Raw genomic sequence first — 219072 nt, 5'->3', positions numbered from 1 at the left:
AATCCCCTCGCTCAGATTGAATTGTCCAGGGCGTCATCATAGTTTCTCCAAAAATGGAGCCAATTCCGCCTACTGCATGTTTCCTTCAATCGCAGCCGATGAAAGGCTAAAAACATGCAGCAATTCAAAGCGCTACAGCGACCTTTGCACGTCCGATAAGACGCGCGGCGCTGCAGGGACGGAGAAGTCGACATGAGAGCAACAGGACCGGCAATGAGCGAAGATCGGATGGAAACGGAAGCGCCCGAGGAGAAGAAGGACGTGACCGACCTGTTGCTGCAGGACATCCTGACCGGAACGCTTCCCGCCGGCACCTGGCTGAAGCAGATCGACCTGGAGCGCCGTTACGACTGCACGCGGCCGGAGGTGCGGCGCGCGCTCGACCGCCTGTCGCAAAAGCGCCTGGTGCAGCACAATCCGAACCGCGGCTACCAGGTCTATGAACTGGACGATCAGCGCACGCGCGAGATCAGCGACATCCGCGTGATTCTCGAGACCGGCATCGCTGACCGGATGATCGCCAACGCAACGCCGGAAGCCGTCAGGGACTTGCGCGAGCTCGCCAACGTCTTCGACGAAATGTCGTTTCGCGGCTCCATCATGGAGCACTACGACGCCAACCTCGCCTTCCACCGCGCCCTGCTCATGCTGGCAGGCAACATCGAGCTCGTGAACATCATCGCCGAAATCCGCCAACGGACCGCTTCAGCCCCGGTCTCGCAATGGCGCACCCGCGCCCGCATCGAGCAGTCGGCGCGCGAGCATCATCTGATGGTCGATGCGCTGGAGGCACGAGACCTCCCCGAGCTGAGGCGGCTGATCGAAATCCACATCCGCCAGGCGCCGATCAAGGCGTGAACTTTGCCATCTCGGTGCTTCGCCGGTCAGGCGACGGCAACTTTGCGGGCATGCCAATTGCCGTTGTTTGACGGTTGGTGGCAAGCGACATAGCAAGGGAAATACCGGCTGCGCTGATTGCCGAGAAATCGCTGAGTTTTTGAGATGATGAAGACACTGGCCGGCAGGACGATAGAGGAGTTTCGCAGATGCGCGTTCTACATGGATGGAGAGCTTCTGGCTGAACACGTCCTACTGTTTTTCAAAATCGAGAGCTCTTGGTACTCCATCTCGTTTTCCGATGGTGAAATGACGTTTCGACGACAACAGGAAGAACCGCAACTGAGCGAACGCGATGGCTTTGACACGGACTTTTCCTACCCGGTTTTCACCGTCGATTCGCTCAGCAAATATGCAGGCAGAGAAGTACGCTCCACCTCGCTCTATATCGCTAAAATCCCGACCAGAGATCTTTTTGGGATTTATGTATCATACGGCGACAACGGGTTCAGCTTTCTCGATGAAGCGAACGGCGATTATAGCTATCTTCAGGATGGTACTCTCGATACCACCGATGACAGCTTTGAACTGCTGAACCGGGATCTCTACCTGGAAATCTGAGGCGACTATTAGTGTCTGCTTCGGGCCGACATGGTCCTTGGGAACGCACGACTGTGCGGGGTAGTTCAAGCCCTTCAATCTGACGCATGGACCGGCGCCGACGACTCCATGAATTGGAGCGCCGGCTGCGATTGGCCTGGCGAAGGGCCTTAGGCGAAAACCGCGCCGATCGCGGCCATGGCGAAAGCCGCCTTCAGGTCGCGGCCGGTGACGGTCTTGTGCCTGGAATCGTCGCCGAGCGCCCTCACCCTCAAAGGCAGCGCCTCGGTTTCCTTGGGCAAGGTACGCGGCGCCTCGTCCGGTAGGTTATCGAGAATCCTCTCGTGGGCGCGGGGCAGCGAGGGTCATCAGGTCAGCCGTCACACCGGGCTCCGTATGACGTCATGCGAAGATTTCACTCAGCCGCGAATTTCACCGTCACGCCGCGCTGACGGAAGTATGCCTGCATCAGCTTCCGGCCAGAACGGTTGTTCTGCACAAGCTTGGTCGGGTCGAATACGGCTTCCTTCAAACCTGCCCGCGCCAACGCTGCCTTGAGGGTCGCGATATGCAGGTCGATGTCGGCATTATCAGCCTGGAGCGATTCATAAATGCGGTTGGTTGCATCTGCTACGGTCGGTTCGCTCACGATTACACTCCTGTTGCTGTGTGGTTGGCGCTCGCCACATTCGTCGGCCTGACCCTATTGTGAAGAAAAATGCCCGCGTCAATGGGTGACGATGGATTGGAGCATCGCGTCCACTTTCGAAAATGCGGCACCGGAAGCCGACCAGCAACCAGCCCCTCGGTCGAGACCGCACAGCCGCCTCTCGGATGGCTCCAGTCGCTCCATCTGCCTCCAGCTATCCCCCGAGCGCGATCGTGACGGCCACCAGCACCGCACCGATCGCGGCCATCGCAAAGGCCATCGGCCAGGGGCTGCGGCCCATATACTGCCCGAGCCGCGCGCCGATGATGAAGAGCATGACGAGTGCGATGCCGTTCGACAGGCGCATGGCGAGGCCGACATTGTCGGTCAACAGAAACGGAATGCTCGGCGGCAGCGTCGAGATGGCGACCAGCAGGAAGATGGCAAAGGCGGCCTTCAGGTCGCGGCCGGTGACGGCCCTGTGCCGGGGATCATGACCGAGCGCCCTCACCCTTAATAGCAGCGCCTCGGTCTCCTTCGGCGAGGATACGCGGCGCACGTCTTCAGGCAGATTGTCCAGAAACATCTCGCGGGCGCGCTCCAGCGGCTCGTGCCGGAGCGCCTCGATGAAGCCATGGCGCCGCGTCCGCTCGACCGCCGTCGCCAGCACATACATGACGCCGTCGACGATGCCCCAGGCGAGGTTGCAGCCGAAGGCGGCGACGAGCACCGCCCTGACCCCGCCCTCTTCCCCGGTGACCGTGCTCATCGTCCCGGTAAAGGTGAGCGCCATCAGCAAGCCGAAGATGATCTCCGACAGCCGGTCGATCGGGTCAAGGATGGCGCGCTCATCGCTCAAGGCCGTTCACCTCGCACCCTTCGGCCAGGAGAAATGGTGACGGGCACGGGCATTAAGAAGCCGGACCGCAAACGATGCCCCTCTTACTGCGCCTGCAGATCGGCGAAGGCGTCGCGCACATGGTCGGCAACCGCCAATACCGGGGCCGGAGCATCGCTGATCACCTGCAGGCCGATATTGTAGTGACCGAGATCCGGCAGGCCGTCGCGCTCGCCGAGCTGCACCATCTCGCCCTGGACGAGGTAGCGCGGCAGCGGTGCGATCGCGAGACCGGCAAGCACGGCGGCGCGCTGCCCGGTGGTATAGGCGCTGAGGAACGCGATGCGGAACTTGCGCCCCGCCCGTGCCAGCTTTTCCACCGCGTCCGCCCGCCAGACGCAGCCGTCTTCCCACATCGACACCGGCAGCGGGTCCTTGAGGTGCGCGCTGCCGCATTTGGCGCCGGCCCAGACGAGCTTCTCCTGCATCAGGATTTCGCCGTTGCGCGGCGTCCCTTCGGTGAGGCTGTTGAAGATGGCGATGTCGAGCCGATGCTCGTCGACCTTCTTGCGCATGGCGTTGCTCATGCCGATCGAGACGTCGATGGTGACGTTCGGATAGGATTCGGCAAAGCGCTTCAAAACCTCCGGCAGGATGCGCTCGCCGACATCTTCCGGCGCCCCGACACGCACGACGCCGTTCATATCCGGCAGCAGGAAGCGCGACACCGTCTCGTTGTTGAGCGACAGCAGCCGCCGGGCAAAGCCGAGCAACGTTTCGCCCTTCGGCGTCAGCGTCACCGAGCGAGCGTCACGCAAAAAGAGCGTGCAGCCGAGCATTTCCTCAAGCTTCTTGATCTGCATCGAGACGGCAGACGGCGTACGATAGACGGTTTCGGCGGCGGTGGTGAAATTGCCGGTCTCGGCAATCGCGACAAAGGTCTTCAGCACATCCATTTCAAGAAGCGGAAGCGCGTGTCGCAGCATCATGTTCATGGCGGCATCCTCGATCAGAAAAACTGAATGATTAGTTCACTTCATTTCGTTTGATTGAACATCAGCAATGACCGATAGTCAAGCTCAAGGACGAGGAAGGAAGGAGAAGCCCATGTCCACCGCAGCCCTCGTTATCGCCGCTTCGAAGAGTTCCCTCCGTAACAGCCAGCTGCCGAAGGCAGTGGTAAAAAAGGAGCATAGCAGGAGCAACGACATGGTCCTCAACGCCCTTACCCAAGTGATCGCCGTCCTCGACGGCGTAGTCCGGCAGCGACGCGAAAAACAGGTCGCGCGAAATCGGGTGGAAGCCCGGCGCGAACTTGCCAAACTGCCAAAGAGAGTCCGTGACGACGTGATGTTTGCGGACCCGCTAATCAATCACCATGTTTGATGAGACGCATCAAACATATTCGTTGGAATGATAAGTCAGGTTGCGGCATAACTACCATCGTGGTCGCGACCTGCTGAGACACTCAGAAGGAGCCATGAAATGTCCAACACTCATCTTTCATCGGCCTCGGAACGGGCATCCTCCCACTCGTCCCTTCCGGGTCTCTTCAATCTGCAGGTTCGTGCCTGGGCGGCGTGGAAGCGTCATCGCCAGGAACGGGCTCTCGAAAACCTGTCCTATGACACGCTGAAGGACATCGGCTTCCCGTCGGTGGACGACGCGGTGCATAAGACCGAACAATGAGCGACGGCGTGACCTGTCTCTTCTGAGCGTCACGGTCCGGATCGATCGAAGGGCGTCGCCGAGGAGGCGGTGCCCTTTTTCTTTGCGGTCAATGTATACCCACCTCCGGATGTGCGCTGCGTTGCGACTGCGAACCGCGCGCCTGGACCTCACGAACAAAACAACTGACCGGACGCTTCGGGTTCGATCGACCATTCAGGAACTTCGAACCCATTTGATCTAGGCTCCTGCTGCTTGAGCAAGGAGGAACCCCGTTTGACGGGCAAGGTACGCAAAGCAATCCAAGGTCTCGTCGATTCGTTGCTTCTTCGGCTTTCGAAGTCGATCAAGGTCGATGGCCTGTGGATCGGGACTTTCTGCGATGAAGATCAGCACAAGGTCTTATCGCGCGTCGAAAGCGCATTGGCTCTGATAAAGGCGAACGATGCCCAAAGGTACAGGCGCGTCATTGCGTCTTTCGATAGAATTTGGGTGAGCTACCTGTTCGGGGCTGTCGGGCAGTACACCCCCGAGCTGAAGAGATGCCAACTCGACCCGAAGTTTGTCTTGTCCTCACCCATCGAATTCGTCGCATCAACGATTGTCCATGAGGCGGCACACGCCCGGCTGTTGAAAGTCGGCATTCCCTACACGTACGAGAACCGCCATCGCGTGGAGCAGGCATGCATCCGGCAAGAACGGGCGTTCGCCAAACGGCTCCCCGGCGCTGAGGAACTGCGAAGGTGGCTTGACGAGAAGCTGCTTCTTGAGCCCGAAGTGTGGTCCAGGGAAGCTTCTTCCGCTCGCTTTCATGCGGCATTTGTGGAGCCGGGTAGCGGCTTGCCGGTATGGCTTCTCAGGTGGCTGATTAGAGCTAACTGAGGTCAAGTCTAAGTCGCCTGCCGGCAATCGTGAACCCCTAGTTGCCCGACAGGACCACGGTCCCACGACAAGAACTCTTCGTTCCCCCGCGAGGGCTCCCGACCGGTGTGCGGGTGACACCCTGTATCGACTTGTCTCTTACCGACACCCGCGATCGCCGCCAATAGCGTCGCAATCGGCAAACACAACCCTTACGAGCGCTTTGCAGATGTTGCGTATCTCTGGCAGTTCTTGTCCGATAGCGTCAACAGCGCTGTAAAAACTGTCGCTTTCCTTACAAAAGCCTGAAAGCGGGGCCGATCCGCCTTTTACCGCCCGATGTCGCAATGCGAAATCTCTTTGCGGTCGCTGCTATCCATGCGAATGTCGCAAACAGACAAGCCGAAGAGTATCTTCCAAGCGACGAATATACCCGCATCGCCAAGCATGGGAAGCCTCATGAACAAGCCACTGACCAAAAAGCGTTCTCTCGTCTTCTTCCTGGTGCCGAACTTTTCCATGCTGCCCTTTTCGGCGGCGATCGAAACGCTCCGCATCGCCAACCGCATGCTCGGCTACGAGGCCTATTCCTGGCGCCTCGCTTCGTCCGACGGCGAAAAGGTCCTGTCGTCGAGCGGCATTGCGCTCGAGGTCAATTCGTCGCTCGCCGACGAGCGCAAGTTCCTCGGCGGTGAAAACCGCCCCTCGATGGTGCTGGTCTGTTCCGGCATCTATGTCGAGGACTTCAACAACAAGTCGGTCAATGCCTGGCTGCGCGAAGTCTACAATCGCGGCGTCGCCGTCGGCAGCCTCTGTACCGGCGCCCATGTGCTGGCCTCCGCCGGCCTTCTGACCGGCAAGCGCTGCGCCATCCATTGGGAAAACCTGCCGGGCTTTTCCGAAAGCTTCCCGCAGGTCGACGTCTATGCCGACCTCTACGAGATCGACAGCAACATCTACACCTGCGCCGGCGGTACCGCCTCGCTCGACATGATGCTGAACCTGATCGACCAGGATTTCGGCGAGAGCCTCGTCAACCGCGTCTGCGAACAGGCGCTGACCGATCGCGTGCGCGGGCCGCATGACCGCCAGCGCCTGCCGCTGCGCGCTCGCCTCGGCGTGCAGAACGCCAAGGTGCTGTCGATCATCGAGCTGATGGAGGCAAACCTCGCCGAACCGCTGTCGCTCTTGGAAATCGCCGAGGGCGCCGATCTCTCGCGCCGCCAGATCGAACGCCTCTTCCGCCAGGAAATGGGCCGGTCACCGGCCCGCTACTACCTGGAAATCCGCCTCGACCGCGCAAGGCACCTGCTCATCCAGTCGTCGATGCCGGTCGTCGAAGTGGCCGTTGCCTGCGGCTTCGTCTCCGCCTCGCACTTCTCCAAGTGTTATCGCGAACTCTACAACCGCTCGCCGCAGCAGGAGCGCGCCGACCGCAAGCTGACGCTGCAGATGGCGCGGTAGAGTTCGACAAGGATCGGGAACAGGAAGGGCGGCACTTGCCGCCCTTTTTCGTTTCGTTGGTGACACTTCCACTTGTGATGCCTATGCGCTTGCACGCGCCGTCATTTTGGTTTGAATGGTCGGCGTTGCATGAGCGCGAGGAGCACGCCAGCCCATGGCCCCCGTCGAAATCGATCCCGCCAAGGTCCATGAGTTCAAGGACTTCCAGAGCTTCTACGACTGGCTTTCCGCCCACCATCTGAGCGAAACCGAGGTGTGGGTCAAGACGCACAAGGTCGGCTCAGGCCTTACCTCGATAACGCCCAAGGAGGCAATCGACGCCGTGCTCTGCTGGGGCTGGATCGACGGCATACGCAAGGGCTTTGACGACAGAAGCTTCTTGCAACGCTACACCCCGCGCGGCAAGAAAAGCATCTGGAGCAAGATCAACGTCGACAACGTCGCGCGGCTGATTGCCGAGGGCCGCATGACCGAGCACGGCCTCAGACAGGTGGACGCCGCCAAGGCCGACGGGCGCTGGGACCGGGCCTATTCCAGCGGCAAGGACATGACGATCCCCGACGACCTGCAGGCCGCAATCGACGCCGTGCCCGAAGCCCTCGAGATGCTTGGCAAGCTCAGCGCCCAGAACCGCTTCGCGCTCGCCTTCCGCACCCGCAACATGAAGACCGAGGCGGGGCGAAAGAAGAAGATCGCGACCTTCGTCGAGATGCTGAAGCGCGGCGAGACGATCTATCCGCAGAAGCTGAAGTAGAAGGCGCACGGTTGACCATGCAGAGAGCCCCCATCCAGCATTGCTTAGTTCTTCTGCTGGCGACAGTCCTGTGCAGCCATCCGGCTCGCGCGCAAGCGTTCGACGACTTGCGCGGATTTGAACTGGGACGCACTTTCGCCGAAGCCGAGCGCCACGCAAGAGAGCGAGGATGGACACTGAAGCAGCTCTCCCCCGCGCTTCCCGGCAGTTGGGTGGTCGAGGGAACGAACCTCGGCCTCTTGTCCTGCAACAACAGGATCGCGCTCATCGCCACCCATCAGGAGGGAGGACTTGACGAGTTCGCGATGATCGCAGGCGAACTGGGCACCCTCCAAAGAAAATACGGCAAACCGGAAACGCGGATCGTGACGCTCATGGTGGGGACGACTCGCGTCTCCTACGTCGAAGCCAGCTTCGCTGCCCCTTCGGGTGTCAATATACGCATTCGGCTCGACAACGCCGGCGGCCCATCAAAAATCCTCGCGAATTTCATCCTGGGTTCTGCCTGCCCCGGGGGACCCGCCCCCTGAGGCGCTGCAAGCAACGCATGAGCCCTCGCCGACGCTCGCTTCGAAACGGCTCTCCACAGACAATGGGCCGGGCCGCTATTCCTGCGCGTGAAACGCCCGCTCCAGTTCGGCGATATCGAGCTTGACCATCCCGAGCATCGCCTCCGTCGCGCGCTTGGCGCGCGCGCGATCGGAATGGGCGACCATGTCGCCGAGCGCGCGCGGCGCGATCTGCCAGCACAGCCCCCAGCGGTCGCGGATCCAGCCGCATTGCTCGGGCTCGCCGCCGTTTTCAAGGATCGCATTCCACAGCCGGTCGATCTCCTCCTGGCTGTCGCACTGGATCATGATCGAGAAGGCATGATTGAACGGGTCGAGCGGCCCGGCTTCGAGCGCCAGGAACTCCTGGTTACCAAGCATGAACTCGATGATCTTTACGCTGTCGGGCGGGCCGCTCGGGCTCTCCGCCGGCAGTGTCGAGATGCGGGTGATCGCCGAATTGGGAACGAGCGATACGTAGAAGTCGACGGCTTCCCGCGCCTCCTTCGCAAACCAGAGATTTGAAACAACAGACGTCATGGGTCGGCTCCTCTTCGCCCCGCTTGATCATGTGCGGGTAACCGAAGGACGTCCGACTTCGTTCCAAGCCGACAGGTGTCGCAGCGCTATTTCCAAGAAAAGCCTGACGGCCTCGCCCCGCCGCTTACGACGCGAGCGCGTCTAGCAGCGCGAGTTCCGAGATCACCCGGTTTCGCCCGGCATGTTTCGCCATGTAGAGAAACTGGTCGGCGGCGTGCAGGTAGTTTTCGAAGGCCTCGGAGCTTTCGATGGTCGCAAGGCCGATCGAAACCGTGATCGTCAGTTCCTCGTCATCGGCGACGATGCGGGATTTGGCCAGTTCGAGCCTCAGTGCGTCGCAGAAGGCAAAGGCGCGACGCACGTCGCAGCCGTTGAAGAGAATGCCGAACTCCTCGCCGCCGAGGCGGGCCAGCAGATGGTCTTCGCCGACGAGCGCTGCCAGGCGCTTGGCGACGTGCTTCAAGACGATGTCGCCGATCTCGTGGCCATAGGTGTCGTTCAGCCGCTTGAAATGATCGATGTCGAGCACGGCGATTGCGGTCGGCTCGCCGCGCCTGAGGCACTGTTCGACCAGCCGCGGGCCAGCAAGGAAGAAGTGGCGGCGGTTGTAGAGGTCGGTCAGATAGTCGCTCGCCGCCTGCCGCTGCAGCGTCTGCAGCCGCTTCTGCACGCCGGCGGCCTGGGCGATGCGGCCGTTGAACTCCGCCTCGAGGAAGGGTTTCTGGATGAAATCGGTGCCGCCGGCTTCGAGGAACCGGGCCCCGGCGCGCCGGTCACCGCTGTCGGAAAGGCCGATCACCGGCACAGCACCATCCCCCCGCCTTCGCTCGACCTCGGCCAGAAGTGCTGCCCCGGTCATGTCGGCGAGATCGAGATCGGTGACGACAAGATCGATCGCCTCGCCGCTGTCGAGCACCTGCAGCGCATCGGCGGCAGACGCGACCTCGCAGACAGAAATACGCTTGCGCCTAAGGATGCCGGCAAGCTCGTTGCGCGAGGCGGCATCGGAATCGGCGAGCAGCACCGTCGTCTTGCCATTGGTCAGCGCCCGATCGACCGCGCCGATCAGCAGGTTGATCGATTCCGGCTGATGCTTGATGACGCAATCGAGCGCGCCGCGCGACAGGATCGCCTCGCGCGTATTGTCGTTGAAGGCAGCGGTGAAGACGACGGCCGGCACCTGATTGTCGAGGATGAAGTCGAGCGCCTCGCAATTGGGCGCATCCGGCAGGTTGAGATCGAGCACTGCGAGCGAGAAGCTTTCCGGCCCCTGCTCCAGCGCCTCACGCAGCGCCGCGAGCGAACTGCAATGGGTGACGCGAATGCCGTGAACGGACTCAAGACCATATTTCAGCGCCGTCGCGAACATCCGGGAGTCTTCGACGAGCAGCATGCGCTTGTCGCTGTGCTTCTGCACAGAGTTCACCCGGCCCGGCGTGCGGCGCAATCTCACGTCCCTGCAACCCCTCTCGAGCCGCAGGCGTGCTTCCGGTTAAGGTGACGCTGGCTCCGAATACATGATTAAACCCGTCACGCCGCACCGGCCTTTCGGCCGGCGCGATTAGGTGTGACCGGGTTCCCCGCTCCTGTTGCGGCGGATTGAAGACCGATCGGATTGCAATTTCGTTAATGCAGCAACTTGGACGCGGGATTTCGCGCCATTTGCCATGAAATATTGGGGATTATTTTTCGTATCAGGCCGAAGCCTTCGCCGGAACCCCAACCTTTTCACTGAGCGTGCGGATCTTCGTCAGCGTGTCGAGGTTCTGGTTGACGCGGCAGTAGAACTCCTCGTTGACGAAGGGACGAACGACGAAGTCGTTGCCGCCGGCCTTGAGGAACCGTGCCGAGAGCAGTCGGTTGGTGGAGGAAGACACGCCGATGATGCGCAGCTGGTGCGGCCCGTAGGAGCTGCGAATGCGCCGCGTCAGCTCGAAGCCGTCGATATCGGGCATGTTGTAGTCGGTGATGACGAGGCCGATATCCGGATTGTTCTTCAGGATCTCGAGCGCCGCGGCACCGTTTTCGGCCGAGCTGGTGCGGAAGTTGTAGCGCTTCAGCTGCGTCGTCAACAGCGCGCGCGCCGTCGGGCTGTCGTCGACAACAAGCACATGATGCTTGTGGTTGGTAAGGAAGCGGCAGACCGATTCCGCCAGCATGTCGACGGCAAAGACGCTGTCCTTGATGACGTAGTCGACGATCTCCTTGGCGAGGATTTTTTCGCGCGTCGACTCCTGGAACGAGCCGGTGAAGACCACCGTCGGCACGCTCATATCGATCAGGTAGTTGAGCGCCTCGCCGTTTTCCGCTCCCGGCAGGTTGATGTTGGAGATGGCGAGCGACGCCGGAAAGGTCGCGTTTTCGACGGCGAACTGCAGGTCGTCATAGTCGCGGCAGACGATGACATCGATGTCGAACAGCTCTTTCAGCCGCTTCGAGACCATCGAGGAGAAGAGGTTGGAGTCCTCGGCAAGCACGATGCGGTGCTCGGCAAGGGATTCGCCGGAATAATACATTCCGGAAACGCCAAAAAATGACATTGAACGCCTATGTAAAAGAGTGTCCCCCTACAGCTCCGCGCGTTCTTCATGCCCGCCTAGTCGCTGTAACTTGCAGCCACCATGCTAGAGGAGAAAGGCTTTCTTCGGTGTTAATGAGCAGCGGCGAATTAACGAGACGCGGCGTGCCGGCTTGAGACGCCCGGCCGCCGTGACGCCGCCTTTTCTCATGTCTACGGCGCGCGCCCGCGCCGCGTCTCGGCCGTCTTGCGGATGACCTCGGCGATCTCCGGATTGCTACTCGACAGCATCTGGAAGTCCTCCGAATAAAGCGACAGCAGCGAGACCTCGGTGGCGGCGGTGACGGTTGCCGAGCGCGGCTCGCCCGTTATCAGCGCCATTTCACCGAAGAAGCTGCCGGGGCCGAGCTCGACCGGCGTCGGCGAAGAAGTGGCGATCGTCACGCGCCCCTCGACGATGAAGAACATCTGGTCACCTGCCTCGCCCTTGCGGCAGATGACGGCGCCCGCCGGCACCACCCTTGGCCGAAGCGCCCGGACGATCTCGACGAAGGCCGCCGAGCCAAGTTTCTGGAACAGCGGCACGGCTGCCACCAGTTGCCAGTTGCGCACGAAATCCTGTCGGCGCACTTCTTCAAAGAAGCCGGTCGCAAGGATGCCGGCCCAGAGCGCGAAGATACCGATGCCGCTCATCATCACCAGGCCGGCCAGCACCCGTCCGGCAAAGGTCATCGGGATCTCGTCGCCGTAGCCGGTGGTCGATAGCGTCACCACCGCCCACCACATGGCCTGGGGAATGCTGCCGAACTTGTCGGGCTGGATATCGCGCTCGATGAGGTAGGCAAGGAGCGACGCGCCGAAAAGCACGATGCCGAAGAGCGAGGTGACGCCGACGAGATTGGGCGCTGCGCGCGCGACCACCCGGCCAAGCAGGCGGAAGAAGGTGGAGTGACGAAGCGGCTTCAAGAGCCAGACGCCACAATAGAGGCTCTGGTCACGTGTGCTGGCAAAGAGGAATCCGGCAAGGGGCACGACGACGGCCAGCAGATCGATCGTGACTTCAGACACCGAGACCCGGCCAGCCCTTGCCCAAAGCGTAATCAGCGTATCGCTCAGTTGCAGGACATAGACAGCCCAGATCCCCGCAAGGAGCGCTTCGAGAGCAAGCCGCGCTCCGGCACCAAAGCTCGTCGCCGTCAGCGCCGCCACCGCCACGAGCCCGGCCGCCGCCAAAAGACCATTGGCAGCGTCTGATATCCTCAACAAAGGTCGTGCCGACATACACTCCCCCAGCGACCCGCCACCGCGCGGCCATCTCGACCGCCCGTGAGATCAACGCAGTAACGCTTTGATTTAAAGCACAATTCCATTCATTAATCGATGCTAAAATAAAGAAGCATCGAAATGAGGAGGCTGACCGCGCCAAAGCGCGACGCGATCTCCCGGATATCCGCCTTGGTCTTGGGTTTTTGAGCTTTCGCAGGTCGTTTTCGCAGGGCCGCTGCGCCCATTCACGCGACCTAGAAGCGCTCGCCGTCGGCTCTGGGCAGCCGATCTTCCTCGAACTGTTCTGCCCCCTCCACCGGCTTCAGCCAGGCCTCGCGGCGCTTGACCCAGAGTTCGTAGCTCGGCTTGAGCGGCGTCGGAGCTTCAGAGAGCATACCAAGCTTGACCTCCGCCTCCCCCGCATCGACCGAGAACACCCGCGAGCCGCACGCAGCGCAGAAGCACCGCCCCTGAAACTCGGCTGTTTCGCCGCTGCGCTCGAACTGGTCTGCGGGCCAGATGCCGTAGAAGGTAAAGGCCGAGCCGCTTTCCTTGCGGCAATCCATGCAGTGGCAGATGCCGACCCTGAGCGGGGCGCCGCGCATCGAAACCTCAACCTGCCCGCAAAGGCATTTTCCAGAAAGAATGGTCATGCGTCGTCCTCTGCTTTCATCGATTGCTCGAAGAACGGCGCACGTGGGCGCTGGGTTCCGGCGCTCCCGTGCGCCACGCCTTCGGCCGCACGGGCCGGCGCTCACGCCGGACAGGGCTCCCGTCCGGACGGAACCTTTCGCTCCCCCAGGTCTTCTGCCGGTAGTGCAAACGGAGGATACCAGCCATGGCGCATGCTGACGAACAGGAGATCATCGATCTCGAACAGGAATTCTGGCGGACCATCCTGGAGAGCGATACCGAGGCATCGGTAGCCATGCTGCCCGAGCGGTCGATCGTCGTCGGCGCGCAGGGGTCGGCGGTTCTCAGCCGGGACGACTATCGCAGGATGGCGGAACAGGCGGAAGGCTCCTGGAAGCTCAATTCATTCCGCCTCGACGATGTCAGCGTCATCTTTCCGCATGAGGACGTGGCCGTGATCGCCTACACGGTGACCGAAGAGATGGATGTCGACGGAAAGCCCCTGACCCTGAAGGCAGCCGATGCCACCACCTGGGTCCGCAAGGACGGTGGATGGCTCGCCTCCCTGCACACGGAATCGGTGCTTGGCGATCCCTTCGGGCGCGACCGCAAGGCGGCATAGCCTGCAAATGGCGCGATGCGCGGCACGGCCCATCCTTGGTGTGACTGAACGTTCCATCGCGGCGCGAACGACCGCTGCGCTCCGCCTTGCCCGTCAAATCGCCGCCGACAAGCCTCTGCACGACAGGCGATTTTCGGTATAAGATACCACCATGAGTGAAGCCCAGCCTCTCTTCGACATGCTGCGCCAAACCGTGCAGCCTGAAATCGTCGGCGTATTGGAGCGTTTTGTCCGGGAGGCGCCGGACCGCAAGCTCTGCCGTATCAATGCGCTCGCCTTTGCCGCCGAGCATCAGCTCGACGAGGAAAAGGCGATCGCCGCCTTCCTGCATGCCTCTCGCCTCGGGCTCTTTGAGCTGTCGTGGAACGTGCTCTGCCCGGGCTGCGGCGGTGTGCTCGACAGCAACACCTCGCTGAAGACCGTGCAGAGCGACACCTATACCTGCTCGCTCTGTGCTGCCGGCTACGAGCCGACACTGGACGAAATGGTGGAAGTAACTTTCACCGTGAACCCGCGGGTGCGCCATATCGAGGCGCACAACCCGCACGAACTGCCCCCCTTCGAATATTTCCGGCAGATCTACTGGGGCTCCGGCATCGAACTGCCGGAGGAGGATTACGAGGCGCGTATCGACGATTTCGTGCTGGAGGCGCTGGAGCTGCCGCCGGGAGAGAAGGCGGTGATTTCGCTGCAACTGCCGGCGGAATTCATCATCGTCTTCGAGCCGGTGACCCATGCCGCACAGTTCATCGACGTCAAGGGCGAGCCGACCAAGGAGCGGCGCACGCTGTCGCTGGTCTTCGACCGCGGCCACCGTCACGATGAAGCGCTGACGATGCAGCCCGGCCCCTTGCGCATCCAGGTGGAAAACCACACGGATGTGCGCACGCTCCCCTCGGTCTGCATCGCCAACGACACGCTGCACGATATCCTCGGGCAACGTCGACCGTTTCTGACGGCCAAGCGCCTGCTTTCCAACCAGACCTTCCGCGACATCTACCGCACCGACACGATCGACGTCGACCAGCGGCTGAAAATCACCAGCCTCACCTTCCTCTTCTCGGATCTGCGCGGCTCGACCGAGCTTTACGAGCGGGTCGGCGATCTCGCCGCCTTCGACCTGGTGAAGACCCATTTCAGCGTCGTCAACGAGATCGTCGCGGCGGAAGCCGGCGCCGTGGTGAAGACGATCGGCGACGCGGTCATGGCCACCTTTCCGACGCCGGACCGGGCGGTTGCCGCCGCCATGCGCATGCGCGAAGCGATGCGTGAGCTGAACGAGGCGCGCGGTGCGGAGGACCTGCTTTTGAAGATCGGCATTCACGAGGGCCCGTGCATCGCCGTCAACCTCAACGAACGGCAGGACTATTTCGGCCAGACGGTCAACATCGCCTCGCGCGTCCAGCATCTCGCCAGCTCGCGCGAGATCTTTGCCACCGGCTCGGTGCTCGACGACCCGCGTGCATCGAGCCTGCTTTCCGACCGCGGCCTCAACCCGCAATCGCACAATGTGGCGCTCAGGGGCATCACCAACGAGATCAGCATCTTTTCGATCCCGTGAGCCCGCCGAAAATGGATCCTGCAAGCCCTTGAGCACATTCAGCGTTCCGGCAATCCTGCTTGCCTCAGCCCCGCGGCCATTTGTTGCTGCCAGTGCGGTATCTTTTGGAACCACGGCAATGCGAGATAGCGCTCGATCGTAAAGGCCGGCTCGGCCGCACGCAGCTTCTCAGCCGCCCATCGGGCGGTCTGCATGTCTCCGCTCAACGCCGACCAAGCGGCAAGGTGGCGATAGGACCAGGTCACGTCAGGATAGTTGTTGACGACTTCGTGGGCGATCGCGATGGCTTGCAAAAGCGAGCCTTGCATGGCCATGGAGAAGGCCATCCCCAATCTCATGTTAAATCCCAGCGGATCTCTTGGGCTGAGCGTCATTGCGCGCTGGAAGCGTTCCGTTGCGCGCGCGGCATCGTCCGTGAAGATCGCGACCCAGCCGAGGCGCGCCCATGCCCAGGCATTGTTTGGGTCAAGCGCGAGCGCCTTTTCGATAAAGATGGCCGCGCGCTCCTGGTCGCCGCAGATGCTGATGGCCGCGCCGGCAGCAGTCAGCGCGGTCGGGTCATCGCTGATCGAGCCCGCCGCTTCGATCGCTGCACGCGCCTGAGGCATGGCACCACGCCAGAAGCGCATGCGCGCGGCCATAGCCCGGATCGATGGCGATCGCTTGCCGGAGCAGTTCGATCGCCTGGTTGTTGGTGTCCTTGCGGCGCCCCCAAAGGTTCGGGAAGGCGCGCATGACGAGATCATAGGCCCTGAGACTGGTCGGCGGCTTGCGCCCGGCGAGCTCAATCTCGGCATCGCGGATGGCCGGACGAATGGCGCCTGCCACCTGCGCCGCGATCCGATCCTGGAACTCGAACATGTCTTCGATCGCGCCCTCGTAGCGATCGGACCAGGACTGTGTCCTTGTCTCGGCGTCGACCAGTTGCACGGAGATTCGCAACCGGTCGCCGCCACGGCGAACCGTGCCTTCGACCACATAATTGACGCCGAGCTCCCGGCCGACCTCACGCACGTCGACGAAGCGTCCCTTGTAGGTGAAGGCGGTCTGTCGAGCGATGACAAAGAAATCGCGAACGCGCGAGAGCGCGGCTGTGATCTCCTCCACGACACCATCGACAAAGTATTCGTCGCCCTGACCGCTCAGGTTGTCGAAGGGCATGACGACGATCGACGGCTGGTCCTTGCCGCGGCGGGCCGAAAACGTCGGCAAGGGCACCATGCCACTCTCGGCCGGCGCCTCCTCCTGCCAATCGACGCGAAAGACAAGAATTGGCCGAGGGATGTTCTTCAAACTCCGCTCGCCAAGGCTGGTCAAGGCGAACGGCACCTTGCCGTCGAGATGTTCGCGCACCGACCCCGAAATGCAGATGCCTGATGGAGTGGCGATTTCCTGCACGCGTGCCGCGATGTTGACGCCATCGCCGAGCAGATCGGCCCCGGACACGACGACATCACCCAGGTTGACGCCGATGCGGAATTCCAGGCGGCGGTCCGGCGGGAAGTCTTCGCTGAGAGCGAAAAGGCGGCGCTGGATTTCTACCGCGCACCGGACGGCCCGGACCGCGCTTGGAAACTCGGCGACAAAGCCGTCGCCTGCGCTACCGAATATGCGGCCGCCATGTTCGTCCACCAATTCGGAGATCAACTTGCGGCACACGTCGAGTGCGCCAAGCGTACCCTCCTCGTCCAGCGCCGCCAGGCGACTGTAGCCGGCAACATCGGCCGAAAGGATGGCTGCGAGCTTTCGATCCACTGACGTGACCGCTCCTGCGGCGGACGATTGCGTTGAGCCTAATATGCGCGAATTTTCCTGTTTTCACAGATGTGTGTCGCAACCGGCATGGGACGAAAGATGGCTCCTGGGCAAAGACGCCCCGTCGCCGCAGCCACGCTGCGCGACAGGATTCGCCTCATTGGTCGGCTCCTCCTACAGCGTCGCGCGTCCTGTCGGACGCGCGCAAAGGACGCTGTAGCACCTTTGTTTGTTGCATGTTTTTGTCCTTTAATCGGCTACGATTAAAGGAAACATGCATTAGACCACCGGCGGGATCAGCGTCAGCACCTCGCCATCGTCGGGGATCACCAACTTCGTCAAGGGGATGCCATGCGCATCGGCGGCGGCGCGCAGGTCGCCTCGGCTGACCGTCGCATGGTCGAGCGCCTCCATGTGGGTGGCAATGACGACGCTGTTTTTGGAGGCCTCGCAGACTGCGATCGTCTGCGCCGCATCCATGACGATCAGGGCGCCGTCCCAGCGCGCGCCGCAGGAATGGGTGACGATGATGTCCGGCTTCGTCTCGTGGATGGTCTTTTCGATGGCCGGATAGAGCACCGTGTCGCCAGCCCAGTAGACCGTCGGCTCGCCCTTGGCCTCAAGGCTGAAGCCCATGACCGGCCCCATGTCCTGGACGACGGGGCCAAGGCCGTGGCTGCCGTCACGCCGCGTGAGCTTCAGGCTCTGCCAATGCGCCTGGCCAAGGAGTGGCGTGACGTCGCGAAACCCGGCGTTGCGGATCGCCTCCTCGTCACCGGGCTGGCAGAAGATCGGCAACCCTTTCGGCACCCGGTGCTTGGCGGTGTCGTCGAAGTGGTCCTCATGCAGATGTGAGATGATGACGAGCTCGACGCCGGCGAGAATCGTATCGGTGTCGGTCGGAAGCTCGACCAGCGGATTGGGGGCGCGCCCGGCAAAGGACGGCAGGCTGTCCTTCGGCCCGAGGAAGGGATCGATGAGCACGGTATGGCCGCCATAGTCGAGCTTGAGCGTGGCGTTACGGATAAGCTGGAGTTTCATCGGGGCGTTCTCCTTGCCGGGACCGGCATTGACCATCGGCGGCGATCCTTGCGCATGCGGCGATGAAATCAAGCCCTGAAATGCGGCCTGAGATCGTGAACACCGAAAACGGCACACGGGCATGCGCCAATCCGCGAGGATCGATCTTACCACCGTCGCGCGCCCCCGACATGCAACGTCTTCTGTCAATGCCGTTCGCATCGATCACCGCAGGATGGGGCCCTCACGGAAGGACCCGGGAGTTATTTAAGTGATTGATTAACACCAACAACGATTGCCTGTGAAAGCAGATCGGCAACGTCTTGCGCGGTGGCTTCCGACCATCAATGTCGCCGGCACCCGAGAAAATACTTCGGGATGATCGTCCAAGTCTTCAGGGAACAGGAAATGAAATCAGCCAAGAAACGCAGACATGCCGCCAAAGTTAGTCTTCTGCTTGGCGTGGCCTTCATGACCCTGACAGGTTGCGCCTCGGAGAATGGCAAGTTCTACTGGGAATACGGGGTCGGCAAGGAACTTGAAAAAGATTGGAACGGCTCGCCCATCCAGGCTTTCGAAAGTCGCTTTGGCGCCCCGGTAGAAGCGACAACTGCCAAGAACGTCACGACGATGAAATGGCGAACCTCGAAGGTCCATTGGATGCCCAGACGCTTCGAGACGATGGGCGCAGGCCCCAACATGACCATGACTGTCCATAAGCCGCCAGGATATGAAGTTGCCAACTGTGTCCTCGCCGTTTCAAGCGAAGGCGGCCTCATAACCGACTTCACGGTACGCGATGATGCGCGTGTCGAGGGAGAGTCATTTTGCCTGACATCCTTTAGCCGGAAGCCAGTCTCAGCGAAAACTCTCCCATCAACGGCTCGTCCGACCCGCCCGCTCAACGCGACTGCGAAGTCGTTGTAGCGGAGACGGAGCGCTTGATGGCCTACAGCGCCGCGCGTCTTATCAGACGCGCAAAGGTCGCTGTAGAACTTTGCATTCCTGCATGTTTTTGTCCTTTAATCGGCTACGATCAAAGGAAACATGCAGTAGCGCGGACCATCAAGCGGTTTTGTGGATTCTGTTCGGCGAACCGCAGGCTCGACACCGCGTCCGCCAGGCACGATCCATTCTCCGCCCTCACCGCCAACCGCAATCCCAGGGCTGGCCCCTTGCCGTTCGGTGGCAGGCAAAGGCGCGGCCGCAGGAATGGGTAGCGGCGATCGTCGTGCGGCCCCGGCCCGAGCCGCGGGCAAACATCTGCCGGAATGCGACGTCGGCATTGGCGGGGCAATTGGCAAAGCTCTTCTTCTGCAGTTCCGGCGGCGGGTTGATCGTCCGCGTGCTCGTGCTTTTCTGCGGCGTCCTGGCCGTCCCTTGCGTTTCGCTCGGCTGCGGCAGCTTCGCTTCGCGCCTTGTCGGGACACAGTGGCCGTCCTTTGCCTCCTGATTGCGCGCGCAGACAAGCTGGCAGACCCGCTGCTTCTCTGTCTTCAGGCGCTCCAGCACCGCGTTCGACGGCTCAAGTGTCGCAAGCTGGAGTTTCCCATGCCTTGCAAAGGCTTCCAATGCCTTGCGGCTGCCCGTACCCCAAAGCCCATCCTCGCCGCCGGCGCGGCAGCCGAGCCGGTTCAGCTCCACCTGCACGGAACGGGCAAGCGCGCGGTCCGTGGTCTCGTTTGGCTGTGCGCTGACAGTGGGATCCGTAAGCGCCACCACGGCGCCAGGGCTGGCTGCGGGTGTACGCTCGATGATCTGGATCTTCGCTCTGGCGAGAGAGGCGAAGACGCCCTCAGGGTATTGCTGCAGATAGGCGTCGAAGAGGTCGCGGTCGGTGGCATTCTTGATCGTATCCCAGTAGGCAAGTTCCGCCGCCTGCTCCGCGCCCTTTTCTCTCGCGGGTGCCGCCTCGCCTCCAGAGGCCGGCTTCAACACCACCTCACCGGTCAGCGAGGAATTGTCCCAGGGCACCTGCTTGCCCGCGGTTGCCGCCAGAACGTCGCGGCGCACGTCGATCAACTCGCGGGTGATGTCGCGTCCGGGCTGGCCGAGATGTTTGAGCAGCGCCGATGTGAAGGGCGAGTTGCGGCCGGCCCCGTCAAGCGCGACATTGCCGGGCTGGGTGGCAAAGGCGATCAGCGTGCCGATGCCGGTGCCGACCTTGGCAAGGCCGCGGCCGACGGAGGCCGAGCGCGTCCCCATGGAGCGGGCGAGATTGACGGCAAGCGGGTTGTCGCGGCAGGCGTCGAGCAGCACCACGTTGACCCGCGTGCTGCGCTCCATCGCGGTCAGGATCAGGTTCATCGGCACCGCCTCGAATTCGAGGTCGACCTGCGCGGCAAGCCTGGCATCGACCGGGGCCAGATAATTTTCGCCATCCACCTGAAGGCCATGACCGGCATAATAGAACAGCGCGAGATCCGCGCCGTCGAGCCGACCGACGAAGTCGCGCACTGCCCGGCGCACGCCATCAAGGTCGAGGTCGCGGCCGCTCACCACTTCGAAGCCGAGCCCTTCGAGCTTGGCGGCCATGTCGGTGGCATCGTTGCCGGGGTTGGGCAAAGGGGCGACGTTCTGGTAGGCCGCGTTGCCGATCACCAGCGCCACGCGCTTTTCGGCCAGCGCCTGCGAGGCTGAAAGCAGCAGCAACAGGGACAAGGCGATGCGAAGGAATGGCATGGCTCCCCTCCGGCACTCCACTGGCGATCGCGGCGGTCGCGCGTCGACCCAAGGCCGAGCGTGCTGCCTGCAACTGATCGTGTCGATGCGGGGACATGCGCTTCAAGCCGCCGAACCCGCTTCATTGTCATAACGAACGAAGCGGGCCGATCATTCAATCATCCAATGGGATTAGGCGCTGTTCGGGACATATGCACTACGCGGCAAAGGAGGCGTTCGAAGGCTCGTCGCGTCCCCTCAGCCTCACCCGGTTCCCCGGGTGAACACGGGCTACGCGCCGCTTCGAAGATCGAATGCGCGAGGCTGTCGGCAAATTTTCGAGATTGCCGGCAACAGCATGGCGGTCCAGCCGCACCGTTGCCGGAAGATGGAGGGGTTACTTGACGACGACGTTGCCGTTGACGATCTCGACGTTTTCATCGCCCTGCAGGCCGATGCGGTCGCCGCTCGGCGCGGTCACGAAACAGCCGCTGGGGCAGATCATTTCGGTCGCGCCGGATGCGATCGCCACTTCCACGCGGCTTTCGCCCTCGACGACGATCAGGACGGCGGTTTCGCTGTCCTTATTGGTCACGGTTGCGGCGGACGCTGCCTCAGCCGCCAAGACGCCGGTCACCATGACGCCGGAAAGCAAAGCAATTACAAACTTCTTCATTGCCCATCGGCGCCTGAAGGCGCCGCCCTCTCGTCGAGCCGGCCGCCCCGTCGGTTCGCGACGCTGCGCCGGCCACCTCTTCAGCCGATGACCAGCGTAGTCGGTCACCAGAAGAATTGCATGCTTTTTATGGCACGCCGGCTGAATGGGCGCTGAATGGTCCGTTTATCAGCGGTTTGGGTTTGCCCGGCGGCTGGCGGCCCGGCGATTGCCCGCTTCTTCCGTGTCGCGCTCCTCATCGAGCGGTGCCGCGACCGCCGTCTTCCTGTCCGAAGCGGCAGACTTTCCGGCCGCCCTCGCCTCGGCGGAGGTGGCGCCTTTCGGCTCGCCCACCTTCTCCGGCTGGTGGCTTTCGATGCCGGTCTGGTCCTCGACCGGCACGTCCTCGATCTTGACCGGGAACGGCGCGCCGATGCCCTCGTCACGGAAGCGCTCGTAGATCGAGATGCGCAGGTCGTTGCGCACGCCGCCGCCGGTCAATACGTCGGCGACGTAGATCCGGAGTTCGAAGGTCAAGCGCTCGTCGCCAAAGGCGGTGAAGCCGACGCTCGGCGACGGGTTCTTCAAGACCATCGGATGGGCGGCGGCGATCTCGGAAAGCAGTTCCATGATCCGGCGCGGGTCGCTGGCATAGGTCACGGTCACGGCGATTTCCGAGCGGCCGAGCTTGTTGCGGTGTGTCCAGTTGCCGACCGATGCGTTGATGAGCAGCGAGTTCGGCATCATGATCGACTGATGCTGGAAGGTCTCGATCTCGGTCGCGCGCACCGAGATGCGCTTGACGAAGCCTTCGGTCGTGCCGCTGACGATCCAGTCGCCCACCTTGAACGGCCTCTCGACGAGCAGAATGAGCCCCGATACGAAGTTCGAGACGATGTTCTGCAGGCCGAAACCGACACCGAGCGAGAGGGCACCGGCAACGAGCGCGAGGTTTGAGAGGTCGATGCCCGCCGCCGACAGGCCGATCAGCCCCGCAAGCCCGACGCCGGTATAGCCGATGCCGGTGCGGATCGAGTTGCGCACGCCGGCGTCGACCCGGCTGCGCGCCATGATGTTGCCGTCGATCCAGCGCTGCACGAAACGGGTGACGGCGTAGCCGAGCGCGAAGAACAGGATGCCTGCGAGAATGCCGACCAGCGAAATGGTGATCGAGCCGATCTTGATCTCGGTCACCATCCGGTAAGCCCAGGACTCGATATCGGCGACCTGGAAGCCCCACTGCAACAGGATCAGCGGGATGAAGAACATGACGACGAGTGCGTAGATGCTCAAGCCGGCGGCAAGACCGATCTGGTCGAGCGCTACCTGTTCCAGATTGTAGCGCCGCTCGAGGTAGCGCCCGGCCGCGGTCTCGGCAAAGGCGCCCTGCTTGGCAACCGCCCGGCCGGTGAGGATGCCGATATACATCGTTACCAGGATCGCGCCGGTAATGATGATCTGCGTGGCGATGAAGCGGGCGAGACCAACATAGCCGGATACGGCTGCAATGATCAGCAAAGCGCCGGTCGCAAGCAGCGCGAAGGACACCACGCGCGGCCAGGCGTGGCCATGGGCGTCGAAGGAGTCGTCCTTCCTGAGCGTCGGCTTGATCCAGGCCGACGCCATAATGATGAGGCCGATGACGATGGAGGCGATGTAGCTCTTGACGACGGTCAGGACGACCGGCGAACCGAGCGCCTCGCTGACGCCGCCGAAGAGGTAGTCGAGACCGTTGACCAGCGCCATGGCGAAGATGGCGATCATCAGCATCCGGGCGCCGCGATCGGAGACCCGGACCAGCCGCCAGCGCGCGTCGCGCGGCGAAAGCACCGCCTGGGCAAGCCTGGTGACGAAGAATACGACCACGGCCACACCGAGCGTGATGGCAATGATCGGTGCGATATCGGAGCGCAGCACCTTGAAGCCGCGCAGGAACAGGAAGCTGGAGATCGCGAAAGCGGCCGAGGCGATCGTCGGGATCAGCGTCGACCAGAAGGCGACCGAGAGCCTGCGGAAATAGCTCGGCTCCTCGTCGGTAATGTCATGCTCGATCAGCGGGCGAAAGAGCCTGCGGCTACCGGAAAGGAAGACGAGCGCCGCCAGCAGCGACAGGAACAGCGCCGTCAGGAGCGGCACGCGCTTGTAGTTCCAGGCAAAGCTCAGCCAGCTCCCGACACTGCGCGAGAGCACGCGGGTTTCGTCCGCCGTGGCCGTCAGCGCGTCGTCGAACATTCCGGTCGAGACTTCGGTGTTCTTCAGCAGCGTATTGGAAAACAGGGCGCGACGGGTCGCGGTAATGGTGTTGGAAAGCTTCGTCGCCTGGATCGAGAGCCCCTCGGCCTCGCCGGTCAGCGCGTTGATGGCGCCGCGCTCGGCCATGAGCCGCTTGCGCTCGGCCGTCACGATGTCGGCTTCCGCCGGCTGCCCCTCGCCCGGCGGATCGCCAAGTTCGGTCAGCCGCGCCTTGATCTCGTCGAGGCGCGGACGGGTCGAGACCGAGACGCCGATGATCTGCTTGGCGAGCGCGTCCACCTGCACCTTCAGTTCGGCAAGCGCGGTGTCGTCGTCCTTTGTCTTGGTGACCTGGTCCGTCAGCTTCTTGAGGTCCTCGCCCGCCTTGGCGAGTTGCTCCGACGCCTGGTTTTCGGCCGGGGGTGTCGCGTCCGCCTGCGCGGCATCCTGCGCCGGGGCTGGCGCGTTCTGTGCCGGCTGCGTCGCCGTCGCCGCCGGTGCCGCGGCATCCGGAGTCGCCTCGGTTGCGGCCGGCTGAGCGTTCTCCTCGGAAGCCGGCTTTCCGGCTGGCTGTGAGGGGGTCTGGGCCGATTGGGCCGGTTGCGCAGATTTCTGGCCCGCGCCCTGCGTTGTTGCCTGTGCCGGCTGTGCCGCCTTCTGGGCCATGACCGGGCCGCCCACGGCAAGCGCCAGCAGGCAGACGAGAATGGCAGGCAGTTTTCCGACAGAACGCAATTTCATGATCCTTGCAGATTGAGACCGTGGTCCGGAATCGCTCCGGCCGTCTTCCCGTTTCGATGTGAATACGAAAGACGGCGGAAAGATGCAAAGAACGGCAATAAATCGCCGCCGGCGCCCGCTTTTTCCGTTAAAAGCCGGCGCCGGGCTCAGCCAGATAGGCAAGCTCGGCCTCGCTCGACGTCCGGGCCAGGAAAGCGTTGCGATGCGGGAAGCGGCCGTAGGTCTCGATCACCTCGCGGTGCCGGATGGCATAGTCGAGATAATCGGCATCGCCGAGTTCGGTAAAGAGCTTCACCGACATGGTCTGGTCGGTCAGGTTCTCCGAATGCTCGAAGGGCAGATAGACGAAGGCGCGCCATTCCGGCTTGATAGCCATGTCGGCCCCGGTGCCGACGGCAAGCTTCGCCTCGTTGAGCGCCAGGCAGTCGGTGGCAAAGGCGAGCGGCGTGCCGCGAAACATGTTGCGCGGTATCTGGTCGAGCAGCACGATCGCGGCCAGCCGGTTTTCCGGCGTTGCCCGCCAGATCTCGCTAACCCCGCGAGCCAGCGCCAGATGCGACGCCTGGAAGCGACGGACACAGGCCTGGTCCAGTTCGTGGCTCGTCCCGAACCAGTCGTCATAGGTGAGTTCGCCAAACCAGAAGTTCAGAACGTCCTCGGGCGTGCAGATGTCAGCTTCGTTAGCCATGTGCTCCTCGTACCACTTCCCTTGCCGGCCCTTCGGCCCTGGCATGCAGCTAGACATAGGCGCGGATTGTGCCGCGTCCATGAAAGCGCGAATGTCCCTGCACGCCTTACGCGCGTCGCTTCAGGATGGCAATGAAGGCGATGCCGCCGACGAGCCCGGTGACGACGCCGATCGGCATGTCCTCCGGCGCCATGATGACGCGGGCCGCCAGATCCGCAAGGATCAGCGTCAGCGCCCCGAAGAAGGCCGAGAGCGGAATGACCCGGACGTTGTCGCTGCCGGCCAGAAGCCGCACGAAATGCGGCACCATCAGCCCGACGAAACCGATCGCGCCGGAAAAGGCGACCATCACCCCGGTCAGAAGTGCGGTGACGACGAAGAGCGTCAGCCGGAAACGGCGCACGGGAATGCCGAGCGTCATCGCCGTTTCGTCGCCCATGGCAAGCGCATTGATCTCGCGCGCCCGGATGGAGAGCCAGCCAAGCGAGGCGAAAAGCACCAGGCCGGGATAGACGAGCTGCGACCATTGCGCCAGGCCAAGGCCGCCGAGCATCCAGAAGATGACCGTATGGGTCGCCCTCGGATCCCCTAAGAAAATCATAAGGTTGCCGATGGATGTTAAGACAAAGGCGACCGCGACGCCGGCCAGCACGAGACGGTCGGCGCTGCTGCCGAGCACGCGGGAGACGAAGGCGACGAGCACGGTTGCGAGCAGCGCGCCGGCAAAGGCGAAGAGCGGCACCGTGGCAAGACCGAGGATCATGCCAGTGTGCAGCAGCGCCACGATCGCGCCTAGCGCGCCGCCGGAGGAAACGCCGAGCAGATGCGGATCGGCAAGCGGATTGCGCGTGACCGCCTGCAGCACGGCACCGGTCAGCCCCAGCCCCGCCCCGACGAGACCCGCCAGAATGACGCGCGGTAGCCGCACGTCCCAGACGATGCTTTCGCGCCCGGCCGACCAGAAAGCCTCGACGCTGCCGGGCGAAATCTTGCTGGCGATGATCGACCAGACAGTCGCAACCGGGATAGGCGCCGAGCCGAGCGACACGCCAGCCGTGACGGTCAAGGCCAGCAGCAAAAGCGCCGCCATGAGACCGGCACCCGCCTTCAGCGCCCGCGCCGGCGCTAGGCGTGAAACGGCGACGGGACCAGGCGACGCATCCTCAGCCAGCATCGCTTACAGGCCCTCGCCCTGAAAGGTCTTGGCGAGCCTGGCAATGGCGTCGACGTTGCGCGGGCCTGGCGTCGCCTCGACATAATCGAGCACAACGAAGCGATCGTTCTTGACGGCATCGACATTCTTGAAGGCCGGATTGTTCTTCATGAAGGCGATCTTGTCCTCCGCCTTCACCTCGCCGTAGTTGACGATGACCACCACTTCCGGGTTGCGCTCGATCACCGGCTCCCAGGAGATTTCCACCCAGCTCTTTTCCACGTCGTCCATGATGTTGGCGCCGCCGGCGGCCTCGATCATCGCCGTCGGAATGCCGAAGCGGCCCGAGGTAAAGGGCTTCTCCTCGCCGGAATCATAGACGAAGACGCGCACCGGCTTTTGCTGGGCGGCGGAAGCCTTGGTGATCTCGGCGAGCTGGCGACGATAGCCGTCGACCAGCGTCTCGGCCCGGTCCTCGACGCCGAAGATGCGGCCGAGATTGAGAAGATCGACGAACATGTCGTCCATCGTCGGCTTCGCTTTGGCCATGATGTGGATGCAGGATTCGGTCAGCTCATAGACGCCGATCTTGAAGGGCGCCAGGGTCTCGGGCGTCACCTCGCCGCCGACCTTCATGCCGTAGTTCCAGCCGGCAAAAAGGAAGTCGGCATCGGCATTCAAGAGCACTTCCTTGGTCGGGTACTTCTCCGAAAGCTCCGGCAGCTCCTTCACGCCCTCGCGCAGCTTTTCGTCCAGCGTCTTCCAGCCTGAAACGCCGGTATAGCCGACCATGCGGTCCTGCAGCCTGAGTGCCAGCATCATCTCCACCAGGTTGACGTCGTTGGCGATCGCCCGCTTCGGCGCGGCGTCGAAGGTCACCTCGCGGTTGCAGCTCTTGACGGTGACCGGATAGGCGAGCGCCGGCGTGGCAGCCGCGAGCAGGAACAGGAAAGTGGATGAGGCAATATTGATCTTCATGAAATCGATCCCTGTCGAGAAAGTGAAAAGGAAAAGCGGGCGCCGCCGGCGGCCGCGTTGTGAACGGTGGCAGTGACGCCGAAGGCAGCCGAAAGCTCCCGGGGGCTCAGCACGTCTTCGGGCGACCCGAAAGCCGTCAGCCGGCCGGCCGTCAGGATCGCGACATCGGTCGCAAACTCAGCGGCAAGATTGATGTCGTGCAGCGTCGAGACGATCGTCAGCTTCAAGGTCTGCAGGAGCTCGAGGATTTCGAGCTGGTGGCGGATGTCGAGGTGATTGGTCGGCTCGTCGAGGATGATGATGCGCGGCTCCTGCGCCAGCGCCCGGGCGATCAGCACCCGCTGCTTCTCGCCGCCCGAAAGGGTCGCGAACTGGCGGCCGGCCAGATGGGCGAGATCGAGATGCGAGAGCGCGTGTTGCACACGGTCGCGGTCGAGCTCCGACCAGCCGCTCAGGCCCTCCCGCCTCGGGATGCGGCCCATCATCACGACGTCGCGCACGCTGAAGGGAAAGTCGCCGGGCATTTCCTGCAGCACCACCGCAATCGTTCTCGCCGCCTCGCGCGCCGAGATCGACCAGAGATCGACGCCGTCGACCGAAATGCGGCCCGCACTCGGCTGCACCGCCCGGTAGAGGCAGCGCAGGAGAGAGGTCTTGCCGGCGCCGTTCGGTCCGAGGATGGCAAGGCGGCTGCCCGCCGTGATCGCAAAGCTGATGTCGTTGACCAGCGTCAGACCGGCACGCGGCCCCCAGTGAAGGCCCTCGACCGTGAGGGCTGCTCCTGTCGCGGTGCAGCTCATATGCTCATTCCTCCCCGCGACGTCATTGGAAATGCCCGCCGAGGTCTTCGGAGACAAGCATCGCCGCGGGAATGCGGGCCAGCGTCTTGCCCTTGAGCCCGCGCGGCCGTTCCGCAGCACGCGTCATCCCATCGCCACGCTCGGCATAGGTTGTGGCAAAGCGCACGAGATCGTCGATATCCTCTTCCGGCGAGACGTCGCCGAAGAGATAGGTCGCCTTTCCCGTCGCCTGGAAAGCGATGGTGCAGGGCCGCGTGCAGGCCGCCATGCAGACGGTGCCGGCAATCGAGAAGTCACGGTCGAGCGGCGCACCGAGCGTGGCGATGCTACGGTTGAGGCGCTTGATCAGCTCGGCACCGGGCGTGCACGGGCCGCCGGTGAAGCGGCAATCGGTGCAGACCGTTATCTTGTGCTGTCGGGAATTCGGCTCAGCCATTCTCTCTCTCCGCCGGACTGACGGCAAGAGATGGCGAAGCGGCAGAATGACGGAAAACCGTCGCTGAATAGCCAGTTCTTTTCCATCGGAACACCCCGTCCGTTGTGGTTGATCGGTTCGATGGCAGGTCTCCTGGCTCGCGGGTCGCGGCGCATCCACGTCTTCCCGGTCTTCGACCAGTGACATGGTGTGAATGCGCTTTCCGCTCACAGTTGCGGGGGCAGCCACGGCCTCGGTCCCGTCAGGGTCGTCCGTTCCGTGTTCCCTTTTCAGCCGCTTCCGCATTGTCGCGGACGCAGCACCATCAACTCCTCCCTCGCATGTTTCGGCGGGCGAGACAACCGCGCGGGCGTCCGTGTCAGGCTCTATCAACATGCGGCGTTTCGTCATGCGAGATTTGTTATAAAATAACATAACAATAATCAACAGAGAAAATGCTCGCAAGAGATCCACATGCTCGCTGCGGGGCTAAGCCTCGCCTGGCGGGGACGAACGTCGTATTCTTGACCGCCGGCTTGCGTGGAAAGGAACTCTGCCATGGCTGCCTATTTGATCGCGGATGTCGATATCACGGATGCAGCGACCTTCGAGGAGTACAAGAGAGAGGTGCCGGCAACGGAAGCCCGCTATGGCGGGCGCTATCTCGGCCGCGGCGGCGCAACCCAGGTACTCGAGGGCGACTGGGAGCCGCACCGGCTCGTCATCCTCGAATTCCCGGACATGCAGGCCTTGCTTTCCTGGTACCAGTCGCCGGAGTATCAGCGCCTGAAGGCGATCCGCGAGCGCTGCGCCAAAACCCGGATCATCGCCCTGGAAGGCATCGCCACCTGAAGCGGAACACAAGGCCGGCGCAACCGCCAGCCCTGCCCGCGAAGCGAGCAGATGCGGGCCTCAGCCTCAAGCCGCAAGGCGCGCTTGTTTTCTCAGAACTCCGGCGGAAAGAGCTCTGCCGTCAGCGTCACCGCAACCGGCGCATTGCCCGGCAGGTTGCGCACGCCGCAGACGGAGCGGATGTGGCCGGCCCTTTCGCCAAAGGCCGCGGCCAGAAGCTCCGAAGCGCCGTCGAGCACCCGCGGGTGTTCCAGGAAATCCTCGGTGCAGGCGACATGCCCCTCCACCCGCACGATCTGGCGAATGCGCTCGAAGCGGCCGAGATGCTCGTGGATCTGCGCCAGCGCATTGACGACGGAAAGCTCGGCCGCCCTGCGCCCGTCTTCGATCGTCACCTCGCGTCCCAGAAGACCCGTGAACGCGAACCGGCCGTCCAGCAGCGGCCCCTGCATCGAGACATGCAGCATCTCGCCCGCCTCGATCACCGCACGGTAGGCACCGAGCGGCCTTGGCGGCGTCGGGAGACGATGCCCGAGTGCCTCCAGCCGCTGAACGACTTCGTCAGCCATTGCTTCCCCTCTCTTTGTCACCCGTCGAACCGGCTGGTCGGCGAAATGCTGCCGCCTTCGGTTCGCGGATATCCTCCGCCTCTCGAAGGTCTGCCACCCCCGGAGCAAACAAGAAAGCGCACGGCTCCTTGCGCGTCCAGCACTTTGCCAAGCATAACGAAGAAAAAGCGCCATGCCGGGGACGCCATGAGATCGCGCGGCAAATTACAACACCAGAGTTGAAATGCCGAGGTGAACCGGCCGGGCGCATCGCCCTTGCACGCCGGGCGCGCCTGTAGCGCTGCGCCGTCGCCGCCCTCGCCCCGGGTAAAAGCGCTCAAATGTAACCTACGTTACGCTCACGTAACCCTATGACTGTTGAGAAAGTATGCGACCGAGGCAACAATCGCCGGGATTAAGATCGAGCGTGGCCAAGTCAGGAAACTCAGCTCAACTTAGCCGCGCAAGTCCCGAAATAAAGTGATGGCAACTCAACTTTCTGAAGGGGATAGCAGCAGTGAATCCCATCGATTTCTTCGTCGACACGCTTCGGACCTACCCGCCCGTCGCCGTCTTTCTCGCGCTTGGCATCGGCTTCCTCATCGGTCCGATCAAGGTTGCGGGGTTCAACCTCGGAAACGTCACCGCCACGCTTCTTGCGGGCGTTCTCATCGGGCAGTTGGGCATCCAGGTTTCCGGTGACCTGAAGTCCACCCTGTTCCTGATCTTCCTCTTCGCCGTGGGCTACGGCGTCGGGCCGCAATTCGTGCGGGGATTGAGCACCGATGGACCGAAACAGATCGCCTTTGCGCTCTCCGTGCTGGTGCTGTGCCTGGTCGTTCCCTATCTCTGCGCGCTGATTGCCGGGCTGCCGCTCGGCTATGGCGCCGGCATGTATGCCGGCTCGCAGACGATCTCGGCGGCGATCGGCGTCGCCACCGACCAGATCAACTCGCTCGGGCTGACGCCCGAACAGGCCAAGACCTTTGCCGACCAGATCCCGATCGCCTATGCGGTGACCTACATCTGGGGCACGATCGGCTCGGCGATCATCCTCGCGCAGCTCGGGCCGAGACTGCTCGGCATCGACCTGCCCGCGGCCTGCAAGGAGTATGAGGCAAAGCTCGGCGGCGGCACCGAAAGCAGCGAACCCGGCATCACCCGCGCCTATCATGACTTCGGTCTGCGAGCCTATCGCATAGACGCGGCAAGCGGCCTCACCGGTCAGCCGGTCAAGAACCTGCTGCCGGGCATCCGCGTCTACGTCGAGCGCGTCCGCCGCGGCAGCGAGCTCATCGAAGCTGACGGCAACACGGTGCTGCAGCCGGGCGATGTCGTCGCCTTTTCCGGCAGGAGGGCCCTGCTTGTCGAAAACCTCGATTCAAAGCTGATCGAGGTCGAGGACAAGGAACTGCTGAACGCCGAAGCCGAAGTCGTCGACGTCTATGTCACCAACAAGGCGCTCGCCGGCAAGACGCTTGCCGAAGTGAGCAACGAGGACTGGGCGCGCGGCGTCTATGCCCGCAAGATCATCCGCTCGCTGGTCGAGATCCCGGTGTTGCCGGGCACGACCGTCGAGCGCGGCGATATCGTCACCATCGGTGGCGCCAAGCACCATGTCGAAGCGGCGATCAAGGCGCTCGGCTTTGCCGATCGGCCCGTCGAGACGACCGATATCGCCTTCCTCGGCTGGGGCCTTTTCATCGGCGCGATGATCGGGGCGCTCACGATAACGATCGGCGGCATCCCGATCGGGCTTTCCACGTCAGGCGGCGCGTTGCTTGCCGGTCTCGTGCTCGGCTGGCTGCGCACCACCTACCCCGCCTTCGGCCGCATCCCGTCGCCGGCACTGTGGCTGCTAAACACGCTCGGCCTCAACATCTTCATCGCCGTGGTCGGCATCGGCGCCGGCCCGGGCTTCGTAGCAGGGCTTCAGGAGGTCGGCATTTCGCTCTTCATCTGGGGCGTGGTGGCAACCTCGATCCCGATGATCGCCGCGGTGCTCCTCGGCCACTATGTCTTCAAGTTCCACCCGGCGATCCTGTTTGGCGCCTGCGCCGGCGTTCGAACGACGACGGCAGCGCTCGGCATGATCCAGGAGGCGGCCAAGAGCAAGGTGCCGGCACTCGGCTACGGCATGCCCTACGCCATCGGCAACACGCTGCTGACCATCTTCGGCCTCGTCATCGTCATCATGCTCGCCTGAGGCGGGCAGGCAGAACCGAGACCATCGTTCCAAGTTCATAAGATCACAGGGAGTGTGGATCATGTTGGACAGAAAATTCTACGACAGCCTTTCCGATCTCAGCCCGTTCGAAATCAAGGACGAACTGATCAAGCTCGCCAGGACGAGCTCGCAGAAATCCGCCAAGGCCTTCCTCAATGCCGGCCGCGGCAACCCCAACTGGACGGCGACACGCGCCCGCGAAGCCTTCTTCCTGCTCGGCCAGTTCGCGCTGACGGAAGCCAAGCGCGCCTATTACGACCCGAAGGCGGGTGTGGCCGGCATGCCGCCGAAGGACGGCGTCCATGCCCGGTTCGAGAAGTGGACGAAGAAGCTGTTGCAGAACACCGCCGACTGGGACGAGGAGGATGAGGGCATCCCGCCGGCAAAGACCCTTTCCGACGCGGTCAACTACGCCATCAAGACCTTCGGCTTCGACGCGGATACCTTCCTGCACGAACTGACCGACTCGATCATCGGTGACAACTATCCGGTTCCCGATCGGGCGCTGCATCACAACGAGATCATCACCCATGAATATCTGATGTGGGCGATGTGCGCCGGCCACCGGCCGAAGGCGAAGTTCGACCTTTACCCGGTCGAAGGCGGCACCGCTGCCATGTGCTACATCTTCAAGGCCTTGAAGAACGCGCGCCTGCTCAACGCCGGCGACACGATCGCGCTCGGCACACCGATCTTCACGCCCTATCTCGAAATGCCGGAACTGGAGGACTACGACCTCAAGACCATCAATGTCAGCGCCGAGCAGGAGGATCGCTTCCAGTTTACCGACGAAGACATCAAGGCGCTCGAAAACCCCAAGGTGAAGGCGCTGTTCCTGGTGAACCCCGGCAACCCGTCCGCCGTTGCCATGGATCCGGATTCGATCAAGCGCCTCGTCGACCTCGTCAACAAGAAGCGCCCCGACCTGATCGTCTTGACGGACGACGTCTACGGCACCTTCGTTCCGGGCTTCCAGTCGATTCTTGGCCATCTGCCGCGCAACACCATCGGCGTCTATTCCTATTCGAAGTATTTCGGCTGCACCGGCTGGCGCCTCGGCGTCATCGCTGTCGCCGAGGACAACATCTTCGACGAGAAGATCAAGGCCCATGGCGAGCCGATCCAGAAGCTGCTCGAAAAGCGCTACAAGGCGATGACGCCGAAGCCGCGCGACGTGAAGTTCATCGACCGCATCGTTGCCGACAGCCGCGACGTGGCGCTGAACCACACCGCCGGCCTGTCACTGCCGCAGCAGGTGATGATGTCGCTCTTCAGCCTCGTCGAGCTGATGGACGTCGAGAAGCTTTACCAGAAGGCCTGCATGGCCATCTGCACCAAGCGCTTCTGGAACCTGGTCGAAGGCATGGGCGTCGAGTCCAACCCCGGCATCTATTTCGACCACTATTACGGCATCATCGATTTCGAGTTCTGGCTGCGCAAATATGTCGGCGAGGACGTCGTGACCTGGGTGAAGGACAACATCCATCCGCTCGACATCCCCTTCCGGCTGGCCGAGGACCACGGCATCGTGCTCTTGAACGGCTCAGGCTTCGACGCGCCAAGCTGGTCGGCGCGCGTCTCCTTCGCCAACCTCAATGACGACGCCTACTCGCAGATCGGCCGCGCCGTGCGCTCGGTGGCGCGCGGCTACGTGCAGACCTACCAGGCCGCCAAGGGCCTGAAGATCAGCTGATCGTCGAGGCGGCCGGCCACCCGTGGTCGGCCGCCTTGTCCCTGCGCCTGGCCAGCGTTTCCCTCGGCTCAACGAACTTCTCCGCATTTCGGCAGGCAGGTGCGCTCTGCCCGCTCTGACCCAGCGCATCATCAGGCTGAAGCGGTTCTCTTCGGCTGGAAAACGGGAGGAAACGCCGCGTGATCGAGACCATCTTCAGCATCCTGCGGGCGCATCCGGAGCTTGCTCTTTTCCTCGCGCTCGGCATCGGATACGCGGTCGGCAAGATCACCATCTTCGGCGTCACCATCGGCGCCGTCACCGGCTGCCTGCTCGCCGGCGTGCTGATCGGGCAAACCGGCGCTGTGCTCTCCAACGACGTCAAGCAGGCGTTCTTCCTGCTCTTCCTCTTTGCCATCGGCTACCGCACCGGCCCGCAATTCTTCCAGAGCCTCAACGCCGACGCACTGCCGCAGATCGCCGTCACCGTCACGCTCTGCGTCGTGGCGCTCGCGGCCGCCATCTCTCTTTCCATGCTCTTTGGCTTCGATCTCGGAACGGCAGCCGGGGTGCTCGCCGGCGGGACGACGGAATCGGCAACCGTCGGCGTCGCCATCGACACCTTCCGCAAGACGGCGCCGACGCCGGAAGCGGCGAGCCAGTTCGAATCCGCCGTGGCGACCGGGTTTGCCGTCGCCTATCTCGTCGGTGTCGTCACCGCCATCCTCGTCCAGTCGCAGCTCGCGCCGCGGATGTTCGGCCGCAGCCTGAAGGACGCCTGCGCCGAGCTCGAAGCCGAGCTCAACATCGCGCCGCAAAACAGCGGCGACAGTGCCCGTCGCGAAATCGAGGCGCGCGCCTTCGTCATCGCCGACGCCCTGGTGGGGCTGACGATCGCGGAAGCCGAAGCGCGCGTTCCCGAAAACCAGAAGGCCTATATCGAGCAGATCCGCCGGGGCGAGGAGATCATCACGCCAACGCCCAAGGAACGGCTGCAGGCCGGTGACATCATCGCCGTTGCCGGGCTGCGCGGCTTCCTCGTCGAGTATTCCAGCCGGATCGGCAGCGAGATCGACGACCGCACGCTTCTCGACATTCCCGTCGAAGTGCTCGACGTGGTGGTGACGAACAAGGATGTCGCCGGAAAACGCCTGTGGCAGTTGAGGCAGCAGCCGGAAGCGCGCTCGGTGTTCCTGCGCGGCATCCTGCGCGCCGGCCAACCGATCCCGATCTTTCCCGGCCTGACGGTGCGCCGCGGCGACGTGATGTCGATCGCCGGCGCGCGCCGCCATGTCGAGGACGCCGCCACCCTGCTCGGCTATGCCGACCGCGAGACGACCGCGACCGACATGGTCTTCGTCGGCGTCTTCATCTTCCTCGGTGGCCTCATCGGCATCCCTGCCCTGAAGCTCGGCGCGCTCGAAATCGGCCTCGGAGTCGCCGTCGGCGTGCTGATCGCCGGGCTTTGCGCCGGCTGGCTGCGCTCGGTCCGGCGCACCTTCGGTTTCGTGCCGGAGGCGACGCTCTGGTTCTTCGACAGCGTCGGGCTCTGCGCCTTCATCGCCTGTGTCGGCATCTCGGCGGGCCCGAGTTTCGTCGCCGGCCTCGTCCAGTCCGGCCCGGCGCTGGTCATCGCCAGCCTGCTGATCTGCCTGATTTCGCACCTCGCAGCACTGGCGCTCGGCCGCTGGGTCTTCCGCATGAACGAAGGCGTGCTCGCCGGCACCTGCTGCGGCGCCGGCACCTCTGCCCCCGCGCTCGCCGCCGTGCAGGAAGCAGCCGGAAGCAAGGTCCCGACCTTGGGCTACGGCCTCGGCTACGCCATCGGCAACGTGCTGCTGGCACTCTGGGGCGCGGTGCTCGTCACCGTTCTGGCGTAACGCAGGAAGGCTCCGCTCGGTGCCGAACTGCGAGAAGTTGCGGTTATGAGGGGGCCAGCCGACTCGGACAACGCCGCCGCGGCGCGCCCTCTCGTTACGACACAAGAACGCGCGGCCCACAGCGGCAGCGCCCGCAAATTGTGTCGAACGCGCCCGTCCGGCTCGCAACCTGCCGGCTCTATGCGCCTTCCAGATAATGCGCCTTCTGCGACGGGTAATAATCCGCGAATGACGGCAAAGCCTTGCCGGCGCGCGCGGCGACCAGCATGTCGAGGTAATATTCCCAGCCCGGCCCCACGTCGCCCGCGAGTTTCGGGTCGCTCAGATGTTGCACCAGGCGCAGCTCGGTCGTGTCGCCCGTCTCGGTGAACGTCAACGCGATGCGCCACTCGCCGTAGTCATCCTTCATCACGACGACCAGGCGGCGCGGCGCCTCGCAATCCTCGATCAATACATCCGTCCACGGCTGGTTTTTCTCATGGAGCAGTTGCAACCGCACGGTCTTGCCGGGGCCCGCTTCGCCTTCCCAGCGGCCGAACCAGAGCGCGGTGTTTTCGGACTTCGTCACGCTCGTCCAGACGTCATCGATCGGTGCACGGAACATGCGCGTCAGGATCAGGTCATTGCCACTGACATGGCCGGTGGGCTTGGGGCTCATACCGTCTTCTCCCTGTGATCACTCACGGACAGGCAAGCCTGCGGCAGGGGGCGCCGCGCGTCTACCTGTACACGGTAACGGCTATTTCCGCGAGAGCACGCGTGCCCACGAGGGCCAGTCGCACCACCCCTAATGCAGCGGCCAGACCAGCATCAGCGTCGGGATGCTGACGATGACGATCACGATCGACAGCGGCAGGCCGAGACGCGGATAGTCGCTGAAGCGATAGCCGCCCGGCCCCATCACCAGCGTGTTGCACTGGTGGCCGATCGGGGTGAGGAAATCGCAGCCCGCCCCGATCGCAACCGCCATCAGGAAGGCTTCCAGCTTGTAGCCGAGCGCGCCGGCAAAGCTTGCGGCGATCGGCGCCATGACGAGCACGGTGGCGGCATTGTTGAGGAACGGCGTGACGGCCATCGCGGCAAGCAGGATAATGGTGAGTGCACCTGCGGGCGGCAGGCCGGCGGCAACGGCGCCGAGCCATTGCGCAATGACATCGGTGCCGCCGGTCGTGCGCAGGGAATCGCTGACCGGGATCAGCGCCGCCAGCATCACCAGGATCGGTCCGTCGACCGAGCGATAGAAATCGCGCAAGGGAATGATGCGGAAGACGACCATCGCAAGGGCTGCCGCGAAGAAGGCGATCGGCACCGGCACGAGGCCGACCGCCGTCGAGCCCATGGCGGCAGCAAGAACGATCAGCGGCAGCGGCGCCTTGCGGGTGGTACCGAGCAGGATCTCGCGCTGAGCAAGCGGCAGGCAGCTGAAATCCTGCAGGAAGGATGTCAGCTCGCGCCGCGCGCCCTGCACCACGATGATGTCGCCGGCCCTCAGCCGAATGCTGCCGAGCCGCTGCTTCAATCGCTCGCCCTGGCGGCTGACGGCAAGCAGGTTGATGTTGTGGGTGTTGAACAGCGCCAGGCGTTGCGCCGACATGCCTTCGATCGGCGAGCCGCTACCAACCACGGCCTCCACCGCCTCGATCTCGGTATCGGCCTTCTCGCGGCTACCCGGCGAGCGGTCTCCGGCAATTTTCAGCTTGGCCTGCGAGACAATACGATCGAGTGCCCCCGGTCCGCCCTCGAGCAGCAGGATGTCATCGGCCTCGAGCGTGATGTCGGGCAAGGGCGCCAGATGCAAGCCGCGGCGGAAAATGGCGATGACGACGGCGCCGCCGTCGCCGAGCTTGACCAGAGCGCTGAGCGACTTGCCGATCGCGGGAGAGCCGGCAGCAACGACGGCCTCCGACGTATAGTCGGTAATCTCGATCGCCGAATGCACCGAGACCTGACTGCTGGAGCGCTGCGGCACCAGCTTGTAGGCAAAGAGCAGGAAGATGCAGCCGACCAGCGCCAGCGTCGCACCGACGGGCGTGAAATCGAACATGGTGAAGCTCTCGCCGGTCAGCTCCTCGCGCACGCGCGACACGACGATGTTCGGCGAGGTGCCGACTTGCGTCATCAGCCCGCCGATCAGCGAGCCGAAGGCCATCGGCATCAGGAAGACCGAGGGCTGGACATTGGAGCGCCTTGCAAACTGGAAGGCGACCGGCAGCATGATCGCCAGCGCGCCGATGTTCTTGATGAAGGCGGAAAGCACGGTCACGGTGATGACCAGCAGCGCAAGCTGCGCGCGGACCGACGAAATGTTGGGTAGGAACCGCTGGATGGCGGCATCCACGATCCCCGAACGCGCCACCCCGGCGCTGACGATCAGTGCACTGCCGACGATAATGACGATGTCGTCGCTGAAACCGTCGAACGCATGGTCGTAGGGAACGATGCCGACAGCCACCGCCAGCATCAGTGCCGAACAGGCGATCACGTCGTAGCGAAACCGCCCCCAGATGAAGAAGGCCATCATGGCGCCGATGACGAGAAACGCGAGAGATTGTTCGGCGGTCATGCGGTGCCTGGTCTGGGACAAGGGAGACCGGCGGAAAAGCGATGCGGCTTTTGGCCAAAACGCGCGATCCGCCGGAACGTTCGCTGGAAGCTATCGCATCTTTCGCCTGACCGGAATTCGGCGATGCGACAAAACTGGGTACGAAGGCGAAATTGGTCGCCGACGCCGCGACGTTGCGCACGCGTTGCCCCACCGCGGGCATTCGCCGCGGCGCCGCTGCGCCGGCCAAATAGCGTGCGACAGCCGCGGCTCCCGGCTATCGCCGTATCGGGCAACTGCCGCACTAAGCGCTCTTGGATTTGCATCAGGAAATTGTACAATAGATCTAGTGTGTTGCAGTGCGCTCCGCGGTCCATCCGAAGATGAAAAATCCGGCTGCAGCACGCACAGCAATGCGTACCCGCAAGCGAGGATCGCCGACATGAAACACGCCCTTGCCGCCCTCTCCGTAGCGCTGCTTCTGAGCGGCTGCACCGCAACGACCAGTTCCACCTACTACGGCTACTCGCCGAATCTCGAGCCGATCCCCGGCAGCATCACCTACGGCGGCCAGCCGCGCACCAAGCTGAAAAAGGCGCCCGTCGGCAGCATCGTGCCGCACCAGTTCATCGATTCCTATGGCCGCAAGGTCTACGAGACCTACATCATCGAGCCCGACCGGTCGCTGCGCCTCACCAGCCGGCGCTGGCAACCGGATGACGTCTTCGGCTTCGACGACTAGAACGCCGTGCGTTCGACCGAACGCACGAAGGGCGCTCTGGCGCTTTGATTCTAGCGCACCCCTCCGCCTCCAGTGTGAAGGCGGGATGCTCTGGGGCAAGGCGCCCCTTTTGCATCGCTGCCCAAAGCTTGACTGAATAGGTCAGGCGACGACCCGCCTTTCGGAGCGTCGTTCAAGTCCAACCCGGAACGGCAGCCAGGCTCGCTGATCGCGTGGGCTTGGCTTCTGCCTGCAGGGCAACCTCCCGGCGCAACGCGCTTGGCAAGGGCAGGTCAGCGCCCGCGGCCACCGCCGCCACGACCGCCGCCCCCGCGACCACCACCGCCGCTGAAGCCACCACCACCTCGACCGCCGCCGCCGCTGAAGCCGCCACCGCCACGATGGCCACCGCCGCCGGTGAAACCGCCACCACCGCGATGGCCGCCCCCGCTGAAGCTGCCACCGCCGCCAAAGCCGCCGCCACCATAAATCGCTCCACCGCCCCGGTCGAAGTTCTGGAAACCTCCACCCGCCTCGGGGAAGCGGCGGCCGTAGCTGCGGCTCAGTTCATTGCGGTTGCCGAGCTCGCGTCCAATCCGATCGATCGCCAGATAGTCGGGGGCGCGCTCGCGCACCTGCGGCCGGTTGCGGCCGGTGGCGGGCCTGTTGACCGCGCCTCCCTGCCGGCGCTGTACCGCCTGCGGACGATTGGCAACGGCCCCCTTGGCGGCGTTTCTCAAGTCTTCGCCCTGCGGCCGCTCGACGGGCTGCCAGCCATCGGGCGTGTGCTTCTGCCACTGGCCATTTTCGCGCCGATAGACATTGCCGTTCCGGCCGGCATAGACATCGCCGCCCTTGCTGCCGACGGCAAAGCCGCTGTTGCCGCCGGTGTTCTTCCAGCGCAGACCACCCGCAGTCCCGGTCGACCCACCGCTGATCTTGGCAAACTCGCCGCCATGCTTGACGGAGACGCTTCCCCAGGAGCCGTAGACGCCCTGCCCGCCGCGAGCGATAGCTGCATTGCCGGTACCCGGATTGTAGGCTGCAACGAACCCTCGCTCGCCGCTCGGGCCGGCGACGGCGCCGCCGCGGAAGTAGGTGCCGGTCTTCGGATTGTAGCCCGCGCCAAGCACAAGCCCCCTGTTCGGACCGTAGGCATAGCCATAGCGCCCGAAGGTTCCGTGGGCAGGATTGTAGAAGGCGCCCATGCCATAGCTGATCGGAGGTGGATAATAGGGAGGCCAGTCGCCGCCGTCGTCATAGTCCCAATAGGGCGGATAGTACCAGCCTGAACCCCAGACCACGGTGTCCCAGGCAAGGTACATGTAGAGATAGCCGAGCGTGTAGCCGTACCAGACGGCGTCATCCTCGGTATCATAGACCCGGACATAGGTGGCATTGTAGACCGGCGAGGACGGCGGGATCGTATAGATTTCATCCGCGACCGCACGCGCAACGGCAAAGGGACCGGTCGGCGTATCGGCGACGAACCAGATTCCGTCCTTGAGCAGGAAGTACTTGTCGGCGACCTTGATCACCAGCTCATTGGAATTGACCGCATAGAACATCGCCGTGCCTTCGATCGGCACGAACTTCGGCTCGCCGCTATAGGTCGGCTCCGCCTTCACCGATCCATCGGTTGCAACCCGCGCCATTCTCGGGATGCTGGCCCTCAGCCGTGCCTCCGCACTTTCCGACGTGCCGGGGATCGAAGCGCGAGCGACGGAGTATGGCGCATCGCTCGGCAGGTTCAGGAAGTCGGCCGGCAGATTGGGCGTGGCAAAAACCCACGGGCCGTCGAGCGAGCTTGCGGAGAACCACCGCCCGGACAAGAGCGTGTACCAGGTCTTGCTCGGCGGATGGTAGAAGACGCCGCTTCGCGTATTCGACGCCCATTCGAGGTTTGTTCCCTTGATCGGCTCGAGCGTGGGCTTCCCCTCAAGAATGATCAGCTCTGCAGGTCGGTCCGAATAGAAAACCTTCGGCACTGCCTTGTCCCCGAAGGCGGCCGCAGGAAGGGCTGCCTTCGTTTCCTTCCAGCTCTCATCGTCGGGCAATTTGGAGATGAGATCCGGAAGCGTGTCGGCAGCCGCCCAGCCGCTTTCGAGCGCACTCGACTTCAGCCAGTTCTTCTCGTCGCGCAGGTAGTAGCTGTTGTCCGCATCGACCTTGAAAAGATCCCAGTTCGTATTGGTGACGAAGGAAAGGCCCTGGACACCCTTAACCGGCGCCAGGACCGCCGCGCCATTGGTCTGAACAAGGATCGCTGGCGTCTCGCTCACGAAGATCGGCGGCGGATCCGCCTTGATATCAGGGACGTCGGCGAGCCGCTTGTAGTCCATCAGGCTCGCGGTCAGCCGCTCCTGCGAGACGACGATCGGATCGGCCGGCAGCAGCTTGCCGACCTCAAGCGCAAGATCCGAAAGCTCTTGCCGCCCCAGCGTCGAGAAATCGACCCGCGTGACCTTCACGTCCGTCAGCGTCACATTCCCGGTGTCGTCGTCGGCCAGCGTCTTGGCGGTAACGGCGATGATGCCGTAGGCGGGCTTGGCGTCCGCCGTCATCTTGACTTCGGCGGCGATGAGGGCGTCGAGCTGCGTGAAATTCGCCCAATCGGAAATCTGCGGCTGGTAGAGCGTCAATGTCGCCCCTGCATCCGAGGTGAACACCTTTGGCCAGGCTGGCGTGCTGGTATCGGACTGCTGCAGGTATTTGCCGGCGACAAAGCCGTTGGCGCCTGCATAGGACACCGCGCACCACGTTGCCGCGGTATCGCATTCCTTGATGTCGACTTCCTCGCCTTGCGCAATGACCTGCATCGACGCGAACCCGGTGTCGGGACCGGTCCGGAAATTGACGTTGGCCGTCAGCGTGGCAGGGTCGGCAAAGGCGGATGTCGAGAAAAATGAAGCAACTGTGAGGTAGGAAATCACGCGGCGCATGGCTGCCTCTTCGTTGAATGCAGCTCTACCTTTTGGAGCATGCGCAGGGTACGCCGCAATTGAGATTTCGTCCAGCGGCCAAGCTGTTACCGTTTTCAGGGGCCCGGCCAACAGCCATCGGCACGCATCGCGTCCCGCCGCCTTCCGGTCAATCGACGATTGCGGACCGCCGCCGCTCCGGCCGCTCTGCCGACGGCCACCCGCACTTACGGATCGCGGCTCTTGGCGACAGCGGTCCCGGCAGGGACAGGCTGAACGAGATCGCCATGCCGCACGCTGCGGCAGTCGGCGTCGCGGAACTGTTCGGCCACCCAGGCCCGCAGCACCTTTGTTGCCGGCCGCTCGGCCATGCGCGGGCTGTAGACCAGATCGTAGCGATCGCTTTCGAGCGTCAGGTCAAACGGCTGGACGAGGATGCCGGATGCCAGTTCTTCGGCAACCAAGGTCAGGCTGAGCAGGCCGATCCCCTGCCCGGCCACAACGGACTGGACCGCGTGGATCTCGTCGGTAAAGGAGAGCCCCGCGTTCGCCTCGATACCCGCGGCGCCGGCGCGCTCCAGCCAGTGCCGCCAAACAGGCGCGCGGGCATCGTGACGGCGCAACGTTCCCCAATCGTAATGGACCAGCGTCGCCTGTTCGAGCTCGGCAACACTGGCCGGAGCCAGTCGCGGCACGCAAACCGGCGCGAAGCGATCCGCAAACAACGGTTCTGTGATGAGCCCCGGATAGTCACCGCCGCCAAGCCGGATCGCCGCATCCGCATCGGCCTCCAGGTCGACCATTCGGTGGGACGCATCCAGCCTCAACGTCCATTCGGGATAGGCCTCGCGGAAGGAACCGGCAAGTGGCGCCAGGCGCCTCGCGACGAAGGCGACGGTCGAGGTCAGCCGCGCCACCTTTTCCGTCCGCTGACGGCGCACATCGGCAATTGCCTGCTCGAAACGGTCGAGACCATCACGCAAGACTGGAAACAGCACCTTTCCGGCGGCGGTCAGGTGCACCTGCCGCGTCTCACGATCGAAGAGCTTGACCTCGAGCATTTCCTCCAGTTGCCGGATCTGGTGGCTGACGGCAGTCGCCGAAACATTCAGCTCCTCCGCCGCATGCTTGAAGCTTAAGCGCCGGGCGGCTGCCTCGAAGACCCTGAGCGCGCCGAGCGGCGGCAATTTCCTCATAATATCCTCACGGATGAATTCAACTCATCTATCGGCTGAGAAATCACTCTTTGTCAGCCGGAGAGCGGCACAGCATATTGAGATCAACAGCCAAGGCAACAGCGCCGAGCTGAGAAAATCTCAAGCATGAAAGGACACTCCCATGTCTCTCGAACAGGTCATCACCACGCCCGATCCCTATGCGCCCTTCCTGCTCTCGCAGGCGATCAAGGCCAATGGTTTCGTCTTCGTCTCCGGCCAGGCTGCAATCGGCGATGACGGCGAGCTCGTCGGCGTCGGCGACTTCGACCGCCAGGCCGAACAGGCCTTCCGCAACCTCGACCGGGCATTGAAGGCTGCCGGATCCGGCCTCGAAAAGATCGTCAAGGTCACGATCTTCCTGCGCTCCATGGAGAACTTCGCAAAGATCATCGAACTGCGCCGCAAGTGGTTTTCCGCCCCCTATCCCGCCGACAGCATCATCGAGGTCTCCTCGCTCTATTCACCGGACGCGCTGATCGAGATCGAGGCGATCGCGCTCGACGCCGGCCACTGAAGCGCGCGAGCGCACGCGCGTTCCACCATAGAAAGGACATTCCATGCCTCTGGTACAGGCCGTCACCCGGCCTGATCCCTATGCACCGTTCCTGATTTCCCAGGCGATCGAAGCCAATGGTCTTGTCTTCGTTTCGGGCCAGTTGGCCATCGGCGACAACGGCCGGATCGTCGGTCCCGGCGATTTCGACCGCCAGGCAGATCAGGCCTTCCACAACCTCGAGCGCGCCCTGACGGCCGCCGGCTCCGGGCTCCGCAGGATCGTCAAGACCACGATCTTCCTGCGCTCCATCGAGAACGCCGGCAAGTTGGTGACGCTTCGCCGCCAATGGCTTTCGGCACCCTACCCCGCCGAAAGCATGGTCGAGGTCCCCTCCCTCTCTTCACCCGAGGCGTTGATCGAAATCGAAGCGATCGCGCTCACCGGAGATCAATGACATGAACGCACCACAGAGCATTCCCTCGTCGGTCTTCACCGGCACCAACCTCAAGGGGATCGATTTTTCCAACCGCCTTTCGGTCGCGCCGATGACCCGCATCAGCGCCTCGGCAAGCGGCATTCCCGGCGAACGCATGGCTCGCTATTACGAGCGCTTCGCCCGTGGCGGCTTCAGCCTGATCACGACCGAAGGCATCTATACCGACAAGGCCTATTCCCAGACCTACAGGGATCAACCAGGCCTGACGGACCAGGAACAGGCGGAAGCCTGGCGAAAAATCGTCGACACGGTCCATGCCGCCGGCGGACGCATCTTCGCCCAGCTCATGCATGGCGGCGCGTTGGCGCAGGGCAATCCGCACAGGTCCGAGACGGTGGGCGCGTCCGCCGTCCGCCCGAAGGGGAGCCAGTTGACCGGCTATCACGGCGACGGCCCCTATGCCCTGCCGCGGGAAATCAGCGAAGCCGAAATCGCCGAGGCGATCGAAGGCTTTGCCAATGCCGCCCGTTTGGCGATCGAGGTCTCCGGTTTCGACGGCATCGAGATCCACGGCGCCAATGGCTACCTGCTCGATCAGTTCTTCACCGATTTCTCGAACCGGCGCGCGGATCGCTGGGGCGGCGATATCGTCCGGCGGTTCGGTCTGTCGCTCGCAGTGCTGAAGGCGGTGCGCGCGGCGATCGGCCCGGACATGCCGCTGGGCCTCCGCCTCTCCCAGGGCAAGGTCAACGACTTCAGGCACAAGTGGGTGGAGGGGGAGCCGGGTGCTGCCCGCGTGTTCGAGGCGCTCGCCGAAAGCCCCGCCGATTTCGTCCATGTGACCGAGTTCGAAGCCTGGCGGCCGGCCTTCGAGGGTGGCGACACCTCGCTCGTCGCGCTTGCCCGTCGCCACGCGCCCCGCCTCTTCCTCATCGCCAACGGCAGCCTGCACGATCTTGCCCGCGCCGAGGAGGTGATGGAAGCCGGTGCCGACATGATCGCGCTTGGCCGCGGCGCGCTCGTCAATCCCGACTGGCCACAGCTCACCGCGAAACGCACCGCTCTGCGTCCGTTCGAACTGCCGTTCCTTGCGCCGATCAGCGACATCAAGGACAGCGAACTGGCTCTCTGAATGCAGAGAAACGGGCGCGTCCCCTGGGAGACGCGCCCGTTGCTTGCGTTGAAGGCCTGACTGGCCTGGGCGGCTACGACGCCGCCACGAAGCGATAGACCGTCCCGTTTCGTTCGGCCCGCCCGATCCCCGGATAGGCCCAATGATAGCCAAGCAGCGCCAGCCTCTCCGATGCCGCCCGGTCGATCAGGCCCTTGCGGGTCTTCAGAGCCAGCTCCGCGTCCGTGTCGAAGCCGAAGTGCCAGTCGGGATGTTCGAAGAAGACGATGTTGCTGGTCACGGCGTCGCCAGTAACCACCAGGCCCTCATGTCCGGCGCCGTCGCCGCCGGCAAGCTGAAGCGATATATGGCCGGGCGTGTGGCCACGCGTGTCGAGCACCTGCATGCCGCTGACGATTTCATCGCCGGGCTTGACCAGGGTCAGCCGGTCCTGAACGGCAAAGAGGTCGCGCTGCGCGCCCTTGGCAAAACCGTGCAGCACCTGCGGCATCACCTTTTCGAAGTTCGGATCGGTCCAGAACTGCCATTCCCTCTCCGAGATGAAATACTGCGCGTTCGGAAAGGTGAGCTTGCCATCGGCGCCGACGGTGCCGCCCGCGTGGTCGGGATGGGCATGGGTCAGCACCACCTTCGTCACCGCGTTCGGGTCGATACCGGCCGCCAGCAGATTGGCGTGAAGCTTGCCGGCGCTCTCCTGGAAACGGGTGCCCGAACCGTCGTCGACCACGATCAGATCGCCGCCGGTGCGGATAACCGGAATGTTGGTATGAAACGGCGCGCGTTCAGGCGTGCCGCCGAGCCGGCGCATGATCTCCGGTCGCTCTTCCGCCGTAGCATCCGGCAGAACGATGCTGACCGGCAGCATGATGAAGCCGTCGCTGACGACGGAAATATCGAAGCCGCCATGCCGAAAGCGTTTGATATCAGCGGCATAGGCGCCATTCGGAAGAAGGGCGGAGGCTGCGAGCGCACTGGAGCCGGCAAGGAATTCACGCCGGTCGGGGCCGGAGGCGTCGCTGGGATTGTGGGAAGAGGTCATGGCTCTGGTCCTTGGCTGAAACGTTTGACATAGAGTGCCGGCGCTACCTCCGGGGCGGCTCCGGCGAGCAACCGTCAGGCCCTGGCGAAGGCGAGCAGGTCGGCGTTGAGCTGGTCCTTGTGGGTATCGGTGATGCCGTGCGGCGCGCCGGCATAGACCTTGAGTTCCGCATGCGGCACCAGCGTCTTCGAGGCCCGTGCGGCCGCGTCGATCGGCACGATCTGGTCGTCATCGCCATGGATGATCAAGGTCGGCACGTCGAACTTCTTCAGGTCCTCGGTGAAGTCGGTCTGCGAGAAGGCGGCGATCGAGTCGTAGGTGTTCTTGTGGCCACCCATCATGCCCTGCAGCCAGAAACTGTCGATCATGCCCTGCGAGGCGACCGCACCCGGGCGGTTGAAGCCGAAGAACGGACCGGAGGCGATGTCGCGGTAGAGCTTCGAGCGATCCTTGAGGCTGGCCGCCTGCAGGCCGTCGAACACGTCCTTCGGCAATCCGCCAGGGTTCCTGTCGGTCTTGACCATCAACGGCGGCACCGCCGAGATCAAACCGGCCTTGGCGATCCGGCTGGTGCCGTGGCGGCCGATATAGCGGCTGATCTCGCCGCCGCCGGTCGAAAACCCGGCCAGGAAGATGCCCTTCAGATCGAGCGTATTGATCAGATCGGCGAGATCGTCGGCATAGTGGTCCATGTCGTTGCCGTCCCAGGGCTGCGACGAGCGGCCGTGGCCACGGCGGTCATGGGTGACGACGCGGAAGCCGTTATTGGCGAGATGAAAGGCCTGCGCTTCCCAGCTGTCGGACGACAGCGGCCAGCCGTGGCTGAGCACGACGACCGGGCCATCCTTCGGGCCCCAGTCCTTGTAATAGATCTCGACGCCATCGCGGGTGATGATGTGGCTGCCCATGGTGTTTGCTCCCTCGGTGCCGGACACGCCGGCGGTTGATGCAGTGGTGGATGCGGCCTTGGCCGGCGTGTTCATGGCATTGACTGCGGCTACGGTGGCGGCGGCACCAAATGCGGCCGACAGAACCGTGCGGCGCGAAAGGCCATTGGAAACGCTTGCGGAAACTGCTCTTGCCTGTGTCATCGTCCTCACCTCTTCGATCTCTGTTGCTTAGGCCTCCATCCCGTGGAAGCGATGGTTGAATTGATAAATCGGCAGGCCTAACCTCTCGACCGGCAAAGCTGACAACGATGGGGGCAGAAGTGACAAAACGAGCGACAAGCGAACCGGCGGAGATCGGTATCGTCGTCTACCCCCGCGCCCTGATGTCGGCGATCCATGGGCTGACCGACATGTTCCAGGTCGCGAGCATGCAGTCGATCGAGCAGAGCGGCAGGGATGCGCCGCAGATCCGCATCAGCCATTGGAAGCTTCAGGAAGACGGATCGGTGGCAAAGTCACGCGACATCCACGAAGGCCCTTCCCCGGGTCTGGTGGCCCTGATCTTGCCGCCCACGCTCTCCGACCTGCCGGTCGGCGACCGCATCGGCGCCCTGCCCGCCTTCGTGCGCGAGCAGCATCAGCGCGGCACCACCATCTGCTCCGTCTGCGGCGGCGCCTATCTGCTGGCCGAATCCGGTCTCGCCGCCGGCCGCACCATCACCACACATTGGTCGCACCAGGACCTGATCGCCGGGCGCTACGGCGATATCCGCGTAGACACGGACAGGCTGCTGATCGACGAAGGCGACATCATCACAGCAGGCGGCATGATGGCCTGGATCGATCTCGGGCTGAAACTCGTCGACCGGTTTCTGGGGACAGACGTCATGCTGGCGACAGCGCGTTACATGATCATCGATCCCGGCGCACGCGAGCAGAGCTACTACAGTGTCTTTGCGCCGAAGCTCGACCATGGCGACACGATCATCCTGAAGATCCAGCACTGGCTGCACGGCACCAACACCAAGGGCGTCACCCTGCAGATGATGGCCGACCGCGCCGGGCTCGGCGACCGCACCTTCCTGCGCCGTTTCCAGAAGGCGACCGGCTTCAACCCGACCGAATATTGCCAGCGGCTGCGGATCGCCAAGTCCCGCGATCTCCTGGAGCGCTCGCATCTCTCGATCGAGCAGGTCGCCTGGCAAAGCGGCTATGACGATACCAACGCCTATCGCAAGATCTTCCGCAAGATCCTTGGCCTCTCGCCGAAGGAGTACCGCCTTCGCTTCTCGGTTTCCGATGGAGGACGCGTGTTGGGCGCAACCGTGAATCCGATACCAGCCGTGTAGGCACCGTTAGGCGGAGCCGCTCCGGAGCGCCAAACGAGAAAAGCGCCGCGCACCCTTTCGGGTGCGCGGCGCTTTTATTGACTAGGCAGGACCGGAGGGCCCAGCCCACTAGGCTTTGCCTGCGATCACGAACACGATCCGCCGGATCGCTTCGGCGAAGCTGACGCCAAGGGCCATCGCGGCAATGCCGGTCACCCCAAGCGCACCGATGCCCATGAGCTTCCACCGCCTGACATCATCGGTCACGGGCTTCATGTCCGAGATTTCGGCTCCGATCGCAGAAGTCGACGCCTCGAGCTCGTTGACCCGCTCGGAGAGCTGATCCATGCGCCGGTGAACGCTGGCCTGACTGGCGGCAGACTTGTCTTCCGCCCGCCTGGCGCCATCCTCGATCCGATGAATGGACTCCTGCAAGCCGCGCATACCCGCGACCAGCTCTCCCAATTGGCGATGAACGATAATGTCGATTTCAGCCTGCGACATGATCATCCTCCCCGTGCTTCGCGCATTCGGCCTTTGTCCATATATCTGCGGCACAAAGGCCGACGACCGTGCGGTCGATCCGGCGCTGGTCGGCCGGCGACGCTCCGCGCGCTCCGACAAGATCAGTTCCGACCACGGCGCGCAGGCCCGGAACACTGGCCGGACGCGAAATCCCACAGCCTGCCAGCATCAATGCAAGAATCGTAATCAAGGCGCCTCTCGCGAGCGCGGTTCTGAGCGTCATTGTTCTGCCTTTCGATGGCATTGGCGTAGGATCGGGCGCCGTCCGCGCGGATTTCATGGATGAGCCAGGCGAGACCGACGAGGAGAAGGCCGCCGATAAGGAGCTTGGGCCAGGCAAACATCATTTCGCCCAGCCAAGGCTTCGTGCGAGCACGTACCAGCACTCCGAGAGGAGGCCCGCACTAAGGCCCATGCCAACCTCAATCAGCATCTGCACGTCCGGATCGTCGGCAAGCACCAGGCCTGCGTCCGGTGCCAACAGTCCCTTGGCGACGAGCAGGCCCGCGCCGTAGCGAAGCAGGATACGGATGACGACAGCACTCATTTCGCCCACCGCGCAAGAAACGCGGCAGCCGCCTCGATGAGACGGCGCAGGCGATTGAATTTGGCCCCTTGCGAGGCGTTAACGCCTTCCGCGCCGGGCGCCTTTTCGACTGCGCCGGGCCGCAGGACCACAACGACGGCCGGATCGGTCGAAGCGCTCTCGCGACCATATCCCGCCGCACGCAGCGCCGCTTCGAAGGCGCGGCCGTAGGCCTCGATCTTCGGCCCGTTCTGCCTGATATCGCCGTTGATAATCGCTCGCGAGGCGGCATAACGATAGCCGGTCGCCGCCGGAGGTCGGCTATCGGCTGTGTCGAAATCGGTCAGCCGCTTGCCCGTGAAAAGCCCGTGCACCATGCCGTCGAAGAGGATGCGAATGGCCGTTGCCGGATCGCAGGCTCGATCCGGCGTTTCCGCGAGACCAAACTTGCGATAGTTCGCGCGCCCGGTGATTTGCGCCAGCCCGCGCCCGCGAAACACCCAGCCGTCGTCGTCTTCGACATTGCCAAGCCGCCCGCCATAAACCCGGTTCGCAAGCCTGCGCGGATTGCCGGCATAGGGCTCGGCGCTCGCAAGTGTGGGAAACCTGGCCGGCCAAACCTGCGTGAGCCGCCTTGCCGAATAGTTCAGGTTCTCCTCGATCGGCCGCATCATACCGCCGGTTTCGTGATGAGCCTCCGCGAGGATCGCGGCCAGATGGCAAAGGCTTACAGCGCGCCGGCGCCCCTCCAGGACAATTGCCTCCAGGCTTTCGAATTGCTTTACGGAATAGGTTTTGAAATCACCCGACGCGGGATCGCGCAGGGCCGCGTGAAATGCCGCTCTGTTCATGGTTCACCTTTTGGAGATACTCCGGTTAAAGCGCGGACGCAGCGCCCCACAGGACATCGATCTGGGCATCGGAAAGATCAAGCGCTGCACCAACGATCGCGATCAACGGATGCGTACGGTTGAACGTGGTCGCGTATTCCCACTCGATTTGCGCCTTGTCCCGACCCGGGCCAGCCGGCATAGCGGCAATCGTCGCGGTCACGGTCAAGGGGGAGATACTGGCGTTGACCAGGCCGAGGCGGAGTTGACGGGCCGTCAGACTGGGCATCCGTTGCCGTAACTCGTCTTCCGTCGGCGGATCTGGCGGTGTGTAGGCTTCGATCTGGAAGTCGGGATTGTCGCGCAACCACTGACGGATGGTGGGGTTGAGGCCGACATCGTCATCGGGACGACTACAATAGTCGGTGTCGTAGGCTTCACCCAGATAATCCGTAATGTTGCAATGGATGTTGTAGGTACTGTCTTCTTGAGTGGCGCGAACGGTATAGACCGTATTCAAAGACATTGATGACATCACGCCGTCCTCACGAAGTTGTAGACCCATGCACCTGTCCCAGGCGAATCGTAGCCGCCACGAGCGCGCCAAGTTCCAGCAAGTTGGCCACCATCGGGGCTCAGGGAGTAGGCATAGTTGGAATTGAGATAAATCGCGTGGGCAGAGTTCCGTTCTCTGACGTCACCATTGCCCGTGGAAACCATGATGAGATGCCCAAGCGGGAAGTTTGTTTCGTCACGACTTGAACCGCTGTAGACACCGGCTTTCTGCTCAAACATCTGATGCAGGAACAACCCAGCATAGGGAATGTACTGGTTACCGTCCGTTTGCAGCAACCAACCCGCATAGCGGATGACGTCTGGCGATCCCGCATCGACGCCGAAACCGTTCTGTGCGCCACCAAATCTGATCCATCCGGCATTGCCAGCCTGTTGCCCCCAAACCCGAATAGAGTTTGGGGCATTCATGTCGCCGATCCAGGCATCATCGCCGACCTTGACGTTGAGGCTGTTGCCATTGTTCTTGGTGACGATGGCATTGCAGTAGATCGTACTGAAGAAATCCGTCTCACCTGCCGCATTCCACGACATGAGTGTGGTGGCATTTGTGCCAAAGCGGTCATTGGATTTCTGGATGAAAAGGCCGCCTCCATTGTCACCAATCATGCGGTAACTGTCAGTGGTGTCATTGGTAAATATCTGGATCTCACCAGAAGCGGCGGCGCCCCCGACACGCATAACGTGCCCGGACCAAATACCCCGGCCATCCTCGTAAACACCAAACTCCTGAGAAAACACGCCTGAAGTATTGAACAGCGACAGGCGAAGGGAGCCGGTAGAGTTCTGATGATAAACCAGACCTCGGTTCACATCCGTGGGCGTGCGGAACCACAAAAGACGATCACCGCTCGCCTTGGCGATAAACTCGCCATTGGTAGTGATGACCTGGTTTCCGGTGAGAGTACCGCCGAATGTTCCAGTGCTGTTGAAAACTGCGAACCCTTGGAAATTGTGACCTCCATGAGAGGTGTATGTTAGAGCACCATTTCCAGTGGCGCCTGTACCTCCGGATGCCAAAATACGCGCGTCGTAGTCAGTGTTTGCGCCAGACGAATGGAAGTCGATGAACGGTGTATTTGCTATCCCCGCCGGCCCAAGCTCAATACCCTGGTTGGCGGCGGTGGTGAGCAGGCTGGCGGCAGTTATCGCTGAGGTAAAAGTCTTCCCTGATTGCGACGTCGGCAGACGAGCGTCCGCGATCGTACCGGTTGCCAAGTCGCTCGCAGACCCCGACGATGCGATGCTCGCGAGTCCGAGCGTCGCTCTCATCGTCGCCGCGTCCGCATCGTCGAGGATGGTCCTGGCAAACGGCGTCAGCGCCGTGGTTGCGTAAAGGTCGCTGCCTGTCGTGTAGAGCATGTTGTTCTCTACGGTCGTAAGACCGGCGATCGATTGCAAACCTGCGTTCTGGGCCTGCACTTTCGTGCCGATCTCAAGCCCGAGCGCCGTGCGCGCAGCGCTTGCCGAGGTTGCGCCCGTCCCGCCAGCGGTCACGGGGCGCGGCGCGTTGGCGTCGGCTGTCAGGTCATCGATCAGCGTGTTGTAGGGCACGCTTTGAATGGTCGTGTTCGGCACGCCTTTGGTGCCGGCGGGAGGCGAATAAACGCCGCCAGTTCTGGGCATGGGGTTTCTCCATGAAAGCGTCCACCGAGCGCTCGGCGTTTGGTTGAACCGGACGCCCGAGCGCTTCAGCTATTGAGGTTTTTTCTCGTCTCGAAGGCGCTCAGTCGGGGGCTACCGCTTCTTCCGTCCCGCGGCGAAAAGCCGTCCGTAGTCGACACTACGCATGCCGTCCGGGCCGCGACTGACGGCATCCGGGCGGGTCTTTTCCACCTCCTGCGCCATCACGCCGACATGTTTCGGGCCACGCCCCGGCTCATCCCTGTAGCGGTACTCGTAGAGCGAATGTCCGTCGAGCTTGCCGACCTTCTTGATGTTCTTCTTCAGGCGTCGATCCGATGGCTTGGGCAGCAGGCCGAGGAAGTTCTGCATCATGCCTCCAATGCCCTCGCGCCTGTCGTTGTAAGCAGCTACTCGGTTCTGATAGTCCTGCTGCACCATACCGGCATAGTCCACCGGCGCGATCCTCTGCCCTTGCGTCGGCACGAAGTTCGGGTTGCTCACCTGGGCGCCCGAAAGCAGGCTGGAGATCTCGTTGATCGGCTGGTTGCGCTGGGCATACATCTCGTTGAGATATTGCGTCCGCGCCGCGTTCTGTGCCGCGAGCTGCGCCTGCTGGGCGTTGAAGGTCTGGTCCTTCAATGTATTGTTCGCTGCCGCCGTCGATTGGCTGTTCTGGTGCATCTGCTGCAGGGCGTCGTTGCTGAATCCCGCCGCTGCCAGCGCCTGGTTGAAGTTCTGCTGCTGCGCCGCATTCGCCAGTTGCATATTGTTGGCATTCTGTGTGTACTGTTGGTTCTGCGCCTGGTTGGCGAACTGGCCGCTTTGCAGCATCTGGCCATGAGCCTGCTGTTGTGCCGCATTCTCGAAGGAGGCGGCTTGCTGCGCCAGCCCGACAAGACGGGATTGCTCCTGCCCCGCATTAAGGATTGCCCCGAACCGGGCGTCGTTCGCCTGCCGGCTTGCCTGGTCGATCGCCCGGTTATAGGCTTCGGAGCCCGGCTGCAGCCCCTGGTTGGCAAGCTGTGTTTCCAGCGCCGCGCGGTCCCGGTCGAGTTGCGGGTTCATGCGCGCCATCAGCGCATCCTCGTAGCGCTTGGTGTCGAAGTTGGTCTCGTAATTTCGCTTAACCTCCCCAGCGTTGCCGAGCGAAGTCTGTATTGCACCGGCGTTCGCAACTGCGCCTTGAACGTTCCCGGTGTTCGGCAGCGTCGTCTGCAGCGTCGGGCCCGGACCATATTGCTGGTACTGCGGCAGGTTGATTGTGCTGGGGTTGCCGGCAGCCGGCGCGCCCGAAAGATCGATCGGGCGCCCGAGCAGATCGTTCAGCCGCGCCGACTGGTTGTTGGCGAGCGTCGCCATGTTCTTTTCGGCCGCGTCTGTCTGGTCCTTGATCGCCTGCTGCGCCGGCGAGAGTGTCTGCGTCGCAGTCCAGTTCGGCAAGTCGTAGACCTTGCCGTTCAGCGGGTCGGCCCACTTCGTCGAACCCGTCTGGGAGTAAGTCAGGCTACCGTCGGGCGTTACCTGGTTGATGTTGCCGAGTGTCCCATTGGCTATTGCGGTTCCGATGTTGGCTGCGGTCTGCGCCGACGCGGTTTCGCGCGGATCCGGCGGCTTCGGAGCTTTGGGTTTTCCCATGGTGCCTACCTCTGGTTGGCGGGATGGTTCCGCCAGTCGTTGTCTGTGAGTGTGAAGATGATTTCTGCTTCTGCCCGCCCGCGAAGGCGGGGAATGCGATGGGGCGAAAAGCCGAAGCGCTCGGCAATCGCGATCATGCCGCTATTGCGTTCGGAGACCCTGAGAACCACCATCTGGCAGCCGACCTCATCGAAAGGGTAGCCAAACATGGCCTTGAGCACCGGGCGCGTCAGCCAGCGTTTGCTGGTCGAAGACGCCGAGAGCTCGATGACGCCCGCCTCCGGCGCATAGTTGTGAAACACCACGCCGGCGACGAGCGCATCGTTTTCGAGCACGCCCATAGTGGTAAAATCGGCAAAGCCGCGTTCGCAGCCAACGATCTGGCCGGCGACGAAATCGGCGATCGTCTGGTTCGCTGCGAGGTCACGGGCGCCACCCCAGGCGATCCTCATGCGCTCGCCTCCCCGGCTTCCACCTGCAGTGTCGAGAGGTCCACCTCGAGATCGAGCCTCACCTCGCCACCCGAGGTGATGGCGCAACCGACCGCCAGCATGTCGCCTGCTGCCCGTACGTTCTGGCGAAAGCTGTAGCGAAGCTGCTGCGTCAGAGCATCCCACACCGCCTTGTCCCATAGCCCGACGTCCCATTCCGACGCAGCCGCATCGCCGATCGTTACCTGGTCGGATGGCGGGATCGTCCTGTCGAAATCGGCACGCGCAAAGAGCCGCACCTTCGGCTTGCTTTTCGCCCGGAAGAACATGTGGGCGAGCGTGGCCCGTGCCCGCTGCCCAAATTGCGTCGCCGGCGTAAACTGCGAGAGGTAGGCGGCGGTAAAGGCAAGTCCGTCATCGGTCCCGGTCGTGTCGCCCTGCCAGCAAAAGCCGCCGGTCGAACCGAAGAACAGTCCGCCCTGAAGTGTCTCGTAGCAGCTTGCCTCCCAATTGCTGATCGTCGACCAGCGGCCGCTCAGCACGTTCAGCACGAAGGTCGTATCGATGACGACGCTGTTGGCAGGAAACGCGATGAAGACGAGGTTCTGTTCCGGCCACTGTTTCACCACCCAGCCCGCCCCGGTCGCGTTCGCCGCGCGCCGCCAGTCGTCTTCGATCGGCCGCGAAATCGAGACCTGGCTCAGCGCCTGGCGATCACGCTGGAACACCTGCGAGATCGGCGTCAGCCCGTCGCTGGTGGCGATCAGGATATCGCCGCCAGCGCGGATCCAGGCATTTTTGCCGAGCGGCCGACCGATCTGGTAAACGCCCTTTAGGGCAAAGCTGTTGGCGTCGCTGGGATCCGACCCGGCATAGACAGCCACCTCCCCCTCGGTCGAAACGAAAACACAGAGATCGGAAAGCCCGTCGCCGCTTTCGAGCGACCAGGAGAAACCTGTCAGCAGCGAGCCGCCTTTCTTCATCACCCCGCCGAGTGGAAACAGCTTGGCCGCGCCGCCGATCGAGTTGACCGGCAGGTAGTAGGCGTCGAGCGTGGCGTTCTTCAGAAAGAACTCCCGGTTCTTGAACAGCCAGCCGTAATTCAGCTGCGCCATCGTCGTCTCGTCGGTAAAGGTGATCGCCGGTGTCGTCATCCAGGTGCTGCCGTTGTAAACCCGGCGCGGGTCGGCGCCGTTGAGGCAGATGAGAAACGAGCTCCCCGCATTGGTGTGCTGGAAGGTGCACCAGTCGCCACCGGAAAGCCCCTCGACGGCGGCGGCCGTCGTCGCAGGCGGGGCTGCCGGAGAGGTCATGTCGTAGATGGCCGTATCGGTGGCCATGAACAGCTTTTCGAACGAACCGTATTTGTACTTGAAGGCACTGCGGATCGCGCCCCCATCGGCCGCGCGCCCGCGTTTCTGTGAGCCGCCGCGAATGCGGCAACCAACAAGCGTCGGGAGGAAGTTGCGAAGAACGGTCGCCGAGCCCGACTGTTGCGAGGCCATGTCGGCCGTCGTCACCAGACCATTCCTGGGGGCCGGAAAGGTAATGGGTTGCGAGGTCTGCGGCCTGCCAATGCTGACTGCACCGCGATTGCTCTGCCCGATCCTTCCGGGTTTCAGCTCGACTTTCATGAGGCCCCCCGGTCGGCGTTGATCTCCTGCAGAAGATCGGCTTCGAATTCGGCGAGGCTATCGTCAAAGGGCAGCCCCTTCTGCCGCTTCCATCGCCAGAGAATACCCTTGGCGAGCAGGCGCTCCGGAAACAGCGTCCGGTCGTCATCTGCCTTCAGCGTGTCGCGTTCCTCATGGGGATCGCCAAGCACCCAGTTCTTGGAAACGTAGTCGATGATCGCCCCCACGCCTGCCGGTGCCGGTGAAAACAGCAATTGGTTGTCACGAAGGAAGAAAAACGGCTGCGCAGACCCTGTTCTTGTGACGACGGCCCATTGCGAACTGTTGGTGATCGGCCGGAAGCACACGCCGGATGCGGATCGGACGGCGCCACCCGGCGTCAGTCGCTGATAGTCCGCCGGCAAGCCCGTCGGCGAAACTATGGCCACCTGCTGCTTCAGCAGGCGCCGCCAGTCGCCACGACGGGAAATCTCCTCGCCGCTCTCCTGCGCCAGCGCAACCATTGTCTGTGCATTCGGGTCGTTGGAGCCATAGATGCTGTCGAAACGATCGAGCGCGACGATGTCGCAGACCTCGTTGATTGCGGAAAGCAAAGTCATGGGGTCACGCCTCCGACGCTCATTTGGGCATCGCCCCAGCGGGCGCGTTCGTCGGCGACGCCGAGTCCTGCAAGCGCCGTCATCTTCAGTTGTTGCGCAGCCCCGGCCTTGCCGGCGTCGCGCTCCCAGATGGCGATCTCCTCGACCAGGCCGTAGAGATAGACATCCGGTGCCTTCTCAAGCAGCCAGTTCGTCGGGCTTGCGGTCGAAAGCGGTGGGATCCGGGCGTAATAGGTCATGGTCAAGCCATAGCTGCCGGCCGGAAAAACCTTGATCCGGTTGCCGACCACCGCATAGCCGAGCGGACAACCGACGCTGGCAGGGCCGCTTTCGGCAAGCTGCTGCAATGGCATGGCGCGGATCGGTCGGCCGCTTGCGCTCAACACCTGCCGCGCCTCGACATAATCCGCCGGCAGTGGCGCGTCGCCATCAACGACGGCGATCGCCGCCGTCGTCTCCATGTCTCCGACGCGCAGCATCCGGTTGAATTTGAGCTCCGCAAGGCCGAGAAATCGGGGAAAGAGATGGGCGATATCGTTGCGCCCGCTATATTCGCCCGCATCGACAAGCAACGCGGCGTAGTCAGCGATGCTGCTCATAGCCAGCCCTCCTTGGTGCGCCAGGCGCGGTTGTCGCTGTCGTTGAGAAACTGTTTGACGAAGCGGTCGTCGCCTTCGGAATGGGCCTTCACCAGGCCCGAGCCATGCGCGACGTTAAGCGGAACCGAGGCGACGCGATGCCAGTCGCCCCGCCAGGCCCTTTCGGCGCTGTTGCGCACATCCCGGTTCTCGCTCAAGAGATTGTCGACGGGATAATCGACGCGGTAGACGTCCTTCTCCCCGTCGAAATGGTGCCAGACCGAGCGACCCGTCATCCGGTCATGATCGTAGAGCGTCCAGGCGCCGTCGCGGATCACCATGGCTCACTCCCCCGGCAGCGGGTCGGCCCGCTCGGCCTTGCCAGCGGCGATCAACGCCTTAGCTTCCTCCAGGCTCACGCATACGATCGCACCGGCGGCCGTGCGTTCCCCTTCCTGGAACCAGACGTCGTAGACGAGACGGACCGGAACGGGTTTCTTTGCTTCGGACATAAAAATCTCCATGAAAAAAGGCGGCTCCGGAGAGCCGCCTTGGCAAGGGTTGTTCTAAAGGAAGAGGATCGGGCGCGGGTCAGGCACCCGCATCGGGGGTCTGGTGTCATCCATCAATATTGGCAGCGCCCCCGCCGGGCCCTGACGTGCTCAGATGCACGGGCAGCAACCAGATACCGCCGGCCAGCTGGGAGGTCCTGCCCCCCGGTGCCGACGCAACATTGCCGCCGCCCCGCGCAGCAGGTCGCCAAAACTGATCTGAACAACTACGGCGAAGGTGACGACATGACCACGCATGCCTCGACGATCGTCGACAGGCGCCTTCTATCGCCCAAAATCCGAGACGTTCTTCATCGCAGACGCAACGAAGAGATCGAACTTGTCGGAGAGTGCCGTACTGATGTCTCGAGACAGGAACAGGTCGTAAATCGAAGGCAAGTCCTCAACGCCGGAAGCGCCTGCAACACGGCAACCAAGCCGTGTTCCGGGGAAATCGGGGCTGTCGGATGCCGTTATCGCGAACGCGCCGGCACGTGGGTTCGCTCCCAACGTGTCGCTGCGGGCCGTTTCCAGCGCGCGCCCGACCTCGTCAGGCTGTTCCGACGCATAAAACCCCCAAGCGTAGTCGCTCTTTCCCGGCGCGGCCTGTTGCGCGTAACCGGTGAGGTGAAGTCCGTACGCCTCGACGGGCTCAGAGAACGGGACGACGGAAGTCCGCAGCTCGCCCGTATCGAGAAGGTTATATGGGTGCGCCACGATGTTCGCCCTCTTGAAAACAGCCTTCTCCTCGTCGAGGGTTTTGAAGAATTGGGCGTCGCAAGAGAACAACGCAGCCAACACCTTCTCGGCGCTCTCCGGCGGCATCGCGCATTCCGGCGCTACATTACCGCTCCTCTCGCAGATTCCGTCGCGGCTCATTTCTTCAAACGAATACGGATCGATTGTCGCCAACACCAGTCCGGCTAGCACGACGAACAACCCGAAGAGAGCGACAACCGTATAGACCAATCCCTTTAGCCACTTCTTCATACCGCCTCCTCATTTGCAGAGCATAGCCAGACATCAGCCCACCAGAACATTTCAAGAGCAAACACAAGGTTGAAATCCAGCCGTCTCCACAGCTTATGCGGTGCGTTATTCACGCCATGACTTCATCATCTGCTTCAGCGTGCCGCTACCGGGAATAAGCCCACTCCAGAAACCCTCTTCGGGCAGAGGAGGTTTTGACTGCCAGCCATCGGCATTAGCCTGCATCCGCTGCAGATCCCGCTTTTCGTGCAGTGCCTCCAGAGGCGGCAAGTTGCGCGGGGGTGGGCCCGACCAGGACGGCTGCTCGGACGCCTCCGAGTACGTCTTGAGGCGCGGGTCCGGCACAATGTTGCTGATCGAGCGGATCAGGTCGCGTTGCGTCGGGCATAATCGACCAGTTCGAGGACTTCCTGCTCACCGAGATCGTGTGCATCGGCGTAGCGTCCTATCTGGCGGCCGACATCGTTGTTCCACTCGTCCCGCAGATGATCCTTGGTGTCCCCGTGTCTTATTTCAGAAAGAGGTCGCCGGATTTCGGCGGTTCCATGCCTGATGCGAGCGGCGTCGTGCAGCCCAAGAATCCCTCGTCAAACTCGAGATCCGGAGATGGTGTGTAGCCGGTTTCGTCGGTCTTCAAGTCGAGTAACCACCCCTTGCCGGACACACGAACGCTTCCTGTGCGCCCCTCGGCAGTGCTTTCGATTCTGCTCGCATTGACCGGCGTTTGAAAACCCCATCTCAGTTTGATCTCGCCTGCAATATTGACACGCCGCTGAATGTATCCGGTCAGCGTGAAGCCCGAGGCATAGACCGGCTTTTCGAACGCCACACGCATTGGCGCGCGCTCTGCGTCTCCATCCTTGCGGTATGGGCCGGCGGCCTCCTTGAACGCCACCTTGCCGAAGGCATTTTTTTCCTCGCCCAGGGCCTCGAAGAAATCCGCCCGGCATTGCAGCAAGGCATTGATCAACCGGTTGCCACGGCCCACCGGTGGCGGCCCAAGTTGGGCCCAGCCGAAAGTCTCGGCTCCTTCCGGCAGGCGAAAGTCCCTCGTCTCGGCTTCGTCGGGTGCGCAGGTCACCATCGCCTGCTCATCGGGGTCAAAGTAGGAACCGAGCGTAAGGTACTGCGAAACCGGTGTGGCACCGGCATCCTTCTCAACCAAACTCCAGTAATACGTAAATCGCACACCGTACTGGGCCGCGATAGCACGAGCGGCTACATCGGGCGTCTGAGCGACCTGAAAGGCCCAGGCAAAGCGCGTCGGTTCACCAGACTGAACCGTCTTTCGTTGAAAGAACCGGACGATGCGGAGGCCACCAATCTCGACCGGGTGTTCGAATGTCACAGTTTCGTTGTAGGTGTTCTCGGCTTCGGGAATGTGAGGCGCGTTGTCCGGGCTCTCCCAAGGCTCGATCCGAACCCGCGGAAAGATGCGTCTTTCAGCCTTCAACACCTCGAAGAAAGAGGGTTTGCAGGCGACGAACGCGTCAAGAACGTGGTTGGTCTTGACGGCTGGCCGCCTCACCGACGGAAACAGATCCTCTGCAGCCGGGAGGCGCTTCCTGCCAGTCTCCTCATCGGTCGTCAATTCCGCCATTCGATCCTTTGACGCGTCACACATTACGAGGGATCGTGAAGGGCTGCTCGCCTGGTGAACGACGATTTTTCTGTAACTGTCCTCCGGCGCAACCGATGCGTCGCCCTGTGGAACCAATTGCGCGTCGAGCTTCAGCTCGAGCGCACCACCATCCTGGGCCACGAACCTGGCACCGGGAAGCATTCCCTCGATCGCCTTGGCGACGTCAGATACGCGCCGTTCGACCTCAAAACCCCATGCGAAGTGCGGAACAGCAATGCCGACGGCCTCAAACTGGACATAGCCGGTGAGCGGCAGGCCACCGACGTCGACCGGCGCCGCGAACTCGATCGTTTCCCCTGTGACCCCGTCCGAACCGTCCGAATCGTAGGGCCCGACCACTGCTGCGCCAAAATCCGCCCTGTCACTTGCGAGAAGAGAAAAGATGTCCGCCTTGCAGGCGAGGAACGCGCCAAACACCTGCTTTGCACTAGCGGATGACGCTTGCGAAGATGCCGCTGGGATCGCCGAACTCAAGACAAACAAGGCCGCCAGGGCCGACACGCACCACCTGAACACGATCCCTCCAACGCCAACGCCGGACGCTCTCTAATGAATGGGAAACTGAGAATGCATGCGGGGGCCGATACTCAGCGCACCGACGAATTCGACCGGTACGTTCACCCCGTTGTTCACTCGCAAAACTTGTAGAACGTTAAGGGAACAAACACAAGGCGTTGTTGAGAAGAAATCGTATCTTTTACCCGGCACAACCAACCACAGTTGCCGCCTTGACGAACTCGGCAATGGCAATCGTGTGAACTGTGACACGACCATCCTTCGGCCACTGCCACACCCTTGATGCCGCCTAGCGCCGCCAGGGTGGATCTGAGATGGGATTGCGCATTGGATTGGCAGGGGGAACGGGTGTCTCGACAGAGTAATCCGGAAGCTGCAGCGCTCGCCGCGCTAACGCGTGACGCTCACCAAGCTTCATCTTGGCTGGGTTTGGACGCTCGTACTTGTCGGCGACGACGTAGGTGGCGTTGTCGATATCCTTGGCAATCGACAGTGGCTCCCGCACCCCCTGCTCGCCGCTGAGAAGTTCGTGCTTTATGAAGCCGTAATTCGCTTCGTAGGACTCATGCGGCAATCCACGGTCGTCTGCCCATTTAAAGAAGGCCTCCCTGCGATCGTCCCACTGCGGATAGCCGTAGGCGTTTCCGTTCACTCGCCCATTTTGCCACAGGTTGCCGAAAGTCCGACCAAAGCCACCGCTCTCATGATCGAAGTTTCCGACGAAGGCGGCGGCATCCTGTTCGGTCATCATCAGGTCCCTCTGCAGATCCCGCTTCAGACGCAACGCAATGTTGTCCGAGAGCTTGTCATGCGGCGTAGTCGCTTTGAGGCGGTCCGTTGACATTTGGGGTTCCTTGCTGAACCGGGTAGTATCCGTCAACGCACCGCGAAAGGGCATCGGCGCCTTGCGAAGATCTCCGCCCATGAGTTCGCTCGGCGGCGGGTGCCGGAATTGCGCCCCCTCGCCTCGCAGTGCCTTCGCACCTGCAATGGGCGCGCTGCTCATCAACGCCGGGTTCTCGTCAAAATACTTGATCGCCTCCCGAACGGATTGAATTCTAACGGGTAGTCCCATCGAATTCAGCGGTTTGTCTTGCTTGACCAAATTGCACCTCTCATGGGTAGGTTTCGTTTTGCGCGTGCCGTTACTTGCAAGCGTTGTCACGCGTACCGCCGACGAGCGAGAGCGGCTCCTTGAAGCCGCTCAAGCCGCCAAATCTGCTGTCAGGTTTCAATGCGTGAGCGAGGATTAGCCCGCTCAGCTCGCCGCGCTCAGACCGAAGAGGTCGGCCGCAACGCCGAGACCCTTTTCGTTGTGCACCTTCAGCGTGCCCTCGCCGATGATCACGCCCTTGTCGGCGTCGCCGGTCTTGGCCACGGCCTTGTCTTCCTGGATGTTGCGCAGCCAGAGGAAGGAGAGCATGTCGGTGTCGAGGAAGAAGGCGTGAGCCTGGCCGTTCCGGCCTGCACCCTCTTCGGGTATAGGACACTGGATCCGGTCCTACTGTTCCGACGTCAGAAAAAGCTTGTCAGGCCCCGGCATTGCTCCGCTGACCGGCGTAGAGCAAGTCAGCAGTCTTTCCGCTACTTTGAAGTTGGGCGACGAGACATTGCCCTTTTCCTCTGTTGTCAGATCCAACCTCCAGCCCATACCATCAACGTGTGTCGCGCCGGTGCGTCTGTTCGCAACTTAGCCGAGCTGGTTAGATCCCTCCTCTGGGCGAGGTTTTTTTGAGAAAGTCCGCGAAACGGTCCATCTGATTAGTGAGGTCAACGCAACCAGTCGAACCAGGAACCGAGCCATTCGGACCTTTGCTCACAGCGTGCTCAATCCAGCCAACCAAAGATCCAAGCTAGCCATCGGCTCTCGCTGTCCCAAGTCTCGAAGAACAGATCTTCGACATCAGGCAAGGGCCCGACGTCGCCAAGGTCATTTCGTCCCACGTGACATTCCAGATTGGCACCGGCTTCCCCGGCCAGTCTCGCCTTGGAAAGCGCGAAGAGTTTTCCCGGTCGCCCCGGATAACCCCGTGTCGCCTGCAGCATGTCAACGGTTCCGTGGAAAGGCTTCTCACCGGGGAAGTATTTCAAAAGGGCGCGGGCAGCCTCCACTGGCGTTTCATCAACCTGAAAGCCCCACGTAAAAGAGGACGGTTGAAGGCCATAGTCCAGTCCTACCGCCTGCCGATAGCCAGTGAGACGGAGACCAAGAACCTCCACCGATGGATCAAATTTTACAATGTCGATGCGCTGATGCTCGAAAAAGAAGGTCCTGACTTCCTGAGAACGAAAGGCCGCCCGCTCGCGGCTCAACACTTGGAAGAAGGTGCCGTCGCAGGCAAACAAGGCTTCAACTGTTCGCTCTGCCCCAGCGGCGGCCGGTGACGCAAAAGCCGCGAACCACAGCGCAACCAAAACTGGCACCATCACTCGAGACAAAGTTATCCTCCCATCGACGCCAAACGCCCTTGGCGACAATCCAGGCTGCGTTTCCTGAACGCCTCAACAATGCCGCCTGCGCTTTCGCAAAATATGAAATACCCGCCCCACTCGTAGAACATTTCATGAACAACCGCAAGTCGCGCCAGCCGTCATTCGAAAATCCGAAGGGCATCCCTCAACGAAAAGCTACGCCGGTTTCGAGCGCCCTCCGGTTCCCAACGGTTGTCCGCTTCGGGCGTCGTCGCGGGGCCATATTTTCGCTCAAGCGCTTCGATCGTGAAATCAGCTGGATCATACTCGGGGTAGGATACATTCAGTTCGGCCGACCACCCGGTGTTTCGGTAAAAATCTGCGAAACTGTCCATTCCATTCGTCAGATCGATGCAGCGCGCCGCCGTGAATGGAAAATCGACTCCGGTGCGCCGCCTCCGGATGAGTTGTAGACTTTGTGTTTAGAAGCGCTCTCGCATTTCCCCACGTGTCCTCCAATCCTCCCCACGTCCCATATCGAAATTTCCCCTTTAAGCGTTCCCAGCTCCCTTCCGGCGGCGGATACTGAAGCTGATCGACATCATAGACCCCTTCGGGAATGGGACCCGTATCGGTGAACTTCTGAAATTGCGGTACTTGTGAGCCGGGCCTGCCGCTTACGCCATCCCAGCCGCCGGCGTAGCGGCCGTTCTCGGTGGCGTTCAGCCGCTTGCCATCGAAGTGAAGCTTGATTTTTTATCGCTGTTCCTCTGATCCAACGTAACGTTCCTTTTTCTAGCCTGTGAGGCTGCCGGTCGTGTCTGCCGCTTCCTAAGCGGCGATCATCACCCTCGCCCGTAAGCAAGGATGATGATGCGATTGTCCGCTGCGAAAAATCAGCTCGCCGCACTCAGCCCGAACAGGTCGGCCGCAACGCCGAGGCCCTTTTCGTTGTGCACCTTCAGCGTGCCCTCGCCGATGATCACGCCCTTGTCGGCGTCGCCGGTCTTGGCTACCGCCTTGTCTTCCTGGATGCTGCGCAGCCAGAGGAAGGAGAGCATGTCGGTGTCGAGGAAGTAGGCGTTGCGCGCGAGTTTCGCATTGCCCGCCTGCACCCGGTTCGGGTGGATCATCACCGTACCGAACGGCCCCTCGTAATAGTCGGCGGTCGCCACGATCGTGTTGCGCTCGCCGCCTTGCGAGACCGCGTAGCGGAACGGCGCCACGTTGGCGTCGGACATGAAGGTGACGAAGACCGACTTGACGTAAGGCGAAACCGAGATGTGGCGGAAGTTGGCGCCGTTCTGGTAGCCGGTCTGCATCACCTGGTCGAGGATCGCCTTGGTGAAGGGGCGCTGCGTGCCGTCGGTCGGCGCCACCGTCAGGCCCGTCGTCGGGTTGAAGCCGCCATTGGCGCCGCCCGCACCGCGCGAAACATTGGTGGTCAGCCAGGTCGGCAGCGAGCCAAGTTCGCGCGTGGCGCCTGCGACAGAAGCATTGGTGTCAGCGATGGCGAATTCCAGGTCCTTGCGGATCTCCACGCCCTTCTTCAGCTTCTGGTACTTGCGCTTCTGCACATTGCCGGCCTCGGCCACCACTTCCTGGGTGGCGGAGATGATCCAGTCCTTGCGCAGAATCTGGGTGTAGTTGCCGAGCCTGGTCGGCGCGATGATCGTGCCGAAGGTATATTCGTCGCCTTCCTGGCGGATGTTTTCGCCGGGTGCGGCCAGTTCGTCGGTCTCCCATTCCGGGTGGTGCGTGTTGCACTTGCCCTTTTCGATCAGCGAATAGATCGGCGTGTCCTCGGGCGTAATACGGGAAACGACGTCCGAGAGATCCTCGCGGTTGCCCACGGCCTGCGAGGTCGTGAAGGTGTTTGCTACGACAGCCATGATAGTGTCCTTGATGGTTGGAATGGTCATGAGCGTCCGCGCCTGATGGCGCGCACGCTGCGAAATCAGTCTTGGTTGGGGTGCGCGGACGCCGAACAAAATCCCGACAAAACAACTGGATAGGCGATTTTCCGGACTCTGTTCGTGATAAACTTCCAGTGCCGCACCAGCACCGCTCAGTCGAAGTCGACGCCCATCGCGTCGCGGATGGAGCCGCTTTTCGCGAGCCGCTGCATCGCCTCCCGGCTCCGGCGGGGCGTCTGTTCAGCCCGGGCCGCTGGCCTTGGCCGCGCCACCGGCGCCGGCGCCCTTTGCAGCTTGCTCATCGCCCGCTTCTTCGCCTGCTCGGTGGCAAGGCCGAGGCGGGCATAGTGCGCCAGCTTGAACAGGCGGTGGTCGGTGACCTCACGCACCTCGGCCTCCGAAAAGCCGAGCGCTTCGGCCACATCGAAGGCGCCGGCAAAGAAGGAGAGACGCCCCTCGGCATCGGCCGTCTCGGGAAAGGCTTCGAGCAGCTTCAAGTTTTCCACTTCCAGCTGCTCGTCGCTCGCCGCATCCGCCAACGCCTCCACCACCGTCGCCGGTGCCTCGGCGATAGAAAGGATCTCGTCGATCCTCTCTAGCCCCGCCTGGTGCAGTGCCCATTGCCGGCGATAGCCGTCCGGATCGAGTGCCGCCATATGTTCCGGCGGTTCCGGCGGGATCTGGCCGGCGAGGAGATTGGCAAAGGCGTTGGCCGATTGCGCCACGCGGCTTGCCATGCCTTCCAGTGCCCGCCCGCGATTGGCGATGTCCTGCGTCTTGTGGCGATAGTCGCGGTCGCGCATGTAGCCGAGCTTCAGTTCGGAGAACGGCACTTCCTCGCCGCCCTTGAGCACGACCAGAAAATCCTCGCCTTCGTTGGCCGCCGCGTCCTCGTCAGGTTCAGTCGGCTCGTCGTCGGGATGGTCAGGGTCGTGGTTGCCGTGGTCATGGGAGCCTTGTGCGCCGTACTCGCCAGCCTCTCCCGGCTCCAGGTTGGCCTCGTCCTCAGGCTCCCAGAAATCGAGATCGGCATCGTCAAGCCCGGTCGCGGGGTCAACGGTTTTGCTCCCGCCGAAAGGCAGGTTGGCACTATCGTTCGTCATGGCGTGACCTTTTTGGAGAAGCAATTCCAGGAAAAGTGTGAAACGGTTTCCCGTCCGGAATTGCGGGGTTTCAAAGCAATTCCAGGAAAAGTGTGAAGCGGTTTTCCGTCCGGAATTGCGGGGTTTCAAAGCAATTCCAGGAAAAGTGTGAAACGGTTTTCCGTCCGGAATTGCGTTTTTTTTCATCTGAGTGGGCCAATCGGGCATTTGCCCGAAACGACCCTCATGTCAGCGCTTGCCCGTCAGGCGGGTGCGCCCTTGCCGTCAGCCTTGGCTTGTTCCGTCAGGAACTTGAGCCTGGCGCGGAAGTTTCGGATGGCGCGGGCTTCGGCCGCATAGGCCGCCCGGCCGGAATCGTCGGTGAGGCCGGCATGGATGCAGCCATTGATCGCCGCCCATTCCAGCTCGTTCATCACCTCGTCGAAATAAGGCACGTCGAGAATGGCGCGCGCAGCGGCGGCCCGTTCCTCTGGTTTCATGTTGTTGGCCTCGATTGAAATGGCAGTCGCTTTTAACCGGAAAGCTGTGTCGAACGTCGCCTTGATTCTGCTTTTGTTCCGCGCTACCGATAAGCGAAGCCGGGCGACTTTCCACTCTAGGTCGCCTTGCGATTACCAAATGAGGTGGTGCCTGCCCGGCCATTTCAACGTCGAAAGCTTCGCTCCGCGTTGCCCGTCGAAGCGAGGTCCGAGCGGAGCAGATGGCCGCACAGTCACCGATACGCGCTCACCTGTTGAATGAGGAACCCCGTGAGAAGATTATCGCGCTTGATACTTTCCGCCCTGCTTCTCGCTGCGACGGCCTCGCCGGTCACGGCGATCGGACAGTCGGGAGAGCCGCGTGTCCTCGTCAAGGCCTTCCTGCTCAAGGCCGACAAGACCTTCGATCACGCGACCGGTTGGTGCGGCTACGACAGTCTCTGCACTCTCACGGTCGGCGATTACGAGGTTGGGTTAGGTTTCTTCATGGGGAATAGGAGCTACCGCTTGCGTGTTGCATCCTGGGATGGCGACAAACCCTGTTGCTTCTTCGCGAATGGAAGCGACGAGACCTCCGTTGGAAGCGTTCGACCGCACGCCGAAGTACTCTACTACAGGACTAACTCCGGTCGCCTGAAACTCGGCACGCTCTACATCGCGCTCGAAAGCCTGAAATAGCGGTTCATTCCCTCCATTTGTCGAGCGCGGTCTTGAAGGAAACGGGTCGCGTCCGCCACGGGGTCATGCTGGATGGAGGCTCTTCGCAGGGCCTGGACTCTGGTTCCTGCCTGTTCTCAGGGGCTGACTTGAGGGTAACTGGCAACGGCCGCGGCGCATTGTTCCAGGGCGCATCCTCGCAGCTCTTCGGTGACTGCGGTTCGTTCCTGTAGGGACCCTCGTAGAAGCTCTGGTATTCCTTCTCGTCCAGCTGTTCCTGCAACGGCTCCGGAACCGGGCTTCGCTCGGCCCGGAAAAATGAAATCATCCAAGGCATTGTCCTTCGAAATGGTCGTTGCAGGCCGCGAATTCCTCGCGTTTCCGCGCGCAACGCCGGCCAGTCTGAATTGACTTGCGGCTCGCGGAGCGCGCCGATCGTAGATGGGATTGATTCTGCTTTTGTTCCGCGCTACCAATGTACGAAGCACGATGGTGAACGCCACTTTACCGCGCGCCGAAGCTATGTTTGCCGTCGCCGTCTTGCCGGTGGCAGTTTGACGTCTTGGGGGACTTTGAGCATGAAGAAAGTCGGAGTTGCCTTGGATGCCATCGTCGGGATCGTCCTCAACATACTCGATTTAATCGTTCTCGGCTTTCTTCTGCATCGTGTGGCACGTGTGGTCGTTCCACTGTTCAGCTTCGGGCGGGTGCAGGTCGAGGATATCTATGCCTCCGGCAGCGGCTTCAACTGGCTGGGCCTGAAGCGCCAGGACAATGGCCGCCTCCTCCTGAACTCCGACATGAGCATGGTCGCAGCCGCGCTGTTCTGGGTTCTGTGCCTGGTCGCTTACCTCGCCGTCACCCGCGGAATTTAGCGAAGAGGAACTGACGCCCTGGGATTATTCACGCCATCGGCCTTGCGCCTCTCGCAGTGAGGACCGGCCGGGAAATAGGTTCTCCCAGAAGCCACGACCGTTGGGCTGTGCTTCATTGGCAGATGTTTCTGGGACAGGCGGTTCTGGCAGTCGGGAGGTTCGTGACGTCGATACCGACTTCGGACCTGTCTTCGAAGCACTTGGGTCGCCTTGGTACGCCTCCTTCCAGAACTTCGGGTTCTGGTTGTAGATGGCATGGGCGTCACCCCATTCGTTGCCGAACTCCTGCGCAATCCTGTCGGCGTAGGCTTTGGGCAGATCTCTGGCTTGAGCGGTCGCGGCCTTCTCTTGCCGTGGTCTATCCAGCCTCCAGCCACCAACCGCGTCATCTCCCGAATAGCCCCAATAGCCGGGATAGTCCCGCTCGGCTGGTGTCATGACCCCGCGCGCCACGGACTCGGGAACCGGTCCGTCCAGATGAGAGCCTATCGCCTCACCGGCCTTGGCGCCGAGGTAGCGCCCTGCCCACTTGCCAAATTCACCCAAAGGAAGCCTGCTCCCCAGGACACCGCCCAGCCAGCCGCCAGCAAGGCCGCCCATCGTACCCCCGGGCCCGCCTTCGGCAACCTCAATCGCCTTTGGTTCATTGCGCCCATCGCTGCGTTCCCTGCCAAAGTTCGGCAAGCGGCGGCTCCCGTCTAGGCCGAAATCCCGCAGTGCCTGTAGCTTTGGCGTTTTCGGATCCTGTGAATAGGTGTCATAGGGTCGTCGATTTGATCTGATCATCCGGTTTTCTCCAAACGCCGCAGTCAGCGGCTTGCCCCGCCCCTTCGGCCAGATTGCGTTGTTGTTTCGATTAATTCCTGCATGGTGCTGTCCGAGCTTCAGCGCTCCAACGCGTTTGCGCCGGCAGACTCCGCCAGCGCCGGCTCGGTTCGCCACGTCGGCAATGTCCGGAATCTTTCCGGAACCAACCATGAACATATGGACAGATCGCTCTCAACGTGCAATTGTCGCACGTGATCGCGTCGCTCAGGTCATCCGATGTCCGAAAAATCCAAGAAGTTCGAATTCTTCCGCGCCGCAGTGGGCATTGCGCTTGTCCTGCTGGTCTCAAAAATCATCGATCATGCTCTTCCGGACTCGTCGTTCTGGGTTCAGGTAGCTGCCGGTCTTGCTGTGATAGTACCCCTCGGCCTTGCGCTTGATGCGGCATTGACCTTTGGCTACAAAAACTGGAATCGCCCATAACGGCTCCGTCCGCGAGACGACTGGACCGCGTGTGAGGTTCGCCCGTCGCGTTTTGTTCGCGCGAAGGAAAAGGCCGTGAAAATCAGAACTGGCCAAGGCGTTGGTGGCTTTGCCACCCAAAGCATGTCTACGTCACGACACCGGTAGGCAGGCGGCCTCTATCACCTGACTTCACCACGTCCGCAGCGGATCGCCCGCATGGGAGCCTGGTCGCACCGCCCTATTTTCCCGCCCGCCTGGTGCACTGGTTCTCCTGCTTGATGCAGGCGATCTCCGCCGTCGAGCATTCGGCAACGCCGTTGACGACCGCGCAATGCGAGCATTGATCGGTGAACTCGAGGCAATCCGGATTGGCCTTGATGAAGGCCTGCAGGCTGGCGTTTTCGGTCTGCTGCGTTTCGGGAACAGCGGCAGCGCCGGCCGTATCCGCCGCATGAGCGACGGTCATCCCCGCCATGGCAAGTGCCAGGCAAAGTGCGACGCAAAAGCTCGACTGCCTCATTCCCCTGCTCCTCCCCAGCGTAGACGCGAACGAGATCGCGCAACGGGCTCTCGGTCCGAAACTGCCCAATTTCAGAGGGTGCCGTCACAACCGCCGCCGAGCAAGCGGCTTCCGCCCTCGCCCTCACCCCAGTTCGTTACGGATCGCCCGCATGAAGACCTTGGCGCCGATGCCGATCAGGCCATCTGGAAAGTCATAGTCCGGATTGTGCAGCCGCGCGTGCGTCTCGCCGGCCCCGAGGAAGAACATCGCCGAGGGCGCAACCCGGCCGAAAAGCCCGAAATCCTCGGATCCCTTCATCGGCAGCACGCCCTCGCCGCGGTCGCGGCTGACGCCCTCCTCGTCCATGGCCCGCTCAAGCGCGCTTACCGCTGTTTGCGCATTGCTGCACTGGTGGAACACGTCCTCATAACCCACCTGAACTTTCAGCCCGGCAGCGCCGGCCTCGCTGGCAACCAGCGCCTCGGCGCGGGCAACCAGATCGGCCATACGCTCGTCGGTCAGTGTGCGGAGCGTCGCCCAGATCTCGCCATCGCCGGGACTGATGCCGAAGGCCGCCTCGCCAAGGCGGGCATGCGTCACCGTGACAAGCGTATAGTTCTCGTCGAGCGGCCCATTGTTACCCAGAGCCGTCAGGCCCGAAAGCAGAGAGGCCATGGCAAAGGTCGGAGCGATGCCGTCCTCCGGCGTCGAGGCATGCGCCGTCTTGCCGGAAAGCGAAATCCGCATGCCGCGCGAGGCGCAGTTGACCGGTCCGCTGCGTAGCGCCGCATGGCCAAAGCTCAATCCCGGGAAATTGTGCAGCGAGAACACGAGATCCGGCATTATCTCGGTAAATTTCGGATCGGCGAGTACGGCCGCGGCACCAGCGCCGTTTTCCTCCGCCGGCTGGAACATCAGGATCGCTCTGCCCTTGGCGGGCCGCTTCTGCGCCAGACCCTTGGCAAGCGCCATCAGGATCGTCATGTGCCCGTCATGGCCGCAGAGATGCCCCTTGCCCGTGATCTCAGAGCGGTGCGCGATCTCCGAGATCTCCTCGATCGGCAACCCGTCGAGCTCGGCCCGCACCATCACGGTCGGCCCCGGCTCTTGGCCCCGATAGATCGCCGCCACGCCATGCCCACCAAGGCCAGTGATGACCGCATCGGGCTTCGTTTCAGCGAGCGCCCTGACGATCGTTTCCGCCGTCTCGCGCTCCTCGCCCGACACCTCCGGCCGCCGGTGCAGCTCCTGCCTGAAGGCCGTCAACGCCTCGAGTTCACGGTCGATCAGAAACATGCATGCCCCTCCACTGCGCGTTTCCCTGCTCTTAGCAGGTCCTCTGCCGTGTCGCCAATCGCGCCGTCGCGCGTTTTAGCTTTCGCCCACCTTAGCTTTCGCCTACGCAGTCGCGAGACTTTCGATCATCCCCGGTATGAAGCGCAAGATATCTGACGGCCGACAGATATCGTCACACACGCATCGGCCAAAGGGGCCAGCGCAAATGCCGTCGGACCACTGACGGCATTTCCTCACATTCCAACTTGGCCGGCCATGATTTGCAGGATCAACCTTGATCCCTTTCCTCCCACCAGGAACAGCCAATGTCACTTGTCCCCGGCATTTCGCCGGCTACGGCAGCCCGAGCTTGTTTTCCCAATCGGCGTTCTTTTCATCGGCGCCTTCCTTCCAAAGCCGTTCACTTTGCGCTCTCCAGCTTTCAGTCAGGATCTGCACATACCGTTCTCGCTGCCGCCTAATCCCTGATTCGCGCGCCTTCTTCTCCCGGCTTCTCGATGGCTGCGGCTTTCGCCCGGATGGTCAGCTTGGGATTGCGAAAGATGACGTTGCCATCCTTCTGTTCGGCATAGCCGATGTCTATCTTCACAAGGAACCGCTCATCGCCCTCGGCAACGAACTCAATATCGCCAATTTCTCCGTTCGGAATCGGGCCTTGAGGGTCAAAGGATACATGATCGACTCCTTCAAACACGAGGAAACCGTCTTCCACATCCTCAGCGGAGTAAAAGTTCCAAGTCTCGGACCGACATCGAGAAATCAGGTCAATCTGGATCTTGACCTCGTCTTTCCAGCCGTCGAGTACGATCGCCTTGCAGGCGCGATCGCCGAGGTAGACGCTGCTCAAGAATTCGTCCGGCTTCATTTCACTTCCTCATTGGCCAATGCGCATCAGAGCTGGCCCAAGGCACGATGTTCCTACGGACATCAATTGATGGACCCTGGCCTTTCGTGTCCGGGCCCGTTCCCGGAAGATGACCATGTCCATGCGGAGTCGGGTCGTTTCGATGCCCTTGCGGGTTCAGTCTTTGATAGTTCGATCCATTCGGATAAAGCGTATGTGTGTCAACCGGATTTCGACCAGGAGCGGTACGTCCCCCCAGCGGCTCGATCAAGTTGTTGCCGCGGGTGTCGCCGATGTAGCGTTGGATGCGCCAGCCTGTGTTGCGGTCTGCAACGGGGGCTCGTTGAAGCTCTTCCAGCCGACGCTGCAAGCTGTCCCTTGCCTGCACGGAATAGGAGCCGTCGGCGGGTTCAAGGAATGTCTCTTGCGGGTTGAGGCGCTTTATCTCGCGCATGAGGCGGCCGATCTGCAGCCCCATCATTTCCTGAACAGGGTCTCTCGGCTGCGCACCGCGCCGCGTCGGCGGCCGAGCCTGGGCATACTCTGCTCCAGTCCAGCCGTCACTTCCGCCGCGCTGGTTCGAGAATGCGCATTTCAAGCAATGGATAGCCGAGCATGGAGAAGGATTCGCGCGCAAGGAACGGCATCGCCGTGTAGCCGACGGCGCCGCGCACATCGACGCCCTGGCCGACGCGGATCGGCTGGCCGAACTTCGGGTTCAGCACCGATTCCGGGTTCTGGATCACCCCTTCCTGCACGATCGGCTGCTGGTTGTTCTGCCAGTAGAGATTGTCGAGCGACGGACGCGCCCGCTGCCACCTAGTCCCTGATCCGCGCGCCTTCCTCGCCCGGCTTCTCGATCGCAACCGCCTTCGCTCGAATGGTCGCATTCACGGTGACGTATTGTCCGGCCTCATCGCAATGAGCGAGTTCGAGAATGATGGAAAAACGGTCGCCTTCATAGCCAAGGAACTTTATGGCTCCTATCTCGTCATTTGGTATTAAACCGGGTGGGTCAAAGGCAACGTGATCGACGCCTTCGAACACCAGAAAGCCATCTTGCACATCCTCGGCCGAATAGAAGTTCCATCTCTCGGATCGCTTTCGAGAGATCAAATCTATCTGGATCTTGACCTCATTTTTTAATCCGTCCAGCACGACAGCGTTGCAGCCGCGATCCCCCAGATAAAGTGTTTTAAAAAATTCGTCCGGCTTCATTTCACTTCCTTATCGGCCAATGCGCATCGGGGCTGTTCCAGGGCACTATGTTGCCGTCGAGATCAAGCGCGGGACCTTGCCTGTTTCGGCCGCTGCCCGTCCCCATGAGATGTCCATGCCCATGCGGTGTCGGATCATCAGGGTGCCCCTGCGGATTCAGTCTCTGATAGTTTGATCCATTCGGATAGAGGGTGTGCGTGTCAACCGGATTTGCGCCAGGAACAGTGCGGCCTCCCAGAGGCTCGAACATGATATTGCCTCTGCTGTCGCCAATGAAACGCTGGATCGGCCAGCCTGTACGACGATCGATGAGGTAAGCTCTTTGAAGCTCTTCCAACCGCTGCTGCAAGCTATCTCTCGCCTGCACAGAGTAGGAGCCGCCGGCGCGTTCCAGAAACGTCTCGTTTGGATTGAGCCGCTTTATCTCGCGCATCAGACGGCCGATCTGAAGCCCCATCATTTCCTGAACAGGGTCTCTCGGCTGCGCACCGCGCCGCGTCGGCGGCCGAGCCTGGGCATACTCTGCTCCAGTCCAGCCGTCACTTCCGCCGCGCTGGCCTCGGCGCGGCAGCCAGCTGTTCGCCTCCTCGCCAAAATCTCGAAGCTCCAGCGTGCCACCAAGCCCGATCGGCGCTTCATAAAAATCGTCGAAATTGCTAATGCGTCTCATCCCGGCATCCCTCCGATATGCGCTGTCGTCAGCGCCGTGCCGCCGGCCATTTCGGCCAGGTTCTGTTCGCGTTTCAGGTTGAGTTCGGCGTCGATCTGGTAGCGTTTGAGCGCGCCGTTCTGCTGGATCTCCGCAAGCTTCAGCTCGCGCTCATCTCCAGCTTGCGCCTGGCGTTTTCGCCGTCCATGCGCGCCTTCTCGTTCGCCAGCTGCATCTGCATCTGCAGTTGCTGCATGGCTGCGTCAGGCTGCTGCTGCGGCTGCGCCGCCTGCATCCGCCGCTGGATGTCCTCGGGAGTCGGCTTGGTGAAATAGAGGTCGGGCGATTTCAGCCCCGCCGCCTCCACTCCACCGTCTTGGCAATGCCGTTGTAGAGGTTGTCGGGCGAGACGTAGGGTTTGTCGGGCCCGAGCGTCGCTACAGCGCCGCGCGTCTTATAGACGCTCAAGGTCGCTGTAACGCTTTGAAGTGCTGGATGTTTTTGTCCTTAGATCCGCTGGGATTTAAGGAAACATGCAGTAGCCGTTTTTCCTGCAATTGCTGGATCAGCCGGAGCATCAGCATGTCGCGCTCGCGCGTTCCCGCGTCCACTGTTCGCGCAAACGGCCAAGCCTAGTCCCTGATCCGCGCACCTTCCTCGCCCGGCTTCTCGATCGCCACGGCTTTCGCTCGAATCGTCGTGCGAACGGTCGTGTATTTTGAGTCTTCATCACCGTGAGTAAGCTCGATCACCACAGTGAAGCGGTCGTCCTTGTAACCAAGGAATTCGATTTCACCGATGGCGTCGTTCGGGATCAAACCGGGTGGATCAAAGGAGACGTGATCGACGCCTTCAAACACGAGGAAGCCGTCATCAACGTCCTCATCCGTGTAGTAATCCCAGTGTTCTCCCCGGACCCGCGAAATGGAGTCGATCTGAATTTTCACCTCATCCTTCCAGCCATCAAGCACGATTGCCTTGCAGGCGCGATCACCCAGATAAATGCTCGTCAAGAATTCGTTCGGCTTCATCATTCTCATCTCATTGGCCAATGAGCATCGGGGCTGTTCCAGGCGCCTTGGCAATTCTTCTGACGGGAAGATCGAGGGCTATATAGGTCAGCAGAAACACGAAGGTCTGGGGCCCAAGAAGGCCAAAGATGACCACAATTTCGATTGTTTCAAAAAGAAGATTGACACTGTGCAGACCGTCGACAACGACGAAGTACCCGAGTGGCACGATCATCAAAACGACAGCTGCCAAGACGATATACAGAAGCCGTTTCCACAAGCGCCGGGCCGGAAGCGGCACGAAGGCGAATAGGTAGAGCGACGAAAACAGCAGGGCCGTGGTGAAGTCCAAATGGCGACCAAAGAACCAAGTAACAGTTGCCAGCATGGCGCCATAGTTCAACAAAACGCGGATCGTATTAACAACCATGTAGCGCATGACATACCTAGAAGTGACGTGTCGATCTTGCCGGGCTAAACTCTGGGAAGCACGTCGCCCTTTGCGTGGAAGCAAACTGTGGCATATCCACGTCCTCTACGCGAGTCGGCGGTAAAGACCCCCTCTGATTGCGCTAGGCTAGCACCCCGGTTTCATTTGCTCGCGCCCAGGCGGTTTTTCTTCGCCAGCAAGTGCCGAAGGCCCTGAACATCATTGGCTTCGCCCACGTGTTTATCCAAACTGCGCAACTGATTGTCGAGCTTGGCTGGCCACCAAGTCTCCTCGACCTCACCGAATGGTCCGATACCGCTGATCGCCTCGGTCACATTTTTCGTACACGTGAGAAATCCCCCGCCACCAATGTCGTCGATCCTCTTCTTAATCTCCGCTTCCTGCTCGGGCGTCGTGTTGAATTTGCGGACCGTTACATCCGGTCCGTCAGTCAACTGAAACCGCAAATAATCTTCGGGAGAGAATTCCGATCCGTAGAGAGCACGCCCGCTGCCCATCTCTCTATGCGTGTAATTGCCGGCAGGATCCCAGAGGACGGGGTCGTCGCCGTCGATGAAGACGCCAGTGTGCGTATTGTCGCCGAGGACGCTTGGATTGGTATTGGACATGACATAGGTCGCAGCCACCTCCACACCCTTGTCACTCCCGCGCTCCGTGCCCCATTTCGGCAATCGGCTGTTGGCCTCCTCGCCGAAGTCACGCAGTTCAAGCGCCGTCGTCGACCTTTGGCCTGTTTCGTACACATCGTCATCCGGCTCGACGCCAAAGGCGTCATAACCCCGCTTGTTGATTCTGATCATCCCGGCATCCCTCCAATATGCGCTGTACTCAGCGCCGCTCCGCCGGCCATTTCGGCCAGGTTCTGCTCGCGTTTCAGGTTGAGTTCGGCGTCGATCTGGTAGCGTTTGAGCGCGCCGTTCTGCTGGATCTCCGCAAGCTTCAGCTCGCGCTCCATCTCCAGCTTGCGCCTGGCGTTTTCGCCGTCCATGCGCGCCTTCTCGTTCGCCAGCTGCATCCGCATCTGCAGTTGCTGCATGGCTGCGTCAGGCAGTTGCTGCGGCTGCGCCGCCTGCATCCGCTTCTGGATGTCCTCGGGCGTCGGCTTGGTGAAATAGAGGTCGGGCGATTTCAGCCCCGCCGCCTCCACGGTCTTGGCGATGCCGTCGTCGATGGTTACGCGACCGCCGGACAAAACCGTCGCACAAGACGGCTTTCCAGGAACACATAGGTGAGTACGAAGACCAGGTAGTTGGGGCTGATCCAGCTATGCCGGGAATACAGAAACAGGCCCCGCACAAACGACTCGCTGTCAAAAGTGCCATCAGCCACGAATGTCCAATGGAACGCGCGCGCAGCGGTCGTCAAAAGCATGAAGACGGTGATCAGGAAGACACGGTTGCGAAGCGAGACTGTGTGAAGCGGGACGAATGCCACAAGAAAATAGGTCGTGGCATAGGGTGCCATATACCACTGGAAGAAACGCCCATAGAGTAGTTTCGCAACAAGCAGCATAACCGCATAGCAAACGAGAACGCGGACGGTATTCCATAGCGTGTATTGCATTGGTTCTCGGATCTGCTGTTGCGTAGGTGAACGTTGAGGCCAGCGATTTCTACTCTAGAGATTGCGGCGATTTTGCGCCACCCTGAGTTTAAGGCGGGGATTTACGGCTTCCTCAGCACGCGGCGCAAGCTTTCCAAGTCGGTGGCCTCTCCCACATGCCTGTTCAGACCGCGCAACTGCCGATCCAGGACAACCGGCCAGTCGGTCTTCTCCACCCCGCGAAAAGGACCAACGCCGCTGACTGCCTCGCTCACAGAAGTCGTGCAACCCGCCCATCCCCCGCTGCCAATCTCGTCCGCGCGCCGGATGATCTCAGCCTCCTCTTCGGGCGTCGTTGCAAATTTGCGCACGGTCACATTGGGGCCATCACGAAGCTGATACAGCAGATAGTCCTCAGGAGACACTTCCGGTCCATATAGAGCCCGCCCGCTGCCTATTTCTCTGCTCATGTAAGAACCTGACGGATCGTAGAGGAAACGCCCTTCAGGATCGCCATTGTCGGGGATGATAAAAAGCCCACTGTGCATGTTGTTGCCAAGCAGAGCTTGAATAGGCCAACCCGTCGGATTCGTATTGGACATGACATAGGTCGCAGCCACCTCCACGCCCTTGTCGCGCCCGTGTCCCGCCCCCCGGTTCGGCAATCGGCTGTTGGCCTCCTCGCCGAAATCCCGCAGTTCCAGCGCCGTCGTCGACCTTGGGCCTGTTTCGTACAGATCGTCATCCGGCTTGCCGCCAAAGGCGACGGAACCCCGCTTGTTAATTCTGATCATCCCGGCATCCCTCCTATATGCGCTGTGGTGAGCGCCGTGCCGCCGGCCATTTCGGCCAGGTTCTGCTCGCGTTTCAGGTTGAGTTCGGCGTCGATCTGGTAGCGTTTGAGCGCGCCGTTCTGCTGGATCTCCGCAAGCTTCAGCTCGCGCTCCATCTCCAGCTTGCGCCTGGCGTTTTCGCCGTCCATGCGCGCCTTCTCGTTCGCCAGTTGCATCTGCATCTGCAGTTGCTGCATGGCTGCATCCGGCTGTTGCTGCGGCTGCGCCGCCTGCATCCGCTTCTGGATGTCCTCGGGCGTCGGCTTGGTGAAATAGAGGTCGGGCGATTTCAGCCCCGCCGCCTCCACCGTCTTGGCAATGCCGTTGTAGAGATTGTCGGGCGAGACGTAAGGATTGTCGGGCCCGAGCGTCGTCAGCAGCTTTTCCTGCAATTGCTGGATCATCTGGATCATCAGCATGTCGCGCTCGCGCGTTCCCGCACCGAGCCCGGTGTTGACGGTCGCATCCATGCCGGCGTTCCAGTGGCGCGGGTCGAAGGTCACCCATTTGCCGCGCAGACGCACTGCCCGCGGCCGGTCCTGGTGCCTGATCGTGAGCCCGAGCAGCCCCTTGAACACGCGTCGCAGCCCTTGCGCAAAGGTGCGCACCATCAGCTCCGTCTGGCCGATGCCCGCCTGTTCGACGAGTGCGGTCGCCTTTGCCGTCATGTTCTGCAGCGCATCCGGCGCCATGCCGCTCGAAGCATCGGAAATCCCGGTACGATCGGTCGCCTCCTGGTCGAGATAGCCGAGCATGGAAAAGGATTCGCGCGCCACGAAGGGCACCGCCGTATAGCCGACGGCGCCGCGCACATCGACGCCCTGGCCGACGCGGATCGGCTGGCCGAACTTCGGGTTCAGCACCGATTCCGGGTTCTGGATAACCCCTTCCTGCACGATCGGCTGCTGGTTGTTCTGCCAGTAGAGATTGTCGAGCGTCTGGCGCAGAAGCACGGTCTTTACCCGCTGGATCTCCGCCATGTCGTCGGTGATCGCGTTGCCCTCGCGCTGGTGCGGCCGCCGCTCGGTGATGAGATCGGCAAAGGGCACCTCGTCCCATTCGGCGTCTTCGAGCAGGTTGTCGGCCCCGGTGCCGCCGGCAAAGACCAGGCGGCGGAGTTCCGCAATGCCGTCGTCGTCGGCATCCACCTTCACATAGAGCTCGTAGTAGTCGACCTCCTGCAGCGCCTTTGCCGTCTCCTCGCCGTCGCCGAAGATGCCGCGACGGCGGGCAAATTCCTCGTCCTCGCCGTCGGCATCGCCGGCAATAGCAAAGCCTTCGACCAGTTCACGGTCATAGCCCATGGCGATGAGATCGGAGCGCCGCATCCGCCGCTTGATGCCCGCAATCGGGCTGTCGTCGATCGAGATCGCATCCGGATGAACGAGGAATTCCTCGAGCGGCACGGCGGCAAGCCTGGTCGCACCGCGCTCGGCGGTGCGGCGGATCTTCACCGCAAAGACCGGCTGCTCGACAGGTCCGGTCGGCAGCTCGATCCGTTCGACCGATTGCGCCTGTTCCAGCACCTCGACCGTGTCGTCGGCGATGAGCTGCACCAGGGCGGCCTCATCGAGCCCGCTATGGGTCGAAACCTCGACGCTCTTTCTCTTCTCGTACCACCAGCGGATCACGCCGTTGCCGAGCTTCAGCGCGTCGTGGGCTGCGTCCTGCACGGCGTCATAGCCGTCGCTTTCGGGAAAGACGATGTAGTTGATGTAGTCGGTCGCCTGCTCGGCGCCCGCCTCGTCGCCCTGGTTGACCGGCTGGTATTCCACCACCTTGTCATTGCCGAGCACGGTGCGGATCAACGACGGCAGCACCTTCTTCACCGCCGCCCGCACGTCACGCGAAACCACCTTGGAGCGGTTCGCTTCCGCCGGCACGTCGGCCATCACGCCGTCATAATATTCCATTGCGCGCACGCGCGCGGCCGAAAGCTGGTCGCGATAATCCTCGCAATCCCTGACGAGCTGGCTCACGAGCTCCGTCAGTTCCGGTTTCGTCATCGCTGCCATCTGGAGAACCTTCCGATCGGTAAAGGCCCAGGCGGCTTTATCAGCAGCGCCCGGGCACAGCGCTTCACCATCAGCGCGTCGCGGCCGATGGTGAGACGTCACGTTGTTTTTGCTTGTGAAATCAGCTGATCTGGATCGTGCCGATCTTGTAGCGCACGCCCTCATCGGCGGTGATGACGACCGCGCTGTTGCCGAGGATCGTCTTGTAGTTCTGATCCTGGGAGTTCGGATCGAACACGCTGATATAGTGGTTGCTGTGATATTCGTTCATGGCGCCGCCGCCGGCGAGGCTCACCATGCGACGCCCGTTGCCCTCGAATTGCGGATTGGCGAGCGTATCCGACACGCAGTAGCAGAAGCCAGGCGCCTGCAGGCCGGTGTAGCCGAACAGAACCCATTTCTGTGTGGGCACGTGGTAGCGGATGCTCTGGGCCATGCGGCCGTTCTGGTCATACATGGTGTAGGGGTTGTAGCCCGCCACCTTGAAGAAGATCTTCGGCTGCTGCGGCGCGATGTTGCCCTGGTAGTATTGGTGGTTCACCGTCTCCCACTGGTTGGCGTTGTTGTAGAACTGCCAGCCGACCGACGCGTCGAGGTTCGACGTTCGGATGATGGTGAAGCCGTTGTCAAGCAGCGTGGTGTTGCCCGGCAGATTGCGGACCTCGATGAAGGCATAATAGTAGTTGCCCTCCTGCACGATGTTCGACGGATGCAGGAAGCCATAGGCCGTGTCGATGGACTGGTAGGACCATGGTTCGGGGATCAGCACGCAGCGCACATTGTGATGGTTCTGGCCGAAATCCCCGGGATTGGGGACTGTCCAGGCCTGACCGTCATTGGTCGAGCGCACATAGCCGATGCCGTTGACCCAGCGGGTATTGAAGCCGTGGGCGTGGGAATTGAAGCCTTTGACCCCGCCGATCGTCGTCGACGATTGATAGAATTCGTGGTGGGTCAGGCCGACGACCAGAGAGCCGCGCGCGAACGGTGACACGACCCAGTGGCGGTTGGCATAGTGCCCTTCAACGGTGTCGCGCGGCGAGTTCCAGTGCCGGCCGGCATTCCAGTTGGTCCAGGTGTGGCCGTTGTGCCAATCGGAGAGGACGTTGTAGCGATACCCTTCGGAATGGCCGGTGATGAAGGTCGGCGTTCCATTGGCGTCGCGCCACGGATGCAAGGGTCCGTCCACCCACAGGCCATAGGGCGTGTTGCCGCCGACATAGCCGTGCCACTGGTTCGTGCTGAAATCCATGCACGTCGTGTTGCCCGACGTGGTAACAACGCTGGTAACCATTGAATTCTCCTGACGTTGAATGCGGAAGTGCACCGGGTCCATCCGCGGAGCCGGGATCTTGTGCCAAAGCGACCGGCCCTCATGTGCCGAGGCGTGGGAACAGGGTCTGCGGTGGGCCGATCAGAGAACCTTCCGATCGGTAAAAGCCCAGGCGGCGCTGTCCGCCTTCATCCGGGCAAAGCGTTTCATCATCAGCGCGTAGCGGCTCGCCGAAATCACGTCGTCGCGTTCCTTGACGATCCGGCCGTCCTTGCGGTGGTAGAGCCTGAATTCCTCGAACCATTCGCCGGCGGTGGAAAACACCTTGAAGCGCCCGGTCTGCATGCGTTGCAGCATGTCGGAGATGCCGGCCTCGACGCCGTTGCTGCCGTCATCGAAGGTCGCCCGCTCGGGCAGCATCACGAGCCCCTGCCAGCGATATTGCGCCGCCAGCTGCTCGCCCGAGCCCTTGTCGTGCTGCAACCCGTCATGCGGCCAGGCCCAGGGCAGCCAGGGCCCCCAGGGCTTCAGGCTTGCGGCATGGATGATCGGCGTCGCCTGGCGCTCGCGGTAGCAGCGGGTCACGTAGAAGACGTCCGCATCGCGATCCCAGGCGCAGAGCACTGCCGCAAAGGGGTGGTCCCAGCCGAAATCGAGCCCGCCGATCTGCACCCAGTGGCGCGGGATCTCGAAGGGCTCGACCCGGATCTGCTCCTCCGTCACCGGGAAGATCCGGCCGGAACCGAGCGTCGGCACGCCCTTCGTGCGCGCTTCCTTCTCGTGCGCCGGGTAGCTCGCGATGATCTTCGCGCGTTCCTCCGGTGAATAATGTTCGGCATCGTCGATCGTCATCGTCACCACGGTCCGGTCCTCGGAGGGTTCCAGCAGATAGCGGCTGACGACCGAGCTCATGCCCTTGAGTGGCGTAAACGTCACGGCGACCGAGCCGCCCGTCGCATTGGTGCGGGTGATGCCCTCGAAATAGACGTCTTCCGGCGGCTCCTCGTCGAACCAGACATAGTCCACCGTGTTGGCCTGCCATTTCGCCCGGCCCTGTTCATAAGCCTTCAAGAGCAGCGTCGAGGTACCGCCCGAAGCGCGACGCACCGTGACGCTGTCGAGCGCACCGGAAGCGCTCGATCGTCGTGTCCAGCCGGCAAGCGCCGATTTCGGCAGATAGCCCGTGCCCCACTCCTCTTCGCTCATTGGCGGGCCGACGAGCAGCCGCTGCACGCCATCGCGTGTCAGCTCGTGCGATTCCGAGCCGCCGATCATCGTGATCGGCCGGTCGAACCGTCGGCCCGCCCACCAATGAGGATAGTCGCCTGTCAGGTGCATTGCCGCTTCCGCGGCCCCCGCCAGCGTCTTGCCGAGCTGGTTGCCGGCCATGAACAGCCGCTCGCGAAAGCGCGCGCCTGCCGCGTGAAACTCGGTCTGCTTCGCATAGGGACGGTAGTAGGAGAGCCTATTCGTTTTCTGCCGCCGCCCGATCTCCATCGCCAGTTCCATCCGCTCCCGAAGCAGCGAGGAAAGGCCTGATGGTCTGGTCGAGCTTGCGGATCCGCTCGAGGAGTTGTTCATCCGTCATCTCGCCCATCTGGTTTGGATTGATCGCCACGTCCTTCGGCATCAGCGCCGCTATCGTCTTCAGGAAGTCGTTTGGGCTCTTCTCGATCAGCGCATGGATCGCGGCCGCACCTCGGGCTTCCCAGGCCGAAAGCATGTCTTCGAGAAAAAGCTCGCCGAGCTTGCTGCGCACTGCCTTGCGCGTGCGGGGCCGGGGGATTGTCGTCCCTTGACCGCTTCTCGGCAGAAAGCGCCCGGTCTTCGGGTCCTTGGCAGGTTTCACTGTCATGGGATTTGCTCCAGCGCGTGGGCACGAGGCAAATGCTCCTGCTGCGCAAATTGGATCGGCGGCCGTGACGGCGCGGCGCGCCTTAACCGCCGAACGGCGCCTCGGCATCCGTGACCGCCAGACCGGCGGGCAGGCAGCAAGCGTGACTGCCGATCACAGAAAAAGCTGGGTGTCACGCCCGATGTCACGCCTGCAACCTTGACTTCAGGTTGCATTCAGTCATCAATACCGCTTACCGGGTTGCTCCGTATCGGGTGCGTCTGGCGCAATGCATCGCAAGCGCTCCTGCTTCACCGGCAGTGGCCAGGGAAAAGCCAAATTAGTTCAAGATTTTGAGTAGTTTTCCAGCCTAGCAGTCCAGCCGCGGGAACCATGCAATGAATGCAACAGGTGCCAGATGATCCGCAACACGTTCGTGAAGTTGAAGACCATTTTCACCCCGCGGCCGTCCGCCACGAATATCTCGCCCAGGTTGCTTGAATTAGCCACTTCCGGGAACGTCGACGCCCAGGCGAAGCTCGCCGAAATCTATTTCAATGATGGCGGCGAGGAGCACTACGCCGCATCGCTACACTGGAACCGACAGGCGGCTCGCCAGGGTCATCCGGCCGCCCAGGCGCGCCTGGTCACGATCTATCAAAGGGGGCTTGGCGTCGAGCGCGACCCGAAGGAAGCCTCGCGCTGGCTGCGCAGCATCGGGCAGCCGCGCCCGCGCAGCGAGCCCGCTCGCGCCGTCTCCAGCAAGGTCGCCAAGCAAGAGGCATAGCGGGACATCGTCCCTCGTCTTCCTCACGGCGAACGGCGCGGAATGACCGCAAGCGCCGATCGGAGATGGTCCGAAGGGAGCGTCAGGCGTCCGCCTCCCCACATCTGCCCACGCCTGCCAAATGCTGGAATCAAAAAGGCCGCTTCAATGACGAAACGGCCAGCATGGAATATGCTTAGCCCGCTTCCCGTCGCTTGGCAAGCCCCTTCGCCAAAATTTGTTTCCGTTTTGTTCGATTTCTCCCGGCTGCCCGATCGCGTCTTCCGCCCTCCTCTCCAGCCCATGCGCTCGATCGGTGATATAATCGCAAACGCCGTGCAAAGCCGCTTGCGCCGTCGGCCCGTGTCGGGGGCTGCGGCCTCGCGGCGGCAGCAGGGTTGATCCGTTTCGATGAGGCGGCGGCCAGGGGCCGCTCCCCCGACCACGGGAGGTTCCCATGACACGACGATGCCTGATCGCCGCCGTTTGCGTAGCGCTTCTTGCGGCTGCCGGCTGCACCACCGACCAGGCGAGCCGCACCAGCGCCCCGGCTCCAAGCCCCAGCTACCAGGGCATGCAAGGGGGCCAAGGCATGAGCCAGGGCGGAGGCTCGGGCGGCTATTGACGTAGCCCATGGCCCCGCAGCGTGAAACCGGCGCCGCTCAGCTCTGGTTCAGCTCACCGGCGGCGGAGAGCCGCCCTCTGCGAAAGCTTCGGCCGAACACGCATCGCATCGGCGCCAATCGGATTGAACATTTCGGGCCGACGCGCGTTGAGTAACCATGACGCGCATTCTCGGTGCCGCGCCATTTGTTTGCGCGCATTCTGTGTTAAGCTTCCCTTCGGGAGGAAAATGCCATGGAGAATTTCTTCGCACTCGCCGCCATCGTCGTCGGCTCCGCCATATTGGGGCTGGCGCTCGCCTACGGCTTCCGCCGCAAGGACGCGCACCGTCCTCCCGAACATGACGACGCCCGGCTGAAGTTCTAGAGCGCGAGGTTCTTCAGCAACACAGCGCTTGATGTGAGCCTTGCGTCGCGCCGTCTGTGCGCGGAGGGCATGCCATCCTTCGCTTTTGCAATCTCCGCGAGAATCATTCAGACGTTACCGAACGTCATTCTTGCCAGAGCCCCCATGAAATCCCTCACCCGCCTGCTTGTCGCTGGCCTCATCGCCGCACTGCCGCTGCATGCTGCAGCCGAGCCGTCCTCGACGAACTAAGTGGGACAGCCAGGTCAGGAAGCTTTTCATGAAGAATCTCGCGGCTCCAAAAGAAAACAGGCCCGGGGAATGGCTGGTCGTCGTTGAAATCGTCGTTCGACGGGACGGTCGCGTCCGCAGGTCGTCGATCCGACAATCGTCGGGATTTGCGGCAGCAGACGCGGCCGCCATGTTGATGCTTAAGAAAACAGCACGGCTGCCGGCCTTCACGCCCGACATGAATGGCTCAGAGCGGAAGCTCACCATGCCCGTCATGTTCGTGAGCAAGGGATCGGCCGCGGGTCGCTAGAGCATGCGCACAAGTGCGCAGCGGCTTTTGCGATTACGACATGGCCGAGGGATCGTGACGCGCCGCCCTGGCGTCGCCACCGAATGGGCGAAGGCAGCTTCGTTTCCGGTCCTTGTTCGCTCTCTGCTCCTTCCACCGGAACCTTTCTCCTCCCCTCGCCTTACTCCATGGACATGCGCAATCCAAGGAGATGCGAGGATGAGCAAGGCGAACCCCAAATCACGTGATATCAGGCAGAAACCGGAAGACATGCCGCAACCGGCCGAACCGACCGTCGCACCCATCGGCAAGATCCCGCGCTTGCCGGCCGACCAGGTGCCGCAGGGCGATGACCTGCCGTTGGGAGGTCTGGGCCGCGTGCCGCCGGTTCCGAGCCGCGATGAGGCGAATGTGAGCCCGGACGACGCCCTGCCCGAAGACAGCGAGGAAAAGATCCTCGACGACGACCCGGGGCGCGAAAAGACCGCTTCGACGAGGCACTCCCGAAGAGCAGCCGCTAAGTCATTGCGCGCAAAACTGCGCAGCGGCCTGTGACAACGCCCTTCAGAAACCTAAGCGGTTTGACCCGCTTGCAGGCGCCAAACGAAAAGCCCGCCGATCAGGGCGACCGGCGGGCTTCTTCAAGCAAAGCGCCTTGCTCAGAAATAGGGCGAATAGCACTGCTGGCGCGGGCCGCCATAGGGCTGGAAGCTGTTGTCATAGGCGCGGTAGGAGCGGTAGCGCGAATAGCACCAGTCGGCGTGGCGCGGGTTGACGCCGGTCTCGTAGCGACGCGCTGGCGGAGCGGCGATCGCGCCGCCGATGATGACACCGGTGCCGAAGGCCGCAAGCGGGTACCACCAGCCGTCATTGTGGCGGCGATAGCCGTAGCGTTCGTAGCGATAACCGCGGTGGCCGTTATAGTAGCCATAGCGGTGGCCGCCGTCCCAACCAGGGCGCGGTCGATAGCCGCCATGCCAGCCTGGCCGCGGGCGGTAGCCGCCGTCCCAACCGGGGCGCGGGCGATAGCTGCCGTGCCAGCCCGGCGGACGCCGGCGATAGTGGCCGCCGTTCCATTCCCGGTGCTGCACCAGTTCGACGTCGCTCTTCTGCACCCGCTCGATGGCAACCGCCGGCACGGCATTCGCCGGCGTGATGCCCGAAAGAGCCGTAACCGCCGCCATTACGACGATGGCAATCTTCTTCATCTCATCACCTGTCCGTTTGGAAACAGGCGCCAGTTTCGCGGAATGACGTGAACCCACAATGAATGCGATATGCCTAATATGATATGCAACCTGAAGGCGGCATCCGGGTCCGAGTTTCCGTCCCCTATCCGCGCAGTTTCAGCGCATGCGCGATCAGCGTCTCCACCACTTGCTCATAGGCAATGCCGTCGGCGGCAAGCGCCTTGGCGTACATGCTGATATTGGTGAAGCCGGGAATGGTGTTGATCTCGTTGATGATCAGGCTTCCGTCGGCGCGCAGGAAGAAATCCACCCGCGCCATCCCCGCGCAGGCAAGCGCCCGGAAGGCCCGCGCGGCCATCTCCTTGGCCGCAGTGATCACCTCGTCGGAGAGATCGGCCGGCGCCTGCACGATCGCGCCGCCGGCATCGACATACTTTGCGTCGTAGCTGTAGAAGCCATGGCTTTCGGCCGGAATGATCTCGCCTGGCCGCGATACGGTGAGCCGGCCTTCGGCATCCTCCAGCACCGAGCATTCGATCTCCCGCGCCCGGACGAACTCCTCGATCAGCACCTTGTCGTCGTGCCGGAATGCCTCGTCGAGCGCGGCTTGAAGCGCGTCCAGGCTGTTGACGCGGCTGACGCCGACGGACGATCCCTGCCGCGCCGGCTTGACGAAAAGCGGCAGCCCCAGCGTTTCGAGCAGGGCTTCGGCCGGTTGTGCATCGCCTTCATGAACGGCGATTGCCCGCGCGACCGGGATTCCCTCGGCCACCAGCAGGCGCTTGGCCAGCGCCTTGTCCATCGCCGCCGCCGAGGCCGCGACGCCGCAGCCGACATAGGCGACATCCGCCGTCTCGGCATAGCCCTGCACGGTCCCGTCTTCGCCGAAGGGCCCGTGCAGGACCGGAAAGATGAGATCGATCGCCGGCAGCAGCCCTTGGCGGCCATCGGCGGCGATGGTAACCGCCTGCCCCTTGCCGCCTGGGATGAGCGCCACTTGCGTTCCCGAAGCGGGGATCGCCTGCGGCAGCGCGCCGTCTTCGAGATCGACGAGCAGCCAGCGGCCGTCCTTGGTGATCCCGATCGGCACGATCTCGTAGCGGGCGCGGTCGAGCGCCCCGACGACGTTGCGCGCCGACATCAGCGAAACCTCGTGCTCCGCCGACCGGCCACCGAACAGCACGGCAATGCGCAACTTCCTCGTCATGATCGTTTTCCCTCCAGAATCATGGTGCAGGATCCGCAACCAAGCGGTCGAAGATGGCAAGAAGAGGTCAAAAGGCCCGCCAGGCGCCGGAAAGGGAATATCCGCCCCAGCGGTCGGGCCGCCGCTTGAAATTACAGAGACGGCATACAATTGATGCGCGAACGCTCGTTTGAAGGAAAAGCTGCCATGGCCGAAATCCTCGTGTTCCACCATGCCCAGGGACTGACCCCCGGCATGCACGCCTTTGCCGATGACCTGCGCGCTGCCGGGCATGTCGTGCACCTGCCCGATCTTTTCGAGGGGCGCACCTTCACGAGCATCGAAGAGGGCCTTGCCTTCATCGAGGCGACCGGCTTCGAAGCGATGCGCGAGCGCGGCGTGCGCCTCGCCGAAGCGCTTCCGGAAGATCTCGTCTATGCCGGCTTCTCCTTCGGCGTCCTGCCGGCACAAAAGCTCGCCCAGACCCGCCCCGGCGCCCGCGGCGCCCTGCTCTTTTATTCCTGCATACCGATCAGCGGCCAATGGGCCTTCGGCCCCTGGCCTGAAGGCGTTCCGGTGCAGGTCCACGGCATGGACAACGACCCGGTCTTCGTCGGCGAAGGCGATATCGACGCCGCGCGCGAACTCGTGGAGAAGGCCGACGATGCCGAACTCTTCCTCTACCCGGGCGACCAGCACTATTTCGCCGACAGTTCGCTGCCGTCCTATGATGCCGCGGCAACGGCGCTTCTGACCAAACGGGTGCTTGCCTTCCTCGAGCGCGTCTGAACCCTCGCCGGGCGGCACCAGCCATCCGTGGGCCCATCAGATCGGCGACGATTAGTCATGCTCTCATCCGCAGATTGGCTGCGCATCTCCGACATTCATCGCAGGCCCCACTGTTGAGGTTGCTCTTTTCGCCCCACCTGTTCGTATTATTTCCAATATTCCTGGTGATCTCCACTATGTACGAAGATCACCCCAATAGTTTGAATTTTGAAATAAAACCATTTGAATTACATTACTTCTGAAAATTCTACTATCTTACTTTCGCCACAACGTTGACACTGCCGCGCAGATATTTTCTAAATGGCGAAAAGCGCAACAATATCTTTCGAAATTACTCGCCACCCACGGATGCCTCCTTTGAACAAGCCTTTGCCAACAACCATTCACCGGCTGGACCTGTACCGGTTCGCCGCGCCCAACCTGTTGCGTCCGGGCCATGCGGCGCCCTGCGGAGCCTGGCGTTCTAGCGAGCTTTCCCCGACCGGTCTTGTGGCGGTGAAGCCATGAAGCTGAAGACGCTGATCATCGGCGGTTCCAACACCGTCATGCAGCCCGGCTATTTGCCCTCGCTGCTTTCCACCATGGCGCGGCGCGGCATCGAGCTCGACATTGTCGCGGATCTCGCGGTCGGTGGCACGACCAGCGCCTTCGGGCTCTACCAGCTCAAGATACGCGAGCAGGAGCTTGCCGAGTGCGACCTGCTTGTCATCGAATATGCGCTGAACGACGCTTTCGTCTACGGCGACGAGCGCCGCCCGTTCCGGCATTGGGCACGGTTCTACGAGGGCATCATCCGCTTTGCCCGCGAGCACAATCCGAACCTGAAGATCGCGACCCTCGTTTTCGGCGCCCGCAACGGTTCGTTCCTGACGGCCGTCCCCTCGATCGATGCCGGCATCAACTACATCTCGCAATGGTACGGGACGATCTGCGTCGACGTCTCCCGGCTGCTGATGCAGCGCTTCGGGCGTGACGTGGTTGGCCATGCGAGCTTTTACTCCGATCAGGGCCATTATGCCCGGCCGGTGGCAACGACCATCGTCGCCAATCTGATTGCGGATGAACTGGAGCCGGCCCTTGCAGCCGCGCATCGCCCGGCGGCGCTGCCGCCGGCCGTCGATCCCGAACATTTCGCCGGCGCCCGCGCGCTCGATGGTGTCTGGCTCGCCAAGCGGCTCGGCCGGCCGGTCGTTGAGTACAGCAACCGCCGCTTCTCGGTGGCGGCGGTCGATCTCGGGCGGGACAAGCTGCGCTTCGAGGTCGAAAAGGGAATGCTGCTCGCCCTGAACTATGTCTGTGAGCCGCGCACCCCGGCGCTCGATATCCGGATGGGCGACGACATGCACCGGGCAGCCCTGCTCAAGGGCGGCGTTCGCGACGGCGTCTACAAGTTCCTGGTCTCGATGCTGAGCTTCGAGTTCCTCTATGGAACGACGCTTCTCGACATGCAGCAGACCCGTTCGCTGGTTCTGTCTGCAGGCGCGGAGGCGGCCGAACACAAGCTGCATGTGCCGCGGGACAGCATCCGGCACGATGCGTTCCCGGCCGAACCGGCGCTGCCGGTCGCCGGCGTTCTCTTCACCGGCAACCTCAAGGCCTGCGCCATCGAGAAGGCTGACGCCGGCCCGCCTGCGGAACAACCCGTGGCCGCGGAGCAGGAGCTTGCCGCACAGGGCGCTTGAGACGCCTCTCTGCTTCGTCACGGCTACGACAGCGGTCGCATCGGCGAAGGCGACCGCCTGTCCGCACGCGACCTGCTTACGACCCCGCGCACTTCCCGGCGATCCGCCATCGGGCACCGCCTGACGGACCGCGACGCCCGCATTGTCCGCGAGCAAAACCCGATACGGCCGTGACCGCGCTAAACGTTGTCGAGACGTGCCAGGCGGCCGAGGTAACCGCCGTGATGGCGCGCTCCGTATTCGCGTCTGCTGAACCCCCTGCTTTCCATGACGGCCATCGCGATCGCGTCGCTGACGGCCAGCATCACGGCAATGCTGGACGTGGGCGTCATGCCGATCGGGCATCCCGTCTCCTCGACGTCTCCCATGTTGACGATGATGTCGCAGCAATCGCGAAGGGATGAGTCCGGATGGGATGTCACGCCGATGTGCCTCGTCACGCCGAGGTGACTGGAAAGTTCGATAATCTCCAGCACTTCGCGTGATTTGCCGCTGGTCGAAAATGCGATCATCACGTCGTTTCGGCCAACGATGCCCAGGTCGCCATGGGCCGCCTCTGCCGGATGCAGGTAGACCGCAGGCGTACCAGTGGAACACAGCGTGGCCGCAAACTTCTTGGCTATGTGCCCGGCCTTGCCGATGCCGGTGGTGAGAATTTTCCCTTGGCATTCCAGGATGACGCGCGCCGCCTCCTCGAAATGCTCATCGACTTCCACGGCAAGAATGGCCGCAGCTTCCGCCTCGAGCACCTTCCGCATCCGCTGTCTTATATCCAATGACATGGCCTCTCTCGCAAAAACGACTGTGGGAACTGCAAAGACTGCGCCAAGCTGCCATACAACCCTTCCTCGCAAAAGGCCGCAGCCACGCCGTTCCGGCAGGCCCCCTCGCCTTGTGCGGTCCCGCGCCTCGATCGACCGTCTCCTCCGGCGACGTCGAGGCCTCGGGATCGCGGCCACACTGGCGTCCTGACTGGATCGTCCTCATGTCGCCGCCGATGCATGCGAAGATCCTGACCACGACGAGCGCGAGCGGGCAAACCGCTGCAGCAAGTTTCGAGAGGATATTGCGATGCGCAACAGTGAACCGAAGACCTTCGTCCTTGCCGGCACGGCCATGAAGCGGCTGCTCTCGGGCCATGACACCAAGGGCCAATTCTGCCTGTTCGAAAACGTGAGTGGCGGCGACACGCAAACGCCTGTTCATGTGCACGCGAACGACGATGAAACCATCCACATGCTGGAGGGAGAAATGACCGCCGTCGTCGACGGCACCCCGCGCCGGCTGACTGCGGGCCAGAGCATCTTTCTCGCGCGCGGCGTGCCTCATCAGCTGTTGAATGCCAGCCGCCGGCCGGCACGCTATCTTCTCATCGGCACGCCGGCCATTTTCGACCGGTTCCTGGAGGAAGCCGGCCGCGAGCTCCGGCCCGGCGAAGCGGCCAGGCCGCCGACGCCGCAAGAGCTTGACCGCCTGCGCGCGGCAGCGCCCAAATTCGGCATCACCCTGCTCGCCGCCTGGCCAGCCGGTGGCTGAGAAACGCCAAAGCATCGGCCCGCAGCGCGACCACCGCTTTTCAAGGAACAACTCCACCCGTCGGCCGACCTGCTACCTGAGCGGTCAACGGCAACCTCTCCACTTCCCCGGAGAATTACCGTTGATGGCCGCGTCGTCGACCGGTCCGGAAACGGGCTCAGCCCGCCTCCTTCTCCCGCGACAGCCCCAGATGCCAGTGCAGTTCGGTCAGCCCGCGCTTCAGCCAGGCGAGCTGCGGCTCGGGCATGGTGCGCAGCATCTCGTAGTCCATGATGCAGACGTTGAAGACCGTGGTCTTCACCTCCGGCCCGTCCTTGAGCTTCAGCAGCACACCTTCGAGTTCCATCATCCGGTTTGCCGCCTGGCGGGCGCTGCGGGCGCGCTCGGCGCTGGTTTCGCCGGCAAAGCCCTTCACGTCGAAGAGCGACTGCGCCCGCACGCTCGGGAAAGGAATGCCGGTGAGGCTGTAATAGCGCGCCATCTGCCGGCCGTATTCGTCGCCGGCCTCGCGCTCATGCGCGGTCAGCTTGCCGTCGAGGAACATGCGGCCAAGCGTGTAGCCGGCAAAGGCGCTGGCGACGTCTGCGTCGCGCCTGCCGGCAAAATGCATGCGCCGGCGCGCCTCCAGCGCCACGGAGCAGACCTCCCGCTCGCTCTCGCCGTGCTTGATCTGCCCGCCGGGATAGCGCGCCACATTGGCCTTGCGCGGCCGGCCCGCCCGGCTGGCGCGCTTGATGCGGATGCGCTCTGCCTTGGATGTCATGGTCTCTTCTCCTTTTGCAATCGCCAGATGCCCTTGCCCGCCGCGCCTGTCCGCAGCGCCGGCCGGGGTCGAAATTCGTCGGGAAGTCAAAGTGCCGGTGCGCCGGTCCCGTCGGCGCAGCCATCGGCAAGCGGCCGACCCGGCCGGTGCGCCCGTCCTCGCTGCCTGATGTCACCGGGCTCGCGCTTGTTGACGGCATGCAGCACCGAGGTGTGATCGCGCCGAAAGATCCGCCCCAGCGCCGGCAGCGAAAGATCCGGGCGCTCGTCGTAGACGGCGGTCATGCAGCGGTGTCGCGGTTCGACAAGCCGCCGCTCGCGGCCAACCCCGATGATCTCCTCGAAACGGACGCCGGGATAGGCGCCAAGCACCTCCTCGATGATCGCGCGCACCGGGCGCCGTTCGAACAGATCGCTGTTGGCCTCAGCCGTCGCGCCGCAGATCAGCCGCGCCTGCGAAAGGATGCGCGCTTCGGCGTCGGCGAGCGCCAGTTCCAGTTCGAGTATCCGGCTCGCCTGCGCCCGCACCTGAACGGCGACAACGCCGACGAGATCGTCGAGCGTCGCCGGTTTTGCCGCAGCAGCGCCCGCCTCGTCGGCCTCAGCCGGCATCGTTGCCGCAAGCCTGTCCGAGGCGCCATCCGGTGCCCGTGTTGTCGTGAAATCATTGCCTTCAGGCCGCATGGGAAGCCTCCCTCGAAACGGATGGATTGAGATCTGCAAGCTCGGCGCCCGCCACGCGGCCGTCGCGAAATGCGCTATGCGCCGCCGGATTTTGCGCGGGCGTGTCATCGGGGCGCATGTCGGCAGCACTCCATTCGGTCAGGACGCTTGCGCCTTCTGCCGGTCCTCCCAGGGAAGCCCCGTTCCGCCCGGCCTTTGCCGCCGCATGCGCCTGATGAAAACCTTGGACCAGTGCGCGCACCCGGCTGCGGCTTGCCGCCGATCGGCGATCGTCTGCCGGGCGCGGTGTCAGCGCGGCAACCATCTCGCGTTTGCGGGCAAGATCCGCCCTGAGGCCCAGCACCTCCGCCTTGGCGAGCGCTGCCAGCACCGGCGGTTTGGGGATCGTGCCGAGAAGCACGTTCGGATTGGCGGCATAGTCGCCGCGGATCAGTTTTTGCGTCGCTGCCGAAAGCCCCGAGCTCGGCACGCCCGAAAGCGCATAGTGGTAGACTGCAACGATCTTCCTCGGCTCGATCGTCGGGGGCATGGTCATGCCGGCGGTCTGCATCGCGTCGAGGCTGCGCAGAACCGCCGCCTCGGTGACTGAGGCCAGCCGCTCAGTGAGCGCGGTAATCTCCCGGTCCAAGGTCGAAAGCCGGGCCTCCGCCGGCGAAATCATCATCTCTGAATAGGTCATTGTTCTCGTTTCCGCTGCGTTCGTTTCCATTGAGTTCATTTGCAATTGTCTGTCGGCATTCCCGCTGATGGCGGGCAAAGGCGGTCTCCTGCGGCGGTGCTTGCGGGTGATGGCCGCGACGGCCCCGCCCGGCGCCGCCCGGCCCTCGGCCGCCGGCGTTGCGCATCCAGTTCCGCCAGGTTGCGGCCCAGTCGAGCTTGCTCGCGTCGCGTCCGGACTTGGCGCGCCAGTAGTCGCGGAACTTGTCGAACTCGACGCTTGCCTCGGCCCGGGCGAAGCCGAGGCCGCCGGCAAAGGCCCAGTCGGGCTCGAAATCTTCGGGCAGACGCATCGCCCGGCCACTCCGCCTGGAACCTGCCGCAAGCGCCGCAGTGCGGATCGGCCGGTCGCCGTCCCCACCCGGATTCGGGTCGGGAGAGTTAGTTTCTTTAGGGGGTGCGGGGGAGCTTTCTTTATCAGAGAGGGCACCGTCAGCCGTCACCGTGACATCGCGTGACGTCACGCGGGCGCGGCGGCGCTGCTGCCGCTCGCGGTCACTCGCCCGGCGACGCTCGATCTCGGACACGTGGCCCGCCTCGGCGGCGCGTACGGCAGAAAGGATCATCTCGGGCGATGCGCCCGATTGAACCAGGGCCTCGACAATGGCGGTGATACGCATGCGCCTAAGCCCTCGCCGGCTGCCGGGAAACACGGCGCTCCGCCCCACGGCCACGTCGAAACGCAGCTTTGGAACAAACCAGCCCGGTCACAGGCGGCCTTAGTGCTGCGTCCGCGTTCAAGAACCCGCGCCTTCCCGGCGCCCCTTCGTTCAGATCATCATCATCCATGCCGTTTTCCCATGCCTTCCCCGTTTGACCGTCCCCTTCGGCACAGCCATTCCGTCGCGCCTGTCGCGCGCCCGCTTCCGATTGTTCTCCCCGTCGTCGGCCAAGTCGGCCGCCGGCCAAGACGTCCAGCCACCCCTCAGGTGGAGAGCCGGTCGTCTTTCCGTCCGACCCCACCGCGCACCACGCCCCCACGAAGGGAGGCGCCGCGACGGCCGCAGCCCGCTGCCTTGCAGCAGCCGGCACGCATCGTGGGCGCGCCGGCTGCCACGACACCGACTGCGCGCACGTCGCCGGCCGCAGACCGGCATCGGCCCCGCGTGGCAAATCATGCGCCGGCTCGCCGGTATCGATTGGAAAAGCGAGAGGTCGCCGGGGAGGAAACGACGGCCTCTCGCCTGGATCACCGCACGGAATGCGGCGATCGATCCTCGATTGCGCCCCCGACCGGCGTCGACTGAAACGGATCGATCATCCACATCCAGTCCGCTCCCCGGCCCTGTTGGCGCCATGACGGACGTTGCAGCGGTTTCTGCCGCTCATTTCCGTTGACATCCTATTCATAGTAGGATTTCTTATTGCCATCAAGAGGAAAAATCCTATTGGACGACGGAAACGGAATCTGGGATGCCAGTGCCATGGACGAATTGCGCCACCTCATCCGGGAAGCAGTCGACGCGAAGAAGACGACCTACAAGGATCTGTCGATCGCGATCGGGAAGAACCATGCCTATATCCAGCAGTTCGTGGAACGGGAGACGCCGCGGGAACTGCGCGAGCGCGACGCCCGCGCGATCGTCGAGCTGATAACGGGGGCTGCCGCCGGCGAAGCCGCCCCAAAGCGTGCGCCTGGCTTCGCGCCGCAGATCGTGCCCGGCGAGCAGCTCGTCGGCCATCGGGACCTGCCGATCTTTGCCGCCGCCCAGGGCGGCGACGGGCACGTGATCGTCACCTTCGATGCGGTCGAATATGTCAAGCGCCCCTCGGTGCTCGAAGGCGTCAAGGGCGCCTACGGCATCTACCTCACCGGCAGCTCGATGATCCCGGCCTATGAGCCCGGCGACATGGCGCTCGTGCACCCGCACCTGCCGCCGGCGCGCGACAAGGATGTGGTGCTTTACCACGTGCCCCCCGCCAATGATGCCGAAGCGATCATCAAGCGGCTGGTCTCGTTCAACGACCGCGAATGGACCCTCAGGCAGTACAACCCCTACCTGGAGTTCACCGAGAGCCGGGTCGAATGGTCCTTCTGCCACCGGGTCGTCGGCAAATACAGCGCGCGGTAGGCAGGCGCGCACGGCAAACAATCACAGGGCTTCAGAGGGATTGAGGCGCAATCCGATCGGGATCGCCCGGGCAGTCGCGCCTTGAGGCGCGCCGCAATCTTCCGTGCCGCTCGTCGCGCTCTCAAGCGCGTCGCGATCTTTCAGATTCGCTCGGTGCGCTTTAAGTTGTTGATTTAACGCATGTCGTAACTGCAAAACCGCTGTGCACTTTTGCGCGACATGCTCCAAGTGTTTGATTTCTCTCTCACCGCCACCGCAAGACAACCACACCCGTTGCGTGAGTTGCCTTAGTCGGAACACCGATCGACCAAGGCCTGAAACGCAGCATCGATCGCTGACCGAGGACTGTTTGCGACCACCCAGATCGGATCGGTCGCAGCGACGACCCTGTCACCGGAACCACCAAGGTCAGTCGCCCCAACCGCCTCTAAAATGGCGCAGGCGCGCTTGCTCCTGCGATTGAACGCAAGCTCGAACACGGCTTCTGGAGGCCCGGCAAGATCGGCAAATACCTGCACGACATAGGCCCGAAATTCGCGCCTGTCGTCGCAAAAGTTGATCTGTCGCAGGAGCGTGGGGCTCAACTCGACGTCGTCAACCGGAATGGGCGGAGACCAGAATTGACCGGTAGACGGCGCGCGGGCTGGACGACTGTCGACGGACATCATTTCACGCCTCCCTCCCAACGTTGAGCGACGACATTATCACGGAGCCCTCAGGTCGTGACCAGTAAATTTGAGTGGCCCCCATGCGGAGAGTGCTTTTTGCGACCACTCACAGATCCGACCGTTACGGACCAGGCCGACGCATCCTGGCTCCGGCGGTCGTCACGCTGCCATCGCCTCTTCGATGTCCGTGGGCAGGTCGCCGATCGTAAAGAGCACCGTCGCATCCTCGAACTCACCGGTCGCCAGGTCGCCTGAACGGCTGAAGGCGATCACCCCGACCTTGGTCGCCACCAGCCTCTCGGCCAGCCTGCGGGCATGCTCGGGTCCGGTCGCCTGCACCGGATCGTCGGCGAGAAACGCGCCGCGGCTCCCGAGTGTGAAGCTCTGAACGACGAAGTAGGTGATCATTCCATGCTCCCTTTCCGCCACCTGAAATGGCGCCCTCACCGTGCCGCAATCACCCGAACAAAACAAGAACAAATAATGCGCCATCGACAAGTTGAGCAGGACGCTTCCTGCCGGTAGTGCTTTTCCTATTGACTAGGAAATAGGATTTTTCCTATATTGAGCAGCAACACAACCGGAGGGGCCGACAGGAAACCCGAGAAGGGTGTTCCAGCACGCACCTTAAACAGACGAGGTGAACGATGCCCGATGCGATCTCCGCCGGCGCCGCGACGGCGATGACCGCCGCCCCCTTCCTCCAGCGCCGTGAAATCATCCTCGTCTTGATGACGCTCGGCGCCGGCACCTTCTGCGACGAAAGCGACACGACAGGAACCACCTACAAAACCGCAGCCGATTGGCTCAATGTCCACGATGGCGAGCATGTGGAACGCTTGATCCGCTTCGATCTCGACGCGCTTCACGGCGAAGACGTCACCGAGACCGTCGCCGATGCCTGGCTAGACGGTTTCGACCAGAGCCCCGAGGAGGAACACAAGGTGCCCGCCTTCGTGCGCACATCGCAGGCCTGGGAACGCTGGTGCGCCGATTTCGGCACGCAGCGCGCCCCCCTGCGCCAGGCCGTCCACGGCACCCTCAACCACCGCCAGCAGTTCGGAACCGGCCTGCGATGACCGCCCCGCTCGACAAATCCGCCCTCTTTGCGGCAATCGAAGCCTTCTGGGAAACGGAGGGCGGCAACGACCGCGGCATCGAGGCGGCGATAGCGGCCTATCTGCAGCGCCAGGGGCTTTCCGCCTTCGACGGCATGGCGACGCGCAAGCGCGCAGCACTCGCCGCCGCCACCGCCCGACCTGCATGATCTCCGCTTGGGCCCGCCCCGCCCCGTCACGCGCCCAATATTGGCCGTCTGCATTTATTTACGAACATGCTAATGAATTAGAAAGGCATCGCGGAGGAGACGGTCCATGCCAAGGCTTGCGCATCTCTATTTCAAGACAGCAATCATTTTCCTGATCATTGGCCTCTGCATCGGCCTGCACATGGCGATCAGCCAGGATCACGCGGCAACGCCGGCACACGCCCATACGAACCTGCTCGGCTGGGTGACGATGGCGATCTTCGGCATCTATTATGCGCTCAATCCCGCCAAGGCCGAGCGGCGGCTCGCGCTCATCCAGTATTATGTCTACACGTCGGGCGTCGCCGTGCTCGCACCGTCGCTCTATCTGATGACGACAGGCAGGCCCGAGATCGAGCCCATCGTCGCTGCTGCGTCGATCGTCGCCTTCCTCGGGGTATTGTTGTTTGCCGTGGTAATCTTCAGCAGCGCCCAAGCCCCCGCGCGCGCCAGCACCGCCCCGCTGCGCTAGCCGGCCTCGGCGACCGGCGCCTCGCGCCGGTGCGTCACTTCGATGTCGACTTCAGCACGCGATGGGTCGCATCATCCAGCGCGTGGCCGGTCTCGACACCGTCCTGCCGAAAGCCGCGCGCCGTGTTGGCGCAGGCCGAGAGCACAAGGACCGCCAGGCACAGGAGCGTGAGCATCGCCTTTGACATGATCGCCTCCGTCGTTTCCTCCGATCGGAAATGAAGCGCCGGCGGGCAAAGTCAATCGATGGCCCGAAAATGGGGACTGACGAAGGGAAAGTCAGACGCGCCACCCCGCCACGCCCGCATGCGGCTGCGCCATTTTATTTTAGCAAGCGTACCAGAATCACCGAATCCGGCCTTTCCCGGGCTGCCGCATGCGCGTTAGCTTCCGTACCGCGCAGTACGTTCTTTGTGGACTGCGCTTCCCCGCACCCTGAGCCATTTTGGGTGCCTGCTTGCCCCGCCCTCGTGCGGGGCTCTTTCTTTCTTCGCCTCCGGTCTCAATCGACCTTGAACACCGCATCGCCGACGAAGACGATGACATATTGTCCATTCTCGCCGTCGCGCGCCCAGCGTTGAAGCGTCGCCGCATAGGGCGCGCGTTTCCAGGCGTCGGGGTGGTCCGGGTCAACGAGAACCGTCACCTGCGGCCCCTGGCGATAGATCATCATGTGCGAGCGCGCGGGCTCCCAGACCTTCCCCATCGTCTCGTCCGTGCGCCAGAGACAGAGAAAATCGCGACAAAGCTGCGGTCTGTCCACATAGATCCGGCATCCTGTGCCCGTGCAATGCCGACACCAGGCATTCGCCGGCTTTTCCAGCGCATCGATATCCGGCAGGCGACAGCAGAGCGTGCAGCTGCCACAACCCCGCTCGGCAAGCGGAACGGCGTCGAGTTCGGCGAGAGCGGTTATCGGCATGGCGGCTTGAGGCAAGGCGGTCATGGCCCTGACCTATCACCATCGCCCGCGACTGGGAAACGACTATTCCCAAAGCACCCTTCCGGCCGGCCGCCGGAAAACGGTTACCCGCCGGCCAAGGCCGTCATGCTTTAATCGGGACCACGAACGCCTATCCGATTCGCGGGCAGCCGCTGCGGTTCGCCAGATAGATCCGGGCATATCGGCCGCGTCGGGTTTCGCCTTCGACGACGATCCGGTTGCGGCCCATCGAAGCAATTTCCGGATCGCGCAGACCGGCGCGATAGGCGCGGCGCAAGGCCTGGCCGGGACTGCAGCCTCGCGGACGGACATAGTCTTCGTCGTCGTAATAACGCCGCTCGCGACGGTAGTCGCCGCCGTCATAGTCGCGCTCCGGACCGATATAGAGGTCGAGACCCTGCGCCGGCGCAATGGCGGGCATTGCGCTGACCGAGCCCGCGGCCACCATGGCCGCCAACAAAAGCTTGCTTATCGTATTCGTCATGTCTGCCTCCTCCACTTCTTGCGCATCCGCGCGAACATGGATGAAGGAGAAACCGCGCAGCGGGCGAAAAGTTTCGGAAAAACGCCGCGGCATCGGAAAGCATCCCCGCGCCGACCCGCTCCTATGCCGCCATCGCCGGTTGAAGGATACGCGCGGAAACTGTAGCGCCCGGCCGCGCTCCACGTGTGCGGGCTACTCGACACAGGGGTTTTCGCTCCCCATATCCCACTGCGATCGTATGGATTGCCACGCCTGTGCTTTTCATTTAGTCCGGGATTATATTATTTATGACAGATGTCAGATTGAGCATGACCGATATCGCTTATCCCTTCGAGAATCGATCCGATGCCGAAACGATCGCGGATCGCAGCCTCTTCGATCGCATCGCGACCTGGTATGAGACGACCAAGGTCGAGCGGCGTGAGCGCAGGATGAACCATGCGGTCGATCTGCGCTGTGTCAGTCCCCAGGGGCAGACGTCGCTCTATCCAGATGATCTGCCGCTGATCTTCCTGACGCGCAACGACGCCAAGCTCATGCCCGGCTTCCTCGCCCACTACCGGTCGCTGGGGATCACGCGCTTCATCTGTGTCGACGATGCCTCGACCGACGGCACGCGCGACTATCTGCTCTGTCAGCCGGACGTCGACCTGTGGGCATCCTCGGTCCGCTACAAGGATGCCCGGCGCGGACGCGCCTGGAGAGAATCGCTGTTTGCCCTCTACGGTGGCGAACGCTGGTACGTGAACGTCGATTCCGACGAGTTCCTGATCTATGACGATTGCGAGAACCGCACGCTGTGGTCGGTCATCCACGCGCTGGAGGACCTGAAGATCTCGCGCCTGCCGGCGCCGATGCTGGACATGTACCCGGTCGATCTCGGGGCCGCCGACATCGATCAGTTGAAGACCAGCGCGCCCTGGGACGTCGCCGATCACTTCGACGGCCGCGGCTATGCGCTGGCGACGACGAAGCGCGCCATCACCATCAAGGGCGGCGCCCGCCACCGCGAATTCGAATCGGACCTGGAACTGATCAAGTACCCGCTGATCTATTGGGACGAGGACTGTCGCTTCGGCCCCAGCATCCACCAGCCGCTCCCCTACCAGCGCAACTTTTCGACGATCCTGGGCGCGCTTTTGCACTTCAAGTTCTTCGCCGACTACCAGAAGGTCATCAACGACGCGGTCGCCGACGGACAGTATTTCGATGGTTCGGCGGCCTATGCGAAGATGACGGATGCGCTGTCGAGCACCGGCGCGCTGCAACTCTTCTCCGATTCCTCAATGAAGTTCGGCGGATCGCAGCAATTGCTGCGGCTCGGCTTCATCACTCCCGTGCCAAAGGCCCACAACGAAGGCGGTCGATAGCCGGCGAACGTTTGACGCTACACCTGGCGAATGCCTTGATCGTCTCATAGCCTCCGCGAGGCGGTGAAATGCACTGCTGCGCCCCGTTCCTCAGGCAAATTCCGCCAGGTGCGGCCGCGGAAGGCCTTTTTCAACCGACCCGCGAACTCGCCCGTTGATAATTCGACCAACTGCTCCATTTACAGGTCTAAGGCACTTAACCTGAGGAGAAGCCTGCATGAATCGAAACACACTCATCGGTATCCTGGTTGTGGTCGTGCTCATTATTCTTGCCGTCGTCTATCTCCAACCGGCAGCCAACCAGCAGGCAACTGAGACGGCGCCGGCGACAACGACGACACAGCCGGCAACGACCGAGCAGCCAGCGACGACCCAGCAGCCGGCAACGACTGACCAGTCGACGACGCAGCCTGCGACCACGCAGCCGTCCACGACCCAGCCTGCGACGAGCCAGTAGCCGAGCGATAGCGCCCAGCGCTGAAAACGCAATCACCCACGGACAACGTCCGTGGGTGATCTTTTTTCTCAAGCTTGCAAAGGCGAGGCGGCGACAGGCTATGCCCCGTCGCCGCGGGGCAGAGCCCGCGTTATTTCCTCACTACGGCCTGGATATTGGATGGCATCATCGAATCGATCTTGTGATCGTCGGTGTACTTCCACGTGGTGTCGTATTGCTGGGTAATGAAGACGTCGAAGAACCGGGCCGAGCGCGCCATGAGCTCGATGAACGGGCGCGCCAGCGGAAACACGTCGCACTGCAACAGGATGCGCTGCATCAGGATGCCGATCGTTTCGAACGGCATGCTCGAGCCGCGCAGGTCCTCGATCTCGCTCCAATCCTTGAACAGCAACTTGAACGAAAACGGCGTGAAGTGGAAATAGTTCTCGGGCCCCTCGTGGAAGGAGAACACCGCGGAGGCGGAAATGATCAGCTTGCCGTTCGGCTTCAGGATCCGGCGCATGTCGTCGATCAGCCGCTGCGGATCGGGAACATGCTCGAGCAGACCGGTGCAGAGCACGATGTCGTAGCTTTCGCTCTCGATAGCGTCGAGGTGATAGTGCGTGTCGACGACGAGGTCGGCATTCTTGCGATCGGACTTCGACACCAGGAACGAGTTCGGGAAAAACTCAGTATAGTCAACGTCTTCGGTGTGCACGATGATCGTGCGCTTGTTCGAAGCATTTTCCTGGCACAGCCGGACGAGGTTCTTCGTCGAAAGCTTGCCCCCAAAGTAGTTTTTCCGTGAGAGCTTCTGCCAGCGCGTGCGTTTCGCGCGCTGTTCTTTTCCGCTCAGTTCCGGGGAAGTCGTTTCCGTCATGGAGCACCCGCCTTTGTTTTGTGGCGCTGGCATATCTTATCGGCTGTCAATATTGCAAGCGCCATGACTGTCAGCACGGGGTTGGCATAGCCGTAGGAAGTGAAGACCGAAGCGCCTGCCGCATAGAGGTTGTCGACCCCGTGCACACGGCCATCGCGATCGATGACCGACATGTCGGCCGAGCGCCCCATGCGCGTCGTTCCCATGAAATGGGAATGGATGCCGGTGATATCCCAGGGCTTGCCCGCCGGCGGCAGCGTCGTGATCAGCTTGCCGATATTGTGGCGCTGGAGAAGCCCGGAGAGGTCGTCGAGAAAATCGCGGATCGACGCCTGGTCCTCCTCGGTCAGCGACCAGCGTACGACACCCTTCGGCAGACCATGGGGATCGCGCGCTTCGCTGAGCTCCACCCTGTGCTCGGCATTGGGATGCTGATCGAAGAAGCCGCGCACGACCAGGATCGAGCCGCCCGGCCCGAGCAACCCCATCTTGCCGATGACGTTGAAGGCGACCTGGCCGACGACGGCCAGAGCCGAGGTCAGGCGGCGGCGCAAGGTCGATTGCGGGCGATCGCCCCCCTCACCGGCTGCAACCACATGCTGGGCATGTTCGAGAAGCTTCAGCCCGATCGATTCGAAGCGCGGCGAAAACTGGACATAATGGTTGAGCTGGCCCTGCTTCCGATCCTTGCGCACGCCCACACCGAAGCGCAGCGAGCTGCTGCCACTCTTGTGGTCGCTGAACAGCGGCCCTGCCGTCTTCACCGTCTTGAACAGATGGATGCGCCCGACATTCGCCTTCGGATGGGTGGAAAAGAAGCGACCGATATTGTCGTTTGCCAGAAACGCGCCCTGGCGGCTGTTCAGCATGATGCGGGGATTTTCAAGCCCGCCGGCGCAAAGCACGAAATCGGGGGCGGAAAGCTCCACGACCCGCCCCTCGCCGATCGCCGCCCGCACCGCGCCGACGCGATCGCCCGCCGCGTTGGGGACCACCTGCAGCACGCGGCAACTATAGACGATGGTGAGATCGGGGTTCTTGCCCGCAAGTGCCTTCAGGTAGTCCTGCCCGTTGAAGGCCGGACGGCTCCACTGAAAGCGCTTGACGGAAACGGCCGGGTCGGAGACGAAATCCCGCCACGGCGCCGAGGCGCCGTCATAGGCCGGCACGCGGTCGATATCGCCGATCGGCTTCAATTGCAGCAGTTCCAGCGCCTGCTTGTAGTAACCATCGAGCTCGGCGCGCTCCAGCGGCCAGTCGTTGCCGGACGTCAGGTCGGCGTCTTCAAGCGGCGCGACGCGCCCGGACCAGAGGTTCGTCGCCCCGCCGATCTGGAAGGAAAGCCCGAACGGCTCCTGGTTATCGATCTCGAAGAAGGGCGAGCTGTCGGAGTTGACGAGATTGTCACCGGTTTCAAGCAGCGTGACCTTCAAACCCTCGGCCAAGAGCCGCGTCGCCATGGCGCAGGCAGCAGCCCCGGATCCGACGATCAACACATCGGAGCCGATCGCCTGCAGGGCCTCGTCGCTGCAGTTGCGCGCGTCGATAATATTCCTGGTATCCGTCATCGGTGCCGTACTTCCACCCAAGCGCCGGATGGAATACGGGCCTCGCCCCGCTCCGGCTTCTTTACCGTCATAGCTAATTGAGCAAAGCGGGCAAGCGCAGTCGCCGATATAATCAGGGAAAACCGGCAATCCGGTTGTGCGAGGCAACCTTCACGCGCCGGAGACGGCGGATCTTGCGATCAGGACGTGGGCGGCTTGCTTTCCATACCCGACCTTCACGCAACCAGCGCTATGAATACGAGGCCCGCCCACGATTTCCAAATGCGCGTCGTCTTCCTCTCTTTTCTGCTGCTTCTCTCGTCCTGCATTCCGCACATCCCGGAAGACGTTCTTGATGCCGGCTGGTGCGGGGAGATGGCGGCTGCAAAGGTCACGGCGACCGGCAAGGAGCGAGCAAACCTTGCCGCAGCGATGATCCGGCATGGCTGCGCCGCCAACCGCGCCGGCCGGTGAGCCGAGGTCATCGGCCACCGGTCGCATTGCAGCCTGAGGCCCGCTGACGCGGGCCTCAGTTGTGTCTTGTCACGGGATAACCGACCGGCATCTGCCAGAGCGAGATGTCGGCGATCTCCGGCTTTTTCACTCCCTCCTCCTCGGCACCGATGTCGCGCAGCATGCGATCGGAGAGGTGGCTGAGCTGGTTGAGCGTCCGCTGACGCCGCCAGGCAGCAACGAGGAAAGCGCCGACCGTGCGGCGGAAACCGAAGGTTCGAAACAGGTCGTCCATGATCGCCGGCAAGGCGCCAGCGGTGGTCAATTGCAATTCGCGCATGATTTTTCCCGCCGCTCGAAGCGGTCGGGTCCTCTAGATTATGGATGCGCGCGGACACGGAACTACATTCCGGCAACCGGTCACATCAAGTCAAAATGGAAGATACCAAAAGGCGGAACTCAGGACGCGCTTATGCGCCGAAGTAATGCACAGGATTACGGCACACTCGTCGTGGCGAGCGAACCATTCCACCAGAGGTGCGCATCTGAACAAAATTGATATTCATCGTATGCCTCCTCTAGTTTGAGCTCCGATTTGGCAAAAATTACACAGGATTACTCTCCAGGCAAGAGGGCAATCTGCGGGCGCATGACTGAAAGGCAGGCCTGTTGCGGATGAGCCACAGCTGGCGGTTGCGCGCTATACTGCCCGCTCGGTGCGACTTTCAACGCGACCAGCGGGATCGAGCACTACTCCGAATGGATTGTCGAAGTTGTGCGCGAAAAGCGCTAAAATTTACGCTTTCGCAACCTGGGGGGAAGCCATGAACATCTACATCGTTACTGCTCTCAGTATAGCATGCGCTATTGTTGGAGCACTGCTCGTGTTTGCGCCGGTGAACAAGTATCATCGCTTTAGCGCGAAGGAAGTAGGTGCGATCGGAGGTATCTTCGTGTTCCTCGGTGTCGTGCTTATGACGACGTTCAAGTGGAGCGAGGTCGTCCTGGAAGTCTCCGGGGCCAAACTTCAGCTTCTCCGCGCCGAAGACCAAATCAAAGAATTGTCGGAGCAGGTCGCGGTTCGTGATCAAGCAATCGCGTCGATCAAAGCCTCAACTGAAGCAACCAAGCAACTTGCGGCTGCTAAGGAACTTAAGACACAAGGAAACATCACCGGTGTCTGGACCACTGCGAACAACATTACACCGGAAGAGCTAAAGCAAACGCTTGAAAAATCTGGCTTTACCGTTGTTCCCACTTCAGAAATCAAGAACCTGCCCGAATTTTTAGCGAAGCGCGACCGTGATTGGGTCAGCGGATGAACCCCTTGCCTCAAGTCAAACGAAACGTCCTGAACAATTTCGCTGCAAATCGTCGCTTGAGCTATGATGCAGGAGGGAAACACAGACAGAGAAATGTACGCTTCAACGCAGATAATCAGCGCTTTAGGAGAAGTTTTGGTGGGTGATCACGGGCTCGAACCGTGGACCCGCTGATTAAGAGTCAGCGGCCATATCAATACTATCAACCACTTAACAAACGCTATCTTGCTGTTTTCATTGACTTTGTTCATTATTGCATACTATGCTTAAATATCCTATATAAGGCCTAAGCGCGCCGTAAACGCGCCGTAAAACTCCAAGGGGCCTCCATGAGCAAGGTTATTTTATCCGCCAAGGGACTGCCTGGAATGCCGCAGGGCGAGTATCTCGACCAAAACGTTCCGGGCCTCTATTTCGTTGCTGGCGTTCGCCGCAAATCGTGGCTGTTGCGCTGGCGCGCCAACGGAAAGCAATTCAAGCGAGTCCTCGGTCATTTCATCGCAAACGCGCCGAAAGACTCCGCCTCCATGGGCCTTGCCGACGCCCGCCAAGCCGCCCGCGATACGCTGGCGCGCGCCGAAATGGGGGTTCCGGTAGAGCAAGCGCCAAAAGCCGTTCATCCCAAGGACGCGCTTACGGTTGAAACGCTGTTGAACAATTACGAGAAAATGCGGATCGCCAAGGGCGAGAAAATCAAGTCGCTACCGCTGGCCATGCGGACGCTTCGCAACGACCTGAAACCGCATTTCGGGATTCCCGCCGCCATGTTCGGCAAAGCGGAATTGCGCGTCGTTAGAGATAAAATCCATGCGCGCGCGCCGCATCAGGCGTCGGCCTTCCTGCGCTACGCGGGGCCGGTCTGGCGTTGGGCCAGCGCCGAGGACTTGGTTCCCACAAACCCGGTTCCCGACGTTCTGAAAATCCAGCCGGTAACGAAGCGCAAGCGGGTTCTGACGCATGCGGAAATCCGCAAAATCTGGAAGGCGGCTGGCGAGATGGAAGGCACGCGCGGGGACGCGGCGAAAAACTACGGGCGCATGGTTCGCTTTCTGCTTGTAACCGGGCAGCGGCGCGACGAGGCGGCAAGCCTTCTCCATGGCGATATCTTGGACGGGCGCTGGAAGATCGAGGAGGAGTCGACAAAGGCGGGCCGCGAACAGCGGCTGAAGTTGCCCGCCTTGGCCTTGGAAACAATTGGCAAGGGCGAGGCCCGCAAGCTGGTTTTCGAGGGCGTAAGCGGCGGCAAGATTTCAGGGTTTTCGCGGCTGAAAGCCGACCTCGATACGGCTTGCGGCGTTACCGGCTGGCGGCATCATGATCTTCGCCGCACCGTTGCCTCAGAAATGCAGGAACTCGGCGTCGACCATATGACCATCGAGGGGGTTTTGAACCATGCCATACCGGGCGTGGCGGGCGTCTACATGCGCGCCAGCCTCGATAGGGCCAAGGCCGAGGCGCTGGAAAAATGGGCCGCAAGGCTTTCAAAGATACTGGCAGGCAGCGCGATAGCAGCAAAGTAAATTTTACCACTCTGGTAAAATGTTCTTGAAACCAAAGTAAAAACAATGGCGAGGCTCGGAAACGGGCCGCGTTTTGTCATTTTGGCAAACTATATCGCAATATTTCCTATTGCGTTCCGGTTTTGTTTCTGGCCACAATAGCGCGGGGTTGTATGAAAGGCGGTCATCTTTCAGGGTAACGACGCCATGCAAGAGCAACAGGAAGACGACGAATTCAGCTACTATCGCGCCGATGATCTTATCAACCGGCGGATTGTTAAGAGCCGCGTCGAAGTTTGTCGCCTTGTCCGCACTAGCGGATTTCCGCCGCCGGTAAAAATGGGCGACTCAATGCAAAGCGGCGCGCTCTATCCCCGCCGCGAAGTCCATGCGTGGTTGCGCGCCCGCGCCGCCCGCCGCCGCAAAACAGAAACCGCCGAGTAAACAACAGAACACCGCCGGAGGCCCGACGGCGCGCTGTTTTTCTGGCGTGGCTTGTGACTACTTTGCCGCCCCGAAAATAATGCCGCCGGTCTCCCGCCGCAAGAGGAGCCGCGCCGTGCAACCCCGTACTGAAACCTCGGTGCTGTAATGCCAGCGCGGCGCGGAAATATCCCCGCCGCCGCTCAAGCCCCCCGTGCGGAAAATCATTTTACCAATTTGGCAAAAAAGCAGCCCGACAGCGCCCTTGCCGAAATCGCCGTCCAGTTCGAGCGCTATATGGCGCGGCGGCTGCTTTGCGAGGTTGAAACCTTGCGCGCGCTTCTCGATTGCCGGGAGGCCGATTGCGACCGGCTATGGGGCTTGCTTGACGAGGCCCGCCCATGAACCTTCCCGCCGAACTCCAAACCTCGCCCCCACAATCCGGCATTTCCTGCATCGGCTGGCATGCCGCCAACGGCCAGGGCGCGCTCAAGGGTTTCGCTGATCTGCACATAACCGCCTTCCGCCTGCGCCTTCATGGCTGCGCGGTTTTCGATACGGGGAGCCGCCAATGGGTCGCGTTGCCTTCCCGGCCCTTGCTCGACAGGGACGGCCAGCCGGTTCGCCATGAGGACGGCAAGCCGAAGTACCAGCCGCTGGTAAGTTTTGACGACGCGGCCATGGCCAAACGGTTTTCCGCCGCCGCCCTTGAGGCGGTCGCCCAATACGTCCCCGGCCTATGGGGGCGGCCATGAGCGATTATCAGACGCTTGCGCTACTGTTGGGCCGCCGAGATATGGCTGACGTTGCCTGCCCCTCATGCGGGCCTTTCCGGCACTCGCCCGCCAACCGCATGCGCCGAGTCCTGCGGCTCTGGCGGCTTTCCCCCGAAACAATATCCCATTGTTGCGCCCGCTGCGGCTGGGAGGGGTTCGCGGGTTCCGGCCAGCCGGAACGGGAACTGTCGGCTCATGAGAAACGCGAGCGCTACCGGCGGTTCGAGCAGGCCAGGCGGGACCAGCAACGGGCGGAAGCGCGCCGCCAGCAGTTCGCCGCCCAGTTATGGCGCGAAAGCCTCGATAGCCGCCATACATGGGTAGAAAACTATTTGAACATGCGCGGGATAGAACTGCCCGCCGAGGATTATTTGCGCCGTCGAACCTTGCGGTTTCATCCGTTCGTCCCGTTTGGCCGCGACGACCCGCGCCGCCCAGGGCCTACGCTTCTCTGCGCCTTCGAACCGATCCTCAACCGGGGCGAACCGCTGGCCGATCCGCCGGTTACGGCAATCCACCGCATACGCGGGCGCGGCCATGCCAACAAGAAAATGTTGGGGCCGGTCAAGGGCCAAGCGGTCATGATTTCGCCGTTCGAGCGCGTGGGCGATACGCTCAACATTTGCGAGGGCGTCGAAACCGGCCTCAAGCTTTACCAGCGCGGGGTAAGGCCGCTTTGGGCCATGGGTTCGGCGGGCGGTATTGCCGCGCTGCCAATCCTCGAAAAGGTTCGACGGCTGGCGATATGGGCCGACAACGACGAAACCGGCATTGGGGCCGCAAGGCGCTGCGCGGAACGTTGGGCCGCCGCCGGTTCGAGGGCCGTTATCCTTTACCCGCCGCAGGAGGGCCGCGACCATGGCGAAACGTGAGCCGCCGCGCGAGCCCGACGAGGTTCGGGAGGACGATTTCGAGCGCATAGAAACCTACCTGCCGCCGAACGGCCATGGCGAGCCGCAAATCGCTATCCCGACCAAAACGCTGGCCGCGATTACCCGCACACCGCCCAAGCCGCGCGCATTTCTGGACGAACGGGGTTTGCTGCCGATTGGCAATGTAACGCTGCTGACCGGCGACGGCGGCACCGGCAAATCGTTGCTGGCGCTGCAACTCGCCATGGCCGTCGCCTCTGGCGGCGCATGGCTGAACGGTAGCGTTCGCCAAGGCAAGGTTTTGTATCTCAGCGCCGAGGAGGACGAGGACGAGATAAACCGCAGGGCTTGCGAAATCGCGGCAGGAGAACGGCTCGACCTTGCCGCTATGGCCGCGCTGGAAATCATGAGCCTTGTCGGCGACGACGCGGTTCTGGCCTTGGAGGCCAAAGGGCGGCTTGTCCCTACCAGCCTGTTCGAGCGCTTGAGCCTCACCATGGCCAAGGTACAGCCGGGATTGCTTACACTCGATAACTTGGCAGACGCCTATGCGGGCAACGAAAACAGCCGCCCGCAGGCGCGGCAGTTCATTGGCATGTTGCGGCGGCTGGCCGTCCGGCACCAATGCGTGGTCCTGTTGTTGGGCCACCCCTCGCTGACCGGCATTAATACCGGCACCGGCCTGTCGGGCTCGACCGCCTGGAACAACTCCGTCCGCTCAAGGCTGTATCTGCGGGACGCTGGCGAGAACGACGGCGCGCACGAAGGCGACAGCGCGGCCAAGGTACTTGAAAGCATGAAAGCCAATTACGGCCCCAAGGGGATCAAGCTGAACCTGCGGTGGGATTGCGGCGCGCTGGTTTGCACCGACAGGCCGGATCGGGCCGGGAGCGATATCGGCAGGCAGGACAAGGCGAGGCGGGTATTCGTGGCCATCCTCCGCTTTCATAACGAAAACCATATCACCGCGTCGGCGGGGCCAACAGCAGGCAACTATGCGCCCAAGCTGTTCTACCCCGATCCGCTCAACGAAAACATCTCGATCAAAGAGCTTGCCGCCGCCATGCGCTGGCTGCTGGCAAACGGCAAGATCGCCAACGTTTTGCATGGCCCGAAATCGAAAGAAACGCGTCGCTTGGAGGTTGTTGAATGCAACTTCTAGAGCCTGTTCGCGCCCCCCTTTTTCCTGCCTGTTCCCGCCTCGGCGGTTTGCCAATGTTTTCAGTAACATGGCCACCTGTTCGCGCCCCCCCTATTACTACGTAATACAGGGGGCCTTGGGAGGCCCCTCATTTACGTATCGAAGGCCGCCGCCGGGAGGGCGGCAAAATGGGAGGAAACAGGCATGCAGGGGACAGAGAAACGCCCCATTGAATCAATCCGCGTCGGCAAGCGCCATAGGGTCGTCATAGGCGATCTTACAAGCCTCGCCGCCTCGATAGCTGAAATCGGTTTGCTGCAGCCAATTGTCATAAAACCGGACGGCAGCCTAATAGCCGGCGAACGGCGGTTGGCGGCGGCGCGGCTTTTGGGCTGGCAGGAAATCCCCGTAAGGGTAGTCGATATTGCCTCGATAGTTCGCGGCGAACTGGCGGAGAACCAAGAGCGAAAACAGTTCCTCCCCTCCGAACAGGTCGCAATTGCCAAGGACGTTGAGGACGAGGAACGGGCGGCGGCCCAAGAACGAATAGACGCGGCGCGCCACAGAAATGGCTCCGCCAACTTGGCGGGGCCAAATGGCGAATCCCGCGACAAGGTTGCCGCTCGGATCGGGGCCAAGCGGACGACGTTGGCCAAAGCCAAGGAACTGGTCGAGGCGGCGGAAGCGGAGCCGGAAAAATACGGCAAGCTGGTCGAGGATATGGACCGAACCGGGCGCGTGGACGGGCCGTTCAGGCGGCTGGTCGTTGCGCGAAAGGCGGAAGCCATACGGCGGGAAACGCCGCCGTTGCCGGCGCGCGGGCCATATCGCGTTATCGTTGCCGACCCGCCATGGCCGTATGATATCGAGGACGATGACCCGGCTTTCCGGGCTACCTATCTTTACCCGACAATGTCCATTGATCAAATTTGCACGCTGGACGTTGCAGCGCTTGCGCACCCGGATTCGATCCTTTGGCTATGGACGACGAACTATCATTTGCGGCAGGCGTTCGAGGTTCTGGACGCTTGGGGGTTCGAGCATAAAACCATGCTGACGTGGGCCAAAGACCGAATGGGGCAAGGCTTTTGGCTCCGGGGGCAAACCGAGCATTGCCTGTTCGCCGTTCGGGGAAAGCCGGTTGTCGAGCTTGCGGCTATGAGCACTTTGCTGCGCGCGCCCGTAAGGGATCACTCGCAAAAGCCGGAGGAGTTCTATGCGCTGGTCGAGGACCTTTGCCCGGCGCCCCGGTATGCAGAGCTTTTCAGCAGACACGAACGGCCAAATTGGGATGGACACGGCGATGAAAGCCAGACCTTCCGGGTTGCGCTCGCAGGGGAATAGCCCCGTCTTCGTTTCCCCCGTCCTCTCTGCTATCCTTCGCCTTGGGAAACAGCAGGAGAGCCATGCGCAGGGAGGCCAGCGCCATGAATGCTCACGTTCCCGAACCCCATGGCCATGAGCCGGAGCCGAGCGAGAACCGGCGAACACTCTCCCTTTTCAAAGCCCGCATGGAAACTATACGCGCCCGCTTGGGCGGCGAGGCGACAAGCCCGCGCGCTTTCCTGATAGAGGTCGTCCGCGCTTTCGTTCGCAAGGGCCGTCGCCCGTTTACGCAATCGGAACTGGATCAGCTCAGCGATAGGCAGTTGGCCGAATATGCCAGCTACGTCGCCATTTGGTTCGAGCGCATGACGGACGAGGAGTTCGGCGATGAGTAACGCGCTCGCGCTGCCGTTCTTCCGCTCTCTTCGATTGGCTGGCGAACATTCGCGCGGCGAAATATCCGATAGCCAATACTGCGTGCGCCTCGTCGCGATCTTCGCCGCCGCCCAAGGCAAGCGGCTTTCCGAAGCCGAATTAGTCGAAATGGACGAAGGCAAATTGCTGACGCTCGCCACCGAAGTCGTTGGCCAGTTCGATCTCAGCGCGGAGTTGGCCGATGGCTAACAAGCTCGAAATTAAGGTCGGAGCCGATGCATCGAGGCGGTAGCTCAAGCAACGCCGACCGCTAAATCCGTTGGCAAAAGAAGGCGAACAGCTACGCTTTGAACACCTTGCTGCGGTGCTTCTTATAGACGGCCTCAGACCGTATGGTCTTAAACCCGCAAATGTCAGCTTTCACGGGCACCATACAGCCCCGGCATTTTGCAAGCCGTTTCTCGTCCGTAAAGATGTACTTTCCTCTCCCAAGCGTAGTAATGGCAAACAGGTGCGGATCATCACAGACTTTTGCGTTCGCAATCCAGGTAGCATGTTTGCCGAGGTTATCCATTAACTCTTGGACGTCAGCAGAAGGTACATCTATCCTCCTACCCTTATTTTTCATCTCTTTTAGAAAAGTAGCCAACGGTACGACGCCGCCGACCTCTCTCAAATACTTCTCTTGATCCGTGAACAAAAATCGCACGCCACTTGATTTCCCCAGTTGCTTAATGATCCTTCGAAACCAATCTTTAGAGAAAGCTGACACGTCAATTAGTACTATTGCCATTAGAACATGGTCCGCATTAGCTCATTAAGCTGGAAATCTCGATAATTCTCAGGCGGATCCACTATCTCACCATCAGTTCCAATTTCGATAATGGTGCAATGGTTTCCGTCCTCACGATTCTCACAGAACAATACTCTGGCAGGCTTAACCTCACTCTTCTCCTTGATGTTTATGCGGAAGCGATCGATTAGGTAGTCACTGTGTGTTTCGATAACGAACCACATAGAATCATCTGCCATACTGAAGATGAATTCTCCGAGCGCAGCTTGGGCGATGGGATGAAGATGAAGCTCCGGCTGCTGCAGTAGCATAACCACAGTATCATTCGTCGCCTTTCGGAAGATCGCGTCAACTATAATTGGAACTACCTGAGATATACCTACACCGACCTGAGCGAGGGTGAAGTCTTTCCCGTGCTTCTTCACGGTTACCACAAGTGGCGACGCGGACACCTTTTTGGACAACTTTTCTACACTGAGATCCTCGAATAGCTGGCTCTCGGCACCAAATTTCCGCACCACATCTAGGTAAACGGCATCTTTCGCCTTCGTCATGTCGTGCCACATGGAAGCGAAATGCGAACCGCGAACGTTATATTTCCTGTCGTGGGTATAGAAAGGTACTGGAGACTGCCGCAGCGGCCCTATGTGGGCAGAATCATGAGGAATGGCGGGCTCGATGCTCCGCAATAAAGCTTCCCCAAACTGGCTGCCAACCAAGCGTTTGCTTATCAGTGAAAAGATGAACCCGACGGAATTCACAGAGTGCGCTTCGCCTTCGGCGTCCATGGGGAATCGCTTAAATCCACCAGGCTCTTCGTGAACACGACATAGGTCTCTCCAAGTATAGTCTGCCGGCAAGACAGAAGTCTTGAACCAGCACCCGCGCTCGGTTTGCCTAAATGTCAGACGCATACCATCGCTTACAACAGTGAACCTCTGGACAGCTGGCTGCAAAAGGTCACTACGTCGCTTCATTGTGATCAACTTAGAAACCGTTCGCTTCTTCATCGACGACTTGAAGCCAATCGTCACGTCCGCAAAAGAAAAATACGGCGAGAAGAAATCGTAACGTCCAAACGGCTCCGAGTCCTTCATTACGCGAGTTGTCTGAAGTTCTGTTGAAACAACGTAGTTTGCCAAGTTCAGAACTGAACTCTTACCAGAACTATTGTCCCCTATTAAGAAACTAGTTCCATCGAGGGGAAAATACAGCTCCCGAAATCCTCGGTAGTTCTTAGCAAATATCTCTACAGTCAATGGAGGCCCCCGAATGAGCTGCGCAGCTCTCGCGCTCAACGTAGACTACGATTCTGCTATCCTCTGCAACCGTGAGGGTTCTTTCCGCACCGATCTGTTCCAGCGCTAACTCGAAATTGAAATGGCCGGTCTCGGGGCCACTCGTTTTCGCTCCCGCACCGAGTGGAACATACAGAAGGATCGGGATCAGCGACAAGCTGGACACGAACCAAGCATCGGCAAGTTCGATATGCATTGGTTCTCGCGATACACTTGGGAAAAGGACGGCGATCGCGACCTGTTTATCGCGCAGCGTTTGCCCGATTTGGTTTATCGGTTCATCGTTCAGCGCAACCGAACATGGCGTCTGGCTCAACCGAAATAGCAGCAGCCCCCCCCCGGCCCCTTGGCACTTCATGGGGCCGGGGGGGGGGGATAGGCCGAGAGTAAGGGGGAGGCCGCCAACATCGCGGCTGGACTCGTGGTGTCGATTCCGTGAAAAAATATTTTGGGGCCTTTTGCCAAAACGGGGAAAAATACCCTCAATAACCCCTCTTGACCCGGCCTGACCGGCATTTCATTTCGGTTATTTCGGAACCGTAACAATCTGGTACAATCGAGACAGTCGCGTGGATTGCTGACCGGACCAGCTTCGAAACATTCAGCCCTTCCGCGCGCGTTTCGGAGGGTTTTTTAATGCTCAAGCCGACAATCGAAGAGTTGCGCGCGAAATATACGCCGGAGCAATTCGCCGAACTCGAACGGCAGGCAGCCAACCGCAAAATGGTTAAGCCGCCGCCGAACCGCGCCGCGCCGGTCAATGCGGGTTACGTCCATGACGTTGCCGAACTGGCGGGCCGCGCTTGGGCCAACGACGCCGCAACAATACTCACCGACGCCACAGCGCAAGTCCTTCACCAGATCAGGGAGGAGGTTCTTGCGCGGATCGAAAAGCTTGAAGCCGAAAACGCCGAATTGCGCAAACTCGTCTACGGGGAGACCTTCCATGGTGCATGACCACGCAGCCGCAGAGGAACGAATTCACCGCCATCTCGCTCAAATCAAGAGCAGCACGGTAGGGGCGCATCGCATTCTTTCGGCAATGGGCGGCAGCGAACGCCGCAAGCCCTCGCCGCGCGATATCCTGATCAAGGCCCTTGCCGCGCGCGTTATCGCCTACCCGCTGAAACGGGACGCGGCGGAAATGGCGAAGACGCTCTATGGCGAGCGGATTGCCAAGGCGGTTGCGGAACCCGATACGATTTTCAAAGCAACGGCGCCGGCGAGGACGGACAATCTCGAATGGGCGGGCGCTTTGGCGGGCGGCGAGACCGTTGCCGCGCTTCCGCTTCTCTCGCCAAACTCGACATATGCGACGTTGCATGCGCGCGGGCTAAACCTCGAATTCGGCCCCGGCGCTGCCGCCTTTAGGCTTCCTTCCCGAACCAACCCAGGCACCGAACTAGCCGGCGGTTTCGTTGGGGAGGGCGATGCCATTCCGGTCAAGAAACTGACGCTGACCAGCGGAACGGTCGTTCCGCATAAGCTTGGCGTCATTTCGACGTTTACCAGCGAAATTGCCAAGCGCAGCTTGCCCAATATCGAAGCCCTTTTGCGGGACGCCATTGCTTTCGATACGCAAGTCGCCTTGGACGCGGTTCTGCTTTCGGATACGGCGGCGACGGCGGCGAGCCCCGGCGGGATACTGGTAGGGGTAACGCCGATTGCGCCGACCGCTGGCGGCGGAATTGTTGCCTTGAGCGGCGACCTCTCGAAATTGGCCGAGGCAATCCCTTACAGCACCGATCTCGTCTATCTGCTGCCGTTGGCCGAATACCAGCGGGCGCTGATCCTTGCGCCCGCGCTGGCCGGTTCGTTCGTGATTGCCCCGGCGCTACCGGCCAAACGGATCGTTGCGGTCGACAGCTCTGATTTCGCCTCGGTAGAAAACGCGCCGGAGTTCGATATCAGTTCCGAAGCGGCGATCCATGAGGAAGACACCGCGCCTTTGCCGCTCGCTACCGGAACGGCGGGGGCTGGCGCTATTACCGCCGCCCCGGTTCGGGAGCTTTATCAAACCGACGTTTTGGGCCTGCGCATGTTGTGCGAAATTACATGGGCCATGAGGCGCGCCAACCGCGTTCAAACGATCACAGGGATCACGTGGTAAACCCGGCGGGGGGGGAGAAAAGCCTGATAGAACTTCGGCAGAGTCTGCCGAAGTTACCAAGTCATTACGTTTTCCTTGTTGGCTTTCCGGGTATTCCAGCGCCAACAGCATGGCTTTCTGGCTTGCGGTGGAAAACCCTTTAGTTTGTGAAAGGTTTTCGGGAAACAAATTCCCAAGAGTCTTGGCAATTTCGAACGCTTGAAATTCTCAATAGTTTGCCGCGCCAGCGATAAGCGAAGACTCTTCGCTCATGTTTCGAAGGGAAACGTGAATCCCCCAAGAGTGTTGGGGGTTTTGCTTGCCCGCCTACCGCCCAAACCGGGGTTGGCAGTTCGGATGATGCCGGATTGGCGGCGCTTTCCCGGCCAGCAAACGCAGGCGGGCCGCCAGTTCGCGGGAGGGCTCCGCCCGCCCAAACCTCAAGCAATAGAAAACCTCGTCGGTGATATCGAGCGCGCGGGCCAAGCCAGCGGGTTTCCAGCCTTTGGCAAGCAAAGCCTCGATGATCGTTCGAGGGCTCATCGACCCGGCCTCCGCGCATTGAACAGCTTTTCGATCCGCTCGACGGTTTCGCAGGCGGGTTGCCGCGCCTCGCCGCTGGCCAGCCTCCAAACAGTGTTGCGGCTGACATGCGCGGCTCTGGCGATCTCTGAACGTGATACCCCGCCCGCCTCAAGGGCTTCTATCATGAGCGCGGCGCGCTGTTGCGGGGAAGGTTCGCGAGGCATGGGGCCAAGGATAAAACGCGCTGGCGGAATCGGAAAGGCCAATGCATCGGCGGCGCGCCGTAAAACGCGCCGTAAAACGATAAAGGCCAGTCCGCTGGAACTGGCCATTTTCGATATCATATTGATATTAAAGAGATATTTGGTGGGTGATCACGGGCTCGAACCGTGGACCCGCTGATTAAGAGTCAGCTGCTCTACCAACTGAGCTAATCACCCATCCGCGACCGCTGCGGCGTGTCCCGCTGCTGTCGTGAGGGGGCGTATAAAGGCGTTCGATTGGGTTGTCCAGCGGCTTTGTGAAATTTTTTTGAAAAACCGTGCATGACAAAGCGAAGCCCTGTGAAGAACAGGTTGCCTAGCAAAGGCGGGCGCCTTCCTTGAGGGCCGGCACGGCCGTCACTGACACAGAGGGGAGACAACGAGGGACGAAACCCGCTTTCAGCCATTACGCGCGCGCAACGAACAGGAGTTGATTTTCACACTGCGCCGAGATTGATACCTCGGTTGTGATTTATCGATAAGGCGATGAGATTTCCTCTTGAGTGCGACAGCCTCGTGCGCTAAAGCCACGCCACGGATGGGTGATTAGCTCAGTTGGTAGAGCAGCTGACTCTTAATCAGCGGGTCCACGGTTCGAGCCCGTGATCACCCACCAATTTTCTCCTAAAGCGCTGATTAAGTTGAATTTTCCAAAACACACATCTGTGCCTCAGACGTAGAGTTCGCCGGATGCGATCTTCACCGCATGGCCGCCGATACGGGCGTTGCTGATCTCGCCGCCCGAGATGTCGAGATGCAGGTGGATGAAGGACGGGCGTCGCATTTCCACGCCCTGCTCGACGAGCACCGGGTGGTGGCCGTCGACGAACTGGTCGAAATAGTGGATCGCGCCGGAAAGGGCTGCCACGGCCGAGCCGGTGGCCGGATCCTCGAGATTGCCGGCACCGGGCCCGAACTTGCGGGCGTGGAAACGGGCCGTGTGGTTCACCCCGCCGCGGCAATAGACATAGGCCGCGGCAAGCCGCCCTTCCGCCATCGGCGTCAACTGCTCCCAGCGCAGCGAATCGAACTCGATCGCGGCGGCCGCCGCCACGTCGTGCACCGGCACCATGACGAAGGGTGCGCCCGCGCTCCAGAACGAAGGCACGTGATTCTCGAAACCGATCTGCGAGAGCTTCAGGCTCAGCGCATCGGCGATTGCCTGCCGGTCGAAGCGGGCGTCGAGCCGCACGGATTTTCGTGGCAGGTCGAACTCGGCAAAGCTCGCCTGCCCGGCCTTCAGCCGCACCGCACAGCGCACCGGCCCCACCTTTTCCTCCAGCACCTGAACGATATCGATGCCCTCCTCGATCGCGCCGTGCTGGGCCTCGGCGATCGCGATCGCCGCGCCGACCGTCGGGTGGCCTGCGAAGGGCAACTCCTGGAAGGGGGTGAAGATCCGGAGCTTTGCCGTATGCGCAGCACCGCCGGGCCTGCGGATGAACACCGTCTCCGACAGGTTGAACTCCTGCGCGATCGCCTGCATCGCTTCATCGTCGAGCCAGTCGGCACCGAAGACCACGGCCAGCGGATTGCCTTCCAGTCGCCTGTCGGTGAAGACGTCGTAGATCGCGTAGCTGAGCGCCATTCATGTCCCCTTGCGAATATGCGCGAACTTTGCAGCGTCGGGACGCGGGCGGCAAGGCTTAAAAGCACCCGTGCACAGCTCGGCGCGGATCACGATTTCTTTAACCTCGGCGCCGCCTCTGACATCTGTCCCCGTCGCATGAGCACCTCCCATCTTGCTCAACAGCCCGCGGCACGCAGTTACCGCGCTCCGTCATCTCGACAACAGTAGCAAAAGCCGAAGGAAACATCAGAAAATACTAACAATCTAAATCCAAGTCTTGCCAGCCGTCACGCGACTGGCTCTGGCGCTTCGGGCTAGCGTCATTGGCCTCAATGCCAGTTGCTCCAGTATCTCGCCGGTTTTCAGTTATTTACATGACAGTGATGGATATTGATTTAAGTTTTGAATTATAATTGAAGTACAATAAAATTACTGTACTTAGTAAACATAATACTTGTTTGAAATTGTTGTTTGATTATAAATTCTTTTCAGGAGGACGAAAACAATGGCAAAGATAGTCGGCACTGATGCGAACGACACCCTGTTCGGGACAGACGAAAACGACAATATCTGGGGTCTCGGCGCCAATGACACGCTGGACGGCGGGCTTGGGAACGATTTTCTCTATGGTGGGACCGGTAACGACCGCCTGATGAGTTTCAGCGGCTATGACGAGCTCGATGGCGGCGATGGCGATGACCGGCTGGAACTCAACGGAACGGGCGGCGTGGCACGGGGAGGTGCCGGCATCGATACGCTGGTCATCGATCTTTCGGGGACGGGCAACCGAGTCACGTTTAACGGCATGAACCGCCACGTAACCTTCGGCGACCCGGCTGAGACCGACAATCACATCTTCTACCGCGGCATTGAGCGGCTGGAACTGACGACCGGTAGCGGCAAGGACATTGTTGAGGGTGGCACGGGTGACGACGTGATCTCGACCGGAGACGGCGCGGACATCATCGGCGGCCAGTCATTGCCGAACACCCATAATCAAATGAGTTCCCTGGGTGCTGATGTTATCGACGCCGGTGCGGGCAACGACACGATAATCGATCGGTTCGGGGCCAATTATCTTTCTGGCGGCAGTGGCGACGACAGCATCACAACGACACTTTCATCTGCCGAACTCGACGGCGGCGACGGTGACGACACGTTACGGTTCGAGGATGCGGATCGGACCGATGATGTCACGGTCGATGTGGTCAATGGCGTTACATCGACCGGTACCGCCTTTCACAATTTTGAGCGGGTTTACGCACATACCGGCAGCGGCAATGATACTTTGCTCGGTGGCCTCAGCCGCGACAACCTCTTCGGCGGCAATGGGGCCGACCGCCTGTTTGGCGGCGAAAACAATGACTATCTCTATGGCGAAGGCGGTGATGACCGCCTTGAAGGCGGTGCCGGAGTCGACTCACTTAGTGGGGGTGAAGGCGATGACTACCTCTCTGGAGGCGACGGTATTGACTTCCTCGATGGTGATGAAGGCAATGACACGTTATTCGGCGGTGAAGGCAATGATTGGCTCGATAACCGCTACGGTGGCGCCGATATGCTCGACGGCGGCAATGGTGATGACCATTTCGCGGTCGTTAATTCCAATACGACCGAGATAACCACCGTCAGGGCCGGCGCCGGTCAAGACACGATCTTTGCCGCTCGACTAACCGACATTGATGGCGGCGATGGCCACGATACGCTTGAGATCACCGTCCCCGATCTATCGGCTGCGATCAATGTTGACGCCGCGAGTGGAACAAGCTCAACGGGTTTGACTTTTGTCAATGTCGAAGATTTCGAGATACGCGTTTTCGGTGACCATGATGACACCCTACGCGGCGCCGCCGGTAACGATATTATCCAGGGAGGAAGCGGCGATGACCTTCTCGAGGGGCGCGGCGGCAATGACCACATCTTCGGCCAGCAGGGAGCAGATCGTCTGATCGGCGGTGAGGGCGCTGACACATTCCACTGGAGTGGATTTGAGGTTCGCCATAGCAGCATCGATCATATCGTCGATTTTGACACCCAAAGTGGCGACGTGATCGAGTTGGGAGGCTTCTATCCTGGCGACACCAACATCTATAATTTCGATTCCTTTGTGGCTGCCTCGCATGACACAGAGGAGGGTCTCTATGTAGCCTTTCATGGTGAAACCGAAGGCATCCTCATCGAAGGCGTTTCGCTTGCGGACTTATCTGCCGACGATATTGCTTTCACGTGGTGAGACTGCAGTGTCGGTGGCTGGTCGGGTGGAAGTCCGTTTTCCACCCTGCGCGGTCCTTCCTGATTGTTGGGATGCAACGACCGAGGGGCGCGGGCATGTGTGAAGGCGTGGCAGTTCGTCCTGCGCATCAACGGGGCCCAATGCGCAAGCAGACGCGCGCGGCATAAGCACTACAAATACAAAAAGATAGCGCGATTTATTGATTCATGGTCGTGGCGAGCGGATGTTACCGAAACAGCCACTCCAGAATGGGCGGAATGAAGGGCGGATAGTTGTGCGCGTGGGGATCCGGACCGAAAACCGCGATCGCCTCGTCGATCTCCGGTTCGGGATCCGTGGCGATGTGCTCCGCCACGCGCGCAACCAGCGCTGCCGCCGTCTCCGGATAGCGATAGACGCGGATGAGCGTCACGGCGCGGCCCATATGCAGGAGATGATAGCCCGGCTCCACCGCGGCGAGCGTAAGGTCGATGCCGGTCTCCTCCATCGCCTCGCGGCGGATGTTGCCATCGATGTCGCAGCCGCCGTCGACGATATCCTCGGGCTCCAGCGAACCGGAGGGACTATAGACCCGCCCCGGATTGGCCGTGTGCCCGCCCATGCGCACCAGGATCAAGGCGCCGTCGGAAGACAGGATCGCCGGCATGGCAAAGAGATGAAAGGCGCTCTTCGCCCGCGTCTTCCGCCACCAGAGAAAGGTCGAATAGGGCACCACATGCCCCTCGCCTGTTACCCGCCCGTCTTCGATGCGAAGCGCCCTGAGCAGGACCATGCGCCCGTCGAAGAGATGCGGGTTGGCGGCGATCTCCCCTTGCCAGTTTTCCTCAGCCCGGGACACCTCGGCCAGATGAAACGGATGCGCTGCGCCATTGACGCGAATGTCGACGTCATCGATCGGGATGATCACACCTTCGTCCGGCCAGTGAGCCGTGTTGCTTTCAAGCGCGCTCATGCTCACACGTCCAGGGTGATGGCGACGGGGCAATGGTCGGACGCCTTCGGCCGGTCCCAGCCGGTGCGCGGATAGCGCTCCACCTCCAGCTCGGGCGGAAAGATCGTCCGGAACGGCTGGCCGCCGCGGATGACCTCGGGCACCTGGTGCGCGTTGCGCTTGGAAAGCGCCGGCGACAGCCAGATATAGTCGAGCTGGCAGAGATGCCGCTCCTGCGGCCCGCGGCTGTGAAACAGCGTCCAGCGGTCCATCACCGGCCGGCGCAGCATCGGGTTCTCGACAAAGCCGTCATGGCTGAAGACGTCGAGCGAACTCTTCTCCTCCTCGTGCGGCACGAACTGATAGCCGGTGCGCCGGTCGCCGAGGATGTTCACCTTCTCCTGGTAGTCGTTCATGTCGCCGCAGATCGCGAACATCTTGTCGGCTGTCTTCCCGCGGCCGAAGCGGCTCTCGATGATGTGGCGCACGGCCGAGGCTTCGGCCACGCGCAGCGGCATCGTCGCCTGCCGGCCGTCCAGACCCTCGCGCGCCGGCCCCATCGACTTGAAGTGCACGACGTAAAGGGTCAGCGGCCGGCCGCCGATCCGAAGATCGAGTTCCAGACAGTCGCGCTTGAAGATCCGGTCGGCCGGCCGGTTGGTGAGCGCAATCTGGTCGTTGAAGAGGTCGAGGTCCTCATAGGTGAGCCCCGCATGGCTCTTCACCTCCAGGCATTCGATCGGCTGGCCGTCGCGCGTCTCCTCGCGCATCAGCACGGCAACGTCGATGCCACGCGAATCATTGCCCTCGATCAGGTACTTCTGGCGATAGCCATTGCCGACCATGCGGAAGAGGTAGTTGTATTCGAAGGCCTGCAGCGAGGCCATGTTGTCGGCTTCCTGCAGGCAGAGGATATCGGCATCGCAATCGGCAATCGCCAAGGCCGACATCTGTCGCGTGTCGTCCGTATGCGCGATGGTGCGCGCCTCCTCCAGCCGCTGGTACTCGGCTTCCGTCTTCACATCGAAGAGCCTCAGCACCCGATCCTGTTTCAGCTGGTTGCGAAAGCCGGAAAAATCGAACCGGCTCAAGAGGTTCTCGATATTGAAGGTGGCAAGGCGAAGCGACATTTATCAATTCCGTGGCATGAAATGCCGGGAGCTTAAAGCAATTGCAGGAAAAGTGCGAAGCGGTTTTCCGTCCGCAATTGCGGCAATACAAACATCAATTCCAGGAAAAGTGCGAAGCGGTTTTCTGTCCTGAATTGCGGCATCTCAGAAAGCAATTCCCGGACCGCGGCCGTGTATCACGGCGCGCCCCCATCCCCGTCTCGGCCGGCTCTGAGACCATTTGGCGCAGAACCGGTTCCAACATGATCCATGTCATTCAGAACGCGAACCAATGTGCTCATATGGCGTTATGGTATTGTTGCTTGCGCTCATGGAGGATGGGGTTGAACACGGAAATCGAACTCAAGCTCGAGCTTGCGCCTGATGATCTCGACCGCTTCGCCGCATCCGGGCTGCTCGGCGAGCCGGTGAGCGTCGAAAACCAGCGGTCCGTCTATTTCGATACGCGCGCCCGCGACCTGTTCCAGTCGGGCTTCACGCTGCGCATCCGCACGGTCGGCGCCGCCCGAACCCAGACGATCAAGGCGACCGGCGCGAGCGCGTCGGTTTTCGCCCGGCCGGAATGGGAGCAGCCGCTTGCCGGCGATGAGCCGGTGGTCGATCACACCACCCCGCTCGCCGCCCAGTTCGACCTCGAGGCGGGCGATCTTGCCGCGCACTTTACCGTCGATGTCGAACGCAGCACCTGGAACGTCGAGCAGGATGGCGCCGAGATCGAGGTCGTGCTCGACCGCGGCCTGATCACCGCGGGCACCCGGCAGACGGCGATCGGCGAGATCGAACTCGAGCTCAAGAACGGCGACCCGAAGGCGCTCTTCACCCTTGCCCGCCGCATCGAGGCGATCGTTCCCATCCGCTTCGGCGTCATGTCCAAGGCCGAGCGCGGCTTCCGCCTCATCGATGCGGAACAGATGGTCTTCAAGGCCGAGCCGGTCGAGCTCGACCGTGAGATGCGGGTGACGAAGAGCTTCCGCACGGTCGCCCTTGCCTGTCTTCGCCACCATCGCCTGAACGAGGATGTGTTGCGTGCGCGCCAAAACCCGGAGGCCCTGCACCAGGCCCGGGTTGCCCTTCGGCGCCTGCGCTCGGCCTTCTCGCTTTACAGGGATCTGCTTCAGGACGACGAGAGCGAGCGCCTGAAGGGCGAGCTCAAATGGCTGGCCGGTGTCTTCGGCAAGGCCCGCGACGTCGACGTTCTGCTTGCGCGCGCGGCGCAGCCGGAACTTGGCGAGCGCCTGAAGACGGCCCGCGCCGCCCGCTATGCGGACCTCTTCGAGGCGCTTGATGGCAGCCGCGGCCGCGCCCTCATGCTCGACCTCTACGAATGGCTGCATTGCGGCCTGTATCTTTCGGCGCCGCCCGCCGAGTTTCGCGATCGGACGGCCGCCGATTTCGCCGAGGCGGTACTCGATCGAGAGCGCAAGAAACTGAAGAAACATGGCCGCGCGCTTGCCAAGGTCGACGACGAGGAGCGGCACGAGGCCCGCAAGGACGCCAAGAAGCTGCGCTATGCCGCCGAATTCTTCGCAGCGCTGTTCGACGACAAGCGCGGCGCCAGGCGGCACAAGCGCTTCATCGGGGCGATGTCCGCGCTACAGGACGAGCTCGGCACGCTCAACGATCTCGTCTCGGCGCCGCATGTGCTTTGCGAAATCGGCCTTCAGGATCACCCGGACGCCGAAACACTGGTCGTGCACGCCGACAAGGACAAGCTGATCGACCGGGCGCAGGGCGCGCTCGACGACGTGATCGACGTCAAGCGCTTCTGGCGTTGATCGGCGCCGGAGCGCTTCACTGGAGCCGCGCGGATGGAGCGCTGCCGTTGATCTCCCACGGCCTCGTCACGCCGCAACCGTGATCTTCGGCGGCTGCCAGGTGCCGTCGAGGATGCCCTCCTTGCCCCAGTAGGCGCGGATGTAGAGCGAGAAGATCCCGTGCGGTGCCGGCAGCCAGTTGCTGTCCTTGTCCCCGCCGGGCCGTTCGGCGCTCACATAGATCGTCAGGGAGCCGTCCTCGTTGCGCTTCATCTGCCGGGACTTGGTGCCGAGCGAATAGCGCTCGTGCTCGTTGGGGTGGAACAGGTGCTTGTCGTTGTAGAGGGTCAGCGACCAGAAACCGTTGACCGGCGGATCCTCACCCCGCGCGAACGTGATCTCGTAGAGCTTTACGCCGGTCAGCTGATCGCCCGCACCGTCGAAATCGGTATAGAAGTATTGCGTTTCCGAAGGCCTGTTGTCGAACATGTTCGACTTGGCCGTTCCCGTCCGGTTGAAGTAGTCGATGCCCCATTGCGCGTTGTTGACCGAGCGGTTCCAGCCGTTGCCGGCCGGAAGCCCGTTGCGCTGCCAGTCGAAGAAGGGGGCAATCACCTTTTCCTCGGTCTCGATCGCCGTATCGACGAGCATCTGCTTCAGCTCCTCGTCCCTTTCGGTGGCGTCGATCAGCAGACGGAACTGCGCATAGAGCGCTTCCTCCCCCGGCAGCGGATCGGCTGCGGCGACCGCATCGGGAAACTGTTCGAAGAATTTTTCCGGCACCACCCACTTCGTCTCGCCCTCGCTCGCCGCGTCATCGGCCGATGGGGCGGGAATATCGGCGAGCTTCGCCCATTCGATCGTCTTCATCTCGCCGGTAAAATCCTTGAGCGGATAGAACACGACCTGGTTGATAACCGGTTGAATATCCTTGTTGTCCTCGCCCGTGTCGTCCTGGAAGATGCGCGGAATGGCGTTGGCAAGCGAGGTCGGCGACCGGATGATATCGGTGATGCCCGCGGGCTTCAGCCCGTCCCAGCCGGGACCGACAAGCAGGTAGAAACCGGGCTTGGTGCCATAGGGCTTTCCAAGCTGGCCGAACTGGTCGGTGCGCGCATCGTAAAGCGCATAGACCCAGAAGCGATCGCCGAAATCGGGCACCTGCGCGACGACGGGCTCATCGTCGAGCTCGAAGAAGCCGAGGCCGTAGACCACATCCTGGTTGGGGCATGTGACGAAGGTTTCCGAGGGCTCGATATAGTCGTGCAGCATGCCCACCTGGCCGCGCGGGGCAACCGGCAGAATGCCGCCAAGCAGGCCGGGGCTCGGCGCCTGGGTGATCCTGGCCTTGCGGTTCAGCATGTTGACGATCGGCCAACCCCAGACATAGGCCATCTGCGCGATCGTGCGGGCATAACCCGGATGCATGGCAACACCGGTCACGGGCAAGGTCGGAGCACCTGGCCCCAGCGCCTGCTGCGCCAGCGCCGGACCGGCGGAGGCCGCAAGCGAGGCGGCCGTGACCGCCGCCGGCACCGCCGCCCCGGCACCGACCGCCGTAAGCGTCGCGGCGCCGATCCCGCCTTTCATCATGTCCCTCCGGGTGATCTCCAGTGTCTTGCCGGATGTCGTCTTCATCATCGTCTCCTGGCGTCCCGATAATCGGTCTTGGCAAGGGCCCGCGGATGGTCCCCTTGCCGGCATGCCGTCCCACCTCGCCCGACGTCGTCCTTCACCGGGAAATCGGCATTTCGTCCTGGACCGTGACGGCTCAGGCACGGAACGCTTCGAAGGGTGGCTCTGTGTTTCCTCGCCTGCGGCATTTCAAGACTGCGGCATTTCAAGGCCCGGCAGTGTTGCGCGCGTGCTCTGAGGCGCCGCGCGCAGGAACCGCCATCCTGCCGAAACAGGCCGCTCGGCGAAAGTACGTAACTGTTAAAATTCGCCGCAAATGGCAGGCAAAGCAGGGCGATCTTCCCGACCGCCCTACCTCAAAGGCGTCGCAAGGTCAGTTCCGGCCGCCCTGCGCCGCCATCGCCCGTTCGATCCTCAACGCCAGCTCGTCGCTGACCGGAACCATCGGCAGGCGCATCTCCGGGCTGTCGATCAGCCCCGCGCGCCAGAGCCAATGCTTGATCGGTCCTGGGCTTGGCTCGGCAAAGAGCAGCCGCGGCAGATCGGCAAGGCGCTGCCATTCGGCAAGCGCGCCCGGCTGATCACCGGCAAGGAGCCGGTTGCGGATTGCGGCAAAGGAGGCCGTCCGCACATGGGCGGACGCCGTGATCCCACCCTCCGCGCCTTGGGTCAGCGCCGTGTAGAACAGCGGGTCCTCGCCGGTCAGTACGGCGAAATCCCGGGGCTTGTGGCGCAGGAGGTCGAAGGATTGCGTCGCATCCGCACAACAATCCTTGACCCCGACGATATTTTGCCGCTCCGCCAGTTGCAGCATCGTCTCGTTGCCGAGGTTGACGCCCGTCCGGTAGGGAATGTTGTAGATCAGGATCGGCCGCGCGGTCGCGTCGGCAAGAGCCGAGAAATGCGCGAGGAGCCCCCGCTGCGACGGCCGCGTGTAATAGGGGCAGGCAATCAGGTAGCCGGCAACATTCCAGGCTGCCGTCCGCTCAAGCGCCTTCACGGTCTTGCGCGTATCGCTGCCGGAAAGCCCGAAATAGACAGGGATCGACCTGCCCGCCGCTGCCAGCGCCTCCCGGGTGATTGCGACCAGCCGCTCGCATTCCGCCTCGTCGAGCGCCATGCCCTCGCCGGTGGTGGCGCCGAGAATGAAGCCGTCGATCGGCTCGGCGGCATAGTGCGCCACGAGCCGGCGCAGCGAGCGCTCGTCAAGTTCGCCGTCGCGAAAGGGCGTGATCAGCGGCAGCCAGAGACCGCTCGGCGTTGATTGTGTGCTTTCCATGAAATTCCATCTCCTTCAAAAAAACCGGAGACGGAGCGCAAGCGAAAACCCCGTCCGAACCGGCGGGGTCGATCTGATCCTTGTGCTTGCTATGATGCTCTGCGCGCAACGACCGAAAGCCCCGGGCACGGGGCTTTTTTCACGGTCGTCAGTTTGGCGAGGCGGCAGGTCATGGGCGCGAAGGTCGAACAGTCCGGCTGCATTGTCAAGGAGGGGCCGGCGCCGGCGCGGCGGCGTGTGCCCATCCCGGCCCCCGCGGCGCACACTCGATCTTGCAATTTTCAGTTGTTTACAGTTACTTGGCCGGATCAATTTCACCTGGTGGCGATCAGATCCTGCAGATGACGTTCCAAACTCTCGAACATGACCTCGGCCAAATCCTCGGCAGGCTCGCAGCGCAAGGATACGAGGCGCGCGAACTCGTGTTCGACCCGCCGGCGTCCGAGACCGACATCCGCAGAGTGGAGGCAGAACTCGGGCTGCCTCTTCCATCCGCGTTGCGTGATGTGCTGACCACGGTCTCGCGGCACGTCGAATTCGGTTGGTCCGCACCGGGGGGATTGGAATTCCCGCCGCCTTTCGCGGGGAATTTCGGCGGCGATCTGTGCTGGTGTTCGGGCCTCGTGCTTCAATGCGAAGAGAAGCGAAGAGGCTGGATCAAGGCCTGCTTCGCCGATCCCGAAGACGCCTATGACAGCGTGTGGCACGACAAGCTGGCGTTTCAGGATGTTGGCAACGGCGATCTGCTGGCAATCGATCTCAGGCCACGACATCTGGGCCAGGTGGTCTACTTGAGCCACGACGACGGCGAAGGCCATGGCACGGTTATGGCGCCGTCGTTTCGTGACCTGATCGAGCGCTGGGTCCCGCTCGCCTGCACCGGCAGCGAAGACTGGCAGTGGCTGCCCTTCCTCGGAGCGCAGGGCATCGATCCCGCCGGCGACAATGGGCAGGCCTGGCGAAGGCTGCTGAAGATTGCATGACGCCGTGCGCGGCGCGCGCTTCAACAGCCTGATACAGAGCTCGCCGGCAATCCAACCCGCTTGGCCCAAACTTGAGTTCCGCTCAGTCCGGACATGCGCTTTCGCTCAGTCCGGACATTCGGCGCCGGTCTCCACCCAGGCGGCAATCAGCGCGGCGAACTCGGCTTGCGAGCCGGGCGGCGCGCTGCGCCCCTCGCCCGGATGCCAGGCCCAGCCGACCAGATGATCCTCGCCCATGTGCTTGATCAGATCGGCATGGGAACGGTTGCCGTTGCGCTCCGTGTCCTTCACCTGCTGACAGATCTCACCAACGCTGAGCCCCTGCCAGGCCATGCTTTCGGGCGCAAGCTGCCAATGGGCATTGCCGGGTATGGATTTCAGCCGGCTGCCGACGATCGCCCGGTTTTCCGCGCCATGGCAGGTGCTGCAGGCAAGGCCGGCCGGTCCCATCGAGCTGTCGGCCGCAATCATCAGCGGCACATGCGGGTGCATGTCCTCGCCTTGCGTCGGGCTGCGCGTCGCCGGGTGACAGTTGATGCAGCGCGGATGGGTGAGCACCCGGCTTGCCTCGGCAAAGATCGCCTTCGAGCGCGCCTTGGCATCGGCGATCGAGGCGAAGTCGGCGGCGCCTTTCAACGCACCGCCGCCGGAGGTTTCGGCATGGCCGCGGATCGGCTCGAAAGCGGCGACGAGACCGGCGACGGCGAGCGCGATGCCAAGGGTAAGAGCGAGTGTGCGCTTGGCCACGGTCACACCCTCCTGAGGTCCGTCTGGTCGATCGGCAGGGTTCTGAGCCGCTTGCCGGTCGCCATGAAGATGGCGTTCAGGAGCGCCGGCGCAACGCCGGGCGTGCCCACCTCGCCGATACCGCCGGGCGCCTCGGCGCTCGGCACGATATGCACCTCGATCGGCGGCGTTTCGTTGATGCGCAGGACCGGGGCATCGTCGAAGTTGCCCTCGACCACCGCGCCGTTTTCGACGGTGATGCGCCCGTAGAGCGCAGCACTCAGGCCATAGACGACGCCGCTCTGGATCTGCGCCTCCACCGTGTCCGGGTTGATCACCTGGCCGCAGTCGACCGCACAGACGATCCGGTCGGTCTTGAACCTGCCATCCGCGCCGATGCTCACTTCGGCGATCATCGCGGCGAAGCTGCCGAAATCCTCGGCAACCGCGATGCCCCGCCCCTTGCCTTTTTCGAGCGGGCTCGACCAGCCCGCCTTCTCGGCGGCGAGTTCGAGCGCGCCGAGCAGCCGCGGCTTGTGCTGCAGCAGCCGTCGCCGGTAGTCGAGCGGATCGATGCCCGCCAGTTCGGCCAGCTCGTCGATGCCGCATTCGACCGGGGGCACGTTGCGCGTGGCGCCGACGCCCCGCCAGTTGCCGGTCAGCATGCCGTCGGGCGCCTCGTGGCGGGCGAAGTCGGTCTGCCTGTTGGGGATGGCATAGGGCGATTCCGCCCCGCCCATCTGGTCGAGGTCGACCCCGTCCTTGGTGAAGGCCGGCAGCCAGCGCGCCATGACCGAAGGACCGATCACCCGGTGCCGCCAGGAGACCGGCAGGCCATCGGGCCCAAGCGTCGCCGTCACCTTGCTGTAGTTCAGGTAGCGATAGCAGTCGTGGCGGATGTCTTCCTCCCGGCTCCAGGTGACCTTGACCGGGCCGCTGACCTGCTTGGCGATCTTGGTCGAAAGGATAATGCCATCGACATCGAGCCTGCGGCCGAAGCCACCGCCGAGCAGATGGTTGTGCACCACCACCTTTTCGAGCGGCAGGCCGGTCACGTCGGCCGCCGCCTGTCGCGCCCGGCTCATGATCTGCGTTCCCACCCAGACCTCGCAACCGTCGGGGCGCACATGCACCGTGCAGTTCATCGGCTCCATGGCCGAATGGGTCAGGATCGGCATGCGGTAGACGAATTCGTGCACCGGCCCGTGTTCCGCTTCGGCCCTGGCGACGTCGCCCTCGTTGACGTGCGGTAGGGCCTTGCCGTCGATCGCCGCGTCCATCTGGCGCTCGAGCTCGCTTTGAGAGACCGAGGCGCTCGGGCCCGGATCCCAGTCGATCGAAAGCGCCGCCAACCCCTTTCGCGCTGCACCGGTATTGTCGGCGACGACCGCCACGGCCTCCTCGATGCGCACCACCTGGGTCACGCCCTTGACCGCCATCGCCGGCGCCTCGTCGACCGCGCGAAGCTTGCCGTTGAAGTGCGGACAGATCGCGATCGCCGCATAGGAGACGCCATCCGGGCGGGCATCGATGCCGAATTTCGCCGTGCCGTTCACCTTCTCCGGACTGTCGAGGCGATGGGCGGGCTTTCCGATCACCCGGTAGCTGGAGGCGGGCTTCAGCGGCACATCCTGCGGCACGACTTCAGAAGCCGCCGCCGTAATCAGGCTGCCATAGGCCGCACGGCGGCTGCCGCCGGTCTCGACCACATGTCCGGCCTCGGCCTTGCAGGCGTCCGGCGAAACACCCCATTCGCGCGCCGCAGCAGCGATGAGCATGATGCGGGCCGTGGCTCCCGCCTTGCGCATCTGCTCGTAGATGCCGCGGATGGCGAGCGAGCCGCCCGTGATCTGGTCGCCGAGCAGCGGATTGGCATATTGCTTGGGATCGGCCGGCGCGTGTTCGAGCGTCACCTGGTCGAGGCCGACCTCCAGCTCCTCGGCGAGCATCATCGCGACCGCCGTATAGATGCCCTGCCCCATTTCCACCGAGGGCATGACGAAGGTGATCTTGCCTTCCTGGGGAATGCGGATGAAGGCGTTCGGTGCGAAGGGTTCGCTCGCTGCGGCGACCGCATGGGGCTTGAAGCCGATCACCAGCCCCGCACCCGTCAGCGATGCGCCAATCAGAAGCTGGCGGCGCGATACGGCAAGATTGGCTCTGTCGAAAATGGACATGGCATCACCCCTGCGCTGCAAGCTTGATGGCGGCGCGGATGCGCGGATAGGTGCCGCATCGACAGATGTTTCCGGCCATGACCGCGTCGATGTCGTCGTCGCTCGGCTTCGCATTGGCCGCAAGGAGCGCGGTTGCCGACATGATCTGCCCGGACTGACAGTAGCCGCATTGCACGACGTCGATGTCGAGCCAGGCCTGCTGTATCTTCCTGCCCTCGGGTGTGTCGCCAATCGCCTCGATCGTGGTGACCGGCTTTTCCGCCGCCTCCGACACCGACAGGATGCAGGACCGCACGGGCAGTCCGTCGACATGCACCGTGCAGGCGCCGCACATGGCGATGCCGCAGCCAAACTTGGTGCCCGTCAGCCCGATGGTGTCGCGCAGGACCCATAGCAGCGGGATATCGCCGTCCACATCGACGGCATAGCTCTTTCCATTGACCGTGAGGTTGTAAGGCATGCGACCATCGGCCCCAAGGGCCGCTCCCCTCTCCATGCGAAGGCGCGAAAATACCAACAGGCGCGGCAATCGGCCAAATTACATTCCCGTGAGGTCTCGCTTTTGCGTGATTCCCGGCCCACCGCCCGGTCGATCCGCGCCGCCAGCTGGTCGCTGACCTGCACCATCGGCAGCCGCATCTCCGGGCTGTCGATCAATCCTTGGCGCCAGAGCCAGTGCTTGACCGGCCCCGGGCTCGGCTCGGCAAAGACCAGCCGCGCCAGCTCGGCCAGACGCTGCCAGCGGCCGAGCGCGCCCGGCGAGCATGTTGCGCGATCCACGTGTCGGCTCTCGGCCTCACGGAAGGGTGTTCTTGTGGATCACTCCGTCCTTCATGATGATCTTGAAGTTGGTCTTAGGATCGGCAACGAGCTGGATGTTCTCGAGCGGGTTGCCCTCGACGAGCAGGAGGTCCGCAAAGGCCCCCTCCTCGACGACGCCGAGTTTGCCGGGATAGGGATTGCGCGGACCGGAGAGCGCCAAGAGCTCGGCATTGGTTCCGGTGGCCATGATCAGCGCCTCGGCGGGCGTGTACCAGCGGGTCAGCGACGCGAGAATGGCGCCCTGCTGCTTGGCGAGATCAGCGGAAAACAGCACGTCGGTGCCCCAGGCAGTCTTGATCTTGTATTTCTTCGCAAGCTGGTAGCTCCGTTCGATGCCGGGCCAGACCTCCTCGGCCTTTTCGCGCTGCACGGAGCCCTCGGGCAGGCCCAGCCGCATCATTTCCGGAAGCGGCTGCAGGCTCAGCCACACGTCGCGCTCGGCCAGGAGCCGTGCGGTATCCTCATCCATGAGGAAACCGTGCTCGATACATTTCACGCCGGAGAGGACCGCCAGCTTGATGGCTTCCGAGGTGAAGGCGTGCACGACCACATAGCTGTGCCAGTTGTTGGCGATTTCGACGGCGGCGCGAAGCTCGGCCTCGGTAAAGGTCGTCACATCGAGCGGGCTGTGCGGCGAGGAGACGCCGCCCCCGCCCGTGAGCTTGACCTGCGTCGCGCCTTGCATGAACTGCTCGCGAACGCGCGTGCGCACTTCGTCAGGCCCGTCGACGACGAGGCTGCCGCCGACCACTTCCATGCGGGTGGGCGGGCCGCCGATCCTGCGCGGCAGGTCGGTGAACGACCGGAAATCACCATGCCCGCTGGTCACGGTGATCATGGCGCCGGAAGGATAGATGCGTGGACCGGCAATGATGCCTTCATCGATGGCCCGTTTCAGGCTGAAGGCAGGGCCTCCGACGTCGCGCACCGTGGTGAAGCCACGCATCAGGGTGTCCGTAGCCTCGGCCCCTGCCAGAAGCGTGGTGTAGCCGATGTCGCCAAACGCCCCGGCGGGCGTAACGCGTATGAGCATGGCGTGCCAATGGGCATCGATCAGCCCCGGCATCAGCGTTCGGCCGTTCCCGGCGATCCTCAGCGCACCTTCAGCGTCGATCGGGTCTGTCGATATCCGCGTGATCAGATTGTCCTTGACGAGCACGTTCGACGGAGCGGAAAGCTCGGCCCCCTTCCCGTCGAAGATCCGGACACCCTCGAACAGGACGTCATCGGCCGCGGCGATTTCACCGGAGGCGAGCAGAAAGGCCGCAGCCAGCCATGTTCCGGCGGCGGGCAGCAACTTGGCCTGGCCGGGCATGACCTTAAACGATCGCAGCAGCGTCCAAAACGAAGACTGGCCGCAAGCGGACCAGACGTGCCCATGCCGTTCCATAGATCCGCCGAACATCGCCGCATTCCTTTTCAGAAGGGGACCAGGCGAAGGGAGTGTCCGCCCACACGTTCTGGCTGTCAAGGCGCGATGGCTTGGTGAGACGTCGTCGAACAACACGCACGCGCAGCACCGAAGGACGGCCGCCGTCGCGGCGCCCCCAAAAAACGACCGGGGATGCGCGGCATGGGCCGGCGCATCCCCGAAAAACTCTGAACGTGACGTCTGATGGCCCGCTGGTTTTGGCGCTGACGTCCGGTTGGCGGCCTTAGACGAGGTTGGTCTCGACGTCGATGTTGCCGTGCACTGCCTTGGAGTAGGGGCAGATCTCGTGGGCGGCGTGGATGATCTCATGGGCGATGTCGCGGTCGAGACCATCAAGGGTAACGTTCATGCGGGCGCGCAGGAAGTAGGAACCGTCCTTGACGTTGAGGTCGATCTCGGTGTCGACCTCGGGGCCGGCCGGAAGCTTCACCTTGCGCTGCTGGGCGGCAAGCTCGATCGCGCCCATGTAACAGGCCGACCAGGCGGCGCCGAACAGGTTTTCGGCGGCCGGATGCGGCTGCGGCAGCTTCAGGTTCAGCGTGCCGTCGCTGCTGACGGTGCCGCCATTGCGGCCGCTGGTGTTGTGGGTCTTGCCGGTGAAAACGAGCTTCTCGGTCATGTGCATTTTCCTCTCTGTTTGATTTTTTAATCGCATCCGCTTCAATCGGATGCGATGTATATACGCAAAGCTTGAGAGAGCGTCAACACCATTGCGATTTAATCGGATACGATTTATATTAAGTGCCGATAGCGAAAAGGAAAAAAGATTCCCATGTCCACATCCAAGTCAGCCAAGGAGCCGGGCGCAGCTAAGACCAAGGGCGGCAAGAAGCTCTCCAGCTTCCTGTGCTTTGCGATCTATTCGGCCAATCTCGCCTTCGGCCGCGCCTACAAGCCCCTGCTCGACAAGCTGGGCCTGACCTATACCCAGTACGTCACCCTGGTGGCGCTGTCGGAAGAGGACGACCAGACGGTGGGCATGCTTGGCGAAAAGCTCTTCCTGGAATCGAACACGCTGACGCCGATCCTGAAGAAGCTCGAGGCCGACGGTTACCTTCAGCGCCGACGCGATCCGGCAGACGAACGGCAGGTACGGCTGACGCTGACGCCGGCCGGCCAGGCCGTGGTGGATGCGGATCCGGGTGCCGCGCTGACCGACACCATCGGCCTCGGCAACGAGTTCGGCACGGTGCAGCAGTCGGTGGCAAAGCTGCGCGACAACCTGCTCGGCGCCGGCCAACCTGGAACAAGGAAGGAATAACGGAACTCGGGGAAGCGCCCTAGCACCTGCGGCACTCCTTGCTCGATATCGATCGCGCAAGGGCCCGACGCGGCGTTCGGGCCATCGGCATCGCGCCCGGGGGCGGCTCGCCGCCGCCCTTGCCGTTTCGCCGGATCAGGCGCTGATCCGGTTGCGCGGCGCCATCATTTCCGCCGCCTTGGCATAGCCTCCATCCATGCCGTCGAGAAAATGTAAGTGCGCATCGGGTCGCGCCGACGGCACGAGGCAGGTCATCAGCGCGTGGCTTTGCCGGTGCAGCCCGAAATTGACCTCGCCGCGCAGCTTGGCAGCCGCGAGGATCGCCTGGATGCGGTCGATCTGTTCGACGGTGCAATCCACCGTCAATCGCAGGCCATCGTCGTATTTGCGAAAATCGGAGCTGGCGGCGACGCCGGCCCAGCGCTCGGGCGCAACCCGCAGCCGCTCGTCCTTCGGCACGCCCACCTCTTCGGGCAGCGGATGCGACTGCCGCGGTCCCTGGTCGAAGACGGCGATCACCGCGCGCGCCACGGCGGCAAAGCGCTCGGGCGCCACGTCGTCGGCGGGTTCGGCCAAGAGCGACAGGATCTGCCCCTGGCGGCTTGGAAACGGCCGCCATTCGCAGGCAAGGCCGGTGAGATCCGGTTCCGCACCTGGGCTTTCCGGCGCAAGCAGGTAGCGCCCCTCTTTCAGTTGGCCCTCCGCCCATTTGAGCCCGCCGCCGGCAAACATCGCATAGGTCGCGTTTTCCGATGCGGCGTAGCGGGCGATCCGCACATCCTGGCCATGATCCCGGATGTCCCGGACCGTCAGCAGGCCGACGCGCAGCTCAAGACCAAACCGGTCCTTTGCAAAGGCGGCGAGCTGCCGCAGCGCCGAACCTGCCATCGCCTTCCCGCCCGGCGCCAGCGCAAAGGCCGCGCCGTCGCCGCGAAACACGAAGGGAAAATCGAAATCGCCGCGCGCGTTGCCGATCGCGGCAATCGCCGAGGCGCCGACATAGTTGACGTCCTCGTAGCGCCCGGCCCGGATCGCGCCGGTGGAATTGACCACGTCCGTGATGCCGATCAGCCAGTCGTCCGGCAGCGGCTCGTAGACATCGGGATCGAGCACGCGAGAAAACTCGCGATAGGCGCGAACCGGCGCGGCATCACCATTGCTGTGCATTTCTCACCTCCGTGCCGACGACCCGACGGGCCATCTCGCAGCCACCGGCGGGTGCGTCCATGAATCCGGTGCCGCCAATTTAGATCGGATGCGACATAAATACCGAGAACAGGAGAATGTCAAGATGACGCTATTAAATCGGATGCGATTATAATCGTTATCTACCGACGCGATCACGCCGACACGCGACCGGTCAGGAAATCGCCACGACCTCGAGCTCCTGGTCGCCGACCTGGACCAGGTCGCCCACCGCCTTGCCCATCAGGATCCTCGCCACCGGCGAGACATAGGAGATCGACCCCGCCTTGGGGTCCGCCTCGTCCTCGCCGACGATCCGGTATTTTTGCACCCGCCCGTCGTCACGGCTGAAGGTCACCGTGCTGCCGAAGGCGACGACCTCGGTGGACGTGGGCTCGGGCATCAGCTGCGCGGTGCGCAGCCGTTCGTTGAGGTAACGCAGGTCGCGCAGAGGCCCCGCCTGCTGGCGCCGCTTTTCGTTCACGTCGTCGACCGCGGCCGCCGCCTCATAGGCCGTGCGCGCCTCCTGAAGCAGCACCTCCAGCGCCTTCAGCCCGGCTTCCGTCACCAGGTTCGGATGCGGCGAAACCGGTCGGTCCGGCAACAACGTCTCCGCCGCGGTTTCGGCACTTTCTTCCTTGGTGAAGGCAACGCTCACTTTCGATCACTCCCTATGGCGGGCAAGAGGCCGGGCAAGTCGCCGGCAAGAGGCCGGGTCCTTATCGGCCTCAGACCGGCCAATCAACACTATAAGCGGCTTGCCCACCCGTCGGCCACCGGAATGTCCATCCTTGCCGCGAGGTCGAAGCCTGGCCGCGATTGCATCACGCCTGCCCTCTCCTAGTCGCCGCCGGAGACCACCAGCTTTTGCTTCGCGCCGCCGCCCGCACGCGCGATCGCATCCACCACCCGCACACGGAACTCCACCGGCTCGGCCTCGACCGCGTCGAGTGCCGCACGCACGCCCTGTTCGACCGCAGCGCCGGCGGCGACCGCATCGGCGCCCTCGAACACGGCAATCGTAATCTCCAGGCCATCAGGCAATTGCACGAACTGGAATTGCCGCACCCCGGCCGCACCCGTCAGCGGCGAGCGCAGCCGGTGGGCGTGCACATTGACCATCCCGCCACCCCGCCTTGGCAGCCGCAGCGTCTCTTCCCTGCGCCCGGCAATCGACCCTATGCGCCAGAACGGCAGACCGCAGCGGCACGGCTCGGTCGCCATCGCCACGATGTCGGAGATCTCGTAGCGCACCAGCGGCAGCGCGCGGTTGGTGAGCGTGGTGACCAGCAGTTTCGCGCCCTCGGTACCGTCGGGCACCGGGCGATCGTTTTCGTTCACCACCTCGAAGACGAAGCTGTCTTCAGCGAGGTGCAGCCCGTCGCCAAGCAGGCATTCGTGGCCCATCGGCCCTGCCTCGGTGCACACATAGCTGTTGGCCACAGCCGCCTGCCAGGTCTCGGCCGCGAGTTCCCGCACCTCCTCCGTCAGGGTCTCGGCGCTGGTGCGGAAGAGCCGCGGCCTGATCCTCAGCCGTCCCGCCTGCTGCTCGCCCGCCAGGACACGCACGAAGGACGGATAGGTCGAGATCACCTCGGGCTGGTTCAGGTTGAGGCCCTCCACGATCTCCTCGATCGGCATCAGCACGTTGAACCGGGGTGCCGGCGGCCTCAGCGCCCGAAGCTCCACGCCGATATGGTAGGAAATATGGACCGGCGACGAAGCGAATATGGCAACACTGCGCGTCGTCTCGTCGATGCCGACGATCGCCTGGAAGCGCACCATGTTGGCGATGGCCGATAGCCAGGCTGCGGGATCGAAGACCGCGACCCCGCGCTCGCCGGTCGTTCCGCCCGTGGCAACGGCTTTGTATTCACCAAGCAGAAGCGAGCCGGAAGACTGTCCGCCGAGATGCCCCTCGACCAGTGGCCGGCTCAGCCTCGGGTCGGTGACGATCTGGTCGAAATTCTCCATCAGCGCCCGCTTCGTCAGCACGGGAAGATCCTTGAGTGCGGCCTCCTGCGCCACGCGGTCGCCAATGGTTTCGCGATAGTAGGGTGACGCATTGACCGCATGCTTTAGGGCGGATTGCAGCGCGCCGTCTTGAAACCGCCGCAACCGCTCCCGCGACCATTGCGAGCGCGACAGACGCTCCTGTGCCGCCTTCAGCAGAAGGTCGCGGTCGAGCGTCGGAGAAGCGGCGGTGACTGGCGACATCGGATTGGTCCTCGTGTCCTGGAACCGCGCCAACCGCAACCGGGCACGGTCAAAACGTCGACAGGCGGACGAACCGTCGCTCCGGCGGATGGAACAGGGGCACCCCTCGCCGCGGACAAGCGGAAACGGCCGCCCGCCCCCTTGCAACCGGGATTTGCGGCGAAACGTCCAATTGCACCTCAAGGCCTTGATTGTATCGCGAAAGCCGGGATCTATGCGACAGCAACGCGGAACAGCAGCCTCACCCCCGTCTCGACGCAGGGCGACGGGGCTTCGGCCCGGATCCGTCGCGGCACGATCAGGAGGAGAACATCGTTGAGCGAACCGTTTGTCGTCTATGGAGCGTCGACCTCGGGATCCGTCCCGATCGAGGCAACCCTCAGCCTCCTCGGCGTGCCCTATCGCGTCGAGGATTATGCGCCCTGGGAGGGGCAGCAGGAGGTCAGCAGGCTCGCCCGCATCAATCCGCTGGGGCAGGTTCCGGCCCTGGCGCTGCCGACCGGCGAGGTGATGACCGAAAGTGCGGCAATCCTCATCTGGCTGGCAGATGCCTATCCGCACGGGCGGCTTGCGCCGGTCTTGGCGGATGTGAAACGACCGGAATTCCTGCGCTGGATGACCTTCGTCTCCTCGGCCATCTACGCGCTTTACTGGATCGCCGACGACCCGTCGCGCGTCACCGACAAGGCGGAAGACCATGCCGCCGTCAAGACACGCATCTTCGACCGCATCGCCCATTGCTGGGCGCGGATGGGGGAACAACTGCGCCCGGGCAAGTACCTCCTCGGGGACGAGCTTTCGGTTCTCGACCTCTATGTGGCGACCGCCTCCCGCTGGTCGCCCGGCCGGCGCCGCTTCTACGAGGTTGCTCCCGGGCTTGCCGATGCCATCGGCCGCACCGACGCCGACCCCCGGCTGACGGCCCTCTGGGCGGAACGCTTCCCGTTTGCGCCGGGCTGGGAGCGCTGATCTCGCGCCTTTGTCACCGATGAGAGACCAGACTTGACCGACATCGACAAAGATTGGCTCTCTTCACGCTATGCCCGTTCATTCACTGGGGTCGATCTGGTGACGGGCGGCGTCAACCGAACCTACCGGGTTCGGGAAGGCAATGCCGTCTTCTACCTTCGCCTCTATCGCCCATTTGGACGTCCCCTTGCGCAGATAGAGGCCGAGGTCGCGTTGCTGGCCGGGTTTCCGCAAAGCGCCCATGTGGGTGTCAGCCGCCCGCTTGCAACGGCGGATGAAGCCTATGTCATCGACATGCCCTCGGGCGGCGAAAGCCGCCATGCCTGCCTCTTCGAGAGTGCCGATGGCGACGAGATCACATTCGATCCCGCCCACATGGAACGCTTCGGAGCCGCGATTGCCCATCTGCATCTGGCAATGCCCGTCCGCCTCGAGGGAGCCGTCCGCTCCTTGGATCCGGTCGCCATTGTCCGCAACGCCATGGAAGCGCTTGGCGGTGCGCCCGCAAGCCGGGAGGTGAAGGGGCAGGAGGTCATGAGCCTGATCGAGCATGCCTATCTTCCCGCCCTGCTTCGCCTCGATCTCGGCGCCCTGCCTCTCGGCCTCTGCCACGGCGATCCCTGGACGGGAAATGCCCGCGTCGCGAACGGCAGGACCGTGTTCTTCGATTTCGACGAATTCGGGCATGGCCCTCTCGTGCTCGATCTCAGCACGGCCGCCTGGCATTTCGCACAGCATCGAAACCCGGAAAACAAGGCGATGATGGACGCATTGGTCCGCGGCTACGACAAGGTGCGCCCGCTCTCCGTGGCCGAGAGGGACGCGCTGCCCATCTTCATCGCACTGGACGAGGTTCGCTCGCTTCTGTTCCTCGCCCGCTATTGCACCCTGTCGGATGAGACATGGGCGCAAGCGTTCGAAGGAGCGACGACAGCGTTCTCGCAGGTGCTGCGTGCCGGGTCGAAATAGCTGGATCCCGCTCCAGGCATCCGCCCTCTCCCGGTTCAAAGCGGCATCGCACGCTCCACGATGGCCCTGAAATAGGCCACGCCGAAAGGGATGGCATCGTCGTTGAAGTCGAACCGCGCATCGTGGACCGACGCGCTGTCGCCATTACCGATCAGCATGATGTTGCCGGGGCGGGCCTCGAGCATGAAGGCGAAGTCCTCCGAGCCCATCAGCGGTTCCATCGCATCACTGACGTTGGCGTCCCCGACAAGCGACCGCGCAACCCCGACGGCAAAGGCCGTCTCCCGCACATGGTTGATGGTTGGCGGAAACAGGCGCTTGTACGTCACGGTGGCGCTCGCCCCATAGGCCTCGGCAACCTTCTCGGCGATCGAGGTCACGCGCGCTTCGATCAGGTCCCGAACGGCGGGATCGAAGGTCCTGACCGTCCCGCCCATTTCGGCCGATTGCGGAATGACATTGCCGGCCTTGCCGCCCGCCATCCAGCCGACCGTCACGACGGCGCATTGGCGCGGATGGACGTTGCGGGAAACGATCGTCTGAAGGGCGAGCAGGATATTGGCGCCGACGACCAGCGGATCGACACTGGCATGCGGCGAAGCGCCATGCGCGCCCTTGCCGTCGATCCTGATCCGGAAACCGTCGGCAGAAGCCGCCAGCGGTCCGCTCGCCGTGGCAAACCCGCCGATCGGCAAGCCGGGCTCCGTGTGCATGGCATAGATTTCGGTGATCCCGAACCGTTCCATCAGGCCATCATCGACCATGGCCTTGCCACCGCCGCCGCCCTCTTCGGCCGGCTGGAAGACGACCACCGCCGTGCCGTCGAACGCGCGCGTCCCGGCAAGTTCCCGTGCAGCCCCCAGCAGCATCGCCGTGTGGCCGTCATGGCCGCAGGCGTGCATGACGCCCGCTACCTTCGATGCCCATGCCGCTCCGGTCGCCTCCTCGATCGGCAAGGCATCCATGTCTGCCCTGAGGCCGATCACCCTGCCACTCGACCGCTTGCGGCCATGGATAACGCCGACGACACCGGTCCGCCCGACACCGGTCACGATCTCGTCGCATCCGAACTCGGCGAGCTTGGAATGCACGAAGGCGGCCGTCCTGTGGACGTCGAATTGCAGCTCCGGATGGGCATGAATGTCTCGCCGCCACGAGACCACGTCGTCATACCCTCTATCCATCTCACCCATGGGAAGCGCCTCTTTCTAAGCTCCCGCTGCCAAGAACCTTGCACCGAAGGATAGAGAAATTGGAAGGGGGTGCAACGCCCGCGCGCTTGTCCGCGCCGGCGACACGTTCGACGCGGCAACCAGGACTTAAAAGGCATCGGTCGAGGTCTGGCCCATCAGCGCGCGAGCAAGGATAGCTTTGCCTGAAGCTCGGCCGCGCTGACGGCCGCAAGATTTGACCCACGGAAGAAGGCATCCCCGGTGACCTCCAGCCGGCTCCAGGGCGGCGGCGCCAGGGCGGTGAGCGCTTCAGCCGAACCGGCTTCGACCTCGGACAGGATCAACCCGGAAAGTGCGCCCTCGAAGACATCGATGCTGCAGGGCGTTTCCTCGATGTCGAGGCGATAGCGGCGCTTGCGAACCCTGTTTCCGGGCAGATGCGACAGGAGTTCGTATTCGCCGGCGGTCAGATAGATGTTGACGATCGGCTGAGATGTCATGTCGTCCGACGGGTATTTCTTGCAGAACTTGAACGCGGGCGGACGCCCGTCGCTGTAGGTGATCGCGCGCGCCCGAAGCCGGCTGCCGGCGACGTAGAGGTCCTCAATCGTCCGATAGTCGTGCTGCGACAGATCCGGACAGCGATCGACGAGAAAACGCCGCTCGCGCTCGATCTGCGCATATTTGGGGACCTCGATTGCGGGCGGCATCACCGTTCACTTCATCTCATCTTCGGGCGGGGCAAGCGCAACATAGCTCTGTGCCCGATCGCTGCAAGCTCCCCTATTGCCGGCGGCCACCCCGAGAACTCCGGCCTCCGCCTGGTGCCGATTGCGCCGTGCCGGCTTTCCATGCAAGGAACTTGGCCATGCCCCACCAACCCCGCCCGCTTCCGCTCACCGAAGACGATCTGCGCCATATCACCCGTTGGGCCGTCCTTAGCGCCGAGCGGGCCTTGCCGGTCTTCGAGGCCGCGGCACCAGCCGATCCTCGGCCGCGGCATGCGATCGCGGCTGCCCGCGCCTTTGCCGAGGGAGCGCCGCGCAGCACCACGTTGCGCAAGGTCGCCTGGGGCGCCCATGCCGCCGCCCGCGAGATCGGCGATCCCGCCGCCAAGGCGGCCGCCCAGGCGGCCTCGGCCGCTGCGGGTGCCGCCTATACCCACCCGATCGAAACGCCGCACCAGATCAATCACGTCCTTGCGCCCACCGCCTATGCCATCCAGGCGCTTTCGCTTGGCGCGCCGGACGAAGCCGAAGCCATCGAAAGAGAAGTGGAGCAGGCGCTTGCCGCGGCCTCGCCGGAACTCAGGCGCATTGTCGAAAGGATGCCGGGGCGAAAGCCGAGCCGACATCACGACGGGGCGCGTTCGCGCTCCTTCTTCGCCTCGTCGCTGAGCCAGGCGATCACGGTCTGAAGGCCGAGCGATTTGCGGTAGCGTGGCCAGACGAGATAGAAATCCGAAGGCCCCGGCATCACCGCCTCGAAGATGCGGATCAGCCGCCCTTCGGCGATATCCTGCGCCACGAAGTTGCTGTTGGCGAGCACGATGCCCTGGCCGGCAATCGCCGCCTCGATCGCGTGCGAGGTCTGGTTGAAACTGATGCCCTTGAACGCGGCCTGGGGGCTTTCGCCGAAATGCCGCTCGATGAATTCGGGCCAGAAGTTATGCGCATCATGCAGCAGCGTGTAATCGGCGAGCGCCTCCGCCGTCTCCGGCGCTTCTCCGCCGGCCATCAGCCGCGGGCTGCAGACCGCGATGGTCTCCTGCTCGAACAGCAGCTCGACCGCCAGTCCCGCGCCGAAGGGCGGCCGCCCGTAGCGCACGGCAAGGTCGACGCCATCGGCCTGAAAGTTCGACATGCGATCGGTCGCAAGGATATGCAGGTCGAGATCGCGATGACGGCTGGTGAAATCCGGCAGCCGCGGGATCAGCCATTTCGAGGCAAACGACGGCGTGGTGCTGATTGTCAGCCGGACCGGCTGCGGCTTCAGCCCGTCGGTCGCCCGCGCAATGATCTCAAGCGCCCGCCTGACATCGGCGATATAGGCCCGCCCCTCGCCGGTCAGCGCCAGCATGCGCGGCAGCCGCTCGAAGAGCTTGACCCCGAGTTCCGCCTCCAGCCCGCGGATCTGCTGGGCGACCGCCCCTTGCGTCACGCCGAGCTCTTCGGATGCCAGCCGGAAATTGAGGTGGCGCGCCGCCACCTCGAACACTTTCAGGCCATTCAACGATGGCAGTCGCCCCGGCGCATCACTCATCGAATAGTTTTTCTACTGCCATTTGAAAGCGAAACTGCTTCGCCGTCCCGTCCATGAGATGGTATTTCAATCGCAACGGCAGCACAATCGACGCAAGCCCGACAACAGAGAGGACCGAACCATGGCAGTAGAAAAAGTTGCAATCGTCACCGCCGGCGGCTCAGGCATGGGCGCCGAAAGCGCAAGGCGGCTGGCCGCCGACGGCTACAAGGTCGCAATCCTCTCCTCATCCGGCAAGGGCGAGGCGCTGGCCGCCGAGCTCGGCGGCATCGGCATCACCGGCTCCAACCAGTCGAACGACGACCTGAAGCGCCTGGTCGACGTGGCCATGGAAAAATGGGGCCGCATCGACGTTTTGGTCAACAGTGCGGGCCACGGCCCGCGCGCCCAAATCCTCGAGATATCGGACGAGCAATGGCACACCGGCCTCGACGTCTACCTGATGAACGTCATCCGCCCGGTCCGCCTCGTCACCCCGATCATGCAGAAGCAGAAATCGGGCGCGATCATCAACATCTCCACGGCCTGGGCCTTCGAGCCCTCGCCGATGTTCCCGACCTCGGCCGTCTTCCGCGCCGGTCTTGCCTCCTACACCAAGATCTTCGCCGACACCTATGCGGCCGACAACGTGCGCATGAACAACGTTCTGCCCGGCTGGATCGACAGCCTGCCGGCAACCGAAGAACGCCGCGACGCCGTGCCGATGAAGCGCTACGGCACCAGCGCCGAGATCGCCGCAACCGTCGCCTTCCTCGCCTCCGAGGGTGCCGCCTACATCACCGGCCAGAACCTGAAGGTGGACGGCGGCCTGACGCGCCACGTCTGAGCGAAGCCGCATCTGTCACCCCCGCCGCGCGCCCCACCGGGCGCGCGCCGGCCATTGGTGCGTCTCCAACGGAAGGCCTCACGGGCGTGAGCGGGTGGTCATCGACAGGGTTGCGGCCGTGGACGCCGGAATGGACAGGACGGTTGTCGCCATTCAAGCGATGTTCGCCGATCAGCGAAGCATCGACCGGAGGCCATCCTGACACCGAGCGCCGCCCCATGCGCGCTCCTGCAGGTGCTGCCCGGCCGGCCGGTTGACCACGGTGCGGAACTGAACCTATACCGGGCTCGCGCGCCTGAATTGCGCAGAGGAATTGTCGATGCTGGAGCTTGTTCTCACCCACTGAGCGTCTTGACCAGGACGCAGAACCGCGCCGCCACCGGCGAACGATATCGGTCGTTCGCAGTCGATGGCGCGCGACCATGGGTTTCAAGAACAGGTTTTTACAATGACCATCATCGACATACGCTCCGAACGGGCGACTGACATCGCCACCATCCGGCAAGTCACCAAGGCTGCCTTCGTCCCCATGGCCTACAGCAGCCAGACCGAAGCCGAAATCGTCGACGCCCTGCGCGACGCCGGCGCCCTGACGATCTCGCTGGTCGCCCTCGACCAGGGCGAGATCATCGGCCACGTCGCCTTCTCCCCGGTCACGATCGACGGCAAGGACATGAGCTGGTTCGGCCTCGGCCCGGTCTCCGTCAGGCCCGACCGCCAGAAGAGCGGCACCGGCGGCAGGCTGATCCGCGAAGGCCTCGCGCGCCTTGCCAAGACCGGCGCCAAAGGCTGCGTCGTCCTCGGCGAGCCCGGCTACTACAAGCGCTTCGGCTTCGAAAACCACGCCGCCCTGCGCTTCGAAGGTGTACCGGCCGAGTACTTCATGGCGCAGGCGTTCGAAGGCCCGGTGCCGGCGGGGCGCGTCAGCTACCACGCGGGCTTTGACGCCAGCTGATTGGCAAAGCGATCAAGGGGCGGGATGCGGAAACACATCCCGCTCCACCTCGCACCGTCGCCCCACCAGCAATTGATGTCCCTGCGTCCAGCCGGTCGCAACGACGGTCGTTCTATGTCCTCGCTTCGACGCCGCCGTATGAAAATCTCGCTATCCTGTTGTCTTTCTTGCAGAAGCTCCTATTTCCCGTCGAAATCGAACCCAGGAGCTCCGCATGAACCGAAACGGCCTCTATCTCGTCATCGCCTTGCTCGCCGTCGCCGTCGTCGGCCTCGGCCTCTACGTCTACCAGGAAGAGACGAAGCCGGGCGTCGAGATCAAGATCGGCCAGGACGGCGTTTCGGTTCAGGAAAACTAGGCGTCAGCAACGCGCCTCGACGACAAGGGGGGGGCGCGCTAGGGATGTCCCTGCGCTGGCGCCGTCGGCGGCGCCAAGTGCGGTCACCACGCCCAAATCGTCTGCTACCTTTGGCGCTAAGGTAAGCACCAATGCAACTGAGCTCCGTCATGCGCAATCGATCGGTTGATTATCTGGGGACAATCCTTCGCTCCAGTCCGAGAAGGTGGCAAACGTGACAGCCTGAGCTTGCAAAATGCAAAAAATTGTGGTCAATTTCTTCTTAATGCAAAACTGATTGGTTTGTTTAAGGAAGCCATATGATCAGCGATGAGCGCGCATTTGAAATTGAGACGGCAATCCGTCGAGATCTTCCCCGCAATGTCTTAGTGGAGGTCAAAGAGTTTTTTCCGCTCGCGGCCCAACAGGCGGATGCGGCTATCAGCATGTCGCATAACGCTGTCGCAAATGGCGTCAAACTTTCGAGACAACGGCAAAGCAAAACAACGGGACTTTTCAGACACAACATTATTGATGAGGCATTTGAGCAAATTCTCGTGCGGAATGGCGGCGAGTTTGTGAAATCTGTTCCGGTCGAGTACGGCCCCGATGACATTCGTCAGGCGCCTGTGCATGTGACAACCGGCGTTTTCGGTCACACGATGGTCGGCTTCGCCTCCCACAAAGAGCTACAAGATGTGCCGGTGAGAAACGCCTCAAGGCGCGCGCTTTGCCACCAAAATCGCGGCCTTTCACCCGACTTCTTTCACCCGCCGGAAATGTTCAACGATCGGCAACGATTAGTTCTTATTATGGTCCGCCGCGACCCAATCGCTTTGGGAAAACTTGCCTCAATTAGCCTGTGCGTTGTGGACAGCCGTTTGGAAACGTTCATTTATCAGTCGGAGCTTGATGAGTTTTTGTCCGGCTACGGAGCGGAACCAAGCGGAGTTGGTAAGCGTCCTATTGAGTTGAAGGTCGTCAAACGCGGGTTCAAAGACACCCAGGGCGAATCCGCCCTGACCGATAAAAGCGAGAAGTAATTAGGATGAGAAGTGCGTAGTGGTGTGCAAACTTTTGTTGGGGCGAAGCTAGCGGAGGCAAGGCAGGCGCGAGGAATAACCTCACGCAAGGCTCTGGCCGACATGATGAGGCGCGCGCCCAGTACGGTTCAAAGGTGGGAAGAAGGCGACTCCTTCCCCGAACCACAAGCACTTACCGAATTGGCAACTATCCTCTCGGTGCCAGCTGATTACTTTCTTACTGAGCGCATTGGAAACGCAGGTCCCTCATTTTTTAGGTCGTTCGCCGGCGCGCTAAAAGGCGATCGTCTTATCCAGAAGGTTCGGTTGATGTGGCTGCAAGATGTCACCGCAGTCGCCGAGCACTATGCATATCTCCCAGAGGTCAATATCCCGAATCTCGTCAACGGTCAGAGCTTTAAGACTCTGCGCCACGAAGATATTGAAGATATCGCGGAAAAGGCACGTGCCCATTGGGGATTGGGGTTGCGGCCCGTCGTCGACATGGTGAGCTTCCTAGAGAGCATCGGCATCATCGTCGCAAGCGAAGAGATGGAAACTGACCGTCTGGATGGCTTGAGCCGCTGGGGAAGTGATGAGAGGCCATACGTGCTCTTGGCGAACGACAAACAGTCTTTCGCAAGACGACAGTTCGATGCGGCCCATGAACTCGCCCACATTCTCCTTCACCGCGACGTCTCGGAACAGGACTTCGAAGAGAACTTCAAACTCATCGAAGAACAGGCCCACAATTTCGCGTCGGCGTTCCTGCTGCCAGCAAGTCAATTTTCAATCGAGGTCGACAGCGCTGCAATTTGGGAACTGGAGCGACTGAAAGCGCGCTGGCGTGTCTCTATCAAAGCTCAAATCATGCGGCTTCAAAGACTGAATATAGTAGATCGCGATGCCACTACTAGGCTGTTTAAGATTTACAGTGCCAAAGGATTTGCCTCCAAGGGTGAGCCTTATGATGACGTCTGGCCGCTTCAGCGACCGTCTCTCCTGTCAGACGTCTTTAAAACCTTGATTGACGCCGGACAGATAAGCAAAGAAGAACTCCGTCACGATTTGCCTCTGCTTCCGCATGATGTTGAAAGCCTGTCGGGTCTACCTGCTGGATGGCTTTCGCTCGATACAGCGCGCATCGTAGAGCTCAAGGCGGCGGCTCCCGCTCGGCGTCGTTCGGATGAACACATTCTTGGCGCGCAGATAATCCCCATCAAGCGAAACTAGCGCCGCGCGCCGTCTCCCTCACGCCGCCATCACTCCCCGCATCAGCCCCTCTAGCCAGTCCGCAAACACCTTGAGCCGGCGGGAAAGATGCTGGCGGTGCGGGTAGAGCAGCGCCATCGGCATCGGCGCTGCATTGTGGTCCGGCATCACCGCGACGAGCCGCCCCTCCTTCAAGTGATCGATCACGTCATAGGCCGGGATCTGGATGAGGCCGAGGCCGGCGAGGCAGCAGGCGATGCTGCCTTCGGCGCTGTTGACGCTGACCCGGCCGGCAACGGCAACCGTGCGCGCCTCACCGCCTTCGATCCACTCCCAGTCCTCCACCCGGCCGCTCGAGGGCGAGGCATAGTTGACGGCGACATGGCTGGCGAGATCGGCGGGTGTCTTCGGCGTGCCGTGGCGTTCGAGATAATCTGGGCTTGCGACGTTGATCAGCCTGAGCGTGCAGAACGGCCGGGCGATCAGGCCGGAATCGGCAAGCGGCCCGACGCGCAGCGCACAATCGACGCTTTCCTCGATCAGGTGCACCGCCCGGTCGGTCATGCCGAGATCGATGTCGATGCCGGGAAAGCGTGCGAGAAACTCCGGCAGCGCCGGCGCCACGATCAGCCGGCCGATGCGGCTCGGCAGGTCGACGCGCAGCCGGCCGGTCGGACCGGAAGCGCTGCGGCGAAACAGGTTTTCCGCCTCGTCCACATCGGAAATCAGCCGCAGGCAGCGCTCGTAGAAGGCAGCCCCGTCCTGCGTCGGGGCCACCTTTCGCGTCGTGCGGTGCAGGAGCCGCGTGCCGAGCCGGGTTTCGAGCGTCTGCACCGCCGCCGAGACCGAGGAGCGCGGCAGGCCAAGCGTGTCGGCAGCGCGGGTAAAACTCGCGCTTTCAACGACGCGGGTGAAGATGCGGAAAAGCTCGATCCTGTCCATGGCGCCCTCGAAGCTTCCCTCATCATTGTTCGTGATTTCTGACAAGTCATGTCATGATCGGGCGCTTTATGCCAGCGACGCCGACGATATTCTCTCCCTTGCGATGCCTGTCGCAACCCGCCCCGGCGCATTGGCGGCGACACGGCCAGCGCTATTTGGAGCAAGGCACAGGCGTGCGGGACGGTCAGCAGTCGCACGGGCGGCGGGGACCGGAGCGGGGTGAAAGCTTCGCGGAACCGCGCTCCTTACCGCCGTGCCAAACCGGCCGCCTGCAGGCGGCCACAACAGGAGAAACCCATGGCAGACCACAGCATCAACGGCAAAACGGTTCTCATCGCCGGCGGCGCGAAGAACCTCGGCGGACTGCTCGCGCGCGATCTGGCCGAACACGGCGCCCGCGGTGTGGCGATCCATTACAACAGCGCCGCCACAAGGGCGGCGGCGGAAGAGACGGTCGCCGCGATCAAGGCGACCGGTGCCGCGGCCCACGCTTTCTCCGGCGATCTCACCAGCGCCGCTAATGTCGAGAAGCTCTTTGCCGATGCCAAGGCGGCACTCGGCAGCATCGACATTGCCGTCAACACCGTCGGCAAGGTCCTGAAGAAGCCCTTCGTCGAGATCACCGAAGCCGAATATGACGAGATGAGCGCCGTCAATTCCAAGTCCGCCTTCTTCTTCCTGCGCGAAGCGGGCAGGCATGTCAGCGACAACGGCAAGGTCTGCACCCTCGTCACCTCGCTGCTCGGCGCCTTCACGCCCTTTTATGCGGCCTATGCCGGCACCAAGGCGCCGGTCGAGCACTTCACCCGCGCGGCCGCCAAGGAGTTCGGCGAACGCGGCATCTCGGTGACCGCCATCGGCCCCGGCCCGATGGACACGCCCTTCTTCTACCCGGCCGAAGGGGCCGACGCCGTCGCCTACCACAGAAGCGCCTCGGCGCTCTCGACCTTCTCCCGGACCGGCCTCACCGACATCGAGGACATCGTCCCCTATATCCGCTTCCTGGTCTCTGACGGGTGGTGGATGACCGGTCAGACGATCCTGGTGAACGGCGGCTACACGACGAAGTAGGTCACTCCCGGCGTCGCGCCTCGGGCCCCTCATCCGCGCGGTGATGTTTGCCCCTCATCCGCCTACCGGCACCTTCTCCCCGCAAGCGGGGAGAAGGCAGCAAGTGGCACCGGGTTCGCCAAGCCCAAGGTGGAGCAACGCAACGGCGAGGTCTTGCATTCGAGCGTGCGCCCAGCGTTTCTCTCCTCGCCTGCGGGGAGAGATGTCCAGCAGGACAGTGAGGTCTGGCACCAGAGGGTGCGCCCAGCATTTCTCTCCCCGCCTGCGGGGAGAGATGTCCGGCAGGACAGTGAGGGGCAACGTCGGCCGCCACAAGCGGTCGAGCCCTAAACGCGGTGTGAAGGCCCGTACGCGCGGCAAGAAAACCGCCTTTCGTCCCCGCGGTAAGGGCTGCCACCTCATCGCCACGGGTAGGGTTGCCCCTCATCCGCCTGCCGGCACCTTCTCCCCGCAAGCGGGGAGAAGGCAGCAAGCGGCACTGGGTTCGCCAAGCCCAAGGTGGAGCAACGCAACGGCGAGGTCTTGCATTCGAGCGTGCGCCCAGCGTCTCTCTCCCCGCAAGCGGGGAGAGATGTCCGGCAGGACAGTGAGGGGCAACCCCACCAAGACCCTGCCACACAAAATACGATTGGAATTTTAGAGCGTTATGTAATGTGATGCGCAAGAGCGCGTCGCGCGCAACGGGTCTCGATGGGTGAATTTCATGGCGCATGTCCGCTCTTTCTGTCAGTCGCTCCTCGGCCTGGCGCTCATCCTGGCAGTCGCCCTGCCCGCCTTTGCCCAGACGGCGCCACCGCCGATCACCGTCATTCTCACGCCCGGCCAGAGTGCCGCCGAAATCGAGGAGACCTTGCGCGCTGCGGCCAAGGCCGGCGGGCCGGTCACGGTCGAATGGCGTGACGCGGCAAATCCGGCGATAGCAGGCGACGCGACGAAACCCGGCAGCGGAACCGGCGCGCCGGCGGCCGAAGCCGTTTCACCGGCGGCGACCGAGAGCGGCGCGGCAGCGCCCCCGCAAGGCGCTCCGGCTGCAGACCCGGAAGATTCCTTCGACACGCTTTCCGCCCGTTTTCTCAATGGCTTGCAGATGGGCCTTACAGGCATGTCCGGCATTGCCGGGGTGATGGCTGACGTTGCGGCAGGCATCCGCGCCGAAGGCTGGTCGGTCGCCTCGGTGGTGTCCCTCGCGGTACTGGCGATTGCCGCAGGGCTGGCCGCCGCCTTCGCCAGCCGCTCCCTGATCCATCGGCTCTTCGGCGCCTCCTTCGAGGTGGTCGACCTCTTGCATCGCATGCGCGCCTCGATCATCCGCCTCGGCTTCGATATCGCCTATCTCGTGATCTTCGCGGCCGTCGCCCACGGCGTTGCGCACCTGCTGCTCACGCGCGGCACGGGCTCGGCCGAGTTTGTCCATGCGCTGATCACGATCGCCGTCGTTTCCGTCGCCTATGCCGTCGGCGCCCGCTTCCTCTTTGCGCCGACGAGGCCCGAGATCCGCCTGCTCGACATCCCCCATCCGCGCTTCCACGCCAACATGCTTGCCACCTATGGCGCGATGAGCGCCGTCGTCGGCGCCAGTGTGCGTTTCGCCCACCAGCGCGGGCTGGAGCTTGCCGCCACCGATGGCTGGCTGCTGATCGGCGTCAGCATCCTCACGCTGGTGAAGCTTCACTGGTTCATCTGGGGTGCGGCCGATATCCGCGCGCTCTTTACCGGCGAGAACCCAGGCCCCGTGCGCCGCGCCATCGCTTTCGGCGTGCCGGAATTTTATGCGCTGAGCGCCATCGTGCTCTGGCTGATGAGCGTGATTGTCGCCGGCAGCCCCAACAGCGCGGCCTGGAGCTTTGCCGGCGGCACGACGCAGATCATCCTGCTCGCTCTTCCGATCCTCGCCTTCGGCATCCATTCGCTGGCCGGCGCCGCCGCCGAGCGCCGTCGCACGCCCGCCTCCTCCAGGCTGCATGCGGCGATCTCCGGCAGCATCCAGACGGCGCTTGCCGGTGCCACCTGGCTGATCGGCCTGCACATCATCATCGCGCTCTGGCGCCCCGTCATGGTCCAGAACGATACCGCCGCCGCCGTCGGCTGGATCGTCATCCTCGAGCGCATCAGCCTTGCGGTCGTCGCCGCCTGGGTGATCTGCAGCTTCCTCTGGCGCAGTTTCGAGGCGTTTGCGCCAACCGCCCGCGTGGCGCTTCCAGGCGAAAGCGAGGACGACACGATGATCCGCCAGCAGAGCCGGCTCTCGACCATCCTGCCGCTCGTCCGCAACCTCATCTTCGGCGGCATCTTCGCCGTCACCAGCCTCGTCGTCCTGTCGGCCCTCGGCATCAACATCGCGCCGCTGCTGGCGGGTTTCGGCGTATTGGGTCTCGCCCTCTCCTTCGGCTCGCAGACGCTGGTGAAGGACGTCGTCTCCGGCATCTTCTTCATCGCCGACGATGCCTTCCGCGTCGGCGAATATGTCGATACCGGCAAGCTCAAGGGCACGGTGGAGCGCATCTCGCTGCGCTCGCTCAGGCTGCGCCACCAGAACGGCCAGATCCACACGGTCCCCTATGGCCAGCTTCAGGCGGTGACCAATTACAGCCGCGACTGGAGCACGGTGAAGTTCGAGCTAAAATTCGAGCGCGACGCGGACCCCGAAAAGATCCGCAAGACCATCAAGAAGGTCGGCCTCGCCATGCTCGAAGACCCGGAGATCGGCGGCGAATTCCTCGTGCCGCTGAAGTTGCAGGGTATCCAGGACGTCACCGAAAACTCGCTCGTCGTGCGGCTGAAATTCACCGCCCGCCCCGGCAACCCCAGCATCCTCCAGCGCGAGGCGATGAAGCGCCTGCTACCGGCGCTGCGCGAAGCCGGCCTCGACCTCGCCTCCAACGCCGTCACCGTGCGCTCCGGCCCTGGCGGCGGCGCCGAGGCGGAGGCGGCCGCGGCAAACCTGGCGCTGGCGAAGAAGCCGGTGGCGCCGGAGGCGGCGGACGCCGACGGGTAGACCACGCTGCACCGCGTAGTGATCCCCTGGTGGCGCGCGAGTGCCGACGGCTCGCCGCCTTACCGCTGAGCAACCACGTAAGGGCTGACTTTTTCCTCTGCTGCTGCGAACTTGGCACCGCGAACGGAGTATCGAAAATGAACGACGACCATCTCTGGTACTGTCTCGTCGGCACCAAGGACACCAACACCGGCATGCTTCGGTTTCTCGTCGCCGTCGCGGCCTTCATCGTGCTGTTTGGCAGCCTCTTCTCGCTCCTGAGCCCTTAGATCCGGGCGATCGGCCTGGGGCCGTCAACGCGGCCATTCACGGGGGGCGCCGGTCTCACCGCGACCATAACCATCCCTGGACTTAGCCCTCGCCGGCCGGCCGCCGGTGGCGGGCCACCGGCGGCTGCCCGCTGTCCCCGCGGGAACAAGAGCCGCCCCTTCGCATTTGCTAGAACGGGCTAACGAAAGGCCAGAGGCCTTTCACCGGGAAGCATCGGATTTCCGGATCGATCAACGCCTGGCGCAACGAAGGATGAAGCCAGGCAAGAAGGAAGTCGGAGCAAGGCCCATGCGCATCATCCTGGTCGCCCTCGTCGCCTCGGTCATGAGCATCCTGGTGTTCAAATACGCTGACCATTCGCTCGGCAATACGCAAATCGTCGCGACCGCCGAACAGCTGGCCGCGCTCTAAGACCACCACCACCGTCGGTCCTGCATTCTAAGACAGGATTTCCACCACCTGCATCAATCTACGTCATGTCCTCGACGGTTCACCGGCGAAGTGCACCACGGCTTCCAGACCGAGCCGATAGGGGCGCCTTGCCCTCCGCTGCCCTGTTCGCTCGCGCCGCCCCGTTTCGCTCTTTCGTCGGGACGGCTGGATGGGCCGAGATCGCCGCCCAAATCGGGTGCGATGGATCGTCATTTTGCCGACCGACGCGCAGTCGACGTCTGCCGTTTGCCCCTCCTTCGCCCCCCGCCCGGAACGAGACACGCAAACGGAGCATGACAGCACGAACAACGACAACTTCTGATACTATCCTGTCGACCCGAAGGAGACCACAGCGGTCGACAGCGGCATACTCCGTTTCCTGCCGTTGATCACCGCATTCATCGTGATCTCCACCCAGCCTGTTTCAGGCCGCAAGCCTCTGGTACGCCGTGCGTCCGGATGGAGGCACGAGGAGCCCTCTAAAAGCTTGTTTATACGGCATCTTTCCGCGTCGAGCGTTCCCGCATCAAGCCGGGTGCCCGCAACCGGACACCGCTCGTCAAGAACGGAACCGGCACCTTCCGCTTCCCGGTCCGAACCTACCCGCCCGATCGGAGGCAAAATTGGTAGCGACCAATTTCGCAACCTCTAATAGACGACGAACGATCGGAGAACGCTCCGAGCACGAAAGCGGTTTTTCTCTAACCTCCTCCCCCAAATGGGGGAGGAACATTTCGTGAAACCGGCCGAAGCGAGGACGCGCATCTTGCCAATCCCTAAAGTTGTATCGCATAGGCCGGGACAACAATTTATACGATTGGATAAATGAACCTCCGTCTCGTCGCCGGCGGCATGCTTGCCGCCCTCTTGTGCGCAATCGCCATCGTCCTGTTCGCGCCGCGAACCGAGCAATCCATGAGCTATTCCAAGTACGAGTGGGGTATTTCCGCACTGCGCAAGCGCCCGGGCGCCCGGCGAGAATATATGGAGGCATGCGTGCCGGAATCGGCGGCCGAACTCAAGGACACCCCACTTGAGGGAACGCCCTATGCTCGTCGAGACGAAATGGCGGAACACCTCTGCCGGCGCTATTTCGACGTGATCATCGACGGCAGGCTGACCTTCGCCGAGTTCAACCGCTCGATGTCCGGTGCCCTTCCACTCTCGGTGATCGAAGAAGCCGAACGCCGGAAACCACGCCTGCCGCGCGGCGAGTGACACCTTCGGCGCCGCTCTTCGGACCTTCAGCAACGGACCGAAGGCCCAAAACTGCAGCAACAAAACGCCGTGCGTCCGGATGAACGCACGGCGTCTGATGCGTGCAGTGTCTCCACCCGCAGGTGGATCGCAGTGTTATTGCAGCGTACGGATCGGTGCAGGTGCAGGCGCGGCCTGGCCGGCGGCGGCACCGGCCGGGTTGGCGGCTGAGCGCGCGCCGTCGAGGCCGGTCGCGACGACGGAGACGCGGAACGTACCGTCGAGCGAGCGGTCGAAGATCGAGCCGACGACGATGTCGGCCTCGTCATAGACCTCTTCGCGGATGCGGGTCGCGGCTTCGTCCACTTCGAACAGCGTCATGTCCATGCCGCCGGAAATCGAGATCAGCACGCCGCGGGCGCCGCGCATCGACACTTCGTCGAGCAGCGGGTTGGCGATCGCCGCTTCCGCGGCCTTGAGCGCCCGGCCCTCGCCGGTCGCCTCGCCGGTGCCCATCATCGCCCGGCCCATGCCCTTCATCACCGATTTCACGTCGGCGAAGTCGAGGTTGATCAGGCCTTCCTTGACGATCAGGTCGGTGATGCAGCCGACGCCCGAATAGAGCACCCGGTCGGCAATCACGAAGGCATCGGCAAAGGTGGTCTTGGCATCGGCGATGCGGAAGAGGTTCTGGTTGGGGATGACGATGACGGTGTCGGCCGCCTCGCGCAGCCGCTCGATGCCCTGCTCGGCGGTTTCCATGCGGCGCTTGCCTTCGAAGCTGAAGGGCTTGGTGACGACGCCGACCGTGAGGATACCGGCCTTGCGTGCCGCTTCCGCGATCACCGGTGCCGCACCCGTGCCCGTGCCGCCGCCCATGCCGGCGGTGACGAAGCACATATGCGTGCCGCCGAGGTGATCCATGATCTCGTCGATCGATTCTTCCGCCGCCGCCCTGCCGACATCCGGCAGCGAACCGGCGCCGAGGCCTTCGGTCACCGCCGCGCCGAGCTGGATGATGCGCGACGACTTCGACATCGCAAGCGCCTGCGCATCGGTGTTGGCCACCACGAAATCGACGCCCTGAAGCCCTTCGTTGATCATGTTGTTGATGGCGTTGCCGCCGCCGCCGCCGACACCGATCACGGTGATCTTCGGGCGCATTTCGGTGATCGTGGGCTTCTTGAAATCGGTCATGGCTTTGTCTCCTAGAGCCAACGCCAGCAGGCGTAAGCGGCGGGCGAATCGGGCAGCTTGTATTTTAGGAATTGAAAAAAGCCATGGAGAAGGCAAGCAAAAAGGACGCAGGCGCTATCCACATATGAATTTTAGCGGGGCCTTTCGGTGGTGTCTTCGGGCTCGACCTGCCTCGGTCGGACCGAAAGAATTTGTTGTTATATCAACGATTTGCGCTGATGTTGAGTACCAGCGCCGCCCCTCACCCTAACCCTCTCCCCGCACGCGGGGAGAGGGGACGAGCGCCATGGCCACGTCACGACTTGCCGCCTTTTTGCGAAGAGACCGCGACCGGGACGGCTAAGGTGGAGCGAGCGGCCGCCACGACTCTCCTTCTCCCCGTGGCACGGGGAGAAGGTGGCCGGCAGGCCGGATGAGGGGCCGATCTCGCCATCCAAAGACAGCGCGAAACCGCCCCTGCCCTTGCTGCTCCCTATGCCTCAAAACTCGGCCGCGCGCGCACCCGCTCCAGCCAGCGCTGGACATTCTTCGCCGAAGTCGGGATCTCCATGCCGAAGACGTCGCAGAGCCAGGCGGTGACGCCGGCAGTAATGTCGGCGATCGAGAATTCGTCGCCGGCAAGATACGGCCGGCCATCGGAAAGCTCATCGTCGAGCCAGCCCCATTTCTTCGGCACCGCCACCCGCTCGGTCTCGGCAAAGGCCGGAAACTGCGTCAGCCGCTCGGCGAAGAAGGCGTCCGAATGCAGCGCCACATTGCCGACGGTGCCGAGGATCACCAGTTCGGCGCGCCGGTTCCACATCTCCACCTTGGCGCGGCTGACGGCATCGTGGCCAAAGAGCTGCGGCTCGCGCTTCGTCTCTTCGAGGTAGCGGCAGATCGCGACGCTCTCGGTAATGATCGTACCGTCGTCGAGCTCCAGAACCGGGATCTGGCCGAGCGAGTTGACCGCCAGGAACGCCGGCGCCCTGTGTTCGCCCTTGGCGAAATCGACATCCACCATCGGCAGCGAAATGCCTTTCTCCGCCATGAAGATGCGCACGCGATACGAATTCGGGCCCATGCCCTGATAGAGCTTCATCTGATCCTCCTGTCGCTGAGGCGCTTCGCCTCGTTCCTCCTCAACCGCATAAAAGCGGAACACCGGTTGTTTATAGCAACCAGTTTCATTTAACTCAATGGTTTATTTAAGCTGGCGACAATTCTTTTTCTCGAGCGCTATCGGCTTGCCCCGCCGCTTCGCCGATCGTCAGGCAAGGTTTCGGGACAATAGCGTCCTATGGCGCTCGAAGGCGCGCAGTTCCCGCTGCCAATGGTCGAGATGCCCGTCCCGTTTCAGGCGCTCGGTCGCGGCCGCGCCGATCATTGCCAGCATCGCCGCCTCGTCGCCCATATGCCCGAGCACATCGGCGACCATCGCAAGCAAGGCGTCGTCGCAGGCAAGACCGTAGGTCGCGCACAGCCGTTTCAGCCGCCGGCTGCCATCATCGAGATCCGCCAGCGCCGCTGCCTTCAATTCATCGGAATGGAAGGAAAGCGGCACGGTCCAATAGGCGAGATAGGCAAGGTCGCGCAACCGCGGCCCGGGCCCGGCGAGATCGAAGTCGATGATCCCCACCGGCGCGCCGTGGCGGAATATCAGATTGTACGGCGCAAAATCATTGTGGCAGATGACCTCCCATCGACGCCGATCCGGATATCGGAAGGCCCAGCGATCCGCCGCGCCGAAGTCGAATTCGGCCGTCGCGTCATGATAGGCGCGAAGCAGCCGCACAGCGGCAATCAGCGCATCTTCGCAAAGCCAGATGCCGGGAGACACACCGGCATCGCCTTCAATAAAGCTCAGCATCTCTCGTCCCTGGCCGTCGAGGCCCAGGAACCGCGGCGATCCCGCAAAGCCCTTTGCCTCGAGATTAAGGAGCAGCCGGTGAACGCTCGCGCTCTCAGGGCGCGTGGCGCGGCGCACCGTATCGCCGACGCGCACGACGCCGGCATTGACGTTCCCGCCCGCAAGCGGCGTTTCCTGTATCGACGTTTCGGATGTCATCGGACCGTTCGAGGGGCTGGAGGCGAAGCTGGCCGAGGATCGCCTTCGGATCGTCCACTGTCAACGAACCGTTCCCATCGGGGGCCCGCCGATCGCTGTCCTTGAATCTGCCGGGCGATCATGCTTGCCTCTTCCAAACAGGAGTTCGCCATGTTCGCCCGATCTGCCGCCTTGTGCCTCGCCCTCTTGCTTGCCGCCGATCAGGCCGCAGCAGCCCTTGCGCCGAACTATCAGCGCGCCCGCGAACTGAACGCCGTCATCAATGCGGTCGCCGTCGCCGTTCCCAAGCACCCGATCGACAAGGTCATCAGCCAGGGCCGCGACCGCTATGCGGTCGTGGCCGGCACGTGCACCGTCATCGCAAGGATCGTCGGCCTGCCGTCGAAACCCGGCATGGTCGGCCCGCGCCAGTTCGAGGTCGAACTCGACAAGCCAGACTGCGATTGAAGCGCATTAGCTCAATGGTCAGTCGCCGGCTGGCAGGAGATGCGCATTCACCCAATCGGCAAGCTCCACCTCCCCCATCTGGCCATCGGCGACGGACCAGATGGCGTCACGTGTATCCTTCTGGCTGGCATCGAGCGTATAGCCCAGGATTCGCAACTGCATCGCAAGCGCGAAGAGCGCAGCGCGCTTGTTGCCGTCGGTAAAGCCGTGCGCTTTCGCGACACCAACGCATACCGCGGCCGCCAGCCTGCCGGCCGTGACGTTATCTTCATAGAGGGCAATGTTGACAGGGCGGTCAATCGCGCCGCGAATTGCGCCTTCATCCCGGATGCCGGGCAATCCTCCATGCCGCTTGATGGTCAGGTCGTGTGCCTGCACCAAAGCATCGAAGGATATTGGCTTCATTTGGCAAGTTCGGAGAGCGTCCAATCAAAGCGCGCGAATACATCCTCCGCCGCCTTCATCGAGACTTCGTAGGTTTCATCAGCGCTGGCGGCCACAGCCGGTTGGTCCTGTTTGACGACAACCGTTTGCGGTCGCAGGTAAGGAGTGCTCTTCGGTGGCTTCTCTGTTTCGCCGGAAGCAGTTCTACCTTGACGTTCGACCACCACGTGCGAATGCTTGACTTTCTCTCCGACGAGAAGACGCCCCGTCGCGGCATCTCTGCCGACGGCAACTTTTCCGGTGGTTTTTCCGACACTCTTAGCCATGCCTACGATATAGCATTTGGAAGTGGCGTTTCCAAGAAGGCGCAACCTTCTTCCCTAAAGCTGCCACCCCTGGCTGACCACGAAGCGTGCCGTTTCTCCCGGCCTTATCGCGCTGTCGCCATAGGCCTTCAGCGCCTGCCCGTCGGGCAGCGCCAATGTCAGGGCAAAACGCTCGCCCTCGAAGACGCAGGAGAGGACGCGAAGCGCCATGCCCTCGCCGTCGCGGCGCACATGTTCCGGCCGCACGAGCACGTCACGAATTCGCACGTCGCCCGTTGGCACATCGCGGATCGTCCCACTGCCCGCGCCATCCATACCGATGCCGCCGAGCGTGGCGCGCAGCGTCGACCATTCCAGCGCCCGTGGCGCGCCCTCCGGCAGTGCCAGCCTGAGCACCGAGCCGCGGCCGATGAGACCACCGACGACGGCGCCTTCGGGCCTTGCGTAGATCTCGGCGGGTGGCGCCATCTGCATCAGCCGCCCTTCGTGCATGACGGCGACATCGGTCGCAAGCGCCATCGCCTCCGCCTGGTCGTGGGTCACATAGATCATCGTCGCGCCCGAGCGTTCGTGGAAGATGCGGAATGTCTCTTCCATCGACTTGCGCAGGTGCTGGTCGAGATTGGCAAGCGGCTCGTCGAGCAGCACCACATCAGGCCAGGTCACCAGGCAGCGGGCGAGCGCCACGCGCTGGCGCTGGCCGCCGGAAAGCGCCGCCGGCCGGCGATCGGCATAGTCGGTGAGCTTCACCAGCACCAGCGCGTCGCCGACGCTTCTCTGCCACGCCGACCCCGAAATGCCGCGCACCTTCAGGGGATAACCGACATTTTCGGCGACCGTCATATGCGGCCAGAGCGCATAGGACTGGAATACCATCGCCATGTTGCGCCTCTCCGGCGGCAGCGCCAGAGAGGCATCGGAAAGCCGCCTTTCGCCGAAATCGATCGAACCGTCGCTTGGGCGCTCGAAGCCGGCGATCATCCTGAGCACCGTCGTCTTGCCGCAGCCCGACGGCCCGAGCAGCGCCAGGAAACCGCCTTCCCGCACCGTCAGCGACAGGTCCGAGACCGCCGGCCGGCCGCCGCCGAAATGCTTGGTGAGATGGTTCAGGATCAGTTGCGCCATGGCAGCACGCCCTCGGGAAGATACTTTGCGACAGCCTCGAGCGCGGCCATCAGCACGACGACCATCACCACCACCAGCACCGAAAGGGCTGCGGCAAGGTCGGACGAGCCGCTGTCGTCGAGATTGAAGATGGCAACGCCGAGCGTCTGGGTGCCGGCCGACCAGAGCAGCGCCGAAACCGTCAGCTCATTGGCGGCAATCAGGAAGACCAGGATGATCGCGGCACCGGCCGCCGGCGCCACCAGCGGCAGGATCACGTCGCGCATGCGGCGGAAGAAGCCGGCACCGGCGAGACGGGCCGCCTCTTCGAGCGACGGGTCCATCTGCAGGAACGCGCTCATCACGGGCTTCAGGCTGACGGCGAGGAACGAGGAGAAATAGGCGATCAGGATGATCCAGATCGTGCCGTAGAGCGAGACGTTGAGGTAAGGCAAAGGTGCTGCGAAGGTGAGGATGAAGGCGACGGCGAGCACGATGCCCGGCAGCGCATAGGGGATCTCGATGAGGATGCCGAGCGTACTGGCAAGCCAGCCCTTGCGGCGGGTCATGAGATAGGCCGCGGGCACCGAGACCGCGAGCAGGCCAAGCGCGGCGCTGGTCGCAAGGAACATCGAATTGCCAAGCGCCTTCAGCGTCATCGACTGGCGAAAGAGGATTTCTTCGTAAGCACGCAGCGACACGGTCTGAAGGTTGAGTGGCACGCCATAGGCCGGCACCAGCGAGCTCGCGACAAGGGCGGCAAGCGGTGCCACCAGCACGAGAAAGAGGATCGCCACCAGCGTCAGCTCGACGACCGGACGGAAGGGCCCGAGCGAAAAGGCGGCATTCGCGCCTGAGAGGCCGATGATCCGGTAGTCTTTCCCGTCGAGCGCCTTCTGCTGCAGCATCAGTCCGGCGGCGGCGATCACGGCAATCAGGCTGGAGAGCAGCGCGATCTCGCCGAAGGTGCCGGCGCCGAAGCTCGCGAGCCGCGTATAGATCAGCGTCGGCAGCACCTCGATCCCGGCGGGAATGCCGAGGATCGCCGGGATGCCGAAATTGCCGACACCGGAAACAAAGGCGATCGCGGCACCGGCGATCAGCCCCGGCGAGGACAGCGGCGCGACAATATCGCGAAAAACGCGGAAGGGTGTCGCCCCCGCAAGCCGCGCCGCCTCCACTCCGTCGCGCGGTGACGCCGAAAGCCCGGCTTTCAGCGCCAGAAAAACGAGCGGCGCGTGCTGCACGCCGAGGAGCAGCGAAATGCCCGCCAGCGAATAGAGCGGCTGCGGGCTGCCGAGCGGCGGCGCGATCCCCAGCGTCTTCAACAACGGGCTTGCCGGCCCGGTCATTTCCACCCAGGCAAGCGCGGTCACCTGCGGCGGGATCATCATCGGCAGCATGAAGGCGAAGCTCAAGATGAGCTTGCCGCGCACATCCGTCAGCGCCACCGAAAACGCAAAGAGCGCGCCGATGACCACCGACACGACCATGCCGCCGGTTGCCGTGATCAGCGTGTTGCGGATCGCCGCAAAGGTTGCGGGCTCCGTGAGCACGCCGATCGACCGGCCCGAAACGAGCCCGGCAAAGCCGGCCTTCGCCAGGCTGAAGAGCGGCAGGAGGCAGAGGAGAAACAGGCAGGCGAGAACGAAGGGCACCAGCCAGCGCGGCTCGGCAGCGGGGCTTGCCCCTGCCTGCCCCTTTGCCCGCACCTTCGGCACGCCCCCCATCAGGCCTCGAATGGGAAAGCGCAGCCAGCGGTGCCGGCTGCGCTGATCGTTGCGTTCAAGCATTCCCGGGATCAGTTCGTGCCGAAGATGCCGGAGAAGGTTTTCAGGTCCGCGTCGGAATTCTTCACCGCTTCAGCAGCGTTCACCGGCAGCACCTTGATCGTCTCGCGGGCCGGATAGCCCTCAGGCAGATCAACGCCGTTGCGGGCCGGGATATAGCCCATCTTCACCGCCGTCTTCTGGCCTTCCTCGGACAGCAGGAAGTCGACGAACTTCCTGGCGGCCTCGACGTTCTTTGCGGTCTTCAGGATTCCGACCGGCTCGGTCACGGCAGACACGCCCTCGGCCGGGAAGACGAATTCCACCGGCGCGCCCTTGGCCTTTTCGCGGATCGCCATGAAGTCGACGAGCATGCCATAGGCCTTCTCGCCGGTTGCAACGGCCTTCAAGACGCCGCCATTGCCGCCGGCAGCCGTCGCGCCATTTCCGGCAAGCGCCTTGTAGTAGTCCCAGCCGAGGCCGTCGATGCCGGTCAGCGTCTGCGCGTGGATCAGTGCTGCACCCGAGGTCAGCGGGCTCGGCATGGTCACGAGGCCCTTGGCTTCCGGCTTGGCGAGATCCTGCCAGCCCTGAGGCTTCATGGCGGCCGAGGTGTTATAGACGATGCCGGTCGTGATCATCTTGGTGGAGTAATAGGCGCCGTCGGCATCATAGAGCGCGGCGTCGTAGTTCGCCGCCTCCGGTGACTTGTAGCCCTCGAGGTGACCCGCTTCCTTCAGCCGCTGCATCGTCACGGTATCGGCGATCAAGAGCACGTCGGCGACCGGATTGCCGGCCTCGATCTCGGCCATCAGCTTGGCCATGATCTTCGTCGTGCCCTCGCGCACCCATTCCACCTCGATGCCGGGATTGGCCGCCTGGAACGCATCGACGGTCGCCTGCGCATCCTCGTTCGGCTGGCTGGTATAGAGCACCAGGCTTTCGGCATAGGCCGCGGTCGAAAGCAGGCCTGCGACGAGCGCGCCGGCAAGGACGGAAACGAACGATTTCATGAGTAATACCCTCGTGTTGAAACTGGCGCCGAGGGATAGGGCCACCCCTTTACAGGGGTATGACAATTGCGCGGATCACTCGCTGGCAAAACAGACCAGCCCCCCAAAATCAGGCAAGCGGCTCACTGGGAAGATGAGGACGTAACGTTGCGGTAGTGGACATAGGCCTTGGCCACGGCATGCAGAAACTCGCGGTCCCGGTGACCATTGTAGTCATATATTCTGAAGACCCTGGCGAAATTTCGCGCGGCCCTCTCAGACTTCGGCCCGAACTTGTTATCCAGTTCGCCGTGATAGAAGCCCAGATAGGCGAGATACTTCTGCAGCAGGTCGACGTCTCCACCCGCAGATTCGAGCATCAACCTGTCGAACTCCTGCTCGACGTAAAGCGAAAGACCGTGATCGCTCTTCTTGTTCACGATGCTCAGTTGATACCCCAAGTTCGCTGCAGCGATGAAGGTGTTCAACGCGTTCAGGATGAGATTGTAGTCGATGGGCCTGCCGCCAACGGGCAAGAGAGCCAGATTGAGGGACAGCATCATCGAGGCTATCCTCGACTTCATGTGAAATGGGCTGCTGAGCGAGTATTCCAGCACCTCGAAGAGACAACCATCCCCCACATAATCCTGGGACGGATCGAGAACCTTTCTGAGGTAATCCTCGTCCACGCCGGTTATCAGGTTGTTTTCACCGTAGCGCAGACGCCCCCTCTCCTCGCCGCTCCCGTCGGTGACGGCAACAACGTCAAGCGCCTCCACTGCCAGTTCCCTGATGGCGATTCCGATGCGCCGCATGAGGATCGTGGCCAGGATGGCCTCGACAGCGGTTTTCTCCATGCCGTGCCTGGGCACCACCGGGCCGAGATAGCCGTCGAGCTTGCCGAACGATACGTCGACCTCCCCCTGCAGCTTGCCATACCAGCTCGGAGACTGCGCAGTCAGAACAAAACTACGATCTTCAAGCTTCCGCCAAAGAGAGGAAGCATCATTTATCGTTATGTCAAACACGTACGGCATGTCCAACGCAGCATTTAGCTCTTCCGGCAATGCTTCCTCCCTGAAGAAGGCTGTACGTGACGTAACGGAGTGGAAATACAATTCCAATAGTCACATATTGTATTTCTAATATATAGTCATCTAAACGGATTAGTGCCGTCCCAAATCGGATCAATTGATGATTTGAACACGAACGGCCAGGCAATACTTTGGCACACTTAGCAGCCGATATGTGCCATACCGACCGCCGACGGCAATCTCAAAAAAAGTTCGGCCCGATGTCACAGCGGGCAATCCTGTCTCGTCATGGTATCGGAACCAACGAAAGGAAACGGAACCATGACTGCCAAGATCGACCTTTTCGCCGCTGCCCCCGCGCTGATGAAGAACTGGATGGGCACCTCCATCGCCGTTGCCACAAGCCTTGACGCCACCATTATCGAGCTCGTGAAGATCCGCGCCTCGCAGATCAACGGCTGCGCCAACTGCATCAACATGCACACCCAGGAAGCCCGCGAAAAGGGCGAGACGGAACAGCGCATCTACCTGCTTTCCGCCTGGCGCGAGGCGCCCTGCTATTCCGATCGCGAGCGCGCCGCGCTAGGCTGGACCGAAGCGCTGACGCGGCTTTCGGAAGGCCACGGCCACGAAGCGGCCTATCAGGCGCTGAAGGACCATTTCACCGAGGAGGAACAGGTGAAGCTCACGCTGATGATCAACGTCATCAACGGCTGGAACAGGCTTGCCGTCGGCTTCGGCCTCTGGATCGATCCGGCAGCCGCCAAGGCCGCCGCGCAGGCTGCCGCCTGATGGCGGGCAGCGCCCATGAGGACGCAGCGGCGGTCTTCGACCCGCTGCGTCCGAAGCTCGTCCGCGTCGCCTACCGCATGCTCGGCTCCGTCGCCGATGCGGAAGACATGGTGCAGGAGGCCTTCATCCGCTGGATGGGGGCCGACCGCACGTCCGTGCGCGAGCCCGAAGCGTTCCTGCGCCGCACGGTGACGCGGCTCTGCCTCGACCAGCTGAAATCCGCGCGATTGAAGCGCGAGACCTATGTCGGCCCCTGGCTTCCCGACCCCGTCGTCGAGGAGGAGCCGGAGGACGACGTCACCCTGCCGCTGATGCTGGCGCTCGAACGGCTGTCGCCGCTGGAGCGCGCCGCCTTCCTGCTGCACGATGTCTTCGGCCAGAGCTTCGACGAGGTAGCAGTGACGATCGAGCGCGACGCCGCCGCCTGCCGCCAGCTGGCCGCCCGCGCCCGCACCCACGTGCGCGAGGAACGCCCCCGCTTCCAGATCGAGCAGCAGCGCGGCCTGGAACTCGCCAACGCCTTCTTCGCCGCCTCCCGCCACGGCGACATGAAGACGCTCGGCGCCATGCTCGCCGCCGATGTCAGCGTGCATTCCGACGGCGGCGGCAAACGCCCGGCCGCCCTGCAGCCGATCCTCGGTTATGACGCGGTCATGAAGGTGCACGAACAATTGGCCGCCCTCTTCGCCAAACACGGCTCCACGCTCGTGCGCGCCGGCTTCATCAACGGCCTGCCGGGCTTCGTCACCCGCGAAGCCGATGGCGAGTTGCAGACGACCGCGCTAGAGATCGAGAACGGCAAGGTCGTGGCGATCTACGTCGTGCGCAACCCGGACAAGCTGGTGCATTTGCACTAGACCCCGGGTTGCCACTTTCCCGGCGTCCTACGCTGCCTGTTGGCCGGCCGGAATCCGCGCGATCACCTTGATCTCGAAGTCGAAACCGGCGAGCCAGTTGACGCCGATGGCGGTCCAGTTCGGATAGGGTTTTTCGGAGAAGACGCGGTCCTTGACCGCCAGGATCGTTTCGAACTGGTTCTGCGGATCGGTGTGGAAGCTGGTGACATCGACAATGTCGTCGAAGGTGCAGCCGGCGGCTTTCAGCGTCGCTTCGAGATTGGCGAAGGCGCGCTCAACCTGGCGGGTGAAATCCGGCTCCGGCGTGCCGTCCTCGCGGCTGCCGACCTGGCCGGAAACGAACAGCAGATCCTTCGAGAGGATCGCGGCGGAGTAGCCATGCGCCTCGTAGAGCGCGTGGCGGTTTGCGGGGAAAATTGCGTTGCGTACCGTCATCCGTATGGTCCTTTTCCTAAATCCAGGGCGCAGAAACGGGCGAGCGCTGCCCGATCAGGCAGAACTTCACAAAACCCATCTCGCTTGATATACGCCACGTATATGAACTAACTCGATATGCCGCGAATGTCAATTTTCATATACGCGGCGTATACGAAAATGAGGATCCGATGGCCAGAAGCCGCCAGGAAACGATGGAAGAAAACCGGGTGAAGCTGGTCGCGGCCGGCCGCAAGGCTTTCGCGGAAAAGGGCTATGCGGCGGCTTCCATGGACGAGCTGACCGCCGATGTCGGGCTGACGCGCGGCGCGCTTTACCATAATTTCGGCGACAAGCGCGGGCTGCTTGCCGCCGTCGTCACCGAGGTCGATGGCGAGATGGCCGAACGCGCCAAGGCGCTCGCTTCCAACGCAGGCGATCCCTGGCAGTGCATGCTTGCCGAAGGGGCCGCCTATATCGAGATGGCGCTCGACCCGGAAGTGCAGCGCATCGTGCTGCTCGATGGTCCCTCGGTGCTCGGCGACCCCTCGAAATGGCCGAGCCAGAACAGCTGCCTGGTGGCAACAAAACGCTCGGTGGAACAATTGCTGGCCAAAGGCATCCTGAAACCCGTCGATCCCGAAGCGGCAGCCAGGCTCTTGAGCGGTGCCGCCCTCAACGCCGCCCTCTGGGTCGCCGCCAGCGACGATCCCAAGGCCGTACTGCCGAAGGCGATCGACGCCTTCCAAACCCTGGCCTCAGGGCTGCTGGCGGATCGCTGATCCGCCACGCATGCCGTTGGCGATCGTCGCGGCGGTGCAGACTAACGGGCGTTCGAGCCCACCAGCTCCCAGAGGTCGATGCCGCCCGAGCGCCCCTTCACGTGCACCATCCCCATGGCGCGGAAGTCGAAGAGGTCGGCAACCGCAGAATGCACCGCCCCGCTCACCAGGATCGAGGTGTTGAACTCCTTGTTCAGCCCTTCGAGCCGGGAGGCGACGTTGATGGTGTCGCCCATGGCCGTGTATTGCTGGCGCGCGATCGCGCCGAAGCTGCCGACGACCGCCGGCCCCGTATGCACGCCAAAGCGCGTGAACAGTTCCGGCCGGCCGCTTCTGCGGTTGGTCTCGTTCAGGCGATCGACCGCCGCCTTCATCGCCAGCGCGCAATGACAGCCGTTCTCGATGTGCTGCGGATCGGCAACGGGCGCGTTCCAGATGACGAAGATGCTGTCGCCGAGATACTGGATCACCGTTCCGTGGTATTCTTCGGCCACCGTGTTCAGCATCTCGAAATAGGCCGAGAGGATGTCGACGACCTCCTCCGGCGAATGCTGTTCGGAAATGGTGGTGAAGTCGCGCACGTCGGTAAAAAGTGCCGTCACCTCCTGTCGCCTGCCTCGGACAGCCGCCCCGCCCTCGGGATCGATGATCCGCCGCACCACCTCGCGCGGCACATAGAGGGCAAACTGGACGATGGCACGACGGCTGGCGGAAAGCGCGCCGCCAAGCGTGTTGATCTCGGTGATCCAGGAATGCGGGGCGTCCGTGCCGGCAAAGTTCAGGTCGCCGATCCGCCGCGCCTCGTCGGCGAGGTGATAGAGCTTGCGACTGATCACGCGTGACAGCATGAGCGAGCCGACCACGCCGGCCACCAGCACGCCCGCGGCAATCATGAGGTTGCGCACCAGCAGCCGGTTTGCCTGCGCCACCAGGTCCTGCAACGGCACGACGATCGCAACCGAGCTGCCCTTGAACAGGCCGGAAACGCTGACCGGCGCCATCTGGACCAGATATCGCTCGCCGGCAAAATCGGCTTCGGCAAGACCGCCGGTCTGATAGGCGGGATCTTTGCGCAGTCCGGCGACGACGTCGAGGCTCGGATCGAGGCTGCGCATGCCGGCCCCGCCGCCGCCCGACCAGGCGCCGAGGATCGTGCTCATCAGCGCCGGGTCGGAATGGGCGACGAGCTCGCCATCGCTGCCGACGACATAGGACCGAGCGCGCGGCGAGATCTGTCGCGCATCGAGCAGGCGGCTGATGGTCTGAAGGTGGATGTTGGTGCCGACCACGATCCCCTCCTGGCCCTTCAGCGGAGCGGCAAGCGCCAGCGTCGGAACCTTCAGCGTTCCCGTGACATAGGGGCCGACGGAAACCGGACCGCCGGTTCGCAACGCCGTCTGATACCAGGGGCTCTGCCGCGGGTCGAAATTCGTCCGCTCGAACGGACGCTCCCCGATCTGCCTGGCTTGCCCGTCGAGGAACCGAAGGGTCGAGACGATGCCCCCGTCCTTGCCTTGGGCGAGCAAGCGGACGGCAAAGGCGGTGCCTGCCGGTGCCGCCAGACTTTGGCGAACATAGTCCCGCCCCGTGTTGAGCAGGTAGGAACCATCGGGATAACCGGCATAGACGCTCGTCGCGTTGGAAACGCTTCTGAGCACTTCGAGGAAGAACTGCACCTTCGGCTGCAGGTCTCCGGGCGGCGCGACGGCAAGCTGCGGCACGGTGGAGGCGAGCGCGACCGCCTCGTGGCCGCCCTCCAGCGCATTCCTGTAGCCCTCGATCAGCCTGAGGCTCATCTCGCGCATGTGCTTCTCGCCGGCAAGGATCGCCGCCTGTCGCCCCTGGCTGAACGCCATCCAGATGATCGGTGTTGCCGTCAGCAGCAGCAGGGCGACGACCAGCACGCTGAGATGCACTCTGAGAGGCCTGGACCAGTTCACGCAATTCCCCCGAACCGTGACTGTATGCGGGCGACCCTAGCACCTGCCTTCATGAGGAGGAATGCATATTCCTTCAAAGAAATCGGCCATTTCACGCTCCGGTCAGAGAATGAAATGGCCGCTCTTGGCAGGTCTGGGGACGAAGTGTCAGTTCAGCGGAATGGCGTTGCCGACCTTGCTGTCCTGGTAGACGGAGGAGAGTTCGTCATATTTTGCCCGGATGGCGTCGGCGCGCGCCTTCAGTCCCTTGCGCTGCGGCTCGGGCAGAGCGTCGATCAGCGCGTGGATCGACTGGCCCTTCCAGAAGGCGTTCGTCCGGTTGTAGCCGCCGGGTTCCAGCGTGAAGACCTCCTTCAGGATCTTCAGGTCATGCGGGATGGAGAAACTGTCGCGCGAATCCTCGTGGCTGAAGAAGTAGAAGAAGTTGTCGAAACCCGCCCAGGTGATCGCCGAAAGGCACATCGAGCACGGCTCGTGCGTCGAGAGGAAGATGAGGTCGCGGCTGTCCGGCCGCTTCTCGCCCTCGATCTCGTAGAACCGCTTCAGCGTGTGCACTTCGCCGTGCCAGAGCGGGTTTTCCGTCTCGTTGTTGGTTTCGACAAGCACGGTGGAAAGATCGGATTTGCGCATCAGCGCCGCGCCGAAGATCTTGTTGCCGGCGGCAACGCCCGCTTCCGTCGCCGGAATGATGCCCTTCTCCATCGTGGCAAGCAGTGCATCGAGCAGTGCGTAGTTGTCGGTTTGCTGTGTCGTCATTCCCAATGTCCTTTTGTTGGGTTTTCAATCAACGCCAGGAAAAACAGGAAGCGGCTTCCTGCCCGGAATGGCGGGTTTCACAAGCAATTCCAGGAAAAGTGCGAAGCGGTTTTCCGTCCGGGATTGCGTGTATCAAAGCAACTCCAGAAAAAGTGCGAAGCGGTTTTTCGTCCGGAGTTGCGTGCATCAAAGCAACTCCAGGAAAAGTGCGAAGCGGTTTTCCGTCCGGAGTTGCGTCGTTCAAAGCAACCCCAGGGAAATCCGTCTGGGATTGCATCATTTCAAAGAGCTTGCCGGTTCAGTGCGCCTCCGCCGCAATCAGCGGCACTTCGGTGCCCTTGGCATCGTAGAGCTTGCCGTTGAGGAAGTAGTCGCCGTCGTGCAGCCTGGCGATGTCCTGGTAGCGGATCGTACGTTCGGTTGCAGCCACAAACACCGACTGCTGGTCGGAATTGCCCGCGGTGAAGTGGTTGAACAAGAGGTTGAGCAGGATCGCCATGACGGCTGCCGACGAGATGCCCGAATGGAAGATCGTCGCGACCCAGGCCGGGAAATGCTCGTAGAAGCCGGGTGCTGCGATCGGGATCATGCCGAAGCCGATCGAGGTCGCGACGATCACCAGGTTCATGTTGTTGTTGTACTCGACCTTGGACAGCGTGCGGATGCCGCTTGCCGCAACCGTGCCGAAGAGCACGATGCCGGCGCCACCAAGCACCGAGGTCGGCACCGAGGCGACGACGCGACCCATGATCGGCAGCAGGCCGAGCGTCACCAGGAACAGGCCGCCCGTTGCCACCACATAGCGGCTCTTCACGCCCGTGACCGCGACGAGCCCGACATTCTGGGCAAAGGCGCTCTGGGTAAACGAGCCGACGACCGGTGCCAGGATGCTCGACAGCATGTCGGCACGAAGGCCGTCGCCAAGCCGGCGCGAATCCACCTTGGTCTCGACGATCTCACCGACGGCGAGAATGTCGGCAGACGTTTCCACCAAGGTCACCATGATGACGATCAGCATCGAGATGATGGCGGCAAGCTCGAAGGTCGGATAGCCGAAATGGAAGATCCGCGGCAATGCGAAGACGGGACCGTTCGCAACTTGCGAGAAATCGGTCATGCCGGCGACATAGGCGATGCCGGTACCGATAACGATCGACAGCAGGATCGAAAGCCTGGAGATCGACGCGTTGCCGAGTTTGCTCAAGAGCAGCACGATGATGAGCGTGACCGCCGCAAGCTGGATGTTGGCGGTGCTGCCGAAGTCCGGCGCCGCCTTGTTGCCGCCCATCGCCCAGAATGCCGCAACCGGCATCAGCGTCAGGCCGATGGTGGTAATGACGATGCCGGTGACGAGTGGCGGGAAGAAGCGCGTGATGCGCGAAAAGATCGGCGTGATCAGAAGGCCGATCAATGAGGCCGCGATGACGGCGCCAAGGATCGCCGGAATGCCGCCATTGCCGGAAATGGCGATCATCGTGGCGACACCCGAGAACGAGACGCCCTGCACCAACGGCAGGCGGCTGCCGAAGAAAGGCACGCCGATCGTCTGCAGGATGGTGGCGAGGCCACCGGCGAAAAGCGAGGCGGTGACGAGCAGGCCGACATCGCTGGAATTCAAGCCCGCCGCCTGGCCGAGGATCAGCGGAACGGCAACGATGCCGCCATACATGGTCAAGACGTGCTGCAGGCCATAGGCGAGGTTCGCGCCGATGCTCAGCCGTTCGTCCTCCGGATTTTGCGCCGGATTCTGGGCCGGATTCTGGGTATGCGTAGTGTCCTCTGAAATGCTTGCCAAGGGTATCTCCTCCATACCTTCGCGATATGTCCCGTCTCCAGCGGGACAACCAAAAGGGTACTGAAGGCGGGCAGATCTCGCTTTCCTAAAAAAGGCGAAACACCTTTCGGGTTTTGGGCGGGAATGGTTGGGGCGGGAATATCTGCCGTAATCGGCCTTTTTTAAGCGGCTTCCGGCGCTTTCGGCCGAAAAATCCGATCGCCAGGGGCAATCTCCCCACGGGCTGGCCGTTCGAAGGAGAGCAGAGATCATCGCATTGCGCAATGGTCGCCGCGTTGGCCAGCACCCACAAGGACGCGACTGCCCTCTAGAGACTGCAGCCCGGATGCTTGTAGAGATCGGCCTGCGACAGATCCGGCGGGCATGGCGTGCTCTTGCCGCCGCCCTGGCCGCAGGCTGAAGGCTTGATCTGCGAGATCGCCGAATAGCGCCCCTGGGATACATGTACCCGGACGCAGGTCTTCGTCCCGGCATTCCACCAGGTATTTTTGCCGCCGACGTCGACATAGCCCCTGGACTGCATCTCGCTCTCGGCACCGGGCGCGCGTGCCCCGACGAGATCGGCGATATCGGCGGGCGATTTGGCGAGGGCCGCCGTCGGAAGGGAAATCAAGGCTGCTGCGGTGATCGCGATGCTGAGGCGCATAGGACGAATTCCTTCTGACCAGGAAGAGCCTGTTCGCATGCTAGCGCGACTGTTTTAGCAGAAGAGAAAATAGATGGCGAGAACGATCACGCAACCGACGAATTCACAGCAGCGGCCGCCTGCCGTCGCCTCCGCCCGACGGCAGGCAAAGGCGGCCCTTCAAGTTGATATCGGGGGCAACTCGGGCGCATCAAGCCCACGGAAGGGATCGCGCCAGGCCTCGATCTCCTCAAGCCGCCCCGCCCAGCGCGCAAGCGCCGGATAGTCCGCGAGCGGCAGCCTTGCCACATCATTGTAGGGCAGGAATGTCGCCATGCGGAAATCGGCGTAGGAGACCGCCTCGCCGACCAGCCAGGCGTGACCGGAGAGTTCGGCATCGAGCAGCCGGGCCGCCTTGTGGAACGCCTTCATCCCCTCCTCCACCATGGCCTCGTCACAAGTGCCGATGCCGTAGCGCAGCTTGGTGCCGCGCTCCCAATGCACCATGTCGCAGGCCTTCACGAAGTTCTCCTTGCCCCAGCTGATCCAGCGGACCATCTCCGGCTCGTCGTCATCCCTTCGCCAGAAATCGGAACCGGCCTGACGGGAAAGAAAACAGGCGATTGCATCCGCCTCCCACAGCGCCCGGCCGGGACGTTCGAGGATCGGCAGGAGCAGATTGGGGTTGAGCGGCCGGTACCGGTCCGCCTGGCCGGGGGCGAATGGCTCGGCATATTCGAACGCAACCTCGGCTTTCAGAAATCGGGCCGTGGCGATCGCCAGGCGCGGATTGGGATTGCGGCTGAAATAGAGCTTCATGCGGCTTGGTCCTTCTTGTGCACATCCTTAAAGACGCACGAAGGCTGCGTTTGCCGACAGGTACCAAGACAAAAATCGACCGCCGATCTAAAGCATGTCGCGCAAAAGTGCGCAGCGGTTTTGCGACAACGACATGCGCCAAATCAATAACTTAAAGCGCACGGAGCGAATCTGAAAGAGCGCGACCCGCTTTAGGTGGCGTCGGGCTTGTTACGACCGCGCCAGAGCAAGGCCGTCAGCACCGCATGAACCGCGACCGCAGGCCACAGAAGGACGCCGGTGGAGCCATCCGTCAGTCCCAGCCAGGCCAGATAGAGCGTGACGGCCGCACTGTAGATCAGCATGCCGAAGAGGCTTGAGTTCGTCCAGCAGGCAACGCCGAGTGCGATCAGGGCAATTCCCGCCACCCGGGCCGTCGGGATCGCAGGCCCGGTGAGTAGCTCGCCCAGCAATAGCCGCCCCACGAACGAAGGCACCGCCACCAGCGCGAGCCCTGTTGCCACCTCCGCGAAGGCGGCGAGATCAAGCACGCGTACCATCGGAACCACCTCTGCCAGTCGTTTGTGCCCGGGCCTTGCGATGCAAGGTCGCCAGAGCATCCTTTGTGCGTTCAGTCGAACGCACGGCGCTCTAGGGCGTTGCGTTTGGCTTCAATTCAAAAGTCAGCTTGTCGATCTTGCCCGTGAAGCGGAAGGGCGTGTCGTAGCGGTGTTCCAAAAGGGCGACGCCGGTGCGCGTGTCGAGACCGACGTCGAAGGTCTCATCCTCGGGGAAAGTGACCGGGATGCCATGATCTATGCTGTTCCTGGCGACCTCCTTGCCGTCCACCGACAGAACGCCGATGCCGCCCGCGCCAATTCCCTTTCCATCCGACTTGAAGTCGAAGACGATCCTGTGTCTGCCGGGTTCGAGTTCCGGCCCCTCCCACAGGGTGCGCTTGAGGTCGAGCAGATTGTAGAGGAACACGACCTTCCCGCTGCCGACACCGAAGTCTCCCTTGCTGAGAAATAGGCCGTAGCCGCCAAAGCGGCCTCCCTCCGTGACGATCATGCCCTGCGCACCGCCGTCGGGTATCTCGACGTCGGCCGTAATCGTATAGGACTTGTTCAAGGTGCTCGGCGCAGCGCTGGCCGGCACACCGCTCAGTTCGCCGCGATAGGTGAATTCCGTGCGGCCGGCCGTCAGGTTCGGCCGCGCGGCGTTCCAGCGTGCGAGCGTCGAATTGTCGAGGGGCAGAACGTTGTACCTCTTCGCCTCGGCATAGAAGAGATCCTGCAATTCCTTGAGTTTGTCAGGCATTTGGGCGGCAAGATCGGTGAACTGCGTCGGGTCTTCGTCGACGTTGTAAAGCTCCCAATTGTAGCCGGTGATCACGTCGGGCGGCGTCTTGGTGCTGAGTTCCCACGGCAGTGTCGCGGGCGTCGTCGCGGCGACCCAGCCGTCGTGGTAGATGGCGCGGTTTCCCAGCATCTCGAAGTATTGGGTCTTGTGTTGCGTCGGGGCAGCGGCATTCGCCTTGTCCCATGTATAGGCCATGCTGACGCCTTCGATCGGCTCCTGCTGGATGCCGTTGATCGTCTCCGGTTGCGGAATGCCTGTCGCCTCCAGGATCGTCGGCACGATATCGATGAAGTGGTGGAACTGCGCGCGGATACCGCCCGCGTCGTCGATATGGCCGGGCCAGGACATGACCATGCCCTGCGCCGTCCCGCCAAAGTGCGATGGCACCTGCTTGACCCACTTGAACGGTGTCCCCATCGCCCAGGCCCAACCGGCCGCGAAGTGCGGGAATGTCCGCTCCGACCCCCAGAACGGATACCAGAGGAACTGATCCTTGACCGGAACATCGACGCCGTTGAAGGTGGTGAACTCGTTCGGCGTGCCGTTGAGCATGCCCTCGGCGCTCGCCCCGTTGTCGCCGCCGATATAGATGATCAAGGTGTTGTCGATCTGTCCGAGGTCTTCCACCGCCTGGATGACGCGCCCGATCTCGTTGTCGGCATAGGCAAGGTAGGCGCCGTAGACATCGGCCTGCCTGATGAAAAGCTTCTTCTCTTCGAGACTGAGGGAATCCCATTGCGGCAACCCATCCGGCCATGGCGTGAGCTTTGCGTTTTCAGGCATGATGCCGAGCCGCTTCTGATTGGCGAAGATCGTCTCGCGAACCTTGTTCCAGCCCTCGTCGAAGAGGTGCATGTCGCTGATCTTCTTGATCCATTCGGGCGTCGGGTGGTGCGGCGCGTGGGTGGCACCGGGCACGTAATAGACGAGCCAGGGTTTTCCGGGCGCGATCTCGCTCAACTGCCTGATGTGCTGGATCGCCTCGTCGGCCATGGCCGTTTCCAGGTTCCACTTGGGATTGCCTTCAAACGGATAGATGGCCGTGGTGTTGCGGAACAGGTTCGGCTGCCACTGGCTCGCATCGCCGCCGACGAAGCCATAGAAATAATCGAAGCCCATGCCCGTCGGCCACTGGTTGAAGGGGCCCGCCTGGCTCGATTGATAGGACGGCGTGTTGTGGTTCTTGCCGAACCACGCGGTGGCGTAGCCATTTTCCTTGAGGATCGTGCCGATCGTTCCTTTCTCGATCGGGATGATCGAATCGTAGCCCGGGTATCCGGTCGCGATCTCCCCGACGACCCCGTAGCCAACCGAATGGTGGTTGCGCCCGGTGATCAGCGCCGCGCGAGACGGAGAGCAGAGCGATGTCGAGTGGAAGTTCGTGAAGCGCAACCCCTCCTTGGCGATGCGGTCCATGGCCGGTGTCGGAATGACCCCGCCAAAGGTGCTGGGCGCGCCGAAGCCTTGATCGTCCGTCATGATGAGCAGCACATTGGGCGCGCCTTTCGGCGGCACGACCCGCGGAGCCCACCAGGGCGTCGATTCCGAGGCCTTTTCCTTGATCACGCCGCCAAAAGCCGGACTTGGTGACGGAAGCTGCTTACCCGTGATTGTCGTGGTCGCTCCCGGGGCGCCGAGCGTCCCTGAAACCTGCTGTGCCCATGCGGACGAAAAACCAAGCGCGAAGAACGCTGCACCCGCAAGCATGCTCTGGCCAATGGTCATGGCGAACACCTCTATTGCAGATCGTTGAATCCCCTCCGAATTAGAGTAGCGTAATATACGCAAACCGAACCCGACACGCGAGAAATTTACGACCGGTGCTCTCCATCCGATCCGTCGCAGACGGTCCGCCCCGATGGCTTCCCCGGACCACTTCACCAGGCATCCGGCTCCGAAACGTGCATCTGTGAATTCGTTTCTCAAATCCTGCGAAGTCAGCGTGCCTACCGCCGATCCGCCGCTCGACCTATTTCTTTGTCCGACAGCGATGCCCCCGTGCCGATCGCAATACCGCACACCACCCCTCACGACCTGCCATGGCGCAGGAAAGGACAGGACAATGACACTCAAGGATATTCTGCCCGGAAAGCTTGGCTTCGGCGCCGCGCCGCTCGGCAACATGTTCCGTGATATCCCCGAGAAAGAGGCGCTTGGCACCGTCGAAGCCGCCTGGAACGACGGTATCCGTTATTTCGACAACGCCCCCTTCTACGGCGCCGGCCTTGCCGAAATCCGCATGGGCGAAGCGCTCTCCGGACGCCCGCGCGACGAATACGTCATCAGCACCAAGGTCGGCCGAGTGATCCTCGACGAGATCGAGGATGTCAGCGCCCGCGACCTCGGCGAAAAAGGCGACGTCTTCCGCTATGGCCGCCCCAACAAGATCGTCAACGACTACACCCATGACGCAACGCTGCGGTCGATCGAGGACAGTCTCAAGCGCCTGAAGACCGACCGGATCGAGATCGCCTTCGTCCACGACGTTGCCCAGGATTTCTACGGCGACGAATGGCTCGACGTTTTCGAGACCGCCCGCAAGGGTGCCTTCAGGGCGCTCGACCGCTTGCGCGACGAGGGCGTGATCAAGGCCTGGGGTCTCGGCGTCAACCGGGTGGAGCCGATCGAACTGCTGCTGGCGCTCGAAGGTCCGCGCCCCGATGGCTTCCTGCTGGCCGGCCGCTACACCCTGCTCGATCATGACCGGGCGCTCCAGCGTGTCATGCCGGCGGTTGCCGAGCGTGGCCTCGGCATCGTCGTCGGCGGCCCCTACAGTTCCGGCGCGCTCGTCGGCGGACCGAACTTCGAATATGCGCCGGCGACGCCGGCAATCCTCGACAAGGTCGCGCGCATCAAGGCGATCGCCGACTGCTACGGCATCTCGATGAAGGCCGCTGGTCTGCAATTTGCGCTTGCCAATCCCGCGGTCGCCGCCGTCATCCCCGGCGCCAGCCAGCCGAGCCGCATCGCCGAAGATCGCGGCGCCCTGAACGAGGCCGTGCCTGACGACTTCTGGCGGGACTTGAGGTTAGCCGGCCTCGTCAACCCCGAAGCGCCGCTGCCGATCGCCGGCTGAAGCAATTCCCGGAAAAGTGCGCAGCGGTTTTCCGTCCGGAATTGCGAAACTTCGAAACCGTCCGCTTTCCCTGCCCGTTACCCGGCGGGCGGGGAAGCCCGCCGCACCGCGGCGCCGGCGAGGCCGATAAGAAAGCCTGCGCGAACCTCGCCCTCTGGCTCGACGTCGATCAGCCCGCCCGCGGATGCCAGGGATCAGAACGGATTGACGTAGTTGGTAATCGCGATCTGGCGCAAAAGCACCCGCCGGATCACATGCGCCGCCTTCACCCGGTCGGTGAAGATTGCCGCGTCCCCCGTGGCGCCGGCCGGCAGCCGCGCGGCGAAAGCCTGGTCGTCGAGTTTCACCCGCACGATGAAGGGCGCGGCCGAGACCGCCTCCGGCGTCACCGCCGTGCCCGACACCCGCGCCTGGCCGGAAGCGATCGCCTGCAGCACGCCCTCGACCGTGCCGGTATAGGTTTCGCCGGGCGCGAACTTGAAGGTCGCCTCCACCTTCTGGCCGGGCTCTATGTAGCGCGCGTCGATCTGGTTGATCTCGACCCCGATGATCGTCTCTGACGTGTCGATGAAGGCCATGGCCGGCGACAGCGGCAGGGTCGTCACCCGCGCGCCCTTGCGCAGCGCAAGATTGGTCACGTAGCCATCGGCCGGCGCCCGCACCGTCGTCTTGCCGAGTTCCCACTCGGCATTGCTGATCTGCGCTTTCAGATTGTCCACGTCCGCCTGGCGCTGCTGCACATCGAATTCGGTCGCCGCATCGCGCGACTGCAGCGTCGTGATCTGCGCAAGCCGCAGCTCCTGCAGCGAAAGCTGCGCCTGAAGCGCATCCACCTTCGCCTGGTAGGGCACGGGATCGATGCGGAAAAGCACGTCGCCGGCCTTGAGCGGGCTGTTGGAGGCGACCGGCACCTCCGTGACCTCGCCGGCGACATCGGGCACGATTGCCACCGAATTGCGCACCACCAGCGCCTTGCCCTGCGGCGCGCCCCAGTTCATCGGAATGAACAGGCCGACCAGAAGCAGCAGGAACACGATCGCCGGCGAGACCTTCCAGAAAAGGTTGAAAGGCACGATCCTGAATTTCACCAGGCAGAAGAGGATGGCCAGGTAGACGTTGAGGAGGACGACGATCATGGCTGGTGCGCCTCGCTTTGATGCACCTCGCCCGCAGGGGTCGCACCCGGATGCGCCCCGCTCGGGCGCGGCACATCGACATAGGCCCAGACGAGCGCGATCGGCCACAGCGCGAAGCCGAGGAACAGCGTCACCCAGCCTGCGACATTGACCGCCTCGCTCCAGGGATGGTTGCGCCTTTTCGCGATCGACCCCGGCAGCATGGCGAGAAAGATCAGCACCGCGACCGTGCTCACCACGAGCACGATCAGCACGATCCAGGCAAAGAGATCGATGAAGCTCATCACGTTCCGCTCCGTTCGTCACGGGAACGCTAGTCCCGGACCTCGGGCGCGCGGAAGTACGTAACAGTTACCACGTGCGCCCAAGCGGCTTGAGCGAAAGACACAGCCTCAGCCGAGTTCGCCGCGGTCCAACGGATAGACCGGCCGCCGCACCCGCTGGAATTTGCGCGCGCCGATATTGGCACTGCTGAGGCCGGTACCGTCGATCTCGACGATCTCGGACGCGATCGGACCGAAGGCGGCGCGGAAGTGCTGCTGCGATTTGACGACGACGATCTGATAGTCGGACGGCTCGATGCCGACGGCGCGGAAGAGGTTGCGGTCGAGCATCTGCTGGCGCTCGCTGCAGATGAGGATGTCGATGCCCTCGACATGAAAGCGCACGCTCGGCCCCATCGTCGCCGGCAGCCCTTGGAACATCGGCCCCTCGAACACGATCCTGCCGTCCGAAATCGCCTCCACCCTGCCCTTGACCGTGATCGGCCCGCCGCCGATTTCGGGATCGATCTTGCAGCCGAGCGTCACCTGACGTGTCGCACCGATGCCGGCGGCGATCAGCTCGGCCGCGACATCCGGGTCGCAGAGCGCGCCGAAAGCCGCATTTCGGACGCCGGTATCGAGCAGCCTGGCGAGCACGCAGGTGGAATCGCTATAGGCGCCGCAGCCGGGATTGTCGGAGAAATCGGCGATCACCAGCGGCCCGGCCCCATCTTTCGCAAGATGCGCCGCGACGATGCCGGGCAGCGCGTCGAGCGGCAGTTGCACATCCTGGTGCTCGCGCCGGTCCCAGATCTCGCGGCAGAGCCGCTCGGCCTCGGCTTCCGCGTCTTCGGCCGCCACCCGGTTGCGGTCGTAGCAGATAACCGCCGATGGGCCGGTATTGAAGATATCGGCATCGTAAAAGCCGGCATTGATCGAGGTCGCCAGCATGCCGTCGCGCGCCGCGATCCCGTCGGCGATCTCGAGCAGTTCAGTCATGGCGCAGGCATGGGTCGTGCGCCCGTCGTTGCAGCCGTTCAGCATCGGCGGCTGGCGGATGGCGAGCGCCGGCCGGATCTCGCCGCGCATCGCCCGCTCCAGCAGTGCGCCGGCCTTATGGGCGCATTCGGCCATGTCCACATGCGGATAGGTGCGGAAGGAAACGGCGATATCGAGCAGGCGGGCCATCTCGGGCGCCGAATTGGCGTGCAGGTCGAAGGTCGCGGCAATAGGCAGCGCCGGTCCGACGATCCCGCGCACCACCTCCAGAAGCTGGACCTGCGCATCGTCAGCCGTCTCGGTGCACATGGCGCCATGAAAGACGATGAACACACCGTCGAGCCTTTCGCCTTCAAGCGCGCATGTCAGATCCGCGACGAAGCGCTGCCGCATCGTCTCCTCGATCCGGCCGCCGGGCTCGGCCCGCGCCGCCACCGTGTAGACCGGCTGCCAGCCGTACCTGTCGCAACAATCGATAAAGCCGCCGATCTCCGAATTGGTGCCGCGGCAATGGGTTTCGATCTCGGCGCCGACGAAATAGTGGCACGCCTCGAAGTCCCTGAACCCCGTCTTGAGCTTGGAAAACGTGTTGGTTTCCTGATTGAATTCGAGAACGGCGACCCTGAAGCTCATCGCATGCACTTTCATATTGGGAATTGGAAAGGAGACGGGCGCCGGGGAAAACGCGAAACCCCGGCGCCGCGCCTGTCCGCCTGACCTGCGATGCGTCGAACGCAGCGGCGGCAGGCGAATTCTGGGTGGGTGGGGCGGGCCCCTACACCCCTGATAACGGGTTGGCTCGTCACTTGGCCGAACGTGTGAACCATGCATCCGGGGTGGGACCGTCCCTCCCGTACTCGGACCGGGATTTGCCCCTCACCCTAACCCTCTCCCCGCAGGCGGGGCGAGGGAACGAGAGCGAGCCATCGACCGATCACCTCACTCACGCCCCGCCGGAGAAAGCCGCAAGCGTGAGAGGTTTCGAGCGAGCGGCTGCCGCGACGTCCCTTCTCCCCGCGCGCGGGGAGAAGGTGGCCGGCAGGCCGGATGAGGGGCAAGCGCGCAGCGATACCAGAGGCCAGAAGGCACCGAGCATCACAGCCACCGCCTCAGCGAAAATACTCGCTCGTCGTCTTCGGCTTCGCCATGATGTCGAAGTCGAAATACTGCTTGCGGATCTTGTCGTAGGTGCCGTTTTCCATGATCGTCTTCAGGCCGGCATTGAGCTTGGCGAGCAGTGCTGCGTCGCCCTTGCGCACCGCCATGGCGTTGCCCTCGGCCGTGTCGAGCACGAAGCTGTCGCCAACGAAGGCGCAGCAGCCGCTCTCTTCCTTGGCCAGCCACTCGGTAAAGGCCATCTGCCCTTCGAGGATCAGGTCCAGCCGGCCGTTCTCCATGTCGAGAAACACTTCGCTCATCGTCGGATAGAGCTTCACTTCGCTGTCGGGAAAGAACTGCTGCAGCGCCTCGACGGCAACCGAGCCCGACTGCGTGCCGATCACCTTGCCCTTCAGCGCCTCGGGCGAGATGTCCTTGAGGCCCAGATCCTTGCGGGCAACGAAGCGCATGGCGTTGAAGTAGTAGGGATTGGTGAAGTCCACCTGCGTCTTGCGATCCGGATTGATCGCCATCGAGGCGACCATCACGTCGAACTTCTTGGCCTGCAGAGCGGGGATGATGCCCGCCCACTCGTTGGTGCTCCAGACGCAATCCACCTTGATCTCGGCGCAGACCGCCTGGCCGATATCGTAGTCGAAACCTTTGATCTCGCCGGCAGCCGTCACATAGTTGAACGGCGCGTAATCACCCTCGGTGCCGATCGCCAGTGTCTCGGCATTGACGGTGGCGGCCGCAAACAGCGCGGCGATGACCGATGCGGTCATGAACTTCTTTTTCATCTCGTTCCCTCTGTCCTTCCTGTCGACCGCCCACGAAGTTCCGGCCGCAAGCGCCGTCATTGGCGTGCGTCAAATGAGCGACTTGCGCGAAACCGCCTGGATTTTCGGCCGATTTCAGTTTTCGTTTTGCTTTATTATGCTTCGACAATGCGTGAGGTCTCCCCCCTTCGCAATGTGAAAGAAATCATTCCAGCCATCGAAAAAATTCATGTAGGCTGCAACCGATCCAAACCCGGAGCAACGGATGCGTGACCTGCCGAGCCTCAAATCCCTGCGCGCCTTCGAGGCGGCCGCGCGCAATGGCAGCCTGACGGCCGCCGCCGACGAGCTCTGCATCGGCCAGGGGGCGATCAGCCACCAGATCAGGAATCTGGAGCTCAATCTCGGCCTTCGGGTCTTCGTCAGAAAACAGCACGGCGTCGAACTGACGCCGGAGGGCGGGCTGCTTTACGCCTCCTGCCAGCGCGCCTTCGACGATCTCGAAGGCGTGGTCCAGCACATCCGCCCACGCACGAGCGACAAGATCCTGCGCGTCCGGGTCGGCCCGTTCTTTTCGATGAAAGTGATCGCGCCGCGCATTTCCCAGTTTCTCGCCGCCAATCCCGGCGTGCAGATCCACCTCTCCCACCTCGAAACGATCGCCGCCGGCACCGGCCCGGCCGATGTCACCATCGCCTATTGCCTGCAGCCGCCGCCCGGACGCTTCACCCGCAAGCTCCTGCGCGAACGCCTGGTGCCCGTCTGCGGCCGCGACCTCTGGCAGGAAGACCGGCAGGCGCTGCTTTCCGGCAATCGGCTGCACTATCGCGGCCTTCAGGAATGGCAAAGCTGGATCGCCTCGTCTGGCCTCGCCCTTCCGCGCAGCCGCCAGGACCTGATCTTCGACGACCAGCACATCATTCTCGAAGCGGTGAAGGAGGGCCAGGGCGTGGCGCTGATCGACCGCACCATGGTCGAGCACGAACTGAAGTCCGGCCAGATCCGCCTGGCGCACGAGCATTTCTACGAGCCGGCCGAAACCTACCAGTTCGTGTGCCAGGAGGAATTGTTGCGCACCAAGCCGGTGACGAGGGCCTTCCTCAACTGGCTGATCGCCGAGATCGAGGAGCGCGAGCGGCAGAGCGCAGAGGCGGTGCAGACATCTGCCACAAGCTAGCCGTCGGCGGCCGGGAAACGTCCCTCCTCCGCACCCAACGGAAGAACCGGCCGCCGCACGCCCGTCGCGCACGGCGGTCGCACCCTTAGACGGCGGCGCCTTGCACGGCCCCGGCGAGCGGATCGAGCATGGCCATCACATCATCGGGGAGGACGATGGACGCCGCCGCGACGTTCTCCTCAAGACGGCTGCGCCTGCGTGTGCCGGGGATTGGCACCACCTTGGCATTCAACGTGCGGCCCTGCGTGTGCAGCCAGGCGAGTGCCAGTTGGGCCGGGGCAATGCCGAGGCCACGCGCGGCTTGCTCGACCTTCGCCACCACCTGCATGTTCGCCTGGTGGTACTGCGATGCAAAGCGCGGGAAACTCCTGCGCGCATCTCCCTCCGTCAGGGATTGGGCAAAGGCCTGGCCGGTCAGCATGCCGCGTCCGAGCGGAGAGTAAGGCACGAGCGTCACGCCGAGTTCGAATGCAGCGGGAACGACATCTTCCTCGATCCCACGCGTGAAAACAGACCATTCCGACTGCAGCGCTGCAATCGGATGGATGGCATGCGCGGCCCGCAGCTCCACTGCCGTCACCGCCGAGAGGCCGAGCCAACGGACCTTTCCGGCCGCGACCAGATCGGCCATCGCGCCGATGGAATCCTCAAGCGGTACGGCATCGGTGCGGCGATGCATGTAATAGAGGTCGATGACATCGACGCCCAGGCGCTTCAGCGAGCGGTCGGCGGCCGCACGAATGAACTCGGGCCTGTTGTCCATGCTCCAGTCGTCAGGGCTTTGCGGCGTGCGCGCATAGCCGAACTTGGTGGCGATCAGGACCGCGTCGCGATGCGCCCTGACGAAGGACGCCAGAAAGGCCTCGTTGGCGCCGATACCGTACATGTCCGCCGTGTCGAACAGGCTGACGCCGAGTTCGAGCGCCCGTTCCAGCGTGGCGCGGGATTCGGCCTCGTCCGTCGTGCCGTAGAACTCGCTCATGCCCATGCAGCCGAGTCCCTGGGCTCCGATCAGCGGGCCATGCGAGCCGAGTTGGACGCGGTGTAGAATCTTTTCCTTGCTTGTCATTATGGGTCTCCAATTCCAGACAAGCAGCCCTTATAAGTATTGACCATACTCCATGGTCAAGGGTTCGTTGCATGCTGATTTCGGAATTTGCCAAAGCCACGGAACTGCCTGTCGATACGATCCGCTTCTATATTTCCAAAGGGCTGCTGAAGCCGCAGCGCAGCGCCAAGGGCGGCTCTAACCCCTATCAGCTGTTCAGCCCGGAAGACGTCACCGCCGCCCGGATGATCCGGCTGCAACAGACGCTGGGTTATTCGCTGCGGGAGATTCAGGCCCTCAATGACGCCTATCGCGCCGGCGAAAGTTCGCCCGCACGAACGGTCGAGATCCTGCAAACGCAGATCGCGCGACTAGAAGAGCGGAAGGCCGCGCTGGACGCGGCGCTCTCGTTCCTGCGCGGCAAGGTGAACTGGATCAAGGCAGGCAAGCCGGACACGGCGCCGCGACTGGAGGACTACCGGTGCTGACGGTCCGAAGCTCGTCCAGCCCCTGCTCCCGCGAGATGACGGGAACATAGCCGAGCTCCCGCTTTGCCTTGCCGATATCAAGCGAGATCTCGACGGCCGACGTCGCATAGGCCTGCGATGTCAGCGGAACGCTGATCCTCCCCCAGGAAATGGCAGCGAGCACATCGCCGACCCAGGCAACGGCTCTGACGACGGCGCGCGGAACGGATTTGTCCGGCGGGGCGATCCCTTGCGTTTCCAGAAGCTGCGAGACGAACGTCCGGAACGGCACGGCATCGCCATCCGCGATGAAATAGACCTCCCCGCCCCGCCCGTTTGCAAAGGCAAGCGCCACGGCCTGGCACAGGTTGTCGATATGGGTGGTCGAGGTCAGGTAGGTGCCTCCGGCGATCCAGGCGAGCTTGCCGGAACGGGCGGCCTCGACCAGTGCCGGCAGCGCCGTGGTATCGTCGCGCCCCCAGACGAAGCGCGGCCGAAGGGCAACGACCGGGAACGCCGGACTGCTGGCCGCAAGTGCTACACGCTCGGCCGCCGCCTTGCTGCGCGAGTAGCTGCCGGCCGGGCGGCGCGGAAACGGCGCCGTCTCGTCCACGTGCACCAGCGGATGCCCATCGGCAAGCACGGATTCCGTGCTGATATGGATCGCTTTGCGGATACCGGCGGCGCGGGCCGCCTCCATGACGATCCGCGTGCCCTCCTCGTTCACCCGGCGCTGCTGCGGCGTGCCTGGTCCATGATCGGTATCGGCCGCCGCATGGACAAGCGCATCGCAGCCCGCCATTCCGGCGGCGATGTCTGGACTGAGCAGGTCGCCCATAAAGGCCGTCGCACCGAGTTGGCGGATGCGGTCGGCCGACTTTTGGCTGCGCGCCAGAGTGACAACGGAAACGCCGGCCGCAACGAAATGGCGGATGAGGTTGCGGCCGACATAGCCACTGCCGCCGGTGATGAAGATGCGCCGGAACGGGGCGCGTTCGTCCGTGGCCACGGCGGATGTGGCATCGCAAGCTTGGTTCATTTCACTGCACCTATGAGGTTTGGACGCTTAGCGCTCGTCCGGAAGATCGGCTGCCTGCGGGGTTGCAGTCACGAGCCAGTTGATTTCGCGCAGCACCTTGTCCCGGTCCGCACGCGCAAAATGGTGAAAGTCGAGATATTCGAGGAACTTGAGACCCTCGAGCGCGAGATAGGCCAGCAGCGCCCCGCGCGGCGATTGCGAATTCTGGAGAATTCTCGCGATCGTCGCATCCTGGCTTGCCTGCATCTTCCGGCGCAAACCGGCATCGAGCGTAAGCGCCGCGCTGAGGTTCAGTGCCACCGCCCGGAATTCCTCGGGCGGCGGTTCGGCCGCAGCAACGATGCGCCCCCTGACCGCTCGATCCTGAAGATCACCGATCGTCGCTTCAATCCGCGCATGGTGCTCGTTGTCGCGCTCAAACGCCCGGTCGACTACGGCCTCGATCAGCGCCTGCTTGGACTTGTAGTCATAAAGCACGCTCGCCTTGCTGACACCGGCCTCCTTCGCGACGGCATCGACGGTCAGGTTGGCAGCGCCATCGCGACCGACGACCCGTTCGGCGGCGTCCAGCACCTGCTGTTGATCAATTGCGCGTTTCCGGCCCATGGCTCCATCCGATTTATTTCCGACCGGATGGTTATAAATAATCTATCGGCGCTTTTGTCAAGCGCGTCGGATCCCCTGGAAAGCCGGATCGCCTCCTCGAGCCTCGCCCTTCCGGGCATCCGCCAGGACCTGATCTTCGACGACCAGCACATCATTCTCGAAGCGGTGAAAACGCAGCCGAACCCCAGGCCCGATCAACGGTTGCTCGCGGACTACCGCGCCGATCCGCCTTTACACGAAGTTGAGCGAGCGTGATGTGATAGCGTGTATGCGCAGAACGGCGATGCCGGGCCGGGGCGTTGAAAGCGACGTCACGGAAGGCGACCGGCGCACTTGACCTCGCCCGTCGGCGATCCGGGGAATCGGCGCGACCTATCTCGACATCAAATACGCTCCGTGATTGCGCGGCAACGAATTCGCCACCGAAGAGACGTTGATGCGCGACTAAGATTGCTCGGCGCGGTCTCGGTGCATCGCGCCAAGCCAGGTGCACTCAAAAATGATCACCCCGCGTGCTGTGCCCCATGCGCGTGGACCACCGCGTCTGCCTCCTTGCCGTAGAGTTCCTCGAAATGATCGAAGCTCTTGGAGAAGTAGCCGATCCCCTGCGTCGCCGCCCTCAGCGCCCTCGCCAGATCGTCGAGTGCTGATCCCGGCACGAGTGCGCGAAAGATGTCCCAGCCCTTGGCGGTCTCGTCGCGGTCGAAGCCGAGCACCTGGCCCTTGTAGGTGGAGACGATCGGCACCAGGCTGCCGGAATAGATCGAGGGGATGTGGATCTCGATGCGGATGACCGGCTGCATCAGCACGGCGGAGGCCTGCGACAGCGCCTGGCGCACGCCCATCTTGGCGGCCGCGCGGAAGGCGAAGTCGTTGCTGTCGACCGAATGATGCTGGCCGTCGGTCAAGGTCACGCCGACATCGATCACCTGGAAGCCGAGCGGCCCCTTTTCCATCGCCTCGCGGGCGCCCGCCTCGATCGCCGGGATGAAGTTGCGCGGCACCGCCCCGCCCTTCACCGTCTCGGCAAAGGAGAAGCCGGCGCCGCGCTCGTTCGGGTGCACGCTGAGCTTGACGTCGGCGAACTGCCCGGCGCCGCCGGTCTGCTTGCGGTGACGGTAGTGGACATCAGACGGCTTCAGCACCGTCTCGCGGTAGGTCGGGCTCGGCGGCCTGTCGGTGACGCCGACATGGAAGACATCGGCGAGCGTCCGGCAGAGGTCGCGCAGGTGCATCGGCCCCTGCACGCAGACGAGCTGGGCGCCGGTCCCTTCCTCCTGCATGACGGCGAGTGCGCGGTCGGTCTCGGCGAGCTTGGCAAGCGTACCCGAAAGCTTGGTCTCGTCGCGCTCGCTGTCGGGCACCAATATGCGCTCCAGCATCGGCGTCGGCGGCACCGTCCAGTCCGGCGCATCGGCGGTGGTGTTGGCGGCAAGCAGCGCCGGCACCGGCAGATGGTCGGCCTTGACCGCGGCAAAGATCGCGCCCGCCTCCGGCGTGGCGTTCGCCACCGGCTTGCCGGTCGCCGGGTCCTGCAACGACCCGAGGCTGCCGCCGCCAAGCGTCGCGCCCTGCTTGATGCCTAAGGTCAGTGCCCTGACCAGCACGGTCTTGCCGACATTGGCGCGGTGATAGGCATGGAAGCTGACGGCAGAAAGCGCCGTCTCGGCGATCGGGCCGGCCTCAGCCAGCCGCTTTCGCAGCGCATCGACTTCAGGCGCCTCATGGCGCAGCGCCTTCATCAGCCGCAGAATGCCGTTGGCGTGGCTTGCAGCGCCGACCAGCACCGGAATGATCCGGTTTTCCTTCAAGAGCCGCGTGGAGATCGCATAGATCGTGTCGTTGGCCGGCAGCCGGTCCTCGATGAGTTCACCGAGCAGCCAGTCGTCGAATTCGGAGAAATGTTCCAGCAGTTCGGTGCGCGCCTCCTGTTCGCGCTCCATCGTCGTGTCGGGAATTGCGATCAGCGCGGAAGTCTGCCCTTCGCGGTAGCGCCAGGCGCGCTCGGAGATCAGGTCGCAAGTGCCGACGATCTTGTCTCCCTCGCGGATCGGCACCTGGCGCAACAGCAGCATGTGGCCGGAATAGTCCTGCAGGGCTGCAATCACGTCGCGCAGCCGCCCCTGCGGCTCGTCCATGCGGTTGATGAAGAGAATGCAGGGCGTGCCCGACGCCTCGATCGCCTTCAGATAGGGCGCCGCGAGCACCGCCTCCTCCGGCACCGGCGAAACGCAGAGCACGCAGGCGTCGCTGGCGATCAGCGCGTGCTGCGCGTGCCCCAGCGCTTCGGTACCGCCGGGCGCGTCGAGCGCGCACCAGGCTTCGCCGCCAAATTCGAATTCCGTGAGGTTCAGTCCATAGGGTGAAGCAGCTTTTCGAGAGGCCCCCTCCAGACCGGCCAGCTTGTCTACCAGCGTGGTTTTCCCGGTCTGCGAGGGCCCTAGTACCGTGAAGCAGCGCATCGGCAATCCTCCCCTGTCGCGATGACGACGGGCGCCGAGCGTTGCGACGCCCTTGTTCTATTAATTCTAGGGCAGCTTTTGCGCTTTCAATGGCTGCCGGCCAAATTCGCTGACCTTCGCGCTGGCCTGCGTTGACAAGCGGGCCGCAGTTGGCCACACTCCGATTGTAAATTTAAACCAGTACTAAAACGATATCACTCGCGATAGACAACCGTACGCGCAGCGCTCGTTCTGTCGTAACATCAGCCTTGTGGAACCGTCCGAACCGGAGATCGCCTTGATGTCCCTTACCCTTTACCAGCATCCGCTCGCGTCCTTCTGCCATAAGGTGCTGATCGCGCTCTACGAGAACGACACGCCGTTCACGAGCAGCCTGGTCGACCTGCTCGACCCGGAGGAAGCCGCCCGCTTCGCCGCACTGTGGCCAGCCGGAAAGATGCCGGTGCTGACGGACAGCGCCCGCGACGTGGTGATGCCCGAGACCTCCATCATCATCGAATATCTCGACCGCCACTATCCGGGCGCGGTCAGGCTCATTCCCGACGACCCGGATCAGGCCCTGAAAGTCCGGCTCTGGGACCGCTTCTTCGATCTCTATATCCATGTGCCGATGCAGAAGATCGTCACCGATACGCTGCGGTCCGCGGGCGAAAACGACCATCGCGGCGTCAAAGACGCCCGCGCCACGCTTGGCCTTGCCTATGGCATGGCCGACAAGCACTTCGCCGAACACAGCTTTGCCGGCGGCGACAGCTTCAGCCTTGCCGATTGCGCCGCCACGCCGGCGCTCTTCTATGGCGGCATCGTCGAGCCCTTCGGTGAGAACTATCCGCATCTTTCGGCCTATTTCGAGCGGTTGCTCGAGCGCGCGTCCGTCCGCCGCGTGCTCGCCGAGGCGCGGCCCTATTTCCACATGTTCCCCTACAGGAACCTGATGCCGGCGCGGTTCGTCGAGGCCTAGAGCATGTCGCGCAAGAGTGTGCAGCGTTTTGCGACGACCACATGCGCCAAATCAATCACTTGAGCGCCAAGCGGATCTGAAGGATCGCGACGCGTTTTAGGGCGCGGAGCGGCGCGCCTTGGCGGCCACCTGCGCCAGGCGCAGCGAGCCAAGGTCAGCTATTGGCGCGGCGCCAGGTTGAACCACCCTGCTGCTCCAGCCACATGGCGTTCTCGAACAGCACGCGTTCGTCGGAAACGCCCCGGCGGAACTGGCCCGTGATATGCCGGGCCAGCCGGTCGGCACGCTTCCCGTAACGCGGGATGTCGCACCAGATGCAGACCCGGTCGAAGGTGCGTTGCAGCATGTCAAGGTCATCGGGGCCGATCTGGCCGTCCGGTTCGCGTGCAATCTCCTGCATTGAAGTCTCCTGGCTGACGTGAACCGGCCTGTCGGCATCTGCTTGCACCGCCGCCCGCAGGTCGAAGCCGATCGTGTATTTCAAGGCGCCCCTCTCGCGGATGCCGCGCTGGTAGCAACTGAAAATGCGTCTTGCGATTGTTTCTGCCATCTCGCAGTCGCGCGCCAGTCCGCGCTCACGCAGGATCTCGCGGAAGACCTGCTCGATCTGGTTCATTTCGTGCGGGAGGAACGCCCTGGCGTTGGCCGTATCAAACATCGCGTGACCTCCTGACCTGGGGCGAAAGCGAGAATGATTTTCAAAAAGCCGGGGTCCTTACCACTGCCCGGCGACGGCGCAGTATGCGCCGATCCGGCGATAAAGCAACGTCGCCGGACGCGAGCCCTGCTGGGGATGATCGCTTTTCGCCTGCGGCGCAGGAGCCGCAGGTCCCTCCTCGCCACCTGCGGAGAGAGACTGGCAGCACCAATGAGGGGCAGGTCCCCTCCTTGCTACTTCACCTGCGCCGGCGGCGTGCCGATCGGGAAGGCGATGGTGACGAAGCCGGCGGTGCCCTCCGGCCGGTTCTTGGCGCCGAATTCCTGGAACACCTTCAGCGTCAGCGACACGGGCGTCTCGGCCATCTTGAAATTGTAGCCCATGGTGCCGCCGATCGCGGCGATGCGCCCCTTGAAGGCGCCGAGCCTTGCGCCAGGCCCGCTGTCGCCAGTGACCTGCTGGTAGAAGTAGCCCGCGACGCCGGCGGAGAATTCCTGGCCGAAATGCTTGGTGACGGCCCATTCCGCGTGGAATTCCGTCCCCGTCCGATAGTCCGTCGCCGGGTTCTCGCCGTTGAAGGTGAAGCCGGCGGCACCCGAGATGTCGAAGCCCGTTTCCGGGTTGAACCAGGTGCCGGCGAGCGTGAAGTCGCCCGCCCAGCGATTGAACGAGAGATTGGCGAGCTGCCCCTTCTGGTAGTCGCCGATCGGCACGTTGACCGAGGCGTTGGCCGTCCAGTGGAAGTCACCCTCGTGCCAGCCGAGAACCGCACCCAACACGGGGTCGCCGATGGTGAAGACGGAATCGCTGACCGACGCCGAGCGGCCCGCCCGGGGTGCGGAAAGCGTGGCGTCGATGTCAGGCCCCCCGAAGGGCACGATCGCGGTGAAGCCGAGATTGCCGCCGAGCACTTCTTCGGGCATCACCCAGAGGCCGGTGCCGAAGATGCCGATCAGCGTCGCATCGACTTCGCCGACGATCTCGCCGCCGAGCGGCAACTGCCTGTTGCCCTTGAGCTCGCCGACATAAAAATAAGTGTCGTTCTGGAAATAGGTTCCGGGCGGCGCCAGCAGGCCGGCCATCGGCCCGCGCGCGCCAAGCAGATAGAAACCGGCGCCGTTTTCGGCCGCATGCGCCGTCAAAGGCGCAACAACGGAGCACAGGCCGGCAGCGATCGCCGATCCGGACAGCAGACGCTTTACAACGCTCATCGAGTGATTCCCCTTAATCTCCCGACCAAACGATAACATTTTGCCCTGTCCAAGCCAGCCCTAAGAAACCGGAGCCGCAACCACCGCAACATCCGATTGCAGGGTGTTGCACCTCTACACTGCATGCCTTTTGCCCCGGACGCCGCCCCTTGACCGCCCCTGCCGCCTTCGGCTTTCATCGACGGCTGAGACTTGCCGTCCCTCTCGGCGCACCAGCAAAGGACCAGAGACCATGGAATACCGGCTGCTCGGCCGTTCCGGCCTGAAAATCTCTGTTATCACCATGGGCACGATGACGATCGGCGGCCGCGGCAAGTTCGCCGAGGTCGGCAATGTCGGCCTCAAGGAGGCAAGCCGCTATGTCGACCTCTGCCTCGATGCCGGCGTCAACCTGATCGACACGGCCGACATCTATTCGACCGGCCATTGCGAGGAGATCATCGGCGACGTGCTCGGCGGAAAGCGAAAGAACGGTGTGCTCGTCGCCACCAAGGCGCGCTTTTCCATGGGGCCGGGACCGAACGACGGCGGCCTGTCGCGCCACCACCTGATCGCCGCCTGCGAGGCGAGCCTGAAGCGCCTGAAGACCGACGTCATCGACCTCTACCAGGTGCACGAATGGGATGGGCTCACGCCGCTCGAAGAGACCATGGAAGCGCTCGACAGCCTCGTTCGAAGCGGCAAGGTGCGCTATATCGGCTGCTCCAACTATTCCGGCTGGCACATCATGAAGGCGCTCGGCGTGAGCGCGCTCGATGGCCGTCAGCGCTTCGTCAGCGAGCAGATCCACTACACGCTGGAAGCCCGCGAGGCCGAATACGAACTGCTGCCGATCGCGATCGACCAGGGGCTCGGCGTGCTCGTCTGGAGCCCGCTTTCAGGCGGGCTTCTGTCCGGAAAGCACCGGCGCGGCGAGACGCCTGAAGGCACCCGCCAGCTTGCCGGCTGGAAGGAACCGCCGATCCGCGACGAGGAGCGGCTGTGGAAGATCGTCGACATGCTGGTGGCAATAGCGGGCGAACGCGGCGTGTCGCCGGCTCAGGTTGCGCTCGCCTGGCTGATCGGCCGCAAGGGCGTGACCTCAGTCATCATCGGCGGGCGCACCGAGGCGCAGTTCGGCGACAATCTTGCTGCCGCAAACCTGAAGTTGTCCGACGAGGAGAAGGAACTGCTCGACGCCATCAGCCTGCCGCCGGTGATCTACCCCTACTGGCACCAGCTCTGGACCGCCAAGGACCGGCTCGGCGAGGCCGACCTGTCGCTGCTCGGGCCTCATATCTGACGCACGTGGGAACGGACCTGCGACCCGGGCCGAGTGTCCGGGCCGTCGGGATGAAACCAAGGCGTATCCCTTGCGCGGTACGATAAGCTGAAAGCGCCCCAGGCCGTGTTGACAGAGTGGCTTCGCAAACCGGCTCGGGCATGTTTCAACACTGCTTTCTAGGAAAACCGCACCAAGTTGCGTTGCTGGAGACAAAGTCGTGTATGACTTCAATCATTTAGAGCGCCGAGCAAAAGAACTGATCGCAAGCGGGAATGCAGCGGACGCCATCAAGATTTATCTTTTCATGGCAGATGGCGACCAGTCGCTGGATGCCGGATATCTCGGAGAGCGACTGGGGGAGTGCTATGAGAACCTTGGCGACCTGCATGCCGCAAAATATTGGTATGGGAGAGCGGTAGAAGAAAATCCCGACATCAGGCAGGCCTCTGTGGAAGCGCGTAAAAGGCTCCACCAAATCGGCATCGATCCTTTCCTGGGGGACGCAGAAAAGTAGTCGTAGCTCGCCGACCGCGCGACCACGGGCCGAAAACTACTTTGTCAACGGACCTAGTTAGCAGCGAAACAATAGAACAGCCCCTCGCCGCCGGTGCCCTTGAAGGCCTCGACCGTGCAGCCGCCGCGCGTCGCGTGCGACGAGTTCCAGGATTTGGCCTCGGCGGAATCGTTCAGTCCGGTCCGGTCGCTGTGGCCGACGATCGCCGCGCCGTCGGCAGCCCCCATCGTCCAGTTGCCGCAGGTGTCGGTCGCCGCCGTTCCGTCGGCCTTTGAGCCCGTCAGGATGTCGTGGCGGTTCGGCGTGTCGCCGCGCCCGTTGATCACTTCGCCCTTTTCGTTGAGCGCCGTCTGCTTGGTCAGGTTGTTCTTGTCGCTGTGGAGCGATGCGGCATCATCGGCGATCTTCTCGCCCTTGGCGTTGTACCAGGGGCCTGCGCCGATCCTGTCCTTGGCGTTCTCCGCATCGGTGGACAGATAGGCCTTCCAGCTCTTGCCCGTCGATCCCGCCGCCTTGGCGAGCGTATCGCAATAGGCGTCCGCCCCCGCGAGGCCGCCGAGGTCGCCACCTTTTCCGGGGTTAACGCTGGTGACGAAGAAGCTCATGCTGGTGTCCTGCGCATAGGCCGTGCCGGAACAGGCCAAGGCGAATGCGAATGCTGCAACTGCGCGCTTCATGGCTCTCTCTCCCATCAAAAAGTAGCGGAAAGCCTATCGGCGACCTTCAAGCGTGTAAAATCGAATTGACGTGATGGCAGGTCGCGATGGCGCGCAACCTCGGCGACGCAAGGCGCCTGGCGACCTCTGCGCTCCACGTTAGTCGAAGGGCGATCCAAGCAGCCACAGGTTTTGACGATGGCTTTGCAGCAGACGCGCTACCCCTCATCCCCCTGCCGGAACCTTCTCCCCGTCACGACGGGGAGAAGGAGACGCGCGGCACCCGCCCGGCCCGTGGAAACCTCGTCTACGATTGGGTTTGCGAGAGCAGCCGCGGACTGGTGGCGCCGCCGCCGTCCGCGTCCCCTCTCCGCGCTTGGCGGGGAGAGGGTTAGGGTGAGGGCTACGACACGCAGCGGGCGAACATCCCAAGCCGGCAGTCAGCTCAGCCCTTGACTTCCGCGCAATCGCGGTCAATTTATATCATATGATACGGTACATCGCCCCATAGGAGATAAACATGGTCAGCGCGCAATCGGCTCTCGCTCCCGACCGGGACGTCGCCCGGCACGAGGAAGCGGTCATCGTCAAAGCCGTCGTGAAAGCCTGCGACCTCTGGAACCTCACCAACAAGGAGGCCGCCCAGCTCTTCGACGTGCCGATCGCCACCTGGAACCGCATGAAGGCAGGGGACTTCAAGGGTAGGCTCGACCAGGACAAGAAGATGCGCGCGAGCCTGATCGTCGGCATCTTCAAGGGGCTGCGTCTGTTCTTCAACGGCCCGCTCACCTATCAATGGCCGAAGGCGGTCAACACCGGTCCGCTGTTTTATGGCCGCTCGCCGGTCGAGCTGATGATCGAGGGCGGCATTCCCGTGATGCTGAAGGTCAGGCGCTATCTCGACGGGTTGCGCGGCGGCCTATGAACGCGCTGCCCGAAATCGACTTCAACGAGCCGGCAACCGTCCGGCTGATCTCGACCGCCTATATCGACGAGCCCGCCGTCAGGCCGCTTGCCGACGATGACGACGAGATCGGGATCCTCAACCGGCTGGAGGCGATGACCTCGGCGCGGCTGAGCCCGCTGGCGCTGCCCGCCGGCGTCGACCCGGCCGAACTCCTGAACGAATCCTACGGCTATGGCTGGTCGCTGATCAATGCCGCCTTCTGCCATGCCCGCCCGCCCGGCAACCGCTTCAACGGCGAGGAACGCGGCGCCTGGTACTGCGCCTTCGGTCCGCGCGCCCTTAAGACCTGCCAGGCGGAAATCGTCTATCACCGCACCCGGGCGCTTCGCGAAGCCGGCAGTTTCCACGACATCGGCCGCTACCGCGAGCTGGTCGCCGGCTTCACCTGCCGCTTCCATGATGTGCGCGGCGAGAAGGGAGCGGCCTATCTCTCCCCCGATACCGAGATCGCCTATCCGGCCGGCCAGGCGCTTGCCGCCACCATTCTGGCTGAGGGTGGCAACGGCCTGATCTATCCCTCCGCCCGCGACCCGGAAGGCGAATGCCTCGCCGTCTTCCGCCCCTCGGTCATCCAGAACATCCGCCAGGGCCGCACCATCACCCTGGAATGGTCGGGCACGCCCGAGCCGCGGATCGTGGAAGAGACCTGAGCGGCCGGCGCGAATAACGCTCCTTTCTTGCCGCCGCAATGTTGCGGCAATGCGCCCGTCAGAGAAGGGCTCGCTTTCCGGATTTCGGCGCCTAGAGTGGCCGAGCCGGTGCGGCCGAAACTGAAACAACTTCTAGATCAAATTTCTATTGACGTTTTGCCAGGCTGGACGCCGTCCCCGCGCCACCATTGTTTGCCCCCAACGCCCTCGCTCGCTGATCGGGAGAGGGAACGGCAGCGGCCCGGCTCCGCTTACCATCCGGTTCCCCTGCCCGCCCCGCAGAGGGTACCGCGCGCAAGAGCGCAGGATGCGGACGCCGAGAGCGCTGCAAGGTCCCTTCTCCCCGCTCGCCCCGCGGGGAGAAGGCGACCGCAGACGGGATGCCGCAGGCGCCGCCGTTCAGCACAGCGTCGACCATGAGGAACGAATGACGATTACACTTTTGCCCGTCGATACCGTCGATGCCGATGTCATCCGAAAGCTCGACGTCCACGAAAACCAGATGGACTTCATCGCCAGCAACGAGGAATCCCTCGAAGAACTGGCCGAACGTCCCGAATGCGTCGGTTTTGCCGTTATCGCCGAAGGCGAGCCGGTCGGCTTTGCCATGTATGCGCTCGATCCGGACGACGGCAACCACTGGATCTACCGGCTGATGATCGATGCCCGCCACCAGGGCAAGGGCTACGGCGCCAAGGCGCTTGCCGCCCTCATCGAACACATGGCCAAGATCCCCGAATGTGGCGACATCTATCTCGGCGTCTATCCCGAAAACACCCGCGCCCATGCGCTGTACCACCGCTTCGGCTTCCGCGAGACCGGCATGGTGCTGGGCGAGGAAAAGGTCATGCGGCTCGACCGCAATTAGCCGATAAGAGGTCCAGGCAAGCAGCCTTCTTCCGCTCAGGCGGGGGGAGGTCCATGTCTTCACCTCGCGTGCTACCATGCCCCCCCGTTTAAGGATCCGAAGGAGGCCACCCTGCCCCTGACTAGCCAGATTTCAGCCTATGATCCGCAATGGCCCGACCTGTTCCTCCTTGAGCAGCGGCGCATTCGGGCCGTATTTTCAGATGCACTGGTCGTCATCCATCATGTCGGAAGCACGGCCGTACCCGGTCTGGCGGCCAAGCCCGAAATCGATCTTCTGGTCGAGGTGGCCAAGCATAAAGACACGGTCGACGTGGATCAACGCATGACATTGCTTGGATATGTTCGTGGCAAGGACCTCTCCAGGGACCACCATTTCTATCGGCGCGACATCAACGGGGTTCGAGCCCACAAGGTTCATGTCTGTTCGTCGGGACATTGGCAGATTGCCAGAATGCTGCGCTTTCGCGACCTGCTGCGGGAGGACCCGACCCTGCGTGCCCGCTATCAGGAACTGAAGTTGTACCTTGAGGCTACGAACCAGCATGGGATCGGCGAGTACCTGGCCTTGAAGGCCCCGTTCATCGACGCGATCATGGGGCCCAAGCCCGAGCAACATTGACGTCAGGCGCCGATTGCGGACATCGGCCGATCGACGCACTATCCTTACCTGTGCATCAACGGGGGAAGTGGCACATGCTCGACGGCTCATGCCATTGCGGCAACGGTAAGTGGACACTTAAGGGCGACCCCGGTTCGATCACCGCCTGCAACTGCACGCTCTGCCACCGCTACGGCACGCTCTGGGCCTATGGTTACGAAGGCGAACGCATCGCGGTCAGCGGCGAGCTCACCGCCTATAGCCGCGCCGACGAAGGGAATCCGACGCTCGAGATCCTGTTCTGCCCCACCTGCGCCGGCGCATCGCCGTCAATCTCAGGCTCGCGGCGCTGGACCGGGTCGCCAATCTCCCGATCGATCACTTCGATGGCTTGGCCACCTTCGAGGACCTGCCAGCGGACGGCCGCTGCGTGCGCGATCTCTGGTTCTAGCCGGGTCCTTATTGGTTGCAATCAGCTTGTGCACTATCGTGTTCCCACACCCATCGGAGGATTTCGACACATGCTCAAGGGCTCATGCCATTGCGGCGGCGCAAGCTGGACACTTGAGGGCGATCCCGGCAGGATCGTCGTCTGCAACTGCACGATGTGCCGGCGACACGGGGCGCTCTGGGCCTATGATTACGAAGGCGAACGCATCACGCTCGCCGGCAAGACCGCGTTCTACACCCGCGCCGACGAGGCCGAACCCACGCTAGAGATCCGCTTCTGCCCGACCTGCGCCGGTGTTCTCGCCTGGCGCAGCCTGCAGATCGACGACAAGGGCCGCCGGCGCATCGCCGTCAACTTGCGGCACACGGCACCGGAGTTGGTGGCCGACCTGCCCGTCAATCACTTCGACGGCTTCGACACCTTTGAAGACCTGCCATCCGACGGAAAGTGCGTGCGCGATCTCTGGTTTTAGAGCATGTCGCGCAAGACCATGCGGCGGTCTTGCGGTTCCGGTATGCGACGAAACGATGACTTAAGGCGCTGAGAGCGAACCTGAAAGATCGCGACGCGCATTGGGCGCCCCACCATAGAGCCGATTCCGAACCCTCCGGTATGCCGCCATCAGCCGGTGTACTGGATCATCTCCGCATTTCATGGAAGATTGCGGCAACCGCGTACCGACCGGCTTGTAGTCACCCGAGAAAGAGGGGCCATCCATGCAACGTCTGACCTGCACGATCGCGTCACTCGCAGCCCTGCTCAGCCTGTCGGCCTGTTCCCAGTCATCCTCGCCGTCGCCTCCACGTCCCTCGACGTCAGAGGCGACCGCAGCGGCGCTTCGCGGCGGAAACCCGACCGACGAGCGCGCCTGCGAACAGGCCGTCGCCAAACAGACCAACAATCCTGACACCGCAACGCTGAGCTCCGAGATGTCGCAGGCCAACACGCAAGTCATCATCGGGGTCGGGCCCGAGCGCGCCCGGTGGCGCTGCCTCGCCTCCGGCGGCAAAGTCGCCGAAGTGACATCGCTGACCGACGAAGGCGCCCTGTGAGTGGGTGACCGGTGCACTCGCCGAACGTTGCGCCGATCCTGTAGCGCAACCGAAATACCCTATGCCCTGGAATGCGGATGGTGAGGGATCGCCACCGACGTCAGGCGGGTCGATTGAGCGTCAGTCGCGCTTGACGATCACGCGCGCTTCGACCGGCTGGTCGATGCCTTTCAGTGTCAACATCCGCGCCGCCGCCTCCGCCGCCAATGTACCGGCTTGAGCCGCCGTCTCGGGCGAAACGAGGATCTCGCCGGCCTCGGCCTGGGATTCGAGCCTTGACGCCAGGTTCACCGTGCCGCCGATCGCGGTGAAATCGCTGCGGAAGCTCGAGAACTCGCCGATCTCGACCTCGCCCGAATGGATGCCGACGCCCACGCCCAGCGGCCGTTCGCCCGGGCCACCGAGATCCAGGCGGCCGAGCGCTTCGGCGCAGTGGCGCTGGATGTCGAGTGCTGCCCGGATCGCCGCTTCGGCATGATCTTTCCGGACGATCGGAAAGTTGAAGATCGCCATCAGCCCGTCGCCCATCTGCTTGTTGACGATGCCGTCATGCGCCCAGATGGCCTGCGCGCAGCGATCCTGAAACAGGCTGACGATCTCGCTCAGTCTCACCCGCTCGATCCGCTCGGAAAGATGGGTGAAGCCGCGGATATCGGCAAAGAGGATGGTCGCGCTTGCCGCAACGTGACTCTGCTTCTTCACGTAGCGGAAGGAGCGCTCGCAGATCGTGCAGATGTTCGGGTTCATCTTGCTGCGGGTAATGCCGAAGGCCCGAAACGGCAGCGCCAGCGGCCCGCGGATCGGGATCGGCACATGCATCTGGTCCCAGCAACCCCGGCAGATGCGGGCATCGCCGCCAGAGTGAGGCTCGATGGAAGAGGTTGCTGCCATGGTCTGCGACCTGCTCCGACTGACAAGGCCCCAAGGGTTTGACCCAAGGGCGTGGCCCGAGTTTCCGACAGTTGGCCTGCCTTAGCAATGGCAAGAATGCGCACAGGCGCACCACCGCCCGGCCGGTCACGGCAACAGCAGAGCTGCGCCTGGAGGCAAACGTCAGAACACGCCGCCTCCAGGCACCGTCGAGCCCTGCCTCTTACCCCACCTTCTTGACCACTGGGATAACCCACGAGCCGTCGAGGATGGACGGCGGGCTGTCGTCGGGCCAATAGAGCCGCATCATCAGGATGAACTTGCCCTTGGGCGCCGGCAGCCAGTTGGCCTCCTTGTCCTTTCCGGGCGATTCATTCTGGATGTGGATATCCGTCGATCCGTCCGCATTGGTTTTCAGGCCCACCCGGGCGCTGATCGAATAGCGATTGAGGGGATTGTCGACGAAGAAATACTTGTCGTCGTACATGGTGATCGACCAGAACCCGCGCACCGGCGGCAATTGCCCCTTCGGGAAGGTGACGACGTATTTGTTCGACCCGTGATAGGCGCGCGCCAGAAGGCCGTCCTTCGATTTGAGCGAGGTCGGATAGATCGCGTCCTGCGGGCGATTGGCGCCAAGCCCGATCGCCGTAATCAGTGCGCGCTGCAGATAGTTGGTGCCGTAGATACCTGTCTTGGTGGTGAAGCCCCAGCCGTTGATGTCCTGCACATCGCCGTCGCTGAATTTGAAATGCAGCATGATGCGGTGGAACGCCATTGCGGGGATGCGCGAGACGAAGGCGGCATCCAGTTTGCTCTTGTCGAAATCCTTGCCCGGCACGATGCCGATCGCGGCGAACTTGGCAATCGCCTCCGCATCGGCGGCCGTCGGTGGGTTGGTCTTCATCAGTTCGCAGAGCAGCGTGAAATACTCGACCGCATCCATGCGGTTGACCTGCTCGCGCACCGCCGTCTTCATGTCGGTCGCCGGGTCGACCTTGCCCGGAGGCGGCGTCCAGTCCTTGCCATAGGCGCTGAGCGGACAGAGCTTGCATTCATCCTGCAGCGCATGCACCGCCGCATAGTCCTCCGGCGTGCCCTCGCAATAGATGCGGCCGAGGATCCAGACGATGCCGGTTGACGACTTGTACTCGGTCACGCCGTCCGGAAGGCTGCCCTGCCAGCCCGGCCCGGTGATCGCATAGGCCTGTGCGCCGCCGCCGGTCGTGCGCTTGCCCGGCACCTGGAACACCGTCGTCCAGCCGTCGAGCATCGGAAACAGGAAGAACCGATCCTTCATGTCGGGGATCGACAGCACCCAGGGCTCTTTGCCCACGTCGACGAAGGCGGTGGTGTAGAGCGTATCGGCGTTCGGCGCGGTCACGTCCTTGAAGGACGCTTCCGGATACTGGCGCAGCTTGATGATGTGGCCCATCGGCCCCTTGCTGCCTTCCGCCTTTTCCACGTTGGTGATGACGCGGCGGGTGATTTCGGTCGTCACCAGCGGGTAACCGTAGATATAGGCCTCGACTGCCAGCCAGAATTCATCCGCAGCCTCGACCGGATCCAAAAGCGGCGATTCCAGAGCATTTGCAAAGGAAAATGAAGCTGTTGCCAGCAGGCCGGCACTTCCCAAAGCGACGGCACGACGTGTCAAATCCATGTTTGCCTCCCCCGTTTTTCTCGACGCAAGGGAGGTTAGCACATGCTAAATTACGCTACCAGACATTGTATTTTCTGCACTTAACGTTGAGGTCGGTGGCCGACCTCCCACACGCTCGACCCCGCGCGACCGGCAGGCATCCCTCAGCCTCACTCGGATCCATGTCGATCATCCAGACGCGCAACTGCCCCGGATACCGGGGCAGCGCAAGTTCATCCGACGAAGGAAACCGGTCAGAAAGAGAGGCGGTTGCTCGACCAGACCGGACCGAGGCGCTCTTCTTCCTTGAGCGTCGTGGAACCGTAAGAGAAGCGCAGGCCGCCGAAGATGGTGCTCGTGTCGCCGGAGACCGATGCGCTCAGGCCCGAAAGCTCTTCGTTGGTGTATTTGTAGCCGGCAAAGAGCGTGACGGGCACGGTCTCCAGCCGGTAGTTGGCCGTCAGCTTCAGGCTGCGCAGATCGTAGTCGATGTCGTCCTCGGTGATGCGATGGAGCGAGCCGTCCACGTCGAAGCGCAGGTTGTCGGTCGCGTAGATGCGGGCGCCGAGCGAACCCATGTAATGGTTGGCGTCGATGTCCTCGAAGTCTTCCACGACCGCCTGGCCATAGCCGAGCGCGCCGTGCAACGTCCAGGTATCGAGGAAATAGGCCACTTCGACGCCGCCCATGTAATCGTTGAGGTCGACGCCGATGCCCGGATCGAGGCGTGCGCCTTGCGCAAAGACGCCGGCCGCAAAGAGATCGTTGCGGTAGTAGCCATGCAGCGCGCCGTCATAGCTGTCGGCATCGAGATCCTCGTAGGAAGCGCGCGTATAGCCGAGATCGACCTGCAGGTTCATGCCGGCGCCGGCGTCGAAGTTCACCGCGCCACGCAGGTCCCATGCATCCGCATCGATATCGCCGGGCGAGTCCACGGCCGCGCCATAGGAACCTTCGATGTAGCCGGCGATACCGCCGGATGCCTGCTCCACCGGCACTTCATAGGCGTCCTGCGTCCCCACCAGCGGACCGTCGATGTCCGCGGCGACTGCCATCCCGACGCTTGAAAAGAGAAAAATGACGAAACTGCTCGTCCTGACCATTGCCCCACTCCGGTTAAAGCCCCGGAGCAACCGTAAACAATCATGGTTAATGCAATCTCTATGGGAAGCCGGCAGAGCGGATCGGCAACGGCGTTTCGGACGCGCTGGCCGCCGCTCATCCGGCACGCGGGCTGTTTCCTCGCGCTCACCGCCCGACACTTGCGGCTGCCTTCTCATCCGCCCGGCGAGGGCTTGCCTCTCATCCCCCCAGCGAGGGCTCGCCCCTCATCCCCCGGTGAGGGCTTGCCCCTCATCCCCCGGTGAGGGCTTGCCCCTCATCCGGCCTGCCGGCCACCTTCTCCCCGCGCGCGGGGAGAAGGGAACGCGTGGCACCCGCTCGCCTCAACGACAAGCGCCACAGCCTCACTTCCGGGCCAATTTGGTTTGCACCCGACGAAACCCCGCTTCACCCTGACTGTCGCCACGTTCGAAAAGCCGTGAACCGGGCTCGTCCCCTCTCCCCGCCTGCGGGGAGAGGGTTAGGGTGAGGGGCAACAGGGTTCCTCGGGCTAAACCCGGGGAGGGCAAGCCCACCCTTTGAGCTCACGGAAAAGTCCTTACTGCTTGGCGATCTTCTCGCGAAGCCGCTCTTCCTGCGCGGCGATCTCCGGGGTCACAGCGTCGCCGAAATCCTCCATCTCGAAGACCGGGCGGATTTCGATTTCGCTCGGGCCCGGCATCGGGTTCGGGCAGCGCTTCACCCAGGCGATCGCCTCGTCCACGTCCTTGACCGTCCAGATCCAGAAGCCGGCGACCAATTCCTTGGTCTCGGCAAACGGACCGTCGATCACCATGCGATTGGCGCCGTCGAAGGCGACGCGGGCGCCGCGCGAGGACGGATGCAAGCCCTCGCCCGCCTGCATGATGCCGGCATTGACCAGTTCCTCGTTGTACTTGCCCATGGCTTCCAGAAGCTCGGTCGACGGCATGTTGCCGGCTTCGCTGTCCTCGGTCGCCTTTACAAAAACCACTACGCGCATTGTCCATTCTCCTCTGTCACGCCAGTCCCGGTCCTCGTGACCTCTGGGGTGCCAGCGTGGTGAAACCCAGATAGGTAGAGCAGATTGCGGGCGAAAGACCCGCGCGGATTTTTTTCCTATCCCGCTCCGGTGGAGGAAGCCAGATTGCCTCCCTGGCTAAATGACGAACGGCAAATGGCGGTGCCGACAGCGGTGGCGAATATTCTCCGAAAAAAGATTGGCGCGGGGAAATGAAGAGAGAAAAGCGCTGCTCGACGAGACCATCGCCCAGATCCGAATGTGCGCCGTCGGCTCAAGCCACCCCAACTCACTCCCCTCATCTGGCGGCTTGGCACGAGGCCAGCCCCACCCACCCTCTTCTCTGTGCTCGTCACAGAGATCCAGCAGCGGTGCGTTGGCGCGGCGGGAAGTACTGTCTTGGCACGTTACCTTCCGGCTTGGCGGGAAAAGTTCCTCGCGCCGCGGACGCGACGCGGCTGGATTCCTGTGACAAGCACAGGAATGAGGGAGGCAATGTTGGCGCCAGCAGAACCCATCGCTTGCCTGGCCGTTGGCAAGCGGGAGGCTCTGTTGGCCTCACGCTGCCCAGGACCGTAAAAAAGAGGGCCACGCCGTACCGGCATGGCCCCCTGTCATCGCCTTTGTCTGCCGACGGAACCTTTGGCTATTGCGCCTGCATATGCAGGTCCGCCATCGCCTGCCGGAGGTCGTCGATCGGCGTCTGGTTGGCCATCTTCTTGCCTTCCAGTTCCGGCGGCATCTTCCAGCCGGGGTCGATGCCTTCCATGTTGGGCAGCTCGTGCGCGATGCCCTTGTGGCAGTCGATGCAGGTCGCCTTGCCCGACAGCAGATAGCGGGTGTGGATTTCGGCGGCGCGCTGCGTCTGCTTCTGCAGGTCCATGGCGACGGAGGAGTGGCAGTTGCGGCATTCCAGGCTGTCATTGGCCTTCATGCGTGCCCATTCGTGCTGCGCCAGTTCCAGCCGCTTTTCGAGGAATTTCGACCTGGTGTTGATGGTGCCGAAGATCTTGCCCCAGACCTCCTTCGAGGCCTGCATCTTGCGGGCGATCTTGTCGGTCCATTCGTGCGGCACGTGGCAGTCCGGGCAGCTGGCGCGCACGCCCGAGCGGTTGGAGAAGTGGATGGTGCGCGTCAACTCCTGGTAGACGTTGTCGTGCATCTCGTGACAGGAGGTGCAGAACTTCTCGGTGTTGGTGATCTCCAGCGCCGTGTTGAACGCGCCCCAGAACATGACGCCGCCGATGAAGCCGCCGAGCGTGAGGAAGCCGAGACCCAGTGTGCCCGCCGGCGTCTTCATGATGCCCCAGGCCCAGAGGATGATTTTCCTGATCCATGCGATCATGTCGTCACTCGCTTCCGGCCGGCTTGAAGCCCAACTCGCTCATGTCCTTGAAATTGCTCGGCACCAGCGGGCTGGTATCGGCCTGCGGCACGTGGCACGCGGTGCAGAAATAGCGCCTGGGCGAAACGTCGGCGATCATCTGCCCGTCGCGCGTCATGTAGTGGGTGACGCTGATCATCGGCGCGCCGGAATCCTGCGTGAACTCGCGCTTGTGGCAGGAGAGGCACCGGTTGGCGTTGACCGAGAGCTCGTAGCCCTCGATCGAATGCGGGATCACCGGCGGCTGGTCGGGATAGGCGCGCATCTTGCGCTTGTCGTCGACCACCCATTTCGGCAGCGGCGCTGCCGCCTCCGTCGCCATCTGCGGCGTTGGTCCTTCAAGCTGGGGCACCAGCCTTTCGGCCACTTGCGCGACAGCCGCCGTGGTGACGAAGACCATCAGAGCAGCCGCAAGGGCTATCCAGAAAGGCCGTTTCGAACCGGCCTCGGTTAGCCGTGACCACCCTAGAGGGTGACGGGAACGATCTTGACCGCGCATTTTTTGAAATCCGTCTGTTTGGAGATGGGATCGGTGGCGTCGAGGGTAACCTTGTTGATCAGCTGGCTGGCGTCGAACCAGGGAACGAAGATGACACCGGGCGGCATGCGGTTGCGGCCGCGGATGTCGACGCGCGAGCGGATTTCGCCGCGCCGCGAGACGATGCGCACTTCCATGCCCTGGTTGATGCCGCGCTTGCGGGCATCCTCGGCATTCATGAACACGCGCGCCCCCGGGAAGGCCTTGTAGAGTTCCGGCACCCGCATGGTCATCGAGCCCGAGTGCCAGTGTTCGAGCACGCGGCCGGTCACCAGCCAGGTATCGTATTCCTCGTCCGGGGATTCGGCCGGCGGCTCGTAGGGCACGGCAAGGATGATCGCCTTGCCGTCCTTGTTGCCGTAGAACTTCACGCCCTCGCCTGCCTTCACGTAAGGATCGAAGCCCTCGCGATAGCGCCAGCGCGTTTCCTGCCCGTTGACGACAGGCCAGCGCAGGCCGCGCACCTCATGATAGGTGTCATAGGGCGCGAGGTCGTGGCCGTGGCCGCGGCCGAATTCCGCATATTCCTCGAACAGGCCCTTCTGGATGTAGAAGCCGAAGTCCTTGGCCTCGTTGTTGTCATACTCGGCGCTGACGTCGGTGATCGGAAAGCGGTCGACCTCGCCGTTCTTGAACAGGACATCGAACAGCGTCTTGCCGCGATATTCGGGGCTGGCGTCGAGGATCTCCTTCGACCACACCTCGTCGGTTATGAAGCGCTTGGAGAACTCCACCATCTGCCAGAGATCCGAGCGCGCCTCGCCCGGGGCCTGGACGAGCTGGTGCCAGACATGGGTGCGCCGCTCGGCATTGCCGTAAGCCCCCTCCTTCTCCACCCACATGGCGGCGGGCAGGATGAGATCGGCGCTCATCGCGGTAATCGTCGGATAGGCGTCCGACACGACGATGAAATTGTCCGGGTTTCGATAGCCCTGCCAGGTCTCGTTGGCGGTGTTTGGCCCCGCCTGGACGTTGTTGTTGACCTGCACCCAGTAGAAATTGAGCTTCCCGTCCTTCAGCATCCGGTCCTGCTGCACGGCGTGGTAGCCGGGCTTTTCCGGGATGATGCCGTGCGGGATGCGCCAGATCTCCTCGGCATGCTTGCGATGCTCGGGATTGGTCACCACCATATCGGCCGGCAGGCGATGGGCAAAGGTGCCGACTTCGCGCGCGGTGCCGCAGGCCGACGGTTGGCCGGTCAGCGAGAACGGGCTGTTGCCCGGTTCGGAGATCTTGCCGGTCAGGAGATGCAGGTTATAGACCATCTGGTTGGCCCACACACCGCGCACATGCTGGTTGAAGCCCATGGTCCAGAGCGACATGACCTTGCGGCTCGGATCCGCATAGAGCTCGGCAAGCTGCTTCAGGAACTCCGGCTCGACGCCGGTCATCTCGACGGTCTTTTCCAGCGTGTATTCGGAAACGAACTCCTTGAACGCCGCAAAATCCATGGGCTCGGTCTTGCCCGGGTCCTTGGAATTGGCGGCATTGACCTCGACCGGATTGTCGGGCCTGAGCCCGTAGCCGATATCGGTGACCCCGCGGGCAAACTTCGTGTGCTTGTTGACGAAGTCCTCGTTGACGCGGCCAGTCTGGATGATGTGGTTGGCGATGTAGTTGAGGATGACGAGGTCGGTGCCCGGCTTGAAGACGATCGGAATGTCGGCCAGGTCCATGCTGCGATGGGTGAAGGTCGAAAGCACCGCGACGCGCACATGCGGCTGGCCGAGACGCCGGTCGGCGACGCGGGTCCAGAGGATCGGGTGCATCTCCGCCATGTTCGAACCCCAGAGCACGAAGGCGTCGGCGTTCTCGAAATCGTCGTAGCAGCCCATCGGCTCGTCCATGCCGAAGGTTCGCATGAAGGCGACGGCCGCCGACGCCATGCAGTGGCGGGCATTGGGGTCGAGGTTGTTGGAGCGGAAGCCCGCCCGCATCAGCTTCGTCGCCGCATAGCCCTCGAAGATCGTCCATTGGCCGGAGCCGAACATACCGACCGCCGTCGGCCCCTTCTCCTTCAGGACCTTCTTGGCCTGCTCGGCCATCACGTTGAAGGCCTCGTCCCAGCTGACGGGTTCGAACTCGCCGTCCTTGGCATAAGTGCCGCCGCGCTTCCTTAAGAGCGGCGTCGTCAGCCGGTCGTTGCCGTACATGATCTTGGAGAGGAAATAGCCCTTGATGCAGTTGAGGCCGCGATTGACCTCCGCCTGCATGTCGCCATGGGTGGCGACCACCTGGCCCTCCTTCACGCCGACCATCACGCCGCAGCCCGTGCCGCAGAAGCGGCAGGGGGCCTTGGACCATTTAATCTCCAGCGCGTTGACGCCGCCCGGCACCGGCTGTGCGGCGGCAGGCAGCGCAATGCCAGCCGTGGCGGCGGCGATGCCGGCCGCATGGGCCTTCAGAATGTCACGCCGCGTCAGTTCTCCGCTCATGGCTCCTGCCTTTCTTCTTCCATTTCCACATGCTCGAAAACCATGTTGGCCGAGATCACGCCGTCGAGCAGCGAGATCTGCGTCAGGCGTTCGCCGAGCGCGCCCGTGCTTTTGCCTTCGATGACGATGACGATCTTGCCGCCGCCATGGCCGTGGATTTCGACGTTTTCCATGTCCGCGAGCGTCGCCAGCACGGCCTCGGTGGCCTGCGGCATCGTGGCGACCACGGCGCTCGATATGTGATAGGGCGTGCCCGCCCTCGTCGCTGCGGCCTCAGACATGCGCCACCTCCGCTTCCAATGCCTTCACCGCAATCGCGCTCACCGGGCAGCCACTGAGGCAGGCGCCGCAGCCGGTGCATCTGGCTTCGTTGATCTCAGGCAGGAACGGACCGCCGATGCGGGGGCGAAAGCGGATCGCCTGCTCGGGACAGCTTTCGCCGCAGGACTGGCAGGCGACGTAGCGGCGCGCCAGGCAGGTATCGGCGATGGCGGCGACATGCGGAAAACGCCGCACGTCCTTCGCCTCGAACACGGGCTCGGGACAGGCTTCCTCGCAGGCACCACAGAAGGTGCATTCGCCGCCCGAAAAGTCGACGAAGGGATGGCCGCCCTCAAGACGGATTATGCCGGTGGGACATCGCTCGGCGCAGGCGCCGCAACCGGTGCAGGCGGCAAGGCTCAATTCCAAAACACCCGGCGGGCGGATGCGGACGGGCTTTGCAGCAGCGCGGCCGGTAAAGAGTTCACGGCGTGAGAGAGGTTCCACCTTCATGGCTCGACCTCAATGCCCGGGCGGGCCCGGCGGGCCGAAGATGATCTGCAGCATCCACACGAGGAAGCCATAGCCGCCGACCACGCCGACGGCGACGATCGGCCAGATGCCGAAGGCGAGCACGAAGAAGGTAATAAGCTCCGCGCGCCGCGAGCGCGGCGGCTTTTCGATCGGCTGTGCCTGAACGACTTCCGACATTCCTGCGTCCCCCAACACAATCCAAGGTAAGATGCGCCACCGGAAATAAAAATCAATCCCATGACCGGCCGATGACAGATCTTCACCGTGCCCCAGAGTAGATGCCGAACCGATGGGGTCATTGATCTGTGTCAAATTGACAGGAAACCGGCACCCGAATTCCGAGAAATTCTCAAGCTTCGTTGCGGCGTAACTTGCGGACGCCAATCAGCTTTTGCGAGTGTCGATATATTTCTTAAAATACATCGCCTGACGCCCGGTCGGCCGATCCAGGCAGATCACGCGAATACAGGAACGAACGTGCCGGTATTGAACGTAACCTGCCCCGACGGCAGAACCCGAGGTGACCGCTCTTGCAACCCTGGGCTTTGCAGCCTACTTGTTGGCGCATGACACAGCTGATCGAAATCGGAACCGCGCGCGTGCTGCAATGCGCTGATAATGGCCCTCTCCTCGCGAGGCCGGGCGACGCCAATGATTTTCTCGGCGACGCCTGGGGGCATGAGGCGACGGTCGTGGCGATCCCGGTGGAACGGCTCGGTCCCGATTTTCTCGATCTTTCGACCCGCGTCGCCGGCGAAGTGTTCCAGAAATTCGTCAACTACCACATGCGGCTCGCCATCGTCGGCGATATCGGTGCCAGGCTCGAAGCCAGCAAGGCGCTGACCGATTTCGTGCGCGAGACCAACAAGGGCACATCCATCTGGTTCGTGCCGGATTTCGAATCGCTTCGCGCCAGGCTGGAAGGCATACAGGCCGCCTAAGCGCCGCTTGCATCCAAGGTTCGAAACACCGGCACTTGTCTGCTGTTGTCGGCGGCCGCCGCCACGCTAAGCTCGCCGCCAGTGTTTTCGGCTACGCACGGTCAAAGGCCTATGACCACCAAATCGACGAGCAAATCGCCAGCGATGAAATCCGGCCTCTCCCGATCCGTGCGCCTCCGCACGGATCGCCTCGTGCTGCGCCCGACAACGCCCGCGGATGCGAGCCGCGCCTTCGAGATCCAGTCCGATTGGGATGTGACGCGCATGCTGCGCATGGCGCAGTTCCCGCCCGATCTCGACGACATGACCGGCTGGTTCAGCGAGCATCCGCGCGAGTGGCTGGCGGGCACGGCCTTCCGATTTGCCGTCGAGCGCGCCGGCCGCATGATCGGTCTGGTCGATCTCGACGAGATCGACGGCGACGAAGGCGAGCTCGGCTACTGGCTGGAAAAGCCGAGCTGGGGACAGGGCTATGCCTTCGAGGCAGCCGAGGCCGTTGTCGACTTCGCATTCTGTCAGGTCCGGCTCTCGACGCTTCGAACAGGCCACGCGGCCGACAATCTCGCATCCGGCAAGGTGCTGCTCAAGCTCGACTTTCGCCCGCAGCTTTCGATGCGAAAGGACTCCCGTTCAAGGGGCGAAGAGATCCTGCACCAGAGCTACAGCCTCACCTCCGAGGCTTGGTGCAGCCGGCCGGATGCCGACCGCTGAAAGCCGGCCGGTCGTCTCGCTCGGGTCGCCCGATCACCATCGCCCCAAGACGGCCCCCTCCGCTACGCCGATGCCTCTTCGCTCCGGATGATCCGCTTGCCGAGCGCCCTGCTCCCAATCGCGATCGCAAGCGCCATCACCGTCAAAAGTCCGGCCACCGTGAAGGTCACCTGCATGCCCCAGGCCACCGCCTCAGGCGCCGCCCCGGCGATATCGCCTGCCGCCACGGCCGAGGCGAAGACCGCGCCCATGACAGACGCGCCGGTCACGAGGCCGAGGTTGCGCGAGAGGTTGAGCAGGCCGGAGACGACGCCGCGCCGGTCGGCACCCACATCCGCCATGACGGCGGTATTGTTGGCCGCCTGGAAGAGCTGGTAGCCGGGCGTCAGCAGCGCGATCGCCGCGACATAGCCGGCGACGCCGAGGGGCCCTGGCAGCAGCACGAGCGCCGCTGAGCCCGCGACCATTGCCGCAAGACCGACCACCACGACGGACGCCGCCCCCAGGCGATCGACGATGCGGCCGGCAACCACGCCACCGAAGGCGGAGATGACGGGACCGACCGACAGGACGAGCCCCACCCGTGCAGCATCGAGCCCGAGCCCGCGCGACAGGTAAAACGGCCCGACCACCAGCGTCGCCATCATCACCGTCGAGACCAGCGCATTGGTCGAAATCCCGAGGCTTAAGCCCGGATCGCGAAACATCGCCGGCCGGATCAGCGGCGAGGCTACCTTTGCCTCGACCAGCAGGAACAGTCCCAAGCCTAAGGCGGCAGCCAGGAGCAGCCCGCCATTGAGCAAGCCGAAACTGCCGCGCCCTGATGTCATCGCCAGCGCATAGGCGCCGAGCGAAAGCGCGAGCAGCAGCGTTCCGGGAACGTCGAAGCGCGGGCGCGCCCTGCCCTCGAGGTCCCGGTCTCTCGGCAGATGCCGGCGGGCGAGAAGAAACGCCGCAAGCCCGAGCGGCACGTTGACGAGAAAGATCGCCCGCCAGCCGGGGCCGGCGACCAGCGCGCCGCCGAGCGACGGCCCGAGCGCGGTGCCGATGGCCGACATCGTGCCGATGAGCCCCATGGCGCTGCCGGTCCGCTCCTTGGCCACCGCCTCACCGACAAAGGCCATGGTCAGCGCCATCATGATCGCAGCACCGATGCCCTGCATCGCCCGCGCCGCAATCAGCAGCGCAAAGTCCGGCGTCAGGCCGCAAACAACCGAGGCAGCGGTAAAAAGCGCAATGCCGGCCAGAAGCAGCCGCCGCCGGCCGACGATATCGCCGAGCCGCCCGACGCTGACGATCAGCGTGGTGATCGACAGCAGATAGGCAAGCACCACCCATTGCACCGCCTGGAACGAGACGCCGAAGGCGCCAGTGAGCGCCGGCAGCGCGACATTGGCGCTGCTGGTGCCGAGCGAGGAGAGCAGCATGGAAAGCGACAGGCTTGCCAGCACCCAGCCGGTGGAGACGGCGGACTTGGCCGGCGAACTGCCGGGATCGCAGCTTGTCTCAGTCATCGGCCGTCCTCCTTGCCCACGGTTCCGCGGGACGCGGTTTCAATTCGCCATGCCGTCGAGACCGTACCTGCCGTAAAAGCGGGCCGCCGCATCTCGGGCTCTTTCCGGCCGGGCAGCCCAAAGACCAGGCGGTGTCGGAGCGTCAGCGATAAGGGAAGCGCGCCAGCGGCGACGGGCGCGAAAGATATTGGGATCACAGGAAAATCCTCCAATTCAGTTTCCCGAAAAGCTAGCCCGGCGCCTGATATGGCGGAAGACGCAGCATTTGCACTTCATTCGTGCGTTTGACGCCACATTACCGGCGAGCCGTGTTATGAAGGGACATGACCAGACCGGACCTCAACCTGCTCGTGACCCTCGATGTGCTGCTTTTTGAAGGAAGCGTCGCCCGCGCCGCCCGGCGCCTGCGGCTCAGCCCCTCGGCCATGAGCCGGGCGCTCGCAAGGCTGCGTGAGGCGACCGGCGATCCGCTGCTGGTGCGCGCCGGCCGCGGGCTTGTACCTACCCCCAGGGCACTGGAACTGCGCAGCCGCATCGGCCCGCTCGTCGAGGCGGCCGAGGCCTGCCTCCGCCCGGCCGAAAACCTCGACCTGAAGACGCTCGCCCGCACCTTCACGCTCAGGAACCGCGAGGGGTTTGTCGAAAATTTCGGCGCCGCCCTGATTGCCCGCGTCGGAAGCGAAGCGCCCGGCGTGCGCCTGCGCTTCGTGCAGAAGCTCGACCGGGAAAGCAGCCCCTTGCGGGAAGGAACGGTCGACCTCGAAACCGGCGTGATCAGCGAGACGACCGGCCCGGAGCTTCGCGCCCAGGCGCTTTTCCGCGACCGTTTCGTCGGCGTCATCCGCCCCGGCCACCCGCTGACATCAGGCGAGATCACGCCCACCCGCTACGCCAGCGCCCGCCACATCCACGTCTCGCGACGCGGCAACGACACCGGCCCGATCGATGCCGCCCTTTCCGCCCTTACCCTCAGCCGCGAGATCGCCGCTGCCGTCGGCAGCTTCTCTGAGGCCCTTGCGCTTGCTCGCGCCACGGACCTCATCGCCAGCGTCCCCGAGCGCTATACCGGAAGCCTGCGCGAAAACCTCGTCACCTTCCCCCTGCCCGTCGCTTTGCCCGAAATCACCATCTCGCTGCTCTGGCACCCCCGCCTCGACGCCGATCCGGCGCATCGCTGGCTAAGGGCCTGCGTGCGCGAGGTCTGCACCGCTTAAGCTCAAGGCCGCGAGCGGCGCGAGGCGCCTGCCCCTTGGACGGCTCCCGATGACATGGCGGCGCACCCTGCCGGAGACTTGCGGGGCGCCGCCGCCGTTGTTGCCTATGACGGACCATCAGGGTATTTGCCGGAAGGGGCCGCGATGCGGCCATGGGACGGCTGCTTCCTCAGGAACGCATAGGAGAGTTCATGTTCGACCACGTCAAATTCGGTGTCCGCGATTATGCGGCAAGCCTCGACTTCTACCTGAAGGCGCTCGAACCGCTCGGCGTCTCCGTGGTCGATCATGGTGCGCACGGCGTCGAGATGAGCACGGACGACAAGTCGTCGCTGTGCCTCTACCAGACGGATGAGAAGCCGGCGCATCTTCACCTGGCCTTCATGGCCAAAACGCGCGAGCAGGTCGACGCCTTCTACCACGCAGCACTTGCGGCAGGCGGCAAGGACAACGGCGCCCCCGGCCTGCGCCCGCGCTACCACGCCAACTACTACGCCGCCTTCGTTTTCGATCCGGACGGCCACAACATCGAGGCGGTCTGCCACGAGGCCTGAGGCCTGGAACTTCCTGCCTTCAAGGCGAATGACTTGAAGGCAGGAAGATGCCACAGAATCAAATAGTTAGGTTCCTGCAGACGATTGTCGAAGCGCGGGATTCAGGTCTCCCAAAAGGCAGACCTTCCCGAACTGACGAAGTTGCTAGCCAAGGAGCTAAAGCTTGTTCCGGAAGGCATTTCGGATGAAGAAAAGGGCGCAGAAACGGTCCGACTTATCCTGAGAAACCTTGGATCTCTAACTCAATACCTGGCACAACTCCTCGGACTTTACGGTTCAGGTCACGGACCAGGCTACTTCCGGACCTCGATCACGAGCGGATAGCCCTCGTCGTCCCAGTCCTGAAATCCGCCGGCAAAATAGTAGACGCGCATGTAGCCCCAGGCGACCGCCTTGGCCGACGCATAGGCGGCATAGGTGCAGTTCCTGCCGTGACAATAAAAGGCGACCTCGTCCTCCTTTCCCGCCACTTTGGCGAGGCTTTCCCTCGACAGGCCGGTGACGAGCGACAGGTTGGCGGCCTTCGGGATATGGCCGTTGTCATAGTTGGGCGGCGCCCGCACATCGATGAAGGTGACGCCGCGCGCAAGCAGCGCCCTTGCCTCCGCCACATCGACTTTTATCGTTCGGTCGACGCTCAGTTCGCCCTTCGTCAGCGTCATGAGTTTCGCATAGTCGGCAATCGCCAGGTCCGTGCCGGCCCCCTCGGGCAATCCGGCCTTGCGCAACCCTTCCTGCAGGCGCGCAATATAGGGCCTGTGGTAGCTGAAGGCGCTGCCATACCATTCATAGGCGCTTTCCTGGACGGTGAGCGGATCGCCCAGGAACGACAGGGACAACCTGTTGTACCGGTCGACCAGCGCCGCAATACTGCCCGTGCGCCCGAGATGTCCGTAGCTTGCGATCAGAGTGGCGTAGTCCGCCAGAAGTGCGGCCTTCCCTTCGATCACGCGTTCATAGGTGTCGGCGGCTTCCTCGTACTTTCCCTGGGAAAAGAGCGACACGGCCAGCATGCGCAGCGTTGCCCGCGAAGGATGGGGATCGAACCGCATCGCCTGGCGCACCTCCTGTTCGGCCTCGGCCGCGCGTCCCTTCGCGTTGAGAATGCGCGCCATGCCGACATGGTTGTCGGGATCGTTCGGCGCCAGCTTTACCGCCCGGCCGATGGCAGCAAACGCTTCGTCATAGCGCCCCTGCTGCGCAAGCACCTGCGCCGAGACGGCATAGGCAAGCGGTGCCGGCCTCTCCATCGCTTTTGCCAGGTTTCTGGCGAGGTTCCTGGACGCGGCTTCCCTGCGGGAATAGTCGAAGGAGAGCACGCTCGCCCGCCAGTTTGCCGCCGCCAGCGACGCGTAGGCACGGCTATAGTCGGGATCGAGCACGATCGCCTTCTGGAAGAAGGTGGAAGCCGCAACCGTTTCGGCCTCGGTGTCCCGGCGCAGATGCTCCCAGCCGCGCAGCAAGGTGTCGTAGGCCTGCGGGTTCGTCGTTTCCGGCACCGCCGCTACGCTCTTCTCGGCACTCGTCAGTTTTACGGAAAGCGTCGAGACGATCTGTCCGATCACCCTGTCCTGCAGCCCGAACACGCCGCTCATTTCGCCGTCGTAGCGCTCAGCCCAGAGATGGTGCCCGTCGATCGCGTCGATCAGCTGCGCATTGACCCGCACCTGATTTCCCTCGCGGCGCACGCTGCCCTCGAGGATGTAGTGGACGCCCAGTTCCTCGGCCACCTGCTGCGCCTTGGTGGGCTTGCCCTTGTAGGCAAAGGTTGAGTTGCGCGCGATCACGAAGATGCCCGAGAGCTGCGAGAGTTCGGTGATCAGGTCGTCGGTCATTCCGTCGGCGAAGTAGGTCTGCGCCGCATCGGAGCTGAGATTTTCGAAGGGCAGGACCGCGATCGACGGTGTCTGGGGCAGCGGCAACGCCATCCGCGCAACGGACGCCGCGTCGGCGCTCTCGCGCCTCTGCACCAGCCATGTTGCGGCAAAGACCGCCAGGACGAGGGAGGCAAAGCCAGCGGCAATTCCCCAGCCGCGAAGATGCTTGAGGTACAGGCGCCGAGGCCCGGCGTGTCCCTTGAACGGTACCCGGTAGACGCGCACCGGCCGCTGGATATTCTTCAGATGGTGTTCGCCGATGAATTCCAGCGGCAATTCGAACTTGCCCTGCAAATGATCGAAAGCGGTGCCGGACAGGAACAGCCCTCCCGGCTCGCACATCTGCTCGAGGCGGGCCGCGACATTGACGCCATCGCCGAGCAGGTCGTCGCCATCGACGACGACATCGCCGAGATTGATGCCCATGCGCAGTTGCAACCGGTGTTCGGGCGGTACATCCGCCTGGCGCGCGGCAACCACTTTTTGCGCCGCGACGGCACAGGCGACGGCATCGACGACGGAGCCAAACTCCACGATCGCACCGTCGCCCATGAGTTTGACGATGCGCCCGTGATAGTCTTCCCGAAGGGGATCGAAGATGTCTGCGCGCCACGCCTTGATGGCGGCGAGTGTCCGCGCCTCGTCGGCTTCCATCAGTCGCGAGTAACCGACGATGTCGAGGGCGAGAATTGCCACCAGCCGCCGCTCTGCGCGAACTGCTTCCATAGCCACCTCTCCCGAAGGCGTAGAAGGCCCCGCAATTGCGTTGTCAGGGGCAGAAACACAATCCTCCTGGCCTCTGATTCTATTCTTGCATCAACGTGCCGACCCGAAGGATGCGGGCCGGTCCTTATCCGGCCCCCGCCTTCGCCAGCCCGTCGCGCAGGTGCTGCGTGTCGCTCTCCTGCGCATAGTGCAGCGTCGACAGAAACGTCTCGATCTCGAATGCCGGGTTGAGCGCCCGCACCTTGTCCATGTGCGCGCCCGCCGCGACCCCGTCGCCAAGCCAGCCGTGGCAGGCGGCGACGAAGGCGTGCTGGGTCTCGTCCATGGCCGAGAGATGCATGAAGGCCTCGATCGCTTCGCCATATCGGCGGGCAGCGAAATGCGCCTTGCCGAGATGGCTCCAGAAGCGCTCCGGGTGGTGCGGGTTCAGCCGCATCGCCTTCAGGATCCACTCCGCCCCCTCCTCCGGCCGGCCGAGCCAGGTCAGAAGCTCGCCCTGCTGCACCACCACCAGGTCGTAGTTGGGGTTGAGGAACAGCGCCCGCTCCTGGTGATAGCGCGCCGTCGTCAGTTCGTTGGTGTTGACGTTGACGGCGGCCAGGATCCGGTGAACGTCGGCGTCGTTGTCGTCGAGCGAAAGCGCCCGTTCGAGCTCGGCATTGACCTCCGCCCAGGTCGCCTCCTTGTCGGCGCACCAGCCATAGACCCAGGATTGCCCGAGAATGCAGGCGCGCCAGGCATGGGCGTGGGCATAGCCGGGGTCGAGCGAAACGGCCCGGTCGATCAGCGCCTGTGCCTCGGCGTTATCGGCTGGGCTGCTGCGGTGATGCAGCACCTTGGCCGCCAGCGCACATTCATAGGCCGCCATGTTGGCGGGCTTGGTGCGCGAGAGCTGGTCGCGCTGCGCCGCCTCCAGCCGCCCCGGCACGGTCGCCGCGATCGCCGCCGTCACCTCGTCCTGGATGGCGAAGATGTCGTCGAGCTGCCGGTCGTATTTGTCGGCCCAGATATGGGCGTCGTTGGCGGCATCGATGAGCTGGACCGTGACGCGCACCCGCTCGCCGATCTTGCGCACGCTGCCTTCCACCAGATATTGCGCCCCGAGGCTGGCGGCCACCTCGCGCACGTTCACCGAATGGTTCTTGTAGACGAAGCTCGAATTGCGCGAGATGACGAAGAGCTCGTGCCGCCGCGAAAGCTCGGTGATGATGTCCTCCGTCAGCCCGTCGGCGAAAAACTCCTGGTCCGGATCGCCGCTCATATTGTCGAAGGGCAAAACGACGATCGTCGGCTTGCAGACGCCCGTCGCCGCCTCGGCCTTGGCCGACGAGGCCGGCAGCTCGACGCTTTCGAGCCCGATGCGGTAGAGGCGCACCGGGCGGCTGATGTTCTTCAGTGTCTTCTCGCCGAGATCGTCGATCGGCAGTTCCAGCCGGTCGGCCACCTGCGTCGCTACCGCCGCGGTCACGCAGATGCCGCCGACCTCGGCCAGTTGCTCGGCGCGCGCGGCGATGTTGACGCCATCGCCGAAGATGTCGTCGTCCTCGAAGATGATGTCGCCGAGATTGATGCCGATGCGGAATTCGATCCGCCGGTCCTCCGGCACATCGGAATTGCGCCTTCTCATGCGTTGCTGGATCTCGACGGCGCATTTGACCGCATCGGTCACGCTCTGGAATTCCACCAGCATGCCGTCGCCGGTGGTCTTGATCAGCCGGCCCTTGTTCTTGGCGATCGCCGGGTCGATGAGCTCGATGCGGTGGGTTCGAAGCCGCGCAAGCGTTCCCGCTTCGTCGGCCTCCATCAGCCTGGAGTAACCGGCCATATCGGCCGCCAGCACTGCGGCTAATCTCTGCTCCATGGGTCTGCCTACTCTTGGGAAAGGCGGCCTCAACGGAGGTCCGGACCAAGGAGGTTACCGGACAAATACTATCGCACGCAGGCGCGATCGGCCATCTAAATTAGAGATGCCTTCAAAAACGATGCCCGTGCCCGGCCGTCGACCGTGACTAAGGCGCCGCGCGTCTTATCAATCGCGCAAAGGTCGCTGTAACACTTGATCTGGTTGCAGGTCTTTTTCTTTCAATCGAGGACGATTTAAGGAGACATGCAGTAGGCGCGAACGCCCGCCGCAGCACCCTCTACGAGATGGAATTCGCCTTCGAGGAGGCGGTAGAAGCCGTCTTGCAGAACCGGCAGCTCCAGCATTTCCCGCTGCGAGAGACCGGCATAAACGCCGCGCAGCAACCGGCCGAACAGCCCGTGGGAAATCGCGACGGTCGGCCGCCGGATATCGGCGATAAAGCTTTGTGCCCGGGCGCAGGCGGCATCGAAACTCTCTCCATCCGGCGAGCGGAAATACCAGTCGAAAGCGTCAGAACCGTCGAGCCTGCCCGGAAACTCGTTGTCGATCTCGAACATCGTCATCCCGTCCCAGGAGCCGACCGAAACCTCCATCAGGCGCGCGTCCTCGCGACGCGCAAGCGGCAGGACCCGCTGTACGCGATTGGCCGTTTCGCAGGTTCGGCCAAGCGGGCTGACATGCATTTCGAAGGCTGGCGCCTCGGCGGCGATTTCCGCCGAGAGGAGAGCGGCAACGAGATCCGCCTGCTCGATGCCGCGCTGGGTCAGCGGTGAGTCCTTCTGTCCCTGGAAGCGGCCGAGCGTGTTCCACACGGTCTCGCCGTGGCGAAGAAGATAGATCAAGGCACGCCTTCATAGAGCTTTTGGCACTGCCGGCAGCGGGCGGTCGGAGCCGCCCTCGCCTTGCAGCGCTTCACGCAACGTTAGCTCAACGTATCGAACCGCCCGGCGGCGTCAACGTGCAACGTCACGCTGCGTCAGTGAGGTGAAAAATGCGTGCCTGAGCCCTTCTGGAACAACTTGACATTATTTGCCTTAGGCAACTAATTACGTGACTAAGGCAATTTTATAAGGGCATCACCCATGTCTCCGCAGCAAATCGAAGACCGCGCCTTGACGGTGCGGCGCTTCAACCGCTTTTACACCCGCCTGATCGGCCTGCTTCACGAGCACCTGCTTGCCAGCGCGTTTTCGCTGACGGAGGTGCGCATTCTCTATGAACTGGC

Annotated in this window: 230 protein-coding genes, 2 tRNA genes, 5 pseudogenes and 1 riboswitch (1 of these 238 running past the window's edge); of the genes and pseudogenes, 93 read left to right on the top strand and 144 right to left on the bottom strand. The window is 62.8% G+C overall.

The window, feature by feature from the left end:
• Nucleotides 1-213: 213 nt before the first annotated feature.
• Both XB14_RS06795 and XB14_RS06790 read left to right on the top strand, forming a co-directional pair.
• The gene (locus XB14_RS06795) at nucleotides 214-858 is read left to right on the top strand and encodes a GntR family transcriptional regulator (protein WP_077960881.1); all 645 of its coding nucleotides are present in this window, start codon (nucleotides 214-216) and stop codon (nucleotides 856-858) included.
• 144 nt (nucleotides 859-1002) lie between these two features.
• Entirely contained in the window at nucleotides 1003-1458 is a 456-nt protein-coding gene (locus XB14_RS06790) for a hypothetical protein (protein ID WP_077960880.1), read from the top strand.
• A 149-nt stretch (nucleotides 1459-1607) separates the two neighbouring features.
• Here XB14_RS06790 and XB14_RS33735 read toward each other — a convergent pair whose 3' ends face one another.
• From XB14_RS33735 to XB14_RS06775, 4 genes are all read right to left on the bottom strand, one after another.
• The gene (locus tag XB14_RS33735; RefSeq protein WP_268802269.1) at nucleotides 1608-1739 is read right to left on the bottom strand and encodes a hypothetical protein; all 132 of its coding nucleotides are present in this window, start codon (nucleotides 1737-1739) and stop codon (nucleotides 1608-1610) included.
• 113 nt (nucleotides 1740-1852) lie between these two features.
• Entirely contained in the window at nucleotides 1853-2089 is a 237-nt protein-coding gene (locus tag XB14_RS06785) for a hypothetical protein (protein WP_077960879.1), read from the bottom strand.
• Nucleotides 2090-2300: 211 nt separating this feature from the next.
• Complete coding sequence (locus tag XB14_RS06780) at nucleotides 2301-2945, bottom strand: VIT1/CCC1 transporter family protein (RefSeq protein ID WP_077960878.1); 645 nt, start codon at nucleotides 2943-2945, stop codon at nucleotides 2301-2303.
• Between the two features lie 83 nt (nucleotides 2946-3028).
• Nucleotides 3029-3919: a LysR substrate-binding domain-containing protein gene (locus tag XB14_RS06775; RefSeq protein WP_077960877.1), complete on the bottom strand. Its 891-nt coding sequence runs from the start codon at nucleotides 3917-3919 to the stop codon at nucleotides 3029-3031.
• 112 nt (nucleotides 3920-4031) lie between these two features.
• Between XB14_RS06775 and XB14_RS06770 the strand changes: the two genes are divergently transcribed.
• The 6 genes from XB14_RS06770 (at nucleotide 4032) to XB14_RS06745 (ending at nucleotide 8201) form a co-directional block, all read left to right on the top strand.
• On the top strand, nucleotides 4032-4310 hold the full coding sequence (locus tag XB14_RS06770; protein WP_077960876.1) for a hypothetical protein: 279 nt from the start codon (nucleotides 4032-4034) through the stop codon (nucleotides 4308-4310).
• A 99-nt stretch (nucleotides 4311-4409) separates the two neighbouring features.
• Nucleotides 4410-4613, top strand: a complete 204-nt coding sequence (locus XB14_RS06765) for a hypothetical protein (RefSeq protein WP_043619754.1) — start codon at nucleotides 4410-4412, stop codon at nucleotides 4611-4613.
• 255 nt (nucleotides 4614-4868) lie between these two features.
• Entirely contained in the window at nucleotides 4869-5474 is a 606-nt protein-coding gene (locus XB14_RS06760) for a hypothetical protein (RefSeq protein WP_077960875.1), read from the top strand.
• 438 nt (nucleotides 5475-5912) lie between these two features.
• Entirely contained in the window at nucleotides 5913-6917 is a 1005-nt protein-coding gene (locus tag XB14_RS06755) for a GlxA family transcriptional regulator (protein ID WP_034788530.1), read from the top strand.
• 154 nt (nucleotides 6918-7071) lie between these two features.
• On the top strand, nucleotides 7072-7671 hold the full coding sequence (locus XB14_RS06750) for a YdeI/OmpD-associated family protein (protein WP_077960874.1): 600 nt from the start codon (nucleotides 7072-7074) through the stop codon (nucleotides 7669-7671).
• Between the two features lie 11 nt (nucleotides 7672-7682).
• Complete coding sequence (locus tag XB14_RS06745) at nucleotides 7683-8201, top strand: hypothetical protein (RefSeq protein ID WP_143348267.1); 519 nt, start codon at nucleotides 7683-7685, stop codon at nucleotides 8199-8201.
• A gap of 75 nt (nucleotides 8202-8276) precedes the next feature.
• Here the strand turns inward: XB14_RS06745 and XB14_RS06740 are convergent, their stop codons facing one another.
• From XB14_RS06740 to XB14_RS06720, 5 genes are all read right to left on the bottom strand, one after another.
• On the bottom strand, nucleotides 8277-8759 hold the full coding sequence (locus XB14_RS06740) for a VOC family protein (protein WP_077960872.1): 483 nt from the start codon (nucleotides 8757-8759) through the stop codon (nucleotides 8277-8279).
• 124 nt (nucleotides 8760-8883) lie between these two features.
• A complete protein-coding gene (locus tag XB14_RS06735) occupies nucleotides 8884-10176 on the bottom strand; it encodes a diguanylate cyclase (RefSeq protein WP_234803994.1) in 1293 nt (430 codons plus the stop codon).
• Nucleotides 10177-10453: 277 nt separating this feature from the next.
• On the bottom strand, nucleotides 10454-11299 hold the full coding sequence (locus tag XB14_RS06730) for a response regulator (RefSeq protein WP_077960870.1): 846 nt from the start codon (nucleotides 11297-11299) through the stop codon (nucleotides 10454-10456).
• A gap of 191 nt (nucleotides 11300-11490) precedes the next feature.
• Nucleotides 11491-12558: a cyclic nucleotide-gated ion channel gene (locus XB14_RS06725; protein ID WP_077960869.1), complete on the bottom strand. Its 1068-nt coding sequence runs from the start codon at nucleotides 12556-12558 to the stop codon at nucleotides 11491-11493.
• Between the two features lie 239 nt (nucleotides 12559-12797).
• A complete protein-coding gene (locus tag XB14_RS06720; protein ID WP_077960868.1) occupies nucleotides 12798-13196 on the bottom strand; it encodes a GFA family protein in 399 nt (132 codons plus the stop codon).
• A gap of 185 nt (nucleotides 13197-13381) precedes the next feature.
• Between XB14_RS06720 and XB14_RS06715 the strand changes: the two genes are divergently transcribed.
• Nucleotides 13382-13798 (top strand): nuclear transport factor 2 family protein, encoded by a 417-nt coding sequence (locus XB14_RS06715; protein ID WP_077960867.1) that lies wholly within the window; start codon nucleotides 13382-13384, stop codon nucleotides 13796-13798.
• Between the two features lie 151 nt (nucleotides 13799-13949).
• Entirely contained in the window at nucleotides 13950-15359 is a 1410-nt protein-coding gene (locus XB14_RS06710; protein ID WP_077960866.1) for an adenylate/guanylate cyclase domain-containing protein, read from the top strand.
• Between the two features lie 38 nt (nucleotides 15360-15397).
• Here the strand turns inward: XB14_RS06710 and XB14_RS06705 are convergent.
• Both XB14_RS06705 and XB14_RS06695 read right to left on the bottom strand, forming a co-directional pair.
• A pseudogene (locus XB14_RS06705) lies at nucleotides 15398-17114 on the bottom strand (adenylate/guanylate cyclase domain-containing protein).
• A 279-nt stretch (nucleotides 17115-17393) separates the two neighbouring features.
• Nucleotides 17394-18155 carry an MBL fold metallo-hydrolase gene (locus XB14_RS06695; protein WP_077961908.1) on the bottom strand — a complete coding sequence of 254 codons (762 nt, stop codon included), beginning with the start codon at nucleotides 18153-18155 and terminating at the stop codon, nucleotides 17394-17396.
• A gap of 387 nt (nucleotides 18156-18542) precedes the next feature.
• On the opposite strand from XB14_RS06695, the gene XB14_RS06690 reads away from it, so the two are divergent.
• Nucleotides 18543-19061 carry a hypothetical protein gene (locus tag XB14_RS06690; protein ID WP_143348266.1) on the top strand — a complete coding sequence of 173 codons (519 nt, stop codon included), beginning with the start codon at nucleotides 18543-18545 and terminating at the stop codon, nucleotides 19059-19061.
• A 216-nt stretch (nucleotides 19062-19277) separates the two neighbouring features.
• Here XB14_RS06690 and XB14_RS06685 read toward each other — a convergent pair whose 3' ends face one another.
• The 8 genes from XB14_RS06685 to XB14_RS06650 all read right to left on the bottom strand — a co-directional run bounded on the left by XB14_RS06685 (nucleotide 19278) and on the right by XB14_RS06650 (nucleotide 28478).
• Entirely contained in the window at nucleotides 19278-20816 is a 1539-nt protein-coding gene (locus tag XB14_RS06685; RefSeq protein ID WP_077960863.1) for a caspase family protein, read from the bottom strand.
• Between the two features lie 376 nt (nucleotides 20817-21192).
• Nucleotides 21193-21471, bottom strand: a complete 279-nt coding sequence (locus XB14_RS06680) for a hypothetical protein (protein WP_077960862.1) — start codon at nucleotides 21469-21471, stop codon at nucleotides 21193-21195.
• Between the two features lie 168 nt (nucleotides 21472-21639).
• Nucleotides 21640-24423 carry a mechanosensitive ion channel family protein gene (locus XB14_RS06675; protein WP_077960861.1) on the bottom strand — a complete coding sequence of 928 codons (2784 nt, stop codon included), beginning with the start codon at nucleotides 24421-24423 and terminating at the stop codon, nucleotides 21640-21642.
• Nucleotides 24424-24550: 127 nt separating this feature from the next.
• The gene (locus XB14_RS06670; protein ID WP_077960860.1) at nucleotides 24551-25111 is read right to left on the bottom strand and encodes a DUF924 family protein; all 561 of its coding nucleotides are present in this window, start codon (nucleotides 25109-25111) and stop codon (nucleotides 24551-24553) included.
• Between the two features lie 106 nt (nucleotides 25112-25217).
• Nucleotides 25218-26201, bottom strand: a complete 984-nt coding sequence (locus XB14_RS06665) for a FecCD family ABC transporter permease (protein ID WP_143348350.1) — start codon at nucleotides 26199-26201, stop codon at nucleotides 25218-25220.
• Nucleotides 26202-26288: 87 nt separating this feature from the next.
• Nucleotides 26289-27242, bottom strand: coding sequence for an ABC transporter substrate-binding protein (locus XB14_RS06660; RefSeq protein WP_077960858.1), 954 nt, complete (start codon nucleotides 27240-27242; stop codon nucleotides 26289-26291).
• Entirely contained in the window at nucleotides 27239-28042 is an 804-nt protein-coding gene (locus XB14_RS06655) for an ABC transporter ATP-binding protein (protein WP_077960857.1), read from the bottom strand. The genes XB14_RS06660 and XB14_RS06655 overlap by 4 nt, the downstream gene beginning before the upstream one ends.
• Nucleotides 28043-28064: 22 nt before the next feature.
• A complete protein-coding gene (locus XB14_RS06650; RefSeq protein ID WP_077960856.1) occupies nucleotides 28065-28478 on the bottom strand; it encodes a DUF1636 family protein in 414 nt (137 codons plus the stop codon).
• 104 nt (nucleotides 28479-28582) lie between these two features.
• Nucleotides 28583-28799, bottom strand: a riboswitch (cobalamin riboswitch).
• Nucleotides 28800-29015: 216 nt separating this feature from the next.
• Here XB14_RS06650 and XB14_RS06645 point away from each other — a divergent pair.
• A complete protein-coding gene (locus XB14_RS06645; protein WP_077960855.1) occupies nucleotides 29016-29309 on the top strand; it encodes a DUF1330 domain-containing protein in 294 nt (97 codons plus the stop codon).
• Between the two features lie 92 nt (nucleotides 29310-29401).
• On the opposite strand, the gene XB14_RS06640 is transcribed toward XB14_RS06645, so the two are convergent.
• Nucleotides 29402-29878 carry a RidA family protein gene (locus tag XB14_RS06640; protein WP_077960854.1) on the bottom strand — a complete coding sequence of 159 codons (477 nt, stop codon included), beginning with the start codon at nucleotides 29876-29878 and terminating at the stop codon, nucleotides 29402-29404.
• 496 nt (nucleotides 29879-30374) lie between these two features.
• Between XB14_RS06640 and aspT the strand changes: the two genes are divergently transcribed.
• From aspT to XB14_RS06625, 3 genes are all read left to right on the top strand, one after another.
• A complete protein-coding gene (gene aspT / locus XB14_RS06635; protein WP_234803992.1) occupies nucleotides 30375-32063 on the top strand; it encodes an aspartate-alanine antiporter in 1689 nt (562 codons plus the stop codon).
• Nucleotides 32064-32124: 61 nt separating this feature from the next.
• On the top strand, nucleotides 32125-33777 hold the full coding sequence (locus tag XB14_RS06630) for a bifunctional aspartate transaminase/aspartate 4-decarboxylase (protein ID WP_077960853.1): 1653 nt from the start codon (nucleotides 32125-32127) through the stop codon (nucleotides 33775-33777).
• A 179-nt stretch (nucleotides 33778-33956) separates the two neighbouring features.
• Nucleotides 33957-35636, top strand: coding sequence for an aspartate:alanine exchanger family transporter (locus tag XB14_RS06625; protein ID WP_077960852.1), 1680 nt, complete (start codon nucleotides 33957-33959; stop codon nucleotides 35634-35636).
• Nucleotides 35637-35814: 178 nt separating this feature from the next.
• Here XB14_RS06625 and XB14_RS06620 read toward each other — a convergent pair whose 3' ends face one another.
• Both XB14_RS06620 and XB14_RS06615 read right to left on the bottom strand, forming a co-directional pair.
• On the bottom strand, nucleotides 35815-36294 hold the full coding sequence (locus XB14_RS06620) for an SRPBCC family protein (protein ID WP_077960851.1): 480 nt from the start codon (nucleotides 36292-36294) through the stop codon (nucleotides 35815-35817).
• 129 nt (nucleotides 36295-36423) lie between these two features.
• Entirely contained in the window at nucleotides 36424-38199 is a 1776-nt protein-coding gene (locus tag XB14_RS06615; protein WP_077960850.1) for an SLC13 family permease, read from the bottom strand.
• A gap of 421 nt (nucleotides 38200-38620) precedes the next feature.
• Between XB14_RS06615 and XB14_RS06610 the strand changes: the two genes are divergently transcribed.
• Nucleotides 38621-38920, top strand: coding sequence for a hypothetical protein (locus tag XB14_RS06610; RefSeq protein ID WP_077960849.1), 300 nt, complete (start codon nucleotides 38621-38623; stop codon nucleotides 38918-38920).
• Nucleotides 38921-39192: 272 nt separating this feature from the next.
• On the opposite strand, the gene XB14_RS32560 is transcribed toward XB14_RS06610, so the two are convergent.
• Together XB14_RS32560 and XB14_RS06600 are read right to left on the bottom strand one after the other, a co-directional pair.
• Nucleotides 39193-41841: an SH3 domain-containing protein gene (locus tag XB14_RS32560; protein WP_179119551.1), complete on the bottom strand. Its 2649-nt coding sequence runs from the start codon at nucleotides 41839-41841 to the stop codon at nucleotides 39193-39195.
• 206 nt (nucleotides 41842-42047) lie between these two features.
• A complete protein-coding gene (locus tag XB14_RS06600) occupies nucleotides 42048-43031 on the bottom strand; it encodes a LysR substrate-binding domain-containing protein (protein WP_077960848.1) in 984 nt (327 codons plus the stop codon).
• A 127-nt stretch (nucleotides 43032-43158) separates the two neighbouring features.
• Between XB14_RS06600 and XB14_RS06595 the strand changes: the two genes are divergently transcribed.
• The 3 genes from XB14_RS06595 to XB14_RS06585 are packed head-to-tail and all read left to right on the top strand — an operon-like array spanning nucleotide 43159 to nucleotide 45101.
• Nucleotides 43159-43551, top strand: a complete 393-nt coding sequence (locus tag XB14_RS06595; protein ID WP_077960847.1) for a RidA family protein — start codon at nucleotides 43159-43161, stop codon at nucleotides 43549-43551.
• Nucleotides 43552-43594: 43 nt separating this feature from the next.
• Nucleotides 43595-43987, top strand: coding sequence for a RidA family protein (locus XB14_RS06590; protein ID WP_077960846.1), 393 nt, complete (start codon nucleotides 43595-43597; stop codon nucleotides 43985-43987).
• 1 nt (nucleotide 43988) lies between these two features.
• Complete coding sequence (locus tag XB14_RS06585) at nucleotides 43989-45101, top strand: NADH:flavin oxidoreductase (RefSeq protein ID WP_077960845.1); 1113 nt, start codon at nucleotides 43989-43991, stop codon at nucleotides 45099-45101.
• Between the two features lie 73 nt (nucleotides 45102-45174).
• Here the strand turns inward: XB14_RS06585 and XB14_RS06580 are convergent, their stop codons facing one another.
• Both XB14_RS06580 and XB14_RS06575 read right to left on the bottom strand, forming a co-directional pair.
• Nucleotides 45175-46140: an MBL fold metallo-hydrolase gene (locus XB14_RS06580; protein ID WP_077960844.1), complete on the bottom strand. Its 966-nt coding sequence runs from the start codon at nucleotides 46138-46140 to the stop codon at nucleotides 45175-45177.
• 74 nt (nucleotides 46141-46214) lie between these two features.
• Nucleotides 46215-47048, bottom strand: a complete 834-nt coding sequence (locus tag XB14_RS06575; RefSeq protein ID WP_419178578.1) for an alpha/beta fold hydrolase — start codon at nucleotides 47046-47048, stop codon at nucleotides 46215-46217.
• 302 nt (nucleotides 47049-47350) lie between these two features.
• On the opposite strand from XB14_RS06575, the gene XB14_RS06570 reads away from it, so the two are divergent.
• Nucleotides 47351-48379: a GlxA family transcriptional regulator gene (locus tag XB14_RS06570; protein WP_234803990.1), complete on the top strand. Its 1029-nt coding sequence runs from the start codon at nucleotides 47351-47353 to the stop codon at nucleotides 48377-48379.
• A 108-nt stretch (nucleotides 48380-48487) separates the two neighbouring features.
• On the opposite strand, the gene XB14_RS06565 is transcribed toward XB14_RS06570, so the two are convergent.
• The 18 genes and pseudogenes from XB14_RS06565 to XB14_RS06485 all read right to left on the bottom strand — a co-directional run bounded on the left by XB14_RS06565 (nucleotide 48488) and on the right by XB14_RS06485 (nucleotide 63453).
• A complete protein-coding gene (locus tag XB14_RS06565; RefSeq protein ID WP_077960841.1) occupies nucleotides 48488-48862 on the bottom strand; it encodes a DUF1515 family protein in 375 nt (124 codons plus the stop codon).
• Nucleotides 48849-49106, bottom strand: a complete 258-nt coding sequence (locus XB14_RS06560) for a hypothetical protein (protein ID WP_077960840.1) — start codon at nucleotides 49104-49106, stop codon at nucleotides 48849-48851. Before XB14_RS06560 ends, XB14_RS06565 begins: the two co-directional genes overlap by 14 nt.
• 120 nt (nucleotides 49107-49226) lie before the next feature.
• On the bottom strand, nucleotides 49227-49430 hold the full coding sequence (locus tag XB14_RS06550; protein ID WP_077960839.1) for a hypothetical protein: 204 nt from the start codon (nucleotides 49428-49430) through the stop codon (nucleotides 49227-49229).
• Nucleotides 49427-50260, bottom strand: coding sequence for a hypothetical protein (locus tag XB14_RS06545; RefSeq protein WP_077960838.1), 834 nt, complete (start codon nucleotides 50258-50260; stop codon nucleotides 49427-49429). Before XB14_RS06545 ends, XB14_RS06550 begins: the two co-directional genes overlap by 4 nt.
• A gap of 25 nt (nucleotides 50261-50285) precedes the next feature.
• Nucleotides 50286-50804, bottom strand: a complete 519-nt coding sequence (locus XB14_RS06540) for a hypothetical protein (protein WP_234803988.1) — start codon at nucleotides 50802-50804, stop codon at nucleotides 50286-50288.
• Nucleotides 50774-52438, bottom strand: coding sequence for a hypothetical protein (locus tag XB14_RS33520; RefSeq protein WP_234803986.1), 1665 nt, complete (start codon nucleotides 52436-52438; stop codon nucleotides 50774-50776). The genes XB14_RS06540 and XB14_RS33520 overlap by 31 nt, the downstream gene beginning before the upstream one ends.
• Nucleotides 52439-52549: 111 nt before the next feature.
• The gene (locus tag XB14_RS06530) at nucleotides 52550-54073 is read right to left on the bottom strand and encodes a tail fiber domain-containing protein (RefSeq protein ID WP_077960836.1); all 1524 of its coding nucleotides are present in this window, start codon (nucleotides 54071-54073) and stop codon (nucleotides 52550-52552) included.
• Between the two features lie 5 nt (nucleotides 54074-54078).
• Complete coding sequence (locus tag XB14_RS06525) at nucleotides 54079-54525, bottom strand: GNAT family N-acetyltransferase (RefSeq protein WP_077960835.1); 447 nt, start codon at nucleotides 54523-54525, stop codon at nucleotides 54079-54081.
• Entirely contained in the window at nucleotides 54522-56024 is a 1503-nt protein-coding gene (locus tag XB14_RS06520; protein WP_419178566.1) for a hypothetical protein, read from the bottom strand. Before XB14_RS06520 ends, XB14_RS06525 begins: the two co-directional genes overlap by 4 nt.
• 110 nt (nucleotides 56025-56134) lie before the next feature.
• Nucleotides 56135-56737 (bottom strand): hypothetical protein, encoded by a 603-nt coding sequence (locus XB14_RS06515; protein ID WP_077960833.1) that lies wholly within the window; start codon nucleotides 56735-56737, stop codon nucleotides 56135-56137.
• The gene (locus tag XB14_RS06510; RefSeq protein WP_077960832.1) at nucleotides 56734-57336 is read right to left on the bottom strand and encodes a phage adaptor protein; all 603 of its coding nucleotides are present in this window, start codon (nucleotides 57334-57336) and stop codon (nucleotides 56734-56736) included. Before XB14_RS06510 ends, XB14_RS06515 begins: the two co-directional genes overlap by 4 nt.
• Nucleotides 57333-57656: a hypothetical protein gene (locus XB14_RS06505; RefSeq protein ID WP_077960831.1), complete on the bottom strand. Its 324-nt coding sequence runs from the start codon at nucleotides 57654-57656 to the stop codon at nucleotides 57333-57335. The genes XB14_RS06510 and XB14_RS06505 overlap by 4 nt, the downstream gene beginning before the upstream one ends.
• Nucleotides 57657-57659: 3 nt before the next feature.
• Nucleotides 57660-57827 carry a hypothetical protein gene (locus XB14_RS33115; protein ID WP_176960256.1) on the bottom strand — a complete coding sequence of 56 codons (168 nt, stop codon included), beginning with the start codon at nucleotides 57825-57827 and terminating at the stop codon, nucleotides 57660-57662.
• 324 nt (nucleotides 57828-58151) lie between these two features.
• A complete protein-coding gene (locus XB14_RS06500) occupies nucleotides 58152-58856 on the bottom strand; it encodes a hypothetical protein (RefSeq protein ID WP_077960830.1) in 705 nt (234 codons plus the stop codon).
• Nucleotides 58857-59364: 508 nt separating this feature from the next.
• On the bottom strand, nucleotides 59365-60999 hold the full coding sequence (locus XB14_RS06495; RefSeq protein WP_143348262.1) for a hypothetical protein: 1635 nt from the start codon (nucleotides 60997-60999) through the stop codon (nucleotides 59365-59367).
• 304 nt (nucleotides 61000-61303) lie between these two features.
• Nucleotides 61304-62119: a phage tail tip lysozyme gene (locus XB14_RS06490; RefSeq protein ID WP_077960828.1), complete on the bottom strand. Its 816-nt coding sequence runs from the start codon at nucleotides 62117-62119 to the stop codon at nucleotides 61304-61306.
• A 153-nt stretch (nucleotides 62120-62272) separates the two neighbouring features.
• Nucleotides 62273-62493, bottom strand: a pseudogene (locus tag XB14_RS32555) (SU10 major capsid protein); the annotation flags it as partial.
• Between the two features lie 348 nt (nucleotides 62494-62841).
• Complete coding sequence (locus XB14_RS06485) at nucleotides 62842-63453, bottom strand: hypothetical protein (RefSeq protein ID WP_143348261.1); 612 nt, start codon at nucleotides 63451-63453, stop codon at nucleotides 62842-62844.
• Nucleotides 63454-63578: 125 nt separating this feature from the next.
• On the opposite strand from XB14_RS06485, the gene XB14_RS32550 reads away from it, so the two are divergent.
• A complete protein-coding gene (locus XB14_RS32550; protein ID WP_143348260.1) occupies nucleotides 63579-63899 on the top strand; it encodes a hypothetical protein in 321 nt (106 codons plus the stop codon).
• 423 nt (nucleotides 63900-64322) lie between these two features.
• Here the strand turns inward: XB14_RS32550 and XB14_RS06480 are convergent, their stop codons facing one another.
• From XB14_RS06480 to XB14_RS06465, 3 genes are all read right to left on the bottom strand, one after another.
• Nucleotides 64323-65318, bottom strand: a complete 996-nt coding sequence (locus XB14_RS06480; protein WP_077961906.1) for a DUF5309 domain-containing protein — start codon at nucleotides 65316-65318, stop codon at nucleotides 64323-64325.
• Between the two features lie 176 nt (nucleotides 65319-65494).
• Nucleotides 65495-66445 carry a hypothetical protein gene (locus XB14_RS06475; RefSeq protein WP_077960826.1) on the bottom strand — a complete coding sequence of 317 codons (951 nt, stop codon included), beginning with the start codon at nucleotides 66443-66445 and terminating at the stop codon, nucleotides 65495-65497.
• A gap of 242 nt (nucleotides 66446-66687) precedes the next feature.
• Nucleotides 66688-66924: a hypothetical protein gene (locus XB14_RS06465; RefSeq protein WP_077960825.1), complete on the bottom strand. Its 237-nt coding sequence runs from the start codon at nucleotides 66922-66924 to the stop codon at nucleotides 66688-66690.
• 288 nt (nucleotides 66925-67212) lie between these two features.
• Between XB14_RS06465 and XB14_RS06460 the strand changes: the two genes are divergently transcribed.
• Nucleotides 67213-67602, top strand: a complete 390-nt coding sequence (locus XB14_RS06460) for a hypothetical protein (RefSeq protein WP_077960824.1) — start codon at nucleotides 67213-67215, stop codon at nucleotides 67600-67602.
• A gap of 557 nt (nucleotides 67603-68159) precedes the next feature.
• Nucleotides 68160-68456: a hypothetical protein gene (locus XB14_RS06455; RefSeq protein ID WP_143348259.1), complete on the top strand. Its 297-nt coding sequence runs from the start codon at nucleotides 68160-68162 to the stop codon at nucleotides 68454-68456.
• A gap of 24 nt (nucleotides 68457-68480) precedes the next feature.
• Here the strand turns inward: XB14_RS06455 and XB14_RS06450 are convergent, their stop codons facing one another.
• Nucleotides 68481-69440: a hypothetical protein gene (locus XB14_RS06450; RefSeq protein WP_143348258.1), complete on the bottom strand. Its 960-nt coding sequence runs from the start codon at nucleotides 69438-69440 to the stop codon at nucleotides 68481-68483.
• A gap of 60 nt (nucleotides 69441-69500) precedes the next feature.
• Between XB14_RS06450 and XB14_RS06445 the strand changes: the two genes are divergently transcribed.
• Nucleotides 69501-69707 carry a hypothetical protein gene (locus XB14_RS06445; protein ID WP_077960821.1) on the top strand — a complete coding sequence of 69 codons (207 nt, stop codon included), beginning with the start codon at nucleotides 69501-69503 and terminating at the stop codon, nucleotides 69705-69707.
• Nucleotides 69708-69927: 220 nt separating this feature from the next.
• Here XB14_RS06445 and XB14_RS06440 read toward each other — a convergent pair whose 3' ends face one another.
• The 18 genes and pseudogenes from XB14_RS06440 to XB14_RS06360 all read right to left on the bottom strand — a co-directional run bounded on the left by XB14_RS06440 (nucleotide 69928) and on the right by XB14_RS06360 (nucleotide 83177).
• Complete coding sequence (locus XB14_RS06440; RefSeq protein WP_077960820.1) at nucleotides 69928-70209, bottom strand: hypothetical protein; 282 nt, start codon at nucleotides 70207-70209, stop codon at nucleotides 69928-69930.
• A gap of 123 nt (nucleotides 70210-70332) precedes the next feature.
• Nucleotides 70333-71487: an amidohydrolase gene (locus XB14_RS06435; RefSeq protein ID WP_077960819.1), complete on the bottom strand. Its 1155-nt coding sequence runs from the start codon at nucleotides 71485-71487 to the stop codon at nucleotides 70333-70335.
• A gap of 457 nt (nucleotides 71488-71944) precedes the next feature.
• Entirely contained in the window at nucleotides 71945-72352 is a 408-nt protein-coding gene (locus tag XB14_RS06430; protein WP_077960818.1) for a DUF6258 family protein, read from the bottom strand.
• Nucleotide 72353: 1 nt separating this feature from the next.
• Nucleotides 72354-72809, bottom strand: a complete 456-nt coding sequence (locus XB14_RS32545) for a hypothetical protein (RefSeq protein WP_143348257.1) — start codon at nucleotides 72807-72809, stop codon at nucleotides 72354-72356.
• A gap of 127 nt (nucleotides 72810-72936) precedes the next feature.
• Nucleotides 72937-73137, bottom strand: a pseudogene (locus XB14_RS06425) (portal protein); the annotation flags it as partial.
• Nucleotides 73138-73150: 13 nt separating this feature from the next.
• A complete protein-coding gene (locus XB14_RS06420; protein ID WP_077960816.1) occupies nucleotides 73151-73549 on the bottom strand; it encodes a DUF6258 family protein in 399 nt (132 codons plus the stop codon).
• 1 nt (nucleotide 73550) lies between these two features.
• A complete protein-coding gene (locus tag XB14_RS06415) occupies nucleotides 73551-74219 on the bottom strand; it encodes a hypothetical protein (protein WP_077960815.1) in 669 nt (222 codons plus the stop codon).
• Between the two features lie 139 nt (nucleotides 74220-74358).
• Nucleotides 74359-74565 (bottom strand): hypothetical protein, encoded by a 207-nt coding sequence (locus tag XB14_RS33515; RefSeq protein WP_077960814.1) that lies wholly within the window; start codon nucleotides 74563-74565, stop codon nucleotides 74359-74361.
• A 265-nt stretch (nucleotides 74566-74830) separates the two neighbouring features.
• The gene (locus tag XB14_RS06405; RefSeq protein ID WP_234803984.1) at nucleotides 74831-75232 is read right to left on the bottom strand and encodes a DUF6258 family protein; all 402 of its coding nucleotides are present in this window, start codon (nucleotides 75230-75232) and stop codon (nucleotides 74831-74833) included.
• A gap of 7 nt (nucleotides 75233-75239) precedes the next feature.
• Entirely contained in the window at nucleotides 75240-75647 is a 408-nt protein-coding gene (locus XB14_RS06400) for a hypothetical protein (protein ID WP_077960813.1), read from the bottom strand.
• Between the two features lie 152 nt (nucleotides 75648-75799).
• Nucleotides 75800-76459 (bottom strand): hypothetical protein, encoded by a 660-nt coding sequence (locus XB14_RS06395; RefSeq protein ID WP_077960812.1) that lies wholly within the window; start codon nucleotides 76457-76459, stop codon nucleotides 75800-75802.
• Nucleotides 76456-76851, bottom strand: a complete 396-nt coding sequence (locus XB14_RS06390) for a hypothetical protein (protein WP_077960811.1) — start codon at nucleotides 76849-76851, stop codon at nucleotides 76456-76458. Before XB14_RS06390 ends, XB14_RS06395 begins: the two co-directional genes overlap by 4 nt.
• Nucleotides 76833-77222, bottom strand: coding sequence for a hypothetical protein (locus XB14_RS06385; protein WP_077960810.1), 390 nt, complete (start codon nucleotides 77220-77222; stop codon nucleotides 76833-76835). Before XB14_RS06385 ends, XB14_RS06390 begins: the two co-directional genes overlap by 19 nt.
• A 101-nt stretch (nucleotides 77223-77323) precedes the next feature.
• Nucleotides 77324-77995 (bottom strand): hypothetical protein, encoded by a 672-nt coding sequence (locus tag XB14_RS06380; protein ID WP_077960809.1) that lies wholly within the window; start codon nucleotides 77993-77995, stop codon nucleotides 77324-77326.
• The gene (locus tag XB14_RS06375) at nucleotides 77992-80049 is read right to left on the bottom strand and encodes a portal protein (RefSeq protein WP_077960808.1); all 2058 of its coding nucleotides are present in this window, start codon (nucleotides 80047-80049) and stop codon (nucleotides 77992-77994) included. Before XB14_RS06375 ends, XB14_RS06380 begins: the two co-directional genes overlap by 4 nt.
• Nucleotides 80050-80170: 121 nt before the next feature.
• Nucleotides 80171-81343 (bottom strand): hypothetical protein, encoded by a 1173-nt coding sequence (locus tag XB14_RS06370; RefSeq protein ID WP_077960807.1) that lies wholly within the window; start codon nucleotides 81341-81343, stop codon nucleotides 80171-80173.
• A gap of 120 nt (nucleotides 81344-81463) precedes the next feature.
• Nucleotides 81464-82903 (bottom strand): terminase large subunit domain-containing protein, encoded by a 1440-nt coding sequence (locus tag XB14_RS06365; protein ID WP_077960806.1) that lies wholly within the window; start codon nucleotides 82901-82903, stop codon nucleotides 81464-81466.
• On the bottom strand, nucleotides 82788-83177 hold the full coding sequence (locus XB14_RS06360; RefSeq protein WP_143348256.1) for a hypothetical protein: 390 nt from the start codon (nucleotides 83175-83177) through the stop codon (nucleotides 82788-82790). Before XB14_RS06360 ends, XB14_RS06365 begins: the two co-directional genes overlap by 116 nt.
• A gap of 397 nt (nucleotides 83178-83574) precedes the next feature.
• On the opposite strand from XB14_RS06360, the gene XB14_RS06355 reads away from it, so the two are divergent.
• From XB14_RS06355 to XB14_RS06345, 5 genes are all read left to right on the top strand, one after another.
• Complete coding sequence (locus tag XB14_RS06355) at nucleotides 83575-83943, top strand: tetratricopeptide repeat protein (RefSeq protein WP_077960805.1); 369 nt, start codon at nucleotides 83575-83577, stop codon at nucleotides 83941-83943.
• A gap of 436 nt (nucleotides 83944-84379) precedes the next feature.
• A complete protein-coding gene (locus XB14_RS33110; protein WP_179119548.1) occupies nucleotides 84380-84547 on the top strand; it encodes a hypothetical protein in 168 nt (55 codons plus the stop codon).
• Nucleotides 84548-84780: 233 nt separating this feature from the next.
• Nucleotides 84781-84912 carry a hypothetical protein gene (locus XB14_RS33730; protein ID WP_255380915.1) on the top strand — a complete coding sequence of 44 codons (132 nt, stop codon included), beginning with the start codon at nucleotides 84781-84783 and terminating at the stop codon, nucleotides 84910-84912.
• A gap of 199 nt (nucleotides 84913-85111) precedes the next feature.
• Nucleotides 85112-85432 (top strand): TonB family protein, encoded by a 321-nt coding sequence (locus XB14_RS06350; protein WP_077960804.1) that lies wholly within the window; start codon nucleotides 85112-85114, stop codon nucleotides 85430-85432.
• Nucleotides 85433-85630: 198 nt separating this feature from the next.
• Entirely contained in the window at nucleotides 85631-85966 is a 336-nt protein-coding gene (locus XB14_RS06345; protein WP_077960803.1) for a hypothetical protein, read from the top strand.
• Between the two features lie 104 nt (nucleotides 85967-86070).
• Here the strand turns inward: XB14_RS06345 and XB14_RS06340 are convergent, their stop codons facing one another.
• Both XB14_RS06340 and XB14_RS06335 read right to left on the bottom strand, forming a co-directional pair.
• Nucleotides 86071-86619 (bottom strand): BA14K family protein, encoded by a 549-nt coding sequence (locus XB14_RS06340; protein WP_077960802.1) that lies wholly within the window; start codon nucleotides 86617-86619, stop codon nucleotides 86071-86073.
• A gap of 124 nt (nucleotides 86620-86743) precedes the next feature.
• Nucleotides 86744-87808, bottom strand: a complete 1065-nt coding sequence (locus tag XB14_RS06335) for a D-alanine--D-alanine ligase family protein (RefSeq protein ID WP_077960801.1) — start codon at nucleotides 87806-87808, stop codon at nucleotides 86744-86746.
• A gap of 186 nt (nucleotides 87809-87994) precedes the next feature.
• Between XB14_RS06335 and XB14_RS06330 the strand changes: the two genes are divergently transcribed.
• Together XB14_RS06330 and XB14_RS06325 are read left to right on the top strand one after the other, a co-directional pair.
• Nucleotides 87995-88576, top strand: a complete 582-nt coding sequence (locus XB14_RS06330) for a dienelactone hydrolase family protein (RefSeq protein WP_077960800.1) — start codon at nucleotides 87995-87997, stop codon at nucleotides 88574-88576.
• Nucleotides 88577-89079: 503 nt separating this feature from the next.
• Complete coding sequence (locus XB14_RS06325) at nucleotides 89080-90258, top strand: SGNH/GDSL hydrolase family protein (RefSeq protein WP_077960799.1); 1179 nt, start codon at nucleotides 89080-89082, stop codon at nucleotides 90256-90258.
• Nucleotides 90259-90437: 179 nt separating this feature from the next.
• On the opposite strand, the gene XB14_RS06320 is transcribed toward XB14_RS06325, so the two are convergent.
• The gene (locus XB14_RS06320) at nucleotides 90438-91016 is read right to left on the bottom strand and encodes an SIS domain-containing protein (protein WP_077960798.1); all 579 of its coding nucleotides are present in this window, start codon (nucleotides 91014-91016) and stop codon (nucleotides 90438-90440) included.
• A gap of 313 nt (nucleotides 91017-91329) precedes the next feature.
• Here XB14_RS06320 and XB14_RS06315 point away from each other — a divergent pair, with 313 nt between their 5' ends.
• Nucleotides 91330-91794 carry a cupin domain-containing protein gene (locus XB14_RS06315; protein WP_077960797.1) on the top strand — a complete coding sequence of 155 codons (465 nt, stop codon included), beginning with the start codon at nucleotides 91330-91332 and terminating at the stop codon, nucleotides 91792-91794.
• Nucleotides 91795-91951: 157 nt separating this feature from the next.
• Here the strand turns inward: XB14_RS06315 and XB14_RS06310 are convergent, their stop codons facing one another.
• From XB14_RS06310 to XB14_RS32530, 4 genes are all read right to left on the bottom strand, one after another.
• Nucleotides 91952-92557 (bottom strand): hypothetical protein, encoded by a 606-nt coding sequence (locus XB14_RS06310; protein WP_077960796.1) that lies wholly within the window; start codon nucleotides 92555-92557, stop codon nucleotides 91952-91954.
• An 86-nt stretch (nucleotides 92558-92643) separates the two neighbouring features.
• Nucleotides 92644-93240, bottom strand: coding sequence for a helix-turn-helix domain-containing protein (locus XB14_RS06305; RefSeq protein ID WP_179119546.1), 597 nt, complete (start codon nucleotides 93238-93240; stop codon nucleotides 92644-92646).
• Complete coding sequence (locus XB14_RS32535; RefSeq protein WP_143348255.1) at nucleotides 93230-93919, bottom strand: hypothetical protein; 690 nt, start codon at nucleotides 93917-93919, stop codon at nucleotides 93230-93232. Before XB14_RS32535 ends, XB14_RS06305 begins: the two co-directional genes overlap by 11 nt.
• Entirely contained in the window at nucleotides 93840-94577 is a 738-nt protein-coding gene (locus XB14_RS32530; protein WP_143348254.1) for a hypothetical protein, read from the bottom strand. The genes XB14_RS32535 and XB14_RS32530 overlap by 80 nt, the downstream gene beginning before the upstream one ends.
• Before the next feature lie 804 nt (nucleotides 94578-95381).
• On the opposite strand from XB14_RS32530, the gene XB14_RS06295 reads away from it, so the two are divergent.
• Nucleotides 95382-96029, top strand: coding sequence for a S24 family peptidase (locus XB14_RS06295; protein WP_077961904.1), 648 nt, complete (start codon nucleotides 95382-95384; stop codon nucleotides 96027-96029).
• A gap of 287 nt (nucleotides 96030-96316) precedes the next feature.
• On the opposite strand, the gene XB14_RS06290 is transcribed toward XB14_RS06295, so the two are convergent.
• Together XB14_RS06290 and XB14_RS06285 are read right to left on the bottom strand one after the other, a co-directional pair.
• Nucleotides 96317-96697 (bottom strand): hypothetical protein, encoded by a 381-nt coding sequence (locus XB14_RS06290; RefSeq protein WP_077960793.1) that lies wholly within the window; start codon nucleotides 96695-96697, stop codon nucleotides 96317-96319.
• Nucleotides 96698-96856: 159 nt separating this feature from the next.
• The gene (locus XB14_RS06285; RefSeq protein WP_077960792.1) at nucleotides 96857-97105 is read right to left on the bottom strand and encodes a hypothetical protein; all 249 of its coding nucleotides are present in this window, start codon (nucleotides 97103-97105) and stop codon (nucleotides 96857-96859) included.
• Nucleotides 97106-97344: 239 nt separating this feature from the next.
• Between XB14_RS06285 and XB14_RS06280 the strand changes: the two genes are divergently transcribed.
• The 3 genes from XB14_RS06280 to XB14_RS06270 all read left to right on the top strand — a co-directional run bounded on the left by XB14_RS06280 (nucleotide 97345) and on the right by XB14_RS06270 (nucleotide 98475).
• Nucleotides 97345-97776 (top strand): hypothetical protein, encoded by a 432-nt coding sequence (locus XB14_RS06280; protein WP_077960791.1) that lies wholly within the window; start codon nucleotides 97345-97347, stop codon nucleotides 97774-97776.
• Nucleotides 97773-97964, top strand: a complete 192-nt coding sequence (locus XB14_RS06275; RefSeq protein WP_077960790.1) for a hypothetical protein — start codon at nucleotides 97773-97775, stop codon at nucleotides 97962-97964. Before XB14_RS06280 ends, XB14_RS06275 begins: the two co-directional genes overlap by 4 nt.
• Before the next feature lie 106 nt (nucleotides 97965-98070).
• Nucleotides 98071-98475, top strand: a complete 405-nt coding sequence (locus tag XB14_RS06270) for a hypothetical protein (protein WP_077960789.1) — start codon at nucleotides 98071-98073, stop codon at nucleotides 98473-98475.
• A gap of 34 nt (nucleotides 98476-98509) precedes the next feature.
• Here XB14_RS06270 and XB14_RS06265 read toward each other — a convergent pair whose 3' ends face one another.
• The 3 genes from XB14_RS06265 to XB14_RS06255 form a co-directional block, all read right to left on the bottom strand.
• Entirely contained in the window at nucleotides 98510-98662 is a 153-nt protein-coding gene (locus XB14_RS06265) for an entericidin (RefSeq protein WP_077960788.1), read from the bottom strand.
• A gap of 314 nt (nucleotides 98663-98976) precedes the next feature.
• Nucleotides 98977-99420 (bottom strand): hypothetical protein, encoded by a 444-nt coding sequence (locus XB14_RS06260; protein WP_234803982.1) that lies wholly within the window; start codon nucleotides 99418-99420, stop codon nucleotides 98977-98979.
• A gap of 127 nt (nucleotides 99421-99547) precedes the next feature.
• Entirely contained in the window at nucleotides 99548-99901 is a 354-nt protein-coding gene (locus XB14_RS06255; RefSeq protein ID WP_077961902.1) for a hypothetical protein, read from the bottom strand.
• A gap of 383 nt (nucleotides 99902-100284) precedes the next feature.
• On the opposite strand from XB14_RS06255, the gene XB14_RS06250 reads away from it, so the two are divergent.
• Nucleotides 100285-101271, top strand: a complete 987-nt coding sequence (locus XB14_RS06250; RefSeq protein ID WP_077961901.1) for a glycosyltransferase family 2 protein — start codon at nucleotides 100285-100287, stop codon at nucleotides 101269-101271.
• Between the two features lie 217 nt (nucleotides 101272-101488).
• On the top strand, nucleotides 101489-101728 hold the full coding sequence (locus tag XB14_RS06245) for a hypothetical protein (RefSeq protein WP_077960787.1): 240 nt from the start codon (nucleotides 101489-101491) through the stop codon (nucleotides 101726-101728).
• Between the two features lie 130 nt (nucleotides 101729-101858).
• Here the strand turns inward: XB14_RS06245 and XB14_RS06240 are convergent, their stop codons facing one another.
• Nucleotides 101859-102590 (bottom strand): class I SAM-dependent methyltransferase, encoded by a 732-nt coding sequence (locus XB14_RS06240; protein ID WP_158664978.1) that lies wholly within the window; start codon nucleotides 102588-102590, stop codon nucleotides 101859-101861.
• Complete coding sequence (locus XB14_RS06235) at nucleotides 102587-104158, bottom strand: GMC oxidoreductase (protein ID WP_077960785.1); 1572 nt, start codon at nucleotides 104156-104158, stop codon at nucleotides 102587-102589. The genes XB14_RS06240 and XB14_RS06235 overlap by 4 nt, the downstream gene beginning before the upstream one ends.
• A gap of 261 nt (nucleotides 104159-104419) precedes the next feature.
• Between XB14_RS06235 and XB14_RS06230 the strand changes: the two genes are divergently transcribed.
• Nucleotides 104420-104611: a hypothetical protein gene (locus XB14_RS06230; protein ID WP_077960784.1), complete on the top strand. Its 192-nt coding sequence runs from the start codon at nucleotides 104420-104422 to the stop codon at nucleotides 104609-104611.
• 55 nt (nucleotides 104612-104666) lie between these two features.
• Here XB14_RS06230 and XB14_RS06225 read toward each other — a convergent pair whose 3' ends face one another.
• On the bottom strand, nucleotides 104667-104930 hold the full coding sequence (locus tag XB14_RS06225) for a DUF1127 domain-containing protein (RefSeq protein WP_077960783.1): 264 nt from the start codon (nucleotides 104928-104930) through the stop codon (nucleotides 104667-104669).
• A gap of 484 nt (nucleotides 104931-105414) precedes the next feature.
• On the opposite strand from XB14_RS06225, the gene XB14_RS06220 reads away from it, so the two are divergent.
• The 10 genes from XB14_RS06220 (at nucleotide 105415) to XB14_RS06175 (ending at nucleotide 112573) form a co-directional block, all read left to right on the top strand.
• Nucleotides 105415-105912, top strand: coding sequence for a hypothetical protein (locus tag XB14_RS06220; protein ID WP_077960782.1), 498 nt, complete (start codon nucleotides 105415-105417; stop codon nucleotides 105910-105912).
• Nucleotides 105913-106241: 329 nt separating this feature from the next.
• Complete coding sequence (locus XB14_RS06210) at nucleotides 106242-107432, top strand: tyrosine-type recombinase/integrase (protein WP_077960781.1); 1191 nt, start codon at nucleotides 106242-106244, stop codon at nucleotides 107430-107432.
• A gap of 186 nt (nucleotides 107433-107618) precedes the next feature.
• Nucleotides 107619-107855 carry a hypothetical protein gene (locus tag XB14_RS06205; RefSeq protein WP_077960780.1) on the top strand — a complete coding sequence of 79 codons (237 nt, stop codon included), beginning with the start codon at nucleotides 107619-107621 and terminating at the stop codon, nucleotides 107853-107855.
• A gap of 147 nt (nucleotides 107856-108002) precedes the next feature.
• A complete protein-coding gene (locus tag XB14_RS32525) occupies nucleotides 108003-108239 on the top strand; it encodes a hypothetical protein (RefSeq protein WP_143348252.1) in 237 nt (78 codons plus the stop codon).
• Nucleotides 108236-108589, top strand: coding sequence for a hypothetical protein (locus XB14_RS06200; RefSeq protein ID WP_077960779.1), 354 nt, complete (start codon nucleotides 108236-108238; stop codon nucleotides 108587-108589). The genes XB14_RS32525 and XB14_RS06200 overlap by 4 nt, the downstream gene beginning before the upstream one ends.
• Nucleotides 108586-109482 (top strand): toprim domain-containing protein, encoded by an 897-nt coding sequence (locus XB14_RS06195; RefSeq protein WP_179119545.1) that lies wholly within the window; start codon nucleotides 108586-108588, stop codon nucleotides 109480-109482. Before XB14_RS06200 ends, XB14_RS06195 begins: the two co-directional genes overlap by 4 nt.
• Nucleotides 109469-110644: an AAA family ATPase gene (locus XB14_RS06190; RefSeq protein WP_077960777.1), complete on the top strand. Its 1176-nt coding sequence runs from the start codon at nucleotides 109469-109471 to the stop codon at nucleotides 110642-110644. The genes XB14_RS06195 and XB14_RS06190 overlap by 14 nt, the downstream gene beginning before the upstream one ends.
• Nucleotides 110645-110827: 183 nt before the next feature.
• Entirely contained in the window at nucleotides 110828-111967 is a 1140-nt protein-coding gene (locus tag XB14_RS06185) for an MT-A70 family methyltransferase (RefSeq protein WP_077960776.1), read from the top strand.
• 62 nt (nucleotides 111968-112029) lie between these two features.
• On the top strand, nucleotides 112030-112344 hold the full coding sequence (locus XB14_RS06180) for a hypothetical protein (protein ID WP_077960775.1): 315 nt from the start codon (nucleotides 112030-112032) through the stop codon (nucleotides 112342-112344).
• Entirely contained in the window at nucleotides 112337-112573 is a 237-nt protein-coding gene (locus XB14_RS06175) for a hypothetical protein (protein WP_077960774.1), read from the top strand. Before XB14_RS06180 ends, XB14_RS06175 begins: the two co-directional genes overlap by 8 nt.
• A 91-nt stretch (nucleotides 112574-112664) precedes the next feature.
• Here the strand turns inward: XB14_RS06175 and XB14_RS06170 are convergent, their stop codons facing one another.
• Nucleotides 112665-113117 (bottom strand): hypothetical protein, encoded by a 453-nt coding sequence (locus XB14_RS06170; RefSeq protein ID WP_077960773.1) that lies wholly within the window; start codon nucleotides 113115-113117, stop codon nucleotides 112665-112667.
• Complete coding sequence (locus tag XB14_RS06165; protein WP_143348250.1) at nucleotides 113117-114376, bottom strand: AAA family ATPase; 1260 nt, start codon at nucleotides 114374-114376, stop codon at nucleotides 113117-113119. The genes XB14_RS06170 and XB14_RS06165 overlap by 1 nt, the downstream gene beginning before the upstream one ends.
• 121 nt (nucleotides 114377-114497) lie before the next feature.
• Between XB14_RS06165 and XB14_RS33105 the strand changes: the two genes are divergently transcribed.
• The 3 genes from XB14_RS33105 (at nucleotide 114498) to XB14_RS06155 (ending at nucleotide 116525) form a co-directional block, all read left to right on the top strand.
• Nucleotides 114498-114740 (top strand): hypothetical protein, encoded by a 243-nt coding sequence (locus XB14_RS33105; protein ID WP_179119544.1) that lies wholly within the window; start codon nucleotides 114498-114500, stop codon nucleotides 114738-114740.
• 311 nt (nucleotides 114741-115051) lie between these two features.
• A complete protein-coding gene (locus XB14_RS33100; protein WP_179119543.1) occupies nucleotides 115052-115372 on the top strand; it encodes a hypothetical protein in 321 nt (106 codons plus the stop codon).
• A complete protein-coding gene (locus XB14_RS06155; RefSeq protein ID WP_179119542.1) occupies nucleotides 115362-116525 on the top strand; it encodes a phage major capsid protein in 1164 nt (387 codons plus the stop codon). The genes XB14_RS33100 and XB14_RS06155 overlap by 11 nt, the downstream gene beginning before the upstream one ends.
• A 518-nt stretch (nucleotides 116526-117043) precedes the next feature.
• Here XB14_RS06155 and XB14_RS06145 read toward each other — a convergent pair.
• Together XB14_RS06145 and XB14_RS06140 are read right to left on the bottom strand one after the other, a co-directional pair.
• Nucleotides 117044-117361, bottom strand: a complete 318-nt coding sequence (locus XB14_RS06145; RefSeq protein WP_179119541.1) for a helix-turn-helix domain-containing protein — start codon at nucleotides 117359-117361, stop codon at nucleotides 117044-117046.
• 32 nt (nucleotides 117362-117393) lie between these two features.
• Nucleotides 117394-117469, bottom strand: a tRNA-Lys gene (locus XB14_RS06140).
• Between the two features lie 363 nt (nucleotides 117470-117832).
• Between XB14_RS06140 and XB14_RS06135 the strand changes: the two genes are divergently transcribed.
• Nucleotides 117833-117908, top strand: a tRNA-Lys gene (locus XB14_RS06135).
• A gap of 54 nt (nucleotides 117909-117962) precedes the next feature.
• Here the strand turns inward: XB14_RS06135 and XB14_RS06130 are convergent.
• A complete protein-coding gene (locus tag XB14_RS06130; RefSeq protein ID WP_077960767.1) occupies nucleotides 117963-118880 on the bottom strand; it encodes a PhzF family phenazine biosynthesis protein in 918 nt (305 codons plus the stop codon).
• Between the two features lie 487 nt (nucleotides 118881-119367).
• Between XB14_RS06130 and XB14_RS06125 the strand changes: the two genes are divergently transcribed.
• A complete protein-coding gene (locus tag XB14_RS06125; RefSeq protein ID WP_077960766.1) occupies nucleotides 119368-121095 on the top strand; it encodes a calcium-binding protein in 1728 nt (575 codons plus the stop codon).
• A gap of 226 nt (nucleotides 121096-121321) precedes the next feature.
• Here the strand turns inward: XB14_RS06125 and XB14_RS06120 are convergent, their stop codons facing one another.
• Both XB14_RS06120 and XB14_RS06115 read right to left on the bottom strand, forming a co-directional pair.
• Nucleotides 121322-122047, bottom strand: coding sequence for an NUDIX hydrolase (locus XB14_RS06120; RefSeq protein ID WP_077960765.1), 726 nt, complete (start codon nucleotides 122045-122047; stop codon nucleotides 121322-121324).
• A gap of 2 nt (nucleotides 122048-122049) precedes the next feature.
• Entirely contained in the window at nucleotides 122050-123156 is a 1107-nt protein-coding gene (locus tag XB14_RS06115; RefSeq protein WP_077960764.1) for an endonuclease/exonuclease/phosphatase family protein, read from the bottom strand.
• Nucleotides 123157-123473: 317 nt separating this feature from the next.
• Here XB14_RS06115 and XB14_RS06110 point away from each other — a divergent pair, with 317 nt between their 5' ends.
• Nucleotides 123474-124931 (top strand): CYTH and CHAD domain-containing protein, encoded by a 1458-nt coding sequence (locus XB14_RS06110; RefSeq protein ID WP_234803981.1) that lies wholly within the window; start codon nucleotides 123474-123476, stop codon nucleotides 124929-124931.
• Between the two features lie 66 nt (nucleotides 124932-124997).
• Here XB14_RS06110 and XB14_RS06105 read toward each other — a convergent pair whose 3' ends face one another.
• Together XB14_RS06105 and dapA are read right to left on the bottom strand one after the other, a co-directional pair.
• A complete protein-coding gene (locus tag XB14_RS06105; protein WP_077960762.1) occupies nucleotides 124998-126548 on the bottom strand; it encodes a DUF1254 domain-containing protein in 1551 nt (516 codons plus the stop codon).
• A 370-nt stretch (nucleotides 126549-126918) separates the two neighbouring features.
• Nucleotides 126919-127824, bottom strand: a complete 906-nt coding sequence (gene dapA / locus XB14_RS06100) for a 4-hydroxy-tetrahydrodipicolinate synthase (protein ID WP_077960761.1) — start codon at nucleotides 127822-127824, stop codon at nucleotides 126919-126921.
• Between the two features lie 299 nt (nucleotides 127825-128123).
• Between dapA and XB14_RS06095 the strand changes: the two genes are divergently transcribed.
• Nucleotides 128124-128807 carry an SMI1/KNR4 family protein gene (locus tag XB14_RS06095; RefSeq protein WP_143348248.1) on the top strand — a complete coding sequence of 228 codons (684 nt, stop codon included), beginning with the start codon at nucleotides 128124-128126 and terminating at the stop codon, nucleotides 128805-128807.
• Between the two features lie 105 nt (nucleotides 128808-128912).
• Here XB14_RS06095 and XB14_RS06090 read toward each other — a convergent pair whose 3' ends face one another.
• The 5 genes from XB14_RS06090 to XB14_RS06070 form a co-directional block, all read right to left on the bottom strand.
• Nucleotides 128913-129554 (bottom strand): Isoquinoline 1-oxidoreductase subunit, encoded by a 642-nt coding sequence (locus tag XB14_RS06090; RefSeq protein ID WP_077960759.1) that lies wholly within the window; start codon nucleotides 129552-129554, stop codon nucleotides 128913-128915.
• A 2-nt stretch (nucleotides 129555-129556) separates the two neighbouring features.
• Complete coding sequence (locus tag XB14_RS06085) at nucleotides 129557-131710, bottom strand: xanthine dehydrogenase family protein molybdopterin-binding subunit (protein ID WP_077960758.1); 2154 nt, start codon at nucleotides 131708-131710, stop codon at nucleotides 129557-129559.
• Between the two features lie 4 nt (nucleotides 131711-131714).
• Nucleotides 131715-132170, bottom strand: a complete 456-nt coding sequence (locus tag XB14_RS06080; protein ID WP_077960757.1) for a (2Fe-2S)-binding protein — start codon at nucleotides 132168-132170, stop codon at nucleotides 131715-131717.
• Between the two features lie 336 nt (nucleotides 132171-132506).
• Complete coding sequence (locus tag XB14_RS06075) at nucleotides 132507-133847, bottom strand: metal-dependent hydrolase family protein (protein WP_077961900.1); 1341 nt, start codon at nucleotides 133845-133847, stop codon at nucleotides 132507-132509.
• Nucleotides 133848-134187: 340 nt separating this feature from the next.
• Nucleotides 134188-134583: an Ohr family peroxiredoxin gene (locus tag XB14_RS06070; RefSeq protein ID WP_077960756.1), complete on the bottom strand. Its 396-nt coding sequence runs from the start codon at nucleotides 134581-134583 to the stop codon at nucleotides 134188-134190.
• 153 nt (nucleotides 134584-134736) lie between these two features.
• On the opposite strand from XB14_RS06070, the gene XB14_RS06065 reads away from it, so the two are divergent.
• A complete protein-coding gene (locus XB14_RS06065; protein ID WP_077960755.1) occupies nucleotides 134737-135225 on the top strand; it encodes a MarR family winged helix-turn-helix transcriptional regulator in 489 nt (162 codons plus the stop codon).
• Between the two features lie 135 nt (nucleotides 135226-135360).
• On the opposite strand, the gene XB14_RS06060 is transcribed toward XB14_RS06065, so the two are convergent.
• The 3 genes from XB14_RS06060 to XB14_RS06050 all read right to left on the bottom strand — a co-directional run bounded on the left by XB14_RS06060 (nucleotide 135361) and on the right by XB14_RS06050 (nucleotide 138627).
• Complete coding sequence (locus tag XB14_RS06060; protein WP_077960754.1) at nucleotides 135361-136392, bottom strand: DUF3095 family protein; 1032 nt, start codon at nucleotides 136390-136392, stop codon at nucleotides 135361-135363.
• A gap of 193 nt (nucleotides 136393-136585) precedes the next feature.
• Complete coding sequence (greA, locus tag XB14_RS06055; protein WP_077960753.1) at nucleotides 136586-137068, bottom strand: transcription elongation factor GreA; 483 nt, start codon at nucleotides 137066-137068, stop codon at nucleotides 136586-136588.
• Between the two features lie 182 nt (nucleotides 137069-137250).
• Nucleotides 137251-138627 (bottom strand): phenylacetate--CoA ligase family protein, encoded by a 1377-nt coding sequence (locus tag XB14_RS06050; RefSeq protein WP_234803980.1) that lies wholly within the window; start codon nucleotides 138625-138627, stop codon nucleotides 137251-137253.
• A gap of 315 nt (nucleotides 138628-138942) precedes the next feature.
• Between XB14_RS06050 and XB14_RS06045 the strand changes: the two genes are divergently transcribed.
• Nucleotides 138943-139596, top strand: coding sequence for a glutathione S-transferase family protein (locus XB14_RS06045; RefSeq protein WP_077960752.1), 654 nt, complete (start codon nucleotides 138943-138945; stop codon nucleotides 139594-139596).
• A gap of 33 nt (nucleotides 139597-139629) precedes the next feature.
• Nucleotides 139630-140565, top strand: a complete 936-nt coding sequence (locus tag XB14_RS06040; RefSeq protein WP_077960751.1) for a phosphotransferase enzyme family protein — start codon at nucleotides 139630-139632, stop codon at nucleotides 140563-140565.
• 35 nt (nucleotides 140566-140600) lie between these two features.
• On the opposite strand, the gene XB14_RS06035 is transcribed toward XB14_RS06040, so the two are convergent.
• Together XB14_RS06035 and XB14_RS06030 are read right to left on the bottom strand one after the other, a co-directional pair.
• The gene (locus XB14_RS06035) at nucleotides 140601-141758 is read right to left on the bottom strand and encodes an amidohydrolase (RefSeq protein ID WP_077960750.1); all 1158 of its coding nucleotides are present in this window, start codon (nucleotides 141756-141758) and stop codon (nucleotides 140601-140603) included.
• 155 nt (nucleotides 141759-141913) lie between these two features.
• Complete coding sequence (locus tag XB14_RS06030) at nucleotides 141914-142450, bottom strand: hypothetical protein (protein WP_179119539.1); 537 nt, start codon at nucleotides 142448-142450, stop codon at nucleotides 141914-141916.
• A gap of 155 nt (nucleotides 142451-142605) precedes the next feature.
• On the opposite strand from XB14_RS06030, the gene XB14_RS06020 reads away from it, so the two are divergent.
• Nucleotides 142606-143154 (top strand): putative immunity protein, encoded by a 549-nt coding sequence (locus XB14_RS06020; RefSeq protein ID WP_179119538.1) that lies wholly within the window; start codon nucleotides 142606-142608, stop codon nucleotides 143152-143154.
• Here XB14_RS06020 and gcvA read toward each other — a convergent pair.
• A complete protein-coding gene (gene gcvA, locus XB14_RS06015) occupies nucleotides 143091-143999 on the bottom strand; it encodes a transcriptional regulator GcvA (protein WP_077960746.1) in 909 nt (302 codons plus the stop codon). The genes XB14_RS06020 and gcvA overlap by 64 nt on opposite strands.
• Before the next feature lie 121 nt (nucleotides 144000-144120).
• On the opposite strand from gcvA, the gene XB14_RS06010 reads away from it, so the two are divergent.
• The 5 genes from XB14_RS06010 to XB14_RS05995 all read left to right on the top strand — a co-directional run bounded on the left by XB14_RS06010 (nucleotide 144121) and on the right by XB14_RS05995 (nucleotide 148372).
• Entirely contained in the window at nucleotides 144121-144825 is a 705-nt protein-coding gene (locus tag XB14_RS06010; protein ID WP_077960745.1) for an SDR family oxidoreductase, read from the top strand.
• A gap of 448 nt (nucleotides 144826-145273) precedes the next feature.
• Nucleotides 145274-145780: a GNAT family N-acetyltransferase gene (locus XB14_RS06005; RefSeq protein WP_419178565.1), complete on the top strand. Its 507-nt coding sequence runs from the start codon at nucleotides 145274-145276 to the stop codon at nucleotides 145778-145780.
• Between the two features lie 214 nt (nucleotides 145781-145994).
• Nucleotides 145995-146138 carry a hypothetical protein gene (locus XB14_RS33095; RefSeq protein WP_179119537.1) on the top strand — a complete coding sequence of 48 codons (144 nt, stop codon included), beginning with the start codon at nucleotides 145995-145997 and terminating at the stop codon, nucleotides 146136-146138.
• Between the two features lie 299 nt (nucleotides 146139-146437).
• Nucleotides 146438-147160 (top strand): hypothetical protein, encoded by a 723-nt coding sequence (locus tag XB14_RS06000; RefSeq protein ID WP_077960744.1) that lies wholly within the window; start codon nucleotides 146438-146440, stop codon nucleotides 147158-147160.
• A 12-nt stretch (nucleotides 147161-147172) separates the two neighbouring features.
• Nucleotides 147173-148372, top strand: coding sequence for a helix-turn-helix domain-containing protein (locus tag XB14_RS05995; protein ID WP_077960743.1), 1200 nt, complete (start codon nucleotides 147173-147175; stop codon nucleotides 148370-148372).
• Nucleotides 148373-148390: 18 nt separating this feature from the next.
• Here the strand turns inward: XB14_RS05995 and XB14_RS05990 are convergent, their stop codons facing one another.
• Nucleotides 148391-149293, bottom strand: a complete 903-nt coding sequence (locus tag XB14_RS05990; RefSeq protein ID WP_077960742.1) for a LysR family transcriptional regulator — start codon at nucleotides 149291-149293, stop codon at nucleotides 148391-148393.
• Nucleotides 149294-149590: 297 nt separating this feature from the next.
• Here XB14_RS05990 and XB14_RS05985 point away from each other — a divergent pair, with 297 nt between their 5' ends.
• The 5 genes from XB14_RS05985 (at nucleotide 149591) to XB14_RS05975 (ending at nucleotide 155279) form a co-directional block, all read left to right on the top strand.
• The gene (locus tag XB14_RS05985) at nucleotides 149591-150364 is read left to right on the top strand and encodes an SDR family oxidoreductase (RefSeq protein ID WP_077960741.1); all 774 of its coding nucleotides are present in this window, start codon (nucleotides 149591-149593) and stop codon (nucleotides 150362-150364) included.
• A 703-nt stretch (nucleotides 150365-151067) separates the two neighbouring features.
• Complete coding sequence (locus XB14_RS05980) at nucleotides 151068-153359, top strand: mechanosensitive ion channel family protein (RefSeq protein ID WP_077960740.1); 2292 nt, start codon at nucleotides 151068-151070, stop codon at nucleotides 153357-153359.
• Nucleotides 153360-153496: 137 nt separating this feature from the next.
• Nucleotides 153497-153628, top strand: a complete 132-nt coding sequence (locus XB14_RS33725; RefSeq protein ID WP_268802268.1) for a hypothetical protein — start codon at nucleotides 153497-153499, stop codon at nucleotides 153626-153628.
• Nucleotides 153629-153917: 289 nt separating this feature from the next.
• A complete protein-coding gene (locus tag XB14_RS33720; protein WP_255380501.1) occupies nucleotides 153918-154040 on the top strand; it encodes a hypothetical protein in 123 nt (40 codons plus the stop codon).
• 846 nt (nucleotides 154041-154886) lie between these two features.
• The gene (locus XB14_RS05975; RefSeq protein WP_077960739.1) at nucleotides 154887-155279 is read left to right on the top strand and encodes a hypothetical protein; all 393 of its coding nucleotides are present in this window, start codon (nucleotides 154887-154889) and stop codon (nucleotides 155277-155279) included.
• 135 nt (nucleotides 155280-155414) lie between these two features.
• Here the strand turns inward: XB14_RS05975 and ftsZ are convergent, their stop codons facing one another.
• The 3 genes from ftsZ to XB14_RS05960 all read right to left on the bottom strand — a co-directional run bounded on the left by ftsZ (nucleotide 155415) and on the right by XB14_RS05960 (nucleotide 158502).
• Nucleotides 155415-156455, bottom strand: a complete 1041-nt coding sequence (gene ftsZ / locus XB14_RS05970) for a cell division protein FtsZ (RefSeq protein ID WP_077960738.1) — start codon at nucleotides 156453-156455, stop codon at nucleotides 155415-155417.
• 472 nt (nucleotides 156456-156927) lie between these two features.
• Nucleotides 156928-157536 carry a glutathione S-transferase family protein gene (locus XB14_RS05965; RefSeq protein ID WP_077960737.1) on the bottom strand — a complete coding sequence of 203 codons (609 nt, stop codon included), beginning with the start codon at nucleotides 157534-157536 and terminating at the stop codon, nucleotides 156928-156930.
• 168 nt (nucleotides 157537-157704) lie between these two features.
• Nucleotides 157705-158502 (bottom strand): phosphotransferase, encoded by a 798-nt coding sequence (locus tag XB14_RS05960; RefSeq protein ID WP_077960736.1) that lies wholly within the window; start codon nucleotides 158500-158502, stop codon nucleotides 157705-157707.
• A 150-nt stretch (nucleotides 158503-158652) separates the two neighbouring features.
• Here XB14_RS05960 and XB14_RS05955 point away from each other — a divergent pair, with 150 nt between their 5' ends.
• The gene (locus XB14_RS05955; RefSeq protein WP_077961897.1) at nucleotides 158653-158949 is read left to right on the top strand and encodes a hypothetical protein; all 297 of its coding nucleotides are present in this window, start codon (nucleotides 158653-158655) and stop codon (nucleotides 158947-158949) included.
• Nucleotides 158950-158967: 18 nt separating this feature from the next.
• Here the strand turns inward: XB14_RS05955 and XB14_RS05950 are convergent, their stop codons facing one another.
• The 6 genes from XB14_RS05950 to XB14_RS05925 form a co-directional block, all read right to left on the bottom strand.
• Complete coding sequence (locus XB14_RS05950; RefSeq protein WP_077960735.1) at nucleotides 158968-159354, bottom strand: type II toxin-antitoxin system death-on-curing family toxin; 387 nt, start codon at nucleotides 159352-159354, stop codon at nucleotides 158968-158970.
• A complete protein-coding gene (locus tag XB14_RS05945; RefSeq protein WP_077960734.1) occupies nucleotides 159351-159659 on the bottom strand; it encodes a hypothetical protein in 309 nt (102 codons plus the stop codon). Before XB14_RS05945 ends, XB14_RS05950 begins: the two co-directional genes overlap by 4 nt.
• Nucleotides 159660-159713: 54 nt before the next feature.
• Entirely contained in the window at nucleotides 159714-160784 is a 1071-nt protein-coding gene (locus XB14_RS05940) for an ABC transporter ATP-binding protein (protein ID WP_077960733.1), read from the bottom strand.
• Entirely contained in the window at nucleotides 160772-162493 is a 1722-nt protein-coding gene (locus tag XB14_RS05935) for an ABC transporter permease (protein WP_143348346.1), read from the bottom strand. The genes XB14_RS05940 and XB14_RS05935 overlap by 13 nt, the downstream gene beginning before the upstream one ends.
• Before the next feature lie 71 nt (nucleotides 162494-162564).
• Nucleotides 162565-163545: an ABC transporter substrate-binding protein gene (locus XB14_RS05930; RefSeq protein WP_077960731.1), complete on the bottom strand. Its 981-nt coding sequence runs from the start codon at nucleotides 163543-163545 to the stop codon at nucleotides 162565-162567.
• A 122-nt stretch (nucleotides 163546-163667) separates the two neighbouring features.
• Nucleotides 163668-164591, bottom strand: a complete 924-nt coding sequence (locus tag XB14_RS05925) for a peptidoglycan-binding domain-containing protein (RefSeq protein ID WP_077960730.1) — start codon at nucleotides 164589-164591, stop codon at nucleotides 163668-163670.
• A gap of 288 nt (nucleotides 164592-164879) precedes the next feature.
• Between XB14_RS05925 and XB14_RS05920 the strand changes: the two genes are divergently transcribed.
• Nucleotides 164880-165350: a carboxymuconolactone decarboxylase family protein gene (locus XB14_RS05920; protein ID WP_077960729.1), complete on the top strand. Its 471-nt coding sequence runs from the start codon at nucleotides 164880-164882 to the stop codon at nucleotides 165348-165350.
• Nucleotides 165350-166207 carry a sigma-70 family RNA polymerase sigma factor gene (locus XB14_RS05915; RefSeq protein WP_077960728.1) on the top strand — a complete coding sequence of 286 codons (858 nt, stop codon included), beginning with the start codon at nucleotides 165350-165352 and terminating at the stop codon, nucleotides 166205-166207. The genes XB14_RS05920 and XB14_RS05915 overlap by 1 nt, the downstream gene beginning before the upstream one ends.
• Nucleotides 166208-166234: 27 nt before the next feature.
• Here the strand turns inward: XB14_RS05915 and XB14_RS05910 are convergent, their stop codons facing one another.
• Entirely contained in the window at nucleotides 166235-166642 is a 408-nt protein-coding gene (locus XB14_RS05910; RefSeq protein WP_077960727.1) for a RidA family protein, read from the bottom strand.
• Nucleotides 166643-166812: 170 nt separating this feature from the next.
• Between XB14_RS05910 and XB14_RS05905 the strand changes: the two genes are divergently transcribed.
• Nucleotides 166813-167403 (top strand): TetR/AcrR family transcriptional regulator, encoded by a 591-nt coding sequence (locus XB14_RS05905; RefSeq protein ID WP_077960726.1) that lies wholly within the window; start codon nucleotides 166813-166815, stop codon nucleotides 167401-167403.
• A gap of 41 nt (nucleotides 167404-167444) precedes the next feature.
• On the opposite strand, the gene XB14_RS05900 is transcribed toward XB14_RS05905, so the two are convergent.
• The 7 genes from XB14_RS05900 to XB14_RS05870 all read right to left on the bottom strand — a co-directional run bounded on the left by XB14_RS05900 (nucleotide 167445) and on the right by XB14_RS05870 (nucleotide 176404).
• Nucleotides 167445-169343 (bottom strand): adenylate/guanylate cyclase domain-containing protein, encoded by a 1899-nt coding sequence (locus XB14_RS05900; protein ID WP_077960725.1) that lies wholly within the window; start codon nucleotides 169341-169343, stop codon nucleotides 167445-167447.
• A gap of 147 nt (nucleotides 169344-169490) precedes the next feature.
• A complete protein-coding gene (locus tag XB14_RS05895; RefSeq protein ID WP_077960724.1) occupies nucleotides 169491-170099 on the bottom strand; it encodes a deaminase in 609 nt (202 codons plus the stop codon).
• 298 nt (nucleotides 170100-170397) lie between these two features.
• A complete protein-coding gene (locus XB14_RS05890; RefSeq protein WP_143348245.1) occupies nucleotides 170398-171909 on the bottom strand; it encodes a nucleobase:cation symporter-2 family protein in 1512 nt (503 codons plus the stop codon).
• A 292-nt stretch (nucleotides 171910-172201) separates the two neighbouring features.
• On the bottom strand, nucleotides 172202-172540 hold the full coding sequence (locus tag XB14_RS05885; protein ID WP_077960722.1) for a hypothetical protein: 339 nt from the start codon (nucleotides 172538-172540) through the stop codon (nucleotides 172202-172204).
• A gap of 159 nt (nucleotides 172541-172699) precedes the next feature.
• A complete protein-coding gene (locus XB14_RS05880; protein ID WP_077960721.1) occupies nucleotides 172700-173338 on the bottom strand; it encodes a glutathione S-transferase family protein in 639 nt (212 codons plus the stop codon).
• A gap of 191 nt (nucleotides 173339-173529) precedes the next feature.
• The gene (locus tag XB14_RS05875; RefSeq protein ID WP_077960720.1) at nucleotides 173530-173877 is read right to left on the bottom strand and encodes a hypothetical protein; all 348 of its coding nucleotides are present in this window, start codon (nucleotides 173875-173877) and stop codon (nucleotides 173530-173532) included.
• A 91-nt stretch (nucleotides 173878-173968) separates the two neighbouring features.
• Nucleotides 173969-176404 carry an arylsulfatase gene (locus XB14_RS05870; RefSeq protein ID WP_179119535.1) on the bottom strand — a complete coding sequence of 812 codons (2436 nt, stop codon included), beginning with the start codon at nucleotides 176402-176404 and terminating at the stop codon, nucleotides 173969-173971.
• 337 nt (nucleotides 176405-176741) lie between these two features.
• Here XB14_RS05870 and XB14_RS05865 point away from each other — a divergent pair, with 337 nt between their 5' ends.
• The gene (locus XB14_RS05865) at nucleotides 176742-177755 is read left to right on the top strand and encodes an aldo/keto reductase (RefSeq protein WP_077960719.1); all 1014 of its coding nucleotides are present in this window, start codon (nucleotides 176742-176744) and stop codon (nucleotides 177753-177755) included.
• A 194-nt stretch (nucleotides 177756-177949) separates the two neighbouring features.
• Here XB14_RS05865 and XB14_RS05860 read toward each other — a convergent pair whose 3' ends face one another.
• The 4 genes from XB14_RS05860 to XB14_RS05845 form a co-directional block, all read right to left on the bottom strand.
• Nucleotides 177950-178891, bottom strand: a complete 942-nt coding sequence (locus tag XB14_RS05860) for an HlyD family secretion protein (RefSeq protein WP_077960718.1) — start codon at nucleotides 178889-178891, stop codon at nucleotides 177950-177952.
• On the bottom strand, nucleotides 178888-179175 hold the full coding sequence (locus XB14_RS05855) for a DUF3302 domain-containing protein (RefSeq protein ID WP_077960717.1): 288 nt from the start codon (nucleotides 179173-179175) through the stop codon (nucleotides 178888-178890). Before XB14_RS05855 ends, XB14_RS05860 begins: the two co-directional genes overlap by 4 nt.
• A gap of 108 nt (nucleotides 179176-179283) precedes the next feature.
• Nucleotides 179284-180786, bottom strand: coding sequence for a M81 family metallopeptidase (locus tag XB14_RS05850; protein ID WP_077960716.1), 1503 nt, complete (start codon nucleotides 180784-180786; stop codon nucleotides 179284-179286).
• 476 nt (nucleotides 180787-181262) lie between these two features.
• Entirely contained in the window at nucleotides 181263-182051 is a 789-nt protein-coding gene (locus XB14_RS05845) for a transporter substrate-binding domain-containing protein (protein ID WP_234803978.1), read from the bottom strand.
• 244 nt (nucleotides 182052-182295) lie between these two features.
• Between XB14_RS05845 and XB14_RS05840 the strand changes: the two genes are divergently transcribed.
• Nucleotides 182296-183207 carry a LysR substrate-binding domain-containing protein gene (locus XB14_RS05840; protein ID WP_077960715.1) on the top strand — a complete coding sequence of 304 codons (912 nt, stop codon included), beginning with the start codon at nucleotides 182296-182298 and terminating at the stop codon, nucleotides 183205-183207.
• 85 nt (nucleotides 183208-183292) lie between these two features.
• Here XB14_RS05840 and XB14_RS05835 read toward each other — a convergent pair whose 3' ends face one another.
• Nucleotides 183293-184276: an aldo/keto reductase gene (locus tag XB14_RS05835; RefSeq protein WP_077960714.1), complete on the bottom strand. Its 984-nt coding sequence runs from the start codon at nucleotides 184274-184276 to the stop codon at nucleotides 183293-183295.
• A gap of 71 nt (nucleotides 184277-184347) precedes the next feature.
• Between XB14_RS05835 and XB14_RS05830 the strand changes: the two genes are divergently transcribed.
• Nucleotides 184348-184743 carry a MerR family transcriptional regulator gene (locus tag XB14_RS05830; protein ID WP_077960713.1) on the top strand — a complete coding sequence of 132 codons (396 nt, stop codon included), beginning with the start codon at nucleotides 184348-184350 and terminating at the stop codon, nucleotides 184741-184743.
• On the opposite strand, the gene XB14_RS05825 is transcribed toward XB14_RS05830, so the two are convergent.
• From XB14_RS05825 to XB14_RS05810, 3 genes are all read right to left on the bottom strand, one after another.
• A complete protein-coding gene (locus XB14_RS05825) occupies nucleotides 184691-185761 on the bottom strand; it encodes an NAD-dependent epimerase/dehydratase family protein (RefSeq protein ID WP_077960712.1) in 1071 nt (356 codons plus the stop codon). The two genes, XB14_RS05830 and XB14_RS05825, sit on opposite strands and share 53 nt — an antisense overlap.
• A 27-nt stretch (nucleotides 185762-185788) precedes the next feature.
• Complete coding sequence (locus XB14_RS05820; protein WP_077960711.1) at nucleotides 185789-186367, bottom strand: TetR/AcrR family transcriptional regulator; 579 nt, start codon at nucleotides 186365-186367, stop codon at nucleotides 185789-185791.
• 503 nt (nucleotides 186368-186870) lie between these two features.
• Nucleotides 186871-188829, bottom strand: coding sequence for an elongation factor G (locus XB14_RS05810; RefSeq protein WP_077960709.1), 1959 nt, complete (start codon nucleotides 188827-188829; stop codon nucleotides 186871-186873).
• Nucleotides 188830-189109: 280 nt separating this feature from the next.
• On the opposite strand from XB14_RS05810, the gene XB14_RS05805 reads away from it, so the two are divergent.
• A complete protein-coding gene (locus XB14_RS05805; protein ID WP_077960708.1) occupies nucleotides 189110-189790 on the top strand; it encodes a glutathione S-transferase family protein in 681 nt (226 codons plus the stop codon).
• Between the two features lie 154 nt (nucleotides 189791-189944).
• On the opposite strand, the gene XB14_RS33505 is transcribed toward XB14_RS05805, so the two are convergent.
• Together XB14_RS33505 and XB14_RS05795 are read right to left on the bottom strand one after the other, a co-directional pair.
• Nucleotides 189945-190448 (bottom strand): hypothetical protein, encoded by a 504-nt coding sequence (locus XB14_RS33505; RefSeq protein ID WP_143348244.1) that lies wholly within the window; start codon nucleotides 190446-190448, stop codon nucleotides 189945-189947.
• Nucleotides 190449-190681: 233 nt separating this feature from the next.
• Nucleotides 190682-191659, bottom strand: coding sequence for a SphA family protein (locus tag XB14_RS05795; protein ID WP_077960707.1), 978 nt, complete (start codon nucleotides 191657-191659; stop codon nucleotides 190682-190684).
• A 232-nt stretch (nucleotides 191660-191891) separates the two neighbouring features.
• Here XB14_RS05795 and XB14_RS05790 point away from each other — a divergent pair, with 232 nt between their 5' ends.
• Nucleotides 191892-192941 carry an aldo/keto reductase gene (locus tag XB14_RS05790; RefSeq protein WP_077960706.1) on the top strand — a complete coding sequence of 350 codons (1050 nt, stop codon included), beginning with the start codon at nucleotides 191892-191894 and terminating at the stop codon, nucleotides 192939-192941.
• Nucleotides 192942-193140: 199 nt separating this feature from the next.
• Complete coding sequence (locus XB14_RS05785) at nucleotides 193141-193437, top strand: tetratricopeptide repeat protein (RefSeq protein ID WP_234803977.1); 297 nt, start codon at nucleotides 193141-193143, stop codon at nucleotides 193435-193437.
• Nucleotides 193438-193490: 53 nt separating this feature from the next.
• Here the strand turns inward: XB14_RS05785 and XB14_RS05780 are convergent, their stop codons facing one another.
• Nucleotides 193491-194114: a hypothetical protein gene (locus XB14_RS05780; RefSeq protein WP_077960704.1), complete on the bottom strand. Its 624-nt coding sequence runs from the start codon at nucleotides 194112-194114 to the stop codon at nucleotides 193491-193493.
• 499 nt (nucleotides 194115-194613) lie between these two features.
• On the opposite strand from XB14_RS05780, the gene XB14_RS33500 reads away from it, so the two are divergent.
• The 7 genes and pseudogenes from XB14_RS33500 to XB14_RS05745 all read left to right on the top strand — a co-directional run bounded on the left by XB14_RS33500 (nucleotide 194614) and on the right by XB14_RS05745 (nucleotide 198681).
• Nucleotides 194614-195018, top strand: a complete 405-nt coding sequence (locus XB14_RS33500) for an antitoxin Xre-like helix-turn-helix domain-containing protein (RefSeq protein WP_077960703.1) — start codon at nucleotides 194614-194616, stop codon at nucleotides 195016-195018.
• The gene (locus tag XB14_RS05770; protein WP_077960702.1) at nucleotides 195015-195710 is read left to right on the top strand and encodes an RES family NAD+ phosphorylase; all 696 of its coding nucleotides are present in this window, start codon (nucleotides 195015-195017) and stop codon (nucleotides 195708-195710) included. Before XB14_RS33500 ends, XB14_RS05770 begins: the two co-directional genes overlap by 4 nt.
• 427 nt (nucleotides 195711-196137) lie before the next feature.
• On the top strand, nucleotides 196138-196578 hold the full coding sequence (locus tag XB14_RS05765; protein WP_077960701.1) for a GNAT family N-acetyltransferase: 441 nt from the start codon (nucleotides 196138-196140) through the stop codon (nucleotides 196576-196578).
• A gap of 3 nt (nucleotides 196579-196581) precedes the next feature.
• Nucleotides 196582-197199 (top strand): GrpB family protein, encoded by a 618-nt coding sequence (locus XB14_RS05760; protein WP_327326203.1) that lies wholly within the window; start codon nucleotides 196582-196584, stop codon nucleotides 197197-197199.
• A gap of 74 nt (nucleotides 197200-197273) precedes the next feature.
• Nucleotides 197274-197629 (top strand): annotated as a pseudogene (locus XB14_RS05755) (GFA family protein).
• 70 nt (nucleotides 197630-197699) lie between these two features.
• Nucleotides 197700-198101, top strand: a complete 402-nt coding sequence (locus XB14_RS05750) for a GFA family protein (protein WP_077960699.1) — start codon at nucleotides 197700-197702, stop codon at nucleotides 198099-198101.
• A gap of 244 nt (nucleotides 198102-198345) precedes the next feature.
• On the top strand, nucleotides 198346-198681 hold the full coding sequence (locus XB14_RS05745) for a hypothetical protein (protein ID WP_077960698.1): 336 nt from the start codon (nucleotides 198346-198348) through the stop codon (nucleotides 198679-198681).
• Nucleotides 198682-198801: 120 nt separating this feature from the next.
• Here the strand turns inward: XB14_RS05745 and XB14_RS05740 are convergent, their stop codons facing one another.
• From XB14_RS05740 to napE, 10 genes and pseudogenes are all read right to left on the bottom strand, one after another.
• Nucleotides 198802-199572, bottom strand: coding sequence for an adenylate/guanylate cyclase domain-containing protein (locus XB14_RS05740; RefSeq protein WP_077960697.1), 771 nt, complete (start codon nucleotides 199570-199572; stop codon nucleotides 198802-198804).
• Nucleotides 199573-199774: 202 nt separating this feature from the next.
• Nucleotides 199775-201214, bottom strand: a complete 1440-nt coding sequence (locus tag XB14_RS05735; protein ID WP_077960696.1) for a DUF1254 domain-containing protein — start codon at nucleotides 201212-201214, stop codon at nucleotides 199775-199777.
• Nucleotides 201215-201447: 233 nt separating this feature from the next.
• Nucleotides 201448-202296: a hypothetical protein gene (locus tag XB14_RS05730; RefSeq protein WP_077960695.1), complete on the bottom strand. Its 849-nt coding sequence runs from the start codon at nucleotides 202294-202296 to the stop codon at nucleotides 201448-201450.
• Nucleotides 202297-202853: 557 nt separating this feature from the next.
• On the bottom strand, nucleotides 202854-203276 hold the full coding sequence (locus tag XB14_RS05725; protein ID WP_077960694.1) for a YciI family protein: 423 nt from the start codon (nucleotides 203274-203276) through the stop codon (nucleotides 202854-202856).
• A gap of 664 nt (nucleotides 203277-203940) precedes the next feature.
• On the bottom strand, nucleotides 203941-204639 hold the full coding sequence (locus XB14_RS05720) for a NapC/NirT family cytochrome c (protein ID WP_077960693.1): 699 nt from the start codon (nucleotides 204637-204639) through the stop codon (nucleotides 203941-203943).
• 4 nt (nucleotides 204640-204643) lie between these two features.
• Nucleotides 204644-205177, bottom strand: coding sequence for a nitrate reductase cytochrome c-type subunit (locus XB14_RS05715; RefSeq protein ID WP_077960692.1), 534 nt, complete (start codon nucleotides 205175-205177; stop codon nucleotides 204644-204646).
• On the bottom strand, nucleotides 205144-207651 hold the full coding sequence (gene napA / locus XB14_RS05710; protein WP_077960691.1) for a periplasmic nitrate reductase subunit alpha: 2508 nt from the start codon (nucleotides 207649-207651) through the stop codon (nucleotides 205144-205146). The genes XB14_RS05715 and napA overlap by 34 nt, the downstream gene beginning before the upstream one ends.
• A pseudogene (locus XB14_RS05705) lies at nucleotides 207626-207932 on the bottom strand (chaperone NapD). The gene napA and the pseudogene XB14_RS05705 overlap by 26 nt, the downstream one beginning before the upstream one ends.
• Complete coding sequence (napF, locus tag XB14_RS05700) at nucleotides 207925-208425, bottom strand: ferredoxin-type protein NapF (RefSeq protein WP_077960689.1); 501 nt, start codon at nucleotides 208423-208425, stop codon at nucleotides 207925-207927. Before napF ends, XB14_RS05705 begins: the two are co-directional and overlap by 8 nt.
• A gap of 9 nt (nucleotides 208426-208434) precedes the next feature.
• Nucleotides 208435-208623, bottom strand: a complete 189-nt coding sequence (gene napE / locus XB14_RS05695; RefSeq protein WP_077960688.1) for a periplasmic nitrate reductase, NapE protein — start codon at nucleotides 208621-208623, stop codon at nucleotides 208435-208437.
• 389 nt (nucleotides 208624-209012) lie between these two features.
• Between napE and XB14_RS05690 the strand changes: the two genes are divergently transcribed.
• Nucleotides 209013-209387: a DUF4180 domain-containing protein gene (locus XB14_RS05690; RefSeq protein WP_077960687.1), complete on the top strand. Its 375-nt coding sequence runs from the start codon at nucleotides 209013-209015 to the stop codon at nucleotides 209385-209387.
• A 111-nt stretch (nucleotides 209388-209498) separates the two neighbouring features.
• Nucleotides 209499-210098, top strand: coding sequence for a GNAT family N-acetyltransferase (locus tag XB14_RS05685; RefSeq protein ID WP_234803974.1), 600 nt, complete (start codon nucleotides 209499-209501; stop codon nucleotides 210096-210098).
• Between the two features lie 62 nt (nucleotides 210099-210160).
• Here XB14_RS05685 and XB14_RS05680 read toward each other — a convergent pair whose 3' ends face one another.
• Nucleotides 210161-211612: an MFS transporter gene (locus XB14_RS05680; protein WP_077960686.1), complete on the bottom strand. Its 1452-nt coding sequence runs from the start codon at nucleotides 211610-211612 to the stop codon at nucleotides 210161-210163.
• 323 nt (nucleotides 211613-211935) lie between these two features.
• On the opposite strand from XB14_RS05680, the gene XB14_RS05675 reads away from it, so the two are divergent.
• The 3 genes from XB14_RS05675 (at nucleotide 211936) to XB14_RS33905 (ending at nucleotide 213704) form a co-directional block, all read left to right on the top strand.
• Nucleotides 211936-212826, top strand: a complete 891-nt coding sequence (locus tag XB14_RS05675) for a LysR family transcriptional regulator (RefSeq protein WP_077960685.1) — start codon at nucleotides 211936-211938, stop codon at nucleotides 212824-212826.
• A 191-nt stretch (nucleotides 212827-213017) separates the two neighbouring features.
• On the top strand, nucleotides 213018-213380 hold the full coding sequence (locus XB14_RS05670) for a VOC family protein (protein ID WP_077960684.1): 363 nt from the start codon (nucleotides 213018-213020) through the stop codon (nucleotides 213378-213380).
• A gap of 84 nt (nucleotides 213381-213464) precedes the next feature.
• On the top strand, nucleotides 213465-213704 hold the full coding sequence (locus tag XB14_RS33905; RefSeq protein ID WP_077960683.1) for an abortive infection family protein: 240 nt from the start codon (nucleotides 213465-213467) through the stop codon (nucleotides 213702-213704).
• Here the strand turns inward: XB14_RS33905 and XB14_RS05660 are convergent.
• The 3 genes from XB14_RS05660 to XB14_RS05650 all read right to left on the bottom strand — a co-directional run bounded on the left by XB14_RS05660 (nucleotide 213674) and on the right by XB14_RS05650 (nucleotide 218689).
• On the bottom strand, nucleotides 213674-215983 hold the full coding sequence (locus XB14_RS05660; protein ID WP_077960682.1) for a rhodanese-like domain-containing protein: 2310 nt from the start codon (nucleotides 215981-215983) through the stop codon (nucleotides 213674-213676). The genes XB14_RS33905 and XB14_RS05660 overlap by 31 nt on opposite strands.
• A 124-nt stretch (nucleotides 215984-216107) precedes the next feature.
• Complete coding sequence (locus tag XB14_RS05655) at nucleotides 216108-217844, bottom strand: adenylate/guanylate cyclase domain-containing protein (protein WP_077960681.1); 1737 nt, start codon at nucleotides 217842-217844, stop codon at nucleotides 216108-216110.
• A gap of 236 nt (nucleotides 217845-218080) precedes the next feature.
• Nucleotides 218081-218689, bottom strand: a complete 609-nt coding sequence (locus XB14_RS05650) for a histidine phosphatase family protein (RefSeq protein ID WP_077960680.1) — start codon at nucleotides 218687-218689, stop codon at nucleotides 218081-218083.
• 240 nt (nucleotides 218690-218929) lie between these two features.
• Here XB14_RS05650 and XB14_RS05645 point away from each other — a divergent pair, with 240 nt between their 5' ends.
• Nucleotides 218930-219072: the 5' end (the start) of a bifunctional helix-turn-helix transcriptional regulator/GNAT family N-acetyltransferase gene (locus tag XB14_RS05645; protein ID WP_077960679.1), read on the top strand. It continues 781 nt past the right edge of the window; only the first 143 of its 924 coding nucleotides appear in the window; it begins with the start codon at nucleotides 218930-218932; its stop codon lies off the right edge, out of view.

It is taken from the genome of Ensifer adhaerens (assembly GCF_002007205.1).
In the GTDB taxonomy this organism is placed as follows: Bacteria; Pseudomonadota; Alphaproteobacteria; order Rhizobiales; family Rhizobiaceae; genus Ensifer; species Ensifer adhaerens_D.
The sequence above is the reverse complement of the archived record's forward strand: the minus strand, read 5'-3'. Positions and strand labels throughout refer to the sequence as shown.

What these genes read in the sequence shown, in the direction of transcription:
- XB14_RS06795 (WP_077960881.1), top strand. Translation starts at nt 214, where the DNA reads ATGAGCGAAGATCGGATGGAAACGGAAGCGCCCGAGGAGAAGAAGGAC.
- XB14_RS06790 (WP_077960880.1), top strand. Translation starts at nt 1,003, where the DNA reads ATGATGAAGACACTGGCCGGCAGGACGATAGAGGAGTTTCGCAGATGC.
- XB14_RS06775 (WP_077960877.1), bottom strand. Translation starts at nt 3,919, where the DNA reads ATGAACATGATGCTGCGACACGCGCTTCCGCTTCTTGAAATGGATGTG.
- XB14_RS06770 (WP_077960876.1), top strand. Translation starts at nt 4,032, where the DNA reads ATGTCCACCGCAGCCCTCGTTATCGCCGCTTCGAAGAGTTCCCTCCGT.
- XB14_RS06765 (WP_043619754.1), top strand. Translation starts at nt 4,410, where the DNA reads ATGTCCAACACTCATCTTTCATCGGCCTCGGAACGGGCATCCTCCCAC.
- XB14_RS06755 (WP_034788530.1), top strand. Translation starts at nt 5,913, where the DNA reads ATGAACAAGCCACTGACCAAAAAGCGTTCTCTCGTCTTCTTCCTGGTG.
- XB14_RS06750 (WP_077960874.1), top strand. Translation starts at nt 7,072, where the DNA reads ATGGCCCCCGTCGAAATCGATCCCGCCAAGGTCCATGAGTTCAAGGAC.
- XB14_RS06740 (WP_077960872.1), bottom strand. Translation starts at nt 8,759, where the DNA reads ATGACGTCTGTTGTTTCAAATCTCTGGTTTGCGAAGGAGGCGCGGGAA.
- XB14_RS06730 (WP_077960870.1), bottom strand. Translation starts at nt 11,299, where the DNA reads ATGTCATTTTTTGGCGTTTCCGGAATGTATTATTCCGGCGAATCCCTT.
- XB14_RS06725 (WP_077960869.1), bottom strand. Translation starts at nt 12,558, where the DNA reads ATGTCGGCACGACCTTTGTTGAGGATATCAGACGCTGCCAATGGTCTT.
- XB14_RS06720 (WP_077960868.1), bottom strand. Translation starts at nt 13,196, where the DNA reads ATGACCATTCTTTCTGGAAAATGCCTTTGCGGGCAGGTTGAGGTTTCG.
- XB14_RS06715 (WP_077960867.1), top strand. Translation starts at nt 13,382, where the DNA reads ATGGCGCATGCTGACGAACAGGAGATCATCGATCTCGAACAGGAATTC.
- XB14_RS06710 (WP_077960866.1), top strand. Translation starts at nt 13,950, where the DNA reads ATGAGTGAAGCCCAGCCTCTCTTCGACATGCTGCGCCAAACCGTGCAG.
- XB14_RS06695 (WP_077961908.1), bottom strand. Translation starts at nt 18,155, where the DNA reads ATGAAACTCCAGCTTATCCGTAACGCCACGCTCAAGCTCGACTATGGC.
- XB14_RS06690 (WP_143348266.1), top strand. Translation starts at nt 18,543, where the DNA reads ATGAAATCAGCCAAGAAACGCAGACATGCCGCCAAAGTTAGTCTTCTG.
- XB14_RS06685 (WP_077960863.1), bottom strand. Translation starts at nt 20,816, where the DNA reads ATGCCATTCCTTCGCATCGCCTTGTCCCTGTTGCTGCTGCTTTCAGCC.
- XB14_RS06680 (WP_077960862.1), bottom strand. Translation starts at nt 21,471, where the DNA reads ATGAAGAAGTTTGTAATTGCTTTGCTTTCCGGCGTCATGGTGACCGGC.
- XB14_RS06675 (WP_077960861.1), bottom strand. Translation starts at nt 24,423, where the DNA reads ATGAAATTGCGTTCTGTCGGAAAACTGCCTGCCATTCTCGTCTGCCTG.
- XB14_RS06670 (WP_077960860.1), bottom strand. Translation starts at nt 25,111, where the DNA reads ATGGCTAACGAAGCTGACATCTGCACGCCCGAGGACGTTCTGAACTTC.
- XB14_RS06665 (WP_143348350.1), bottom strand. Translation starts at nt 26,201, where the DNA reads ATGGCGGCGCTTTTGCTGCTGGCCTTGACCGTCACGGCTGGCGTGTCG.
- XB14_RS06660 (WP_077960858.1), bottom strand. Translation starts at nt 27,242, where the DNA reads ATGAAGATCAATATTGCCTCATCCACTTTCCTGTTCCTGCTCGCGGCT.
- XB14_RS06655 (WP_077960857.1), bottom strand. Translation starts at nt 28,042, where the DNA reads ATGAGCTGCACCGCGACAGGAGCAGCCCTCACGGTCGAGGGCCTTCAC.
- XB14_RS06650 (WP_077960856.1), bottom strand. Translation starts at nt 28,478, where the DNA reads ATGGCTGAGCCGAATTCCCGACAGCACAAGATAACGGTCTGCACCGAT.
- XB14_RS06645 (WP_077960855.1), top strand. Translation starts at nt 29,016, where the DNA reads ATGGCTGCCTATTTGATCGCGGATGTCGATATCACGGATGCAGCGACC.
- XB14_RS06640 (WP_077960854.1), bottom strand. Translation starts at nt 29,878, where the DNA reads ATGGCTGACGAAGTCGTTCAGCGGCTGGAGGCACTCGGGCATCGTCTC.
- XB14_RS06630 (WP_077960853.1), top strand. Translation starts at nt 32,125, where the DNA reads ATGTTGGACAGAAAATTCTACGACAGCCTTTCCGATCTCAGCCCGTTC.
- XB14_RS06620 (WP_077960851.1), bottom strand. Translation starts at nt 36,294, where the DNA reads ATGAGCCCCAAGCCCACCGGCCATGTCAGTGGCAATGACCTGATCCTG.
- XB14_RS06615 (WP_077960850.1), bottom strand. Translation starts at nt 38,199, where the DNA reads ATGACCGCCGAACAATCTCTCGCGTTTCTCGTCATCGGCGCCATGATG.
- XB14_RS06610 (WP_077960849.1), top strand. Translation starts at nt 38,621, where the DNA reads ATGAAACACGCCCTTGCCGCCCTCTCCGTAGCGCTGCTTCTGAGCGGC.
- XB14_RS32560 (WP_179119551.1), bottom strand. Translation starts at nt 41,841, where the DNA reads ATGCGCCGCGTGATTTCCTACCTCACAGTTGCTTCATTTTTCTCGACA.
- XB14_RS06595 (WP_077960847.1), top strand. Translation starts at nt 43,159, where the DNA reads ATGTCTCTCGAACAGGTCATCACCACGCCCGATCCCTATGCGCCCTTC.
- XB14_RS06590 (WP_077960846.1), top strand. Translation starts at nt 43,595, where the DNA reads ATGCCTCTGGTACAGGCCGTCACCCGGCCTGATCCCTATGCACCGTTC.
- XB14_RS06585 (WP_077960845.1), top strand. Translation starts at nt 43,989, where the DNA reads ATGAACGCACCACAGAGCATTCCCTCGTCGGTCTTCACCGGCACCAAC.
- XB14_RS06580 (WP_077960844.1), bottom strand. Translation starts at nt 46,140, where the DNA reads ATGACCTCTTCCCACAATCCCAGCGACGCCTCCGGCCCCGACCGGCGT.
- XB14_RS06575 (WP_419178578.1), bottom strand. Translation starts at nt 47,048, where the DNA reads ATGGGCAGCCACATCATCACCCGCGATGGCGTCGAGATCTATTACAAG.
- XB14_RS06565 (WP_077960841.1), bottom strand. Translation starts at nt 48,862, where the DNA reads ATGTCGCAGGCTGAAATCGACATTATCGTTCATCGCCAATTGGGAGAG.
- XB14_RS06560 (WP_077960840.1), bottom strand. Translation starts at nt 49,106, where the DNA reads ATGACGCTCAGAACCGCGCTCGCGAGAGGCGCCTTGATTACGATTCTT.
- XB14_RS06550 (WP_077960839.1), bottom strand. Translation starts at nt 49,430, where the DNA reads ATGAGTGCTGTCGTCATCCGTATCCTGCTTCGCTACGGCGCGGGCCTG.
- XB14_RS06545 (WP_077960838.1), bottom strand. Translation starts at nt 50,260, where the DNA reads ATGAACAGAGCGGCATTTCACGCGGCCCTGCGCGATCCCGCGTCGGGT.
- XB14_RS06540 (WP_234803988.1), bottom strand. Translation starts at nt 50,804, where the DNA reads ATGGGTCTACAACTTCGTGAGGACGGCGTGATGTCATCAATGTCTTTG.
- XB14_RS33520 (WP_234803986.1), bottom strand. Translation starts at nt 52,438, where the DNA reads ATGCCCAGAACTGGCGGCGTTTATTCGCCTCCCGCCGGCACCAAAGGC.
- XB14_RS06530 (WP_077960836.1), bottom strand. Translation starts at nt 54,073, where the DNA reads ATGGGAAAACCCAAAGCTCCGAAGCCGCCGGATCCGCGCGAAACCGCG.
- XB14_RS06525 (WP_077960835.1), bottom strand. Translation starts at nt 54,525, where the DNA reads ATGAGGATCGCCTGGGGTGGCGCCCGTGACCTCGCAGCGAACCAGACG.
- XB14_RS06515 (WP_077960833.1), bottom strand. Translation starts at nt 56,737, where the DNA reads ATGACTTTGCTTTCCGCAATCAACGAGGTCTGCGACATCGTCGCGCTC.
- XB14_RS06510 (WP_077960832.1), bottom strand. Translation starts at nt 57,336, where the DNA reads ATGAGCAGCATCGCTGACTACGCCGCGTTGCTTGTCGATGCGGGCGAA.
- XB14_RS06505 (WP_077960831.1), bottom strand. Translation starts at nt 57,656, where the DNA reads ATGGTGATCCGCGACGGCGCCTGGACGCTCTACGATCATGACCGGATG.
- XB14_RS33115 (WP_176960256.1), bottom strand. Translation starts at nt 57,827, where the DNA reads ATGTCCGAAGCAAAGAAACCCGTTCCGGTCCGTCTCGTCTACGACGTC.
- XB14_RS06500 (WP_077960830.1), bottom strand. Translation starts at nt 58,856, where the DNA reads ATGAAGAAGTGGCTAAAGGGATTGGTCTATACGGTTGTCGCTCTCTTC.
- XB14_RS32550 (WP_143348260.1), top strand. Translation starts at nt 63,579, where the DNA reads ATGAACAACCGCAAGTCGCGCCAGCCGTCATTCGAAAATCCGAAGGGC.
- XB14_RS06480 (WP_077961906.1), bottom strand. Translation starts at nt 65,318, where the DNA reads ATGGCTGTCGTAGCAAACACCTTCACGACCTCGCAGGCCGTGGGCAAC.
- XB14_RS06475 (WP_077960826.1), bottom strand. Translation starts at nt 66,445, where the DNA reads ATGACGAACGATAGTGCCAACCTGCCTTTCGGCGGGAGCAAAACCGTT.
- XB14_RS06465 (WP_077960825.1), bottom strand. Translation starts at nt 66,924, where the DNA reads ATGAAACCAGAGGAACGGGCCGCCGCTGCGCGCGCCATTCTCGACGTG.
- XB14_RS06455 (WP_143348259.1), top strand. Translation starts at nt 68,160, where the DNA reads ATGAAGAAAGTCGGAGTTGCCTTGGATGCCATCGTCGGGATCGTCCTC.
- XB14_RS06450 (WP_143348258.1), bottom strand. Translation starts at nt 69,440, where the DNA reads ATGTTCATGGTTGGTTCCGGAAAGATTCCGGACATTGCCGACGTGGCG.
- XB14_RS06445 (WP_077960821.1), top strand. Translation starts at nt 69,501, where the DNA reads ATGTCCGAAAAATCCAAGAAGTTCGAATTCTTCCGCGCCGCAGTGGGC.
- XB14_RS06440 (WP_077960820.1), bottom strand. Translation starts at nt 70,209, where the DNA reads ATGAGGCAGTCGAGCTTTTGCGTCGCACTTTGCCTGGCACTTGCCATG.
- XB14_RS06435 (WP_077960819.1), bottom strand. Translation starts at nt 71,487, where the DNA reads ATGTTTCTGATCGACCGTGAACTCGAGGCGTTGACGGCCTTCAGGCAG.
- XB14_RS06430 (WP_077960818.1), bottom strand. Translation starts at nt 72,352, where the DNA reads ATGAAGCCGGACGAATTCTTGAGCAGCGTCTACCTCGGCGATCGCGCC.
- XB14_RS32545 (WP_143348257.1), bottom strand. Translation starts at nt 72,809, where the DNA reads ATGGGGCTGCAGATCGGCCGCCTCATGCGCGAGATAAAGCGCCTCAAC.
- XB14_RS06420 (WP_077960816.1), bottom strand. Translation starts at nt 73,549, where the DNA reads ATGAAGCCGGACGAATTTTTTAAAACACTTTATCTGGGGGATCGCGGC.
- XB14_RS06415 (WP_077960815.1), bottom strand. Translation starts at nt 74,219, where the DNA reads ATGAGACGCATTAGCAATTTCGACGATTTTTATGAAGCGCCGATCGGG.
- XB14_RS06405 (WP_234803984.1), bottom strand. Translation starts at nt 75,232, where the DNA reads ATGATGAAGCCGAACGAATTCTTGACGAGCATTTATCTGGGTGATCGC.
- XB14_RS06400 (WP_077960813.1), bottom strand. Translation starts at nt 75,647, where the DNA reads ATGCGCTACATGGTTGTTAATACGATCCGCGTTTTGTTGAACTATGGC.
- XB14_RS06395 (WP_077960812.1), bottom strand. Translation starts at nt 76,459, where the DNA reads ATGATCAGAATCAACAAGCGGGGTTATGACGCCTTTGGCGTCGAGCCG.
- XB14_RS06385 (WP_077960810.1), bottom strand. Translation starts at nt 77,222, where the DNA reads ATGCAATACACGCTATGGAATACCGTCCGCGTTCTCGTTTGCTATGCG.
- XB14_RS06380 (WP_077960809.1), bottom strand. Translation starts at nt 77,995, where the DNA reads ATGATCAGAATTAACAAGCGGGGTTCCGTCGCCTTTGGCGGCAAGCCG.
- XB14_RS06375 (WP_077960808.1), bottom strand. Translation starts at nt 80,049, where the DNA reads ATGGCAGCGATGACGAAACCGGAACTGACGGAGCTCGTGAGCCAGCTC.
- XB14_RS06370 (WP_077960807.1), bottom strand. Translation starts at nt 81,343, where the DNA reads ATGGTTACCAGCGTTGTTACCACGTCGGGCAACACGACGTGCATGGAT.
- XB14_RS06365 (WP_077960806.1), bottom strand. Translation starts at nt 82,903, where the DNA reads ATGAACAACTCCTCGAGCGGATCCGCAAGCTCGACCAGACCATCAGGC.
- XB14_RS06360 (WP_143348256.1), bottom strand. Translation starts at nt 83,177, where the DNA reads ATGACAGTGAAACCTGCCAAGGACCCGAAGACCGGGCGCTTTCTGCCG.
- XB14_RS06355 (WP_077960805.1), top strand. Translation starts at nt 83,575, where the DNA reads ATGATCCGCAACACGTTCGTGAAGTTGAAGACCATTTTCACCCCGCGG.
- XB14_RS33110 (WP_179119548.1), top strand. Translation starts at nt 84,380, where the DNA reads ATGACACGACGATGCCTGATCGCCGCCGTTTGCGTAGCGCTTCTTGCG.
- XB14_RS33730 (WP_255380915.1), top strand. Translation starts at nt 84,781, where the DNA reads ATGGAGAATTTCTTCGCACTCGCCGCCATCGTCGTCGGCTCCGCCATA.
- XB14_RS06350 (WP_077960804.1), top strand. Translation starts at nt 85,112, where the DNA reads ATGCTGCAGCCGAGCCGTCCTCGACGAACTAAGTGGGACAGCCAGGTC.
- XB14_RS06345 (WP_077960803.1), top strand. Translation starts at nt 85,631, where the DNA reads ATGAGCAAGGCGAACCCCAAATCACGTGATATCAGGCAGAAACCGGAA.
- XB14_RS06340 (WP_077960802.1), bottom strand. Translation starts at nt 86,619, where the DNA reads ATGAAGAAGATTGCCATCGTCGTAATGGCGGCGGTTACGGCTCTTTCG.
- XB14_RS06335 (WP_077960801.1), bottom strand. Translation starts at nt 87,808, where the DNA reads ATGACGAGGAAGTTGCGCATTGCCGTGCTGTTCGGTGGCCGGTCGGCG.
- XB14_RS06330 (WP_077960800.1), top strand. Translation starts at nt 87,995, where the DNA reads ATGGCCGAAATCCTCGTGTTCCACCATGCCCAGGGACTGACCCCCGGC.
- XB14_RS06325 (WP_077960799.1), top strand. Translation starts at nt 89,080, where the DNA reads ATGAAGCTGAAGACGCTGATCATCGGCGGTTCCAACACCGTCATGCAG.
- XB14_RS06320 (WP_077960798.1), bottom strand. Translation starts at nt 91,016, where the DNA reads ATGCGGAAGGTGCTCGAGGCGGAAGCTGCGGCCATTCTTGCCGTGGAA.
- XB14_RS06315 (WP_077960797.1), top strand. Translation starts at nt 91,330, where the DNA reads ATGCGCAACAGTGAACCGAAGACCTTCGTCCTTGCCGGCACGGCCATG.
- XB14_RS06310 (WP_077960796.1), bottom strand. Translation starts at nt 92,557, where the DNA reads ATGACATCCAAGGCAGAGCGCATCCGCATCAAGCGCGCCAGCCGGGCG.
- XB14_RS06305 (WP_179119546.1), bottom strand. Translation starts at nt 93,240, where the DNA reads ATGCGGCCTGAAGGCAATGATTTCACGACAACACGGGCACCGGATGGC.
- XB14_RS32535 (WP_143348255.1), bottom strand. Translation starts at nt 93,919, where the DNA reads ATGACCTATTCAGAGATGATGATTTCGCCGGCGGAGGCCCGGCTTTCG.
- XB14_RS32530 (WP_143348254.1), bottom strand. Translation starts at nt 94,577, where the DNA reads ATGCGTATCACCGCCATTGTCGAGGCCCTGGTTCAATCGGGCGCATCG.
- XB14_RS06295 (WP_077961904.1), top strand. Translation starts at nt 95,382, where the DNA reads ATGGACGAATTGCGCCACCTCATCCGGGAAGCAGTCGACGCGAAGAAG.
- XB14_RS06290 (WP_077960793.1), bottom strand. Translation starts at nt 96,697, where the DNA reads ATGATGTCCGTCGACAGTCGTCCAGCCCGCGCGCCGTCTACCGGTCAA.
- XB14_RS06285 (WP_077960792.1), bottom strand. Translation starts at nt 97,105, where the DNA reads ATGATCACCTACTTCGTCGTTCAGAGCTTCACACTCGGGAGCCGCGGC.
- XB14_RS06280 (WP_077960791.1), top strand. Translation starts at nt 97,345, where the DNA reads ATGCCCGATGCGATCTCCGCCGGCGCCGCGACGGCGATGACCGCCGCC.
- XB14_RS06275 (WP_077960790.1), top strand. Translation starts at nt 97,773, where the DNA reads ATGACCGCCCCGCTCGACAAATCCGCCCTCTTTGCGGCAATCGAAGCC.
- XB14_RS06270 (WP_077960789.1), top strand. Translation starts at nt 98,071, where the DNA reads ATGCCAAGGCTTGCGCATCTCTATTTCAAGACAGCAATCATTTTCCTG.
- XB14_RS06265 (WP_077960788.1), bottom strand. Translation starts at nt 98,662, where the DNA reads ATGTCAAAGGCGATGCTCACGCTCCTGTGCCTGGCGGTCCTTGTGCTC.
- XB14_RS06260 (WP_234803982.1), bottom strand. Translation starts at nt 99,420, where the DNA reads ATGACCGCCTTGCCTCAAGCCGCCATGCCGATAACCGCTCTCGCCGAA.
- XB14_RS06255 (WP_077961902.1), bottom strand. Translation starts at nt 99,901, where the DNA reads ATGACGAATACGATAAGCAAGCTTTTGTTGGCGGCCATGGTGGCCGCG.
- XB14_RS06245 (WP_077960787.1), top strand. Translation starts at nt 101,489, where the DNA reads ATGAATCGAAACACACTCATCGGTATCCTGGTTGTGGTCGTGCTCATT.
- XB14_RS06240 (WP_158664978.1), bottom strand. Translation starts at nt 102,590, where the DNA reads ATGACGGAAACGACTTCCCCGGAACTGAGCGGAAAAGAACAGCGCGCG.
- XB14_RS06235 (WP_077960785.1), bottom strand. Translation starts at nt 104,158, where the DNA reads ATGACGGATACCAGGAATATTATCGACGCGCGCAACTGCAGCGACGAG.
- XB14_RS06230 (WP_077960784.1), top strand. Translation starts at nt 104,420, where the DNA reads ATGCGCGTCGTCTTCCTCTCTTTTCTGCTGCTTCTCTCGTCCTGCATT.
- XB14_RS06225 (WP_077960783.1), bottom strand. Translation starts at nt 104,930, where the DNA reads ATGCGCGAATTGCAATTGACCACCGCTGGCGCCTTGCCGGCGATCATG.
- XB14_RS06220 (WP_077960782.1), top strand. Translation starts at nt 105,415, where the DNA reads ATGAACATCTACATCGTTACTGCTCTCAGTATAGCATGCGCTATTGTT.
- XB14_RS06210 (WP_077960781.1), top strand. Translation starts at nt 106,242, where the DNA reads ATGAGCAAGGTTATTTTATCCGCCAAGGGACTGCCTGGAATGCCGCAG.
- XB14_RS06205 (WP_077960780.1), top strand. Translation starts at nt 107,619, where the DNA reads ATGCAAGAGCAACAGGAAGACGACGAATTCAGCTACTATCGCGCCGAT.
- XB14_RS32525 (WP_143348252.1), top strand. Translation starts at nt 108,003, where the DNA reads ATGCCAGCGCGGCGCGGAAATATCCCCGCCGCCGCTCAAGCCCCCCGT.
- XB14_RS06200 (WP_077960779.1), top strand. Translation starts at nt 108,236, where the DNA reads ATGAACCTTCCCGCCGAACTCCAAACCTCGCCCCCACAATCCGGCATT.
- XB14_RS06195 (WP_179119545.1), top strand. Translation starts at nt 108,586, where the DNA reads ATGAGCGATTATCAGACGCTTGCGCTACTGTTGGGCCGCCGAGATATG.
- XB14_RS06190 (WP_077960777.1), top strand. Translation starts at nt 109,469, where the DNA reads ATGGCGAAACGTGAGCCGCCGCGCGAGCCCGACGAGGTTCGGGAGGAC.
- XB14_RS06185 (WP_077960776.1), top strand. Translation starts at nt 110,828, where the DNA reads ATGCAGGGGACAGAGAAACGCCCCATTGAATCAATCCGCGTCGGCAAG.
- XB14_RS06180 (WP_077960775.1), top strand. Translation starts at nt 112,030, where the DNA reads ATGCGCAGGGAGGCCAGCGCCATGAATGCTCACGTTCCCGAACCCCAT.
- XB14_RS06175 (WP_077960774.1), top strand. Translation starts at nt 112,337, where the DNA reads ATGAGTAACGCGCTCGCGCTGCCGTTCTTCCGCTCTCTTCGATTGGCT.
- XB14_RS06170 (WP_077960773.1), bottom strand. Translation starts at nt 113,117, where the DNA reads ATGGCAATAGTACTAATTGACGTGTCAGCTTTCTCTAAAGATTGGTTT.
- XB14_RS33105 (WP_179119544.1), top strand. Translation starts at nt 114,498, where the DNA reads ATGGCCGGTCTCGGGGCCACTCGTTTTCGCTCCCGCACCGAGTGGAAC.
- XB14_RS33100 (WP_179119543.1), top strand. Translation starts at nt 115,052, where the DNA reads ATGCTCAAGCCGACAATCGAAGAGTTGCGCGCGAAATATACGCCGGAG.
- XB14_RS06155 (WP_179119542.1), top strand. Translation starts at nt 115,362, where the DNA reads ATGGTGCATGACCACGCAGCCGCAGAGGAACGAATTCACCGCCATCTC.
- XB14_RS06145 (WP_179119541.1), bottom strand. Translation starts at nt 117,361, where the DNA reads ATGGCCAGTTCCAGCGGACTGGCCTTTATCGTTTTACGGCGCGTTTTA.
- XB14_RS06130 (WP_077960767.1), bottom strand. Translation starts at nt 118,880, where the DNA reads ATGGCGCTCAGCTACGCGATCTACGACGTCTTCACCGACAGGCGACTG.
- XB14_RS06125 (WP_077960766.1), top strand. Translation starts at nt 119,368, where the DNA reads ATGGCAAAGATAGTCGGCACTGATGCGAACGACACCCTGTTCGGGACA.
- XB14_RS06120 (WP_077960765.1), bottom strand. Translation starts at nt 122,047, where the DNA reads ATGAGCGCGCTTGAAAGCAACACGGCTCACTGGCCGGACGAAGGTGTG.
- XB14_RS06115 (WP_077960764.1), bottom strand. Translation starts at nt 123,156, where the DNA reads ATGTCGCTTCGCCTTGCCACCTTCAATATCGAGAACCTCTTGAGCCGG.
- XB14_RS06110 (WP_234803981.1), top strand. Translation starts at nt 123,474, where the DNA reads ATGGGGTTGAACACGGAAATCGAACTCAAGCTCGAGCTTGCGCCTGAT.
- XB14_RS06105 (WP_077960762.1), bottom strand. Translation starts at nt 126,548, where the DNA reads ATGAAGACGACATCCGGCAAGACACTGGAGATCACCCGGAGGGACATG.
- dapA (WP_077960761.1), bottom strand. Translation starts at nt 127,824, where the DNA reads ATGGAAAGCACACAATCAACGCCGAGCGGTCTCTGGCTGCCGCTGATC.
- XB14_RS06085 (WP_077960758.1), bottom strand. Translation starts at nt 131,710, where the DNA reads ATGTCCATTTTCGACAGAGCCAATCTTGCCGTATCGCGCCGCCAGCTT.
- XB14_RS06080 (WP_077960757.1), bottom strand. Translation starts at nt 132,170, where the DNA reads ATGCCTTACAACCTCACGGTCAATGGAAAGAGCTATGCCGTCGATGTG.
- XB14_RS06075 (WP_077961900.1), bottom strand. Translation starts at nt 133,847, where the DNA reads ATGCCCGGCCAGGCCAAGTTGCTGCCCGCCGCCGGAACATGGCTGGCT.
- XB14_RS06070 (WP_077960756.1), bottom strand. Translation starts at nt 134,583, where the DNA reads ATGACCGAGAAGCTCGTTTTCACCGGCAAGACCCACAACACCAGCGGC.
- XB14_RS06065 (WP_077960755.1), top strand. Translation starts at nt 134,737, where the DNA reads ATGTCCACATCCAAGTCAGCCAAGGAGCCGGGCGCAGCTAAGACCAAG.
- XB14_RS06060 (WP_077960754.1), bottom strand. Translation starts at nt 136,392, where the DNA reads ATGCACAGCAATGGTGATGCCGCGCCGGTTCGCGCCTATCGCGAGTTT.
- XB14_RS06050 (WP_234803980.1), bottom strand. Translation starts at nt 138,627, where the DNA reads ATGTCGCCAGTCACCGCCGCTTCTCCGACGCTCGACCGCGACCTTCTG.
- XB14_RS06035 (WP_077960750.1), bottom strand. Translation starts at nt 141,758, where the DNA reads ATGGGTGAGATGGATAGAGGGTATGACGACGTGGTCTCGTGGCGGCGA.
- XB14_RS06020 (WP_179119538.1), top strand. Translation starts at nt 142,606, where the DNA reads ATGCCCCACCAACCCCGCCCGCTTCCGCTCACCGAAGACGATCTGCGC.
- gcvA (WP_077960746.1), bottom strand. Translation starts at nt 143,999, where the DNA reads ATGAGTGATGCGCCGGGGCGACTGCCATCGTTGAATGGCCTGAAAGTG.
- XB14_RS06010 (WP_077960745.1), top strand. Translation starts at nt 144,121, where the DNA reads ATGGCAGTAGAAAAAGTTGCAATCGTCACCGCCGGCGGCTCAGGCATG.
- XB14_RS06005 (WP_419178565.1), top strand. Translation starts at nt 145,274, where the DNA reads ATGACCATCATCGACATACGCTCCGAACGGGCGACTGACATCGCCACC.
- XB14_RS33095 (WP_179119537.1), top strand. Translation starts at nt 145,995, where the DNA reads ATGAACCGAAACGGCCTCTATCTCGTCATCGCCTTGCTCGCCGTCGCC.
- XB14_RS06000 (WP_077960744.1), top strand. Translation starts at nt 146,438, where the DNA reads ATGATCAGCGATGAGCGCGCATTTGAAATTGAGACGGCAATCCGTCGA.
- XB14_RS05990 (WP_077960742.1), bottom strand. Translation starts at nt 149,293, where the DNA reads ATGGACAGGATCGAGCTTTTCCGCATCTTCACCCGCGTCGTTGAAAGC.
- XB14_RS05985 (WP_077960741.1), top strand. Translation starts at nt 149,591, where the DNA reads ATGGCAGACCACAGCATCAACGGCAAAACGGTTCTCATCGCCGGCGGC.
- XB14_RS05980 (WP_077960740.1), top strand. Translation starts at nt 151,068, where the DNA reads ATGGCGCATGTCCGCTCTTTCTGTCAGTCGCTCCTCGGCCTGGCGCTC.
- XB14_RS33725 (WP_268802268.1), top strand. Translation starts at nt 153,497, where the DNA reads ATGAACGACGACCATCTCTGGTACTGTCTCGTCGGCACCAAGGACACC.
- XB14_RS33720 (WP_255380501.1), top strand. Translation starts at nt 153,918, where the DNA reads ATGCGCATCATCCTGGTCGCCCTCGTCGCCTCGGTCATGAGCATCCTG.
- XB14_RS05975 (WP_077960739.1), top strand. Translation starts at nt 154,887, where the DNA reads ATGAACCTCCGTCTCGTCGCCGGCGGCATGCTTGCCGCCCTCTTGTGC.
- ftsZ (WP_077960738.1), bottom strand. Translation starts at nt 156,455, where the DNA reads ATGACCGATTTCAAGAAGCCCACGATCACCGAAATGCGCCCGAAGATC.
- XB14_RS05965 (WP_077960737.1), bottom strand. Translation starts at nt 157,536, where the DNA reads ATGAAGCTCTATCAGGGCATGGGCCCGAATTCGTATCGCGTGCGCATC.
- XB14_RS05960 (WP_077960736.1), bottom strand. Translation starts at nt 158,502, where the DNA reads ATGACATCCGAAACGTCGATACAGGAAACGCCGCTTGCGGGCGGGAAC.
- XB14_RS05955 (WP_077961897.1), top strand. Translation starts at nt 158,653, where the DNA reads ATGTTCGCCCGATCTGCCGCCTTGTGCCTCGCCCTCTTGCTTGCCGCC.
- XB14_RS05950 (WP_077960735.1), bottom strand. Translation starts at nt 159,354, where the DNA reads ATGAAGCCAATATCCTTCGATGCTTTGGTGCAGGCACACGACCTGACC.
- XB14_RS05945 (WP_077960734.1), bottom strand. Translation starts at nt 159,659, where the DNA reads ATGGCTAAGAGTGTCGGAAAAACCACCGGAAAAGTTGCCGTCGGCAGA.
- XB14_RS05940 (WP_077960733.1), bottom strand. Translation starts at nt 160,784, where the DNA reads ATGGCGCAACTGATCCTGAACCATCTCACCAAGCATTTCGGCGGCGGC.
- XB14_RS05935 (WP_143348346.1), bottom strand. Translation starts at nt 162,493, where the DNA reads ATGGGGGGCGTGCCGAAGGTGCGGGCAAAGGGGCAGGCAGGGGCAAGC.
- XB14_RS05930 (WP_077960731.1), bottom strand. Translation starts at nt 163,545, where the DNA reads ATGAAATCGTTCGTTTCCGTCCTTGCCGGCGCGCTCGTCGCAGGCCTG.
- XB14_RS05920 (WP_077960729.1), top strand. Translation starts at nt 164,880, where the DNA reads ATGACTGCCAAGATCGACCTTTTCGCCGCTGCCCCCGCGCTGATGAAG.
- XB14_RS05915 (WP_077960728.1), top strand. Translation starts at nt 165,350, where the DNA reads ATGGCGGGCAGCGCCCATGAGGACGCAGCGGCGGTCTTCGACCCGCTG.
- XB14_RS05910 (WP_077960727.1), bottom strand. Translation starts at nt 166,642, where the DNA reads ATGACGGTACGCAACGCAATTTTCCCCGCAAACCGCCACGCGCTCTAC.
- XB14_RS05905 (WP_077960726.1), top strand. Translation starts at nt 166,813, where the DNA reads ATGGCCAGAAGCCGCCAGGAAACGATGGAAGAAAACCGGGTGAAGCTG.
- XB14_RS05895 (WP_077960724.1), bottom strand. Translation starts at nt 170,099, where the DNA reads ATGACGACACAGCAAACCGACAACTACGCACTGCTCGATGCACTGCTT.
- XB14_RS05890 (WP_143348245.1), bottom strand. Translation starts at nt 171,909, where the DNA reads ATGGAGGAGATACCCTTGGCAAGCATTTCAGAGGACACTACGCATACC.
- XB14_RS05885 (WP_077960722.1), bottom strand. Translation starts at nt 172,540, where the DNA reads ATGCGCCTCAGCATCGCGATCACCGCAGCAGCCTTGATTTCCCTTCCG.
- XB14_RS05880 (WP_077960721.1), bottom strand. Translation starts at nt 173,338, where the DNA reads ATGAAGCTCTATTTCAGCCGCAATCCCAATCCGCGCCTGGCGATCGCC.
- XB14_RS05875 (WP_077960720.1), bottom strand. Translation starts at nt 173,877, where the DNA reads ATGGTACGCGTGCTTGATCTCGCCGCCTTCGCGGAGGTGGCAACAGGG.
- XB14_RS05870 (WP_179119535.1), bottom strand. Translation starts at nt 176,404, where the DNA reads ATGACCATTGGCCAGAGCATGCTTGCGGGTGCAGCGTTCTTCGCGCTT.
- XB14_RS05865 (WP_077960719.1), top strand. Translation starts at nt 176,742, where the DNA reads ATGACACTCAAGGATATTCTGCCCGGAAAGCTTGGCTTCGGCGCCGCG.
- XB14_RS05860 (WP_077960718.1), bottom strand. Translation starts at nt 178,891, where the DNA reads ATGATCGTCGTCCTCCTCAACGTCTACCTGGCCATCCTCTTCTGCCTG.
- XB14_RS05855 (WP_077960717.1), bottom strand. Translation starts at nt 179,175, where the DNA reads ATGAGCTTCATCGATCTCTTTGCCTGGATCGTGCTGATCGTGCTCGTG.
- XB14_RS05850 (WP_077960716.1), bottom strand. Translation starts at nt 180,786, where the DNA reads ATGAGCTTCAGGGTCGCCGTTCTCGAATTCAATCAGGAAACCAACACG.
- XB14_RS05845 (WP_234803978.1), bottom strand. Translation starts at nt 182,051, where the DNA reads ATGAAAAAGAAGTTCATGACCGCATCGGTCATCGCCGCGCTGTTTGCG.
- XB14_RS05840 (WP_077960715.1), top strand. Translation starts at nt 182,296, where the DNA reads ATGCGTGACCTGCCGAGCCTCAAATCCCTGCGCGCCTTCGAGGCGGCC.
- XB14_RS05835 (WP_077960714.1), bottom strand. Translation starts at nt 184,276, where the DNA reads ATGACAAGCAAGGAAAAGATTCTACACCGCGTCCAACTCGGCTCGCAT.
- XB14_RS05830 (WP_077960713.1), top strand. Translation starts at nt 184,348, where the DNA reads ATGCTGATTTCGGAATTTGCCAAAGCCACGGAACTGCCTGTCGATACG.
- XB14_RS05825 (WP_077960712.1), bottom strand. Translation starts at nt 185,761, where the DNA reads ATGAACCAAGCTTGCGATGCCACATCCGCCGTGGCCACGGACGAACGC.
- XB14_RS05820 (WP_077960711.1), bottom strand. Translation starts at nt 186,367, where the DNA reads ATGGGCCGGAAACGCGCAATTGATCAACAGCAGGTGCTGGACGCCGCC.
- XB14_RS05810 (WP_077960709.1), bottom strand. Translation starts at nt 188,829, where the DNA reads ATGCGCTGCTTCACGGTACTAGGGCCCTCGCAGACCGGGAAAACCACG.
- XB14_RS05805 (WP_077960708.1), top strand. Translation starts at nt 189,110, where the DNA reads ATGTCCCTTACCCTTTACCAGCATCCGCTCGCGTCCTTCTGCCATAAG.
- XB14_RS33505 (WP_143348244.1), bottom strand. Translation starts at nt 190,448, where the DNA reads ATGTTTGATACGGCCAACGCCAGGGCGTTCCTCCCGCACGAAATGAAC.
- XB14_RS05795 (WP_077960707.1), bottom strand. Translation starts at nt 191,659, where the DNA reads ATGAGCGTTGTAAAGCGTCTGCTGTCCGGATCGGCGATCGCTGCCGGC.
- XB14_RS05790 (WP_077960706.1), top strand. Translation starts at nt 191,892, where the DNA reads ATGGAATACCGGCTGCTCGGCCGTTCCGGCCTGAAAATCTCTGTTATC.
- XB14_RS05780 (WP_077960704.1), bottom strand. Translation starts at nt 194,114, where the DNA reads ATGAAGCGCGCAGTTGCAGCATTCGCATTCGCCTTGGCCTGTTCCGGC.
- XB14_RS33500 (WP_077960703.1), top strand. Translation starts at nt 194,614, where the DNA reads ATGGTCAGCGCGCAATCGGCTCTCGCTCCCGACCGGGACGTCGCCCGG.
- XB14_RS05770 (WP_077960702.1), top strand. Translation starts at nt 195,015, where the DNA reads ATGAACGCGCTGCCCGAAATCGACTTCAACGAGCCGGCAACCGTCCGG.
- XB14_RS05765 (WP_077960701.1), top strand. Translation starts at nt 196,138, where the DNA reads ATGACGATTACACTTTTGCCCGTCGATACCGTCGATGCCGATGTCATC.
- XB14_RS05750 (WP_077960699.1), top strand. Translation starts at nt 197,700, where the DNA reads ATGCTCAAGGGCTCATGCCATTGCGGCGGCGCAAGCTGGACACTTGAG.
- XB14_RS05745 (WP_077960698.1), top strand. Translation starts at nt 198,346, where the DNA reads ATGCAACGTCTGACCTGCACGATCGCGTCACTCGCAGCCCTGCTCAGC.
- XB14_RS05740 (WP_077960697.1), bottom strand. Translation starts at nt 199,572, where the DNA reads ATGGCAGCAACCTCTTCCATCGAGCCTCACTCTGGCGGCGATGCCCGC.
- XB14_RS05735 (WP_077960696.1), bottom strand. Translation starts at nt 201,214, where the DNA reads ATGGATTTGACACGTCGTGCCGTCGCTTTGGGAAGTGCCGGCCTGCTG.
- XB14_RS05730 (WP_077960695.1), bottom strand. Translation starts at nt 202,296, where the DNA reads ATGGTCAGGACGAGCAGTTTCGTCATTTTTCTCTTTTCAAGCGTCGGG.
- XB14_RS05725 (WP_077960694.1), bottom strand. Translation starts at nt 203,276, where the DNA reads ATGCGCGTAGTGGTTTTTGTAAAGGCGACCGAGGACAGCGAAGCCGGC.
- XB14_RS05720 (WP_077960693.1), bottom strand. Translation starts at nt 204,639, where the DNA reads ATGATCGCATGGATCAGGAAAATCATCCTCTGGGCCTGGGGCATCATG.
- XB14_RS05715 (WP_077960692.1), bottom strand. Translation starts at nt 205,177, where the DNA reads ATGCGCGGTCAAGATCGTTCCCGTCACCCTCTAGGGTGGTCACGGCTA.
- napA (WP_077960691.1), bottom strand. Translation starts at nt 207,651, where the DNA reads ATGAGCGGAGAACTGACGCGGCGTGACATTCTGAAGGCCCATGCGGCC.
- napF (WP_077960689.1), bottom strand. Translation starts at nt 208,425, where the DNA reads ATGAAGGTGGAACCTCTCTCACGCCGTGAACTCTTTACCGGCCGCGCT.
- napE (WP_077960688.1), bottom strand. Translation starts at nt 208,623, where the DNA reads ATGTCGGAAGTCGTTCAGGCACAGCCGATCGAAAAGCCGCCGCGCTCG.
- XB14_RS05690 (WP_077960687.1), top strand. Translation starts at nt 209,013, where the DNA reads ATGACACAGCTGATCGAAATCGGAACCGCGCGCGTGCTGCAATGCGCT.
- XB14_RS05685 (WP_234803974.1), top strand. Translation starts at nt 209,499, where the DNA reads ATGACCACCAAATCGACGAGCAAATCGCCAGCGATGAAATCCGGCCTC.
- XB14_RS05680 (WP_077960686.1), bottom strand. Translation starts at nt 211,612, where the DNA reads ATGACTGAGACAAGCTGCGATCCCGGCAGTTCGCCGGCCAAGTCCGCC.
- XB14_RS05675 (WP_077960685.1), top strand. Translation starts at nt 211,936, where the DNA reads ATGACCAGACCGGACCTCAACCTGCTCGTGACCCTCGATGTGCTGCTT.
- XB14_RS05670 (WP_077960684.1), top strand. Translation starts at nt 213,018, where the DNA reads ATGTTCGACCACGTCAAATTCGGTGTCCGCGATTATGCGGCAAGCCTC.
- XB14_RS05660 (WP_077960682.1), bottom strand. Translation starts at nt 215,983, where the DNA reads ATGGAAGCAGTTCGCGCAGAGCGGCGGCTGGTGGCAATTCTCGCCCTC.
- XB14_RS05655 (WP_077960681.1), bottom strand. Translation starts at nt 217,844, where the DNA reads ATGGAGCAGAGATTAGCCGCAGTGCTGGCGGCCGATATGGCCGGTTAC.